A 224,456-nucleotide genomic window follows, 5' to 3' on the forward strand; every position below is an offset into this window, starting at 1 on the left:
GCGCGGGTGCGCAGTGTGACACCTCAAGGGGATAGAGAGGTGATGGAGGCGGATCTTGTCATTAGTTTCAAGGTATTCCGCGAGCGTTTCGGGTCCCGGGTCGTGTTGCATCCCGCCGACAAGAAGATTGATACGGAATATCTTGATGGTCCCTTTCGCTATATGAAGTCCAATTGGGCGTTCGTAGACGCCGAAGGCGGGTGCGATGTGTCCTTTTTCGTGGACTTCGAATTCAAGAACGCCATCCTGCAGGGGATCATCGGCGTGGTGTTCAACGAGGCGATGCAACGCATCGTCCGGGCGTTCGAGCGGCGCGCGGCCGAGCTTTATGGATAGCGTCGGCTCAGTTGAACCCGGCCCTTCGGGGAGGATTTTTTGAAACAGGGAAGTACGGACATCACCGCGCTGCTTCTGGCCTATGCGCTGGCTGACCCGCCAGACGATGCGCGCGCAGTGATGCGCTTGTCGTTGCTGGATTGGGCCGCCTGTGGCATCGCCGGGCATCGCGATGGCGCGTTTGATGCTTGGGCAGCGACGCTGGACACGGATGGACCTGCCACGCGGCTGGACGGGCGTGGCGGAGCGGTGGCGGAGGCCGCGCTTGTCAACGGCACATTGTCCCACGCGCTGGACTATGACGACACGCATTTTGCGCATATCGGCCATCCTTCTGTTGCGGTGATCCCGGCAGCGCTTGCTGTGGCGCAGATGCAGGGCGCACGGCTGAAAGACATGGTGGATGCAGCGCTTGTCGGGGCAGAGGCATCGGTTGCAACCGGGCTATGGTTGGGGCGGGGGCACTACCAGGTCGGGTTTCATCAGACAGCCACGGCAGGGGCCTTTGGCGCGGCGATCGCGGCGGCCCGGCTTCTGGGCCTTGATCCTACACAGATGCGGCACGCGCTTGGTCTGTGCTCGACAATGGCGTCCGGGTCAAAGTCTCAATTCGGGACAATGGGCAAACCGCTGAATGCAGGTCTGGCGGCACGCACAGGGGTCGAGGCGGCGTTGTGGGCGCAAGCGAGCATGACCGCGGCCCCTGACGGTCTGGCAGGCGCGCTTGGGTTTGGCGACACACATCACGGGGAAGGGGCAGAGGTGCCGTTCGCTTGGCGCATGGGGGCTGTCAGCCATAAGTTTCATGCCTGTTGCCATGGCCTCCATGCCGCTCTTGAAGCTGTTCGTGACGTTCCGCTGCGCGATGCGTTGCGGGTTGAGGTGCATAGCCACCCAAGGTGGATGACGGTCTGCAATCAAGCGGCCCCTGATACCGGTCTCGGGGCCAAATTTTCCTATGCACATGTGCTGGCCATGGCTGCCCATGGTCTGGATACTGGCGATATCGATGCCTTTACCGACGCCTGCGCGCGTGATCCGCGGCTTGTGGCGTGGCGTCATCGCGTGACCGTTTCACCTGACGATGACCTGACCGAGATGCAGGCGCGTGTGATCGTAGCTGGGGTGGAGTGTTTCCATGACCTCGACACGCCTCTTTCGTTTGAGACCCGTGCCAACCGCATCCACGCAAAAGCCCGCGCGCTGGTGGGCGCACGGGCGGATCATATTGTGCAGGCCATCCAGATGGATGACCTGCCAACTTTTGCTCAGCTGCTGACGTCGTAAGCACGTTCGCCATGCACGGCGAGGTCGAGGCCGTTGACCTCGGTTTCTTCGTCTACGCGCAGCGGCGTAATGGCGCGCACCACAAAGATCAGCACAACCGTCACCACCAGCGTGAAGACACCAACAATGATCAGCGATCCAAGTTGAGCAGCCCAGCTGCCTGCACCAAAGACAGCGATCATGATCGTGCCAAAAATGCCGCCGACACCGTGAACGGCGAACACGTCCAGCGTATCGTCGATCTTCAGCGTATTGCGGATCAGGTTCACAGCCTCTTGGCAAAGGATGCCGGCGACTGCGCCAATGATCAGCGCCTCAACCGGGCCGACAAAACCCGACGCGGGTGTGATCGAGGCAAGACCTGCAATGGTCCCTGTGACCATCCCAACCAGAGACGCCTTGCCGAACTTGATCCGTTCCCACAGCGCCCAGGTCAGTGACGCCATCGCGGCGGAGATATGGGTCACGGTCAGTGCCATCGCGGCACCGCCATCAGCGGCCAGTTGCGACCCGCCATTGAAACCGAACCAGCCGACCCATAGCAGGGCCGCACCCATCATGACCATACCTGGATTGTGTGGCGGTGTAGTTTGGTTCTTGCGCGCGCCGAGGAAGACAGCCAGCACGAGGGCCGCAATGCCCGCGGTTTCATGCACCACGATGCCACCGGCAAAGTCCTTGACCCCAACCTCGCCAAAGATGCCGCCATCGGCCAGCATACCGCCGCCCCAGACCCAGTGTACGACCGGCGCGTAACACAACAGCATCCACAGGCCCGAGAACAGCAGGACAAAGCCAAAGCCAATGCGCTCGACATAGGCACCCACGATCAGGGCAGGTGTGATGATGGCGAATGTCATCTGAAATGCAAAGAACAGTACCTCGGGCAGGGTGCCGGACAGGCTGTCCGCATCGACACCGCTCAGCAGCAGTTTGTCTAAGCCACCCCAAAGGCCGCTTTCACCGCCTCCAAAAGCAATCGAATATCCCGCGATAAACCAAAAAATGCTCATCAGGCAGGCAATGGCATAGCAGTGCATGAAAACGCTCAGCACGTTGCGGGCTCGCACTAAGCCCCCGTAGAATAGCGCAAGGCCCGGCAACGTCATCAGCAGCACCAGTGCGGTTGCCACGATGATCCAGGCGGTATCGGCTCCGTTCATTGTCCCCTCCGGAATTTTTGTATGCGGGGTCCTCTGGCCGACGGTGCCTGCGGAAAAAAGAGGCGCGTGGGGTCACGTGTGCTTATTTTGGGAGCATTTGTTTGAATGCATCTATTTTGTGCGATTTTCTGAGGCGTTTGCACAAAAATAGAGCAAAGAGAAAAATTGCGCTTAGGTCGGTATCAATGCGGCTCTCAAAAGCCCAAGCGCATGATCCCGGGCCGCGATACGCACCTTGTCGCGCCCTTGCGCGCCGAACTCAACCGTTTCCGTGCGGACGCCACTGGCATCGGCGACGCCGAAACACACGCGCCCTTCGGGTTTGAACTCTGATCCGCCCGGTCCGGCGATCCCAGTGATCGATACAGCCAACTGAACGGGTGCATGTTTCAAGGCACCCTCTGCCATTTCGGCCGCAACCTCTTCGCTGACAGCTCCGTAGGCTTCGAGAGTTGCTGCAGCCACACCCAACATGTCCATCTTTGCCTGGTTGGTGTAGGTGACAAACGCGCGCTCAACGACCGCAGACGATCCCGGAATGTCGGTCAGCGCAGCTGACACCATGCCACCGGTACAACTCTCTGCTGTGGCAATCATGACGCCATGATCTTTTGCTAATTCAAGGACTTCTGCGGCAAGGTTCATGCCATCAGAACCCCATGTGCGAGGGCCGCCAACGCCAACACACTAATGGCCGCAAACACGCCGGCAATCACGTCATCCAGCATGACGCCAAGCGCATCGCCACGCCGATCTGCCCAGCCGACAAGCCATGGCTTCCAGATGTCGAAAAGGCGGAACAACACGAAGGCGGCAATCCAACCCGGCCACATGACAAGAATGTCCAAACCACGATCCCACGCCGCGTAGCTTAGCGGAAACAGGGCAATCCACTGGCCGACCACCTCATCTGCCACGATCTCGGAAGGATCATGGTCGCCACCGCCTGACGTCATCTGTGCAGTGGCCCACCAAGCGGCGATAAAATAGACGGCCGTCATGGCGGCAAGCAGCGGGAAGCCACCCAGTTGATGCCACAGCCAACCCAGCGGCAAAGCGACAAGGGACCCCCAAGTGCCGGGGGCGGGTCGCATGTACCCCACGAAACATGCCGTGCCCAAAATCCGTGCAATCATGTCTTGATCAACGCTGCCGTGGCGATGCAGGCAATGCCTTCACCCCGTCCGGTGAAGCCCAAACGTTCGGACGTGGTCGCTTTGACCGACACGCGTTCAATGTCCAGGTCCATGATCTCGGCCATCGCGGAACGCATCTTTGCCGCATGTGGCCCAATCTTCGGCTCTTCGCAGATCAAGGTGCAGTCGACATTCGATATCTCGAACCCCATCTTGCGGGCCATGCCCACCGCATGGCGCAGGAATATGTCGCTTGCAGCGCCTTTCCACTGCGGATCGCTGGGGGGAAAATGCTGCCCGATATCGCCGCGGGCCAAAGCGCCATAGATTGCATCGGTCACGGTGTGCATACCGACATCGGCATCAGAGTGACCGACAAGGCCGCGCTCATGGGGCACCTGTACGCCGCACAGCGTCACGTGGTCGCCGGGGCCAAAGGCATGCACATCGAATCCATTGCCCAGTCTAATGTCCATCGCGCCCTCGCAAGATCCGTTCAGCCCGTTCAAAATCCGCCGGGTGTGTGATTTTCAGATTGTCCTCGTCACCGGGCACAATGGCAACCGCCAAACCGTGTGCACGAGCCACCTCCACGTCATCTGCCGCGCCGCCGGGATGGGCTGCGTGCGCTGCACGGATGGCTTCAAGGTGAAAGCCTTGCGGGGTCTGCGCCCGGTACAAGCCTTCGCGGTTCTGCGTGCCGGTCACACGACCTTCAGCACCCGTCCACAACGCATCCGTGACGGGGAGGGCCGGGGCTGCGCCGACACTCTTATCAAGTGAATCCAGAACGGCCGATATAGTCTGGTCCGTGACCAGAGGGCGCGCCACATCATGGATCAAAACGACGTCCGCGTCCTTTACTGCTGCCAGGCCATTGGCGACGGAAGTGGCTCGATCCGCACCGCCATACACAACCGTTATGTCCGCACTGGCCACCTGCGTGACACGCGCATCATCATCGGGATGCGCAACCAACACGACCTGAGAAACCTCCGAATGACCAGCAAAGGCATCCAACGTGCGCGCCACAATCGGTCGCCGTCCAAGGTCCTGCCACTGTTTGGGCACATCCCCTCCGGCACGTGTCCCGCGTCCGGCAGCGACGATCACGGCAGCGGCGCGCTTCATTCTTGGGTTCTCCAATTCATACTTGATCTCTAGGCGGTGCGGTGCGGCCTGTCCATGATCAGAAGTTCTGCCTAAACTTTAGGCAATGCGCCGCCCGTGAGTACGGAAACAGCGTTGCAGTGATTGAGAAAACCCTACATGTGCAATACCAGACAGTATCGCACAAGGATTAGGCAAACCGGATGGCAACAGGTCCCCTCGACATGACAGCCCCCGTGATGCTGGCCCCAATGGCCGGAATCACCGACCTTCCATTCCGATCTCTCGTGGCTCGGTTTGGGGCAGGTATGGTGGTGTCTGAAATGGTGGCCAGCCATGATATGCTCAATGCGCGTCCCGGCAGCCGCGAAAAGGCAGAACTGGGCCTTGGCGCCGATGGCACAGCCGTGCAACTGGCCGGGCGCGAAGCTGCGCCAATGGCCGAAGCGGCGCGTATGGTCGCTGGGCAGGGTGCACGCGTCATCGATATCAACATGGGGTGTCCGGCCAAAAAGGTGGTGAACGGGTATTCCGGCTCTGCCCTGATGCGCGACCCGGATCACGCGTTGACGCTGATTGAGGCAGTGGTGAACGCAGTCGATATTCCGGTGACCCTCAAAACCCGCTTGGGCTGGGACGACGCCTTGATGAATGCGCCCGAGATTGCTGCGCGGGCCGAAGCTGCGGGTATCCGGCAAATCGTGATCCATGGCCGCACGCGGTGCCAGTTCTACAAGGGCAGCGCCAACTGGGCTGCGATCCACGCAGTGGTCGATGCCGTGAGCATCCCCGTGATTGCCAATGGTAATATCGTGGATGCCGCCACGGCGACGCAGGCTTTGGATCAATCTGGTGCACACGGTGTGATGATCGGACGCGGCGCACAGGGCAAACCGTGGCTACTGGCCGAGGTCGCCCATGCGCTTTACGGCGCACCTGCACCGGACGTGCCCAAAGAGGATGCCTTCGCCGAGATGGTGATGGCGCACTATGATGACATGCTGTGCTTTTATGGCGATCTTCTGGGACTACGGGTGGCGCGCAAGCATCTGGGCTGGTTCATGGACACCGCTGGCACGCCGACGGATATGCGTCGCGCGGTCCTGACGGCCAAGACGCCCAAGGCGACGATGGACTTGCTGCCCCGTGCCCTGTGCCCCGAAACAGGGATGGCGGCAGCATGACCGGGGCAGGGGATCTCTGGGCCTCGCTGCCCGTGCCAGTGATCATCATCGGGCCGCAGGACGACATCGTCGACATCAACTCGGCTGCCGAAGGGTTTTTCAACGCGTCCGCCAAGACCATGAAGGGCCTGCCGCTGTGGGATGAACTGGCCGTGGATGCGCCGCTGGAAGAAAGCCTCGCGCGGGCGCGCAAGAACGGCACGCCGCTTTTTGTCAACGATGTCGATGTGGGCCACGGAGGTCGCGCACCGTTGCAATGCGCACTGCAAATCGCACCGTTGATCGGTGCAGCAGATCACATGGTGCTGATGATCTCTCCGCGCGAACTCTCGGGACGGATGACGCAGAATCATTCGGTCAAGTCCGCTGCCAAGTCCGCCATCGGCATGGCCGAGATGCTGGCCCATGAAATCAAGAACCCGCTGGCCGGTATCACCGGGGCCGCCCAACTGCTTAGCATGAACCTCAAACCCGAGGATTTGGAACTGACCGACCTGATTGTCGAGGAAGGCCGGCGCATCGTGAAGCTGCTGGAACAGGTCGAGCAGTTTGGAAATCTCTCTCCTCCCGATCTCAAGCCCGTGAACATCCACGATGTGCTGGATCGCGCGCGACGATCCGCGCTGCTCGGGTTCGGAGCCGAAATGAAGATCATTGAGGATTACGATCCCTCGCTGCCTCTGGCCTATGGCGATCCGGACAAGTTGCTTCAGGTGGTACTCAACCTTCTCAAGAATGCGTCGGAAGCCGCTGGTAAGGGCGGCGGAACCATCCGCCTGCACAGCTATTTCGAACATTCGTTCCGCCTGCGCCGGGCCGATGGTACGGGCCAATCCCTGCCGCTGCAGGTCGAGATCATAGATGATGGCCCGGGTCTGCCGGACGCCATCGCCGCCGATATCTTCGACCCCTTCGTGTCGGGCAAGGAAAACGGCACCGGGCTTGGCCTCGCGCTCGTGTCCAAGATCATCTCGGATCACGGCGGTTGGATTTCTGTCACCTCCGTGCCCGGCAAGACAGTGTTTCGCCTGTCCCTGCCGCGCGCGCCCAAATCGGCCCAGCCGGGCCCCGATCAAACAAAGGACTAGCATATGGATGGCACCGTTCTTGTCGCTGATGACGACCGCACGATCCGCACCGTTCTGACCCAGGCGCTGACCCGCGCCGGGTGTAAGGTGCACGCGACCTCCAGCCTGACAACACTGATGCGCTGGGTGGGCGAGGGCAAAGGCGACGTGGTGATCTCGGACGTGATGATGCCGGACGGCAATGGCCTAGAAATGCTGCCCAAGATCAGCGAGGATCGCCCGGGCCTGCCCGTGATCGTGATCAGCGCGCAAAACACCATCATGACGGCAATCCAGGCGGCCGAGGCCGAAGCCTACGATTACCTGCCCAAGCCGTTCGACCTGCCGGACCTGATGAAACGCACGGCCAAGGCGCTGGAGCAAAAGGCCCACGCACCCGCCCGCGACGAAGACAACGAGCGCCCGGACGAACTGCCACTCGTTGGCCGCACTGCGATCATGCAGGCGCTCTACCGCGTTGTGGCGCGTGTAATGAACACGGATCTGCCGGTGCTGATCTGGGGCGAAAGCGGAACGGGAAAATCGTTGATTGCACGGGCCATACATGACTTCTCCGACAGGCGAACGCTTCCGTTTGTCACGGTCACGGCAGCAGAGCTGCAAGACCTCGAAGGCCCTGCGCGTGTTCTGGCGCGCGTTAAGGGCGGCACTTTGCTGATCGACGAAATCGGCGACATCCCCGAGGAAATACAGGCCCGCATCGTGCGCATGATGGACACGCCGGGCGAATATGTTCCGCGCTTCCTTGCCACCTCGCAAACGGACCTGACGGCGGCAATGGAGGCGGGGCAGGTGCGCAAGGATCTCTACTACCGCCTGTCTGGGGCCACTCTGAACGTTCCGGCGCTGCGCGAAAGGGTCGATGACATCCCGCTGCTGGCGGAACACTTCCTGGTCCGAGGGGAGAAAACCGGACAGCAACGCCGCGTTCTCTCAGACGCCGCGGCCGAGATTTTCCGTACCTATTCTTGGCCTGGCAATGTGCGCCAATTGGAAAACGCAGTTCGGCGGCTGGGCCTCACCAGCCGCGCGCTTGAAATCTCGGCCTCCGAAGTCGAACAGGTACTTGGCAGCCAACCCGAACTGGAGCCAATCCGCAGCGCGGGTGATACAGAGAAGCTGGGAGCGTCGGTTGGCCGTCACCTCAAACGGTACTTCGACCTGCACGGCAACATGCTGCCTCCTCCCGGCCTCTATCAACGGATCCTGCGTGAGGTTGAGGCACCGCTGATCGAAATTGCCCTTGATGCGACAGGTGGAAACCAGGCGAAATGCGCAGATCTGCTGGGCATCAATCGCAATACTTTGCGCAAGAAAATCACCGATCTGGATATTGAGGTGACACGCCGCCGCAAATTGATGTAATACTGCCACACAACCCGTGGCCGATGGGGCGCACTTGTCCCCCGGATCACTGGATATGGCGGTACGGCACCAAAGGTGCCACATCATCGAGGTCGGGCCACGTGGCATCCGGAACACGCACCAGCTGGTGGTTGACGCTGGGCCGTCTGCGGCGACGCAGACGGGTGCGCAACGCGGCGACGTTGGGTCTCGTCCTGCTTGGACCTGTCCTCGCGCTGGCCACATCTCTCGTTCTTGGGCCGCTTGATCAGGGCGCAAACGCCCTGTCTTTGCGCCTCGTTCTGCTTGCTGACCTTGTCTATGTGCTTGTGCTCGGCGCTTTGATCCTGTCGCAAATCGCGCGACTTATCGCGGCGCGCCGGGCAAAGTCGGCAGGATCGCGCCTGCACCTTCGGCTTGCAGCAGTATTTGCGGTGCTGGCCCTGATTCCGACTGTGACGGTGGCGGTGTTTGCAGGCCTGACTGTGAATATCGGGCTTGAGGGGTGGTTCTCTGATCGCGTCAGCCGCGTGGTTGGGGCATCACTTGCCGCGGCTGAAGCCTACGAATCAGAACAGCGCACCGACCTGATCACAGACGCACGCGCACTTGCGCGTTACATCGATACCGTGCGTGGTGCACAGATTGTCGGGGACCGCGAGGTGCTCAGCGAAGGGCAGGTGCAGGTGCAACGGGGCCTGCGCGAAGCATTCCTTGTCGATGGCACAGGGGAATTGCGCGCGCGAGGCGACAGATCCTACCTCTTTGATTTCGAACAGCCAACGACCGACCAGATCTCTCAATCCATCGACACCGGTGGGTTGGTTATTCAGGACTGGACCAACAATGAATTCCGCGCGCTTGTTCCATTGGCCAGCTACGTGGACCGCTTTCTGTATGTCAGCCGCGAGGTGGATGGCGAAATTCTGTCCTTGCTGGACGAAACAAAAGAAACAGTGCGGCTGTATCAGCAGCTTGAAAGTGAACGGGGCACCGTGCTGTTCCAGTTTGGCCTCCTCTATCTGGGGTTTGCCGTCATCCTGATTCTGGCCGCGATCTGGTTGGGTCTGTGGTTCGCTGAAAGGCTGTCCGGCCCAGTTGGACGGTTGACGGGTGCCGCGCAACGGGTCGGGGCCGGGGACCTCGACGTACAGGTGCGTGAGGAAGAGGGTGATGACGAAATCGCCATGCTCGGCCGTTACTTCAACCAGATGACCCGACAACTCAAAGGTCAGCGTCACACCTTGCTGGCCAACACCGAACAAATCGAGCGGCGGCGGCGTCTGTTTGATTCAGTGCTCAGCTCGGTCACCTCCGGGGTCGTCGGGGTGGACGCGAGCGGGCGGGTCACTTTTGTGAACCGTTCAGGCGCACAGCTTCTGAACTGGCAAGAGGGGCGCGAAGCGGTGCCGCTCGCTGTGGCAGTGCCCGAATTTGCCGCACTCTTTGCGTTGCTCAAGGCTGGCCCGCAAGAGGTGGCAACTGGTGAGGTCAAGGTCACGCGCGGTGGACGCCTCGAAAACCTTCTGGTCCGTATGGCGACACGGCGCAGTGTCGAAGGGCAGCTCGAAGGGTATGTGGTGGCCTTTGATGACGTGACGGACCTGGTGTCGGCGCAGCGGATGGCTGCGTGGGGTGACGTGGCCCGCCGCATTGCACACGAGATCAAGAACCCGCTGACACCCATCCAACTCAGCGCAGAGCGTATCAAGCGCAAGTTCAGCCCCAAAGTGGGTGAAGAGAGTGACAGCCTCGAACAGATGACCGATGTGATTGTGCGACAGACCGGGGATCTGCGGCGCATCGTCGACGAATTCTCGAAATTCGCGCGTATGCCCGAGCCCGACCGTAAGAGCCACGATCTGACGAAACTGGTGCAGGATGCCGTAGTCCTGCAACAATCAGGCCAACCGGGCGTGCAGATCGTGGCCGATTTACCCAACCATTCCGTTCATGCTGAGGTCGATGCCACGATGATCTCGCAAGCATTGACAAACCTCGTGAAGAACGGCGGGGAAGCAATTGAAAGTTTGAACAAAAAAGGCGTTCCCGATGGGCATGTCGCACGGATTGAAGTGGCAATGAAGACGGGCCCAATCGGTGCTGAAATCACCATCTCTGACAACGGCATCGGCCTTCCCGAAGATCGGGCGCGCCTGTTTGAACCCTATGTGACGACACGCGATGAAGGCACGGGCCTCGGCCTGCCCATCGTCAAGAAGATCATCGAAGAACACGGGGGCACATTGACCCTCGAAGACGCGGCCCCGTTCGAGGGCCAAACCCATTGTGGAGCCATGGCCGTGATCACGCTGCCTGTCATGGCATCCGCACCAGCAGTTGAGGAAGAGGAAGCAGTATGAGTGACATTCTGATCGTAGACGACGAACGGGACATCCGGGAGCTGATCTCGGATATCCTCAAAGACGAAGGATTTACGACCCGGCTGGCCGGGAACTCCGACGATGCCATGGCCGAGATTGAGGCGGAGGAACCAGCGCTGATGATCCTCGACATCTGGCTCAAGGACAGCCGGATGGACGGGATCGACATTCTCAAGGCGGTCAAGCGGGACAATCCGGGTGTGCCGGTGGTCATCATTTCGGGTCACGGCAACATCGAGATCGCGGTGGCCGCGATCAAGCAGGGCGCCTACGACTTCATCGAAAAGCCTTTTAATATTGACCAGTTGCTTGTCGTCATCCGCCGCGCGATGGAAACATCTCGCCTGCGCCGCGAGAACCAGAGCCTGCGCCGCCCGGAAGTCGCCCAAGCCAAGATGATCGGCACGTCTGCAAGTTTCCGGGCACTGACGTCCCAACTCGACAAGGTGACCAAGTCGAATGGTCGCGTGATGCTGACGGGCCCCGCCGGTTCGGGCAAGGAGGTCGCCGCGCGCTACATCCACGCCAATTCGAACCGATCCGACGCGCCATTTGTCACCGTGAATTGCGCGGGCGTCGCGCCTGAGACCATGGAAGAGGTTCTGTTCGGCAAAGAGGGCGGCGAGCGTGGTGTTGAGCCCGGCCTGTTGGAGCAGGCGCATGGGGGCGTGATCTATTTCGATGAGGTTGCGGACATGCCTATCGGTACGCAATCCAAGATCCTGCGTGTGCTTGTGGACCAGCAATTCCAACGGGTGGGTGGCAACGACAAGGTGCGTGTGGATTTGCGCGTGATCTCGTCCACCAACCGGGATCTGGAAGAGGCCATTGCAGCCGAGACGTTCCGGCAGGAACTGTATCACCGTCTGAACGTGGTGCCGATTGCGGTGCCAAGCCTTGAAGAACGGCGGGAGGATATTCCGGTTCTGGCCGAGCACTTCATCGAGGAATGCAACACCGCACAGGGTCTGCCCAAGCGCGAACTGAGCGAAGATGCCGCCGCTTTGATGCAGACGATGATTTGGCCGGGCAACGTGCGGCAGCTCAAGAACATGGTCGAGCGGGTCTTGATCCTTGGCGACGGAACCGGACCCATTGATTCCAAAGAGCTGCCCGGTTCTGAGGAGCCTGCCGGTGAAGAGGGCCGTGTAGTTCTGTCCGGTGCGCTTGCAACCTTGCCACTGCGCGAGGCGCGGGAAGCGTTTGAACGGGAGTATCTGCTGACCCAGATCAACCGCTTTGGTGGGAACATCAGCCGGACGGCGAACTTCGTTGGCATGGAACGGTCGGCCTTGCACCGCAAGCTGAAGTCTTTGGGGGTTGTGACCTCGTCCAAGGCGGGTGCGCGCGTGGCGCATCTGGATGAGGAAGAGGCGCAGGTAAGCTAAGCTGCAACCGAAGCCCAAAATCTGTCCCCGCGGGGACAGATTTGTAAAATATAACAAAATCAACCTCTTGAGAATCGCAAAGGTTAAATCGCGTTAACCTTTGCGCACATTCAGTTGGGCCAGAACGTCCAGCCCCTGCATGTTCAGGAAATGCAGAATATCGATAAACACCCAGTTCTCAGCCAGCCTGTCCCCGTCACGACGGTAGACATCGACAACCCGCATGTCTGCTTTTTTGCCCGAGGGCGGTAGTCCCAGATATGGGCCTGTGCATTCCATTGTCAGGTTAGGCCAGCCAAAGAAACCACCGTAGTTCCCTTCAGCCATGCGGCAGATGTGGCCGTTAAAGGTGCGATCCCCAAGCTGCGTCCGGAATGGGCGCTGATGTTGTTCGATGTAACGGTCGATGGTGTAGGTGGCTCCGATGCCCGTTGGTCCCCACCAGATCATGTCATCATGCCAGTCGCGGGCCAGTTCGTCTTGGGGGAGGGGCGGATTCTCGGTCGTGTTGGCCTGTGTGATCGCGTCCATCATTGCGTGGATACGGTCGAGCGTTGCCTGACCGACAGCCGGGTCCTGATCATCGAACAGTAAGCCGTCATGTGTCATCGGTCCGGGCTGAACCAGTTGGGCGCCCGTCATGCCGGGCAGGGGGTACTGACCCGCCTGTGCCATTAGATGCAACAGATCGACAAACAACGCCTGTTCGACAATCCGATCCCCCTCCACACGCGAAAACTCGGCGTAGCGCACCATGGCGATCTTGCGTGTGGGTTGGATGCCGAGGAAGGGCACATCGAACAGGCCCATGAGATGGCCCATGGAGGCAACCCATGTGCCACCACCTTCGTCGAGATGGTTGTGCCCGGCAAAGAAGATGTCCTGACGCCGCTGCACACGGGACATAGCGGTCAAGAAGGGGGACCAGAACGTGTCTGCGACCGCTTGCGGACCACGTTGCTCATGGAAGGGGTGCATCCCGCGCCACAGCGTGTCAGGCAGGAAATGCAGTGAAAGTGCAGTTGCGCAGCATCCGGGTTCGGCGCGCCCGAGGGCGGCGTGATGGGCCAGCACGACGGCTTTGGCCCGGGCGAGATCAGTTGTCATGATTATCCTTGGGTAACGATGCGGAACCGGCCATCGCCGGTCCGAATGGCGCAGCTGCGGGCATTGAGCCGGGGCAGGACGGTAGATGGACCGGGCGGGGCGGCGTTTGCAACCCCTTGGGTACATTGTGGAATTTCGACGGGCCGGTAGCCAAGATCATCCATGCACTGTGCCTTGACCCGGGCACGCAGATTGGCGTTGGCATCAACGGTATAGACATCTCCGGGGATCCAGTAGCCGCGGCTGTAGCAATGCCCGTCCTTTTTGCAGACCCGTCGCGGCACATAGATCGGCGCCCCCTGACGGACCTGAGATGCAACAGGTGCGTCGCGCACGGCACGCACGTCACAATTGGTGTTGTCGCGCTCGAACTGGGCCAAGCTGACGCCTTCCGCATAGTAGGTCGACAGCGGCAGGCAGCCGGACAGGACCAGAGGTGCGATAAGGGTGATGATGGCGCGCATGGCCCAATCTTGCCCAAGCCAGCCAGATTTGACAATTCACGAATGACGCTTCGGCAGGTTTTGCGCAAACGTTGACCCTCTGCGCCCCGTCTGTCATGCAAAGAGGCTGAATGTGCCGCGATGCGGCGCGTCAAAACGGGGACATGGATGAAGGTCATCATCTGCGGGGCTGGCCAGGTGGGGTGGCAGATTGCACGCCACCTTTCGGGTGAGCGCAACGATGTCACGGTGGTCGACAATGACCCCGATCTGGTGCGTCGGGCCACTGACACACTGGATGTGCAGGGCGTAGCGGGCTTTGCCAGCTATCCGGACGTTTTGGAACGTGCCGGCGCGCGGGACGCCGATATGGTCATTGCGGCGACGTATTCAGATGAAGTGAACATGGTCACCTGCCAAGTGGCGCATTCCGTTTTCGGGGTAAACCGCAAGATCGCGCGTCTGCGCAGCCAGTCCTATCTGACCGCCATCTATTCCGATCTTTACCGTCGTGACCACATGCCGATTGATGTGGTGATTTCGCCGGAGCGTGAGGTAGCAGCGGCCGCTTTGCAGCGTCTGAGTGCGCCCGCGGCCTTCGACACCGAGCTTTTCATTGATGGGCAGGCCCAGCTTCTGGGCATCGCGTTGGACGCCGATTGCCCGGTGTTGAACACGCCTTTGCGCCAGCTGACCGATCTGTTTTCGACCTTGCGCGTTGTCGTTGTTGGCGTGCGGCGGGACGGGGTGCTGTTTGCCCCTGAAGCGTCGGACCAATTGTTCGAGGGCGACGAAGCCTATGTCTTTGCCCATGTGGATGACGTGCCGCGCACCATGGAAGTGTTTGGCAAGACCATGCGCAAACAGGAACGCGTGGTTCTTGTGGGTGGGGGTAATGTTGGCCTGACCGTGGCCAGCGCCCTTGAACAGCGTGCAAGCCGCGTGCGCGCCAAGGTGATTGAGCGCAATCGCCGCTGTGCGGAACTGGCCGCCGAGGCCTTGGAACGCACCATCGTGCTGAACGGCGACGGTCTGGACGTGACCTTGTTGGCCGAAGCGGGTGTGTCGCGGGCCGATGCGATGCTGGCGGTGACTGATGACGACAAGACCAATATGCTGGCTGCCGTGCGGGCCAAGGCCGAGGGCTGTCCTTATGCCATCGCCTTGATCAACGACCCGACCCTGGTGCCGATGATGGGCCCCCTTGGCATTGACGCTTACATCAACCCGCGCGCCACCACCGTATCGTCCATCCTGCGTCACATCCGGCATGGGCGCGTGCGCTCGGTCTATTCCATTGGGGATGCGGATGCCGAGGTGATCGAAGCTGAGGTGTTGTCGACCTCGCCACTGGCGGGTCAGAAGATCAACGAGATTGATTTTCCTGAAGGGGTTCTGGTCGGGGCCGTGCGCAAGGGCGATGATGTGATCCGACCCGTGGGCAGCACCCGCATCGACGAGGGCGATGTGATCGCTCTCTTTGCGCTGGCCACCGACGTGCCAGAGGTGGAGCGCCTGATGCAGGTGTCCATCGACTTTTTCTGATGTCAGGGCGCGCGCAACCGCGGCAACCGTTTTGGGCCTCTGTTTTGCAGCTGCCGCTGTTCCTATTGCTGGTTGGCCTGTTTTCGGCCGCAATGCTGGTGCCAGCGGTCTATGGCGGCATTGTGCGTGACCTCGTCGCGGCGCGCGCCTTTCTGTATTCGGGTGTTCTGGGCTTGGTGACCTTTGCCCTGATTGGTCTGGCCCATGCGGGGCGGGATCCTCGCCATGGCACCCTTGGCCCGCTGCTGTCGCTGATGAGCACTTTTGTTGTTTTGCCGGTCATTCTGGCGGTGCCTTTTTATGAAGGTTTGCGCACGACCACGTTTCTGAACGCGTATGTTGAGATGGTCAGCGCCATCACCACGACGGGTGCGACCATGTTCGACGACCCGGAGCGGCTGAATGGCACGTTGCATTTGTGGCGGTCGATTGTCGGCTGGTTGGGCGGGATGGTCATGTGGGTGGCGGCGTCGGCCATTCTAGCGCCTTTAAACCTGGGTGGTTTCGAAGTGACGGCCCGGGCTGAACCTGGACGCAGCGCCAGCCGTGACATCGGTATGACCACCCCCGAGGTTCGGGAACGTCTGGCCAAGGTGTCCGCCGTTCTGATCCCGATTTATGCCGGGTTGACTATGCTGCTTTGGGTTCTTTTGGCAGTGGGGGGAGAGACCGGCCTTGTCGCGTTGTGCCATGCGATGGCGATCTTGGCGACGTCGGGGATTTCGCCGGTCGGGGGCCTTGAGCGCGCCGGGTCAGGCATGGCAGGCGAGGCGGTGATGCTGCTGTTCATGCTGTTTGCCCTGTCACGCCTGACCTTTTCGACGGACACGACCACAGCAGAATCGGGTGGATTGTTTCAAGACCCCGAGTTTCGCATCGGTGTTGCGGTGGTGATCGCCGTGCCTGTTTTCCTGTTCCTGCGTCACTTCCTTGGGGCGTTTGACGTGGACGCTGAAAGTGATTTGGCTGATGCCGGGCGCGCACTGTGGGGCAGTGCGTTCACGGTTCTGTCTTTCCTGACCACAACCGGGTTTGCCTCGGCAAACTGGGTGGACGCGCAGGCGTGGTCCGGGCTGGAGACTCCGGGTTTGTTGCTGATGGGGTTGGCCTTGATTGGCGGGGGCGTTGCAACCACTGCTGGGGGCGTCAAGTTGCTGAGGGTGTTTGCACTTTATCGCAACGGTGTGCGTGAGATGGAGCGGTTGGTGCATCCCTCATCTGTCAGCAGCGCGGGGCCGCGCGCGCGACGGTTGCAAAAGGACGGTGCGTTTATTGCATGGATTTTCTTCATGCTTTTTGCGCTGACGCTCGCATTAATCACCATGCTTCTGACCTTGACCGGGGTGGCTTTTGACACGTCGCTTGTCCTTGCGGTTTCGGGTCTTTCGACCACGGGACCACTTTTGGGCGTCGCGACGGATGCACCAATCGCATTGATCGAGTTGAACAATGCAGCCAAGGCCATCTTTACGGCGGCCATGGTTTTGGGACGATTGGAGACGCTTGCGATCATCGCTCTTTTCACACCGGATTTGTGGCGCGGGTAGGCGGGGCTTTGCAGTAGGTCCGTAACGGACTGTTTTTTGGGCTGGAATCTTCCCAAGCCCCAAGACATACTCCACCCGGAGGGATGGTCTGATCCGCAGGCCTAGCAAGAAAAAAAGGGTTAACCGACATGGCTTCGGACCGACAGAATCTGCAGGATGCGTTCCTGAATCACGTGCGCAAGACCAAGGTGCCCGTGACCATCTTCCTGATTAATGGTGTGAAATTGCAGGGGGTTATCACGTGGTTCGACAACTTCTGCGTCCTGTTGCGCCGGGATGGACAGAGCCAGCTTGTCTATAAACACGCCATCTCGACCATCATGCCCAGCCAGCCAATCAGCCTCTATGAGGGCGAAGACGCTTCTTGATGGGTGAGCAGCCGGAGTTCACCCGCGCTTGGGTGCTCCATCCCGATATCAAATCCAATCCGGACCGGCGTGAAGCGAAATTCGCGCTGGCTGAAGCCGTGTCTTTGGCGCATGCACTGCCCGAGCTGGAGGTCGTGGGTAGTGAAATTGTGCCGCTGCCGCGTGTGCGTGCGGGCCTCTTGTTCGGGTCCGGCAAGATTGAGGAACTGGCCGAACGTATCAAGGACGCTGACGTCGAGCTTGTCTTGATCGACGGGCCGGTGACGCCCGTACAGCAGCGCAACCTTGAGAAGGCATGGAAGGTCAAGCTGCTCGACCGGACCAGCCTGATCCTTGAAATTTTCAGTGACCGCGCCGCCACCCGCGAAGGGGTGCTACAGGTGGAGATGGCGGCGCTCAGCTATCAGCGCACGCGCCTTGTCCGCGCCTGGACACACCTTGAGCGTCAACGCGGTGGGCTGGGGTTCGTGGGTGGCCCCGGTGAGACACAGATTGAGGCGGACCGGCGCGCCATCGACACGCAGCTGGTGCGTCTGCGTCGGCAGTTGGACAAAGTGGTGAAGACGCGCACCTTGCACCGTGCTGCCCGGGCCAAGGTGCCGTACCCTATCGTGGCTCTCGTGGGCTATACGAATGCCGGAAAATCCACTCTTTTCAACCGGCTCACGGGTGCGGATGTCATGGCCAAGGACATGCTTTTTGCCACGTTGGATCCGACCATGCGGCGGGTGGAGCTGGAAGACGGCCCCGAGGTGATCCTGTCGGACACAGTGGGGTTTATCTCGGACCTGCCGACCGAGCTGGTGGCGTCCTTTCGCGCGACGTTGGAAGAGGTTCTAGCGGCCGACATCATCCTGCATGTGCGCGACATCTCGCATCCCGAGACTGAGGCGCAGGCCGAGGACGTGCGCACGATCCTGACGGATCTGGGCGTGGGAGAAGGCCGTGAAATGGTCGAGGTCTGGAACAAGATCGACCTGTTGTCAGATGATGAGGCCGACGCCGCACGCGCCCGTGCGGATCGTGAAGACGACGTGTTCACCATGTCCGCAATCACCGGCGAGGGAATTGATGCCCTGCTGGCCAACGTGGCCGAGACATTGCAGGGCGCAGTGACAGAAGAGACCGTGCTGCTGCCCTATGCTGAGGGGCGCAAACGGGCATGGTTGTTCGAGCAGGATGTGGTGCAAGCCGAGCGTCAGGGCGAAGACGGTTTCGAGTTCGATGTGCGTTGGACGACGATCCAAAAGGCGCGGTTCGAGGGGCTGTAAGCGCGGCTGAGTGCGCTGTGTTAACGCGGGCATCTCATGATGACTTGGGGGCGCGTGATCATCCAAAACTGCATATTTCAGGTTTGAAACTGCGCATTTTCAAAGATCGCAAAGGTCCCCAATAACAGGGCGATTTCCTGAATCTGCGCATTTTGGTGCGCAAACTGCACATTTTAGTATTGGCGGGGGAAAGTGGTTAACAAAAATAGTTAACACGTGAGTTTCACGTAAAAAATTCTTATGTCAGACGTGATGCGTGCTGCCACGCAACGGCGTGCGGCGATCCCGTTCGATAACGTCGAATTCGCAAGTTGTAGTCCAAGTTGAATTGCGCGGATGTCGAGATGGTTTGCCGGAGTGTTCCGAGCCGATTTCGCGGGGCTGGGCACGCAGAACACTCTAGCAAAGCGTGCGCTGTTCAGGTGTCAGGTACAATCGTCTGGTTTGAAGGCCCTCGACGCGCCATCGACATAGTCGCACAGCGTAAGCTCAATATCCTCGGGCCAGCCCAACGGCGGTTGATCGCGCCACGCCCATGCAGGTGACGGGCGAAAACCGTTGAACGACGCACCGGTGAAGTTCGCGCCGCTTACCTGCACATCGACGAATTCTGCTTCGTTCAGATTTGCGCCCCGAAAATCTGTGCGCGAGATATCCACGTTTTCCAACCGGCTTTGATACAAGTGTGCGCGCGTGAAATTGACTTCGAGGAAGGACGACTCTGTGATCGAGGCATTGTTGAACTTGGCGCCCTGAAGGTTTGAAAAGTTGAATGTGCTTCCCTTGGTGACGAAACGTCCAAGATCTGCATCGGTGAAATCCACGCGCATGAATGATGCACCGGGCATCTCTGCCGCAAACAGGTCAGCTCTGGCGAGTATGGCGTCAGGGAAAATGGGCTGGAGCAGCTCTGATTGGTTGAAAGATGTGCCGGTGAGGTTCGCGCGTGTGAAGTTCAGGCCCTGTCCCTTGCTGGAGGCGAGATTGGCGCCGGACAGGTTGGCATCTGAAAAGTCGGCGCCCACAAGAAAGGACTCGGTCAAAATCGCGCTTTCAAAATCCGCATAACGTAGGTTGGCGTCTGACAGATTGGCCGTTGTCAGGTTACTGGCCGTCAATTGTGCGTAGGAGAAATCTATGCCACCCACATAAGTCTGCTGAGCCACGAGCGCTTGGAGCAGGCGCCCACGTTCAGGACTGAGCAGAGGGAATCTGAACTGTCCCCGCAGCGGTTGTTCGAAGTCCAGCGGTTCGAAAGATGATATCGCGATCCGATACGGCGTGCTTTGCTGGGCGAACCTGTTCATCTGATCGAACATGGATCGGCTCATAAAGTGGAGTTTTGCACCGTTGCCTGCCTCGCTTGGCATGGAGCACCCGAAGGGCACCTCGCCTTGACTACAGGTTTGTGACGCGCTGTTGCGGATCGTAATGGAGGCATCCAAAATGGCACGAAGATCGTCGGACAGAGCGGCGCGGCGGGTGGATTCAAGCAAAACGCTTTGCGCGATGTTTGCATCGGTTTGCAATACGATCCGACGGTTTTGTTCTTGGGTGAGTTTGTTCAGTTCGTAGGTCAGATACAGACCTGCCGCCCCGGCAAGGCCCGCCACGATGGCAACGGTGATGCGGAAGTAGAATTCACTGGCACCCCGTCGGACAAGAAGCAGGCCAAGGTTCACAAGCGCGGCGGTGCGGCGGTCCTCGACGGTCGGATTTGAAATGCCTTCGGGTGTCGTGAAATGGTCGACGAGAGCCGAAACCATTTCGGCGTTGTCCATGGCGGGATTTACGCCGCGCTTGCGGAGCCAGCGTTTGAGAAGCGCATTGGCGACAAGAAGGGCGAGGCCGATGGTCAGAAGCAGTGCGAGGGCCAGTGCAGCGATTGTCGGTGCCGCGTTCCGCAGTGCGGTTGCGATGTCTTCGTTTTCCAGCGCGGTTTTGGCGGCAAAACCCGCGGCCGCACAGGCAAGGCAAATCAGCAAAAAGACTATGCGTTTCATCGAAAGGCTCGATCTTGAAATGCGTGTAGCCTAAGCGAGAGCATCGCGTGCTGCCAAGACCTCAGATCATGCGCCACTGGCCCGGTTGCAGATCATCAAGGCGCCAATCGCCGATTTGAACCCGGATCAGCCGCAGCGTGGGAAAGCCGACATGGGCTGTCATGCGCCGTACTTGTCGGTTGCGTCCTTCCGTGAGTGTGAGGTCCAGCCAGCTTTCGGGAACGGATTTGCGGACGCGGATGGGCGGGTCGCGCTCCCAGATGTTCGGGGGTGCTATGGCGCGCGCCTTGGCGGGTTTCGTGGGGCCGTCCGTGAGCGTGACGCCCGCGCGCAGTTGGGTGAGAGCTTCGTCCGTGATCGTGCCTTCGACCTGGGCCCAGTAGGTCTTGGGCGCTTTGTATTTCGGGTGCGCGATCTTGGCCTGCAGTTTGCCATCGCTGGTCAGCACCATCAGCCCTTCGCTATCGCGGTCCAACCTGCCTGCCGCGTAGACGCCCGGCACGTCGATATAGTTGGAGAGCGTGGGGCGCGGGGAGCCTTCGGTGCCTTTGTCGGTGAATTGTGACAGAACGCCGAAGGGTTTGTTGAACAGGATTGTCGTCATCGCAGGGGTTCGAGCCGAGTGACCCCCACGGCCGCGGCGCGTGCGAGCCCTTCGTCCAAGGACATGGGGATGTATTCGCCGCGCCGCCAGAGCTGGGCCAGATCGTCGTAGTGGCGGGACAGGAAGTGGCCGGATTGCCCTGTCGAGATCACGAAGACCGAGGAGTTCGGGTCGGCGAAGTCGTAGACGCCGCGATAACCTGCGCCGTGCACATTTTGGAACGGGTCGGGGCCGGTGCCCTTGGTCAGCCCGCGTAGGAGCGTGTTGTCGCCACCCGATGTGCTTTGCCGGATGTTCACGAAATAGCGCAGGATTGGCACTTCGCCCAGCACCTGGTGGTCGTGGGTGGCCTGGTGGGCGTCACCCCACCGCAAGGATTCCAATTGACTGCCATAGGTTTCGTTGATTTCGAGCAATGCGTCGTCGAGCGCGAGGCGGGCCATGTCGGGGCATGTTTCGACCGGGGCGGATTGGCGTACGTCGCACCAGATCCCGGCCCCATCCACATTGCGGAAGACCCGTTCGATGAAGAGCGGTTCGACATGGGTGAGCGTGTCGGCCATGGGGCCAAGCTCGTCGCGGATCAAACGGTCCTGCAATTTGCGCAACCAAGCAGCATAGATCAGAGGTTCAGGCCAGTGTTCGTTCATTTCGCCGTTCCATTCGGCAAGTAAGGCCAGCGCGCGCTGACGCTGACGTTCCTGAGTGCCTGCATTGGCGGCTTCGCCGGTGAACCAGAGTTCGGCGCCGATCAGGGGCAGCAGTGAACGTGCGGTAAAGCTGACAGTGTCGAGCTGCGCTTCTATGAAGCTGTCGCGGGTATGAACTTCGCGCGCCTGCATCAGGCGGCGCCAGCGTTGGACACGTTGGGTGTCGCCCCAGACAAAGCTGACATGGTTGGGGAAGGGGCGGTCGACGGTCTTGTTGTTGGTGTTGCCAAGGATACCCCCCACGGGAGAGACGAAGCCGGGATTGGAGGTGTAGGCCATCCGCCCTTGCCAGCGGTTCTCGGCCCGCGCACCGAGCGAGGGCAAGCGGCCCTGACTTTGGTGGTTTGCGTCACGTTTGGGGATTGCGCCGATGGTTTTCATCGCGATGGATGCGCGGTCGACAAGCGTAATGTTCTGGGCAGGTGCGATGTGTTTTTCGCCTGCGGTTATCGCCTCGGCCACGGTTTGAGAGGTCATGATACCCATAGCCGCGCTTATGGATGTGTCGCGCGGGCTGAGCACTGTCCAACTGAGCGCTGCCACGTGGCCGGGTGGGGTGACCGTGCGAAGGCTGCGGACACTTCCGGGCAGGACCGGGCCATTGTCGGTCCAGCGCAGGGTCAGTGTCACCGGGTCCTCGTCTGCAATTTGCAAGATGGAGTCGCGGGACTCGAACTCTTTCCAGCCGGTTGGCGTACGGTATTGCGAGGGGTTTTCCGGGTTCAATTCCTCTATGAAGACATCCTGATCGTCGACATAGGCGGTCGTCAGACCCCATCCAAGCCGGTCGGAACGTCCAGTCAGGACCACGGGCATCCCGGGAATTGTTCCGCCGATGACACCACCGGACGCCAGTTCCAATCGAGCAAGATACCAGATTGCGGGAGCCGAGAAGCCCAGATGCGGGTCATTTGCCAACAGCGTTCCACCCGATGCGGACCGGGCAGTGGCGGCGGCCCAGGCATTGGACGCCCCGGCAAATCCGCGCGGCCTGAAAGGGGACAGCGGATGCGGGTCTGCTTCGGCAACCATGTAGTCAGGCTCAACGCCCGGCACGAGAGTGGCATATTCCGGCAGGCTGGCGATGCCTTCGCCTGGAACATCGGGCAAGATGTCGGCCAACCGGGCAGGATCGTCAAGCGCTAGCGACATGCGCGCGCGCAACACTTCCTCGCTCAGATGCCCGGACAGTTGCAGGCCCATCAACTTGGCCACGGCGATGCTGTCTGCGGGTCGCCATGGGGCAAGGGGCGTGTTGAACAGGAACATCTCGGGCGCGCCGCGTCCCAATGCCTCGGCATTGATCTGGTCGAGGCGGGCATTAACCCCCGATGCATAAGCCTCAAGCGCTGCAAGAGTGGCCGGGTCCTGTGCGGCGACGGATTGGACCGAGAGGCGATAAATGTCGAGGCGTCGAACGAAGCTGTCGATATCGACAGTTGTGGTGCCAAACAACTCGCTGAGCCGTCCCTGGGCTGTGCGGCGCAGCATCATCATCTGCCAAAGGCGGTCCTGCGCATGGGCAAAGCCCAGGCCGTGGAAAACGTCTGTGTCCGTCTCTCCGAAGATATGAGGAACATTGGCGTTGTCGCGCACAATCTCGACCGGGGCCGAGATGGCGGGTACGCGCACGCGGGCATCATAGTTGGGCAACGAGCGGGAGGCGAGGTAATAGACCATGCCAACACCCAGAACGGCCAGCACGATCAGCGCTGCGGTCAGGCGGACAAGCCACTGAAACACCACTGCCATTCTGTCCGCCCCCTGTGCGCTGTTACGTTGACCCTTGGGCCACGACTGTTAGGTAGGCATGGACGGAAGCGCAAGCCGTAGGCCGCGCAAAGAGACGAGGGATCACGATGGCGAAACTGGCATTTTTGGGTATGGGCGTGATGGGTGCACCAATGGCGGGGCATTTGCAAAAGGCCGGGCACGAGGTCACCGTGTATAATCGCACCGCCGCGCGGGCGCAGGATTGGGTGAATGCCCATGGTGGCGCGATGGCGACCACACCGCGTGCGGCTGCGACGGGCGCAGATTTCGTGATGGCCTGCGTTGGAAATGACGACGATCTGCGGTCTGTCTGCCTGGGCGATGATGGTGCCTTTGCCGGGATGGGCAGCGGCACCGTTTTTGTCGATCACACAACCGTGTCGGCCAAGGTGACGGCAGAACTGTATGCGGCAGCCGATACCAAGCAGGTCAGCTTTGTCGATGCGCCGATTTCGGGTGGGCAAGCCGGGGCCGAAAACGGCCAGCTTTCCATCATGTGCGGTGGCGATCAGGGCGCCTATGACCGGGCCGAGCCGATCATGCAAGCCTACGCCAAGCTGTGCCGCCGCATTGGTGAGAGTGGCGCAGGCCAGATGACGAAGATGTGCAATCAGATTGCCATTGCCGGTGTGGTGCAGGGTCTGTCAGAGGCGCTGCATTTTGCCGAGAAAGCGGGTCTGGACGGACGCGCGGTGGTTGAGGTGATTTCACAGGGCGCGGCCGGGTCGTGGCAGATGTCGAACCGGTATGAGACCATGCTGGACGATCATTTTGATCATGGGTTTGCAACAGACTGGATGCGCAAGGATCTGGGCATTTGTCTGGAGACTGCGAACGAGAATGGAGCCAGTCTGCCGGTGACGGCGCTGGTCGATCAGTTCTACAAGGATGTGCAGAAGATGGGGGGCGGGCGTTGGGACACGTCCAGCTTGTTCAAGCGGCTGCGTAACATCGGGTGAAACCCGGTCGGTTCACCCCGGAAGGTCGATGGGCGGCACTGTTTGCTGCGCAAAAGCGCCCGCCCACCGACCCGTTAGTCAGGGTATGATCCGTGTATACTTGGTGCCTTCGAGTGTGGCGCCGAGGCGGAGGCCCGCGCGTGCAAAGACCGCGGCCAGCACAGGTGACAGGGCTGTGGTGGTGTCTGCGGCCACGCCATCACCTTGATCCGAAACCACGTATTCAAGGTCAGCGCCCGCCGCCCAGCCGGGGCTGCGGCGGAATTCTGTAAGAGCTTCGGGCGTCATGAAAAACAGCACGTGGGCAAATTGCTGAGCCCCGATCTGAAGTCCGCCTGACCCCTTGACCATCGAGTAGTAGTCGACCGTTGCGTTGTCGACCCGCAGCGCGCCGCGTCCATAGGCGCCGCCAAAGCCAAGCCCTGCTTCGGTGACCAGCGGCATGACCAGCATGCCGTTGGCTTTTTGTGCCAGGTCGACTGTGTTCGGGTAGGCGCGGTACATCTCGTTAAGCGTTGCATCGACCCGTGCGTCGATCAGAGTACTGCCCCGGCTGCCAACACCGTTTCCACATGCCGCCAACACGCCCGTGCTGGCCAGCGCCCCTGCGGCGAATGCACGCCGCGAGATCCCATTCGTATTCATTTTGAACCGCCTGTATAGCTCTTGGTTTTGCGCGGTTTGGCCGCGCTTGTGCGCAAATATACGCCGATTGCACTTGGCTGTCACTAGGTGGTCAGGGGTGCGCGGGTTTCTGCCGTGCTTTTTGGGTGCTCTGTCCCCGGCCTTCGGCCTCCCTGGGGATTTTTTGAAACAGGGAATTCGGACCTTTCTGCGTAACGGCAAACACCGTGGGGCGGTGTTTTGAGGTTCGCATGGGCGGAGCCCTCGGCGTTTAGGTGGACTTGCCTGTGTTCAGGAGCCTGGCCGCCGCAGGGGCGAAGTAAGTCAGGATGCCGTCGCAGCCTGCGCGTTTGAAGGCCATCAGGCTTTCCATCATCACCCGGTCATGGTCGACCCAGCCATTGGCGCTTGCGGCTTTGATCATCGCGTATTCGCCTGACACCTGATAGGCAAAGGTGGGGGCTCCGAAGCTGTCTTTGACCCTGCGGCAGATGTCGAGATAGGGCAGGCCCGGTTTCACCATGACCATGTCAGCGCCTTCTTTGAGGTCTCGTTCGATCAGTCGCATGGCCTCGTCCGAGTTGCCGGGGTCCATTTGGTAGGTGTTCTTGTCACCTGTCAGGGCGCCGGATGCGCCCACTGCGTCGCGGAAGGGGCCGTAGAAGGCCGAGGCGTATTTGGCGGCGTAGCTGAGGATCATCACGTTCTGATGGCTGGCGCCTTCGAGGGCTTGTCGGATCGCACCGATGCGTCCGTCCATCATGTCGGAGGGGCCGATAATGTCGGCACCAGCCTCGGCCTGGGACAGCGCCATTTTTACCAGCGCTTCGACCGTGCGGTCATTTACGATTTCGCCGTCTTCGACGAAACCGTCATGGCCGTTGATGTTGTAGGTGTCGAGGGCGACGTCGGTCATGATGGCGATGTCTGGCACGGCCCGTTTGATGGCGCGGATCGCCCGGTTGGCGTGGTTTTGTGGGTCCCACGCCCCGGCGCAATCCTCGGTCCGTTCTTCCAGCCCGGTATAGGGAAAGATGCAGATGGCCGGGATGCCGAGATCTGCGGCTTCGCGTGCGGCGTCCGCAACCTTGTCGACCGACCGCCGGATGACACCTGGCATGGAGGGAATGGGTTCTTCGATGCCTTCGCCGCTGCGCACGAAGATCGGCCAGATGAAGTCATCTACCGTCAGCGTGTTCTGTCGCACGAGGCCGCGGATTGCGGGGCTTTGGCGGGTGCGGCGCAGGCGTGTGGCGGGATAGGGGGCTTGGGTGGGGCGCATGAAGGTGTCCGGTTTGAGTGACAGTGCATGGGTGACATGGATTTTTGACCTTGCCAAGTCTAGGCACTGCGTCACACCCGCGCTAAGAGAGGCGTCAACACAGGCAACAGGGCCCGGCATACGGGACGACGGGACAGCGCGTGGACTGGTACGACACGATATTTGAGTTGATCGACATGCGCTCGTTCTCGAACCTGTGGTTCTGGATCGCGCTGGCGGTCGTGTGGTCAACGGCAAGCCATTGGGTGCTGGGTGTGCCCTATGACATGGTGGCCCGCGCGCGCCGTCATGGGGGGCAGGCCGCCGAAGATCTGGAAGACCTGATCCGTATCAACACGAACCGTCTGCTGTTTATCGGTCGCGTGTCCGGGCTGTGGCTGCTGGGCCTTGCCTGTTTTCTGCTGACCGGGCTGGCGCTGCTTGGTTTTGTCTACAGCGTTGAGTTCGCGCAGGCTCTTTTCCTGTTGGGCTTTCCCATGAGCATGGTGGGTGCGCTGAACCTGTCTACCGCGCGGCTGATCCAAGATGAGCAGGCGACGGGAGAGGCGCTGTGGCGCCGCCTGACCCGTCATCGGACCATTGTGCAGGCCATCGGCATGGTGTCGATTTTCATCACCGCCCTGTGGGGCATGTACCAGAACCTGTCTATTGGCCCATTCGGCGGTTGACAGTTTGGGCGAAAGACCCAATTGAAGGCCTCTTGATCCCGTTCCCTGCCGAGTGAAATGCCGCCCATGCCCGAGCAGACTCATATCACCGTGTCCGGCGCACCCGAGGGGTTTGACGCCAGGCTGATCCTTCAGGAAGTGTCCAAGGGCGCACCGGTTTGCCATGTGGCCCGCGACGACAAGCGGCTTGCGGCGATGCAGGCAGCGCTGCGGTTCTTTGCCCCCGATATGCCGGTGCTGGTTTTCCCGGGTTGGGATTGTTTGCCCTATGACCGCGTGTCGCCGAATGCCGACATCTCGGCTCAGCGAATGGCGACACTCGCGGCGCTTGTGCATGGAATGCCAGAGCAGTTTGTCCTTCTGACCACATTGAATGCTGCGACCCAGCGGGTGCCTGCACGGGATCTGCTGCGGGAGGCCGCGTTTTCGGCCACTGTTGGCAACCGTGTGGATGAAAGCGCGCTGCGCAATTTCCTTGTCCGTATGGGGTTTGTGCAAAGCCCGACGGTGATGGAACCCGGGGACTATGCCATTCGTGGTGGCATTATCGACATATATCCGCCCGGTGACCTTGGACCAGTGCGGCTGGACCTGTTTGGCGATGTATTGGACGGCGCGCGCCGTTTTGACCCCGCAACGCAACGTACGACTGAAAAGCTGGACGTGATAGAGCTTGCGCCCGTTTCCGAGGTTATTCTGGATGAGGCAGCGGTCACGCGGTTCCGGCAGAACTACCGGTTGGAATTCGGGGCCGCTGGCACGGACGATCCGCTGTATGAGGCGGTAAGTGCAGGGCGCAAGCATCAGGGGGCCGAGCATTGGCTGCCGTTGTTCCATGATGGTTTGGACACGCTGTTTGACTATCTTCCCGGGGCGACGATCACGCTGGATGATCAGGTGACACCGGCGCGGCTGGCGCGGTGGGTGAGCATCGAGGACCAGTACGAGACGCGGCGCTTGGCGATGGAAAACCGGTCCAAGATGGATTCGGTCTACAAACCGGCAGCGCCTGCTGGCCTATATCTGGACGATGCCGCGTGGGAGGCGGCGGTGGCCGGTTTCCGCGTGCTGTCCTTGGCTCAGCTGCCTCAGGCAACGGGGCCGGGGGTGACGGATGCCGGAGGGCGGATCGGGCGCAACTTCTCACCTGAGCGTCAACAAGAATCTATCAGCCTTTTTGGTGCTTTGGCGTCTCATGTTAAAGTGAAATTGGCAGATGGCCCAGTTGTCATTGCCAGCTATTCCGAGGGCGCACGCGAGCGTCTGACCGGTCTGATCGAGGATGAGGGGCTGGCCGAGGTTGTTCCGATTACCAACGCCACACGTATTGGCAAACGTGGGCTGCATCTGGTCGTTTGGGCGTTGGAGCATGGGTTCGAGGCGCCGGGCCTGACCGTCATTTCCGAGCAGGACGTGTTGGGCGACCGGCTGATCCGGCAGCCGAAGAAAAAGCGCCGGGCCGAAAATTTCCTGACCGAGACACAATCGCTGTCACCCGGCGATCTGGTTGTGCATGTGGATCACGGGATTGGCCGGTATCAGGGCATGGAGGTTGTGACGGCTGCGGGCGCTGCACATGAGTGCCTGCTGCTGGAATATGCCGAGCGTTCCAAGCTGTACCTGCCGGTCGAGAACATCGAGCTACTATCCAAGTACGGTCACGAAGAGGGGCTGCTGGACCGCCTGGGTGGTGGCGCGTGGCAGGCCAAGAAGGCCAAGCTGAAAGAGCGCATCCGCGAGATGGCGGATCGGTTGATCCGCATTGCGGCTGAGCGTGCGTTGCGAAGGGCGCCGATCCTCGAGCCGCCCCCCGGCATGTGGGACGCCTTTGCGGCACGCTTTCCCTATCAGGAGACGGACGATCAGCTCAACGCCATTGCTGCGGTGATGGATGATCTGACGGCGGGTCAGCCGATGGATCGGCTGATTTGCGGCGATGTAGGCTTTGGCAAGACCGAGGTGGCGATGCGCGCAGCATTCGTCGCAGCCATGTCAGGGGTACAAGTGGCGGTCATTGCCCCCACCACGCTGCTGGCGCGGCAGCACTACAAGAGTTTTGCGGAGCGCTTCCGTGGTTTCCCCATCGAAGTGCGGCAGCTTTCCCGCTTTGTCAGTGCCAAGGAGGCATCGGCCACGCGTGATGGGATGTCGAAGGGGACGGCGGATATTGTTGTGGGCACCCATGCGCTGCTGGCCAAGGGCGTGCGGTTCAACAATCTTGGCCTGTTAGTCATTGATGAGGAACAGAAATTTGGGGTGGGCCACAAGGAACGGCTGAAGCAGATGCGGTCGGATGTGCATGTGCTGACCCTGACGGCGACGCCCATTCCGCGCACCTTGCAATTGTCGCTGACGGGCGTGCGTGACCTGTCGATCATTGGGACACCACCTGTCGATCGCCTTGCCATCCGCACATACGTGTCCGAATTCGATGCTGTGACCATTCGCGAGGCGCTTTTACGCGAGCACTACCGTGGAGGGCAGTCTTTCTATGTTGTGCCACGCATCAGTGATCTGCCCGAGATCGAAGAGTTTCTGAAAGACCAGTTGCCTGAACTGACCTATGTGGTGGCGCATGGGCAGATGGCTGCGGGTGAGCTGGATGACCGCATGAACGCGTTCTATGATGGCAAATTCGATGTGCTATTGGCGACGACGATTGTAGAGTCAGGCCTCGATATTCCTACGGCCAACACTATGGTGGTGCACCGGGCGGACATGTTTGGTCTGGCGCAGCTCTACCAAATCCGGGGGCGTGTGGGGCGGTCGAAGACGCGCGCCTATGCTTACCTGACCACGAAACCGCGCGCCAAGCTGACTGCGACGGCTGAGAAGCGGCTGCGCGTTCTGGGCTCGCTCGATACGCTGGGGGCTGGGTTCACGCTGGCCTCACAAGACCTGGATATTCGCGGAGCGGGGAACCTGCTGGGCGAGGAACAGTCCGGTCAGATGCGTGATGTGGGCTTTGAACTCTACCAATCCATGCTGGAAGAGGCGATTGGCAAGATCAAGGCGGGCGAAATGGAAGGCTTGACCGACGATGACGGGCAATGGGCGCCCCAGATCAATCTGGGCGTGCCTGTGCTGATCCCAGAGGACTATGTGCCTGATCTGGATGTGCGCCTGGGTCTCTATCGTCGTCTGTCAGAGCTGACCACGAAGGTTGAGCTGGAAGGCTTTGCGGCCGAGTTGATCGACCGCTTTGGCAAGCTGCCCAAGGAAGTGAACACCCTGATGCTGGTCGTGCGCATCAAGGCGATGTGCAAGCGGGCGGGCATTGCGAAGCTGGATGGTGGGCCGAAGGGGGCCACAATCCAGTTCCACAATGACAAGTTCGCCTCACCCCAAGGGCTGGTTGAGTTCATTCAGGATCAGCGCGGCTTGGCCAAGGTCAAAGACAACAAGATCGTCGTGCGCCGGGATTGGAAGAAGGACAGCGACAAGATCAAGGGCGCGTTCGCGATTGCCCGGGATCTGGCTGAGAAGGTGATGCAGCAGAAGAAGGCGAAAGCCTAGGCAATCGCCTGTTCTGCGCGGCGCATCATTTGCATTAGGATTGACGCGATAAGGCATGCGATGAGGACGGTCGCCACCAAGGGCAAAGGCGTGCCGTCGAACATCAACCCGACGGGGGATGCAAGTGCGGCGCCAAGAACGGTTGATACGGCGCCAATCACTGACGCTGCCATGCCCGCGATATGGCCCATCGGCTCCATCGCGATGGCGTTCAGGTTGGCAACCGTTAGGCCACCCTGAAACATCACGCCCCATTGCCAGAATATGTAGAACCAGAATAGGCCGGGCATGTCGGACATCATCCACAGCACGAAGACGGTTGAGATGATGACCTGTGCCGTCAGCGCCCATGTCACCAGCCTGCGCATCCCGAACCGGCCCACGATGGCCGCGTTGAGTAGGCTGGACACGCCGGAAGCGAGGGCAATAGCCCCGAACCAGAGCGGGAAACTGTCTGCCCGATCAAACGACTTTTCAAAGATCGGCTGAACCATCGTGAGGATGGAAAACAGGATCATCAGCATCAGTGTCTGGACGTAAATCGACAAGCGTACGGTGCGGTGTGCAAACATCTGCCGCACAGCGTCTTTCATCAGCGGCCAGCGCAGGGGGCGGCGTTTGTCCTGTGGCAGCGTTTCGTTTACGCGGATGCCGAACCAGAGCAGAAGCAATACGGCAAAGATCAGGAACGCGGGGAAGATCGCGCGCCATCCTGCGGCGTCCATGATGATCTTGCCTAAAAGCGGTGCAATCGCTGGCACCAGAAGGAATACCATCATGGTCAGCGACAGGATGCTGGCCATGGCACGCCCGGAATAAAGATCGCGGACGATGGCAGCCGACACGACACGCGGACCGGCAGCACCGAGGCCTTGCAAAACACGCGCTGCAAGCATCAGCTCAAGCGTCGGGGCGATCCAGCTGAGAACTGCGCCAAGCGCATAGACCGCAAGGCCGAGATACACAATGGGTTTACGTCCGATCGCATCCGACAGAGGGCCGGTGACAAAGGTGCCGAGCCCCATGCCAATCACAAAAAAGGTCATCACCAGCGCCGCTTGTGCGACACCGCCCGGAGCGATTTCGTCTGCAATAGACGGCAGGGCAGGCAGCATTGCGTCAATGGAAAACGCAATGGTCGCAAACATCATCGCCATCAAGGTGATGAATTCAACTTTACCCAGTCGTTGTCCCTCGGGTTTCGTCAATGTTGTTACAGCCCTTCTCGGCATCTTGTGACGCGATTGCGCGCCACATTGACCATCTAAACCGAGAATGGCAACGACTTGCGGTTGAAAATCTATCAAATGGTAAAAATGTGAACGATTGTGCCGATTAGGCTGCGCCCTCGCGCAATTCCGAGATCACTTTTGCCCAAAGTTCGGGCGGTTGTGCACCCGGCACCGCATGTTGGTTGGCCACGATAAAAGTCGGTACCGACTGGATACCCATCTGGCGGCTATGTGCGTCTCGTCCCGAGATATCCTCGCGGTCCGCATCGGAGGCCAGAAGGCGCCGCACGACGCTTGCGTCCATTTCGATACTGTCGGCGATGTCAGCCAGAACATCGTGATCTCCGATGTCCCGTGTTTCGACGAAATAGGCTTTGAACAGGGATGATACAGCTGCAGTCTGTTTGCCTTCGATCCCGGCCCAATGGATCAGGCGGTGGGCGTCCAGCGTATTTGGCGTGCGTTTCATGCCCTCGAAGTCGATCTTGAGCCCCGCTTTCTCGGCATGTTCCACAACGGGTGCGTAGGCGCGGACCGCGCCTTCCTTGCCGCCGAACTTGCCTTCCAGATATGCGCGCCGATCCATGCCTTCAGCGGGCATATCAGGGTTCAGTTGAAAGGGATGCCATTCGATCACGAATGGATGATCCGGATGCGCTTCGAGCGCGCGATCCAGATGGGCCTTGCCGATATAGCACCACGGGCAGATCGGGTCGGACATGATATCGAGCTTGATGGAATCAGGCATCAGGTGGCTTTCGTATTTTTGGGCCAGAACAATGGCAGCCGCCGCCGAACCAGCTTGCCATTCGCGCCTGTGGGCAGCATTGGCAGGTGAACATATGCGCGGGGTTGCTTGTACCGCGCCAGCTTGGTGTCGACATAGGCGCGCAACTCGTCCTCGTCCAGTGGGGCGGGCGCGGTGTAGAACGCGGCAATGATGAAGACGCCGGGCTTGACCTCGATCTGGGTGGCCCCGACTGCCGTCAGTCCCGGCGCATCGGCCAGTGCTGCCTCAACCTCGAGCGGGGAGACGCGATACCCGCCTGCATTCATCATGTCATCGTTGCGGCCCAGATAGGTGATCTGCCCGTCCTCATCCATCGCGCCCACATCGCCGGTGAGGAACCAGTCCCCGTCAAAGCGGGCGGCGGTGTCGTCGGGGGCGTGCAGGTATTCCAGCATCAGGCCGGGGTCGGACCGATGCACGGCAATCGTGCCGGGCGTGTTGCGGGGCACCGGGCCGTTGTCGCCCAGGATCGCGATATGCCGTCCGGTCTGGGGCTGACCCAGCGCGCCGGTCTTGGCCGGGTGGGATGGGCTGGCAGAAATGAAGGTTGAGCACTCGGACATGCCATAGGCTTCGAACAGGTCGGTGCGGGTTGCGTTTCTCCACGCCTCCAACGTGGTTTGCGGCAGCTTTTCTCCGGCGCTCAGGCCATGGCGCAGGTTTGGCAGGGCTGGCAATTCTGCACGATCCAGCATCTGGCGATAGACGCCCGGTGCTGCGGCAAAGATCGTGGCCTTGTGCGTGGCCAGCAACGGGCCAAGTGTCTCAGGCGCTGTGCCCGCAGCCGGGATGAGTGCTGTTGCTCCGACGGTCCATGGATCCATCAGACCAGTGCCCAGCGTGTAGGTCCAGTTGAAGGCCCCTGCGTGCATCAGCACGTCAGTGTCGCGCAGCCCGTACCATCCGTCGTGCATCATCTGTCGCGCCCAGATCGCCCGGTGTGCATGGGCCACCGCGCGTGGTTGGCCCGATGTGCCGGACGTATAGATGATGTAGCCCAGACGGTTCGGATCGCCCATGTGCCACGCGGCGGGGGGATGGTCGCGGAGGGCCTGCAATGTAGCGAGGCCGATTTCCGGGGCACCTGTCGCGGTTGTCACGTCGGGATCCCGCAGGATCAGACGGGGGCGCAGTTCGGAGACGATGCGCGCAACCTCTGGCTCTGTCAGCGCGGCGGAGGTGGGGACGGGGACAAGGCCCACGGCTAAGGCACCAAGATATGCGATGGGAAAGTCGATTGTGTTACCGAGGCGCAGAAGCACGATGTCACCCGGTGTGCATCCTGCCGCGAGAAACCCACCGCCCGTGCCAAGTACGGCGCCTTTGAGGGTTTCGTAGGTCATGGATGTGGTCTGGTCACCGCTGACCACGGATACGGCGACTTTCCTTGGCTGGGTGTCGGCGCGGCCAAGAACGTGCGCTGCCATGTTGAATGCCGTCGGGCAAGGCGGCATTGGGCCGGTGTCGACGATGCTTAGCATGGGCAGCGTTGCAAGCCTTGGGCCTGCGTCCTATAGAAGTCGTCATGCAAGGAAAAGATCCCAAGACACTGATCCAGATCGCCCGGTCGACCGGGCAGGACGAGGCGGCCGAACCGCTGGATCTGGGCGCACGTGTGCGCGAATTGCGCAAAGCGCGCGACTGGACGCTGGAACAGGCGGCGAACCAGGCCGGACTGGCCCGTTCGACCCTGTCCAAGATCGAAAACGGCCAGATGTCGCCCACCTACGAGGCGCTCAAGAAGCTTGCCATCGGTCTTGAGATCAGCGTGCCGCAATTGTTCACGCCGCCGGAAAAGGGACAGATCAACGGCCGTATGGTCGTGACCCAATCGGGGCAGGGCAACGCCCAGGCCACGGTGACATATGAGCATGAATTGCTGGCAGAGACGCTGACCAAGAAACAGATGTTGCCGTATCGCGCGCGTGTGCGTGCGCGGTCGATGGATGAATTCGATGGTTGGGTGCGGCACGATGGCGAAGAATTCCTGTATGTGCTGACCGGAGTCATCCGCCTGTATACCGAGTTTTATGAACCGGTCGATATGCGTCGGGGTGATAGTGCCTATTACGATGCCACGATGGGCCACAATGTGGTGTCCGTCAGCGACGAAGATGCTTTGATCTTGTGGGTGACGTCGCTCGCCTAAAGGCGATCACGCGGTGTGCAGTGTCTCGGCGCGCTGCGACAGAAAGGCATCGAACGCGTCCTGTGCTTCTTTCAAAGACATGTCGTGGGTCGCGGCGAGATAGCTTTCAAACCGGTCTTGATCGGCCTTGAGAAATGGCATCGCGCTGGGTTCGAGTTTCGGAAACTCACGGCACAGCGCGCGGTAGCTTTCTGCCCAATTGCGGGTCAGATCATTCCAGTTCATGCATACCCCCGATGTTATCCGGTTTACCATGTGAACACTCACACATGGCGGCCTGCGGGTCCCACCGCGGGCCAGACATCCACCCCGCGCCAGACAATATTGCAAATTCGTGACAGATCAACCTTTGATCTGGAGTAGCCTACCCAGGGTTGAATGTGCAATCAGGACAGCCAAAATCTGTGCCCCGATGAAGGCTGCAATGTGCCCGGGGTAGATGCCTGCAAACGTGTCGGAAAACCCGCGTGCGATGGTAACCGCCGGATTGGCAAAGCTGGTTGATGCCGTGAACCAGTAGGCGCCCGTGATATAGAGCGCGACCAGTGTCGGCACGGCCTCGGGGCGCGACTGCAGGCCACCGAAGATCACGAAGAGCAATCCGAAGGTGGCCAGAATTTCGGACCACCATTGTGCCAGGCCGGTGCGATGCAGGGTGGTGGAGCTTTGAAGTATGGGCAAATCGAACATGAGATGGGTGGCCCACACCCCGAGGATGCCGCCCGTCACCTGCACGGCAACGTATGCCAGGGCCGCGCGGGGTGCGATGTCTCCCCGCAGCCAGAAAGCCAGTGTCACGGCGGGGTTGAAATGCGCCCCGGAAACAGGGCCCAGCACTGTGATGATCACGTAAAGCATACAGCCCGTTGCGATCGCATTGGCCAGAAGCGCGATAGCGACGTTTCCGCCCGCCAGCGTTTCGCCCATGATGCCAGACCCAACCACGCCGATCAGCAGCAGGGCCGTGCCGAGCCCTTCGGCCCAGAGTTTTTGTGTCATCGTGTCGTCCGAAGATCAGTTGTCGTCCCACCACCAGAACTGGGGCATCCAGTCTGGTCCATCGCCGTAGAGCGGGATGACATCCGGATGTTTCATTTCTGCGACATGGGCAATGCGACCGGTTGTGAACTGCCAGAACGGCACCACATAGCGGCCCGCAATCAGCAGTCGGTCCAGTGCGCGGGTGGCCGCGATACTGCCCTCGCGCGTCGTGGCTGTCAGCATGGCGTTGATCATGGCGTCGATGGCGGGGTCCTTAACCCCCATCAGGTTGCCGGACCCGTCTTCAACTGCGGCATCCGTGCCCCAATAGAACCGTTGTTCATTGCCCGGGCTCAGGGACAAGGCGCGCCGGATGTAGGTCATGTCGAAATCGAACGTGTCCTCGCGCGCGGTGAATTGTGCGCCATCCACGAGATCAACTTTCACATCGATGCCAAGCTGTTCCAGCGCCTGAATGTAGAGATTGGCAATCGCCCGGTCCTCGGTCCGCTGTTGGTCGAGCAGGATGGTGAATTGCATCGCCTGACCATCGGCATTGCGCAGCTTGCCGTCTTGCGTGGTCCATCCGGCTTCTTCCAGCAGACCGATGGCGCGGCGCAGGCCCCGGCGGTTGCGCAAGGTGCCATCGCTTTCGGGCAAGGCATATCCTTCCATCACGCCGGGCAGCAGTTTGCCGTTGAAGGGGGCAAGCAGTTCGGCCACGCGACCCTTGGCGGCACCCGGTTCCATCGCCAGCAGCGAATTCGAGAAATATGAGGTGATGCGGGGCTGCGCGCCACCTGTCAGCGTGTCGTTGATATATTCGAAGTTGAAGGCGGTGATCAGGGCCTCGCGCACCCGCCAGTCGTCAAAAGGCGCGCGGCGGGTGTTCATGACAAAGCCGGTGATCCCAGAGGGTTTCTGGTGCGTGATCTCGGTCTTGATGACGTTGCCGGATTGCACGCGCGGAAAGTCATATTCGCTGTTCCAGGTTTCGGCGTTGAACTCGCGCCAGGCCGAGATTTCACCTGCCTTGAAGGCTTCCAGCACCACGTCACCGTCGCCATAGAAGTCGATGGTGATCTCATCGAAGTTGAAGGTGCCACGGCGGAAGTTCAGATCGTTGCCCCAGTAGTCGGGGTTGCGGGTCAGCGTGACATAACGCGACCCTTCATATTTGCTGACGACATAGGGGCCGGAGCCGATTGGCACATCGTTGATCGTGGAATTGGCAAAATCCTTGCCTTCCCACTGTGCCTTTTGAAGGATCGGACGCATCCCGGCGAGCAGGGCAAGCTCTCGGTTTTCGGTGTTGAAGGTGAAGCGGATGCTGCGCGGGCCGGTTTGTTCAAGGCTTTCGACCTGCGCCCACAGGCTGCGATAGCGACCGTGCCCTTCGGTGCCGAGCTTTTCGTAAGACCACAGAACATCTTCGACGGTTACCGAGCTGCCGTCTGAAAACTGCGCCTCTTCGCGCAGGGTGAATTCCACCCAGGATCGGGCCTCGTCCGTCTCAATCGATTCGGCGAGCAGACCATAGAGCGCGAAGGGTTCGTTCCGGCTGCGACCCATCAGGCTTTCATGGGTGAGAAACCGCAACTGCCAAGGCACATTGCCTTTTTGGATGTAGGGATTAAGCGAATCAAAACTGCCGGTGTTGGCGAGCGTGATGGCTCCACCTTTGGGTGCATCGGGATTCGCGTGTGGAAGTGCCACAAAATCCGGTGGCAGGGCCGGGGCACCATACATAGCTATGCCATGGCTTGGCTCTGCTTGTGTCATTGAAGCCAGGGATACTAGACCCGCAAGAATCGCACTCGAAGCGCAGATTCTTCTGCGTCCAGTTTGGAAAAAATGCCTGCTCATTTTGTAAACAATCCTTGATCGCCCTTGTTTTGTTAACAATAGCGGCCCTCGGACATTTACGCATTATCAAACTTTTAGCTTGGACTCTTCGGGCGGGTTTGCGTATAACAAGGGCACTGCTCGATAGGTTTCTTGCCTGTATGAAACCTGCCTCAATAACTTAACGCCAGCTTCGTGCTGGCGTTTTTTTTATCCTGAACGCAAACAGACAGGCCGGGTGGCCATTCCTTTCGCACGTGCAGCATGACAGGATGCGCGCAGCTTTGACGAAAGGATCGTGCCCATGGCTTTTGAGATTTCCCTGGCTGGCAAAACCGCCATCATCACCGGTTCAAATTCGGGCATCGGGCTTGGCATGGCGTGGGAATTGGCCCGCGCCGGGGCCGACGTGGTTTTGAACTCGTTCACGGACAGCGCGGAAGATCATGCACTGGCCAAAGAGATTGCCGATGCAACCAAGACAAATGCCCGCTACATTCAGGCCGACATGTCCAAGGGGGATCAATGTCGCGCCCTTGTCGAAAAGGCTGGGGCCTGCGACATCCTGATCAACAATGCGGGTATTCAGCACGTCGCGGCCATTCCGGATTTCCCGGCCGAGAAATGGGACGCGATCATTGCCATCAATCTCAGTTCGGCTTTTCACACAACAGCCGCCGCGCTACCGATGATGCGCGCCGCCGGGTGGGGCAGGGTCATCAATGTCAGTTCGGCGCATGGGTTGACCGCGTCGCCCTACAAGTCGGCCTATATTGCGGCGAAACACGGGGTCGTCGGCCTGACCAAGACAACAGCGCTGGAAACAGCGGAAGAACCGATTACGGCAAACGCCATCTGTCCGGGCTATGTGTTGACGCCCCTGGTTGAAAGCCAGATTCCCGACACGATGAAGGAATACGACATGGGGCGCGAAGAGGTGATCAAGAACGTGATGCTCAAGCGTCAGCCGTCCAAGGAATTTGCAACCACGGAACAGATGGGCGGCACCGCCGTCTTCTTGTGTTCATCTGCGGCGGACCAGATCACCGGGACAACCATCAGCGTGGATGGCGGTTGGACCGCGCTGTGATCCATCTTCATCTTGCCAAGTAAACTCCCGCCGGAGGCTCCCGCAGCCTCAAACAGATCAAAGGGGTGATCCATGACGCGCAAGAAAATCAACGTGGCATTACAAGGTGGGGGCGCACATGGTGCTTTTACCTGGGGTGCGCTCGATGTGTTGCTGGCTGATGACCGGATTGAGGTCGCTGGTATATCCGGCACGTCAGCCGGCGCCCTGAACGGTGCCGCGGTCAAAGCAGGCATGGCCATCGGTGGTGAGGACGCGGCGCGCGAAAACCTTGATTGGCTGTGGGGGCAGGTGGCGGGCGTGCAAGACATGCGCATGGCGCAGTGGATGGCGCCCTTTGGGCCTGCGCAGGTGTCTCAAGCGCTTGAGAATTCATTGCCTTATGCTGTGGGCGATGCTGTGGGGCGGATGTTGTCGCCGTATCTTTATGGTCCGTTCTATCGCAATCCGCTGACGGACATCGTGTCGAAGTTCAACATGGACAAGGTCTGTTGCGACGACGGTCCGCAATTGTTCATCAATGCGACGCGCGTACGCAACGGCAAGCTGCGTGTTTTCAAACATGCCGAAGCTACGCCGGAGGCTATCATGGCCTCGGCATGCCTGCCGACCTTGTTCCAGGCGGTTGTCGTCCATGACAGTGAAACCGGGCAGGATGAAGAGTTCTGGGACGGTGGTTATACCGGTAACCCGGCGCTGTTCCCGCTTTTTGATGCGTCGTTGCCGGACGACATCGTTGTCATAAATATCAATCCGCTTGAGCGCGAGCAGTTGCCGCGCACACCACAGCAGATCCAGAACCGTATCAACGAGATCAGCTTCAACTCGTCCTTGCTGCGCGAGATGCGCGCCATTTCATTTGTGAAGCGGCTCATTGACGAAGGCACGATTGAGCTCGGCAAGATGCGCCGGGTCAACATGCACATGATCGCGGACGATGCCTTGATGAACGACTTGAGTGTCGCGACCAAGCTGGTGCCAAATGGCTTTGTCATGGGGCGGTTGAGGGAGGCAGGCGCGCGCGCAGCGGAAGATTTTCTGGCAGAGCATTTCGACCAGATTGGCAAGGGAGACAGCGTAAACATGCCCGAGATGTTCAGTTGAACATCGACGCTTGTGGCTACTTGGGCGGTTTGGTGGGATCCTTGCCGTTCGGGTAAACCAGCCCGGCGGAAATCACCAGTTTCGCCGCATCCTCAACGGACATGTCCAGTTCGATCACGTCTTCGGCTGGCAGAAACAACAGAAAGCCCGAGGTCGGGTTTGGCGTGGTGGGCACAAAGATACTGAGCAGTGCGCCTGTATTGCCCGCCCGTTCACTGACCTCGCCCTTGGCGGTGGTCGAGATAAAGCCGATGGCCCAAATGCCCTTGCGTGGATACTCGATCAGACACGCGTTTTCAAAGGACCGCTCGGATTGGGCAAAGATCGTTTCCGAAATCTGCTTGATCCCGGAATAGATCGACCGGACCACCGGTGTGCGTCCCACCAGGCTTTCCGCATAGCGGATCAGGGAATTGCCAATATAGCCTTTGGCGATCCAGCCGACAAAGACAGTGAACAGGAGGAAGACGATGACGCCAACGCCGCGAACGTTCACTTTTATCCAGTCCGGGTTCGGGACAAGGACCCCGTTTCGGTCGACAAAGCGCGGGTTGTTCAGCCAATAGTTGACGATTGAGTCCGGCTGCCAGACCGTCGGCACCAGCGGCCACACAAATCCATCGACCCAGCCGATCACGGTCCAGATCAGCCAGATGGTCAGCCCGACGGGCGCAATGACCACAAGACCGGTCAGAAAAGAGGCACGCAATCCTGAAAACAGGCCGGGCTGCCTGGGCTCTTTGGGGTCAAAAGGAGTGGTCATCGGGATCCCGGCGCAAGTTCACGGAACAAGTAAGTCAAGCCGTGCGGCACTACAATGGTTTCCGCCCTTTATTCAGGCATTTGGCCCCATTGCGCCCAATTCCGTTGCAATGGCGGCTGCGAGCCGCGCATTGTTGCGCACCAGAGCGATGTTCGCGGTCAGCGAACGCCCCTCTGTCAGCTCAAAGATGCGTTGCAGGAGATATGGGGTCACGCCCTTACCCGTGATCCCGTGGGTATCTGCGTCCCGTGCGGCCTGTGCGATGATGGGGGCAAGCGTGGCCCGGTCGATCTGGTCATCCTTAGGGATGGGATTTGCGATCAGTTGACCGCCCGGAATGCCCATGGCCGCCCGTTGTGCGTGGGCTGCGGCAATTGTCGCGGCGCTGTCCATGCGCAGGGGCGCGGCCACACCGGCACTGCGTGACCAGAAGGCGGGCATGTCGTCTTGCCCGTAGGCGATGACCGGCACGCCTTGTGTTTCCAGCACTTCGAGCGTTTTGGGAATATCGAGGATCGCCTTGGCCCCGGCCGCAACGACTGTCACGGGCGTCTGCGCCAACTCCAGCAGGTCGGCAGAGATATCAAAGCTGTTTTCAGCGCCCTTGTGCACACCGCCGATGCCGCCGGTGGCAAAGACAGAGATACCGGCGATCCGGGCTGCGATCATTGTCGCGGCCACGGTCGTTGCACCAGTGCCGCCATTGGCCATGCAGACTGCCATGTCGGCACGGCTGAGCTTGGCCACGTTCTTGGCCTGTGCCAGCGTTTCAAGCTGGGTATCGGTCAGACCCACGTGCAACGTGCCGTCGATCACGGCCATGGTCGCTGGTACGGCTCCGGCTTCGCGAATGTCCGCTTCGACCTGGCGCGCGACTTCGAGGTTTTGCGGATAGGGCATACCGTGCGTGATGATTGTGCTTTCAAGTGCAACCACGGGGGCGCCTGCCGCCAGAGCATCTGCAACTTCGGGAGATGGGGTGAACAGGGTCATGTGTCTGTCTTTCCTGAAACATAGATCGCGGCGGCTTCCAGTGCGGCGTGAAGCGCTGCGGGGCGGTCAGCGCCCCGGACTTCTGCCGCGATGTGGGCCGCCATAAACGTGTCACCCGCACCGGTGATCCGGGTGACCAGCACTTGTGGAGGTGTTTCGCTGACCAGCCCTTCGGCTGACCCTTCGGTGGCCGTGTTGCCGCCATCGGTCACAAGAACACGGGCTGCGCCGCGTTCCAGCAACCCTTGGGCCGCTTCCATGGACGTTTCGAAACCGCGCTGGCAGAGCAGGCCCGCTTCTTCGAGGTTCACGTAGAGTGTGCCACGGCTGTGGGTCAAAAACGGACCCAGCCGTTCGGCCTTGCCCGGAGAGGCGGGGGCCACGCGCAAATCTGCCTTGGCCAGAACGGGGCTGGTCGCGATTTCGTTCAGAAGGTCCAGTGTGAGGTTGCCATCAAGGGCCGCAAGCCCGGTGTATGGGGCGCTGTCCGTTGCAATGGTTCCATCCATCAGGGGGCGCAAGATCTTGGCCCCGGCACTTTCCAGTGAGTGCGCATCCGCGATGGCGGCAATCAGGCCATTGGCGCCTTCAACGGCCATGTATTGATCGGTGGGCAGATCCTCGGACCGGTAGACCGTGTCGGTGATCATGCCGCGCGCGGTGCAGGCGGCAATCAACTCGTCGCCTTCAGGGTCGCGCCCGATGGCTGTCAGCAGGGCAGGTGTCAGTCCGAAGCGGGCCAATGTCATGGCGATGTTCATGGCCACGCCGCCGGGCAGGCGGGTGATCCGGCCCGGTACGTCCGACCCCTGGCGCATGGCCAGCGGTGCGCGGCCAATCACATCCCAGAGGACCGAACCTATGCAGAGAATGTCATGTGAGCGGGTCATGCCCGCCTTGTGCCGCTGGTTGACGCCAGTGGCAAGGGGGTGGGGCTATTCCGGCACTGCGAAGGTGAGTGCAGCCCAATAGGTATCCCACACCGCGTCGTCACTGTCGGTGATTGGTGCGATCGAAACGGCATCGAACAGGTATTCATGGCCCGGTGTGACAGGGATGGCCGCAATTCCATCGGCATCTGTGCGGTGGAGGGTGATTGTGACGCTGTCATCGGGCGCGCGGTCAAACACTTCAACCTGCGCATCCGCGCGTATGGCGCCATCGAGGGTCACCTGGACCTGCATGGTGCCGTCGAAGTCTGCGGCATATGGGTTGGTCAGTGCGATGAATTCGGTTTTCAGACCCAGCGCGCGATCTGCGCCTGCACCTTCGCCCACGGCGATCAGAGCCTTGGCGTGCCGGGTGTAGCGTTCCTTGAACGGCGGGGCGGGAAAGCCATTGGCTGCGTGCTGTGCCTCGATATCCGCGAAATCCTTGTGGTCCGCGAATTTCTGAAACTTTGCCCACTCCTTGTACGTTAATGAAGATGATGTTGTTTCATGCACCACCACGACAAGCCCGCCGACAGGTGCGGGCACGTCAAGGGCCGGATTGTCCCCCATCCGCGCCTCGACCGGGCGTATTGTGTCGCCGACAACCACGTCGAAGCGTGCGATGCGACGTTCAAAGTAAGCCAAGTTCACGCCCTCGAATGCCTCACCATTCTTCAGGCGTGCCACGATTTGTCCCGATGAAGGCACTTGATACTGCTCCGGTTCGATCCAGAACTCATGAGCGGTTGCGCTTGTTGTCAGGATGGCGCACCAAAGCAAAGTAAGAAGACGGAAGAGATACATGCAGTTTGCCTTTGTTCGAGTGCCTTTGAAGCTGCGGCTTTGGGCTGTGTTGTCAACACTTTGCTGGGCAATCTGGTCCAATCTGGCCATAGCTCACGAAGTTGTGCCGACGATTGCGGACCTGACAGTAACGGATGGCGCGGTTCGCCTTGACGTGCGGGTGAATGTCGAGGCGCAACTGTCCGGCATTGACCTGGATGCGGTTGCCGACACGGATAATGCAGAGAATGCGGGCGACTACGATGCTTTGCGCGCACTCAGTGGTGCGGAGGTTGAGGCGAGTGTTCCTACGCTTTTGGCGACTTGGAATGATTTGCCATTACTGCTGGCCGATGGTGAGCCCGTTGCGCTGAGCCTTGAAAATGTGACCGTGCCCGAGGTGCAAAATGAAGAGCTTGCGCGCGTTTCCGACGTTGTGCTGACGGGATCTGTCCCCGCCGGGACAAGCAGCATGCAGGTGGCGTGGCCGGATGGCGCGGGCGATCTGATCCTGCGGCAGCAAGGGGTGGATGCGCCCTATACCGGGTTGATCAGCGGCGGTGGGGACAGTGGCCCGATTGCAGTTGCGGGCGGAGACGCGGCCTCGGGCTGGCAGACCTTCGGGACCTACATCCCCGTGGGGTTCGACCACATTCTGCCCAAGGGGCTGGATCACATCCTGTTTGTTCTGGGCCTTTTCTTTCTATCGACCCGTCTGGGCCCGCTTTTGTGGCAGGTCACGGCGTTTACTCTGGCGCATACGGTGACACTGGCGCTTGGCGCATTGGGGCTGGTGAACCTGCCCGGCAGCATTGTGGAGCCTTTGATTGCCGCATCTATCGTCTATGTCGCGGTCGAGAACATCTTTGCCCGTGGCCTGAACCGCTGGCGGCCCATGATCGTGTTTGGCTTTGGCCTGTTGCACGGGCTGGGCTTTGCGTCGGTGCTGGGCGAGTTTGGTCTGCCTGAGGGGCAGTTCATCCCGGCACTGATTGGCTTCAACATCGGTGTCGAACTGGGCCAATTGACCGTGATTGCACTTGCGGCCTTTGCGCTCTGGGTGGGTGTGCGTGCTGCACGTATGTCCGACCTGGAAGGGCAGGAGGAAACGATCACCGATTACAACGTGATGTTCCGCGCCTGGTCGATGACCGGATCGCTGATCATTGCCGTTGTGGCGATTTACTGGGTGATTGAGCGGACTCTGCTTTAACCCAGAGGCTCCATCAGGCGGGCAAGGGCGGCGGCGGGATCTTCGTCGCCCCAGATCTCTTCGCCAACCCCAAAGAAGTCGGTGATGGGTGCCAGCCGTTTGACGAGGTCGAGGGTCAATCCACCCTCGGCCACGATTGGCACCTCGATCATCTCCGACCACCAGGCGAACAGGTCATCGTCTGCTGTGACTTCGTCTCCGACACCTGTCAGGGGGCCGAAAGCGACGTAATCTGCACCGGCTTCGCCTGCTGTCATCCCGTCATGGCGAGAGGTGCCGCAGAAGCTGCCCACAATGGCATCCGGCCCCAGCGCCTTGCGTGCGTCGCGCACGGATTTCGAAGCATCGGACAAGTGTACGCCATCCAGACCCAGCCGTTCGGCCAGTTGCGTGTGATCATTCACGACGATGGCAACGTCATGGGCATGGGCCACTTCGCGGCAGGCGTCGGCGGCGCGGGAAATGCGGTCTTCGTCGCGGGTGGCGAGGGCAAGGCGGATGCAGGCCACATCATGCGCATCGAGGACTGAGGCCAGTTGATCGGGAAACACTGACAATTCGAACACGGGCGGGGTCAGAAGGTAGATCTGCGGCTGCTCGGGGGCACTCATTGGCGTGGTCCTTTTGTTCTGTTTGTCGCTCTAGCCGGAAAAGACATGGCTTGAAAAGATTTATGCCTCCGGCGGGAGTTTATTTTGCAAGATGAAGGGGATTGTTCGGTGCGATGTCGCAGGGTAGACGGCGCGCCATGACACCAACATTTGTGCTGACGCGCCCCCAGATGGGCGAGAACATCGGGGCGGCCGCCCGGGCGATGCTGAACTTTGGCGTGGACCGGATGCGCATCATCGACCCGCGCGACGGGTGGCCGAACCCGGCTGCCGTGGCCATGGCCAGCGGGGCGGGCCGGGTGCTGGATGCGGCAACCGTTCATGCGGATGTGGCGGGCAGCCTGTCGGATTGCACCTATGTCTACGCCACGACAGCGCGCATGCGGGACATGACCAAGGAAGTCCTGAGCCCGGAGGCAGCGATGCAGGATGCCGCGTGCCGGATTGCCGAAGGTCAACATGTGGCGGTGATGTTCGGGCCCGAGCGCGCGGGTTTGGAGAATGAGGATATTGCGCAGGCCAATGCCCTGATCTCGGTGCCGGTGAACCCGGAATTTCCGTCATTGAACCTGGCGCAATGCGTGTTGCTTGTAGGTTATGAGTGGATGCGGGCCAGCGCCGAGATTGAGCACAAGATGGTCGAGATGGCGGGCACGGAGTGGGCTGACGGCCATGAGATTGACCATCTCGCGCGTCATTTCGAAGAACGGCTGGAGGAGGCCGGCTTCTTCTTTCCCGAACACAAAGCCCCGAGCATGAAGATGAACCTGCGCAACCTGTGGAGCCGGATGCCTCTTACACGCGCTGACGTGCAGACCCTGCATGGCATGCTGCGTCAGATGGTCCGCTGGGCGTCGCGTCAGTGATGCTGGACCTCGCCCGGTCACAGACATACGTTGCGCCCTGACATAGCAACGGAGCCGATATGGCAAAGAACCGCAGCATATTTGAAGAGGTTGGCACCACCGAAAAGCAGGTGGTTGAAACCGGGGTGATCGATAAGGGCAGGGGTGGTGCACGCGGTGCCATTCGGGTCTGGTTGATGATCCTCTTTGCCCTTGTCGTGGTGATGATCGCAGTGGGCGGTTTGACCCGTTTGACCGACAGTGGCCTGTCCATCACTGAATGGCGCCCGTTCACCGGGGCCATCCCGCCGCTGAACCAGGCAGATTGGGAGGCGGAGTTTGCGCTGTATCAGCAGATTGACGAGTTCCGCATCCAAAACCAGTGGATGACCCTTGCGGATTTCAAGGTGATCTATTGGTGGGAATGGGGGCACAGACAACTGGGTCGGGTTATTGGCCTGGTCTGGGCCATTGGTTTCTTCTGGTTCCTCATCCGTCGCCAGATACCCACGGGCTGGACGCCACGACTTCTTGGGTTGGGTGTGCTGGGTGGTCTGCAAGGGGCCATTGGCTGGTGGATGGTCGCCAGCGGTGTGACGCAGGGCGAAGGCATGGTGGATGTGGCCAGCTACCGGCTTGCCACGCATTTGGGCCTTGCCTTTGTCATTCTCGGCTTCATTGCCTGGTACACCTACTTGCTGGGTCGGCCTGAACGGGACTTGATGCAGGCGCGTCGGTCAAAAGAGGCCAAGCTGTTTTCGATGTCGACCGGCCTGATGCATTTTGCCTTTCTGCAAATTCTGATTGGGGCGCTGGTGGCGGGTATCGATGCCGGGCGGTCCTATACCGACTGGCCGTTGATGGGTGGGCAGGTGTTTCCGGCCAGCGCTTTTGTCTTTGAGCCATGGTGGCGCAACCTGTTTGAAAGCCCGGGGCTGGTGCAGTTCATCCACCGCGTGACGGGCTATCTGCTGTTTGCATTTGCCGTAGTGGTCTGGCTGCGTGGTCGCAAGTCGGCCCATGAAAACACGCGATTTGCCTTCAATGCCGTCTTTGCCGCGATGAGCCTGCAGATCGTTCTGGGCATCGTGACCGTGCTGTATGGCGCGCCATGGCAGGTGGCGATCCTGCACCAATTCCTGGCCGTCGTATTGTGGGCGTTGATTCTGCGCGCCCGGTTCCTGTCCGCCTATCCCATTGCCACATCCATTCGAGGATCTTCCTGATGAAAGCCTTTGACGACCTTCTGGCCTTTGACCACACAACCCAAGCCTTGGGGCAGGTCGCGGGGCGTTTGGGCTGGGATCAGGAGACGATGATGCCGCGTGGTGCGGCGGCCCAGCGGGGCGAGGAAATGGCAGCTATGGAAAGCGTTCTGCATGCCCGCCGCACGGATCCGCAGGTTGGAGAGTGGCTGGCCGCCATTGATGCCGGTGGTTTGGACCGGGTTGGCGTGGCCAAGCTGCGCGAGATCAAGCGCGGCTATGACCGCGCTTCGAAGGTGCCTGCGGAACTGGCAGCACAGATCGCGCGCGTGACTTCGACGGCGCAGGGCAAGTGGGCCGAGGCGCGCGAAGCGGATGACTACAAGGCGTTCGCGCCTGTCTTGGACGAGGTGGTTACGCTCAAGCGCGAAGAGGGGGCCGCGCTGGCAAATGGCGGCGACATCTATGATGCGATGCTTGAGGACTACGAGCCCGGAACAACAGCGGCTGATCTGGAAGCGATGTTTGGTGCATTGCGCCCCGCGCTGACCGCATTGCGCGCCGCTATTCTGGAGAGGCCCGCGCCGAAAGGCGTGACAGGCACCTTTGACGAGATGGCGCAGCTGCGCCTGAGTACGCTGCTGGCCAAGACATTTGGCTATGACATGGGGCACGGGCGGATCGACAAGGCGGTGCACCCGTTTTCATCCGGGTCGGGTACGGATGTGCGGATTACGACCCGTACGAACCCCGAGGACCCGTTCAACTGTTTCTACTCGACCATCCATGAGGTCGGCCACGCCTGCTATGAGCAGAACATCGATGATGCCTATCTTATGACTGCGCTGGGGCGCGGTGTATCCATGGGGGTGCATGAAAGCCAAAGCCGGATTTACGAGAACCAGCTGGGGCGTAGCCGGGCCTTCACCGGCTGGCTTTATGGTCAGATGCGCGATGCGTTTGGTGATTTCGGGATCGACGGCGAGGAAGCATTTTATGCCGCCGTCAACATGGTGTCGAATGGCTATATTCGCACCGAAGCGGACGAGGTTCAGTACAACCTGCATGTGTTGCTGCGCTTTGATCTGGAGCGTGCCCTGATGTCCGGTGATCTGGGTGTGGGCGATCTGGAGGCGGCCTGGAATGATCGGTTCGAGGCTGATTTTGGCTATGCCGTCGACAAGCCGTCAAATGGCGTGTTGCAGGATGTGCACTGGTCTGTGGGCCTGTTTGGCTATTTCCCGACCTATTCGTTGGGCAATGTCTATGCCGGGTGTTTGCACGAGGCTTTGCGCACGGCGGTGCCGGACCTGGATGCGCAGCTTGGACAAGGGGATACATCGGCTGCCACGACATGGTTGCGGGACAACTTGCAAACCCATGGGAGCCTGTATACCCCGCAGGAGGTGATCGAACGGGCCAGCGGGCAGGCGCCCGGGCCGGAACCTCTGTTGTCCTATCTTCAAGAGAAGTTCAGCGGCATCTACGGATTATGACGAAACGCGCTGCGAATTCCCCTTTCTGACGGGCTGATCGACAAGGCAGGCTCGGCTTGTGTGATAACAAGTGGAGTGCAATCATGTCGCCAAAACACATGCTTTGGGTCGCCATATGCGCCGGGTTTGCGTTGCCCGGCTGGGCCCAGGACACAACAACACAACAATCGGTTGTCGGGCCATCCGGTGATGCCGTCTACAGTGACCAGATCCTAGGCACGGATGGTGAAACCTATTTCTGCCGTCCCGGCCTGATCCCACGCGGAGATCAACTGGTGCGTCGCTGTCGTCGCGTGACGGGAACTGGTGCCGCAAATGCGCAATTGGCGGGTGGGGCGTTGTCAGCTCCAGCTGCTTTGGCCGCTGTCGCTGTATTGGTTGTGGTTGCTGGCGGATCGTCTTCGTCCACAACAGCCACCGACTGACATAAGATTTTGGCAATCAGCAGCCCAAGCTGCTGATTGTTTAGCTCTCGGCCTCTGCCTCGCCGTCTTCGTCGCCCTGATCGGCGATCCAGGCAACGCTAACCACTTCCTCATTCTTGCCGGTATTGAAGACGCGCACGCCACCAGCGCTGCGCGACCGGAAACTGATACCGTCGACGGGCACGCGAATGGATTGCCCCTTGGACGTGGCGAGCATGATCTGATCGTCCATGTCCACCGGGAAGGAGGCGACGATGTCACCACCACGCATGGCCTTGTCCATCGCTGCCACGCCAAGCCCGCCACGTCCGCGGACCGGGTAGTCGTGGCTGCTGCTGAGCTTGCCTGAGCCTTGCGCCGTGATCGTCAGGATCAGGTTCTCGGCTGCTGACATTTCAGCGTAGCGTTCCTGGCTGATCGTGGCGTTAGCGTTAGTCTCTTCCTCGTCCGAGGTTTCGCCATCATCTGCCAGTCCAGCCACTGCGCGGCGCATCTTGAGATAGGCGGCGCGTTCGTCGCTTGTGGCGTCGAAGTGGCGGATGATCGACATGGATACAACGCGATCAGACCCGCTCAGTTTGACGCCCCGCACGCCGACGGAAGACCGGCTGTTGAACACACGCACATCAGTCGCCGGGAAGCGGATTGCGCGGCCAGAGTTGGTGACAAGCATGACGTCATCATCGTTCGAGGCGATGCGCGCATTGATCAGCGTCGTGTCCGCGTGCTCGTCTTCGAATTTCATCGCGATCTTGCCGTTGCGCATGACATTGGTGAAGTCGCTGAGCTTGTTGCGGCGGATGGTGCCTGCGGACGTGGCAAACACCACCTGAAGGTCGTCCCATTCCTTTTCATCCCGGTCGACCGGCATGATGGCGGCGATGCTGACCCCTTGGGGGATCGGGAGAATGTTGACGATGGCCTTGCCTTTGGACGTGCGACCGCCTTGGGGCAGGCGCCACGTCTTGAGCTTGTAGACCATGCCATCGGTCGTGAAGAACAGAAGCTGCGTATGCGTGTTGGCGACGAAGAGGGTGGTGATCACATCCTCTTCCTTGGTCTGCATACCGCTCACACCCTTTCCGCCGCGCTTTTGGCTGCGGAAATCGGCCAGCGGTGTGCGCTTGATGTAGCCGCCCGCTGTCACGGTCACGACCATATCCTCGCGCTCGATCAGGTCCTCGTCTTCCATGTCGCCGGACCAGTCTACGATCTCGGTACGACGGGGGACGGCGAACTGGTCCTGCACCTCGGTCAACTCGTCCGAGATGATGCCCATGATCCGCTCGCGGCTGCCCAGAATTTCTAGGTATTCCTTGATCTTAGCGGCCAGTTCTTCAAGTTCGTCCGTGACTTCCTTGACGCCCAGTTGGGTAAGCCGTTGCAGACGCAGTTCAAGGATGGCGCGGGCCTGGATTTCGGTCAGGTTGTAGGTGCCGTCATCGTGCATTTTCGACAGTGGATCGTCGATCAGGCGCAGATAGCCTTCGATCTCGGCTGCGGGCCAGCGGCGTTCCATCAGCTTGGCGCGCGCTTCTGCAGCGTCGGCGGATGCACGGATGGTGGCTACGACTTCGTCCACGTTCGAGACGGCGACGGCAAGACCGCAGAGGATGTGCGAGCGGTCGCGGGCCTTACGCAGATCAAATGCGGTGCGACGGATAACCACTTCTTCGCGGAAGTCGAGGAAGGACGTCAGGAAACGCCGCAGCGTGAGCTGTTCGGGGCGCCCGCCGTTCAACGCCAGCATATTGCAGCCGAACGACGTTTGCATCGGCGTGAAGCGGAACAGTTGGTTCAGCACGACCTCGGCCGTTGCATCCCGTTTCAGCTCGACCACCACGCGAACACCGTTGCGGTCGGATTCATCCTGAACGTGGGAGATTCCTTCGATCCGTTTGTCGCGCGCCGCCTCGGCGATGCGCTCGATCATCGTCGCCTTGTTCACCTGATAGGGGATCTCATCGATGACGATGGCGTAGCGGTCTTTGCGTATCTCTTCGACGCGTGTTTTAGACCGGACAATAACACTCCCGCGCCCTTCTAAGTATGCTTTGCGCGCGCCGGAGCGGCCAAGCATGATGCCGCCCGTCGGGAAATCAGGGCCGGGGACGTATTCGATCAGGGCCTCGGACGACAGATCTGGGTCCTCGATCAGGGCAAGGCAGGCGTCGACCACTTCGCCGAGGTTGTGGGGCGGAATGTTGGTCGCCATGCCGACGGCAATGCCGCCTGCGCCGTTGACCAGCATGTTCGGGAAACGCGATGGCAGGACCGTCGGCTCGCGGTCCTTCCCATCATAGTTGTCTTGAAAATCGACGGTATCCTTGTCGATGTCGGCAAGGACGAAGGCCGCAGGCTTGTCCATCCGCACTTCGGTGTAGCGCATGGCGGCAGGATTGTCGCCGTCCATGGAGCCGAAGTTGCCTTGGCCATCGAGCAGCGGCAGGGACATGGAAAAATCCTGGGCCATGCGCACCAAGGCGTCGTAGATCGCACCGTCGCCGTGGGGGTGGTATTTACCCATGACATCGCCCACGGGGCGCGCAGACTTGCGATAGGATTTGTCGTGCGTGTTGCCGGTTTCGTGCATCGCATAGAGGATACGGCGGTGCACCGGTTTCAGGCCGTCCCGCAGATCCGGGATCGCGCGCGAAACGATGACCGACATAGCGTAGTCCAGATAGGACGTGCGCATTTCGTCTTCGATCGAGACCGAGGGTCCGTCGTAGGCGGGCCTTTCGGGCATCATTTCATCATCGTTTTCAGGCGGTTGGGGCGTGTCGTTCACGTTGATCTGCTCGTTCTGTCGCGTGCGCTATATATTGCGGTGCAGTCTATCAGAAAGCGCAGATAAGGTGCAATGGTGCGAAGACGATGGTTGTTAGCAGTCTGTTGTCTCTGGTGCTAGATCATTGTTTTTATTGTAAATTAATAACTGATCCGTTCTGCTGGTTTCAGAGCGGTAAAATGGAGGCCGAAAATGGCGGATACGGAAACCGAGTTAATGTTGAAAGGATATGGTCTGACGACTGCCGAAATGTTCTATCACATGCCGGATTACAGGCACGTGCTGAACACTTTTGTCTGGCAGGAATACGACCTTGCGCCAGACCATCCACGCCTATTCAAGTTCATCGATTTCTGGAAGGCAGAGATTGAGGGGGCGCTGCATTCCGTGCGCTTTACCCATCGCAAGATGATCGCGCCAGGAGAATGGCGCAATGTGACAGGCGAGTTCACGGTGCACTGAACCTGCTTCGTAGGAAGTATATGCTTTGATCCTTAGGAGATCGCATTGTGGCCGGGTTTTTATCCGATATTATGCGCTACAGGATGCTCCGCCCAGAACGCAGAATTTGGCGCAATGAGGGTGGTTTAGGGATACATCCGCTTCGGCTTGCTCCAGAGTCTCGCCCATCTCGAATTGGGAATCGTAGGGCAGAAGAGTGCAGGCCAAGACAGCCGGTTTCCCGGCCCCTTTGCGTTTCACAACCATCCGGGACGATGAACACATCACGGCATCGGGATGTTTGTTCAAGATATCCCAGCAAGCAGTTGTAATCTCCGGCACTTCGACCTGCGCGTCCATTTCGGGGAACAGCACCGTCATGCCAGGATTCTGCGCATCAATGTCCCAACCATGCGTGGCATAAAGTGCTGCGTATCCAGCGCGCGCCTCGGCCTCGCTTTCGGCCATCTCGATCCGTCCCGCAACAGCCAGACGAGCGCCGATAGAAGATAGCCAATCCACCCCACTCAGGGTTTTGGCAAAGGTTCCAACGCCGCGTTCCGTGTCATGGACAGCGGCGGCGTGGTGGTCGAGCGAGATGCGGAAAGTTAGTTTGTCGCCATAGGTTTCGACCAGCGGCACGATGCCAGCCTTGACCTTTGGGCGCATCATCGGGGCCATGGCGTTGGTGAGGATCAACACCTCGTAGCCTCGTTTGAGCGACCGTTCGACCATGTCGAGGAAGGCGGGGTTCATGAAAGGCTCACCACCGGTAAAGCCGATCTCGCGCACGTTCCAATTGCGGTCTTCAAGCTGGTCAAGGTAGCCGGACACTTCATCCGCCGTCATGTATTCCAGCGCGTCGTTGGTGGGCGAACTTTCGATATAGCAATTGGCGCAGGCGATGTTGCAGAGCGTGCCGGTGTTGAACCACAGTGTCTCGGGATGTGTCAGCGACACCTTTGCCCGTGCTTCACCCTTGGCTGTCATGTGGGGATCCTGGAATTTGCCCAGATTTGCCAAGTCTTTCATATCGCCTGTTTCCGTCTTTTTCCGTGCGGTCCGAGGTTAGAGTTATGTCGGACAGTCGCAAGGTGAAAGCAGACTGTGCCCCTTTGACGGCTTTGTGATAAAAATATGCGACCGGGTGATGCAGGTGCAGCATCGGGCGTTGAGTATCTGTTTGAATCTGCTACTGGTAGCGCAAACATTTTCTGAGCATGCAAGAGGGAGCCTTGCCATGGTATCGCGCGTTATCCCGGTCGATCCGTTTGATCTGGTGATTTTTGGCGGCACAGGGGACCTTGCACGCCGCAAGATCTTGCCGGGATTGTTCCGTCGGTTCTGTGCCGGGCAAATGCCCAAGGGCGCGCGGGTGATCGGCGCGGCGCGCGGCGACATGGACAGCGCAGCCTATCGTGACTTCGTGGCCGATGCGATTGCCGAATTTGGCGGTGAGAGAAGCTGCGAAGAGGGTACGCTTGCCGGATTTCTGGAGCGGATGGAGTTTGTGACCATCGATGCCCGCGGTGACAAGGGTTGGGACGAACTGGCCAAGCTCGTCCGTTCGGATGTCGTTCGCGCCTACTACTTTTCTGTCGGCCCAAGCCTGTTTGCGGACTTGGCCCATCGATTGAACGCCCATGGGCTCACCGATGCAGACAGCCGGATCGTGGTGGAAAAACCCTTTGGTCGCGACCTGCCGTCGGCGCAGGCGCTGAACAAGGATCTGGCGATGCATTTCGATGAAAGCCAGATTTATCGGATCGACCACTATCTGGGCAAAGAGACGGTGCAGAACCTGATGGCTGTGCGCTTTGGCAACATGCTGTTCGAGCCGCTGTGGAACAGCCAGTATGTGGACCATATCCAGATCACCGTAGCCGAGACGGTCGGTGTGGGCGGCCGGGGCGAGTATTATGACAAGTCAGGCGCGATGCGGGACATGGTGCAGAACCACCTGATGCAACTTCTGTGTTTGATCGCGATGGAGCCACCTTCAAAGTTCGACCCGGATGCGGTCCGTGACGAAAAGCTGAAGGTCATCCGCGCGCTGGACGAGGTGCAGCCGCATCATATCGTTCGGGGGCAATACGAAGCATCGGACGATGAGCCCGGATATCGTGAGGCGGTCGGCGATCCACGCTCGCGCACCGAAAGCTACATTGCTATGAAGGTCGGGATTTCGAACTGGCGGTGGGCGGGAACACCGTTCTACCTGCGCACCGGCAAGATGCTGAAAGCAAGGTCCAGCGAGATCACAGTGGTGTTCAAGGAGCTGAACCACTCGATCTTTGGCGAGCAGTCAGACCACCGCAATGTCTTGTCGATCCGGTTGCAACCGAATGAGGGGATTACGCTGGGCGTAACCATCAAGGAACCGGGTCCAGGGGGGATGCGTCTGGTGGATGTGCCGCTGGATATGTCCTTTGCCGATGCGCTGGGGGAGGATGGCGCGGACCAGACAGATGCTTATGAACGTTTGATCATGGACGTGATCCGTGGCAACCAGACCCTGTTCATGCGTGGGGACGAGGTCGAGGCCGCATGGGCCTGGACCGATCCCATCATCAACGGGTGGGAAGGCCGTGGGGAAGTGCCAAAAACCTATGACGCGGGCAGCGAAGGGCCGGTGGACGCCGTGCAGCTTCTGGCCCGTGACACCCGAGTGTGGAGAAAGGTGGCCCCATGAATATCGTCGAATACCCGGATCGTGACCTGCTGGCCATGGGATTGGCCGATGCGCTGGCGAGCGAGTTAAAAAACTGTCTGCTGGTGCATTCCTGGGCCTCATTTGTTGTGCCGGGGGGAACGACGCCGGGTCCGATCTTTGACAGCTTGTGCGCTGCCGATCTGGACTGGGCGCGTGTGAATGTCATGCTCAGCGACGAACGCTGGGTGCCGGAGGATCACGACCGATCGAATGCTAAGTTGCTGAAAGACCGGCTATTTCAGAGCCGCGCAAAAGAAGCCAAGTTCGTACCGTTCTACAGGGAAGGGCAAACGCCCGATGCGGCGGCGCCGGTGCTGTCCGAGGAGTTGGCAGATCAGATGCCCATTTCGCTTTTGCTGTTGGGGATGGGAGCAGATATGCACACGGCTTCGCTGTTCCCTGGCGCGATTGGACTGGACGCGATGTTGGCCGATGATGCGCCTTTGGTTGTGCCAGTGTCTGTTGCAGGGCAGGAGCCGCGGATTTCGTTTTCCGGTCCCGCGCTTGCCGGGGCAATGGCAAAGCACCTTGTGATTTATGGCTCGGACAAGCGGGCGGCGTTGGAGCGCGCAGAGGGTCTCGACCCGCTTGAGGCTCCCATCAAAGCTGTTATGAGCGGCCTGACGGTGCACTGGGCGGAGTAAGAGAAATGTGGGACGCTTTGAAGGCCAAGGCGGAGGCCGTATCTGGTCGCGCCATTCTGGGGCTGTTTGATGATACGCGCGCAGATGCGTTTGCGGTGCAGACCCAGCACATGCGGTTTGACTATTCCAAGACAAATATCGATGCGGAGACGCGCGATATGCTGCTTGAGTTGGCAAGTTCAGCGGGCGTTGCAGCGCGGCGCGACGCGATGTTCTCGGGCAACAAGATCAACGAGACCGAGGGACGGGCGGTTCTGCACACCGCCTTGCGCAATCTGGATGGTGGGCCCGTTCTGGTGGATGGCGAGGATGTCATGCCGGGCGTTCTGGAAACACTGGACCGGATGGAGGCCTATGCCAACGAGATCCGTGGCGGTGCCATCACCGATGTGGTTAATATCGGGATTGGTGGGTCGGACCTTGGGCCTGCCATGGCTGTGCAGGCCCTCTCGCCGTATCACGACGGGCCGCGTTGCCATTTCGTGTCGAATGTAGACGGTGCGCATATTGCCGACACGCTGCGCGGGCTGGACGCGAAAACGACGCTTGTGATTGTAGCCTCCAAGACGTTCACCACGATCGAGACCATGACCAACGCGCGCACGGCACGGGCATGGATGCTGGACCATGACGGTGATCCGTCTGCGCAGTTTGCCGCCCTGTCGACAAACCTTGAAAAGACATCCGAGTTCGGGATTCCGGCCGAGCGTGTCTTCGGCTTCGAGGATTGGGTTGGTGGCCGATATTCCATGTGGGGGCCGATTGGCTTGAGCCTGATGATGGCTGTGGGGCCGGACGGGTTCCGCGCCTTCCTGCGCGGTGGACAGGACATGGACACGCATTTCCGTGCCGCTGAAGGTGCTGAGAACATGCCTCTGATGCTAGCCCTTGTGGGCATCTGGCATCGGCAGGTTCTGGGTCATGCGTCGCGCGCTGTTCTGCCCTATGATCAGCGGCTGGGGCAGTTGCCTGCCTATTTCCAACAGCTTGAGATGGAGTCGAACGGCAAGTCGGTGACCATGGATGGCGGCGCTGTTCCGGTTGAGAGTGGCCCTGTTGTCTGGGGTGCGCCCGGAACCAACGGCCAACATGCATTTTATCAGCTGATACATCAGGGCACGTCGGTTATTCCATGCGAGTTCATGATTGCCTGCGCGGGGCATGAACCCGAGCTGCGTCATCATCACGATCTTCTGGTGGCCAACTGTTTCGCGCAGTCAGAGGCATTGATGCGAGGACGGACACTGGACGAGGCGCGTGCAAAGATTGCGGACAAGTTTGACGGGGACGAGTTGGAGCGGCAGGCAGCGCACCGCGTGTTTGCCGGGAACCGACCGTCGACCACGCTGATTTATCCCAAGCTGGATCCGTTCACCCTGGGCCAGATCGTGGCGCTTTACGAGCATCGCGTTTCTGTCGAAGGCGTCATTCTGGGCATCAACTCCTATGACCAATGGGGTGTCGAGTTGGGCAAGGAACTGGCGACAGCCTTGCAACCAATTGTTGAAGGCGACGCGTCTGCGGATGACAAGGATGGGTCCACTCGGGCTTTGGTCTCGTATCTGCACATGAACCGCTAGGAGCGGTTGCAGACAGGCACGTGATACAAAATACCGCCCATTTCTGCGGAATTGGGGCTTTGTGAATTCAATTCAAGATTGTGCTTTCGCCAAAAAATTCAATGAAATGGCCTGTTTTGGGCGGCTATTCGCCCAAAACAGGGGCGGTCAGGAATGCCTGACCTGACCCGAGGTTGTGTTTGCGTGCAATAATGTTGCGTAGGGCGCGCCGTATTTTGCGCTCTGTTTCTTTAACATGCACCGGAGGCCAATATTATGGCTGGCACACAACACGGGCTGACACGGCTCGATCAACTTTTCAAAACGTGTATTCATGGCAAAGGACCTTCAAGACCATTTGCTCAAACGCTTGGGCGCGTTTTGCCCGCGAACCCTGTTCACATCAAGAACATCACCCATGCGGATGTGATTGCGGCACTGGATGAACTCGCGCAATCCATGGGGGCGACCCAGAACGAGGATGGGCATGCAGATGCGGGCATGACATTCCTGGGTCAGTTCGTGGATCACGACATAACCCTTGATGCGACGTCGGCCCTTGGCACGCGCATCGATCCTTCAACGATCCCGAATGTGCGAACGCCAAGTCTCGATCTGGACTGCGTTTATGGCGCGGGACCTGAAGCGTCACCGCATCTCTATGGTGAGGGTGAGGCGGAGCAATTTCTCGTCTTTGGACGGAAGGACAATCCGCGCGACCTGGCTCGGACCTGTGCCGGCAAGGCACTGATCGGCGATCCGCGCAACGATGAGAACATCATCGTGGCGCAGGTTCAGGCGATTTTCATCGAGCTGCACAATATCCTGATGAGCAAACGGGTCGAAGATGGCGATGATGCAAAGGACATCAAGGCTTGCGCCCACGAGGGGCTGCCGAAGCATATCTGGCATGACCACGTGAGCCCAAAACTGACCAACTTCGAAGAAGTGCGCCGCTTTATCCGGCTGCACTATCAGTGGATCGTGTGGTGCGAGTTGCTGCCCGCCTTCATCAAGCAGGAATGCCTGGACTGGGCGCTGGAGAACCACGCGTTTGGGTGGGATGCTCCGGTTATGCCGGTGGAGTTCACCGGTGCGGGATACCGGTTTGGTCATGCGACAACCCAGTTTGAGTACGCGCTGACCGAGGGGGCTGATCCCAAGGGCCTGTTCGCCACGCTCGGCTTCGGCCGTCGTCCGGTTGAGGGGAACCTCGACTATGCGATGTTCTTTGAAATGAATGGTGATGTGTCGTCGCAAAAGGCGCGGCCTGTCGGGCCAAAACTCGGGACGCCCTTGCTCAACCTTCCCTTTGTCCACGCGCCGATTGAGCTGGCGGATATCGAGGAAACGTTGACGCTGGATCAGTCCCGCAATCTGGCCCTGCGCAACATGGTGCGTGACCGCTACACCTATCAACTGGCCAGCGGTCAGCAATTGGCGGCGCATCTTGGGACGCATCCCATCGATCCGCCTGCCATCCTGAAGGCCAAGGGCATCACCAAGACACCGCTGTGGTTCTACTGTCTGCAAGAAGCGGAAGAGAAAGGCCATGGCAAGTTGACCGGGGCCGGGGGCCGTCTGGTGGCATCCGTCTTTGCCAACCTGCTCAAGCGGGATTCCACAACCTTCCTGCACGTGCCTCATTTCAAACCGTGGCACGGGTTCAAGGGGCAGCCGAGCGTTCTGGCCGGTCTGATTGCCTATGTTGAAGCGCATCGCGGGCACATTGCCCATGCCAAAGACCTGCAATGCGGCTGATCAGGGTTTAACCTGGGGGGCGGGGGCTGGCGTGCGCGCTGGCCCCTGTCTTTTTTGATGCTGATTTTTTTGGCCCTATCCTGACGTCATCTCTGCACGCGATGCTTGCAAGGCCAGCCGCCCCTTGGCAGGGTTGACGCAAGGGAGGAACGCGCGGGGCCGGGGAGGGCCGCGCAGGCAAGGCGTTGCTCTGACAGGAAAAACGGGAGGCGCAGATGCTTGGCCAAATGATGAACTACCCTCTGACCATTTCTTCATTGGTCGATCACGCGGCGCGGTATCATGGGGATACAGCCATTACGTCCGTGAACACTGGTGGAGGCGTGGAAGAGACAACATGGGGGCAGGTTGGGGCCAATGCCCATCGGTTGGGTGACGCGCTGCTTAAGCTTGGGTTGGAGCCCCATGCCCGCTGCGCCACCATTGCGTGGAACAACCGGCGGCACCTTGAGATTTACTTTGGTGTGTCCGGCGCAGGGCTGGTCTGCCACACGATCAATCCGCGCCTGTTTCCCGAACAGCTGATCTACATCATCAACCATGCCGAGGATCGGGTGCTTTTCATCGACCGCACCTTTGTTCCGCTTGTGAAAGCGATACGTGACAAGATCCCCGGTGTGAAGCATATCGTTTTGATGGACGGTCGCGATGAGGCAGCTGCGGAAGAGATTGAGGGCCTCCAGTTTTACGACGAGTTGATTGCCACCGGCTCGCCTGCCTTCGAGTGGCCGGAGTTCGATGAGAACACGGCGTCGTCGCTGTGCTACACGTCCGGAACGACCGGGAACCCGAAGGGCGTTTTATATTCCCATCGTTCGACTGTCCTGCACGCTTTTGCGTCCAACACCCCGGATTGTATCGGGTTTTCTGCCCGTGACGTGGTGCTGCCGGTGGTGCCAATGTTCCATGTGAATGCGTGGGGCACGCCCTATGCCTGTGCGCAGGTGGGTGCGCGGATAGTGTTGCCCGGGCCGGGACTGGATGGGCCGTCGCTGGTCAAGCTGATCGATGGGCACAAAGTATCTATTGCCCTCGGCGTGCCGACGATCTGGCTGGGTCTGCTGGGCGAAGCGGAGGCGTCAGGCTCGCAACTGACATCCCTAAAACGGACTGTTGTGGGCGGTTCCGCCTGTCCACCGTCCATGATCGCTGCATTCCGCGAGAAGTACGACGTGGAACTGATCCACGCCTGGGGCATGACAGAAATGTCGCCGCTTGGTTCGTCCAACCAGCCGTTGGCCAAACATGCTGACTTGCCTATCGAAGCGCAGCATAAACTGCGTGAGAACCAGGGCCGCGCGCCCTGGGGTGTTGAATTGGAAATCATGGACGATAACGGCAAACCGCTGCCCCATGACGGAGAGGCGCAGGGTGCCTTGATGGTGCGGGGGCACTGGATTCTGGACAGTTACTTCCTGAAGTCGCGGGACGAGACGCTGACGGATGGCTGGTTTGACACAGGTGATGTGGCGACAATGGACCCGGATGGGTACCTGTCGATCAAGGACCGGTCCAAGGACATTATCAAGTCGGGCGGCGAGTGGATTTCATCTGTCGATCTGGAAAATATCGCCATTGCACATCCGGCTTTGGCGGATGCAGCGGTGATTGGCGCGCGGCATGAGAAATGGGACGAGCGGCCGGTCTTGGTTGCCGTTGTGGCCGAAGGGCAATCGCCCAGTGAAGCGGAAGTTCTAGCCGTTTTCGAAGGCAAGATTGCCAAGTGGCAGGTGCCGGATAAGGTTGTCTTTATCGATGTGCTGCCGCGCAATGCGACCGGAAAGGTGCTCAAGCGGAACCTGCGGGACGAGTTTGGCGAGGTGCTGATCGGTTGATCAGCGGTTTCGCCGGGCCCACCCGGTCGTTACGACTGCTCCACTTTCGAAGATTTGATAGTCGCGGTCGAGCGGCACGCCATAGCTGTCGATATTGACCGTTCCCTTTTCGTGCAGGTTGGCCGCAGCAACGCGGTCCTTGTGTACGGTGTAGTGCCAGATGCCGTCCTTGAACGTTCGTGTTCGGATGAAGGTGCGTGTACCGTATCTGGAGTGCTTTTCCGTGTATCGGCACGTGCCTGGCGTCATGCTGCAATCATGCGGGGCGAAGGTGACGGTTCCGCTCGGCACGCGCGCCTTGACGGTATTGCCCATGCTGTCGGACCATGAGGTGACTTTGACCGGTTCCCCAAGGCTTGCGTCGCGGGTGTAGCGGAACTTGAAAAGCGAGCCGTCATGGCCCATGACTTTGACCTTGGCGTTGCCGTTGTGCGCGCGCCAGGTGAAGGTCGCGCCCTTGGGGAGTGCGCCCATGTCATAAGAAGGTTGCGCCGCGGCCGGGAGTGCGAGGGTTGTTGCGATGGCCGCGATTGCAAAAAAGTGGCGGTGCATTTGATCAATCCTTGAGGTGGTTCTGGCGGGCAGGGCCACGGTATTTTTCTGTCAGTTTTTCATCGACTTCTGATCCGTCCTTGAGGTGAATCAAGATGCCCTTGCCGTTTGAGGCGCCGCGCATGGCCTTGATCTGGTCTTCGGACCGTGTGGTGCGTTGCGACATGCGCAGGCCCCAGTCGTGCAGGTGGTTCAGCAGCTTCGCCTCTATGTCGCGGTGTTGGTCCGTTTTTGCTAGATCGTGCAGCTCGTGGGGGTCCGTTTCGAGATCGAACAGCATGTTGCGCAGGCTGGGGGCTGCGCAGTGCATCAGTTTGTATCGTCCGTCGAACACCATGAAGAGGCGGCAGTCTCTTGGCTCTAGCCCCAATTTCACGGCAACCGGTGTTGCAGAGAAATCGTACTCAGAAATCACGTAATCCCGCCAATCCGGTGTTTCGTCGTGCAACCACGGCAACAGGCTGCGCCCTTCGATGATGTGATCAGGTACGGCGCCACCTGCTGCCTCAACGAAGGTTGCGGCAAGGTCGATGGATTCGACCAACGCATCGCATGTGGAGCCGCGGGTGCTGTTGGCTGCCTCACGCGGGTCAAAGACGATCATCGGCACCTTGACCGATGGGTCATGGAACAGGTTTTTTTCGCCCAACCAGTGATCGCCTAAATAGTCACCGTGGTCCGATGTCAGTACGATCATGGTGCTGTCCATCTGCCCCGTTTCTTCCAGATGATCGAGCAGGCGACCCAACTGGTCATCGCATTGCTTGATCAGGCCCATATATGCCGGGATGACCTTGGCGCGCACCTCTTCATCCTGAAAGGCGCGACCCACTGGGCCGCTCATGAACGTGTCAAAGACCGGGTGGGCATCGTCCCGTTCCTCGTCGCCGCGGTTGGCGGCGGGCACGTGGTTGGGTCCGTACATGTCGTGGTAGGGCGCGGGCACGATGTAGGGCCAATGCGGTTTGATGTAGCTTAGATGCGCGCACCAAGGCCCCTTGGTCTGGTCGATGAAACGGATGGCTTCCGATGTGAGCCATGGCGTTTCGCTGTCTTCCTCGCGGATGTTGGCTGGCAGGTCCGTGTTGTCAAAGAACCAGCCCGAAGCGATCTGACCGTCCCTTACTCCGGCATTGGCGTAGTCGGCCCATGGATTGGTGCCATCATACCCTTTGGACTTGAGGTATTCGTTGTAAGGGCTTCGCCTTTCATCATAAAACCCGTCTGGCCCTTCGGCCCAAAGCCCGTCGTCGCGCACCCATGGATCGAACCCGCATTCCGTGGTGCGCACGCCGATCAGGCTGTCCGCATCCAGCCCAAGACGCTCCATGCCTTCGGCGTCGACAGTCATGTGCGTTTTGCCGATCAGGTGGCAGGACATGCCGATCTTGCGCAGGTGATCGCCCAAAGTGTGTTCGCCCACGCGTAGGGGAAAGCCGTTCCAGTGTGCGCCATGAGACGAAGCGTAGCGCCCTGTGTAATAGCACATGCGCGATCCGCCACAGATTGGTGATTGTACATATGCATTGGTAAAGCGGACGCCCATCGCCGCCACCCGGTCGAAGTTCGGCGTATCAAGGTGTGGATGCCCGGCACAGCTGAGGTAGTCGAACCGCAGCTGGTCATACATCACAAACAGAATGTTCAAGATCGGTCAGTCCCCGAGGCTTTGCAGCCGCTCGCGTACGGCCATAACCGAAGAGTAGGTGGAGACGGAGTAGGGCACAAGGAAGGTAAGTGCGCATTTGACCCAAGCGACGGGGTCCATTTGCGCCGTCACTATCCGATCGCCGTGATTGATCACCGCAATGACCACACCGACGACAATGGCAATCTTGGTTGCGCGTCGCACAACGGATCGGTCGGTGGCGATCTGCCAAGCTGTTGGATGTGCCATTTTGCCTCCTGTCGCTCCAAATTGGACCAAATGGTTCCGAATGCAACGGATTTAGGCGTCTTCGCACGCAACTGTGAAGAAAACATGGAGCGGGTAACGGGAATCGAACCCGTAACTTAAGCTTGGGAAGCTCGCGTGATACCTTTTCACCATACCCGCGCCGTGGATGTTCGGGATATGCGTGGGTGGGCCTCGCGTCAAGCGGGTTTGCGTGCGCGGTAGATGTGGATGCAGGCAGGAATACGTAGGCCAGACGACGTGTCAAAGTCAGAAATGGCGTCGGCCACCGCCTGGTGCACTCTTGCTGTCATCGCTGTGTCTGCCTCGTGATATTCGACCGCGCGTTGTGCCGGACCGATGTCGAGAAAGAGTGCGGCCGTCTCCGAAGCGTTGCCGGGTGGGGTGAGGTCCAAAGCGACGGTTTCGACATCGGTATTGCTCAACCCGGCCTGTTCCATCATCTCCAGAACACGAGCGCTGTCTTCGAACGCGAAGGGACCGGGTAATGTGCGATCGACCTTGGGCAGGTCGCCCAATACACCCACAGCCGCCTTGGCTGGAACCATGAAAAATGGATTCTGCGGTGCCGGTCCCCAAGCCGCAAATGTCATGGTGCCGCCCGGTGCCAGAGCTGCTTCTAGGTTGGATAGTGCGGCAACTGTGTCGTCAAAAAACATGACGCCAAAGCGTGAAATCATCGCGTCAAACAGTGAAGTAAACGGATGCGACTGCGCATCCGCCTTCAGAAACGCAATATTGGTCGTTGTCGCCATACGCTGACTGGCGAGGTCCAGCATGGTTTGCGAGATATCAAGGCCTGTCACGTGTCCGCGGTGCCCAACCGCCTGCGCCGCTGCGGCCACGCTAACGCCTGTGCCGCACCCGATATCAAGCACGCGGTCACCGGGTTTCAGCGATGCCCGCGCCATCAAAAGTTCCATGACGGGGGCCAGAACGGCATCCATTTGAGCCTGCTGTGCGACCCATTTGGGGCCTGCATCGGATGTCCAGAATTCCTCCTGATCTGCGTTTGTCATGCACGCCTCCGGCGCCGGCGTCCGCCCTCGCTGTCGCCGCCTGTGTTAAAACTAACATCGGGAAGGGTTACGAGGCTGTTCAGGATCGGGAAAGGGTCGGCTGAATTGGGGATTGCAGATGCATTCACGAAATGCTCCTGAAACCGGGGTTCGATGGCTGTTTCGATCTTGTGGATGCGCCGGACTGTCTCTTCGATCTCGGCCCGGGCATCACGGTTCAGCAAAGCGATGCGCGCGCCCGTTCCGGCCGCATTACCCGCCGAGGTCACTTTGTCCAACGGCGCGTCGGGGATCATGCCCAGCACCATGGCGTGCTTGGACGATATGTGCGCCCCGAAGGCGCCTGCCAGTACAACGCGGTCGACAGTGTCCACGCCAAACTTGTCCATCAGTAGGCGTGCCCCGGAATAGAGCGCGGCCTTGGCCATCTGGATGGCGCGGATATCGGGGTTTGTGATGGTGATGCGGGGACCGCCTGTCGCGCTACCGTCGTGCAGGACATAGGCGTGCGTGCGTCCGTCAATGACACTGCGCTGTGATCCGGTCTGTGCCGCGCTTCCGATCAGCCCCGATGCGTCCAACAGACCTGCAAGGCGCATTTCCGCAATCGCTTCGATGATTCCTGACCCGCAGATTCCGGTGATACCGGTGCCCGCGGCGGCAGCCTCAAACCCATCTTCGTCAGACCATTGATCAACACCAATGATACGGAAACGCGGTTCTTTCGTGTTGGGGTCAATCTCGACCCGCTCGATCGCGCCGGGTGCCGCACGTTGGCCTGCGCTAATCTGTGCGCCTTCAAACGCGGGGCCTGTCGGGGAAGAACAGGCGAGGACCTTGTCCTTGTTGCCCAGCAAGATCTCTGCATTGGTGCCGACGTCGACGACCAACATCAGGTCGTCCGACTTGTCCGGTGCCTCGCTCAAGGCCACGGCAGCAGCATCCGCTCCGACGTGTCCGGCAATACATGGCAGCAGATAGATCCGAGCCGAGGGGTGGATATTGAGGTTCAGGTCATAGGCTCTCAGACGAAGTGCATTTGAGGTCGCCAGTGCAAAAGGTGCCTGGCCGAGCTCGAACGGATCAATACCCAGTAGCAAGTGGTGCATGACCGGGTTGCAGACAAAAACGGCGTCGACAATCAGCCCTTTGTCAATTTCGGCCTCCGTCGCGATTTGCGTGAACAGGGCATTCATCCCTTCGCGCACGGTCAACGTCATCTCGTCCGCACCGCCCGCATTCATCATGCCATAGCTGACACGGCTCATCAGATCCTCGCCAAAGCGAATTTGTGGGTTCATGATACCCGAAGAGGCGACAACTTCTCCGGTGGTCAGATCACACAGATGCGCTGCGATTGTGGTGGACCCAAGATCAACCGCAAGGCCGTAAACGGCGCCTTCGTAGTAACCCGGCCAGATATGCATGATCCGTGGTGCATTCTCGTCATCTCCGAGGTGGATGGCGACAGTGACTTTCCAGCTCCCCTTGCGCAGTACCGGTTGCAGGGCCTGAAGAATATGTAGATCCGCGTGAATGTTGGTGATGCCCCAATCTGCGTCGATTGCTGCCACCAGGCGCTCCAGATCGCCGGAAGGATCGTGCATGTCGGGTTCGGCAACCTCGACATAATACAGTTTCGTCGACGGGTTCATGACGATGTCCCGCGCCTCGGCCCGTTTGCGCACGACCTGCTTGTGCACCTGGCTTTCTGGCGGGACGTCGATCACCACGTCACCTTGCACTGTGGCCTGACAACCGAGACGACGGCCATCGATCAATCCGCGCTTGGATTTGTAGCGTTCCTCGACCTTGTTCCACTCAGAAAGGGCATCGTCGGCCACGGTCACACCGTGTTTTGGAAATTCTCCATAGCTGGGTGTGATCTGACACTTGGAACAAATCCCGCGGCCACCGCACACGGAATCTAGGTCGACTCCCAATTGCCGCGCAGCGGTCAGGATGGGTGTGCCGACAGGGAAGTTGCCGCGCTTGCCGGAAGGGGTGAATACGACGAGTGGATCGGTGCTCATGAACGCCTCGGAATCTTGCCTGCCCTTACAATAGTGACGGCGCGGCCAGTGGAAAGGTGTCAAACGACATGGCTCGTTCCGCAGGCGTCAGATTGCGCTCATCTTTAACCCTCGCTCCGGATTGCGGCGGTTGGCGCTTTTCGTGCTATCCGCCCGCACGGGCGTGAAAGATGAAGCCCAGCAGGTTCATCAATACTTGCGCTGCGAGAATGGCCGTCGATCCGGTTGGGTCATAGTCCGGCGCAACCTCCACCAAGTCGATGCCTACAATGTCATGCCGTCTTGCCGCTGTTTGCAACATCTCAAGCACGTCATAATAGAGAAAGCCTCCATGGCTGGGTGTGCCGGTGCCGGGTGCAATCGAGGGGCAGAACGCATCGATGTCGATGGTAATATAGAGACGCGCACGGTCGGGAATACGATCAATCACGCCCTTCGGACCCAGAGCCCGCGCCTGTCGCACCGACAGGATGTCCGATCCCATGGCGCGTGCGTCGTCATAGCCCTCTTTTGCTGTGGAACTTACATTGCGGATGCCCACTTGCGTCAGACCGTTGACATAATCGCATTCCGCCGCACGGCGCATGGGGTTTCCGTGGCCATGGCGTACGCCATGTCGTTCATCGACAAAATCCAGATGTGCATCGATCTGAAGAATGTGGATGTCGCCTTGGCCGTCAAAGGCGCGGATGCAGGGGATGTTGACCGAGTGGTCGCCGCCAATGGTGACGGGCAGGGCACCCGCAGCGAGAGCCGCCCGCACGCCGGTCTCAATGTTGGCGTGGGACCCTTCGGTGTCTGTGTGGATGATGTCGGCATCACCCATATCCATGATCCGCACAGTCTCGGGCAGGTAGGTGGCGTCGTCTTCGTGGTCGTAGGCTCCGGCATGGCCAAAACTGAACAGCGTCGATGCCTCGCGCACCGCGCGCGGGCCGAACCTTGCGCCTGAGCGCCATTGCGTCCCAGCATCGAAAGGCGCGCCGAGTATTGCGACATCGGCATCCAGCTTTGCCCAATCTTCGACATAGGGTCGCTTGCCGAAGGTTGAAATGCCCACGAAAGGAAGGTTTAGGCGGCCAGTATCATATGTGTTTGTCATGAGGTTGGACCATGCCTGTGCATGCCCTGCCGGTGCAAGCCCTGTTCTCTACGCGGATGAGGCCTGGGCGATCTGGCTCGTCACCCGGCATTTTGACGTTCCAGGCCAAACCCAGCGACTGGAGCGTTGAGATCAGCCAGAACCCCGGGTCAAGCTGGCCTTTTTCGACCCCAAGACGCGCTGAGTACGGAAACGCGTGATGATTGCCGTGCCAGTTTTCTCCAAAGGTCACGAGGCTCCAGCGGGGCACGTTGAAACCCTGTACTGGGAGCCCTGTCACCACCCAGCTCTGGTGACCGCGCCGATGTGCGACATGGCCAATCCACCAATGGCCAACCAGCGAGACAAAAATGCGCAGGCTGATGCCCCAAAGAACCCAAGCCCACCCGCCAAGGGCAAACAGCAACAATCCAAGAGGCAGGTTTTGCAGCCACCACAAGCGTTCCATCCACGCATAGATGCGATCTTGGTCCACGCGCTGCTCAAGCACAAAGCGCGGCGGGTGAACGAGATCATATCGACAGCAAAGCTGCCACCATGCATCCCTGACAAGGCTGGCGCGATGTGCGGGATGGGCGGGGCACATGCGCTGTCGCTGATGCCAGTCGCGCATGTCGTGGGTGCGGATCATACCAATCGGACCAGCCATTCCGACACATGTGCCCAGCCAGACCAACATATACTCGATCATACGATGCGTCTCGAAACTGCGGTGGATCAATAAGCGGTGCATTCCAACGGAATGTCCTGCACAAACGGTGAGTGTGGTTAACGCCAGAAAAACCATGGCTGCGTCCCATTGAGGAAACAGCAACACGCCCATGATCCCCAAAACGCCGTGGCCAATGACCCATAGGGTTTTCCAGACGTCCACGCGAACCGTTCCGCGCATGTTGCAGGTGCCCAGTTCCGAGATGACCCGCTCGGTATCACAAAGGTCAGGCATGTTGGATGGTTTTTCGGCGTACATAAGTTGCAGCGTGGCTTGAGGATACCATTCACGCAATAGGGCTTCCCATTTTTGCAGGTCCATGAAATAGGGAGGCGTCAAACGAACCCTCCCAAGGAGACCCCCATGGAGATTCGCGAGGCGCTCACCTTCGATGATGTTCTTCTGGTTCCAGCCGCGTCCAACGTGCTGCCCACGACCGCAGACACGCGGACCCGTGTCACCAAAAGCATTGCACTGAACATTCCGTTGCTCAGTTCAGCGATGGACACCGTGACCGAGGGGCGCATGGCGATCGCCATGGCGCAGGCTGGTGGTATGGGGGTCGTGCACCGCAATCTCGACATTGATGCACAAGCGCAGGAGGTTCGCCGCGTCAAACGGTTTGAAAGCGGTATCGTCTACAATCCCATCACGCTAAGTGCCACGCAGACCCTTGCAGATGCCCGTGAGCTGTCAGAACGCTATGGTTTTTCTGGGTTTCCCGTGGTGGATGAAAACCGACGTGTCGTCGGGATCGTGACCAACCGAGACATGCGCTTTGCCGAGAATGACAAGACGCCTGTGTCCGTGATGATGACGACCAAGGACCTTGCCATCTTGCATGAACCTGCGGACCGGGATGAAGCCATCAGCCTGATGAAAGCACGGCGGATCGAAAAGCTGCTGGTGACCGACGCCGACGGAAAGCTCACGGGTTTGCTGACACTCAAAGACACGGAGAAGGCTGTTTTGAACCCGACAGCCTGCAAGGATGATCTGGGACGTCTGCGCGTGGCGGCCGCATCCACTGTCGGAGATGCGGGCTTTGAACGGTCGCAAGCGCTTGTCGACGCAGGCGTGGACATGATCGTGATCGACACAGCCCACGGACACTCCGAAGGCGTTGCAGAGGCGGTGCGGCGGGCCAAAAACCTGTCGAACGAGGTGCAGATCGTTGCGGGTAATGTTGCGACCGGAGAAGCGACGCGCGCGTTGATCGATGCAGGCGCTGACGCGGTGAAGGTCGGTATTGGGCCAGGCTCTATCTGCACCACACGGATGGTGGCGGGGGTCGGTGTCCCACAGTTGACCGCGATCATGGACTGTGCTGCCGCAGCTGGCGATGTGCCTGTCATTGCTGATGGCGGGATCAAGTTCTCGGGCGATTTTGCCAAGGCGATTGCTGCTGGCGCGTCCTGCGCCATGGTCGGAAGCATGATTGCCGGTACAGATGAATCTCCGGGCGAGGTCATCCTTTACCAGGGCCGCAGCTTCAAGTCTTATCGCGGCATGGGCAGTTTGGGCGCCATGGCGCGGGGCTCTGCAGATCGGTATTTCCAGAAGGACGCAGCCAGTGACAAGCTGGTGCCCGAAGGGATCGAAGGGCAGGTGCCATATAAGGGATCAGCCGGCGCCGTTATCCACCAGCTGGTCGGCGGATTGCGGGCTGCGATGGGTTACACCGGCTGTGCAACAGTTGATGAGATGCGGAAGAATTGCAATTTCGTAAAGATCACCGGTGCTGGTCTCAAGGAAAGTCACGTGCATGATGTGCAGATCACGCGTGAATCTCCGAACTATCGCGTTATGTGAGAAATCAATGTGTTGCAGTGCGATCCTAAACTAGGAATTGTGCGATGACACCGGGCGCACGTGTGGCTGCAGCCATCGAAATCCTCGATGCGATAGGCGAAGGCCAACCTGCAGAGAAAGCGCTGTCCCGGTGGGCCCGCGCCAGTCGCTTTGCTGGATCCAAGGATCGGGCTGCTGTGCGTGACCATGTCTTTGATGTGCTTCGAAATTGGCGCAGTGATGCGGCTCGCGGCGGCGCGGAGACCGGACGCGGACGCATGATTGGCAGGCTGCGTGACCAATGTATCGACCCGGACCAGTTGTTGAATGGTCAAGGGCATGCACCTGCACCGTTGTCCGATCTTGAACGTGAAGATAGTGATCAGGTTATGCCCAGAGGTGTCGCCTGGGATCTGCCCGATTGGCTGATGCCGATCTTTGAGGCAAGTCTCTGTGAAGACGCTGAGCGTTCAGCGCATGCGTTAAAGGAGCGCGCACCTGTGACATTGCGGGCCAACATCTCCAAAACCACTGTTCCGGATGCGCAAAAGGCATTGGAACGTGATGGTGTTGTGACCATGATCAACCCGCGTGCCGAAACAGCTCTGACTGTTGTGGATGGTGCCAGGCGTGTTCGAAACGCGACGGCCTACCACGACGGGCTTGTGGACATTCAGGATGGGTCAAGTCAGGCCGCCGTTGCTGGGCTGGGGGTACCTGGGCGGGCGTTGGACATGTGTGCCGGTGGTGGCGGCAAAGCGCTGGCGATGGCCGCTCTTGGCTGGAACGTGACGGCCAGTGACATTGATGCGGCGCGGATGATTGACCTGCCCACTCGGGCGGCGCGAGGTGGGCATGACATCATGATTTGTTCGCCAGAGAGGCTCGTATCCCACGGGCCATTTGATTTGGTGTTCGTTGATGCGCCGTGTTCCGGGTCGGGTACATGGCGGCGGACGCCCGAGGCGAAGTGGGCGCTGACCCGCGATAGGTTGGAAGAGCTGATGCGCATTCAACGCCAGGTTTTGACGCAAGCCGCCACGCTTGTCGTACCGGGCGGAACGCTTGTCTACGCGACTTGTTCGGTGTTGCGCGAGGAAAACGAAGAGCAGGTTCAAAACTTCACAGCAGAGGCCTTTGGGTTTCAAGCTGGCGCGACGCAACGCTGGGCGGTTGATGATTGGGGCGACGGGTTCTTTTCTGCGCACTTGACACGCACAGGTTGAGAGGGGCTTACTCAACCTCAGGTTTATCGTGTCGAGATGTTTCGCCTTTGGCGTCACCTCTCTGCTGGGCGGAAACGGGTAGGGCTTAAGAGGCAGTTAACCGTTTTGGCCGCAGAAAGGCACAACGAATCGAGAGAGACGAGGTGCCTGGTGCCCAATAGCGTGGGATCGCCGATCAATTTGACACCCCCGGAAAGGGATGGCTCGCATCGTGCGGTCAGCCTTCTTGGCGCGGCCGTTTTACTTGGGGTGATGGGTGTTCTCGCGCCGGATCGATTGCTGCAAATGGGGCTTTTGGCGGCATCGCTGGCGCTCATGGGGCTCGGCATTGCGATTGTTCTGCAGGCCCGCAGAACCCGATCACGCCTCGAAAACACCATTTCGACCATAGCTTCTTTTATCGAAAGGGATGCCTCTCCAAGTTTTGTGTGCACAACCGATGGTGAAGTCTTGCAAGCCAATGCCGCTGCACGCCAGACTTATGCCACCCGCAAGGGCGAGACGATGGCGGGCACGCTTCGCAATACATTTGCCAACCCGGGCGGTATCCTGTTTCGGCTGAAAAAGCAGGCCGAGATTGACGGTGCCGCACGAGAAGACATCGTGACGCGGAAGGGCCATATGCGCCTCGCAGTGCACGAAATGGAAAACGACACGCTTTTGTGGAGGTTGGAGGCAGCACCAGACACGGGGCAGGGGCGAGGGGCGGATGGCCCCGGGTTGCCGATGCTGATGGTTGGTCGAACAGGCGCCGTGCTTTATATGAATGAAAGCGCCCGAAAGCTTGTCGGTGGCCGGGTCAAAACGCTTGAGGCTGTGTTTGAACAAGTCCCCGTAAAACTGGGTGCGGTGAACCCGCTGACGTCACCTGACGGACCCGTCGACGTTCTTGTCACACAGGTCGAGGCCGGCGCAGGCCGACGCGCCTTCTACCTTTTGCCGCCGCCGGCCCAAAGCGCCGATGAGGGATCGGGCAGTTGGGCCTCGCTCGAGGATTTGCCAGTGCCACTCGTTCGGTTTTCGCCGGATGGCGAAGTGCGCGCGTTCAATCGTTGTGCGTCTGATTTGATTGGAAATGCGCTGGCCGTTGGGAAACAAATTTCTGATTTGATGGCGGGGCTGGGGCGCCCGATCAGTGATTGGCTGGAAGAAACCGTGTCTGGGCGCGCGGTGCAGCAGTCGGAATTTCTGAGGCTGACACGGTCCGACAAAGAAATGTTTGTTCAGGTCGCGCTAAACCGAATGAACGAAGACGGCGAGGTTTCCGTAGTCGCCGTCCTCGCAGATGCGACAGAGCTGAAAACACTGGAAGCGCAGTTCGTTCAAAGCCAGAAAATGCAGGCGATCGGTCAACTTGCGGGAGGTGTTGCCCATGATTTCAACAACCTGCTCACTGCGATTTCCGGCCATTGCGACTTGTTGTTGCTGCGCCATGACCAAGGCGACCCGGACTACAGCGACCTCGTACAGATCAACCAGAACGCCAATCGTGCCGCCGCGCTGGTGGGTCAGCTGCTCGCGTTCTCTCGCAAGCAGACGCTTCGACCGGAAGAACTTGATCTGCGCGACACGATGTCGGATCTCACCCATTTGCTGAACCGCCTGGTCGGTGAAAAAGTCACGCTGAATCTGTCCCATGACCCGGTTTTGAAGCCCATACGCGCAGACAAGCGGCAGTTGGAACAGGTGTTGATGAACCTCGTGGTTAACGCGCGTGATGCCATGCCTGACGGCGGCGAAATTCAGATCGACACCGAATGTGTGACTTTGTCCGAACCATTGGAACGTGATCGCGTGTGTGTGCCCGCTGGAGACTATGTCTGCTTGCGAGTCGTTGATCAGGGCGTCGGTATTTCGGCCGACAAGCTGCAAAAAGTGTTCGAGCCGTTCTACACCACCAAAAAAACCGGTGAGGGGACCGGCCTTGGGCTGTCCACCGCTTACGGGATCGTAAAGCAAACAGGGGGGTTTATCTTCGTCGACAGCACGCCGGGGAAAGGAACGTGTTTTTCGATCATGTTCCCCGTTCTCGAAGTGACAAAATCGAAAAAGCCTGCTGCGAAAGTGCCTGCTCAGTTGACAGAGCCCAAACATGGCGACGGTGTGATTTTGTTGGTCGAGGACGAGGCACCGGTGCGCGCTTTCGCCAGCCGCGCATTGCGACTACGCGGATACACTGTGCTTGAAGCGGATTCCGCCGAAGCAGCGCTCAAAACGTTGGAAGATGTTTCCTTGAATGTCGATCTTTTCGTAACGGATGTGGTCATGCCCGGAAAGGATGGTCCATCATGGGTGCGCGAAGCACTTCGGGAACGTCCCGATGTGCGCGTTGTTTTTGTTTCGGGCTATGCCGAAGATCGACTGACAGACCAACAAAGAGAGATCCCCAATTCGGTCTTCCTGCCGAAACCCTTCTCACTCAATGATCTGGCCGAAACTGTGCACCAACAACTACATTGACTGACCTAAGCCGTTGGGATGCTTTCATATAGCGCAAATTCTTCTGCGAGTTTTCGACGGAATCGTTTCTCTACTTCCTTGGACAACTCCACTGGGCGCGCGGGCGATACGTTTTCCTGTCTCAACTCAAAGGTGACGCCGAGCCGTTCGGTTAAGAAAGCTTGTAGACGGGCCTGATCCTCGTAGCGGAACAGATGTGTGACACCTGTTCCGTTTGGCTGACGTTCCAGAAACTTGTATTGGCTCCCAACATCCGCAAATTCGGGTTTCTTACCCTTCATGTATGCCAGCACAAAGTCGTCAAAGCTGATGCCATGGGTGGCGTTTGGTTTGCCTTGCATGAACGGGCGTTGCCGATACCTCCACCAACTGCCCAACCAGCTTATGGGGTCTCTCATAACCGCCATGACGTCCAATTCCACATCACAGACTTTTAGGAACATGGGGCGAATGAATCGGTTGTAGCGATACACCGGCGCATGTTTCAGCGAAGGAGGTTCAGAAATAACGAGGTCCGCATGCGGTGCCAAAGCGGTTTCGTAGGCCGAGGATCCGGTCTTGGGCACGGCCAGAAATGCCAGCTTTGCCTTGTAAAACACCAACATGTCCTGCCCCGTTCAGCTTTTCTTCAACTTTGCTTTGGGCCGTAAACTACTCCTTAACCCGTGTTGGAAAAAGGTGGTTACGTAGAAATTTATTGAAATGTTCCCGATTTGATCTCATAAGGAACGCAAGGGGAACATCGAAGCATCCTCGGCAGTGATTGCCGCCCCCCGGCGGGTATGACACAAAGGACCAAAGCAATGGCAACGGCAGACCTTTTGACCATGACAGACAAGAAATCGGCAGACAAACAAAAGGCGCTCGACAGCGCACTGGCCCAGATCGAGCGTCAGTTCGGCAAGGGGTCGATCATGAAACTCGGCGATGAAAACGCCATTCAGGACATTAAGGCGAGTTCAACCGGTTCGCTTGGACTCGACATTGCGTTGGGTATCCTGCACTGTGTGGCAGAGCAGCAAAAGGCGGGTGGGGTTTGTGCCTTTGTCGATGCAGAGCACGCGCTGGATCCGCAATATGCCAAGAAGCTGGGCGTTAACCTTGATGAGCTGCTGATTTCGCAGCCGGACACAGGTGAACAGGCGCTTGAGATCACCGATACTCTGGTGCGCTCCGGTGCTGTGAACATGGTTATCGTTGATTCTGTGGCCGCTTTGACACCCAAATCAGAACTTGAGGGCGACATGGGCGACAGCAGCGTCGGTGTGCAGGCCCGCTTGATGAGCCAGGCCATGCGTAAGCTGACGGGATCGATCAGCCGGTCGAACTGTATGGTGATCTTTATCAACCAGATCAGGATGAAGATTGGTGTCATGTTTGGCTCGCCCGAAACCACCACAGGGGGCAACGCGCTGAAATTCTATTCTTCGGTGCGTTTGGACATCCGCCGCATTGGAGCGCTGAAGGATCGTGACGAGGTCGTGGGCAATGCCACCCGCGTGAAAGTCGTCAAGAACAAGGTAGCGCCGCCGTTCAAGCAGGTGGAATTCGACATCATGTATGGCGAAGGCATCTCGAAAATGGGCGAACTGCTCGATCTTGGCGTGAAGGCTGGTGTGGTCGAGAAATCGGGCTCCTGGTTCAGCTATGGTGATGAACGGATCGGGCAGGGGCGCGAGAACGCCAAGACCTTCCTGAAGGAAAACGGACGTATCGCCTACGAGATCGAAGACAAGATTCGTGCGGCGCACGGGCTCGACTTCGATATGCCCAAACATGAACAGATCGAGGATGACGATATCCTCGAAGCCTGATCGGTCAGGTGCAGGGGACGGACCCAGGCGCACCAGACGTGGTAAAGACAGTATCTGGAACAGGGTGTCGCGAAGGCGGCACCCTGTTTCGTTTGTGGACACTGCCGCGGCGCAGCGCTATGTCAGAGCGACCAATCAGACGCCCGGACCTACGCCCATGCCATCGCTCAATGACATCCGCTCGACATTTCTGAATTACTTTGAAAAACAAGGACATGCGGTCGTGCCATCCAGCCCGCTGGTGCCACGCAACGATCCAACACTGATGTTCGTGAACTCGGGCATGGTGCAGTTCAAGAACCTGTTTACCGGGTTAGAGAAACGCGACTACACGCGCGCGACCACAGCCCAGAAATGCGTGCGGGCCGGGGGCAAGCACAATGACCTCGACAATGTGGGCTATACGGCGCGTCACCACACGTTCTTCGAGATGCTCGGCAACTTCAGCTTCGGCGACTATTTCAAGCACGAAGCGATCCCGTTTGCATGGAATCTGATCACGGGCGAGTTCGGTATCCCGAAGGAACGGCTCTATGTCACCGTGTACCATACCGATGACGAAGCGTTCGAGATCTGGAAGAAGGTCGGCGTTCCCGAAGACCGGATTATTCGCATCGCCACCTCCGACAACTTTTGGCAGATGGGTCCGACCGGCCCCTGCGGCCCATGTACCGAGATTTTCTATGACCATGGCGAACACATTTGGGGCGGCCCTCCCGGCAGTCCGGAAGAGGATGGCGACCGGTTCATCGAAATCTGGAACATCGTTTTCATGCAGAACGAGCAGTTCGAAGATGGCTCGATGGTCGATCTGGACATGCAGTCCATCGACACCGGCATGGGGCTTGAGCGGATCGGGGCGCTGTTGCAGGGCAGCCATGACAATTACGACACCGACCTGTTCAAGTCGCTGATCGAGGCGTCTGCGGATGCCACGGGTGTCGACCCTTACGGCGATCAGAACTTGCATCATCGGGTGATCGCCGATCACCTGCGTTCGACCTCGTTCCTGGTTGCGGATGGCGTGATGCCATCGAATGACGGGCGTGGCTACGTGCTGCGCCGCATCATGCGTCGCGCGATGCGGCATGCGCACCTGTTGGGGGCCAAGGACCCGGTGATGTACCGTTTGGTACCTGCGCTGGTGCAGCAGATGGGCGCCGCCTATCCGGAACTGGGGCAGGCGCAATCGCTGATCACGGAAACGCTGCAGGCCGAAGAAACCCGGTTCAAGCAGACCCTCGACCGGGGGCTGAAACTGCTGGATGACGAGGTTGCTGGCCTGGCTGAAGGCGCGGACCTGCCGGGTGATGCAGCCTTCAAACTCTATGACACATATGGCTTCCCGCTTGATCTGACGCAGGATGCGCTGCGCGAAAAGGGATACGGGGTGGACACGGATGGCTTTGATGCCGCCATGGCCGAGCAAAAAGCCAAGGCACGTGCCGCGTGGTCAGGTTCAGGCGAAGCTGCCGATGCCACCGTCTGGTTCGATTTGGTTGACAGTCACGCTGCCACCGACTTTCTGGGCTATGACACCGAAATCGCTGAAGGTGTGGTGCTTGCCATTGTCAATGAGGGCGCTGAAGTCCAATCGCTGGATGTTGAAGGCGGCGGTGCCTGGGTTGTCTTCAATCAGACCCCGTTTTACGCGGAATCGGGTGGGCAGGTTGCCGACCACGGATATGTGCGGAGCTTGGAAGGAAGCCAGGAAGAACACGAGACCCGGTTTTCGGGACATGTCAGCGATGTGCAAAAGCGGGCGGGCGGTCTTTACGCTCACTACCTGAAGGTGGACAGCGGTCAGTTGTCTGTCGGCGACCCGGTTCGGCTCGAAGTTGATCATGCGCGTCGCACCACAATTCGCGCCAACCACTCGGCCACGCACCTGCTGCACGAGGCGCTCCGCAATGCGCTCGGGGACCACGTCGCACAGCGCGGCTCACTCAATGCGCCGGATCGCCTGCGCTTCGATTTCAGCCATGGCAAGGCGATGAGCCTTGAGGAATTGAACACGGTCGAGGCGGAGGTCAACGCCTATATCCGCCAGAACGCGCCAGTCGAAACGCGGGTCATGACGCCGGATGATGCTCGCGCCTTGGGGGCACAAGCGCTGTTTGGTGAAAAATACGGTGACGAAGTCCGCGTGGTGTCCATGGGGACCGAAGCCGGATCCGGTAAGGGCATCAGCGGTGACACCTACTCGCTTGAGTTATGCGGCGGCACACATGTGCGTCAAACCGGCGACATTGGCGCTTTCGTCACGCTCGGTGACAGCGCATCCAGTGCTGGTGTACGCCGGATCGAGGCGCTGACGGGGCAGGCGGCAATGGACTATCTGCGCGGACAAGATCACCTGTTGGCCGAGACGGCCACCGAGCTCAAAGCGCAGGCCCAGGACGTTCCGGCGCGGGTCAAGGCCCTGATGGATGAACGCAAGGCGCTGGCCGCCGAAGTGGCGCAGTTGCGTCGCGATCTCGCCATGGCGGGCGGCGGGCAAGCCGCACCCGTGGCCGAGGATGTCAACGGAACGCCCTTCCTCGCGCAGGTGCTGAGCGGTGTGACAGGTCGTGATCTGCCCGCATTGATTGACGAACACAAAAGCCGCATGGGGACGGGTGCGATCCTTCTGATCGCGGATGCGGATGGCAAAGTGGCCGTGGCTGCCGGTGTCACGCAGGACAAGATCGACAGCGTGAACGCCGTTGATCTGGTTAAGGCCGCCGTAGTCGAATTGGGTGGTAAGGGTGGTGGCGGCCGCCCCGACATGGCTCAGGGCGGGGCCAAGGATGCAGCAAATGCGGACGCCGCCATTGCAGCGGCCAAAGCGGTCATGGGAGGATAAGATGCCAGCACTCTGGATTGCACATGTCACGGTGACGGACGAAGAGGCGTACAAGAAATACGCCGCCGGGGCGACGATCGCCATTGCAGATCATGGGGGAACGTTCATCGCACGCGGCGGTCGCTACGTGCAGCTTGAGGGCAAAGATCGCCCCCGCAATGTGGTTGCTAAATTCCCGGACGTTGAAACCGCGGAGCGGTGCTACCATTCAGACGCGTATCAGACTGCACTCGAGCACGCTCGTGGTGCCTCTGAGCGCGAACTCCTGATTGTCGAAACGTCCGAGTAGCCGTTTCTTCTGACTGAAAATACCATGGGGTCTGGGGCAACGCCCCAGTCCCGACTTAAGACGCCCGTGCCATCCGCTTGCGTTCATGCGGGTCCAGATAGCGTTTGCGCAACCGCACGGCGTTTGGCGTCACTTCCACCAACTCGTCATCGTCGATATAGGCAATCGCCTCTTCCAACGACATCGTCACCGGCGTGGTCAGTCGCACCGCTTCATCCGTTCCCGAGGCACGGACGTTGGTCAATTTCTTGCCCTTCAGCGGGTTCACTTCCAGGTCATTGTCCCGGCTGTGCTCACCGATGATCATGCCGGTGTATACGTCCGCTTGCGCGCCGATGAACATGCGCCCGCGCTCTTCAAGGTTCCACAATGCAAAAGCGACCGACTGTCCATTCTCCATCGAAATCAGGACGCCTGCGCGCCGTCCCGGGATCGGGCCCTTGTGTGGGGCCCATTCGTGGAATACCCGGTTCAGCACGCCGGTGCCGCGTGTGTCTGTCAGGAATTCACCGTGATAGCCGATCAAGCCGCGCGACGGCACATGGGCGACGATGCGCGTTTTTCCCGCACCCGCCGGTTTCATCTCGACCAGATTGCCTTTGCGCGCGCCCGTTAGTTTTTCGATGACAGCGCCTGAGTATTCGTCATCCACGTCGATCGTGGCTTCCTCGATGGGTTCGTGCCGAACGCCATCGATCTCCTGGAACAGGACCTGCGGGCGCGAAATGCTCAGTTCAAACCCTTCGCGACGCATGTTCTCGATCAAAACACCCATCTGCAATTCGCCACGGCCCGCCACTTCGAAGGCGTCGCCGCCCGGGGTGTCGGTGATCTTGATGGCGACGTTCGATTCCGCTTCTTTCATCAGACGGTCGCGGATCACACGGGATTGCACCTTCTTGCCGTCGCGACCAGCCAGGGGCGAGTCGTTGATGCCAAAGGTGACTGTGATGGTCGGCGGGTCGATAGGCTGCGCGGGCAGGGCCTCGGACACCGAGGTGGCCACGATACTGTCTGCCACGGTAGCCTTTGACATACCCGCAAGCGTCACGATATCGCCTGCTTCCGCCATATCGATGGGTTGCTGCCCAAGCCCGCGGAAGGCAAGGATCTTGGTGCAGCGGAAGTTCTCGATCAATGTTCCATCGCGGCTCAGGGCCTTGACGGTCTCACCCGCTTTCAGGGTGCCGGATTCAACACGACCCGTCAGGATACGGCCAATAAACGGGTCCGATCCAAGCGTTGTTGCCAGCATGCGAAACGGTTCGTCCTTGGCCGCTAGCTGGGCCGGGGCAGGGACGTGATCCACGATCAGATCAAACAGGGCCGACAGGTCTTTGCGGGGGCCGTCCAGCTCCATGTCTGCCCAGCCGCTGCGACCGCTGGCATACATGGCGGGAAAATCCAGCTGGTCATCATCCGCGCCCAGATTGGCAAAGAGATCAAAGCACTCGTCCAGCGCTCGGTCGGGCTCGCCATCCGGCTTGTCTACCTTGTTCAGCACGACGATCGGACGCAGGCCCAGCGCAAGTGCCTTGGACGTCACGAATTTGGTCTGGGGCATCGGCCCTTCGGCTGCGTCGACCAGCAGCACAACACCATCAACCATCGAAAGAATGCGCTCTACCTCGCCACCGAAATCGGCGTGGCCCGGGGTGTCCACGATGTTGATGCGCGTGCCTTTCCACTCGACGGATGTGGCCTTGGCCAGAATGGTGATCCCACGCTCACGCTCCAGGTCGTTGCTGTCCATGGCCCGTTCAGTGGTGGCCTGATTGTCGCGGAACGTGCCCGACTGTTTCAGCAATTCGTCCACAAGCGTGGTCTTGCCGTGGTCGACGTGGGCGATGATGGCGATGTTGCGCAGATCCATATCTGTCCTCAAGTAGCGTAGCGGTAGGACGTCAGTGTCCTCAAGTAGCGTAGCGGTAGGACATAAATGTCCGATGCTGGCGACACGGTCTTGAGTAGACAGTGCGCCCGTTGTCCGGCCCATATAGCGCTGCAATGCAGAATGAAAGGGCCAATGGCCTCTAGTGTGTCGCCGTGGTCGAGAAGAGTTGAATCACCACAATGCCCGTAATGATCAATCCCAATCCAAGGATGGCAGCCAGATCGAGGACTTGCCCAAACACCGCAAAGCCAATCAAGGCGATCAGGACGATCCCCAATCCAGACCAAAGGGCATAAGCGATGCCGACCGGAATGTATTTCAGCGCGATGCCCAGAAAGTAAAACGCGACCCCATAGGCCAGAACAACCAGCAGCGTTGGCCCCATCCGCGTGAACTGATTGCTGGCCTGAAGCGCGGTTGTGCCGATCGTCTCGGCGGCGACGGCCAGAACGAGGTAAACGTAATGAAGGGGCATTGGCGTGTCTTTCAGATGGGCAGGGCTGTGCTGTCCTTGATCTCTTCCATAACGAAGCTGGCCGACACATCTGCAATGGGCACGTGATGGATCAGCTGTTGATACAGGTCATCATAACCCGCCATGTCTGATACGCGCGCCCGGACCAAATAATCCAGATCACCGGTCATCCGATAAGCGCTCAAAATGCCGGGAATGGCCTGAACCGCCCGATTGAATTTTTGCTGCCAGTCCGGATCGTGACTGTGCGTGCGAATTTGCATGAACACCATCAGGCTCAGCCCGACCGCGGCCGGGTCCAACAAGGCCACCCGGGATTTGACGGCGCCATTTTCTTCCAGCGCGCGTACCCGCCGCCAGCATGCATTCCTGCTCAGACCGACCCTGTCACCAAGCGTTTCTAGGGAAACGCCTGCGTCCATCTGCAATTCGCGCAGGATTCGCATGTCTATGTCATCAAATGTCTTCATCAACCCTATGTTGGTGGGAGCATGTCACATCGCAAGGCCCCCACTGGGGTCAAATTGGGAAAAAATATCTCGGACCCTGACATATGGTGATCGAAACCAATTCAGGAGTTTCAGATGCTGACCCGTATGTTTCTGTCCCACCCCCGCAGCGTAGATGAAAGCTATGCGCAACATGCCGTTTTCGCGGGTGGATTTGCTGTCCGATTGTTCTTGGCTGGCGGCGCGGCGCTGGTCCATGCGGTGATCCCATGCCTGTTCGAAAAGACGGCAAGCAACATGATCGCTGGCATGTATGCCAAAACCCACAACCGTGGTCGCTGACGCATGTGTAGATGGGCCGCTTACACAGGGGCACCCTTGTTCCTGTCGGACATGGTTGCAGAGCCGAAGCATTCGCTTGTCAATCAGTCGCTGTCAGCCGAGGAATGTAAGACGCCTGTCAACGCGGATGGGTTCGGTTTGGCGTGGTACGCGCACAGACCGGAACCGGGGCTGTTTCGCGATGTGTATCCGGCGTGGTCCGACCCAAATCTCCAATCTATAGCCAGTCAGGTGAAATCCGGGATGTTTCTGGTGCATGTGCGGGCGTCGACCGAAACGGCCACCAGCCGAAACAACTGCCACCCGTTTGCCGTCGGGCGCTGGTCTTTTATGCACAATGGTCAGGTCGGCGGTTTTGGGGCGTTCCGCAAAAAGGCGGACATGCTGATCACAGACGCACTGTATGAACATCGCAAAGGGGCAACGGATTCAGAAACCCTGTTCCTTTTGGCGGCAGGTGCGGGGCTCGACAGCAATCCACGCAAAGCCATGGAACACGCCGTTTATCACCTTGAAGCCCTGTCAAAACGCCATGGAACTACACCGCATATGCGGTTATCCGCCGCGTTCTCGGATGGCGAAACGCTTTATGCGGCGCGCTACGCGTCCGACGATAAGGCGCCATCGCTTTACTATCGGTGGAAGGAAAACTGGCAGGGATGGGCCATCGTGTCGGAACCTTTCGATGCCGAACATGACGGGTGGACCGAAGTGGCACAGGGAACGTTCCGTAGTTTCGGCCCGGACGGCGTGTCGACCAGCCGTTTTGTTCCACGTCATTTTGACGACCCCACCCCACGCGAAGCGGGGTCGCTGAACGACCAGAAGGTTGCCTAGCCGGCAAGCGCCTTGTTCAGGTTCTCGTCAATTTTTTCGAGGAACCCCATTGTGGTCAGCCACCCCTGATCGGGACCGACCAGCAAGGCAAGGTCCTTGGTCATGTGCCCGCTTTCGACGGTCTGAACGATCACCTTTTCCAATGTCTCTGCAAAGTTCTGCAGCGCCGTGTTGCCATCCAGCTTCGCCCGGTGCTTCAACCCGCCGGTCCATGCATAAATCGATGCGATTGAGTTGGTCGATGTCTGCTCACCCGCCTGATGCTGGCGGTAGTGGCGGGTAACAGTGCCGTGCGCGGCCTCGGCTTCCACGATCTTGCCATCGGGGGTCATCAACTGGGACGTCATCATGCCCAGCGATCCGAAACCTTGGGCAACCACGTCCGACTGCACGTCGCCATCATAGTTCTTGCAGGCCCAGACAAAACCACCATTCCATTTGATGGCACAGGCCACCATGTCGTCGATCAGGCGGTGTTCGTACCAGATACCTGCCGCTTCGAACTGCTCCTTGAACTCGGTGTCGTAAACCTCTTGGAAGACTTCGAGGAACCGCCCGTCATATTGCTTGAGGATCGTGTTCTTGGTTGACAAATAAACCGGCCAGCCAAGGCTCAGGCCATAGTTGAAGGACGCCCGCGCAAAATCGTAGATCGATGGATCGATGTTATACATCGACATGAACACGCCGGCGCTGTCCGCTTTGTAGACTTCGTGCTCGATCTCGGTTCCGTCTTCGCCCACGAATTTCATGGTCAATGTGCCCGCACCCGGGAATTTCATGTCAGTGGCTTTGTACTGGTCGCCAAAGGCATGGCGGCCCACCACGATGGGCTTGGTCCATCCGGGCACCAGACGAGGGACGTTGCGGCAGATGATGGGCTGGCGGAAGATGACGCCGCCCAGAATGTTGCGGATCGTTCCGTTGGGACTGCGCCACATCTTCTTCAGGCCAAATTCTTCAACCCGCGCCTCGTCCGGCGTGATGGTCGCGCACTTGACGGCAACGCCAACCTCCTTGGTCTTTTCGGCGGCGTCGATAGTGATCTGGTCTTCGGTCCGGTCGCGTTCCTCGATCCCAAGATCGTAGTAGAGCAGGTCGATGTCCAAATAGGGTTCGATCAGCTTCTTCTTGATGAAATCCCACATGATGCGGGTCATCTCGTCCCCATCCATTTCGACAATGGGGTTCTCTACCTTGATCTTGGTCATGGATGGGTCCTTTGCAGCACTGTCAGTCGTGCATAGCGCTTAGCGGGTCAGAACCGATTTGGAAAGACTGTATGCAACGGTATACAGAGGTTTTCCTGGATTAGAGTGCGTCAAAGAAGGCGCTGATGCGTTTGCTGGCATAGTCCCAAAGCCCCGGCGCTCCGCGCTCGATCTTTGTGCCAACGCGGGTAGCTATGGTTTCCTCGGACACATTGTAGTCCGTCCAGCTGCCGCCGCCCGAGGCGAGGTTCAGCATCGGGGGCTGGAACCGGTCGAGCGCCTTTGCAAATTGCGCGGTTGGTGTTTCGGCAGCTTCGAACTCTTCCCAGATTGGGCGCAGCGTTTGGGCAATGTCGAGGGGCAGCAGGCCAAAAATACGATCAGCAGCGGCCTGTTCCTGTGCAGCGACAGCGGCGGCATCCACATCCTCGAAGATCGGATTGTCGCCCGCATCAATCTCGACCAGATCGTGCAGGATCAACATTTTGATAACGCGGTTGATATCGACGTTCGGGCCCGCCTGATCCGCCAGAACGAGTGCATACAGCGTCAGATGCCAAGAATGTTCCGCGCTGTTCTCAGCCCGGCTGCCATCAGCCAGGGTCGTTGCGCGAAGGATGGACTTGAGCTTGTCCGCCTCGTTGAGAAAGGCGATCTGCTGGTCCAGCCTTGTCACTCAGATGCCTGTTCCGCGCGATGCGCCTTGAGTTTCTGGGCCAGGAAGCGGCGCCCGGCATCATTGGCCATCCGCGTACGGATCGCTGTCAGGAATGCCTCTTCAAGTGTTTGCGACGACGCACCCAGCACATCGCCCACTTCCATGAACAAGCGGTCGTTGCCCAGCTCGTTCTGTACGGCAAGGCATTCCTCGGCCAGTTTATTGGCCATTTCGACGACGACGGGATCCGCCATTAACGCGTGGTCTCGGTCAGGCGACGTTTCACGTAATCGGTCGTGTTGCCGATCAGCGTGTCCAGGTGCGGCTCTTCAAAGAAGTGGCCAGCCCCTTCGACCTGTGTATGCGTGATGGTGATGCCCTTCTGCTCATGCAGCTTGGACACCAGCGCTTCGGTATCCGCGGGCGGTGCCACACGGTCGGCGGTGCCGTTGATGATCAGGCCCGAGGACGGGCAGGGCGCCAGGAACGAAAAGTCGTACATATTGGCGGGCGGTGACACGCTGATAAAGCCTGTGATCTCGGGCCGCCGCATCAAAAGCTGCATGCCGATCCACGCGCCAAACGAAAAGCCTGCGACCCAGCAGTGCTTGGAATTGTTGTTCATCGACTGCAGGTAATCGAGGGCCGAGGCCGCATCGCTCAGCTCGCCAATGCCCTGATCATATTCGCCCTGACTGCGCCCGACACCACGGAAGTTGAAGCGCAGAACGGTGAACCCCATGTTGAAAAAGGCATAGTGCAGCGCGTGCACCACCTTGTGATTCATCGTGCCGCCAAACTGCGGGTGCGGATGTAAAACGATGGCAATCGGCGCATCACGTTCTTTTTGGGGGTGGTAGCGGCCTTCGAGGCGGCCTTCGGGTCCGGGAAAAATGACCTCGGGCATATGGTGTTCTGTCCTCGCGCGTCTTTTTTAGGTTCCGATTTCTTGACGAATTTGATCGGGCACCTTAGAACGGTTCTAACTTTTTCGACAGGTCATTCATCCTGCAGTGGGCAACGATGTATGACCTTGTGTCGATGACGTCAATTGGGGGTTTTGCCATGAAACTGTCGACCAAGGGACGCTATGCGATGGTGGCGCTGGCCGACATCGCCATGCAGCCGGGCGACCAACTTGTCAGCTTGGGGGATATCTCGACCCGGCAGGACATCTCTTTGCCCTATCTTGAGCAGTTGTTTGTTAAGCTGCGCCGCGCCGATCTGGTGTCTTCGGTGCGTGGGCCGGGCGGGGGCTACAAACTCGCGCGGTCGGCCTCTGACATCCGTGTGGCCGACATTCTGGCGGCCGTTGATGAAAAGGTAGACGCCATGCACAAAGGGGCCGGGGCCTCTGGCGCGGCATCCGGGTCCAAGGCGCAGTCGCTGACCAACCGTTTGTGGGAAGGGCTAAGTGCGCATGTTTACGTTTTCCTGCACCAGACCCGCCTGTCGGATGTAATCGGGAATGAATTGGCCCCTTGTCCCGCAGTGCCCAACCTCTTTGCGGTGGTCGATGATGGCTGATGTCAACTGGGGGCCAGCCCCCAGACCCCCTTGGTATTTTTGGTCAGAAGAAACATGAGCCGGGTCTATCTGGATCATAACGCAACGACACCTCTGCGCCCCGAGGCGCGAGAGGCGATGCTGCGCGCAATGGATGTGGTTGGCAATCCGTCGTCGGTCCATGCGGAGGGTCGTGCGGCAAAGGCGATTGTGGAAAAGGCGCGGGGGCAGGTTGCGGCGCTGATGGGCTGCGATGCGGGGGACATTGTTTTCACCTCCGGTGCGACCGAGGCGGCGGGCATGGCATTTCCTGATCTGTCTGGCGCGATCTTTTCGGATATCGAACACGATGCGGTGCGTGCCGCGGCATCGACAGGGGAGTTGGCACCGCAATATGTGCTGGACGTGGACACTGATGGCGTTTTGACAGGCACCATCAATGGCGTGTCTATCTTTGATGGTATGTGGGATGACGTTGTCGCCATGCAGGCCGCCAACAGCGAGACAGGTGTCTTGCAGAAAACCTTGCCTATTGCGCAGGACATCTGGGCGACGAAACGGGGCGCTCTGATTGTCGTGGATGCTGTCCAGATGTGGGGCAAGCTCCCGTATAGCATCGCCAATAGTGGCGCGGACTTTGTACTGTCGTCAGCGCACAAGTTTGGCGGGCCGAAAGGGATAGGTGCGCTTTATGTGAAAACCGGAGTTGAACCTGCCGTTCGGATCAAGGGCGGTGGACAGGAAATGGGCCGCAGGTCGGGCACTGAGAACGTCATAGGTATCGCGGGATTTGGGGCGGCAGCCGAGGCTTCACAACGGGATGTGGCCAATGGAAAATGGGGCCGGGTCGAGAAACTTAGAAATATTCTAGAAAACGCTCTTGCTGCTGCGTCAAAGACAACTATTTTTGTCGGGAAAGAGGTGCAACGCCTGCCCAACACCTCCTGTTTCATCACGCCCGGCTGGAAGGGCGAAACACAGGTAATGCAGATGGATCTGGCGGGTTTTGCCATCTCGGCGGGGTCGGCCTGTTCCAGTGGCAAGGTCAAGGCAAGCCGCGTGCTGAAGGCGACGGGATATTCGGAGCTTGAGGCGGCATCTGCGGTGCGGGTGTCACTAGGGCTTGAGACAACGGAAGAGGACGTTTTGCGCTTTGTCGATATATGGGCGCAAAAACTGAAGAAACACGAGGCGCGGGCGGCGTAAACCGCTCAGATGCGAGAGGATGTCTGACATGGAAAATGTAGTGGTCAAGGAAGGTGTCGATCAGGAAACGGTGGATGCCGTTGCCGAGGTTGGCGGTGCATACAAATACGGTTGGGAAACCGACATCGAGATGGAGTATGCACCAAAGGGCCTGACGCCAGACATCGTCAAGCTCATCTCGGAAAAGAACGAAGAGCCCGAGTGGATGACCGAATGGCGCCTGCAGGCTTATGAGCGCTGGCTGCAGATGAAAGAGCCGGACTGGGCCATGGTCGACTATCCTGAGATCGACTTTCAGGACCAGTATTACTACGCCCGTCCCAAATCGATGGAGGTCAAGCCCAAGTCGCTGGACGAGGTCGACCCCAAGCTGCTGGCCACCTACGAAAAACTGGGTATTCCGCTGAAAGAGCAGATGATCCTTGCCGGTGTCGAAGGGGCCGAAAATGCACCTGCTGAGGGCCGCAAGGTCGCTGTGGATGCCGTGTTCGACTCCGTGTCTGTCGGTACGACTTTCCAGGCCGAGTTGAAAAAGGCAGGCGTCATCTTCTGCTCGATTTCCGAGGCGATCAAAGAACATCCCGAGTTGGTCAAAAAGTACCTTGGGTCTGTCGTTCCGGTGCAGGACAACTTCTATGCCACGCTGAACAGTGCTGTCTTTTCCGATGGCTCGTTTGTCTACATCCCACCGGGTGTCCGCTGCCCGATGGAACTGTCTACCTATTTCCGCATCAATGCGGAAAACACCGGCCAGTTCGAGCGTACGCTGATCATCGCGGACAAGGGCAGTTACGTGTCCTATCTCGAAGGATGTACTGCGCCGCAGCGCGATACATCGCAACTGCACGCCGCTGTGGTCGAAATCGTGATCCTGGAAGATGCAGAGGTGAAGTATTCGACCGTGCAGAACTGGTATCCTGGGGATGAGAACGGCAAAGGTGGCATCTATAACTTCGTGACCAAGCGCGCCGATTGCCGTGGCGATCGTGCCAAGGTGATGTGGACGCAGGTTGAAACTGGCTCTGCCGTGACCTGGAAGTACCCGTCCTGCATTCTGCGCGGTGACGATAGCCAGGGCGAGTTCTACTCCATCGCCATCGCCAACAACATGCAGCAGGCCGATACCGGCACCAAGATGGTGCACCTGGGCAAGAACACCAAGTCGCGCATCGTATCTAAGGGCATCAGCGCGGGCAAGGCGCAGAACACCTATCGTGGTCTTGTGTCCATGCACCCAAAAGCCAAGGACAGCCGCAACTACACCCAGTGCGACAGCTTGTTAATCGGTGACAAATGCGGTGCCCACACGGTTCCGTATATCGAGGTGAAGAACAACTCGTCCCGCGTGGAACACGAGGCGACGACGTCCAAGGTGGATGACGACCAGCTCTTCTACTGCCGCAGCCGTGGCATGGACGAGGAAGAAGCGGTGGCCCTTGTGGTCAACGGCTTCTGCAAGGACGTGCTGCAGGCACTGCCCATGGAGTTCGCCATGGAAGCGCAGCAATTGGTTGCCATCTCGCTCGAAGGGTCGGTGGGCTGATCCATGTCTGAACCGAAGGAACCCAGGTCCGCCTTTGTGACCATGGCCTTGTCCGTCCTTGGGGGCGCGGCACTTGGCGGTGGCGTGGGGGTGTTGTTCCTGCCTGACTTCGCCGCTGCGCTTGCCATCGGTGGGGCGATGACGGGCGGGGCAATCGGGGCGGCGTTCTTTCTTTTTGCCGGGGCTGACCGATGAAGGATCTGTCGAACACACAGCGGACCGACGTCAGGATCAAACGTCACGTGGTCTCGAATCTGGACGGCACACAGCAGGGCGGGCTGGCCTTTCTGATTGCTTTGATTGGCGGCATGATCGTGGCGGCTTCACTTGCGCCCGGCGCGTTGACGTCTTTCTGGGTGTGGCTTGCGCTTTTGATGCTGTCCGTTGCAGTGGCGACGGGAGCCCAACGGCTGTTTGCCCGCGATCCTGCGGAAGATGCGGAACAACGCGCGTCTTCTCAATTCAGCTCTGCGCAAAAGGGGCAGATCAATGGCACCTGATGCACCACGTAAGCCAAGTGGCCTTCAAGTCCGCTTTGGACATCCGGGACGTCTCCTACCGGAAACGCGGGAACTGACGCTGGTGATCTTGGGTCACCTGATCGTGTTCATGTTGTCCATCGCCCATGACGAAATTGTTGCTGAAATGGTCTCCGATGGCTGGATCATCCAAAAGTACGCGGAACGGTTTGAGATCCTGATGGGGCTGATCCTCTTTATGTGCTGGGGCGCGCTGACGCTTCGGTTCGTCACAATTCTGCGACATGCCCGCGCCGCTGACGGCCTGTGCCGCGACTGCAGCGAGCCACATGGAAAACACTGAAGGTTAGACGATGATCCTGACTACAACAAACACGGTCGAAGGCCACAAGGTCACCGACTACCGCGGCATCGTCGTGGGTGAAGCGATCATGGGGGCCAATATTGTCCGCGATTTCTTTGCCGGTGTCCGAGATATCGTAGGCGGTCGCGCCGGCGCATATGAATCCAAACTTCAGGATGCACGTGACATGGCCATGACGGAGCTAGAACAACGTGCGGCAGCGCTCGGCGCGAACGCCGTCATCGGAATAGACCTCGACTACGAGGTTGTTGGGGACTCAATGTTGATGGTCAGTGTCTCGGGCACCGCCGTCATTGTGCAATAGCGCGCGACAGGCGCGAGACGAGGAAAACAAAAATGCTGAATATCAAAAACTTGCATGTTCAACTTGAAGAAGAAGACAAGCAGATTTTGAAAGGGGTCGACCTAACTGTCGAGGCGGGTAAGGTTCACGCGATCATGGGGCCAAACGGATCGGGCAAGTCCACTTTGTCCTATGTCCTGTCGGGCCGCGATGGCTATGAAGTCACGGAGGGCGAGGCGAAGCTGGACGGCGAAGACTTGCTCGAGATGGAGCCAGAGGAACGCGCCGCCGCAGGCCTGTTCCTCGCCTTCCAATATCCCGTTGAAATCCCTGGTGTTGGTAACATGACCTTCCTGCGCACGGCAGTGAACGCACAGCGCAAGGCGCGGGGCGAAGATGAAATCAGCGCCGCTGACTTTCTCAAGGTGATCCGTGAGCGCGCGAAGGCTCTGAAAATCGACGCGGACATGCTCAAGCGCCCGGTCAATGTCGGCTTCTCTGGTGGTGAGAAAAAGCGCAACGAAATCCTGCAGATGGCGATGCTAGAGCCCAAGATGTGTATCCTTGACGAAACCGATTCCGGTCTCGACGTGGATGCGATGAAACTGGTTGCTGAAGGTGTGAACGCGCTGCGCAACGAAGGGCGCGGATTCCTTGTCATCACGCACTACCAGCGTCTTCTGGACCACATTAAACCTGATGTCGTACACATCATGGCGGACGGCAAAATCGTGAAGACAGGCGGTCCCGAGCTGGCGCTTGAAGTTGAAAACAACGGCTATGCCGACATTTTGGCTGAGGTGGCGTAATGGCTGAACCCGCACCAAAATCGAACCCGACCGAGGAACGTTTGGACACCCTCACCATGCCGCAAAACGGCTGGGCGGATGCCGCGCGCAAGGCGGCTTTGGCCCGTGTCCGTGAGATGGGGCTGCCCGGGCGACGCGACGAGTATTGGAAGTTCACGCGGCCAGACAGCCTCGTGCAGCCAACGGCCCCGGTTGCCGCGCTGTTCCAAAATGAAGAGGGCCCGTTGTTCGGCGACCTTGACCGGCTCAAGATCGTTTTCGTCGACGGAGTCTTTGATGCAGAACAATCCGATGATCTGACGCTGTCCGGCGTGCGCATCGACCGGCTGGCTGAAAGTGCGGACATTCATTGGGCGTCCGACCTTTATGGAACGCTTGAGGGCAACGGCCACTACGTGCCCCGGCCTTTGGCAGCATTGAACACGGCATACGCCACTGACGGTGTGCTGATCCATGTCACGGATAAAGCTGAAAAGCCGATAAACTTCATCTACTTGCATGAAAACGAAACATCAGATGCTATCCTGCACCACGTGGTCAAACTCGATCCGGGGGCCGAGCTGACCCTTTTGGAAACCGGCCCGGCGGCGGCGCGGTTCAATAAGGCGATGGAAGTGGATGTGGCCGATGGCGCGACCTTCCACCATGTGCGTGCTCAAGGTCGCGACCATGAACGCCGTGCAGCGACGCATATCTTTGCGCGTCTGGGCGCTGAATCCGTGTTCAAGTCGTTCACGTTGACCGTGAATGGTCGTCTGACCCGCAACGAGTGCGTGATCGACATCACCGGCGACGATGCGGTCGCGCATGTTGCGGGGGCATGCGTGGGCGATGGCGATTTCCACCACGACGACACCGTGTTTGTGACCCATGACGCGCTGCGCTGCGAAAGCCGCCAGGTGTTTAAGAAGGTGCTGCGCAACGGGGCGGTTGGTGTGTTCCAGGGCAAGATCCTTGTAAAGGAAGGCGCCCAGAAAACAGACGGTTACCAGATCAGCCAGTCGCTACTTCTGGATGATGACAGCCAGTTCCTCGCCAAGCCTGAGTTGGAAATCTATGCCGACGATGTGGCCTGTTCGCATGGGTCTACATCCGGCGCCATCGACGAAGAAGCGCTGTTCTACCTGCGCTCACGTGGCGTACCGGCCGAGATTGCGACTGATCTGCTGACGTTGGCCTTCCTCGCCGAGGCTGTAGAAGAGATCGAAGACGAAGTTTTGCGCGACGCATTGGTCGAACGCCTGCAAGGCTGGCTGGAGCGTCACCGGGGCTAAAATGGCCATCACGCAGAACATTACGGCCACATATCGTGGTCCGGGGCGCGTCGTGAGGCGTTTGCTTGAGCTTGGCCAGCGCGAAGATCGTGCGCTGGCCTATCTCATGGCGTCTTGTGCCCTGGTTTTCATTGCGCAATTGCCACGACTGGCGCGCGAGGCGCATTTGACCGGTCAGGATCTCAATATGCTGATGGGCGCTTCTCTGATGGCGTGGATTTTCGTAGCGCCGCTCTTGTTCTACGTGATTGCTTTTGCGGCACGTGGTGTCGGGCGCATTTTGCGCGGGCAGGGCACGTCTTATGGCGCGCGGTTGGCACTGTTTTGGGCGCTTCTTGCGTCCTCACCATTGATCCTGCTGCATGGCCTGATCGCGGGCTTTGTTGGCCCGGGCATCCAGCTTCAGACCGTGGGCCTGATCTGGTTCATGGTGTTCATGTGGTTCTGGATCGGCGGATCCATCGCGCAGGAGCGAGCAGCGTGAACGCTGCCGCAGATCTGGCGGTCGACACGCTGCGGGACCCCAAAGAAGTGGCGCAGCGCATTATCGGATGGCATCTGGATCGGCAGACCCTCTATTTTGCGCTGTTTGCCGTCGCTGCGGTCAATGCCATTCTGGCCTCTGCGCCCGTGGTGCTGGCCCCGGGTTCCATTGATCCTGCCGCGCAGGCGGCGATCCCGCTTCTGGCCTTGCTTGAACGGCCCTTTGCGCTGTTTGCGATGATCGCGGGCGGGCTTCTGGTCATGGTACATGGGCTGGTCTGGGCCGGGCGTGCCCTTGGCGGGCATGGCGAATTCACCGACATGTTGGCACTGCTGACCTGGTTGCAGGCGCTGCGTGCGGCTGCACAGGCCCTTGTGCTTGCGCTCAGCTTGATCGTGCCGGCCATTGCGGGCCTTGTGGCGCTGGTCGTCGCGATCGTCGCGTTTTGGCTATTGTTGCATTTTGTCAGCGCAGCGTTGCGTTTTGACTCGCTGTTTCGTGCTTTTGGCTTGCTGATCATCGTGCTGGCCGGACTGTTTATTGGAATGATGATGCTTGTGACGCTGACCGGCGTGACGGCAGGAGGACTTGCGAATGTATGATGTGAACGCCATCCGGGCGGATTTTCCCATTCTCAGCCGCGAGGTGAACGGAAAGCCGCTGGTCTATCTGGACAGCGGTGCGTCTGCCCAGAAGCCGCAGGTCGTCATCGATGCCATTTCCAAGGCGTACTCTGAAGAGTATGCGAATGTTCACAGAGGGTTGCACTTCCTTTCTAATCTCGCGACCGACAATTATGAAAGTGTCCGTGGCAAGCTGGCCCGCTTCCTGAATGCAGGTTCCGAGGACGAAATCGTGATGAACTCGGGCACGACCGAGGGCATCAACATGGTGGCCTATGGCTGGGCTATGCCGCGGATGGAGGCTGGCGACGAAATCGTCCTGTCCGTCATGGAGCACCACGCCAATATCGTCCCTTGGCATTACTTGCGGGAACGGCAGGGTGTTGTTCTGAAATGGGTGGATGTGGACGCCACGGGCGCGCTTGATCCGCAGAAGGTTATTGATGCGATTGGCCCCAAGACCAAGCTGGTCGCCGTCACCCACATGTCCAATGTTTTGGGCACAAAAGTGGATGTGAAAGCAATCTGTGAAGGGGCACATGCCAAAGGTGTGCCGGTGCTGGTTGACGGGTCGCAGGCTGCCGTCCACATGCCGGTTGATGTGCAGGACTTGGGCGCTGATTTCTACGCCATCACGGGCCACAAACTCTACGGTCCCTCGGGGTCGGGTGCCATCTATTGCAAGGCCGAACGCATGGCCGAGATGCGCCCGTTCATCGGCGGCGGCGACATGATCAAGGAAGTGTTCAAGGACGGCGTGATCTACAACGATCCGCCCCACAAGTTCGAGGCGGGCACACCAGGCATCGTGCAGATGATCGGGTTGGGCGTCGCTCTGGAATACATGATGGGCCACGGGATGGAGGCCATCGCGGCGCACGAAGATTCTTTGCGCGACTACACGGTGGAGAAATTGGGTGGGCTCAACTGGCTGCAGGTGCAGGGCACGACCCCGGACAAGGGCGCCATTTTCTCATTCACCTTGGACGGGGCAGGGCATGCACATGACATCTCGACCATCCTCGACAAGAAGGGTGTGGCGGTGCGGGCCGGTCAACATTGCGTAGGTCCGCTGATGGAGCATATGGGGCTGAACGCCACTTGCCGCGCGTCCTTTGGCATGTACAACACCAAGGAAGAGGTGGATGTGCTGGTGGACGCGTTGGAGCTGGCACACGACCTGTTTGCGTGATCTGTCCCCGCGGGGACAAGGTGTGCGCTCGATTTACCTGATGTTTTACAAGTTGCGAAAGCGCAGGTAAGTCAATCACTTGAGGTGCGTGCGCGGCGTTTTGTCGATGTTAACCAGCCGGACGCGATGCTGCTGCCTGAAACCGGACGGGGTTCAAAAAGGGCCACTGCGTCGCGCGGTGTTTCTTATCGATTGTACGTTGTACAGTCGGGCGGGTGCGTATCGGTTTTTTGCGATCGCGCCGTGGTTCAATTTGGACATCTTCAATGATCAAGACAGCGCTTACTGACAAATTGATGCAAGTGGCGCTGGTCGGTCTGACATTTATGGGTGTTGGCGCAGCGTCGGTAGCGCCACTACAGTCGATCATCGGGATCGAGGAGATTGGATTTTCCGATGCTGCCTATGCCGTGATCGTGACAAGTGGGGCGTTTTTCAGCGTCGTCGCATCCATTCTGGTCGGAATCTATACGGATCAGACAGGACGGTTTCGCGAAGCGTTACTTGCTGCATTGGTGGTTGGCACCGTAGCCGGATTACTGATGTTTTTTGCGCCCTCCAAAATCGCCTTTCTGTTGGTGCATGTCGTGCTGTTTCCGGTGGGGGCAACGGCCTTTACCCAGTATTTTGCAATCTCGGTTGTCGCGGCCAATGAGAACCCGCAACTTGATCGTCCTTATGCAGCAACGCTGTCACGAGCGACATTTTCCGCTGCGTTTGCCCTGACTCCCGTGATTTGGGGCTATGTGCTTGTTCAAGGAGTGGATGTGCTTGCGGCCTATGCCGTGGTGGCTGGTGCCAATATTCTGGCGTTTGTTGCAGTCATGATGTTGTGGCGCCGCAATCATTCGGTGTCTGAGACTGCGAAATCAGGTCAAGGAATTCTTGCGTCCCTGCTTGAACTGACTGATCTGGGCTTGCTAGTGCGTATGGTCTTGATCTGCGTGATCTCGGCCACGAATGGCCTGTACAATATTCTGTTAGGCTTGCTGATCCTGAACAACCTTGGAGGCGCTGAGTCTGATGTTGCGGTCTTTGCCGGGCTCGTCGCTTTTGTCGAAATTCCGGTCATGTTGCTTGCCGTTCGGTTTCTGCGTGTGATGTCCGCTTCGTTTCTGATCCTGATCGGTGTCGTGATTTATGGCGGGTTCCTTGCCATTCTGGGGGCTGTGCCGTCCATCGGGTTCGCATGGTGGCTTGTGCTGCCAGCAGGAGTTGGCGCGGGTATCGTCCTTTCAATCCCGATTGGGTATGTCCAAAACCTTGTCGCGGATCGGGCTGGTGCAGGCAGTTCGTTGTTGTCTGTCAATCATTTTGGTGGTGCGATCATTGCGTCAGTGATTTTTGCATTGGGGTCTGGCGTGACCGACTACCAGGGCATCGCCATGATCGGTGCGATGATTGCATGTGCATCCGCAGGTTGTCTTTACTTTTTGGACCAACGTCGGGACCGACGTGTTTCGGCGTTGTAAACCACGAATGGGCTAAAGGCCGCGTGAGTGAAAGGTAATTATTATCAGCTTGTTAAAGGTTTACTCTTTTGCGTTGTGGCGATTTGGCGAGAAATAGCCTGACGAACCAAGACACACGTAAAAAGGGATGGACCTGAGACTCTACACCTGTAGAAAGAGGTCAGTTTGTAGCTAAAATCCGGCCAGTTGGTCGGGCAAAGTTCATTTAACTGCCCACAGTCAGTTCCAGCTCTCATTGTTTCTGAAACCCCGTGTTGGGGGTCAGGGAACTGTGTCGTCAACCGATGTCAAATCGGGGGGCTGGCAGTGCTGTGCCCTCGCTTCTCCTTCCTTCAATCCCCATGCGGAGTCCTCCATGCTGAAACATCTGAGTCTCTTTCCAATCCTGATCGGCCTTGCCGGTCCAACTGTCGCCGATCCAGTACGTTTGCCGATAACGGTAAAACCTTTTGACAACGTCAAACTGATTGGTCCCGCTCGTCAGAACCAAGAGCTGCGCCTGATCTACCAAGGCGATGCGGGAAACACTGCGGAGTTTGCGTGCTATCGAAACGGAGAGCCGATTTTGGGGCTGTCCAAACGTCTGAGAACCTATCGGACGAGACCAGATGACATCGGAACACTTATCGAATGCTCGCTGACAGAGCCGCACAGCCAATTCGAGATGCGGTCACCACCTGTTGGACCAATCCGTACGGGAACGCTGAATGCGGCTGACGAAACGCTTACCGTCGAAGAACTGCATTCAGTTCCGGATGGTGCGTACTCCACATATGTTAAAAACCTGCGCCATATGCCGTCGGTGGTGACGCACGAAGGAGAGATATTCTTTGTCTACGTTGACAATGAAAAGCGTCCCATAATTGGCAAGGTGGCACGAGACAAGAAAGTCACAACCGCACCGCTTGTCTCAGACAGCATGTTCAAGATTGAGGACGATAACCATCATAATTTTTCGATTGGTGTCGACAGCAAAGGGTTTTTGCATGTGGCGGGAAACATGCACCGCTATACAGGGCAGGGCAATTCGGCGGCGGAAAATGATAAGGGTCTGACAGCAATGTTCCGTGGCCAGCGCATCCTTCTATGGCGCAGCGCGGCTGAGGGGGACATTTCCCAATTCAATTTCAAGGGGCGTGCAAGCGATGGGGTGCCTGAAGGAACAGGGTTCACCTACACCGCATTCAAGTCTGGCATGGATGGCGAACTGTATATGCGCGCGCGCATCAACCTTGGCCCGAAAGTACCATTTCGGTATCCGCTCAGCGCCCTGGCTCTGTATAAATATGACCCAACGCGACAAGTGTGGGATGCGATTGAAGGCGAGATCGACCCTCAGCAGTACAGAGCGTATTTCGATTTCACCCCACGTGCATTCTTGTGGGAAGACAATGGGAACGATGGCCGGGGGTACCAAGGGTATTTGTCTGGAATGACAATTGATTTTGACAATACGCTTCATGTCGCCAGCGCCGTGAACAACACCGACAGCGCGACGGCAAGCCACATTGTCTACGCTCGGTCAAAAGATGGAGGCACCAGCTGGGAACGCAGTGATGGAACTGCGATTGATGCACTGCCATTGCGGGTCGATCCGGGTCCAGGTCAGGCCGAAATCGTGTTTTCCCCAGCGGATCATGCCGGGGGATACTTCACGCAGGTCCACGTCGCTGCCAGCATGACAGGTGCACCAATCATGACAACCGGCTTGATGACTTCAGCGATAGACGGTGGTTTTGAAAACATCGGAGGATTTCGTGCATACGATAACCGCACCGAGGTGTGGTCTCCGCTGCTACCGGATCCGCTGAGCGCATCAAACGACACATTGGTTGTCACAGATGTGAATGGCATCACCACGATGATGCATCACAAGGGATCCGGTCGCATTTATCGCCTATATGATGGCGACGTGGTGGGCTATGAAACCCAGTTTGCCAAAGACCTGGATTTCAGTGGTTACGACGAACGTGCGCTGCGTGAGAAAGCCGCGATTGTCGGGCTGGCATACCCGGCGACTTGCACGATAGCGCCGTGTCCAACCGGCTTAAAACTGTACAGCATCAAGACGGATGTCGCAGGAATTCCGTTACCAGAACTGGGTGCAACCGAGGTTCAGTCCGAAGAAGATTGGAAATGGGCGCGCACCCAGATTGGTGGCGGAGAGGGTGCGGTTACGGTTGCCAACAACATCTTCAAATTCACAGGCACTGGTATGGGCTTTGGTGATGCGACATCGAACAGCCTGCAGTTCACGCACAAGCTTGTGTCTGGCGATTTTGAGTTTGTCGCACGGATCATTAACATCGACTACACGTCCCCAAACAGTTTCGCGGGATTGATGATTGCGAATGGTGCCGATGAGACAAGCGACGCGGTTGCGGCCTATGTAAATGCAAGCGGAAAGCTGCGTACGCATGTGCAGGTGAGCGGTGCGAAAACTCCTTTGGATGTCGCGAACCGCGAAGCGAGCGAATGGTTGAAGATTGCGCGGATCGGCAAAGTAGTACGCGTCTATCACGGTTCTAACGGGACTGATTGGACCTTGTTGAGTGAGCGATTTGTCGGCTCTTTGAGCAATCAGCTTCATGTTGGACTGATCAATGGCGGCGCGGGCGTGCTCGGGTCAAATGACGACCCGAACGGGGTAGCTCGGATCGACAACATCCAGCTTTTCAAGATGTAGGAGTCGGGAATGCGTCGTGGCTCTGGGTTTGCTTTCCAAGCAACTCAGGGCCCGCGCCGTACTGTTTGTACGGGCTTTGTGTGGTGTCCCCATTTCTAGCGCCGCTCTTGCGTGGGGAGTGGGCAGGCTCAAACTTTGGCATTGTGAGGCAGGCGACAACAGCCTTGCCGTGAACGTTCAGTTTTTGCCCCGCTGTTCGTCGCGGCCGCGTTGTGCGCGTGAGAACGTCTGCACGCAGCGGTACCGCAGTGAACGGGTATTGGGGAACCTTGTGTAGAAATGGCGGACCATAGAGGATTCGAACCTCTGGCCTCTGCCTTCGGAGGGCAGTTACAGAATGTCTGTTCGCCGCCCGTTCACTGTTTTCCCCTTGTTTCGTTCGCTTTGGAAAGGCGCGCATTCTACCCAATCTGTTACACGTAACAGATACTCACCTCTCAATTGCCTTGATGGCTGACTGCTGGAAGTCCGGGCTGTGATGGCCATAGACACGCTCAATGGTCTCGGGGGATGTCGCGAAGTATCCTGCGGCGTCCCAAACGCTAGCACCTCCCTGCAAGACCCATGTGATGGCAGTATGCTTCAAAGTGTGCGGTGTTACTCCGCGCAACTGATCGCAGTCACAAGCCCTCGCAAAAGCGCGTTTTACATCACCCACGCGTGTGCCTTGGTATTCGACTGCCCATACGCTGCCAGAGGCTTTCCAGCGCCTCAGGTGCGCCAGTAGCTGTCTGGGGATGCGGGCGGGGGTCCGTCGCTTTGCCGTCTGCCTCTCAGCGTCCGCGCGGCGATACATGATCCCATTTTCAAGATCGAACCAACCGCCGATAGTGTTCGATTCAAATCCCATCCGCAGTGTCGTGTCTTTGCGATTGCCCGTGTAAAGGCTGATGAGGATGAAGCGCGCCAAGTGTTTCGACTTGTGGCCCCGATACGCACGCCACAGCAATTGTGCGGCCTCGTCACGGGTGAGCCATCTGTCTTTGGATGGTGGCTTGTTGGGCAGCGTTACACTCGGGGCATACGTTATGAAGCCCTCGCGATCGCAATAGTTCAGGGCGGCTTGAAGCGTTCCTAATTCTCGTCGTGTCGTCCCATCTGAGCGATCACGCCACTTTGCGTAGCGGCGGCATGTCTCGCCCTTTACGTCAGACGCCTTCAATTCAGACCAGAACGGCAGAAGCGCATCTATTGCGTATCCTATTCGTGCGGGATCAGCTGCCGTGTGAGCATATTCCTCCGCATAGATTGCAAGAACTTCGGCGCACGTTACGTTTTGCGGTTCATTTGCAGCACCTGTCCGCCCTTTGGTTGCGATGTAGGCTGCGAGGACCTTTTCAGCCGCTGCGCGGCTTGTGCAGCCCGTTGACCTGTCCTTTTGGCCGGTGTCTCGGATGTAGTAGTGGGGGCGGTGCTTGAACTTGTGGAGCCTTGCTCCTTTGGCTGGTCTCGGCATTTTTTGATAAGGTCCGGTATCGTTGTGGGGTCGATCCTGATAGCGCGGCCCATGCGCACCAAGAATCCATGTTCCTCGGCGGCTGTGCGCAATGACGCTTTGGGCACACCAGTATCTTCTGCGGCTTTTTCAAGTGTCCAGAGTTTGCTCATCCTCGCGGGCCCTCCAACGCTGGCAGAATGTTCTTTTCTTCGACCCGCTCGTGAACGGTACGACCATCCGGCAAGAGTATCTGGCCAAGAAATGCAGCGTCGAAGCTGAGAATGCCGGTTTCGATGGCAGTCAGCTGCCCCTTGATCCAGTCGCGCAGCATCGACCAGATCGCAATGTGACCTTGGTCGAGACACGCCTTTTCGTACTGCGTGCGGGTTTTCCGCATTCGCGTCGAGTACGGCTTCTCGCGCATCAGCGCAGACGCGTAACCCTTGGCGCTGGCTGTCACCTGAACCATGCGGCCCCGGTATTCGAACTGAATGGTGACCTCGCCGCTGTCGAAGTCCTCCATGGGCGCAAACTTGGAGCATCCGAATGCCTGGATGATCTTGCGGATGTCATCGAGGGCCTTCTGGCCGCTGGTGGCAGTTGCATAGGGTAGGCTGCTCATATCAAATCCCAAACTGTTCGCGATTGGCCGCATCTATGCAGCGCTTCCAGACACGGGCCTCGCGTGCCCATAGGTCGGGCGTGTTGAACTTCTTGGCTCGGCGCAGGAGGCGGTTATGCAGGCGCCTCAACTTGGTTGGCACCGTCTGCCAATGATCGCGGCACAGGAACGACCAGTCGGGCGGGTACTTCCGCGACCAGCGCTTGCAGCCGAAGGCCGCGCAGGTTTGCTTGGGGTAGGGGGCGGTCATTTCGCAACCTCAAGGATCAAGGGCGGGAGGCCAACGACGAGGACTGATACTGCGATCAGGACGACGCCCAAGAAGCCGAGCGCTACAGCATTAACTTCTGTGTCTTCGCCTGGATCTGGGTCGCGCGCCTCTCCGAAACACAGCAGCAGGCAGAGCAGGCCGAGTACGAACGCAAGCATCACCCTGCAACCTCCAACTTCTTGCGCCAGTCAAACAGCCCAAGCGCGCCTTTGACCGGAATGAAATCGACCGCCTGAACGTTGTCCAGAACCAGACCGTAAGGCCCGAAGAACCACGGGTCATTGCTGTGTTCGATGCAGTCTACAATCTCGGCTGTGCCGATGATGCCGCCGCGTTGAATGTCGCAAAGGCGCGGTGTCAAATCGCTGAGCGAAGGCGGTTCTTTTTTTGCCTCCTTGGTCGAAACGGGCTTTGTCCGGTGCCACGCCAAGACATCTTCGACACAATACGAGTAGGCAATTTCTTCGGGCGGCAATGGGGCCGTGGAAGCGTGCAAGCAGATCGGCCCGCGATAGTGAAAGCGTCGTGGCCTGTTCTCAATCCGCTTGCCTGCGTTGATGATGGCCCAGACCCAAGGTTGGCGGATGGACAGTGCTTTGTCGGGCAGCATGGGGATTTGGCGGGTCATGCTGCTTCTCCCTCAAAAGTCAGGCGCAACCCATCTGGCGTTTCTAGCGAAAGAATATGTGGTACCCGGCGGCATTCATTTTCTGCCTCTTCGCGCGTGTATATCCCTGCCTCGGCTCGGGAAGTTTGATAGCCTGAAAACCCGGTGCCGTAGTAGGCTTTCTCTTTTCGACTCCAGATCCGGCATGGTTCGCCGCCTCCCAAGCGAAGGCGTTTAAGAACCTCTGCGCGTGCAGTATCCCCATTTGCGGCGGCAGCGCGCATTGCGCGTTCGATCGATTTGACGCGTAGCCTATGATTTCGTTTTTCGCGAAGACGGTCGGGCTGTCCGACGAAAAGTTCAAAGTTTGCCCTGTTCACACGCTCGTACCTGTTCAGAACGACCCACCACATGTTGTTGATGTTGTAGAATGCTCGCCCCTTGATGATCCGGCCTTTGACGTCGGTTGTCCAAACCTCGCCCCCATGAGTCAGGCTGTACGCATCAGCGGACGTGGCATTGCGCATCTGTGTGCAAATCGGATGGCCTGCCACCTTGTCCCTATGCCAGCTGTCCGCATAGCTTTTCTCGATCAACTGCATTGCTGTCAGCTTGCGCTTGGTGGCGTCTGTGCGATCAGTGATTGCGACACGAGACTTGCGCTCAAACAGCCGGATTATCTTGCGGGTGAGCATCGTGAAGCGCTGTCGGTCAAGATATTCCATGCGCTCAAACTTGCGGAAGTCGTATCTGGGGCCATACCGGTTATCGAGTGGCCATGTCGTTGCCCAGACTTTCAATTCGCAGCACCGACCATTTAATTGAAGCTCAGCACGCAAATTACCTTTTCGTGCCAATCTGTTCAAAGTAGGGTAGTTTGCACACACTTCGGGGTCTTCGGTGACCGACCATCCTTGGCGTCGCAATAAGCGTAACATCGCCTTGTATGCAAAAGCGCGAAATGTGGGGTCGTTTGCATTGTCCTGCCAAATCCCGATGCTGGTGTCGTGCAAGTTCATTGTTATTTCGCGGGCATTTTCCATCACGAACTCCCTTCTGCCCGTGCTTGGGTGAGGGCGGACTCGGAGTGCTCGGCAACCAGCCTCTCCAGCGCCGCACACAGCATGATGCCCAGCCACTCGCGATGAAGCGCGTCGTTGCCTTCAACATGAGTGTAGTCAAGAGCAAACCCCTGATGGCCCGCCTTGAAGTGCGGTGCACCCGCAAGGCCGCTTGGCTCGTAGTGATGCCAGAAACGCTTGATGGCAGACGCATGACGCTGGCGAACCTCAACCATGTGCGCCTCCATTAGTTCCTTACTGTTCATGGGGCGCCTCCCGCACGGCTTCACGGTCGATCCGGTCGATTTCCGCAGCGGCCAGAGCGCCGGCACGCATGACAGAAATCAGGTTGATTTTCATGTCAGCGCCCTCCTTCAATTGAGGTTAGCTTTGGCTTCGGTGCCGCTGTGGGCGCATCTTCCGAGTTGTCGGCGCGCAGGTTGTAGAGTTCGGACATCCGCTCTTGGATTTCCTCAATCAACGCGGCCTCGGTGGGGTCGTCGGTGGGGAGGTTCAGGAATGCGACCTGAGCCTCCGACCACTGACCTTTCCAATCACGCCACAGCCAGTTCACGCGGCTACCCAAGATTGCTGGCCGACGGTGAACTTTCCGTCAGGGCTGAGCACGTGAAACAACTGGTCAAGCGTGAGATGCGCGTAGTTTCGAGGAATCTCTTTTACGTACGAGGGCTTTCCGTCCGGCCCATCACCCATCGGGCGGATACGCGGGCCGGTTCCGTTCGGGCGTTCGATGCGCCCTTTCTTTACCACGGGGATGCTCGCTAATCTGCAGGGCACCCATTGGCCGTAAGTGTTGCGCGTCTCAGCGTAGTACATTGGCTTGTCACCGGACGACGGGTTGGGGGGTGTTACGCCGCCGTCCGATGTTGCGGTCTGCGCCGCACCTGCCTGCTCGTGAGTGGTGTTCATTGGGCTTCCCCCGCGGCCGCGGCTTCCCCCGCGGCCGCGGCTTCCCCCGCGGCCGCGGCTTCCGCCGCCGCTTTCATGGCAGCCTCTTTTTCTTCGGCAGTGGGTTGGGGGTCGTCGCCCTCAAACAGGTCGTCACCGCCGCTTTCTTCCGCGGAAACTGCCGTTGACTTGAGTTCTTCTATGATCGTCTGAACCACAGACTTTTGTTCTTGGCTCAGCGGTTTGTAGAATGCGTTCAGTGCATTCTTTCCCCCGCGTGCAGCAGCCCGTGCGTCGTCCAGCAATTTCTTGGCTTCGGGGTCCGTTCCACCTTCATCTGCCCATGCACGCATCTTTTCACCAACGGACACATCGACGCGCTTGTTGCCTGCAAACAGGCCGCGAAAATGATCGGGGCACTTGAGCAGAACAGGCTGACCGGGAAACTCCGGCGTCATCAACATGGACGCCGACATTTCGAAAATCAGATCGCGGTCCGCGGCAATGTCCCATGGCAAGTCTGCGCGACGAAGTTTGGTGTCGCGCGCATTCTTCCGGTTGTTGCCGAAACCTTCTTGCATGACGGGTTTTGCGCGCATGCAGATGATGACATGGGTCTTGGCCTGCACGATGCGCTCGACGAGGCGACGGTAGCGTGGCTTGACCGATGCCCAAGCCAATTGACCCACTCGTGCCGCCTTTTGGGCATCCCCGCCTGACAGGCGTTCAACCTCACGAGCTTGCATTTCAAGGACACCGCCAATGCCTTCCCAGGCGTGCGAGAAAGAGTCGATGACGATGGCCTTGGCGTCGGTCTTTTCGATCTGGTCGATGACCGCAATCCACCGTTCGGGCGGAAAGCCAACCATCTCGCCTTTGACCTCGGGCCCGAAGTTGTAGTGCTGCATCTCCGGGAAGTCGCGGCGGTAGTGCAGGGCGCGCTTGTTCTCGGTGTCGATGACCGCCACAGGACCGCCATCGGCCAGCCCACGCGCCATCAGCAGGGCCGAATATGTCTTGCCCGTTCCGGATCCGCCGGCCATCGCAACAGCAACGCGCAGGGAGTAGTCTTGCGTCATCTCGATGTCGGGGAAGGTCAGTGTTTGATCAAGTGCCATAATCAGTCTCCAAAAATCTCAGTTGCAGAAATCGTGTTGTCAGGTGTGGGAAACGGCGCCTGAAAGCTGGCGGTCTTGGCATAGACATCCTTGCCAGTCGCAGATCGCCGTGCGTCCTGCTCAGCCTTCCGAGCCGTGAATTTGGCGTGGTAGAACTCGGGTACTTCAAGCGTGTGGACGTTGCGCGGGTATCCCGGCCAGTGACCTTGCTCGAGGCAGAGTTTCCAAATCTGGCGTGCGCGCTCAGTTTTCATTGCCGCGAGTTCGAGGTCCAGACTGGACAACTCAATCACACACACCTCATAGGGCGCGGTCTTTTCCTGAAAGACGAACCGGAACGCGCGATCCTCACCCGTGGCAGCACGCCAGACATCGAGGTAATGCCGAGCCTGAATATCGTACCCGTAGTTCATCACCGATCGCAGGCACGCCTCAGGGCTGGCGTCTTCGCAGGTTTTGAGGTCGTACAAAGGTAAGGATGGATCGGCTGGCGCCTGGTCAACCATGGCCCGGCAAGTTGCACCATCGATTTCAGCTATGGCAACGACCTCTGCGTCGTCCGGTGAGAACGAAACATTCAAGGCGCTGAGCGTTGCATCCAGCTTTGCGGACATCGCGAGGATATCGTTTTCTTGGTCAGCCTTGAGCGGAACGAGACCTTTGGCGCGGACGTCCGCCTCCCATTCCTTGGCAGCTTTGGTTGAGGCGGCACCGTTGGACGCTAGAACGTCGTCAGGGAATACGGCCCAATTCGACCGACCCTGCAGAATGCAGGCGTGCGCGGCCTTGCCCACGTCGAACGTCTTCTTGGTCGTGGGTTCCAAATCCGGATTCATCCGGGGGTGCGCCGTCCAGACGTGAAGCGGGCTTTGCGTGACCAGCTTTCGGGCCAGTGTCGAGGACAGGGATGGTTCAGCGCGGAGGTGATCAGCGTGATACCGATCCTCGGCGATGAAGTGATGGAAACCCGGCTCGAGAACGGTGCGGACAAGCGTCACCGCGCCGGTTGGCGTCTGGTGGCTCATGCCCTCGGTCAGAACGGTCTTGACCGCCCCATTGTCCGCCATAGCCGGAAAAATGACCGTGCCATCGCGCAACCAGACTTCGAGGACGCATTCCCCCGCTTTGATGTCCTCGTGCCGTTGCAGGACAGTCCCGGATGTGATCGCCTCGCAGAGTTCCGTGAGTGTGGCGTGCGCGTCGCGATCCGGGAAGCGTTCGGACAGACGTTCTAGGGCGTGGTCGGTCATAGCTTGACCTCCACATGTGGAATTCGGCCATCCAGCATCGCCTTTGCCACATCCTCACGTGGGATCGGCATTAGAGCAGCGGTAATTTCCGATAGAATGCGGTCGCGATGTTCGGTGTCACGCCGCCGTTTTTCCGCAGCTTCGCGCTGGACGCGTTCTTGCGCCGCAATTCGGTCGCGTTCTGCTTGGGCTGCAGCTTCGGCACGGGCGTTGGCCTCGTCCAATTCGCGCTGGTGGCGTTCTTCCGCCTCCTTAGCATCTCGCCGAGCCTGATCCTCGGCCTCCTGTTTAGCCTTCTCCGCAGCTTCAACTCGTTCGCGTTCAATTCGCTCAGTCCGTTCGCGCTCGGCCTTTTCCTGCGCCAATCGCTCTCGTTCCAAGCGCTCTTTTTCAGAACGCTCCCACTCAATTCGCTCGGCCTCAGCTTTCGCTTCTTGCTCTTTCGCAATGCGCGCAGCTTCGGCTGCACGAAGGCGTTCCAGTTCGGCGGCCTGTTGCTCGCGCTCAGTAGCACTGGTCAACGAAAAGCGCAGGGAAGAAAGGCAGTTTTCCTTGTTGGTCGCAGCCTCATCCTGAAATTCATCCCAGCTATCGTCGATTGGAATTGCGTCCAGCGTTGCAATCACATCCGCTAGATCGGACGACGAAGCATCCCGATACCCGTCCTTCCATGCGAAGGCTGACAGTCGCGCCTTGAGGGTGGCGATACGTGCCTGCTCTGCGGCCTCCCATTCATCAAGGGGCTTGCGAACAGTCGCTTTCAGCGCATCGAGACGTTCCCTGACGACACGACGTTCCGCATCAACGGCATTGATGGCTGCGCGCTTCTTGTCGTTCAGCTCTTTGCCCGCCTTATCCAAGGCAGTTTTTGATCGTGCGATCTTGTGCGCGAGGCTGGCGATATTCTTTCGACCCTTTGCGGTCGTTACATCCGAAACCTGTGACTCAACCTCTTTTTCGATTTCAGAGATGATCCGTTCGATTTCACCGGGCTTGCCATAGAACTCCGGCAGCTTCGGGCCTTCGATTGTCGCGAGTTGGTTCATCGTAGATACCTCTCAGCACGTCCCGCAGTAACGCGGGGCAGGGATGGGTTGATGTGGGTGAAACGTCGCCGCGCTCAGCACAGCGGCCAGACCGCCTGCCAGCGCAAAGGCGAGGGCTATGACGGCGATCCTCATGTCAGCACTGCGAAGGCGATAAGGAACGCTATTCCGAGAGCCGAAGCGTAGAAGCAGACTACAAAACCCCTAGCTGTCCCATTGCTTTTTTTCCGTGCCAGAATGTGCTTTCCGGGATGGCTGCAATTGTATTTCTGACACGGGTTCCACGATCCGCATTTAGGGCAGTCGGTCATACCGACACCTCGTGATCCGTCAGGTACGCCTCGCATTGCGAAACGGCATACTCACCAAAGGCGCTGACCAGCATTTCCCGATCCAGAAGGTAGGGGCCGAACTTGCCGCCGATTAGGCGGGCATAGGCAAATTCGCGGCCATCAAGTGTCTCGTCATGTGCCGTCTCAAACGTGACCACGGATACATGCGCGTCGTCTGTCTCAAGGTCGTACTCCGCAACGTGGCCAGGGTGTGTGGGCCATGGCGTCACGACTGTGTTGTGGATGGCGTCGAGCATGAATCGTCTCCTTGTTACTGTCGCGATCCGCTGCCTGTTGGGACGGTGCCCGGGCTGGCCTGTGCATCTTCGGCGACAACTCAATGGTAGATTTTAAAAAATCCAAAGTCAAGAAATGGATTTTGAAAAATTCGATTTTAGCAATTCGCGCCTGATGTATGTTGCTTTAGTGGGAACGAAGCATTGGAAGGATGCGTTGTGGGGCCGATGGAGCGTGAGCGACTCGCCGTCGACTGTTTGACGGCGTTGGAGGAGCAGGGCTTGGAGCTTTTGATGATCTATGAGCCCGACCAGGCGTTCGAGCTTCTCGAGAGCACCAATCGCGACTATTCGACGTTGCCGCTAGACCCGCGGCGAGTCGCGTTCACGAGAACGAATGCTTTTTGGATGTTTGCGATGAAAAAGGGCGAAGTTTACGCAGGCACAGGTGTTCGGTTTGACGACTTGGGAGATGAGACGTTTGACTCTTACTACCGCCGTACTTCGCAACCAACCTATGGAGTGCCGATGGCACCAACCGGCAGAACGGCACAAACAGCAACACCGATTGCAGGAAAGACAGCGTATTGGGGTGATTTGATATCGCCGAAGAACGGCTCGAAGAACCTCAACTCAAACCACATTATGCGCCTTTTTTGCTACTACGGGCAGCATCGGGTGTTCAGTGATTTTCGTGCTGATTACAGCTATTGTTTTATGCGTGATAAGCAGTTCATTCGCGGCGCGCCACAGACGTTCGGATTCCTGTCCAGCCGCCCTTTCATCTGGGAATGGGACAATTGCCCATTTCCTGGTGGGTGCCCGGAATGGGTTCCATTCCTCGCGCGCACGGACTTCCAAGCATTGAGCTACAGCATAAAGAGGCTATTGGTCGACGACAGTACACCAGACAACTAGACCCTTGGAGTTGTCCGCCATTGTTGTCTTGAATGCGGCGCGCAGAAAGTCAAACTTCGCGCGCTTTCCTCTTTCTGGCATGGGGTGGTTCAAAAAGACCGCCTCAACTCCAAAACCATTCTCCCATGCTGTACGCTGCCCATCATAGATCGCCCGCCGAGTTTCTGCATCAAACTTGAAGAACTGGTCTTGCAGGTATCCCACATCAGTAGTGTTGGCAGCTCTGGACGCTAAAGCAAGGCGTCCAGACACCTTGAGGAAAATTCGCTCGTCTTTTGGTTCGTCGTAAATTTGACAGTAGTGCAAGTAGTCTGAAAAACCGCTAATGTGGCCTGCGGACCTAACGTAGCACTGTACAAGCTTTTCAACTGTTGGCTCACCGATCCGTTCTGCTGTTGGCGCGGATGAGGAAGGTGTTGAGTAGCCCAGTAAATCGTTTGGCGTGCATCCCAAGTTTCTGCACATCCTGTCGATAGTGAATATGCCAGGTCCGACGCTGGATTTGTCGAACTCCCCATCCGCAATCTTTTGAGCGCGAGCTGCTGACGACTGTGATGCTAAGCTAAGGCTTCTAAATGATTCATACTGCGACAACTCAAAGTAGCGGAGAAAATTGTTCCTAAAGACTAACGGGAGGTTATCCATAAATGCAAAATCCAATCCTAGTGCAACTAATAAGATACACACTGGCTTGACCTGCGCGCAAGTGATGCGTCACGTTTTCTCGCATTACGAGTGAAGGCGATGTTTGGGGAACGCAAATTGGTTACTGTTAGGGAATTGACGCGACTGATTGAGGCAATCAGTCCTGATCAGCGGCGGGCTGTTGGGCGCGAAGCAAAGAAATTACCGCATCGGTCTGCTCTGGCTTTTCAGCCACATGCTGAAGAATCTCATCAGCGCCTTCAGGCACATCAAACCCGTACAGAAGCCAAATCAGGCTAACTCCAAGCACGTCACACACGCTTACCAGCTTTGACACCTGAGGGTCGCGGGATCCATTGATGACGCCTGATACATAGCTCACGCTGTTTCCAGAGCGGCGGGAAATCTCGTTTTGAGACATGTCGTTAGCGTCCACAGCCTCTTTCAGGCGGATGCGCATCTTTGCTTCGTCAAACTTGGCAGTCATGCGCCGCAACCTATAGATTTTTGAAAATACATGCACGGATTTTAAAAAATTCATTGCGGGCGGATTATTTAAAATCTACTACTGCGAGTATGCAGTACATCGAGCAACATAAAAAACACTGCCTTGAGCTACTGGAACGTGCACGCGAACACATGGCGGCAGCAAAGGTCAGTCCAACCTACATGTGTCGAAAAGCGGGTGTTCAAATTCACGCGCTTGGGGTTCTTGAGAAGGGAACGGCCACGCCGGAGACTATGCAAAGGCTTTCTGACTACCTCGCTGATCAGGAGGCGACGTTGGACGCAGGTGCCACATGACCCGCAACGACCTGTCCAAAGCCGTACAGCAGGCCTGCGCTGAGATTATCGCGAAGCCTCAACCGGGATTGGTGCCGTCATCGGATGGTGCGGGTTTTAGCCGGGAAGGAGGGTCGGCGGGATCGAACGGATCGTCTCCTTCTTCGAGCTGCTGGCCCAAAACGAGCAGTTCGTCTCTGATTTCTGAAGCGGGGAATCTGTCAGCGGTTAGCCGTAGCCGCGCTGCTAGACCAGATTTGTTGAACACCTGTGCGTCTATCAATCCGCGCAGTACGATCATTAAGATCATACGGTTTGCGAACGCCGTGGTTTCGATCTGGTCAAGGCGGTCGAGCAAATGATCAATCGCGGCTTGCCCTTTGAGTTCACTCACCTCGTCACCTCATCAAACCGGGCAAAGGCTGTTGAACGCGATGCTTCCCGGTCTTGCCACTCCATAGAGAACGAACTGACCACCGTTCATCCGACCCGCGAAGGGGCTGAAACCAACAAACCCGCCAAACGAGTTTTTCGCGTTCACTTCACCGCAGACTGTATTGCTGATGGTGCCGTCGGCGTGTCGATTTTCGAACCATCTGAGCTTACGAAACTGCGCGGAGTTCGGATCTTTGAAGTTGTGTGTGACCGAGTTCTGAACGGTTTGAATCTGGGCATCGGTCATCGGCAAACGCGTGCGGCTTTCAATAGGGCCTGCGCATGCGGCAAGCAGCGACAGGGCCACGCAAATAGCGCCAACAGTCGTGTATCGGTTCATCAGAAATCCTTTTTTGGTTTTGTCAAATCGGCTTTAGGTTTACCAACCACAGCTTTCTCTGAGGGGTGTAATCACCTCATCGATGCCGCTGATGTCGAAGGCGAATTCTTGTGCGTTCTGGCTAAACGGCGTGAAGCGCACCAGCATTCTTTCCTTGCCAAGCATTCGCTTGATGAACGGGATGGCCTGCGCTCCGCGCCAATGACCCAACGCCGAGCTGCTGGTGCTTGCGGTCATTTCGGTATGGGCCGCAGGATCTTTGTCAAGCCTGTAGTCTACGCGTCCGTATCCAGAGATGCCGCTTGTCATTTGACAGTTGGTCACGACGTAGATGGACGTCGTGTCTTCCTGGCACCTCAAAAACAGTCTCGGAATAGAGCTACCACCGCCAAACGAACGGCAGGTGGTCGCCGCATCTGCCGACGTGCTGATGAATACATCAGTGGTGTCTGCAAGTGCGGAAGTGGACGTTTCAACAGACCAATGCCTTGGAATTTCTGGCCGGTCTTCGGATGTGTCGATGGCGGTTTCGGCAACATACCCAGCTGCCGCATCGTAGCAGGCAAGCCGTTCGCTATCGGTGTGGATGTTTGTGCACTCCTCCGCCCAAACCGGCCCCGAGAACAGCGCAAACGCGCCAAAACCAATCAATCGCTTCATCAAAAATTACCCTTCTACCAAACCGGGCGCAACTTTGACGCGATTCAGCATCGGGGGCAAGGATGATGAAGCGATGCATCTCACCCATTGAAAGAGGGCCGTCACCCTCGGTCTCAGCGGTGCGCTACCGTACTTTTTGCTTACGTCCAAGGATCAAGACGGCAAACAGGGCGAATACGCCAAAGATCAACCCAAGGACGAACCATACCATTTCATCGCGGCCACGCTTTGTTGCGGCTGAGGCGGTTGCAACTGCGCAAACCCCCCAAATGAAAAGCGCAATCCAAAGCCAATCCATTCAACAAACCCTCCACCATAGCGGGAATTACTGTGACGCTAAGCAGCATCAAAGGCAAGCCGCATGACCGCTGTTTTCCTTGTCTGTTTGTCCTTCAACTGGATGGGGTCGTGCACGCTTATCGCGCGGACCGAGGTCAGGTTGAGAGACGCGCCGTCTCACTGCCTGCTCGTCGTTGATCCATCTATGCGCAACCGCATCGTCAGCTGTTCGATCGAAGGCGAGAAATCCAAGCCAATACCCGAGACAGAAGAGGGTGAGCCGACATGACCACCACATGTCCCGACCACATCAAACTGCCGGCTGTCTGTAGGGTTCGAACCTTCCCACGTTCACACGATGAGCAAATCCTCGCGGCGCTGGATCAAAGGACTGATGGTCGCCGCTGGCCCGAGATTGCGACCAACGTCGGAATGACAACCAGTGCCTGCACCAACGCCTGCAACAAGGTCGTACGCGAAGACGTGGAGTTCAGCGGTGAGTCACGAGCCTCTGTCATGGCGGGGTATTGGTGATGGCACGTCGGTTTGTAAATCCGGATGTGGTTCGCCAGATGGCCAGCGACGGCTTGAACGCAGTCGAAATTGCGGAACTCACTGGCTTTCACCAGACAACCATTCTCCGTGCTGCCATGCGTGAGAACATTCGCCTGCCGGTCGCGATCGGGCGGGGGCGCAAAAAGTCATTCGAGGACGACGTGTTTATAGACGCCCAAAAGGCTGGCTGCACTCTCAGGGAAGCTGCCGATCGCATTGGGTGTTCTTCGGAACTCGTGCGGACCAGAGCGAAGGCTCTTGGGATATGCTTCAGGGTTGATCCGAATTTCACGCGCGCGCGCCGCAGAAAACCAAGGCGTTCGAAGGCACGGAAGCCTGCGCCGACAACACACAACTTACCCAAAGTGAAAACCATGGCCGACTACGCGGCTGAGGAAGTCGCGGCAATGCGCAGAGCGAGGATGATTTGATGCTTGATCATTCGGAAGCCACACTCACACCAGAAATGGAGCAACAGTTCCGCTTGGCCGTCGAACTCGTTTGGGCAGAAAACAAGTGCTCGACTAGCTTCATTCAATGCAAACTCGCCATCGGATACAACGCGGCAGCGCGCATCGTTGAACGCATGGAAGTCTTGGGAATCGTATCCAAGGCAAATCACGTTGGGAAACGAGAAGTCCGAAGCCGCGAAGATTTACGATCTGCACTACGTATCCGCCAAGAAATCACCGACATAGCCGGTGAGGAAGCAGCACCTATTTTGCTGAATGCGATTGTTGAGGGTTTGCGCTCTCTTCCGGCGCTCGAACTTGGGGCCGACGAAGCCCGATCCAAAATGGAAGAGAATGCGCGCAAGGGTCGGGCACCTATGAAGGAAGATCCCGACTTTCGCGATCACAACAACCAATCGTACCGCGTCACCGCCGACGAACTTCGCAGCTTTGTCGAACGTTTCGAACGGCTCGAGGCCGAGAAAAAGGACATAGCGGACAGTCAAAAGGAGGTCATGGCAGAGGCTAAGGCGCGTGGATACTGCGTGAAAACGCTGAAAAAGGTCATTTCCGAGCGCAAAAAAGATGCTGACCAACGAGCCGAGGAAGGCGCAGTTTTCGAAATGTATGCGGAGGCAGTAGGTCTATGATCACCTCCGCGCGGAAAATGAATTGGCGCCCCTTGCCCGACTTTTCCCGGTTTGAGGTTTCTGAATCCGGTGATGTTCGCTGCATAAAGAACAAGCGCCGACTGAAAGGATACATCAACACCGATGGTTACCCGTCGTACGTACTTAGGGATGATACGGGTCGCGCACGCCACGTAGCGGCGCACCAATTGGTCGCAGAGTCGTTTCTCGGGCCAGCTGCTGGCTCAAAGATGGAGGTGGCACACAATGATGGTTCCCGCTTAAACGCACACTATTCCAATCTGCGTTGGGCTACTCGGCAGGACAACAGCGATGACCGCTGTACCCACGGCACTACGGTCAGAGGCGTAAATAATCCAAAGGCAAAGGTCACTGAGGATGATGTCCGCGAAATCAGGCGGGAGTATCGCGCGATCAAGTTGCCGGGCAGCGGTCGTCGTGTTGTTGAGATTGAGGAAAAGTACGGTCTTCACCGAGCGACAGTAGTTAGCATTGCGATGGGCCGCAGTTGGGGGCACGTCACATGACCCCAGACCCGCACATCTTCGACAAGATCGACTCATGCACCTCGTTGGAAGAACTCGGCGGCATGGTCGACGGATTCCGCCTTCGTGGTGAGGAGCCAACGTCCGAGGTTGCCGAGGCGATTGCCCGACGCCGTGTGGAACTGCAGCGGCGAGCGCGAACATGAACCGAAATCAGGCCCTTGCAGCCGTTCAAGACGCCAAGCGTCGTCGTGACACCCGGGCCCAGCATGAGGCGACAGCCAAGGCACGAGAGGCAACCCTCAACGTGCTCATGCGCGGTCGCCGCCGCTGGTGGCATCGAATTTGGAGGTGGTGATGACCAAGCGTGACTTTGCAGCCATTCCCGAAGCCCGTGACCACATTGGTGACGCACTCGCGGCCTCTGACCGCGCGCAAGAGACCCTGACAGCTGCGGGGCTCAACGATCTGGCCCACCATCTAAAAGTGACCGTTGCCGGGCTCAGGCACTTTGCAGGGCCTGAGGGTGTCATGGCGTATGTGGAGAGGGGGGACGAGGAGTGACAGAACGCATCCGCGCCGCCGATCTCAAACGAGTGCTGGCCAAGCCCAAGAACAAGTACGGCGCTGAGAAGACGACCGTGCACGGAATCAAGTTCGATTCCAAGCGCGAGGCTAAGCGATACGCGGAACTCTTGGCACTACAGAAGGCCGGTGTGATCGCCGAATTGCGCCTACAGGTGCCTTTGATGCTTGAGGGTCGGAGCGGGCCACTCAGGACGCGGACAGGTCGCCAAATGCGGATCACCGTCGATTTCCAGTACGTCGAACTATGTACCGGGCTCACCATTTGGGAGGATGCGAAAGGGAGTCCCACGCGGGACTACGAGGTTCGGCGGGCTGTGGCAGCTGCTCAAGGCGTGGAGGTTCGCGAAGTATGAGCGACCTTCAATGCGGTTTCTCGCCCTCAAAGGCACGGGGAAAGCGTCCGGTCCCCATGTGGGCTGACAGGTTCCTGCGGGACACGATGGAACTGAGCGCCGAGGAAATCGGAGCCTATCACCTGGTTCTCTACGCGATGTGGAAGCGGCCTGATTGCAGTCTGCCAGCCGATAGCAAGAAGTTGGCACGCATTGCCCGTGTGAGCGTCCGCAAGTGGAACAGCCAGATTGGACCATCGATCCTTCCACTCATGGATGAGTTGGACGGTGTCCTCACGAGTAAAAAACTGACTGAAGAAGCGCGTCAGACTGAGCAGTGGTGCACCGCTCAACACGTCCGAAAATGCGAGGCGTGCAAATTAAGTCGAGATAAATCGAACTTTTCTGACGCGCCTTCTTTCGGCAGAAAAGATATCGAAAATCCCGGCAAGTCATTGAAAACAAATGACCCACGATTAACCGGGGATACCACCCGGGATGAACCGGGGAACCTACCGGGGATAAACCATCCCAAAGACCCAACATATATGATTGGTGATGACGCGGGTACGCGCGAGACTGACGATCTGCCTTTTCCTGATGATGGAAACCAATCGGTTCCGAATGACGTGAATCTGAGGGGCAGGCTGCTTGTCGTCTGCAAGGTCGATCCGCAGTCTGGCCTAACCGGGCATGGTGGGCAGATGCTCGGCACGGCTTCCGACATGCTGGTGGTCTCTCGGTGGAAATCTGATCTGCAGATGACCGACGACGAAATCGTCACCGTCGCAGCCGAGGTCATAGCCCGAAAGCCAGACGGACCACCAAATGGTTTCAGCTACTTTTCGAAGGCCATGGCCCGATACGCCGGTCAGCGTGACCAGCAAGCACTTTCCCCGATCACCCCAACCGCAACGACAGGAGGCAGCCATGCCAGCACCTCACGAAACGGACCAGGCAATTCGATCGCAAGCGTCGCAGCTCGGCGTGTCGCTGAATTGGCACAAGGGCCGGATGTACGCGACCCGGTCAACCAACCAGTGCCCAGCCTTGGAGGCGATCATTCGCAGCGAGATGGTCCCGGCGACGGAGACGGAAATCTACGCTTGGTTGGGCGAACTGGATACGATGACGATCAAGCGCAAGGCCACTGAGTTCGACGCCCTGTTGACGCTCGAGGCGTACACGAAGCGGCTGCTCGATTTTCCGAAAGACTGCGTGCATCACGCGCTCTTGGTGAAGACTTGGAAGTTCTGGCCTGCATGGTCTGAACTGGCCGATGTGATCGCACCTCTGGTGGCGTTTCGGAATGATGCCTTGCACGCGGTCCAGAACCCGGGGCCGCCTCAGATCGAGGCGCCTGATCGAAGGCCCTGCGGCAAAGACAGGGCGTCGGAAATCATGCAGGAAGCAGGCTTCACGGCCAAGCGCATCGCCGACATCCAGGCAGCACCGCCAACGGTAGCACCGTCTGACATCGATGCGGGGGCAGGGCACACGGCCAGCCAGCGTGTTCCGTACTCGGCCCGCCGACACCCCGACGACATCCGCATCAGCCGCCTGCGCAACCCGATCATGCGGGAATCGATGGGGCTGACAGAAGCGCAGGCGCAAGCCGAGATTGACGCAATTCTGAATGGCAAATCACAGGAGGATGCAGCGTGAACAGATTGAGTATCCCAACTGCGGCCCGCGAAGTAATCAACGAGACGGCGGCGCTGGCCCGCGTGTCCGTGGAAGACCTTTTGTCCCACAAACGCGATCGGCGCCTTGCTTGGCCAAGACAGGAGGCAATGACCGCGCTTCATCGAAGTGGACGGTTTTCTTTCCCACAAATCGGAGTCTTCTTCGACCGCGATCACTCGACAGTCCAGCACGCAAAAAGCCGGGTTCTTGAGCGCGAGGCTGAGGACGAGCAAGTCGCAGAACGCGTCTACCACCTGACGGTCATAGCAGAGCAGAAGTGCCGCAAGCCCAAGTTCTTTCGGCATGGGGCCGTTGGGTTCAAGAGCATGAGGGGGCACGGGTGATGGCAGAAGGCGGGTACTTTCGGGTCATCTTAACTGCTTTCGCGATCGACGACTCTGCGACAGCTGAAGAATTTTCGGGCAAGTTGGCCGATGCGTTCTCACAGATGCCAGAGGCGGAAGATTTGGCCTGCACAGTAAAGTGGGAATTTGTCTCTGATGAAGGTGAGGCTCCATGACCCTCGTCAGCCCCATCTACGCCCGCGGCCCAGCAACCAACCCAACCAGCGATCGAGACCGCAACCACGCCGCTCGCCGGGAGTTATTCCACGAACTGGGCGTGGTGGTGATCGATCCGGACGATGTGACTGACGACTGGACGCGGCAGGCAATCATTTCAGAGGCAATCAGGCAGTATGGGAGGCCGGAGGGTGGCAGCAGTTCTTGAGCAGGACATCATAGCGTTGGATTGGGTACGGGCCCGCAAGACAGGCGAAGATCTGGCACGGCAACAGATCAGGCGCGGAGACCCGCTAGACGACCGGGCAATCATGTGGGCGCTACTGTGTGATGCAGTGTCAGTGGCCTCTGTCGCATACCGGGGCCCGCCGTTCCAGAACTGGCCAGGTAAGTCTGCCATGCCGGAGGGCATCGACGAGGTGACCGTCTGGCACAAGGTGGCGGCGTATCTGCGTGGTGAGCTTGAGGAAATGCCGGAAGTGGAATCCCGGCAGCCAATGCCTGACGCATGGTCAGTGACGCGCTCGGAGGCGGTTCTGGCGCTGTATCACCGTCATGCACTGGTCGACAAAGGGGATTGGGCGGATATCCGAAAAGCCGTGTTCCTGCGGGCGTCGGGGTTGTCGGACAAGCGCGTGCGTCTGGTGACTGGGTTTTCGCGAGATCGGATCAAGTACAGCAAGCGACAGGCAGTTGATGATATGATCGCTATGGTACGTTGTCGTTGGTGAAATCAGATTTGTTTGCTATCAAAACACTGTTTGATTGAGGTGTTTTTTGATGACGAATGAACAAGACGTTAGAAGTGCGCTTTTCTGGTTTTTGATTACAGCTGTTTCGCTGCCGGGTCTGTTCTTTTTTGCATCGTACGCGAGGGTGCAATTCCTTGTAGCGGCTGTCGACACGCATAACAGTTTTACTGGATCCAACTTGTTGGGTTTTGGAGGTACACGCTTGGGCGTGTGGCTACCAACTTACGTGTTCATGCTGTTTGGCACGCTCATCTTGGGGTACTTTTCTCTCAAGATTTACTGGGGAATTCGCCGATTGGTTGAGGATCCTTTAGACTGGCGAGTCGAAAAAGCCGGAATCTTGCGTCTATATTCGATGTTGATTTTCCTCGAGTTTCTGGGGCACTTGGTCTCGAGACTTCATCATGTTTCAAGCAACTCAATAGGCAGAACATTCGGCAGGCCGTCAGGATTCCTTTCCACGTCTGTGGAGTTCTTGGGTTACAGTGTCAGCGTCTGGGATGCTCTGGGTTACGTTTTCTTACTTCTGTTGATCCCAATCATTCTTTATTTGATCTCAACGTATATCGGCCTTACTAGAGCCTGGTTGGCGTCTGGGTTGTTTTTATGGAGTCAACTTTCTTCAGCCGTAGGCACTGATGGTGGCCAGCCACGAAACTCAGCGTCTAACGGTGCTCAACCAATAGCGAGCATTGTAAGGTTTGAAGCGATGGCCCGCCGAGCAATTTCTGGAGCGGAACTCAGAATTCTCGTTTTCACAGTCGCAATGTTCGTTACAGGTGTCACAGCAATTGCAATGTTCCAAGCGGTGTTTGAGGGCTCATCGACAAGACAAACCACTCGGTTGATCTCGAAAATCGAAAGCTCTCCGATTGTACTGAGCTCTGATTACTTCCAGATAAGTGGTGATTTGCGTACAGTAAGTAGCGCCATCGCTGCCAAACTAGACACTCTAAAGTCGACTTTGGACATTGATCCAGCGGCGTCTTTTTTAAGGGAGCGTCCGGCAGCATCAGATCTTGTTGCTGCATTCCGTGAAGCAGATTTCAGTTTGGAGATCGATGCAGTCTCAGAAATACGTAGGCGGATAAACGACGCTCAAATCAACGTCACTGAGAAGCAAGACAACAAAAACGACTTTCTTTTACAATTGGCTGAGATCAAGGATCAACTCGAGAGTGTTTCACGCACCAACTGGGATGTCATAGTTGTACGAACCGCGATCATCCTCTTGGCTGTGCTTGTAATCGGCATCTTCCAACGTCTCTTGATGTCAGCGGTGAACGAACGTCGATCATGGGAGAATAAGCTGGCCGCCATGGCGCTTCTTTCCAAAGAACGGCTGGATAGCAGCAGCGAGGTTCGAAATTTCCTGAAGATCATCTTGGCTGATCCGCTGGAACCGGCGAAGGCAGGTGCTTCGAAATTACCAGGCACTGACGTCGACGCATTGGTCAATCGGCTTGAAGGGTTGGTGAATCCAAAACCGCCGGGATCGAAGTAGAAGTAAACGCTTGACCAATTCCCCATTTTCCGGCACAAATCTTGGCATACTCGGAAGAGTTGCGCGATAGGCTCGGGTGCATAGCACGCCGGGCCTTTCTTTTTGGGGGTTAGACCCATGAAACCGCGCCGGGGAAAGCCCGGTATCCCATAACCCAATCCAACCCGCCTGAACCCCGTGCAATGCCTGCGGCGGGGAAGACGTGGCAGCGTCGCAGGTGGGTTGGACCTCGGAGAGGAACGTGATGGCAAACCCAAACCCCAGCCCGGCCACCCGGTTCAAGGTCGGGGATAGGCCAAATCCGCAAGGCAAGACGTCAGAGCAGCGTCGCTTGGAAATTGAAAACGCGGAGCGCGCAACAAGGTTGCACAACCGCATGCTCGCGAGCCTTGAGCGTGAGCTTGAAGAGGCTGAAGAAGCAGGGGACAAGGCTGCGATCAAAATGATCAACGCCAATATCTTGAAGTTGATCAAGGATGCGCAAGACCGCGGCCTTGGTTCACCCGAGCAGCTGATCGATCACAGGTCCAGTGACAAGAGTATGACGCCGCAGGTGATAACACGTCGAGTGGTTGATCCGAAGTCTGATGGAACGGGGGAGTGAAGACCAGCTTGAGCTGGAAATAGACACACCTCGTTGGGCCATACCGCTCCAAGCAAGTGAAACTGCTGTTGGACGTGTCGTCCGATACAAAGGAGCGTGGGGCGGTAGGGGGTCAGGTAAGTCCCATGAGTTTGCCGGGATGGTGGTCGAGGAAATGATCGCCGACCCTGATTGCAGCGTTGTCTGCGTCCGCGAGATTCAAAAGTCTCTTACTCTGTCAGCAAAGAAGCTGATTGAAGCGAAGATCGTCGCGTTCGGGGTTTCACATCTGTTCCGGGTTCTAAAGACCCATATTGAACGCATCGACGGATCGGGGATGTGCATCTTTCAGGGGATGCAGGACCACACCGCGGACAGTGTGAAATCGCTCGAAGGGTTTAAGATTGCGTGGGTCGAGGAAGCACAAAGCCTTTCTCAACGCAGCCTTGATCTGTTGCGGCCGACAATTCGCGCTGCGGGGTCACAAATCTGGTTCACTTGGAACCCTCGTCGACGCGGCGATCCAGTCGAAAAGCTCTTGCGAAGTGGTAAGGGCAAACGAGAGGACGCAATTGTCGTCAGGGCCAACTACACGGACAATCCGTTCCTGCCTGTTGAACTTCTTTGTGAGGCTAAAGATGACCTCGAAAACAACCCTGATGGGTTTGGTCACACCTGGTTGGGTGAGTACGAAAACATTGGGTCCAAGGTCGTCATTCCCGCGGCATGGATTCGATCAGCCATCGGGCTCGCGCAGGACTTGGGCTTGGAGATCACGGGGAAAAAGTATGCCGCATTGGATGTCGCTGGCGGTGAAGAGGGCGGTGACGAGAATGCAATGGCTCGCCGCAAAGGGCTTGAGCTGACGAAGCTCAGTACATGGAATGGTCTGGACACAGCCATCACGACGCAAAAAACGGCTCGGATCGCTGTCAATGAAGGCATAGACGAAGTCTACTACGACAGCGTGAGCGTTGGTGAGGGTGTTACCGGAGAATGGGCGTCGATGGGGCGTCGCGGCGAGCAGCCTGACAACATGCAGTTCTTTCCTTGGTCGGGAGGTGATGCGGTTCTCAATCCGGAAGAACGCGTCGAACCAACGAACCCGGAAAGCCCTCTGAACAAGAACCAGTACCACAACCTGAAAGCGCAAGGTTGGTTCTCACTCCGGAAGAGGTTTGAGAACGCGCACAAGGCCCGAAACGGCAAACCGTTTGATGCGGATCACATGATCAGCATTCACCCGGAAATCGAAGATCTTGAGTTGCTTGAGGAAGAGCTTTCGCAACCGCAGCATAAACCAAGTGGAAAAGGCAAAACCATGGTCGACAAACAGCCGGATGGAGCTGCATCGCCCAATAGGGGTGACGCGACCATGATGGTGTTTTTCCCTGTTCAGCGTTTGCGACCCACAGCCCAGGTGTTCTTGTGAAGCACTTCTCGATCAAACAGTTCTTCGAGAAGGTCTTTGCCGCCGGAACCAAGCACGACCACTACACAGACTTCGGCTATCCCAAGCTGGTTACGTTCGAACATCTGCACCACATGTACGAGCGCAACGACCTGGCCAAGGCTGCGGTCAAGAAGACGACGGAAAAGACGTTCCAGAACCTACCGGCAATCCTGTCTGGTGAGAGTGAGATTGCGGACCTCGCAGACGCTTTTGAGCGCCTTGGGTTCTGGGACAAGCTGTCTGACATCGATGAGTACGCGCAGGTCAGTGGCTATGCTGGTTTCGTCATTCGGGTCGCGGATGGCAAGACGTTCGATCAGCCTGTGGATGGCTCGGTTTCGCTGGATGACATTGTCGAGTTGGTGCCCGCGTGGTCGGAGCAGCTCAAGGTTTCGGAATGGCATCTGGAACAGACAGACGCCGATAAATATGGCAAGCCCCGGCTGTTCACGTTCCACGAAGCGGCGATGCAGACAGAAGGCGCCCAACGCTCTGTCGTTGTACATCCGGATCGGGTGTTTGTCTGGTCGTCAGATGGCACGGTCAAGGCCAAGTCCTCGCTGCTCAGCGGCTACAACAACCTGTTGGATATGGAGAAGATCAGCGGCGCAGGTGGTGAGGGGTTCTGGAAGACTGCAGCCGCTCGGTTGAACATCGAGATCGACAAGGAAACCAACTTCGACACCTTTAAAAAGGCGGTTGAAGACGCCAGCGGTAAATCTTTCCAAGAGGCGCTGGATGACAAGGCCAAGAAGGTGAACGCGGGCTTTGACAGTTCCTTCATCACCCAGGGCATGAAGGTGGGGACGTTTTCGATTGCGCTGCCGCAGCCGAAGGAATTCTTCGACATCCCGCTGCAGGCGTTTGCCGCTGGCCGGTCCATGCCAACCAAGATTCTTGTCGGTATGCAGACGGGAGAGCGGGCCAGCACCGAGGACGCCAACGAGTGGAACAACACGATCATGGCACGGCGCAATCGCTGGACCATTCCTTCGATCCGCATGTTCCTCGAGAAACTGGAAATGCTTGGTGCACTGCAATCCGGTTGGTCCATCGAGTGGGACAGCCTGTCGGATGACACGCCCAAGTCCAAGATGGAGCGGGCAAAGACAATGTCCGACATCAACAACACGCAGACCAATGTCGATGATCAACCGGTGTTCTCCGCATCGGAGATCCGCGAGGAAGCAGGCTACGAAGGCAATCTGCCCAGCCTGCTCGATGACGACGACGACATCGAAACCGAATAGGTGACAACATGAGCAAGCGCGTTCGCGTGAATGTCCGCACTGCGGTCAACACATCAGCTGTGCGTCGAACTGAGCGGAACGGGCGCGATGTGATCATTGTGCCGAGTGCGACGCTGCCCGATGACGTGGTGATGAACAACATCATGTATCCGGCGGATGAGATCGCCAAATCGTACATGACGCTTAACAGGAAACCGGCTCCCGCGGGCCATCCGTCTATCAACGGTGCCTTTGTATCGGCCAGTGATCCCGAGGGCATTAATCTGGGGTGGATCGGCGCGTGGAACGAGAACGTGCGTCAGGAAAAGATGGGCGATGGCCGCAATCGCGTTCTGATCGACAAGGTTATCGACGTTGAGCGCGCCAATGAGACAGCAAAGGGTCGTGAGACCCTCGCGGCGATCGAAAACGGCGACCCTATCCACACGTCAACCGGCCTATTGTGCAATCTCGACGCCGCGAACGGCGACGTCGATTACAGCCACGTAGCCCGTAACATGGAATTCGATCACGACGCCATTCTGCTGGATGAGCAGGGGGCGGCGACGCCAGAACAGGGCGTTGGCATGCTCGTCAATTCCGCAGGCGAACAAGAGAAAATCGAGGTCATCAACAGCATCTACGAGGACGCTGAACGTGAACTCGACTGGGCAGCAGAGTCAGCAGTTCGCGCCGCTGAGAAGCTGGTCAAGGCGCCCATGATGGAGCGCATCAAATCCGCAATGATGGAAGTCTTCACCGACTTCTACGGGCGGGAAACCTCAGCAAACAAAGGAGATGCTGAAATGGCTGATGACAAACAGCTGAACGAGCTATCCGCGAAGGTGAACGCCCTCGAGGAAGGTCAAACCAAGATCAACGAAGCGTTGGGTACGATTTCCGACTCCATTGGCACGCTGGTCAAAAACCAAAACGAGGCCGCTGAAAACGCCAAGGCTGCTGCCGAGGCAAAGAAGGCCGATTTTGTGAACAAGGTGGTCGAAGCTAAGATCGACGGCATGACCGAAGACGTGGCCAAAGCTATGGATGAGGTTGCGCTGAATGCCGTCCTGAAGATGCACGAAGCCACGAACACCAAGAAGGCTGCACCACTTGCAGGGGGCATGTTCGGCATCGGCAACGATGATGGTTCCGACGTGTTCAATCCTCTTGCCGGAGGTGCGAAGCAATGACCACGGCAAACGTTGTATTCGCCGGTCCTGTTGAGACGGTCAAACCGCTGATGCGTGAGGCCATCATCAAGGACGGCCAAACTCTCGTGGGTGGTCATTTGGTCGAGATCGACGCGAACGAATGGCAGGCCCATTCCACAGCCGACGTGGGTGGCGACATCCACGTGATCGACATGGATACCATTGGTCAAAAGTTGGTCACCGACACACTGACCACCGGCCAATCGCACCCCGCGTTCACGCCCGAGGTTGGCAAATCCTACAATCTGATCCTCGCGGCGGGCCAGACGATCGCAAAAGGCGCGTCGCTTTCTTCAAATGGAGATGGCTCGGTGAAGGCAACTCCCGCTGGCGGTGTGTCTGAGGCGTTGTTTACCGCCCAAGAGGCAATGACCACCACGGGCGCAACGGCACGCATCAAGGCGCGCTACAACCCAACCGGCGTGAACGCGACGGTCTAACCAGAAAGGCACTCACATGCTCTATTTTGATCCCGAGCGCCCTGAATGGGCCGCTCAGCGCAACCACGCTGCGCAAGCTGCGTTTGTCGGCAACACGCGCACGCTCGTGAACCGTCACAACGCCCAGATGATGGGCAACGACGCTGCCGTTCTGCCGCGTGACGTGGCGCAGGAGTTTGACCGCCAACAGGTCGAGCTGATGCGCGCAAACAACCTTGTCCTGCTCACTGATCTGCTGCCCCTGGCGCGTTCACTTGCGGTCGGCAAGATCGAAAGCATTCACCGTCGTGTGTCGGATAGCGGCAAGGCCGTGCGTTCGCTGACGGGCCGTGCTGTGGTTGATATCGATAAAGCCGGTTACGACTATGACAGCACGATCAAGGTCATCCACCAGGACGGCTTTGGTCGCGACTGGATGGAGATGCAAAGCCAGCGGACAGAAGCGTTCGACGGCCTTGTCGACGACCAGGCGAATTCGAACCGCACTGTCCTCGATAGTATGGCCGAACACATCTATGATGGTGCGCTTGACGAAGAAGGTCAGCTGATCACCTTCAATGGTACACAGGCAACCGGGATCAAGACGTCGACCAAGACCGTCGATATTAATCTCGGCGCCGGCGGTCTGAACATCAACTTTGCATCGGCTGCCGCCACACCAAGTCAGATCCGAGATGCGTTCATCCAACTGGTGAAGACGCTACGCGTGGACAACAACGTCGGCGAGAACATCACGTTCTACATTTCGGCGGAGATCGAAACCAACTTCCAGCGCTTCTACGGCACGGATGCTGGCGATTCCGGCAAGACGATCATGACAGTTCTCAAAGAACTGGCAGGCGTCGAGGACATCAAGGTCGATCGCATGCTTTCGGGCAACGAGATCGTTGGGGTGGTGCTGAATACCCGGTTCATCCGTCCGCTGGTGGGCATGGCCGTTTCGACGGTGCCTCTGTTCCGCGCGAACCCGATGGATGCCTACAACTACCTGACATGGGCAAACGTTGGCCTTGAAATCCGCGTCGATCAAACCGGCAAGTCCGGTGTGATGTACGCACGCGCCATCGCCTGATCAGTCAGCTGGCCTGACTTGTTCGGGTCAGCGCATCAAGAAAGGAATAGAACATGAAAAACCAGTTCTTCGTGACCGGTCTTGGCCTCAAGATCGACAAGGTGATGATCATGCCGGGTTCGACGCTGACACTGAACACTCCGGCGCCGGGTCATTGGTCGCGCTTTGGAACCTCGGACTTGGCTGAGGCCGAGCAGCGTATGGAGGCCCAACATCTGACAGTTGCTACACCAGCAGCTGCGGTTCAGACTTCCGAGCCGACCGGAAAACCCAAGACCAAAAAGCGGCAGGGCTTGGAGCAACAGGCCACTGACAACAGCGTCGAGTTCACCGACGAGATGTCTGATGACGATCTGCTCACGGCTATCAAAGCCAAGAAAGCTGCAGCGGCCTGATGCCAATCACGGTCGAGGACGGCACGAACGTTGCCAATGCTGACGGCTGGGCGGATCAGCCCACTTTCGAGCAGTGGCAGGTGGACTTTCAGGGGGCTGCGTCTGCAAAGGACGTTCCATCGCAGGAAGCCGCAATCCGTCGTGCCGTCATTTACCTTGACTCTCTACCTTGGGTGGGCCGTAAAACACACGGTCGCGCTCAGGCACTTTCATGGCCGCGTTCCGGTGCCTCTGATGGATCGGGCGATGCTATCGGCGATGCCGAAATCCCGGCAGAACTGATCCGCTCCCAGCACATGCTGGCATGGGCCGAGCTTCAAAGCGCGGGCATCCTGAACCCTTCGGTCAACATGGCAAACGCCAAGACGCTGACAAAGGCAGACGTCATTGCGTGGACACACACCGGTGCTGAGGGTTCCAGCATCGATGCCCACCGAACACTGGTCATGGGTGCACTCGATACGATCATCGGACTTCTTGCCGAGGATGTGCGCGATGTGAAGGACTACGACACCACATATCTCGGGGTATTCGGGTGAGCGGGGCAGCCATCGCGGCAGAAATTGCAGCGGCTCTTGGCGAAGTCGGCGATGAAACCGGCGCAGGCAAACTTGAGGCTACCATCAGCCGCCGCGGCGTGCTTGATGAAAGCACCACGCCACCAACGCTAGGTCCGGACCAGACGTTCACGTTCACGGCAATGATCAGTCAGTTCACGACAAAGGAATTGGCGTCAGGCAACGTGCAGTCCGGTGACACCAAGTTTATCTTGTCTGAGGGCGAAACAGACCCGCGAAACGATGACAGCATCATCGTTGACAATATCGAATACGAAATCGAAGGCGTTGACCGTGTCGCGCCGGGCGGGGTAACCCTCATGTGGAAAGTGCATGCCCGTGGTGGCAGGCCGGTTACAGGGTAGGCATGGCAAGGCAAACACTCGCAGCGTTTCAGGCGGAATTGGCCAAGATTGAGCCCACTCTTGCACGCGCCTTTGCAGAGGCCATGGCTGACGTGCGATCGACGGCTCAACGTGACCTGATCATTGCCGCCATCGAACGCGGCGACGTTGAAGGAGTAGTGCAGGCCATTCGTCTCGGTCGTGAGTTCTTCGCACCTCTCGATGCTCGAATTGAAGATGCGTTCCGACAGGGGGCAATCTGGCAGCTCACACAGTTGCCAAAAAAGGCGGGGCCGGAGGGCACTAACCTCATCGTCCGATTTGACCAGAGAAACCCGCGCGCCGAACAGTGGACGCGGGACCGGGGCGCGCGCTTCATCAGTGAGGTAACCGAGGATCAGCGGACCTTGGTTCGCGAAACCGTGCAACAGGGCATCGCTGATGGCGCAGGCGCCGACAAGATCGCACGCCGCCTCATCGGCACCACACAGGGCAACCAGCGCAAAGGCGGTGTCATTGGCCTGCACAGCAAGCAGGCATCCGCAGTGGCTCGCGCGCGGGATGAACTGAGCGATCCGGCAAGTATGCGGGGTTACCTTCGGCGCAAACGTCGTGACGGGCGTTTTGATCGAACGGTACTGAAAGCGATACGTGAGGAACGTGCGCTATCTAGCCGTGAAATCGACAAGATCACCGGACGCTATGCCGACCGGCTCTTGCAGACGCGCGGTCGGCGCATCGCACGCACGGAGGCTCACAACGCGTTTTCCGCAGGACGAAATGAGGCTGTGATGCAGATGGTCGACAGCGGACAGGTGCCGCCAACGGCGGTCAAGCTGGTGTGGCAGTCGACACCAAGTTTGCGAACGAGGGACACGCACCGGGCAATGAATGGGCAGGAGGTTCCTTTTGGTATTGCGTTTCAGAGCCCGTCAGGTGCGCTGATGATGTACCCGGGCGACGGCAGTTTAGGCGCGCCAGCGGAAGAACTGGTGAACTGCCGGTGCGGTGTGCGGCCAGAAATAGATTTTGTGAGTTTGGCGAGATGAAACAACAGGTGACATACACGTATTCGATTTGGCGCTTGCGGGTTGCGACGTGCGCTGCCGTGTTTCTCACGCCCTTCTTGTCTGAGATGGAAAGGAACAAATGTGCCCGAGCGTTGGGCGAATGGGTCGCAGCTTCCGTCAAGCTATCGCGCTAGATGACACAGAGTTTCGCCGCACAGGTGCGCAACTGGTCGGAGAAGGCCAAGCGCAATGCCGGTTTGGTCGTCGCGGATGCGGCGCAAGTGAAGTTCAAGGCAATGTCTCGGCGGCAGCCATCTGTGAAGGAAACGGGCGGCAGTTTTGAAGTCGGCAAGGTGCCGGTGGACGAAGGTGTCCTAATCAACACTATGATTTCGAGCCTCAACGGGTCGCAGGTTGGCGAGGGCGAGAACGCATACGTCGCTGGGTTGGCTGGGTTTGAGGCCGGCGACAGCATCTTGTTTGCCTTCACCGCCGAGTACGCGCAGGCGATTGAGTACGGGACGGTCAATTTTCCGGGCCGGTTCATGGTGCGCGAGGCGCTGAACAGCAACGGTGGCTGGCAGGCCCAGATCGACTTGTCGGCAGCGAAGTTTCAGGACTGATCAATGGCAACGGTTATCGACGCACAGAACGCGCTCTTGGCGCGACTGCAAGCCATGCCTGATCGTCCAGCCATTGCCTATCCGAACGACAAGATCGTCGAGGCTAAGCCGCGCATTGTCGTCCAGTTTCCGGCTGCCGCGCAGACCACAAGAACGATTGGCGGGTGCTCACAAGGCGATGCGGAAATGGTTGCTCGCATCGAGACCAAGCAACACGAATTGACGACTGAGGCGAACACCATCGCCGAGCAGATCATCGCATGGTTTCGGCCAGTTCAACGTTTTGGCGGTGTGACGATCATCGAAGCGCCGTCTGTGCGCGCACAGTTTTCGGAAGCGGGTAGCTTCCACCTTCCGGTCATCATCCGTGGCCGGTTCTACACCTAGCAGCCCAGGAGGCAAAAATGAGCGATCTATTCCCCGTCGCCGGGGCAAAGTTTTACATTGGCGGTGCAACTGAAACGCAGGCCAACGATTTTATTGCCACCGACTTCTCCGCCGAAACGTGGGTTGAGGTCGATGGCTGGGAAACGGCTGGATCCAAGGGCGACACAGCAGAGTTGATCACCACACAGCTGATCAACCGAAATCGCGATGCAAAACAGAAGGGCACGCGCAATGCTGGCTCGATGCAAAACGTCTTTGCCAGCCTTCCGGGCGATGCCGGCCAAGCGGCGATGCGAGCAGCAGAAAGCAGCACCAACAACTTCGCATTCCGCGTCGTCTACGACGATATCCCAGACGGCGGAACAACCGGTACGACGCACTACTTCGTGGGTCTGGTGATGTCGTGGCAGGACCAAGGTGGTTCCGCGAACACGACCCGCATGCGTCAGGCAACGGTAGAGATCAATTCCAACATCGTTGAAGTGGCGGCGGCATAATGGACATTTCTGAGATTAAAGCAGCTTCCCAAGCGATGGATGAACCGCAGTGGGTTGGTGAGGACGTACACGGGCTCAAGGGTGTGAAGTTGCTTGTGGCTTCGCGCGACGGTCGCGATGCTCAACGCCAGATCAATCGCCTTGTTCGGTCGATCGGTCAGGATCAACGAGATGAAGACGGCACTCTGACAGAAGAAGCCCAAGAATCGCTTGATGACATGGTTCTGGCACGGTCGATCCACGATTGGAGTGGCCTGACAGATGGTGCAAAGAAGCTGTCCTTCAGCGTCGAGACAGCCGAGGCGCTTTGCCAATCTAGCGTGTTCTATGCGGCGTTGCGTGACTCGGTCGCGCATGTGACTAAAAAAGCCAACGTCCTGCTCGAGGACCTGGAAAAAAACTAGTCGACGCCGTCCGCGTTGTTGCGCAGGGCGGCGTTGCAAGCTTGGACTGCGGTGCGCTCGAATTTCTTGATGAATTCAAGGAACTGACGACCGACAGGTCCATTCAATACACGGGTGGAAAGCAACCATACATTGGCCCGATTCCGGCAGCGTCCATCCGGTCTGCGTCCGAAAGGTTCGGGTCCGAGGCGGCGTCATTCACCCGCTGCATCCGCGCAATGGATGTCGCCTATCTCGAAGTCGTCCGCAGACACCCGGACGAGCCAACCGTGAATTTGAGCCGAAACTTTGGCCCCGGCGACCTGCTGGCGGCTGGCAAACCATCAGGGGGTGCATGATATGGATATTGCGCTTCTCGGCGTCGAAGTGGACAGCAGTGGTGTAGTCAAAGGCACGCGCGACCTTGATCGCCTCGGTGATCAGGCAGCCCGCACCGAACGCCAGACGAATAAGATGGCAACGGGCGTAAACCGAGGCATGACCGGGGCAGGGCGTGCTGTCGAGCAGTTTGGCCAACGCGCCAAGGTTTCGTCTTTCAACACCGCAAATCTGGCCGCTCAGGGCAACGATGTAATTGTGATGGCCTTGGCCATGCAGAACCCGTTGCAGCTTGCTTTGCAACAGGGCACGCAAGTTAGCCAGGTACTCAACACCATGGGCAGCCGGGGCGACATCATCCGAAACCTCGGCGCCGCCTTCACTTCCATGATCAATCCGGTTTCGTTGGCGACAATTGGGATCATTGCCGGTGGTGCCGCGCTTGTGCAGTGGGGTATTTCGGCGGCTGGCGCGGGTCGCGACGCCAAAGATTTCGAAGACACAATCGAAGATACCAGTGAAGCCGTTGAAGGTTACATCGATCTACTTCGATCGCAGGATGACGCTTTCGATTTAGGTTTCGGTCGTTTTCAAGATGACCTCAAGAGGACATCCCAAGCGTACAAAGACCTTCTGGCAATCGCCAAGGTCGATGCCATCAATTCTGTGGCCGCAGCAACGACAGCGCTTTCTGAAAGCGTCACAGGGTTCCGGTTGTTCAGCGGTGACAGCATGTTGCAGGGAGCGATCCCGAACGCTGGTGACCTCTTGGGGATTGAAACAGGCCTCCGCGGTAACATCACCGCAATGAAAGACGCTCGCGAGGAAGCGCGCCAGTTTCTCGAGCTCTTAGAACTGGTAAACACCAGCGACAGCTTGTCATCGCAATTGAGTGCGGCTCTGCAGCTTCGTGATGCCTTTGTCGCAATTGTTGGTCCTGCAGAGGACATGACCACACAGCAACTTGAGTTCATGCGCAATCTCTCCCTGTCCATTCAGCAAATGGAAGCGCTAGCGGCTGCGACAGATGACCAGGCAATTTCACAAGCTGCGGTTAGCGAGGAAATTCGCGCGGGCTTTGAAGCTGCGGCTGCGGCACAGACGACACTCACGGATGAAACGACTGAATACATCAGTCGCATGGCGGACGCCTTTGAAGCGGCGTCTGACCTGAAAGAGGAAATTGGCGACGCCGCATTCGAGGCGGTGAGGTTGGCTGGCGTTGATATGGCTGGACCGATTTCAGCGGCCACATTGGAAGCTGCCAAACTAGCTGGCACCCTTGAGATTGCCGTGAGCGCCGCTGCATCTCTCCTGAATCTGCAAAATAGTCTTGAGTACTCCGGTCGAGGCGGCAACCCTTTCCGTTTCGGTGATCCAATTGGCCGTGATCCCAATGCTGGAACAGGCACTCTTTCGGCAGATGCCCAGTCCCTGATTGATGCTGCCAATCGCAGATCGCGTCGCAGAGGTGGTCGCGGCGGCGGCCAAAGCGAGGCCGAAAAACAACGCCAAAAGGATCTGCGCGCAACCGAGAAGATCCTAAATAGCCTGTTCACAGCACAGGACACTTACAACGACGCACTTGATCAGGCGAACCGCCTCTACAAGATCGGCCTCCTTCCCGCTGGAGCGTACCAAGAGCACCTCAAGCAGCTGAAGGTCGAACTGGCTGAGGCCGAGTTCGGACAGGTCTATCAGGCGATTGATGACATCTCTCAGTCGATGGCCGACGCCATTGTTCAGGGTGAGAACTTTGGCGATGCGATCAAGAACGTCATGCAGCAAGTAGCGGCAGACATTCTGGCATCTGGCATTCGTGAGTCCCTGTTGCAGGTTTTTAACATACCATCGATTGCTGGTGGTCGTCGGGGCGGAGGATTGCTGTCCAGTTTGTTCGCCGGCCTGTTTGATCAGGGGGGCAACATCCCGTCAGGACAATTTGGCATCGTAGGTGAGCGTGGACCGGAACTTGTTAGCGGACCAGCAAGTGTGATGGGCCGCCAAGACTTCAGCAACGCCATGCGCGGCGGAGGTGGGGCGCAAAAACTCGAAGTCGGTATTCATTTTGAAAACACGGGAGCGATGCGGGCGTTCGTCTATGATGCTGCAGGTCAGGTCGTCGCCGAGAGTCGACCAGAAATCGTAAGCGAAGCGGTCGGTTCCGTTCAGCGTGGTGCGCGGCGCTCAAAGAACTTCCTTGGGGTCTGACCGGTGCCTGACGTCATAGCATGGCCACCCTTGGGCATCACGGCCTATGAACACACGCTGACCCGCCCGGTACAGCGCGAAACCGGCTTGGATGGTGAACCATACCTAAGCCAGTCGCTCAAAACGCGGCGGACCTACACGGCAAGAACGTCCGGCATTGGCCCTGACCGGTTTGGTGCTGGCTATGTGGAGATACTCAAGCACCTTCTGGATGGCAAACTCGCCCTTGTGAGCGTTCCCACGCTTCCGCGAGTTTGGATGGGAGCGGTTCGCGCCATGCCTGACCGGGGTGCGGATCAGATTACGTGGGTGACGCCGCCGGAGCCAGTGACGTGGCAGGATGGTTCGGCGGTTGGCTGGATCAACCGTGACCATATCATTGCCGTGGCCGGTGCCGACCAATCCGGGTTTAATTACATTGACTGTACCGGACTGCCGGTTTCGCAAACAGTTGCAGCACCCGGTGAAGCGGTCTCGATTGCAGGCGACACCGCCTATGTCCTGCGGCCCGCCAAAAGCAACGAGGACGGTGAGGCAAGGGTCTATCTGACCGGCCCGCTGACGAGCGGCAATGTACGCATCGGGGTCATAGAGGTGCGCACCTTTGAAATCCCCGATTTTCCTCGCGCCCAACAGCCGGTCAACGGTGATTTCTTCTATGAATTTCAAATGCGGGAAGTGTTCGATGATGACTTTGACACGCCGTTGCAGGTGATCAATCCATGGAGTTGAGACGTGGTTTGGCACAGGCGCAGATCGATGCACGCAGGGAAAACCCTCTTTTCCCATGTTCGTTCGTGCACATCGATTGGCCGGACATCGCGGTTCGGGTGTTTTCCGGGTCGGGTGTCATCCAGTGGGACGGCCAAACATGGAATGGCGTCACCACACGCCACGGGACAGTGGCCGATATGGTGATCCCCGAAACGGGTGAGCAAGTCGCGCCGCGTGAGGCGACGTTTCGGATTATCGGTCAGATTGCCGAGGTTCTGAACGACGCCGCTGATCAACGTGTTGCGGGGCGCGCGGTGAGAGTCTGGTCTGCGACAACAACGGAACCGGGCGGGAACGCGTTGGCAAGTGAACCAGTTTTGGAGTTCACAGGTTATGTCAGCGATACGGGCTATCAAGAGCGCCGCCAAGGCGATGACGCGCCCACACCGGCCTTGCTGACTGTCGATGTCACCTCAGGCGTCTCAGCTCGTGCGAGCGCGGAAATGGTGCATTCGAGTGAGGATCAGCAGCGGCTCTATCCCGGCGACACCTTCTTTGACCGGACCGCGAACGCTAGAATCTGGGAAAGGACTGTGCGGTGGCCTGCAAATTGACGGCAGAAACGGTCATGGAGGCCGTCCACAAGACAATGGAAGGTCCTTTTGTACGGGGTGTCAGTGATTGCTGCACCGCCGCCTGTCAGGCGTTCGGCGAGGTCTGGGGTGAAGACCCCTTGGGTCCGGTGGAGTACCGGACTGCAATCGGCGCTGCGCGGTTCCTGTTGCCTTATGGCGGCATCGATGGATGCGCAAAGGCAATTGCCGCGCGCGCCGGGCTTGTACTTGGCGACGCCGCACCCGGTGCCTTGGGTGTGATACGTCATCAAGCGGCTGCCACATCGGATCCGGAGCTATCTCGCGGGTGGGTCATGGGCATCTGTGTTGATGGCCGCACCTGGGCAATCAAGGGCGAACACGGGTTCATCCTGGCGGAGTTTGATCTACAGGGGTGGCGTCCGAAATGGGCCTAGCTGCTCTTGTCACGCTGATTAAAGCGGGTGCGAGTTTCGGGGCTGCCTTGACAGCCGTATATGGTGGAATTGGTTCTCTAGCTCTCAGGCTGGGGGCCGGATTTCTCTTGAACCGTGCCGCCGCCGCGATCTTTCGTCCTGACGCTCCGAGCTTTGGCACCTTGCCACAGGCAGACATAAGGCGAGAATTGCAGTTTCCGCGCGAGCGGCCCGCATATCGGTTCCCCTATGGTCGGTTTCGGGTGACGTGCACGCCGGTGCCATACCCGGTGATTGGTGACCTGGCCTACGGGGCGTTCTTGGCAAGTTCACGTGAGAGTGCTGGACCGTTTGATGTCTACATCGAAAACCAGAAGATCAATTTCACCGGCGATCCATATGACTTTGCGGGTCCGGGCGCTGTGGCTGCCGATGGTCCCTACAGAAACTACATTCGGTTCTGGATTGGGCGAGGTGGCCACACCTCGCCCCCGCAGTGGTATCTGGACAATGCGGGATACTTTCAGGGGGGTGATCCGCTTCGCTGGAAGCGGTCCGACGCAGGTCAGGGCAGGACAGTTGTGTTTGTTGTTATGGACCATGGTCCGCAAGATACAGCGCAGCAACGGTGGGCATCCGCTGTCCCATTGATTGAGCTTGAGGGGCCGTGGATGGCGGTCTGGGATCCGCGCGATCCCGCCCAGACCTTTGAAGACAAATCGACATGGCAGTTTCGCGACGATCCATTCCTGTGCGCCCTGGACCTTGCCACCCAGAACCCGTTCCGACCGTACCGCGCGGAAAACCTGATGATTGACCTGTTCAGGGATGCGGCGGATGTCGCGGAACATCGGGTGCCCTTGAAGAACGGTGGCAGCGAGGCACGTTACCGCTGTGCTGGCGTGATTGTGTTGAACGGCCCGGAGCTTGAAGACCTGTTGCAGCCGTTCGTCGCTGCCGGGGCAGGGCGGACAATCGACTTGGGCGGGCAATTGGGCATCGTTCCTGGTGTGTGGCGGGAGCCGGTTGCGGAAATCACCAATAGTCTTGGTGGCGTCGCATTCTCAGCCATCAGGCCCGATGAGGAACGTTTCTCCGAAATTAGGGTTCAGTATACCAGTGAGACGCGGGACTATTCGCCTGCCGAGCTTCAACCATGGACCATTCCGCAACCCGAAGGCGTCGTGGCGACTGGTGGTGTCATGAGCCTTGATCTGAGCATGGTGCCATCTGCAACGCAGGCGATGCGGATCCGAAACATCAGGGGTAAGGAAAACGCGGCACAGAAGACGCTGGAAGTCATGGCGCTGCCTCATGAGGCGGCTGATATGATGCCCGGATCGATTGGCATAGCGAACCTGCCTGAACCGTATGGCAGTCGCATGAACGGCTCTTATGAGGTCGTAACCATCGGTCATACCGCAGATTTGGTTGGTGACAACGGGTTCGCGATGCGCAGTCCCATCGCGTTCCGAGAACTGAGCGAAGACGTGTATGCTTGGAACCCGTTCGAGGATGAAGAAGATGTTTTTGATCCTCCCGCAAGTCTTCCACCCGGTGCCGTACAGCTTCCGGGTGAGATCAGCGTAGAGACAGGCAATACGGTCAATTTGAACACCGGCGGAACGATCATTCCGCGGATCAAATACACCTTTGGTCCATCATCATCCGGCGGCGTGACCGGGTACGAAGTGCAGAGCAGCGTATCTGGTAATGAGGCATGGGTGAATGAGGGCTTTGTCTCGGTGCCAGATCCTGAGCCAACAGGTGGGGGTCCGTTCTTCGGCACGGAGCCAAGCACATCCGAACCAGCCATACTATCGGGGTTCATTCAGTCCGCTGCCGGGGAGCTGCGCGACTTAAGAGTTCGTGCCGTCGCTTCGGGTGGCGCGAGTGATTGGCGACAGATAGACGAGGTTGCCTCGGTCGTGAGCATTGTCCTTGCTGCACCGACCGTTGGCTCACCGATCCCCGGTACCGGCGAAATCAGCGTCTCGTACACGGCTCCAAACAGCAACGAAGCCAAATCAATCGAGGTTTGGGGGTCAGACAGTGATGATGTCGGCTTGGGCGACATGCTGACGACGATTCCGGTCACCAACGCGCAACAGGTGTCCTACACAGAAACCGGCCTGACGTCAGGCCAAACGCGCTACTATTTTGCCCGGTCTCGCGGCGACTTCGGCAACGCCAGCGCATTCACAGCGTCCATATCCGAAACAGCACTGTAAGGGGCAGATATGCCAGATTTTCGCACACCCGTTGTCGGAACGGAGGTGAATGTACAAGCATTCGATACAGCTTTGACAGCGGCCTTGAATGGCCTTGATGCCGATCTGCGTGAAGAGATTTCCGCCATTGTCGGCAGCTTGCGACTGGTCGGGGATTGGGACGCCGGTGGCAACTTTCCCGCTGGAGCCGCTCAGAGCGACTATTTCATTGTCGATCAAGGCGGGACAAGTGGTGGAGTAGCGTTCGAGCGGGGTGATTGGCTTATCGCCGTTGCTGTGTCACCCAGCACGACAGTGTATGCCGAGAATTGGGTTCGGTTCCGTCCGTTTGCTTCTCGCCAGCCCGTGCCTTTCAGTTTCGTATCAGATGGGACTGCCGGTCCATATGCTTTGCCTGCGCCTCCGAACGACAGGGTGTTGGTGGACGTTCGACTTGGCAATGTTGTTCAGGATGTCGGGCAGTATTCGGTCTCTGGCTCTTCGTTGACCTTTGTAGAGGCTGTGCCGTCAGGGCTGAGCATCAGCGGTGAGATACGCTATGGTGACCGGCTGGTTCTGCCGTCCACTTTTCCGGCGGGTACGGAATCTGCACCCGGCTTGGCGGTGACGGGAGACACAGATACGGGGTTGTACCAACCATCGGCCAACCAATTGGCCGTCGCTGCCGATGGCGGTTTCAGAGTACCACTCTTGATCCCACAAAGGACGTACACTGCAAGGTCATTTGTGAACAGTGACACTGCCTTCTTCGTTGAACTGCCGGGAACGTCGACGACGTTAGTCGCTTGTCTGGCCGTGAACATCATCGACCACGCATGGCTCATTTCCATCACGGGCACGGTCTCGACAGTAGAAGCCTTTGCCACCTTGGCAGAAGCATCTGCTGGGGTTGTGGAGTTCACGACAGGACCTCTTTCTGGCCTGACCGGGACGGACGGAAAGATCACGCTTTCACTAGACAGCTCTGCCAGCCCGCCAAGGCTCTGGATTGAGAACCGGCTGAGCAGCAACCGCTTCTTCTCTCTGACACTTTTTGGTTAAGCAAGGATCGAACATGGGTTTCAATCTCATTTCACCGCGCATGGTCGAGGGCCTGCGCGACAGACCTCTACTCATCTTGATCTTGGGTCAATCGAATGCGGCGAACAGCAACCCGCAGGCCCAAGGGGGCGACCTGGTTGTAGACGATCTCATCAAAGCTTTGGACGATTCCGCGTTTGTTGTCGTCAACCCAACGACAGGCGCTGGCGTGCATGCTGTCGGCTACAACAATCTGGCATTCCAAATGGCAAAGCGCGCGCGCCGCGATGGATACGGCGAAGTGTTCATTGTTCAAGAAGCGGTTGGCGGTGCGACGATCGACCAATTCATCGGCACAGGTCCACAAGCGCCCCGGTACACGTCCATGCAGGCAAAGATGAATGCCGCGCTCTCGTCTCCTGAGTTGGCAGCAAAGGCTTTCGACTTTGTTGTAATTTGGATGCAAGGCGAGAGTAACGGCGGCCCCGGCTTTGAGCTGAGCCAATACGGAGCGCAGTTTGGCACGCTCAAGGGGCAATTGCGATCTGAACCATGGTGGAAGGCGGGAACACAGATTGTTTGTGGCTCCATGCCGCCCCTATCATCCGCGCGGATTGTTGACGCGTTTTTCGTGAACACGCTTCCGAATGACGACGATCCATACACGGTCACCGCCGACCTGCGTTCGTTCACCGCCGGTGCGGATCAGCTTCATTGGACGGGTGAAGAACTCGATGAGGTGGGGGCACGGTTCTACGACACGTGGCGACGCAACATTGCCCCCGCAACTCCGACGCAAGACCGTGTCGCATCAGAGTATGTTTTGTTCAGCGGCGAGCACGTGAATGGCCGGGGATTGGGAATTCGCTGGGATGAAGCACCGTTGCAGGGAACGATTGGTGTGTCGTCCTACAGCTTTGCGGACAACCAGGTTTTTGTTACCCCCGCCAGTCTGACATTCGACAGCGATGATGGCTTTGTCAGGGCCAACGGTGATTTCTTTGTCAGCGGCCATTTGGAGTGCCTTTCAGGACTGACATTCGACAGCCAGTTTGGTTCTGCGTTTGTCGATGTTACAAATGCGGTCAACACCAGCGACGGAAAGAAGGCCGGAACCGCTTACTTCGATGCAGCCAACAACCGCCTAATCGTTGCGACCGGTCCTGCAGACAATGCCAGTTGGGTGTTTTTTAATCCAGCAGGGGCGATTTCCCCCGTCTAAGCCCAACCCTGAACCGCGCAGAAACTGCGCCTGACTTGCCCGCCGCGTGCGGGTTTTTTTGTGGAGAATTGACATGAACCGCGAAGATTTCTTCGCTGCCCTGCGGAAGCGGGACAGCGGTGTATTCGGCACGTCTCTTTCGCAAGGGCAAGTCGATGGCTGCGAGGCCATTCTGGACGCCTGCTATGAGGCTACAGCGTCTCTTGAGCAGGCCGCATACATCCTTGCAACAGGGTACGGTGAAACAGGCGGGAAAATGCAGGCCGTCCGTGAAAACCTGAACTACAGAGCCAGCGCCATTCGCAAGCACTTCGGCTCGCATCGGCGCCAAGGCTACACCCCAGAACAGCTTGCACGAAACCCTCAGAAGCTCGCCAACACCGTCTATGGTGGTGAGTGGGGGCGCAAAAACCTTGGAAACACACAGCCCAACGATGGCTGGGACTTCCGGGGCTGGGGCATTGGTCAATGGACCGGGCGCAGAAACACGGAAAAGGCGGGTCGGGACGTTGGCTTGGACTTGGTTTCTGATCCCACAAAGCTGGATGACCCTGCGACAAACGCGAGCTTGCTTGTGTCTTGGATGGTCGAGGGCAAGGCGACGGGCAAGCGCTTGGGGCAGTACATCAACGATGGACGCAAGGATTATCTGGCGGCACGGGCCGTCTGGGGGGGCGTGAACGCGTCGAAGTACGCCCAGCACGCTGAGCGGTTTGAAAAGGCATTGCACGCTGCCGGGTATGCCCCAAGCACAGCCCCACAGAAGCCGCCACAGCCCGATATGGAGCAACTGCCGGAGTTTGAGGGTGAAACCTCGCCTTGGCTGGCATTGCTCAAAGCGATCCTCAGTATCATTGGGAGGAAGTCATGAACTACGCCCCACTTGTGCGCATCTCGCTTCGCTATGGAGCTGGCGCACTGTTCAGTGTCTCGGTTGGTGACATGCTGGCCTCTGACCCTGACGTTGTGAATACGGCATCTGCTGCGCTTTCCTTCGTCATCACGGCAGTAACCGAGTGGCTCTATGCCCGAGCTAAACGGGAAGGCGGCGCGACATGAGCAACGATCCAATCCTTGCCGGGCTTCTGGTGTTTGCCTTGATCATTCTGGCAGCCGTCGGTCTTGTCGGTGGCGTCTGGTTTTACCTGTCATGATGGCCCTCATCGCAAAGTTTCTGGGCGGCAACGTGCTGGATCGTGTCTTGGATACGGTCGATCGAAAGGTCGATGCACAGACCGACAAGGATCGCATCAAGGGCGAAGTTGTGCAGCAGTATCTTGCCACGCGGGCTGACTTCATGCGGGCGGGCGGCTTTTGGTTGATGCTGTTGTTCGCAGTACCTCTGGCATTCTGGTTCAGCGCAGTGGTCTTGTATAGCGTCCTTTGGTGCGCCGGGTGCGCCTTCCCTCAGAATTGGACCGTGGCGGCTCTTCCTGCGCCTCTGGATGAATGGGCCGGAACTATCATTGTTTCCATATTTGGCGTGGTCGCGGCTGACCGCATTCTAAGGCGATAAGCGCATGAGCGTGAGCCGTATCATCGTGAAGGAAGTAGCGAAAATGAGCGATCCGACAACTGCTGTCGCCGCAGGTGCTTTGACGAGTCCAATTTGGTTGCCGAGCTTGAACATGGTGAGCGCGTTTTTCGCAACTGTACTGCCCATCCTTGGTGCGATCTGGCTGATCGTTCAGATAGTGCGCGCGATCTACACGTGGCCAAGCAAGAGTTGAGAGCGTGTTTCTGCCGCGTACGGCAGGACCGCAAGCTAGGAAAGCCCAAGTCCAAGCCACCTATTTCCCGAATTCACACCTTCACTACAAAGGAGGCACGCCATGCCGCGCGCTCAACACCTCATTACGCTTGAACACAATGAAATCGCCGAGCTTACCAGAAACGATGTCACCGCGATCACGTTCCACTGCATTGTGGGAGAGGTGCATATCATCCGCTCGAACTCCGAACCGGACGTGAACGACAGTGGCTGGCTGTATCGGCGCGGTGAAGGTGAGCGCAACATTGCCTTGGCTGACCTGTCTTCCGCACCTGGTACACGGGTTTGGGCCATTGGGCGGGCAATCGCATCTGAGGTGCTGGTGGACCATGCGTAGCCCGTTTGAACGGTCGTTTTCGCCGTTTGGGTCTGAGGTCGTCGCTGGCAACATCCCCGTGGTCACCTCAGAAACGTGGGCTCTATCCGGCCACAGCTACGGCGACACTCTGCAGGGCCGAAGGCCGGAGGGAAACGCGCTGCGTGATATGGCTGGCGTGGACGGGATCACACTGAATGAGTTCTTTGTCACGGGGGCGTGGCAGACAGCGCAGTATCGCTATGATCGCAGCCAATCGAACGATGCAGGGGCAATCGGTCCTCCGCATCTGATTGACGAGCTGCGCGACCCAGCAAATGAATTCACCTACCTTGTGAACATGGAAGGCATGGATGACCCCGGTGGCCTAGAGGGGATCACAAACGGTTCTCCGTCTTTTGCAGACACCGGTGCATTGGCGTGGCATACTGAGGCCACGACTGCCGGAGTTGATACACATTTCTACATTCGTTGGGGTGGCTACAGCGCGGAGTACGGTGGGTTTAATCAGTCATGGCGCAACGCAATCAGCAACGAGGAATGGGCGCGCTGGGATGGGATGAAGTCCTATGTGGACGCCAACAAGGCACATGGATCACCCTCGTTTGAATTTGTGTACCTTGATGCGGCTGTTGCGGTCCTGTTCGATCGGATTCAGGATGGAACTTACACCCAATTTTCCATTGGTGATTTCTTTTCTGACACCGTTCACATGGATACGAACCTTGGGCGTTGGCTTGTTTATGTGTTTGTTTGGTCTTCTATTCGCGGAACCGATCCGAATGTGTACCCGCTTCAATTGGGCGCGATGACAGCGCCAATCACGGCAGGCCAGAAAGCGGAACTTTTTAACCTCGTTGTGGATGTGCAAGCTGATCCGAGCCTTGCAATTCTGCCGGCTGGTCCTGCAACAGCACCCGCAGCTTTAACAGTGTCTGACTGGACTTTGGAAACGAGTGCTACCAGTGGGGCTGTTGACCTTACCATAACCACCGCGCCCGACGATGGCGGATCGCCAATCACCGGGTACCAGTACACGACAGCGGGCGCAGACAGCCATTGGGTAGATATTCCAAGCGCAGGCGCGTCCTACAGCGTGGGTGAGACTGCGCAGATTACACATCACTCATGGGATCCAAGCTTTCCCATTGGCACCGGAAACAACGTAGGCATTTTGGTGCGCGCTGTTAACGCAATTGGCAATGGGCCTCTGTCGGATGGCAAGGGCGCTGCAACAGGGATGTAACCCACCACCACTATACCGGCCCCTACAAGGGCGAGGTCAGATTACCGGCAATAGCTGGATACGGGCAAAGCACGACTCCGGTCAGTTTCATACTCCCGATACTTGCCCCTTGAATATCTGGGGCAGTCCCGAGCAAGACCCTCCGAGATCGCGAGAGCGCCTATGTCCTGCCCAGAGGGCAGGTAGCAGGTGCCGACCCAACGGTCATGCGTCTTTGCGCCCGTGAGGCTACAGGAGATCGGCTTGCGCAGGACCAGACGACGCAACCACTTCCGCCCGGCCGCCCCCGCGGGTGTGTCCAATTCGGGCCCGTCGATCCCGTTGAAGCGCACGGGAAGATCTTTGACCTCGATGGTGTCTATGTCGCGAACATGCGTAACGCGACCCTCAATCCAGTTCTGAGCACTGGCCGTCGCTGGAAGAGCAACAGCCAGGAATGGTGCAAGGATGAACCACTGCATCAGCTCGCGACCTGCAGATCGAGACAGCCGGCGACAAGAACAGCCTGCGCATCAAGAATAGTCGACACAACCTTTGCCGGTTTATCCGTCATGTCGGCAAGACCATCGTCTATGGCGGCACTAAGCATCAGAGATGACTTTCGGGCATTTGAACAGGGTTGAGCCTCGTCCCATTCATCCAGTTCAGCAAGCTGCGCAATCCAGAGGGCTGCGAGTTCGCGAGTGAGTGTCAAAGGAAGTACACCAGCGACAAGAGCATACTCGATAACATCGTAGATCGTACTGTACCCCAAGGGAGCGAGTGGTCGCTCAGCACAGTGCAACGATCGGTCCAGGAGGCAATGGTGCCATAGCGTCTGAACTTGCGTCGGCGTGATTTTTAGAAAGTTGGCAATCTCATCTTGCGTGAGAGGAATGTGCATCTTTTTCCGTTCCGATTCTGCGCCCCATCACATGCTGCCCGGAGAAGTCTTTACAATTTGTGTAAAGCTGGTGAAGCCCTAGTCTAACACTATCCCGCAGGTTTCGGTGGTTCACACGGATCAGCGTGGGGATACGGCACGCTGGAACGCCGATGGACGGGCCGTAGGGACGTTTGTGGACGCGCAGGTTTCTATTGGGTTTCCCATCTAAGACAGCGTCGAAATTCCACGCAAAACTCGCGGTCGGTCATTGTCCAGTAGGTCGTGGATGGGCCGCACTATAGATCAGAAATCTCTGGCAATGGATCAAAGTCTTCCAGTTCTTCGCTTTCCCAGCATTCGGCCGTGTCAGGAGTGTAGTTCAACACTTCTACTGAGAATTCTTTTTCAACGCTGGGATAGTTCTCGATGATTGGTTGCAGCCCTATCTCACCGATACTGTTAGACTGAGTCTTTTCCAGCAGATTTTCCAATGCGAGATGTGCCTGTTGACATGATCGGTAGTCAACGAAAATACTTAGGATGCCACCCCACGGAGCACCTGGTACCAAGTGCAGCTTAACATTTGCGCCCTCTGGTCCTTGTGTCCAAACAATGGTCCCCTGTCGAAATGAGGATCTACGGTAGTCTTCTGTTCTTGTTCGAATCCCGGCTGGATCACTAAAGCTGAAATCTTTGGTACTTGTGAGCCAATCTAAAATCGTCGCGTCGGCTGTATACCGCCAACCTGAGAAGACTGCTACGGACCCATGCACCTCCACCCTCGGGTGCATTGAGAGGCTTAGTCGGGCTGAATCGTCCGTGTTTCTCGAAATTCGCGCTTGCGCTACCAGTGTTTTTGGGGAGCCCGGGACCGCTCTTCCCCAGTCAACGTGACTCGGCCTAGAACTGCCAGCCAAACGTCGCACCTCTTCTTTTGATTCCGCGACAATTTCATCAAAGTGTCGGGCTTTGTATGCGTCCAAGCCTAGGATTATTACTAGGACTGCTGTCCAGAGCGCTATTGCGCCGCGGAACCAGTTTGTCGCAGTACTTGCTGTAGCAACAAGATGGCTTTCGCGCGCCTCCGATGAAGCAAACCTATCAAATAGTGCGTCTACCTTTACCGCTAGGTATCTGACATCTGGTTCCGTAAAATCGGAGGTTTCTTTTTCCAATAGGCTCCCCGGATTCTGATCAGGCATCAGATTCCCCCTAATACTATTCTATTTCCCCCTATTGGTATCCTACTGTTGAATATCCAGTCAAATACCAGGTCTGCTCTCTTTCTTGCGCAGTAAGGGTGGCACTCTCCGCTTCGGAGCGTTTGATCTACACAAGTAGTTTCTGTTGCTTCCCTCGATTCTCATATGCACTGTGAATTGACTGCATCCTCTACGAAGGGCAAAGGATGTTTTAGGTCTGTGGTAGAGAAGTGCGATATGAGCGCTGGATACCGCGTCGGGTAACATAGGGACGCAAGTAGATGGCACTTACAACCAGCGAAAAGCTGGACATCTATCGTCGCAACCTTGCGCAGTACGAAGCGGCTGGCGATGACGATAAGGTGCGCGTTGAGCGGCGCTGATAGAGCGGCTTGAGCGTGAAGGGAAGAGTGGTTGATGCTTTGACTGTGGGCAATGCATTTTGCGTCATGAATAGATCAACCGTGCGTATCGGCACTTACTTGGATTGAAACCGTCTTGGCGACCGCAGGATGGGCTTTTGTTGAAGAAGGTAAGTAAAGGGTGATGAGTGCTGTTTTTTGACGATTCCCAGTTTGAAAAGATACGACGGTCCATCGTGCTCATCGGAGCGACGTTCGTTGTTGTGTGGTATTTTGAGGTGCCAATCTCAAACCCATTGCAAGTTCTTGGATCGAAGGAAGACTCCGTTCCGGGCTTGAGCAATCAAGCCTTCATTTGGCTGCTATTGATGTTGCAGAGCTACCTGGTGGTGCGTCTGGCGATGTTGCGAGGTGCTACGTTAATCAGGCTTGAGCAGGCTTGGGCCGTAAATGTCGTAGGGAGTCAGGGTGACGCCTCGGACAATGTTTTGGAAGCGAGAGCAAAATTACTTTCAGCCAGCGCTGACATCAGAAACTTGGAGAAAACGGTGCAGAATGCAAGCCAGATGTTTCGGCACCACTTTTCCAGTTTGGAACAGTATTTGGCACATGCTCACAGCGCAGGCATAGACCTTTCTGACGTGAGAAACGCAGATACCGATGGTACGCTAGGAGAGATTAAGTCGAATTGGGCAAATGCCTTGACAGCTTTGGAAACTGCGGCTGATACCGTTAAAGTAGACGCGGTCGATACACTCACAAAAACTCTGCTAGATACCAAGGCTGATCGCGCAAGGGTTCGCGTCCGTAGGTCATTTTTTCTGTTTGATTTAGGACTTCCTGCTGTCATCTACTGTGCGCAAGTACTGCTTACCTTAGCCGGTGACAGGGCCGATTCCTTGAAAGTGTTTTTACTGTCGCTTTGATGTATTTACGAAAAGGAGCGGTGATAGTGAACGATCTGAGCGATGCCTCACTTTCCCTAAATGAGACTCTGACGCTTGTTTTGTCGTTGATTGCATTGTTTTTTTCAGCCCTTACACTGGGGTGGACGATCCACCGTGATCGTCAAAGACCCAAGTTCAAAGTTTCGGTTGCTGTTAGCAGGTTGGTGCATGAGACTGGATCGCCGTCACATCCCTTCATAAACGTTCAGGCCATCAACTATGGACCGATATCGAACCGTGTTGGTTTAGTTTTCCTTCGAAAAGGTTGGTTGAGGCGACGATTTGGAGACACCAGCACCGCTGTTGCCTTCCTAGCTGAGGACAACAATCATCTGGGCACCACCCCGCACTCTGTCAGAGCCAATCGCATTGAGGTAGGAGACAGTGTGAACTTCGCATTCCCTTTTGATGCAGAGTGCTTCCTGAAGGAAGACTGGAGTCAAATTGGCGTCGCAGACGGTTACGGAGCGGTTCATTGGGCGCCGAGGAAACAGTTACAAGAAGTACGTGATAGATTTCTGGAAGAGTTTGCTGACCAAATCGGTGGCAACAAAAAGGAGCCTTGACGCACCACCCTCTGATCCGCTGTGATCATCTTAATGTGCAATCTATACTCCAATCTCACTTCGCAAGAGGCTATGCGTCAGCTTTTTGACGTGCCGGTGGCTGATGATCATCTTGGTAATGCAGCACCACTGCCATCTATCTATCCAAAAGGTGCAGCGCCCGTGGTTCGCCTTGGCCCGGACGGAGAGCGAGAACTGGTCAAAATGTCTTGGGGGTTCCGCACACCCAAGGTGTCAAAGAAAACCGGCAAGCCAATCAAACCGGCGGCCTGGAACAATGCACGCGACGACAAGCTGCACACTGGCTTGTGGAAGTCGAGCTTTCAGCAGCGGCGTTGCCTCGTACCAGCATCCAGCTTCTGCGAATCCAAGGGCAGGAACCCTGCGACCCACTATTGGTTCGGTATGGCATCGGATGACCTCGACGAGCGGCCACCCTTTGCATTTGCCGGATTCTGGCGGGATGAATACGACGATTTGGCCGTCGATGCGCAGGGTTTGTCGACGTACACGATCATCACGACCACCGCCAACGAGCTGGTCAAACCTGTGCACCCACAGCGCATGCCGGTGATCCTTGCCGCAGAAGAATATGAAGAATGGTTGTTTGGTAGTTCCGAGAATGTGGGGCGGCTGCTCAAGCCGTTTCCATCTGAGCATATGCGTGTCGTGGGGCAGGGCGTTGGGATGAAGGCTGATGATCCAGCCAGAACGCCTGTGTAGGCCATCACCAGTCAGACACGCCTTTGCCGCCGCCGTGTGAGGATGACATGGGGTTTACGTCGCTGGGCAGGCACCAGCCTCTGACGCGGCGCTGACCAGTCCTGATACCGCAGCCGTCGCGTTCGCACAGTATCTCACGCTTATGCATGTCTGAGCCGTCATCACGAACAACGGTCGTTTGGCCGCAGGGGCAGGTGGAGTGGATGCCGATGAAACCTTTGTTCTTGTAATGTTCCATTTCCTGCTGATAGCAGTCAGGAGTCCCCAAAGAAAGCCACTAGCCTGTCAGACGATTCCCCTTCGTTTCTGTTACATGTAACAGAAACGAGCAAATTGAACGGGCTCAAAAAGTCATGAAAATATGGCGGACCATAGAGGATTCGAACCTCTGGCCTCTGCCTTCGGAGGGCAGCGCTCTATCCAGCTGAGCTAATGGTCCACTGGGGCGCGGTATAGCGGTGCCATCCGCGCCCTGCAATTGGAAATCGTAAGGCGCAGGTGTCCAGCGCCTCGGCCCGCCTTACAACGAGATGCGGAACTGCGCGAAGCCGTCAGGGCCGTCACCGGCAGGCTCGATTGCGACGCCGTCGACTTCATCAATGTAGTCCTTGGCTTTGGGGCCCGTTTCGAACAGGACTGAGGTGCCGTCGAGCGGTGCAAAGGACCAGTTGGCGTCAGCGCGGGGGCTGATTGTGCCCTGTTCCACGATGTACCGCACAATCACGTCGCGGTTTGTGTCGGGGGCTTCGAACACGATGGTATCACCCTTGGCGCCAGGGAAGTTGCCACCCCCGCCCGCACGGTAGTTGTTGGTTGCGATGATGAATTGTTGTTCAGGGTCAATAGGTTCACCATTGAACTTCAGGTCAACGATGCGGTTGGCATCTGTATTGATCAACTCACCCTTGGGGTCGAATTTTGAAGGTTGGCTGAGGTCGATCTGGTATGTCACGCCATCCATCACGTCGAAATTGTAGCTTGGGAAGTCCGGGTTCAGAAGCGGCGCGTCAGTGCTGCCGGGTTCCACCTGGTTGAACATGCCGGCGGAACGTTCGAGCCAGTCCTTCACCTCGGCGCCCGTGACCAGGACCGCGCGCGCTGTGTTGGGATAGAGATAAAGATCGGAGACGTTCTTGATCGCGACATCGCCCTTGGGGACGTCGGTAAAGTACTCGGGGCCTCCGCGACCACCCGCCTTGAACGGGGCGGCGGCAGAGAGGATCGGTAGCCCTTCGTATTCGGTGCCCTGCATCATCTGGGCGATGTACCAGCTTTGGGCAATCGACACGATCTGGACGGACGGATCGTCGGCCACAAGTGCGAAGTAGCTGTGCAGCGGTGCGTCGGTCTTACCGACCGCGCGTCGGACATAGGCCAGTGTGGCGTCGTGGTCGGCTTGCACGCTGTCGAGGACCGGTTGGTGGTCTTCCACGAGTGCCGTGACAGAACGGTCTTCGTTCCGTTTGGAGATCGGGCGTGCTTCGGAGCCGTGCCCGGTGATGCGCCAACTTGAACCATCGCGATCCAGCATCAGGTCGATCACGCCCAGGTGCGAACCCCAGAATCCACCCATGGCGGCTGGTTTGCCGTGGATCGTGCCATTGGACACATCGACGGCGGGCAGGTCGGCATAGGTGGAGGAGGGGAAGACCTGGTGGTGGTGGCCCGTCAGGATGGCGTCGATCCCGTCAACGGCGGCGAGGGGGACCGAGGCGTTTTCCATGCCGTCGGAGTGGTCGGCTGCGCCAATGCCTGAGTGGCTGAGCGCGATGATGATGTCTGCCCCTTGCTCTTTCATCAGCGGGACGAGCGTTTTTGCTGTCTCGACGATGTCGCGGGCCTGCACGTTGCCTTCGAGATGGCGGCGGTCCCAGTTCATGATTTGCGGTGGGACAAAGCCGATCAGGCCGACCTTGATCGGGTGCGTTTCACCTGCACCATCCGTCATCGTCTGGTCGAGGATGACGAAGGGTGGCACCAGCGTCGTGTCGGCTGCGGCGTCCGCGCCTTGTTCTTTGGAGACGTTGGCGCAGACCACGGGGAAGTCGGCGCCTGCGAGCGACTTCATCAGGAAGTCGAGCCCGTAGTTGAATTCGTGATTGCCGAGGGTGGCCGCGTCAAAGCCCACTGTGTTCATGGCGGTGATTATGGGGTGGCTGTCGCCTTCCTTCATGCCCCGTTCGTAGGCGATGTAGTCGCCCATCGGGTTGCCCTGCAAGAAGTCGCCATTGTCGATGAGCATCGAGTTCGTGGCTTCGGCCCGGATGCTTTCGATGATGGAGGCTGTGCGCGACAGGCCCACGGTGTCGCGTGGTTTGTCGGCGTAATAGTCATAGGGGAAGACATGCACGTGCAGGTCTGTCGTTTCCATGATGCGCAGGTGTGCCTGATTGGTGCTGGCGCGCAGGGAGAACGGGTGCATGGCGGCGAAGGTGGCCGTGGTGGCCAGGAATGTGCGGCGTGAAATGAGATGTGTCATGTGGTTCCCCCGGAATATGTACTGTGGTTCACGTTAGGCGCGTAATGCCGCCGTGTCACAGTTTCATGTCTGATCTGGCAGAAGATCGCGCATTTTTGCCGGGTTTGAGCTCAGGGATTGACCAGATTCTTGCCGACGCCCCCGTTTGGAACATCGCGAGGTAAAAGGGTCGGCCCCTGAGACGAAAAAAGGCGCCATTGGCGCCTCAAATCAGACTGAGTAGGTGCAGACCTATCCGCCCCAGGACCGGACCACGCCACAATCCATATGCACGAAGTTCGAGCCGGAGTATTTGCCGACGCCGCCACCGCGGCAGGCCTGTGCCGCACGCGCCATCTGGCTGACTGATCGGGTCGACAGGCGCAGGTCAGCAGCCTGACCTTTCATGTGCAGGGAGTTCTTGGCCACACCCCGGCTGCGCGAGCGCAGCATGGCGTTGGTTTTCGGGCTACGATAGCCCGAGAGCAGCATATAAGGTTCATCGACATTGAGCAGGTTGTGCGCGGCTGCCATGATATCAACATTGCGCAAATCCATGGATTTCACGTCATCCGTACGCCAGTCACGCATGAAGTAATTCACTTCCTTGACCGCGTCTTTGATGTAGTGACCTTCGATCCAATAGATCATGTCGATCCGTTCGCCAGTACGGCCGGAATACATTCGAAGACGGCGAATATCGCCCGCGCCCCGAAGAAATCCTGCTGCGTTTGAGAAAGTAGGCGCCGCCGTGATCGTCGTTGCCGCGAATGCGCCAAGTATTGCCCGGCGGGTCATGCCCGTAGAGGTATTCTTTGTCATATCACTGCGCGTCCCGTACGCCTGCCTGTCCGTGATGTTACACGGAGTTTGCCATCTCATCCCCAGATGCAACATTTGTATGGCATAGCTTGATTCGTTTACCAAGTGCTGAATCGGGTCCATGAGGGGTCGCAAGTCATTTGGGCAGATTTTTGCGCAAACCCTGACCATTGTGTCACAAACACCCCAGAGCGATGCAGACGCGCATCATGCAAGTGCTTCTTGCTGCCCTGCCGGCAATGTGAATAGACAGGGCGCGCGCCGCTTTGGGATAACCTTGATCAATTGGCGTACAAGAATAATAGGTGCAACGTGACGGTGATTTTTTCTCGAATTTGGATGATGGCACTGGCCATCATGGCGGCAACGCTTCTGACCACCACGCCGCAGACGGCTTCTGCACAGGTGACGGCCTTCAAACAGGCGGTGGCAGAGGCTGCGGCGCGGGACGCGGACATATCTGCTTTCTATAAGGCGAATGCTTATGAGAGCCTTTGGACTGGACGGACCGGCCGCGAGCGTCAGCGCCGTGTGGCATTGTTCAAGGCCTTGTCCAATGCGGGTCATCACGGTTTGCCGGCAGCGCGCTATGACGCTGCTGGTCTTCAGGCCAAGATGAAGGCCGCCAAGACGCAGCGTGATCGTGGCCTGGTCGAAGTCGAGATGAGCCGTACCTTCCTTCAATATGCGCGTGACCTTCAGACCGGAGTACTGGTCCCGTCGCGTGTGGACCGTGCAATCGTGCGGCAGGTTCCTTACCGGGATCGCACATCGTATCTGGTGAACTTCTCGAAATCTTCGCCCTCGGGGTTCTTCAAGGCGCTCGCGCCGAAGACCATGGAATACAATGCCTTGATGAAAGAGAAGCTGCGTATGGAGCGTCTGCTTGCGAAAGGCGGTTGGGGTCAGAAGGTGCCCGTGAACTCCCTGAAGCCGGGCCAGACGGGCGATTCCGTCGCCATCATGCGCAATCGCCTGATTGCCATGGGCTTTCTGAAACGCACCAACACACAGACCTATGATGCGAGCATCCAATCCGCTGTGCAGCAATTCCAGTTGGCACATGGTCTGGCCGCCGATGGTGTGGCCGGGCAGGGTACGATGACCGAGCTGAACAAATCTGTGCAGCAGCGTCTGCAGTCCATCATCGTCGCGATGGAGCGGGAGCGGTGGGTTAACCAGGAACGTGGCAAGCGTCACATCCTGGTCAACATCCCCGACTTCACGGCCAAGATCATCGACGGCGGCAAGGTGACGTTCGAAACCCGGTCGGTTGTGGGAGCCAACAGGGATGATCGTCCCACGCCCGAGTTCTCGGACGTGATGGAGTTCATGGTCATCAATCCCAGCTGGTATGTGCCGCGTTCGATCGTGACCAAGGAATATCTGCCAGCGCTCAAGCGCAACCGCAACGCCGTGCGCCATATCGAGATCACCGACAGCCGTGGCCGCAAGGTCAATCGCGGTGCGGTCAACTTCTCTCAGTACACAGCCAAGACGTTTCCATTTGCCATGCGCCAGCCGCCCAGCAAGGGCAACGCGCTAGGTCTTGTGAAATTCATGTTCCCGAATGTGCACAACATCTATCTGCATGACACGCCAGCTAAGAACCTGTTTGGTCGTGAAGTGCGTGCCTACAGCCATGGCTGTGTGCGTCTGGCTGATCCTTTTGACTTTGCCTACGCGTTGCTGGCCAAGCAGGAAGCGCAACCGGAAAAGTACTTCCAATCGGTTCTGGCGACAGGACGAGAGACGCGCGTTGACCTCAAGGCGCCGGTGCCTGTGCATCTGATTTACCGCACCGCCTTCACCACTGCGAAAGGGCACACTCAGTACCGTCGCGACATTTATGGTCGTGATGCCAAAATCTGGAATGCGCTTGCGAATGCGGGGGTGGCCCTGCGCGCGGTTCAGGGGTAAATCCTGCCCCTGAGGCTGCAGCCAAAGGGGACCGCCATGCGTTACACCATTGCCGAGATCGCCAATGCACTTGAGGCAGAGGCGGTCGGTGACTCCGACATGGTTGTGACGGGGCTTTCCGAACCCGGTCAGGCGGGGCCAGAGGATCTGGCCCTTGCCAGCAATCCCAAATATGCAAAAACGCTCGCATCCGGATCAGCTCAGGCCGCGTTGTTGTGGGCGGATGCCGATTGGGAAGCCTTGGGCCTCAAGGCGGCGGTTCTGCCGCAACGCCCTCGCTTTGCAATGTCGCGCCTGACAACAATGGCTGATCCGGGGCAGGGGTTTGGGTCCGGCATTCATCCAAATGCCGTTGTTGATCCCACTGCGCGCCTTGGGGCAGATGTCACGGTTGGTGCCGGTGCGGTCATTGGGCCTGAAGCTGCCATTGGCGACGGATCGGTCATTGGTCCTTTGTCATATGTGGGGTGGCGTGCCTCGCTCGGCCCCAATGCGTACCTGCGTGAACATGTCAGCATCGGTGCTTACGTGCATGTCGGTGCCAATTTCGTAGCAAACCCAGGGGCACGGATAGGGGGCGACGGTTTCTCATTTGTGACTCCGGAAAAGAGCGGCGTGGAGGCGGTCAGGGAGTCCTTGGGCGATCAGGGCGAGGCAACCGGCCAGCCCTGGGCCCGGATCGCGAGCCTCGGCGCTGTTGCGATAGGGGATGATGTCGAGGTGGGCAGCAACTCCGTGATCGACAATGGCACCATTCGACCCACCACGATTGGGAACCGAACCAAAATCGATAACCTTGTCCACATCGGACACAATTGTGTCGTCGGGGAGGACAACCTGTTGTGCGGCTGTGTTGGCCTTGCCGGGTCGGTGACGGTTGGCAATTTTGTTGTAATGGCGGGTCAGGTCGGCATATCCGATAACCTGACCATCGGAAACAATGTGGTTCTGGCGGCAGCTTCCAAGGTGCTCAGCTCTGTTCGTGATGGAAAAGTCATGCTGGGCTATCCCGCCACCGAGATGAAAACCAATCTGGACATGTTCAAGAATACCCGGCGCTTGCCGCGCATTCTCCGCGACGTCGCGGAGTTGAAGAAAGCGGTTTTCAAGTCCGGCACCAATGACTAAATCATCGCCAAGTCAGGCAAGGGGGCAGGCGTCATGAGCATCAAAGACAAAGTCATTGGGATCGTCGCAGAGCAAGCCATGCTGGAACGAAGCGACGTGGCGCTGGAGAACACGCTCGAAGATCTTGGGATCGACAGCCTCGGTCTTGTCGAAAGCATTTTTGCAATCGAGGAAGAGTTCGATATTCAAATTCCGTTCAATGCGAATGAACCTCAGTCGAGCGATTTTGACATATCGAATGTGCAGGCAATTATCACCGGCATTGAGCGACTGATTGCAGAACAGAAAAACTGATGTACCGTGTTGTAATTACTGGCGCGGGCACGGTGAATGCCCTGGGCCACGATGTCTCCGAAACGCTTGCGGCCATGCGCGAGGGAAAGTGCGGTATTGGCGACCTGGATTTTCAGGATGTGGATCGGCTTGCCATTAAGATCGGTGGCCAAGTTCGCGGGTTCGAGGCCGAAGGACGCTACAACCGCCAGCAGATGAGCCTTTATGACAGGTTCACGCAGTTCACCCTTGCCGCTGCCAAAGAGGCGATTGAACAAGCCGGATTGACATTCTCGGGCGATCTTGCCGCCAGATCGGGTGTTATACTTGGAACAGCCGCTGGTGGCGTCAGCACCTGGGATCAGAACTACCGCCTCGTATACGAAGAGGGGAAGAACCGCGTTCATCCCTTTGTCGTACCGAAATTGATGAACAACGCGGCGGCGAGCCACGTGTCGATGGAATGGAACCTCAAGGGGCCGTCCTTTACGGTTGCGACGGCATGCGCATCTTCGAACCATGCCATGGCACAGGCCTTTCAGATGGTGCGCACAGGCATGGCACCGGTCATGGTCACGGGCGGGTCTGAAAGCATGTTGTGCTTTGGTGGTGTCAAAGCCTGGGAAGGTTTGCGCGTCATGTCCAAGGACGCCTGTCGCCCATTCTCTGCCAATCGCAATGGCATGGTGCAGGGCGAAGGCGCGGGCGTTTTCGTCTTTGAGGAATATGAGCATGCGCGCGCCCGCGGGGCCGACATTCTGTGCGAGGTTGCGGGTTTTGCCATGTCGTCAGATGCGGCTGACATCGTGATGCCGTCCAAGAATGGTGCAGCGCGCGCCATGTCCGGAGCGCTGGCGGATGCCGGCGTCAACGCGGACGAGGTTGGTTACATCAATGCTCACGGGACCGGTACGGCGGCCAATGACAAAACAGAATGTGCCGCTGTGGCGGATGTGTTTGGGCCACACGCGGATCAATTGATGATTTCGTCGACCAAATCCATGCACGGTCATCTGATCGGTGGCACCGGCGCAGTGGAGTTGCTGGCGTGTATTATGGCTTTGCGCGAAGGCGTGATTGCCCCGACTATTGGCTATGAAGAACCCGACCCGGAATGTGCGCTTGATGTTGTTCCGAACGAGGCGCGGGACGCCAAGGTCGATGTGGTTCTGTCCAACGCTTTTGCATTTGGCGGTATGAACGCTGTTTTGGCGCTGCGCAAAGTATAAAGGCCACCGCAATCGGTGGCCTTTTCTTTGTGTTTGCTACCCGTCTTCAGAATTGAGCGATAGATGTTTTGTCGAATGAGGCGGTGAACCCTTTAAGCGACATGTTCAGCTCGACTTTCTGATCAGGGGCCAGTGCCGGTACAATCGTCAGTCTTGCATTTGCACCACGCCGGAACTGTGCCACTTCCTCGGCAACCAGGCCGACGCGGGAATAGCATCCAATCGGGTTGCAAAAGGCGTATGGGTAACGGCGTGCCTGACCACCATCCACTTCCATGGTCAGCTGTTGGGGCAACGAGGTTTCGAGTGGTACGATAATCGTCGCACCGGCGACAGCGCGACCACCCTCAGGCAAGCGGAAGATCGAAACTTCTGCAACCGGTGTGCCTTCGTCGTCGGTCAGCAATTGGTACATCTGGCAGGGTTCTTCGCCTTCTTCTGCCTTGATGCAGCGCAAATCCCAATCGCCGTTCGTTTCCTTGGTATAGGTCTGACCAACCTGCGGCAGCGATGCGTCTTCGCCCAGGCTCAGTTGATCTTCGATCGCGTTGCCAACAGATGGCGCATCGTTTGAGTTTTCAGGTGCCGCGTCTTCGGTGGCCGTATCTTCGGTTGTCGTATCCGTGGTTTGGGCCGTCGCGCCAAGCGGCAGCAAAAGGGCCACGGAGAGGGCAATCAGTGAAGTGCGCATGTCAATTCCGCTCTTGTTGCATTTGCCTGACTGCTAGCACGGACCAAAGCCGGTGTCAGGGGCAAAGGGCAAAGAATTCGAGACCGGCGGCAAACAGCAAAAAAGGGGACCCCAAAGCCCCCTTTTCCAATCTCTTCTCTCCCCGTCGGACTGGCCGACTTATGGCGGGGAAGTTACGAGAGCGCAGGGCAGCGGTCAACAGTGAATATCGGAAAATGAAAAGTCCGTGAAATCAATGTTTAACCGAAGGTGGTATTTCCCAAAAAAAGGCCGCGCACGAAGCGCGGCCCAGTCTGACAGGGAGGAAGTGTTCCGCACCAGGAGGACGTCTTGGCGGGAACAAAAACACTATGGCACCCAAGTGTTAACTTTGTATGGTCGGCGCGGCAGGCCCAATGGACAAAAGGTTAACAGCAATGAGTGACAGTCTTTTTATCGGTGGCGGCGGCGTGGACTATGCTGAGAAGCAGGGCCTGACGCTGAAATACGCCAATCGCCATGGGCTCATCGCGGGGGCGACGGGGACGGGCAAGACGGTCACGCTCCAGATTTTGGCCGAGGGGTTCTCGAACGCCGGAGTGCCGGTGTTTCTGTCGGACGTCAAAGGTGATTTATCGGGGCTCGCCAAATCAGGGACAGCCGAGCACAAGCTGCACGGTCCCTTCACGGAGCGAGCGGAGAAGATCGGTTTCACCGACTACACCTATCATGCCTGCCCGGTGACCTTCTGGGACATGTTCGGCCAACAAGGTCACCCAGTGCGCACGACGGTGTCCGAGATGGGGCCGCTGTTGCTGGCCCAGTTGCTTGAGTTGACCGAGGCGCAAGAGGGCATCCTGAACATTGCCTTCCGTCTTGCAGACGAAGAAGGCATGCCGCTTCTGGATCTCAAGGACCTGCAGGCCCTTCTGGTTTGGGTCGGCGAGAACGCCAAGGACCTTAGCCTGCGCTATGGCAACGTGTCTTCGCAATCCATTGGCGCCATCCAGCGGCGCCTGCTGGTGTTGGAGAACCAGGGCGCGAGCCAGTTGTTCGGTGAGCCAGCGTTGGAATTGTCCGACCTTATGCGCACGGATGCCTCCGGCAAGGGGATGGTGAACATTCTTGCGGCGGATCAGTTGATGGGCGCGCCGAAACTCTATGCCACTTTCCTGCTATGGTTGCTGTCCGAGCTGTTTGAGGAACTGCCCGAAGTGGGTGATCCAGACAAACCCAAGCTCGTGTTCTTCTTCGATGAAGCGCACCTGCTGTTCGAGGACGCGCCCAAAGCGCTGGTCGACAAGGTGGAGCAGGTGGCGCGACTGATCCGCTCCAAAGGGGTTGGTGTGTACTTCATCACTCAGAACCCGGCGGACGTGCCTGAGGATATTCTGGGGCAGTTGGGCAATCGGTTCCAGCACGCACTGCGCGCCTTTACTGCCAAGGATCGCAAGGAACTGCGGATGGCGGCAGAAACCTACCGCGAAAACCCACGGTTTGAGACCGAGGAGGCCATTCGCGAGGTCGGGGTGGGTGAGGCCGTGACCTCAATGCTGCAAAAGAAGGGGGTTCCGGGGATTGTCGAACGCACGTTGATCCGGCCGCCTTCATCTCAACTTGGACCATTCACCAAGACCGAGCGTGCAGCTCATCTGGCGGCCAGCGATATGGCAGGCAAGTATGATGAGCCGATGGACCGCAAGTCGGCCTTTGAAATTCTGAAGGCACGTGCAGATACCGCAGCCAAGGAAGCTGCCGAGGCAGAGGAAAAGGCTGAAGAGCTGGAGCCTGTCCTGCGTGAGTTCAATGCGGGCCGCCGGTACTCAGGTGCGCGGGTGACACGTTCAACCTCAAAGTCCACGCGTCGGGGGGCCAGTTTCGGCGAAGCGATGACCAAGATGGTTGTGAAGGAACTAACCGGCACCACGGGGCGGCGTATGGTCCGCGGCATTTTGGGCGGCCTCTTCAAAGGGCGGTGAGATTGCACCATATCGGGCAGGAAGGCGTTGCGCCTTCGCCAAGATAGGGACTGGATCGCTATGCCTGATGCGCATCGACTTAGACATGTTGTGTTTTTCCGGGCGAAGGAACGTGCGGATGTGGACCGTGTGTTTGATGGCCTGTCCATTCTGGAAGCCAACCCGCATGCTGATGTGATCTCGGTTCGCAAGAACACGCACAACGATGCTCTTTCGGACGAGGTTGATGTGGTTGTGTATGCCGAGTTCAAGGACACCGACGCATTGGAGGCGTACAAGGCGCACCCGCTGTATCAGAAGTCCATAGATATTGTGCGGCCTCTGCGCGATCTGCGCGTCGCAGCGGATATTACGTTCTGATAGGCGCGGGTGCGCGGCGCATCCACCATTCAAGCGCAAACAGGTAAGGGACGTAGAAGGCAAAGACCTGTATCTGGTCAAACAGGCCGGAGAAGTCCGGTTCGGCAGCAAGACCGCAGGTGTGCTCTCCGATCGTGCAAGTGATCCCGTACCACAGGCCGTAATGCAGGCGGTAAAGCCAAGACCCTAGACCGAGGACGATCAGGCGCAGGCCCCAACGCCTGTGGCGCGCGTAGTCACGTGCCATGGCCAAGCGGGGCGTTTGGATGGCTGCCGTGATCATCAGCACACCGTAAATGCCGAAGCCCACCGACATCAACTGCCCACCAACTGTGCCGCTCAGAGCGATGTAGACCAGACCGCCGACACCCGTCAGCAACGCCATCACGGCCAGAACGCGGCCCGATATGCGGTGAACACGCGGCCATCGTTGTCGGATCGGACCAGCCAGTTGGATGACAGACAGCAAGGTCACAAGCGCACCCGACACCATATGGGCGAACAAGGCCAAAAGACTGGCCTGCGGCCCAGTGAGCCGCTCGATGGCAGAGGGGTCGCCGGACAGGCCAAGTGCGCCGCGCGATACGGAATGCCAGACAAAACCCTGGATCAGCACGAAAAGCAGCGATAGCCCGGCAATCGTCCATCCGGTCCGGCGTGCTGTGCGCTGCATGTTACCTCTCTGGTATCAACCCTCTCGGGCTGAACCGTAGCACCAGAAGCAGGACAACTCCCATGGTCAAAAGTCGCATGTGGGCCGCGCTGTCGAGCAGGTGTTCGCGCAGCCAGAACCCTTCGGCCATACCTGAGGTGATGACCTGCATCACCCAAAGTCCAATGGGTTCAACCATGACCCAGAGCCACCAGATCAGAAAGCCGCCCAGCACAGCGCCAAGGTTGTTGCCCGATCCACCCACGATCACCATGACCCAGATCAGGAATGTGAAGCGCAAGGGCTGGTAGGTGCCCGGTGTCAGCTGTCCGTCCAGTGTGGTCATCATCGCGCCCGCGATGCCGCAGATAGCCGAGCCAAGGACAAAGATTTGAAGATGGCGGGCGGTGACGTCCTTGCCCATGGCCTCGGCCGCAACTTCGTTGTCGCGGATGGCGCGCATCATGCGGCCCCAGGGCGAGTTCAGGGCGCGCTGCGCGAGGATGAAGAGGATCAACAGAACGACTGTGAACAGCCCGGCATAGATGGTTTTGACCCAAAGGGTGGACGCAGTAACAGGATCAATGCCCAGCCCGCTTGCACGTTCGACAAAGGTCGCGCTGTTTTGCAGTTCGATCTCATAGGGTGCCGGACGCGGTAGTCCGACGACGTTCTTGACCCCGCGTGCCAACCAGTCTTCGTTCTTCAGGATGGCGATAATGATTTCCGCGATGCCAAGTGTCGCGATAGCAAGATAGTCCGAGCGCAGGCCAAGCGCCGTCTTGCCGATGATCCACGCTGCACCAGCAGCCAGAAGACCGCCCACGGGCCAAGCGATGATTGTGATCCACCCCCATTCTTTCCCGTGGGGGTTCAAGCCGCCCAAATAGCCTGCGTTCGCCGGATTTACAGCTTCGACTGCTGCAACACCTGAGTCAAATACGGCGCGATAGATAAAGAAACCGGCGACGAGGATCACAAGCATGACGATTGTGCGAAGCCGCCCCTTCGGCAGAGCGTTGTATGCGAGGATGGCGCCAACAATGGTTGCCGCTCCGAGTACAAGGGCCGTGACCACCCGCAAACCGCCTGCTGACCACGCTTCTGGTTCGGGGGGCATCGAGACAAGGACTGCTGCAAGTCCACCCAGCGCCACGAAGCCCATAATGCCGACGTTGAACAGGCCCGCGAACCCCCATTGCAGGTTGACCCCCAGCGCCATGATGGCCGAGATCAGCCCGAAATTGACGATGGTGATGGCAAGGTTCCATGACGTCATGAGCCCCGTGCCGATGATCAGCGCCGCGATGAAGCCGAAATAGACAAAGTTGCGTGTCGTGTCGGTCATACGGATTTCCCTGCAAACAGCCCCGTGGGCTTGAACAGAAGCACGATCAGCAGGATCACGAAGCTGACCGCGAATTTATAATCGGTGGACAGAAGCTGGGCGAGGCCAGCAGGCTCCAACACTTCGGGCAGGGCGTAGCCCGCGACCTTCTTCCAGGCATATGTGATCATCACCTCGGAAAAGGCGATTGTGAATCCGCCTGCAATGGCGCCAAGCGGGTTGCCCAAGCCACCCACTATAGCCGATGCGAATATGGGCAGGAGAAGCTGGAAGTAAACGAAGGGCTTGAACGACTTGTCTAGGCCATAGAGCACGCCTGCGACCGTCGCCAGTGCTGCCACGATCAGCCACGTGACCATGACCACCCGCTCGGGGTTGATGCCGGACAGCAGCGCAAGATCCTCGTTATCCGAATAGGCGCGCATGGATTTGCCGGTGCGCGTGCGGTTCAGGAAGTAGAACAGCAGCGCCACAACGATGACAGCGGTGATGACGGTCAGCCCTTGGGTGGTCTTGATGGCCAGCCCTTCCTTGAGCCCCGTCAGCGCCTTGAATTCGCGTACCGAGATGATGAAACGTTCGCCGTCCGAAAAACGCTGATCGTCAGGGCCGATGATGAAGCGCACAAGGCCGTTCATGATGAACATGACACCCAGCGAGACCATGACAAAGATGATCGGTTTCGCCTTTTGCCCGCGATAGAAGCGGTAAACCCCACGGTCGGTCGCCAGCACGAACAGAGCGCAGACGGCGATGCCAAAGGGCAGGGCGAGCAGGGCGGTGGGTAGTGGCCCCGCGCTGATCCCTGCAGCCTGGAAACCCCATGTGATCAGGATCGTCGCCATGGTGCCAAAGGCCATCGTGTCGCCATGGGCGAAGTTTGAAAAACGAAGGATGCCGTAGATGAGGGTCACGCCAAGCGCGCCAAGGGCGAGTTGGGAGCCATAGGCGATGGCTGGGATAAGGACGAAGTTCGACAGGGTGATGAAGGCGTTGAGGAGGTCCATTACTTCGCTGCCTCGCACTGTCCATTGTAATAGTCAGTGACGGGTCCATTCGGCTGGCTGATAGCCGTCACTCGAACGCTTGACACCTTGGCGCTCGCCGCAAGCGTATAGATGTCACGATCAAAGACGGCCTGCACGGTGGCTGTGCGCCTTTTGAGACGGGCTGACGACGACTTGCGGGCGACACCATCGAATGTCAGCAGCTGTGTCTGAGGGTTCCATGTCACGCGTGCGCTGATGGGAACGCAGTTTGAGTAGTCAACCACGCCGTTAGACTGCATCTTCAATTGACGGCCCGGATAGCAGTGATGTGTGAATGTGCATGTCAGTGGCGACTGTTTGAAGTTCAGAGACTGACCCAGTACCGGCGACGTCAAACCAAGCATTGCGATCATGCTAACCAACGCCGCGTGAACAAAAAGTGAGCGCATTCTCACCCCCCCAAAAAGCTCTTGCGCACTTCAGGATCTGCCAGCAGTTCCTTGCCCGTCCCGGTATACGCATTCCGGCCCTGCACCAGCACATAGCCTTTGTCTGCGATCTCAAGCGCTTGGCGGGCGTTCTGTTCGACCATCAGGATCGGGATGCCGGTGCGGGCAACTTCAATGATCCGATCAAACAGCTCGTCCATCACGATGGGGCTGACCCCGGCAGTCGGCTCGTCCAGCATCAGCACCTTGGGTTGTGTCATCAACGCGCGGCCCACGGCAACTTGTTGGCGTTGGCCGCCTGACAGCTCGCCTGCGGGCTGGCGGCGCTTTTCCTTGAGGATCGGAAACAGGTCATAGACCTGCGCCATCGTGTCCGAGAAATCGTCGCGCCGGATAAAGGCGCCCATCTCAAGGTTTTCCTCGACGGTCATGGAGGTGAAGATGTTGGAGGTCTGAGGCACAAAACCCATGCCTTTGGCCACACGGTCCTGCGGGGTGAGGTCCGTAATGTCTTCGCCATCAAGCCGAACAGAGCCTTGGCGCACATCCAGCATTCCGAAAACAGCCTTCATCGCTGTTGACTTGCCCGCACCATTTGGGCCGACAATCACCGCGATCTCGCCCGGGTTAACTGCGACAGTGCAATCATGCAGGATGTCCGGCCCGTTGCCGTAGCCGCCCGTCATTGTGTCGCCGATCAGGAAAGCTTCGGCCGTTTGCATGGAGGTCTTTGTACCCGGGGATGCTGTCAAAGTTCCCGTGCCTTTGGGATTGGCAACTGATGCATCCTTATTGCCGCGGTCATCTTGATAGGGGTTGCTCATCGCATACCCCCCGTCTTCTTCTGACCGGAAATACCACGGGGGTATGGGGGTAGAGCCCCCGTATCGGTCGGATTGGCGCAGCCAATTCGAAAGAGAATCATGCGCCCACCTTGTCTTTGTTCTTGAGGCCGGTGCCCAGATAGGCCTCGATCACCTGTTCGTTGGCCTTGATTTCGTCCAGTGTGCCCTCAGCCAGCACCTTGCCTTCGGCCATGCAGATGACCGGATCGCAAATCTTGCCTATGAAATCCATGTCATGCTCGATCACAACGAACGTATAGTTGCGTTCGGCATTCAGTCGCAGGATAGCATCGCCGATGGTGTTCAGAAGGGTGCGATTCACGCCCGCGCCCACCTCGTCCAGAAAGACGATCTTGGCGTCGACCATCATGGTTCGGCCCAGTTCCAGCAGTTTCTTCTGGCCGCCCGAAACCTGACCTGCCTTGTGATCGGACAGGTGTTCGATGGTGAGAAACTCCAGTACTTCATCCGCCTTGGCCGCCAGTGCGCGTTCCTCATCCGCGATGCGTTTGCGTCCAAACCATGTGTTCCAAAGGGTTTCGCCCGATTGCGCCCCCGGCACCATCATCAGGTTCTCGCGGCACGTCATGGAACTGAACTCGTGCGCGATCTGGAAGGTGCGGAGAAGACCCTTGTGAAAAAGCGTATGTGGCGGCAGGCCGGTGATGTCCTCACCATCCATTGTCACACGACCGGATGTTGGTGGAAGAACGCCCGCGATCACATTGAAAAGTGTCGTTTTTCCAGCGCCGTTCGGTCCAATCAGGCCCGTGATCGAGCCGGGCTGGATTGACAGCGATGCACCGTCAACAGCGTGAAATCCGCCGAAGTGTTTGTGGATGTCGTCTACGACGATCATATGCTTCCCCGCGCCGCTTTGAGAACGGTCTTCAAGATATTGAAACAGCCCGGGAATGCCCGGGCTGTCCGTTGGTTTCAAGGTTCGGTTAGCGGTACTTGGCCGTGGTGATTTCACCGCCGTCGATGACGATCTGGCGATAGTTGCCCGCCGATTCTCCGGAGCCGATCAGTTCAACCGCCGTCGCGCCGACATAGTCGATGTCGCCACCGTCTTTGATGATCTGCAGGGCCTTGGCCAGCTCGCCAGGGAAGATTTGCTCGCCTGGCGCATTGGCCACGTCCATGACGTGGTCTTTGTAGTCATTGCTATCCTTGGAATTGGCTGCTTGCATGGCCAGCATGATCAGAGCTGCCGCGTCATAGCTTTCCGGTGTGAAAGGCGACGTGGCGTCGAAGGCATCACCGACCATCTCCGCGAATTTGGCAGCGCCCGGGCTGTCGGTGCCGGGGTGTTGACCGGTCGAGCCTTCGATCTCGTCTCCAAAGTTCTCGGCCAGCTTGGCGCTGATCATTCCGTCAGGGAAGTGGAACGTGTCGAATGCGCCGGAGTCGAGTGCTGCGCGAACCACACCGGACCCGCCCTGATCGACGTAGCCGGCCACGACCAGACGTTCGCCTCCAGCGGCAGCCAGTGCACCGACTTCCGCGGAATAGTCCGCTTTGCCGTCTTCATGGGCTGCGTTGATTGTCACGGTACCACCTGCAGCTTCAAACGCGGCCTGGAAGCTGTCTGCCAGTCCTTTGCCATAGTCATTGTTGGTGTACGTAACGGCAACTTCCTTGATGCCTTCTTCCATCAGCACTTCGGTCATCACGACGCCCTGGCGTGCGTCCGAGGGTGCTGTGCGAAAGAACAGGCCGTTGTCTTCATTGTCGCTGTGCGACAGACCCGGCGACGTCGCTGATGGCGACACCATGACAACACCGTTGGCGACAGCCACGTTGTTCAGGATCGCGCCCGTGACGCCCGAGCAGTCGGCGCCCATGATGCCGTCGACCTTGTCGGACGTCACCAGACGTTCTGCGGCTGCTGTTGCCGCGCCCGCATCGACGCATGTGCTGTCTGCACGGACGGATGTCACGGTCGCACTGTCAAGCAGCAGGCCGGAATCAGTGACCTCTTTCATGGCCAGTTCTGCTCCGTCCGCCATGGATGGGGTCAGAGATTCAATGGGGCCAGTGAAGCCCAGAATGATGCCGATCTTGACTTCTTTTGCGTGTCCGCCGGCGAATGCAGTGCCAGCCATCAATGCGGTGGTGGCTGACGCCATAAGCAGTTTTTTCATTGCGTGTTCTCCCTGTGGATCATTGTCCTGCGGAGGAGCGTAAGCGGGCGATGCAAAAAAGAAAAGTCGAATAGTCTGGCGTGACCCACGGGAATGTGGGTGGACCGCGCGCGATGGATGATTAGCTAAAGTCCAGACCAATGATTAAGGAGATCCCAATGCGCCGCCTTGTTGTTCTTGCCATGGCCTTTTTGCCAGTGTCCGCCTTTGCGTTGGAAACGGATCAGGGAGGCGTAACAGTGACGTCGGTCGTCACCGGACTCGATGCGCCGTGGGGCGTCGCTGAATTGCCGGACGGCTCTTTATTGGTGACGGAACGCAACGGGCGCTTGGTGCATGCGTCAGGTGGCGAAACACATGCAGTGGATGGCGTACCGCGTGTCGCTGCAGCCGGGCAGGGCGGGCTACTGGATGTTACCTTGGCTCGAGATTTTTCCACGTCTCGCACGGTTTTTCTGACCTATTCCAAACCACAAGGGCGGGGATCGGGGACTGCGCTTGCGGCGGCAGAACTCAGCACGGATGGCGGACGGCTCGAAAACCTGCGGGATCTGTTTGAGAGCGCGCCGGGGGGCAATACCGGACGCCATTTTGGCAGCCGGGTGGTCGAAGCGCCCGATGGCACGCTGTATGTCACCATCGGGGATCGCGGTGATCGCCCGTCCGCACAGGACCGATCCAATCACAATGGTGCAATTGTTCGGGTTAACCGGGATGGTTCAGTGCCCGCCGACAACCCATTTGTCGGACAGAAAGGAATTCAACCACACATCTGGTCGTTCGGTCACCGGAACCCGCAGGGCGCCGGTCTGGACGCAAATGGCACGCTGTGGACAGCTGAGCATGGTGCGCGCGGCGGAGACGAGGTGAACCGCGTGCAGAAAGGGGCAAATTTCGGGTGGCCGGTGATTTCTTACGGCGTTCACTACTCTGGCGCAAAGATCGGCGAAGGCACAAAACAGTCCGGGATGGAGCAGCCGGCCTTCTATTGGGATCCGTCAATGGCCCCATCGGGATTGATGGTTTACCAAGGCGACATGTTCCCTGAATGGCGAGGCGACATGTTCGTCGGTTCACTCAAGTTCAGCTACATTTCACGACTTGAAATGCGGGCAAGCAGCGTCCGCGAAGTCGAGCAGATCGAAAGCGACGAAACCCTGAGGGTGCGCGACATCGTCGAAGCGCCGGACGGGAGCATTCTTTTCATCTCGGTCGGCAACGGCGCAGTGTACCGGATGACGCGTTGACGCCTGTACGATAGGGTGACCGCGGAAGAGGAGGACACCCATGCCCATCGAACGTCTCGATCATGTGAACTTGCGCACAACGCGTCTTGCCGAAATGATCCAATGGTACGAGGAGATTTTGGGGCTATCGGCTGGCGCGCGTCCTGCATTCAGCATGGATGGTGCGTGGTTATATGCCGGGGAGGTTGCAGCAGTTCATTTGGTTGCTGTTGAAGATGATGGGGCGGCAGGATCTGAAACGGCGCTCAAGCTGGAGCATTTTGCCTTCCGCGCTTCGGGGAATCCGGAGGAGTTTCGAGACAAGCTGCAACAACGAGGCGTTGCTTATCGTCGATCGGGTATTGAGGACATGAATTTGTCGGCCTTCAATGTGTGGGACCCGGACGGCAATCATATTCATGTTGATTTTGTCGAAGGGTAGAATTCCCGGGGCATGGTGAAAGTTTGACGCGCATCGCCAATCTTTTGATCAAAGTACCATGTTTGCTCTGAAACGCTGATTGTTGATGCATGCTGTCGGCGGTAACACGCACATGCGCAGTCATTTTGGTTGTCATGGTGTTCCGCTGTAAACAAAGTGCCCGTGCGTGCGTATCTTGGGTTTGTGCGGTTGAAGTCCGATGTGAGATGCGACGCTTACCTGCTTACAATGGGGCAAAAAATGTCGCGGATTGAACCACAAGGTTTGCAGCATGGATGAATCAACGGCGCCTGATCGAACAGCTTTGATCGCCGGCGCGCGTGCGGCACGCCTGAACGGTCGCCCCGGTGAGGCGTGGCGTCTTTTGGAGTTGGCCAGAAGCGAAAGCAATCCGTCCAATCTGCCTGCCATTCTGATGATCGAGGCAGAGCTGCTGCACGATGCGGGCAGGGTTGAGGCGGCCGAAGACAGGTTGCACAAGCTGCTGGATCAAGTCCCGGATCATTTCTGGGCTGCCTTCCATCTGGCGGCTGGTGCATGGCGACGCAAGGAATTCGATCTGGCGCAAACCAGAATCGCGACAGCGCGTGCTTTGGATCCAGACGGGCGCATAGGTGCGCTTTGGCGTCTTCGGGTTAACCTGATGAAGGATCTGGGCCATTCAAAACGCGCCGATCACTTGCTGCGCCAGATGGCACATTTGTTTGAGAATGATCCTTGGCCAAGACAGCAAATGGCAATTCGTGCCAGAGCGGCAGGCCAATATGATGTCGCTGTGCGGCATTGCCGCGCGGCAATGCGGCTTGCGCCAGACGATCGCTCACATGCTCTGCTCCATGCCCAGGTGTTGGCCCAGCAAGGCGAAGTAAAACAGGCTGCGGGTGCATATGCCGAAATGGAAACGCGGTTCGGTGCAAACCCGGAACTGGCATTGGCGCGCATTCAGCTTCTAAGGTCGGCGCAGGACTTTGTCAGGGAAATCGAGGCCCTTTCGGATGCCTTGAGCGCGCATCCTGACGCCGCTGCATTGTGGCAACATCTCTTTAGCGTGCATCTTGCAGCGGCGCCGGACGATGTCCCGGAAGCCGTTCTTGAACTGTTGAATGCGCGGATCGCGCCTCCTGCGAACACGCTTTTGTCCATTCGGTATTGTCTGGAGACGGATCAGTTCGACAAGGCGAAAGCCCTTTGTAGAACGCTCGGACCGCGCACTTCGCATCCCATGCGGGCTTTGGAACGGGCCCAGGCGCTGTGGGGCATGCGGAACTACCGCATGGCGCTGCGATATCTGCGCTTTTGCATACGGCGCTGGCCCGCGTCACCAATGTTGCTGAAGGCATTTATTGTTTGGGGACTGAAACTTGGGCAAGGCGATGCTGTTGCACAGGCAATTGAACTGCACCTGAGTTTGCATTCGGAAGCTGCCTTGTATGAAAACAGACTTCTTTTGGCAGGATTTGCGAATGACTTGCCTGCGGCCATTGCCAGCTACAAGAAAGTGCGGGCTGGCGGGCAGGTGAAGCTGCACCAGCAGGAATTGATGGCCAAGATGATCGCCACGTTGGCCGAGTTTGATGACATCCCATCGATACTGGCGGATACAGGTGATCCGCTTGGAGAGGCAGGAAAATTACTGCACCGCGCTGGCGTGCCGGGCGTATTGATGCTGGAGTATGAAATTGAACGGTCCAATGGTGACATGTCACATGCAGACCTCAACGCATGGGCCCGGGCGCGGCCGGACTCCACCCTGGCCGCTATTCGCGTCATCGACCGTTGGAGACGCGACAGAGCGCAAGACATGGTTTCAGTTCCCGCTCATGAGGTAAACGCCAAAATACCTGCGCAGATTTATCAGTATTGGCATGATCCAAACCCGCCCGAAATGGTTGCAAGCCTAGTCGCGAGCTGGTCTGGTGTCCCTCGCTATGCACATATGTTGATGGACCAGAAGGCGGCGGTCAAATTCCTTAGAAAAGAGTATGGGGCAGCTTGGTTGCGGGCATTCCAGCTTGCGACGAATCCGTCGGAACAGGCGGATTTGTTGCGTCTGTGTATTCTGGCCCGGAACGGTGGTATTTATGCTGATGTTGATGACTGTCTTTTTGGTGATCTCGACTCGATCTTGGCCAATGGCGCTGAATTGATCCTGTACCGTGAGACCATGGCAGGCGCGATTGGAAACAATTTTATCGCCGCCCGGCCACAGCATCCAGTTGTTTTGCGTGCCGCTGAACTGGCGCGTGATGCACTTTTGGAACGTTCGGTAGAGCTGAGCTGGTCAAAGACCGGTCCGGGGCTGCTGACACGGGTTTTATCGAACTATGTTCTCGAAAACGCTGACGAAGGCGGGCAGGGGGCCGTGCATGTGCTTGCACCTGGCGAAATCGAACGTTCCGTGTCGATGCATAACCGGCTGGTGCATAAGTCTGCGCAAACCCATTGGTCCAAGAGTAGCGGTCGCGGTGCACAAGGTGCTGCATTGTGGGTGCGCGCGCTTTGCGTTCTGGAACGATCAGCGTAGCCCTTGCATTCAATAAGTGCTCATAAGCGGCTAATAATTAAGCAAATAAATATACGGGCAGCTTTCCGCATCTTTTGAAGTTATCTGTTTGTTAGCCTTGTTTCTGGTCAATGCAAACCGTAGGGTTTGCCATGAATGATAGCGAGTGCAAGTGGAGAACGTTGCATGCCAGATACCGATATTCAGATCACGGAATTCATCTACGATGCTCCAAACTCCGTCAATGACAACAACTACGAATGGGTCGAAATACTGAACACGGGTACCGGGCCCGTAGACCTTTCAAATTGGACCCTGTCAGATGCAGCCGGGGCATCGGATCCTATCGGAAGCGTGACGCTGGCTGCAGGACAATATGCAGTTTTGTACAATGCAAACATATCGCAAGCCGATTTTGAAACGGTGTATGGTGCGCTTCCGGCCGGTGCTGTTCCTATCCCGGTGTCAAGCTGGCCTTCGTTGAACAATGGCGGCGACACAATCACGCTTGCCAATGCCAGTAGTACCGCGATTGAGACTTTCACCTATCCTGACGCCGCCGGACCGGGCGAAAGCCTGGAAGTGTCTGGGCCGGATGGTGCGGAGACATTCACCCAGGACACGTCGCCGACACCGGGTGCTTTGTGTTTTGCGGCTGGATCAATGATTGCAACACCGGAAGGTGAGCGCGCGGTCGAGATGCTTCGCATCGGCGACTTGGTTCAAACAGAGCAGGGTCACGACGTCAAAGTGCTGTGGATTGGGCGACAAACGGTGCATACGGCGCATGCGCCGTTGCGGATGGAACCCGTCCGAATTGCCAAGGGCGCTCTGGGCGAAAACGTACCGCACCACGACCTGGTCGTCACAGCTGACCATGGCATGGTCCTTGATGGTTTTGTGATCAATGCATCGGCGCTGGTCAATGGATCGACGATTGACTGGGTGCCTCTGACGGAGCTGGCCGAGCGGGTAACTTACTACCATGTAGAGACAGAAAATCACGATGTGATCCTGGCAAATGGCGCCGCAAGCGAGACCTTTTTGGACATGCGTGGACGGGCGGCGTTTGACAACTTCCAAGAGTACTTGGACCTTTACGGAACGGAACGTCTGATACCTGAGATGTCGCGCGCGCGGATTACGTCGCCTCGACTTCTTCCGGACAGCATTAGGCAACGCTGCGCGCGAGCTTTGGACAAGTCGAATGCGCAAGAGACAGCCGCAATCCGCCTGCGTGCCTAGAGGCGACCTTTAGACCGGGAAAATGGGCCGAGATGACGCTGTCATAGTTGTCTCGGCCTGCTCGGGTTGCTGGCACCCCATGCGGTGCATTTCCTACAAGATCCAGCCATACCCGTATGCGTTACCTTCTGGTTGAAACGCGCATCAACATCTGTCCGGATGTGCTGCTCGCTGTCCGACGTAGTCAGATTGGCCTAGAATGATGTCGATGGCGTTTGCCACGCCGTCTTCTTCTGTCAGTTGCGTTGCGAGTAGTCCGGCGTTGGCGCGCAAGGTTGGATTGCTTGTCAGTTCGCATATGGCTTTGGTGAGGTTTTGCTGGGTCAGTTGACTGCGTTTGATTGGCGGCACAGCGACGCCAAGATCTACGCACAGCCGCGCCCAGCCGGGCTGATCACCCATGAATGGGCAAATGAGTGTCGGTGCGCCTGCTTGCAACCCCTCCGCTGTCGTGCCCGCGCCACCATGATGCACAACCGCAGCCATTTGTGGAAAGAGCCATCGAAAGGGTACCGGTGAAATGGCGATGACATCATCACTCTCGTCAACCTCCAATTCGGCCCAACCCTTGGACACAACGCCACGTTGTCCCGCTTCACGCAAAGCCTCAGCGACAAGCCTTCCCAGCGCCCTTGAGTCCATACTGGGCATACTGCCAAAGCCGACAAACACCGGCGCTGGACCTTTTTCAAGGAATGTCGCCAGCTCCTTTGGTGGAACGAAATCGTCCGGCATGGGAAGCCGCCAATACCCAGTGATGTGGGCGTGATCCGGCCAATCCGCAGGGCGGGACATGAGGGCGCTACCATGGGCGTGCAAGACTGGGATTTCCCCGGCGCCGGGCGGAAATAAAACGGCTCTGGACGTCTTGATTGGCCGCAGGTTCAGCATGTCCTTTCGAAATCGGTTCACGCTTTTACGCAGAAGGCCGAACGAGGCGTATATCAGTCTGTAAGACAGCCGGTTGAAACCGGGAAGTCCAAGGGGTGCGATTCCCATGGCTGGAAACGCCTTGGTTGGCACAATCATCGGCTGAAGTGTCCCCAAAAACGCCGGAATCCCAAGTTTTTCAGCGATGTGCGGTGCCGCGAACAACTTCGAATGGTAAACAATCGAATCCGGTGCAAAACTTTGGGCAGCACCCCAAACCTCTGCCATCAATTCGGCATTGATTGAACCGGATCTTCGGGCCAGCCGAATGCCGGCAGTGATGCGCTTTAGCAGGCCGGAATTCCCCTCGAGCATTGCACGGCCGTCGTCGGATTCGATTGCTGCGAGAGAGGCATCCGACAATGCAAAGAAAGGCACGTCATGGCTTCGGACAAAGGGTTCAAACCGTTCTGAGGTTGCGAGCAACACCACACACCCTGCGGATTGCAGTCCGCGGGCGAGCGCAACAAATGGCTCAACATCTCCACGCGTGCCGTAGGTGCAAAGCAGGATCTTAAGAGGGCGCATATTGTGCCTCCTGAGGTTCATCCGGATGTATGCATTCCCGCGCCGCAGATCATCCCTCTGAGCCTGCCAATGTGACCTGATCGGCAAAGCTAGCGATACATTGCGCAAAGCTTCGTCATTGCGTTGGGCCGACCTGCACAAATCTGATGACGCCATTGTTGCAGAGAGGAGTATCCGGACATGCCCGCGTCATCTGGGCGAAGACATCAAAACCATTGGCATGTGGTACGGCCCTTGGATCCGCATTTTCCTGCCTGCTTCGACACTGCGTTTAAGTCCTGTGCGTCGGATCTTTGTCTTTGTTCCGAGTGTCTTGCGAGACGTCGATGACGATTTTTCCGGTATGCTGTTGGGTCATCAGTCGCGAGAACGCTGCCTGTGCTTCTTCAAAACGGAAGGTTTCCGTATCCAACACCGGGTGTAATGCGTTTGTGTTGTAAAAAGCGACAACGTCGCCAAGCATGCGCGTGTTTCCAACGAAAACACCGTTAACGGTCAGTGACTTGAAGATAATGCTCGTTGGGTCCACTGCGCCAGCAATGCCAGCCAGTACGCCGACAGCTGAAATGCGTCCGCCGAAAGTAGCCGCGTTGAGTGACCTTTGAAACGTCTTTGCGCCGCCCACTTCGACGATCACGTCAACACCCCGTCCGTCGGTCAGTTCAAGAACTGCACGATCCCAATCGGTGATCCGATTGTAATTTACGACATGATCCGCTCCGGCCTGCCTGAGCACTGCTTTCTTCGCTTCGGTGCCAGTCAAAGAGATAACAGTCGCCCCTTTGGCCTTGGCGATCTGAAGTGCGAACATCGACACACCACCGGTTCCCATGGTCAACACGGTGTCCTCATGCCCCAACTCCCCTTTCTCGATCAAAGCGTTCCAGGCCGTCACGCCTGCACATGGAAAGGCCGCCGCTTCTGCGAAACTGAGCGTTGGTGGGATCTTCACAAGAGCATGAGCAGGGAGGCGAACAAATTCGCTCAACATGCCTTGCAGTTCATGGCCAAGGGACTTTTCCGAACCATTGGGATTTCCATCAACGAAATCAGGAAAGAAGCCAGCCACAACTCGTTCGCCGAGCTCGACATTGGTGACCGCTGAGCCCTTTGCGACGACACGCCCCGCGCCGTCAGAAACAGGCACGTGTTCGCCCCCCCCGTTGTTGAGTGGCAGGTCGCCACGGGCCAAGGCCAGGTCCTTGTAGTTCAGTGATGCGGCTTCGACGCGGACGATCACATCAGTATCGTTCAAAGGCACGGGATTGTTTTTGGTCTTTAGGTGCAAGCTATCGATGTCGGCAATTGAACCGAATGCATAGTATCTCATCATGTGCGGCCTTCCGTTGTGAGTTACGAGGAATTAGGGGGCAATTCGTTGACAAATAAGGTGCCATGGCGTCACTCAAACGTGTCCAAAAGGTTGACATTGGGGTTGGCAATGGCGTCGAAAACAAAGCTCCATCTTGCGCGCACATTGATTGCAGCCGTGGAGGGAGGAAGCATTGCAAGCGGCGCGCGGGCCCTGAACATCACACGAAGTGCCGCCAGTAAGAACATCGCCCTTCTCGAAGACGCCCTGGGCACAAAACTGCTGAACCGCAGCTCACGTAGCCTGTCCCTTACTCACGCCGGAGAGGTCTACATACAGGAGGTGCAGAAAGCACTCAGAATGATCGACGCAGCGGAAAGCGCTGTCTCCCAATACCGTGAGGAACCAACCGGGGTTCTGACGATTGATTCAACGATCCTGTTTGGCAGGATGGTGTTGGGGGATGTCATTCATGATTACTTGAAAAAGAACCCCAAGATGACCGTCGATCTTCGTCTGAACGACGACGCGTCCAACGTGACTTCGGGCGAAATTGATCTCTACTTTCGGACTGGTCGGCCGACACATCAGGACTTGATTGCCATAAAACTGATGGACATCTGTTTTCGCACGGTTGCGTCCCGGGAATACATTTTGAACCACACGGCACCGCACTCCATCGCCGCCCTTGCCGATCACAACTGCATAAACTTTCGATTTCCTTCTGATCATTCGATCTTTCAATGGCGCTACAAACTGGGAAACGAAACGGCCTATCAAGTATTTGGTGGGAACCTTATCTCGACGGATGTCGAGGAAATTCGGAAGGCGGTTCATCGTGGGTTGGGTATTGCACAGTTGCCCAATCAGCTCATCGATGACGACATCCAGTTGGGCAGATTGGTCGACCTTTTTCCCGAAAATACCTTCGTGTCCAACGCCCTCTACATGTGCATTCCGCGGCATCGTAGGGCCGACATTAGGGTGACACGATTTAGGGCTGCGCTGAGGTCTCACCTTGGATAACTGGTGCGGTTACATCATTCGATGTGTTTTGGCTTACAGCCCGGCCGCTCAAGGTACGCTTCGCTCATTACAAGCCGGACGCTATAGTTTCTTTTTGAGATTGCTATAGCGCCGTCTGCTCACGGGGATGGCCGATCCGTTCCCGAGCGTGCACGTGTATGCACTGCCAGCTGCTTTTATCTTTTTGACATGTTTGAAGCGAACCCAGTGTGAACGGTGGCATTGCATGCCGTGAAACCCCTTGAGGGCGTTCACACATTCAGAAAAGGACAGTTTCAGGGTAGCATGCCCATCGGCGGTTGTGATCGTCACATAATGATCCTGTGCTTCGACATGAATTACGTCGTCGCCCAACCGCATTGGGGCCGAGGGTATGGCACTGCGAAGCGGGGGTTCCGGCAGGCTTCTTGACTGCAACAGTGTCCGGTACCTTTGAGCAATTTCCGCCGCCCGGTAGGCAAAAATCGCAACAAGAGCGGATAACCCAAGCGATGGCGGAGCCACTGCGACAAGTTCCTGAAAATAGAGCTGCGGGAAACCAAGGGTGACAAGATCGTTCGCCGATCTGTCCTCCAGAAAGGAATCCGCGATCAAAGAGAACAACGCAAGCAGAACTGGCAAAAGGCAGACTGCGAGTATCAACGGCAATGGCATTCTCACGCCCAGAAGAACGCCCAATGCTGTCGTTCCCGCAAGCAGGCAGGCGGCTACGAACAAGTGCGTGAACCAGTGTAGAACAGCAAGCCACAGCGGGTATTGCGCCGTCACAATTGGGTCGAGGCTGGTGATCACCAGACCACCCATCGCGGAAAACCCGATACAGTATTTGGTAAGCTGCCACCACGAGGTGTCGCCTGACCCAAACATCGTCATCAGAATCGTTGGAAGCAGGCGGGCCTCAAACTCTTTTTTGTTCCTGATGTCATGCATCTCAATGCTTCCTGTCAGTGCTGGTAGACGCGTCGTTCCTAAGGGGCCGCATCGACCAGGAGAACAATGAATTCGCGAACGGTACTATAACGACCATTCGCGAACGGTCGTTAACCGCTCGCGGATTTTCGCGCGGCATTCAAGAACACGATCTTCTCAAGCCCGCTGGCTGCGGGCTGTTTGTGCACGCGTCAAATATCTGGACGCATCACACAAACAACCAAACACACATCGAGAAGAGGATTTGCACATGCCGGTACGTTACAAGGCAACGCTGCTGCTCAACAGTGCATTCATGATCGCGGCGCTTTGCGCCCAACAGGCATCTGCCAATGAAACCGGGCGCGACCTGACCGGGGTTATTGGCATCGGAGTAAGCTCCGCACCAGAGTTCTCGGGCTCTGACGATGACGCCACTGGTGCCTTTCCAATCATCAGTTTGACCTGGCGTGACCGCTACTTTTTGAATGATCGGGGGCTCGGCTTTTACGCGCTCAGAAACGCCGGTCCGCGCGATGTGTCGGTCAGCTTTGCCATTGGCTACGACTTTGATGAACGGCTGGCCGAGGACGACATTCGCTTGACCGGATTGAGAGACGTCGAAGCGGGTGCACTGCTGTCTGCCGGCCTGGATTTTGACCTGGGTGCAGCAGCCATCGAGGTTGAACTGAACCACGGGATCAGCAGCGATGGACACGAAGGAACCCGCGCAATCGTGGGCGCAGCGTTCAGCCGAACTGTTGGTGACCGACTGCGGCTGGGTGCCAAGCCATTCGTCGTGTGGTCCGATGGGTCTTACGCTGATGCCTTTTATGGTGTGAGTGCTCAGGAGTCTGCGCAGTCTTCATTTGCGGCCTTTGACGCGGGTTCGGGTTTCGAACGGGTGGGCATCGAATTGCAAGCGTCCTACGACCTTACACCGCGAACTGCACTCTTTGTTGGAGTTGAGCATTCTCAACTGCTTGGGGATGCCAAGGACAGTCCGATTTCCTTCGACGATTCCCAAACCGAGATATCAACCGGGATTCTCTTTCGCTTCTGAGCATTTTCGCACTCAGCAATGACAATCCCGATCCCATCTACCCCGACAAACTGGGAAACACGACATGAAACCCTTTTTTTACACCCCGCTCTTGGCTGTGCTGATCCTCGTAGCCGTCGTTCTGTCCATTGGCGAAGACCCGGATCGTACAAATCCGATTTCGGCCGAAGATGGCCCTTTGACCCCTTCGGTTCTACCTGTTGGCCAAGGCTTAACTCTGGCCCTTACAGCAGATGTTCAAGGCAGACCGACACCGCTTTTGGTGACAGGAGTGTCAAGAGACCAGGTGTCCGCAATCGACCTGTCCGAACATGGTGCTGAACACACCTCAGACCTGTTCAGCGTGGTGCGTGACATTGGTGAGCGCAGTCTCGAAGACCTCTTCCGTCAGGCAACTGAATCTGCCGCAGACGACGTCGTGACAACATACGCATTCGGCGAACTGAAATCCGTCGCGGGTCGAGGGCAACAGCATGTGGCATCTGGCACAAACTTCATCGAACACGCCGAAGAAACCCAGAGCCAATCTGTCTTCAATTTCCCAAAGTTTGGACGGGCGACGCCGCCTGTCACAACTGTGGCGCTCAAAGAAGGTGCATTGCTCGACTACGAAGTTGAAATTTGCACGATTTTTGACCGGGACATTTCCACGATCCAAGACTTCGATGCCGCGGAGAAGGGGTTCTTTCTCTGCGGTGATTTTACGGATCGGTCCGTATTGTCCCGGTTGATCGATGTGGACAATTTTGACTCCGGTTCCGGGTTCAGCGATGCCAAGAGCGGACCGGACTTTTTCCCCACGGGTGGACTTCTGGTGATCCCGAGAGATTGGCAGGCATTCGTAAATGAAGAGCGTATTGTGACGCTTCGCAACGGTCAGTTGCGACAGGATGCGCGGGGTAGCGAGATGATCCTCGATTTTCGCGCATTGACCCAGAAAGTCTTGGAGGATTCCACGTCAACACGGTTCTTGTACCAGGGTCAGCGCCATCGACTGGTAGAGGAGCAGAAAATTGGTCGGGCTCAAGTCCTGATGTCAGGCACACCAGAGGGGGTTATTTTCATGCCGCCGACCTGGCGCCAAATGGCACGCGGCGTCGTTCGGTATGTTTTGACCGGCACTTTTTTGACGTCAACCACAGGGTATGAGCACGTGGTCAATTCCTTCATTCAGGACGAGTTGAACTCCGGCAGGTTTCTTCAGCCTGATGAGCAGATCACCTATGTCTCAAGTTCCATGGGTGTGATCACAACATCCGTCGTGGTGGGCGGCGATGACGCGACAGGTTTGAATGCCTCCGCAGCATCCCTAAAGGACACGATGCGTGCCAACCCGGGCTAGAAACGCGCGGGTGTGGGCGTCTGGGTCAAATCCTGAGAGCATATCATTCATTGATGGCCGATTGTGTGGATTGTCAGCCTGCGGCTCTCAATGGACCCGGACGGCCGCCAACGCAGACCTTTTCTTTGAGCCCAAGATGACGCCCGTGTTCACAGTAAAGTCTTTAACTGCGCCGCGTCATTGGGTTTTCCGGATCAGCAAGAGGAGTGACCCTCTGGAAGAGATCGGTCTTTGTGGCAGTACCACACAAGTCCTTCGATGGACCAAAGGCCTCTCTTTGCCTCGCTCAAATCGACTTGGTCACCGAGGACATGTGGAGCAGGCTACAGAGCATTCGCTAAACGTGGAAACTCGTGGTGAAAATTGATGAAATTGAGGCGTTTATGAGTTCCAAAGCCACGGCGTTTCGATGCAACGCAAATGAAATTCAAGTCTTAGCAGAAGGCCAGAACCTTGGACGCACTCGTTCTCATTGACATCCAAACTGGATTTGACGACCCGACCTGGGGGGATCGCAACAACCCTTTTGCCGAGGATCGTGCAGGATTACTTCTTGATCGGTGGCGCAGTTCTGGACAGCCCGTCGTGCATGTTAGGCACGTCAGCAATGCCCCCGGTTCGCCGCTGAGTGGAGACGGAACACAGTTCAAACCACAAGTCGCGCCAAAACCCGATGAACTGATAATCGAGAAATCGGTAAACTCTGCATTTATCGGAACGGATTTGAATGAGCGGTTGCTGGCACTGGGCGCAACGGCCCTGACACTGTGCGGTTTGACAACGCCGCATTGCGTCTCCACCACAACGCGTATGGCCGCTAATCTAGGCTTCAAAACGCGCCTTGTGGCGGATGCCTGCGCCGCATTTACGTCCAATGCAGATGTCAGCTTTGACGATGGCCCCGCCTTGACGGCGGATGAAATCCATCGAACGGCTTTGGCCCACCTTCACGGTGAGTTTGCGCATGTGTGCAATTCCGAAGAGGTGTTGAAGGACAGCGCGTATCCGGCGAGTGGCTTGGTTTGATTTTTTTAACTTGTGACCTCTGTCCAAGATGGAGGAGCGTCACTCTGCATCAGTGGACCAAACCATATCAGCTTATGCGGCAGCGCGGTGTCTTTGTGGATGTTTCATGGCCGGCGCGCAATACTAGGGCAGGGCATCGCGTGTTGAAAACTGGCTTTTGAGTGGCTCTCAGCTGAACCAGTTGCATGTTGTTCGGAATACGAGGCGCAACGACGACAAACCGATGCCAATTCCAAATCCACATAAGTTGGGCCGTGCGGGAAAGTGGCGGAGAGACAGGGATTCGAACCCTGGGTGGGCTTGCACCCACAACGGTTTTCGAGACCGCCCCGTTCGACCACTCCGGCACCTCTCCGCGGGGGTCTGGTGCGCCCAATTACGGTGAACGACGCCGACGCGCAAGATAGTTTTTTGCCGGGACGGCCCACACGGGAAATTTGATGGACGCGCCCGCAAAAACACATACCTTTGTTCATGATCGCGATTTGCCCGAGCAGAAAGAAATGAGGTTTGATATGCGTGCTCTTCGATGTGGATTTGTGTCCTTGGTCCTAACATGCGCCTTGTCCATCTCGGCCTATGCTGCAGATCGGGCGAAACTGCAGGACTTTCTTGAGGTGACGGGTTTCGATGTTGCGCTTGAAAGCATTCGTTTGTCCGCCGGCTCAGCGCCAGAGATGCTTGGTCTGCAGGCCGAAGACTTTGGAACGGAATGGACCCGGCTGACACGGGATGTTTTCAAGACCGAGGTCATGCACGAACTTGCCTTGGATATTCTTGAAAAAACTCTCGAAGACGACATGCTGACCCATGCAGCCGATTTCTATGCAACGGATCTGGGCCAGCGTCTGGTCGAGGCGGAAAACGCCAGTCACATGAAAGAAGATGATGCGCTGAAGCAGGACAGTGGCGACGCAATTGTTTCCGGGCTTGAACGGTTGGACAGTCCACGACTCGACTACCTCAAGCGGATGAACGAAGCCTCTGACAGCGCAGGTGTCAGTGTTCGCGCCATTCAGGAAATCCAGGTTCGCTTTCTTATGGCGGCCGCAGGGGCTGGTATCATCGAATTGCAACTCGAAGAACCGGATTTGCGCGAGCTTCTGTCCAGCGACGAGGATGTCTTGAAGGAAGAGATCGCGGAAAGTGCTTTGACAGGCGCTGCGTACACGTACCAATCCTTCTCCGATCAGGAAGTACTCGAATATGCCAAGGCTCTGGAACACCCCAAGATGCGCCATGTCTATGACCTTATGAATGCTGTCCAGTACGAGATCATGGCCAACCGGTTCGAGGCGTTGGCCCGGGCGATGCAATCGCTTCAACCAAGTCAGGAGCTATAGATGCGCAGTGCCGCTCTGGGTTTGTCACTATGGCTGTTTGCGCAAGCTGCCTATGCCGACGTCAACCGTTTGGTTGATGCGATGGGCATACCTGAATTGATTTCAGCTTTTGTCGCGGAAGGTGTCGAAAGTGGCAATTCCATCGACGAGTCGTTCTTGAACGGGCAGGGCGGTGATGTTTGGGCGGACACCGTTCGGCGCCTGTATGATCCTTCTCGCATGGAAGCTGAACTGCGGACCATAATGACGGAAGAATTGGACCCGGACATATCCGAACAAGCCTTGCTTTTCTTTGAAAGCGAGTTGGGCGAACGGATCATCGCGCTGGAGGTGCAGGCACGACAGGCATTCCTTGATGAAACAGTGGAAAATGCAGCCAAAGCCAGCCCGGCGGCGCGGGGTGATAACGTAACCGACTACCTTGTGTCCCGTGACCTGATAGAACGGAATACAGATGTGGCCGTCGCGGCGCAGGCTGCATTTTTGGAAGGAATGTCAGAGAGTTCAGGCCGCAATGATGACACGCCGGATATGGATCAATTGCGCGCACGCACCTTGGTCAATACGGAGGGTTGGTTGCGCGGCTACAACGCGCTCGCACAATCCGCGATGACTGATGATGATATTGCCATCTACACCGCCTTTTGGGAGACGGATGTAGGCCGGGCAGTTGACGATGCGTTGTTCTTGGCGTTCGGACAAAGCTACACGACACTTTCCTACGCGCTCGGGCAGGCCGCAGGTCGGCTTTTACCTCAAAACGAGCTCTGAATCTTCCTGCGCTGTACCATCCAAAGGCCGCTTTCCTGCACGCCTTTTCACCCAACTCCGGCGCGCAAAGTCAAAGATAGGCCGCCAGCAATCTTCCTTCGTGCGAATTCGCAACTGGGAACACCATGTCAGTGCCCTCAAAACCCTCGGTTGCCAGTTCAGGGAACAAGGCAATGATTTCTGCAATCTGCTCTGTATCCAGCGTCCCGCGGGCTTGGGTTCCGACATAGAAGCTTTCAGTGGGGCACCCGTTTGCCCAGATGATCTGATGCGCATCGAACATGACGTGGACATATGTAACGAAACCAGTGGGCGTATTTTGGATTGTGTCACCGTTCACAAGGTGTTTTGCGGCGACCAAGATACGGTCTTCGCCCGTCATCAATGCTGTTTCCGGCGTTTGCAGCAGTATTCGGTGATTGGGAGAGACCGTTAGGTCACGCCGAGTGCCTAAAGTGCCGGCGAAGATAGTGACCGGCGCGCGATTCCCGATCGCAGGCACGGTGCGTTTGCCAATCCATCTCACCGGCTGCGGGCCGTGACCCATCGTTGTTACCAAATCTCCTGGTTTCAAATCTTCGATGGGGCACGTGCCACCGGGAACGCGGATTCGTGTGCCGGACGTGAAGCAAACGAATTCTGAGTATGGTCTCGGATTGCGCCCAATGTTTCCTTCACTCGTGAACACATATTGCTGACCGGGAACCAACGGCTGGTTCGAAATGAAAGCCGTGGTGGTGTTGTTGCCGGTGTTGTTTGCGCCGATGGTGATTGAAAATCCTTCGAAGCCGTTGTCGTCGGTCAGGACGTAGTTGATGGTGACACGCGCGCCAGCGGGGTAAGTGACACCATCGATTGTGACGGGGTTCGCCAACACCTGGTTCGTGTCTGTGGGCGCTTCGTTGAAATCGGGATCATCATCATCAATGACGATCTGAAGAGGTTGAGCGGCTGCATTTAGCTGGATGTTAAACGGAGGGTTGCCTTGCGCGCGCGCACCGCTTTCGTTCGGAGGCGTGATGTTGCCCCCGGTGGTGTCGAAGTCATCAAGTTGATAAACCCATTGCAGGGTGTAAAGAGGCATAAGCTGCTCAACTAAATTAACAATTCTCGTGCCTCAGAGGCTCTACTATTATGGGTTGAATTGTGAGGCTGAATTTCGCGACCGGCAAAGTCCCGCCGACGCGATTTTTTCTGTAGCTGTGCTATGTGCTTGACTTGCGGTCGGAATACTTCAATAAGCGCGCATTCTGGCGGCGCTCGCGCTGTCAGATCATATGGATACCGCCCAAATGGGCGCGCTGTCTGAGGTGGCAAATGCCGTGAACACCCGGGTCCGGGGACCACAAGACGCGGAAACAAAAAGGAAAGACGCATGTTCGCGGTTATGAAAACCGGCGGCAAACAGTACAAAGTTCAATCGGGCGACACGCTCCGCGTTGAAAAACTGGCCGCAAATGCAGGTGACAAAGTCCAATTCAACGAAGTTCTGATGGTTGGTGGCGACAAGCCCCAAGTCGGTTCGCCAGTTGTTGCAGGCGCTGGCGTACAAGCCGAAGTCATCGAACAGATCAAAGGCCCCAAGACGATCAACTTCGTCAAGCGCCGTCGTAAGCACAGCTCGAAGCGCACCAAGGGGCACCGTCAGCAACTGACACTGGTCAAGATCACCGACATCCTTGCCTCTGGCGCGGACAAGTCCGGTGTGATGGCCGCAGTGAATGGCGCAGGGTTCGGCGTTGCCGCAGCACCGGTCGCCGCCAAGCCTGCGAAGAAAGCGGCGAAAGCCGATGCGCCCAAGGCTGAAGCCAAGGCAGAGCCGAAGAAGGAAGCCAAGAAAGCCGCGCCCAAAAAGGCGGACGCAGCTGGCGACGATCTGAAGCAACTGTCGGGTGTTGGTCCCGCGCTTGAGAAAAAACTGCACGACGCTGGTGTGACCACCTTCGCGCAGATTGCAGCATGGACCGAAGAGGACGTTGCTGCTATGGACGAGAAACTGTCGTTCAAAGGCCGGATTGAGCGTGAAGGCTGGATCGCTCAGGCCCAAGAACTGGCCAAAGGCTAAGGAGAGAGACGCATGGCACATAAAAAAGCAGGCGGTTCATCCCGTAACGGTCGCGACTCCGCTGGCCGCCGTCTTGGCGTGAAACTCTATGGTGGCCAAGCGGCCATCCCCGGCAACATCATCGTGCGTCAGCGCGGCACCAAGTTTTGGCCGGGCGAAGGCGTAGGCATGGGCAAAGATCACACGATCTTTGCAACCGTCGATGGCGCCGTCACGTTCCACAAAGGCCTCAAGGGTCGCACGTTTATTTCCGTGCTCCCGGCTGCGGAGGCTGCTGAATAAGCCGTACCCAAAAGGTTTTGACAAAATCAGGGATCGGCGGAAATGCCGGTCCCTTTTTCGTTTCCGCCCCCCGCAACCAGCGAGGAGGGTCTGATGACAGACCTAATGACGACTGACCGCCTTACCCTGCGCCGCCCCGGAATGCAGGACGCCGCCGTGTTCACTGCATTGGTGGGTGACCTGGATGTGTCGCGCTGGCTGACCCGAGTGCCGCATCCCTATACGTTGGCGGATGCCCAGGATTTCATCTCGCGTGTTGAAATCGGTGGCGGCAACACCTTTGCCATCTGTGTCGGAGATCAGGTCATCGGATGCATCGGAACCGAAGATCAGCTTGGCTATTGGTTGGGTAAGAACCATTGGGGCCACGGGTATGCGACCGAGGCCTGTAAGGCCATGATAGATCGACACTTCGCCCAAGATTCCTCGGATCTGAAAAGCGGCCATTTCGTGGAAAACACGGCCTCTAGCCATGTGCTTCAGAAGCTTGGTTTCGTACGCACATCGCAGACCCAAGCCAAGTGTCCTGCGACGGGCGATACTCATGTCTTGCAGCGTATGGTGCTGACCCAAAACAGTTGGGAGATGATCGCATGACGGCATCGATCAAACCCATATTGCGAGGGCCTCGCGTCACTCTACGGGATGTTATGCCCGGCGATGTCGATGCGCGTTTTGCTCTTGGAAACACTCCGGACATCATCCGCATGTTTGGCGGTGATCCAGCGCAGGTTAGGGACATAACCCGCGACGCAGCCCAAGCATGGGTTCAATCGAAGCAAGATGATCGGCATTCGTGGATCATTGACGTTGACGGCGCATTGATCGGTGCGATCCGGTTGCACATGCTCAACCTCGCTGACAAGCGCGCGCTTGTTGATATTGGCATTCTGGATAGCGATGCCTTGGGGCAAGGTTACGGGTCTGAGGCAATGCGGGTGCTGGCAGCCCATGCTTTTGACACTTTGGGGCTGCACCGTCTTGGATGCCGCGTTTTAGAGTTCAACGAAAGGGCCATAGCGGCATACAAGAAGGTTGGCTTTGTTGTCGAAGGGCGTGAGCGGGAGTCTGGGTTCATTGATGCCCAATGGCATGATGATCTAATCATGGGACTGCTCGACCGCGATCTGGTGCGTTTGCCATGACGGTTGCGGCAATGTCCTTTGCGGTGTTTGCGGCCAGCCAGGTTGGCACGCCTGGCCCCGCGAACATGGCGCTTTTGGCCACAGGTGCGCGCTACGGCTTTCGCGCGGCTGTGCCATTCGTGGCCGGTGTCGCATTGGGCAAGCAACTCATCATCTGGCCGGTGGGTTTTGGTCTGATGGAGTTGGCTGATCGTGCGCCATGGGTGTTCGAGACCCTGAAATGGGCGTCGGCCGCCTATATCATATGGCTGGCACGGAAGGTGTCACAACTGCGCCTTGGTGCATCCGATCCGGGTGCTGTCGCGCCTGGCTTCGTCGCTGGTCTTGTGGTGCACCCGCTGAACCCCAAGGCATGGGCAATGATTGTCGCAGGTTTCACAGGCTTCGTATCGCCCGGTACGGATGCCGTTATCGCAACGGCAACGATTGGTGGAATATTGCTCGCCACTCAGGTGCTGTTTCACCCGCTTTGGACACTTGCCGGTGATCGTATCGCGCGCACCCTCGCAGGAACGCGTGCGGAACCTTATCTGATGTATACCCTCGCGGCCCTGACGGTCGCGTCGGTGCTGTTTGTTTTGTTCGGAGGAGGGACATGACAATGGAGATGGAAAAAATCGTGACCCAGAATGTGATCGAAACGGAGCGCTTCGTTCTGCGCCCGTTGCGCCGCTCAGACAAGGGGTTGATCGAAATGTATACGAGCGATCTGCGCGTCGCACGTAACACGCAATCCATTCCACATCCGATCCCGCCGGGCATGACCGAAGCTTTCGTTTCCCGCGCGATGGGAGATGAGCGCGAGGAAGATGTCTGGGCCATGGACGGGCTGAAATCCGGAGGTGCTGAAATCATGGGGCTGATCTCTTTGACCCGCATGGACCGCAATCAGTCCGAAGTTGGATATTGGGTCGCGCCGCATTTCTGGAACACCGGTCTCGCATCCGACGCGGTTCAGGCGCTTGTGGATGCCAATCCGATGGACAATGCCACGATGTTTGCCAGTGTATTTCAGGACAATCCGGCTTCGGCCCGTGTGTTGACGCATTGCGGGTTCGAATATCTTGGCGATGCCGAAGGGTTCTCGGTTGCGCGCGATGCGACCGTGCCCACATGGACCTATAGTCGCAAACTCTGATTGCGGGGGCTTGCCCCCCGCGCTAGGACACCATCCATGAAGTTTCTTGATCTGGCCAAGGTCTACATCCGCTCGGGTGCAGGCGGAAACGGGTGCATCTCGTTTCGGCGCGAAAAATACATTGAATATGGCGGCCCGGATGGCGGCGATGGCGGCGGCGGTGGCTCGGTCTGGGCCGAGGCGGTGGATGGGCTGAACACGTTGATCGACTTTCGCTATCAGCAGCACTTCTTTGCCAAGAACGGTCAACCGGGCATGGGGCGTCAGCGCACCGGCAAGGATGGAGACGACATTCTGCTGCGTGTCCCCGCGGGGACAGAAATACTTGATGAGGATCAGGAAACGGTGATCGCTGACCTAGTGAACGTCGGTGATCGTGTTGAATTGGCGCGTGGAGGAAATGGCGGCTGGGGCAACTTGCATTTCAAATCCGCCACCAACCAGGCTCCTCGTCGTTCTAACCCCGGCCAAGAAGGTGTCGAGCGCACGCTATGGCTGCGCCTGAAGTTGATCGCTGATGTGGGCCTGCTGGGCTTGCCGAATGCCGGCAAGTCAACTTTCCTTGCAACCACGTCGAATGCGCGCCCCAAGATTGCCGACTATCCCTTTACGACGCTGTATCCCAACCTTGGCGTTGTTGGCGTGGACAACACTGAATTTGTTGTCGCCGACATTCCAGGCCTGATCGAAGGCGCCTCTGAAGGACGCGGGCTCGGGGACCTGTTTCTGGGCCACGTTGAACGCTGTGCTGTCTTGCTGCACTTGGTTGACGGCACATCCGAAACGGTAGCAGAGGATTATCAAACCATCATTGGCGAGCTTGAGGCCTATGGAGGCGACCTCGCGGACAAGCCGCGCGTGACCGTGTTGAACAAGATCGACGCGTTGGACGAAGACGAACGCACCGCGGCGCGGACTGCGCTTGAGGAAGCATCCGGCAGGCCGGCGATGATGATGTCGAGTGTTGCGCGCCAGGGTGTCACCGACGTGCTGCGGTCCCTACGCGGGCAGATTGATGAAGACCGCTTGCGTCACCGGCCGCAGGAAGAGGCCGAGCCATGGCGTCCCTAACCACGGCCAAACGGCTTGTGGTCAAGATCGGGTCGGCGCTTCTGGTCGATCGGACCACGGGCGCGCTTCGAAAGGAGTGGCTTGCTGCCCTTGCACAAGATGTGGCGTGGCTCAGATCGTTTGGCGTACAAGTCGTTCTTGTTTCGTCAGGCTCCATCGCGCTTGGGCGCCAGGTTCTGGCTCTGCCCACCACAGATCTTGCGCTGGAGCAGTCGCAGGCCGCAGCCGCTGTTGGCCAGATCCGTCTTGCCCGCGCCTATGAGGAAGCATTGGCACCGCATGACATCACGACCGCGCAGGTGTTGATGACCTTGGAAGACAGCCGGGATCGACGCCGCTATTTGAATTCCCGCGCCACGCTTGAACACTTGGTTGGCTTGAACGTGGTGCCGATCGTCAATGAGAACGACACGATCGCGACAGATGAAATCCGGTTCGGCGACAATGACCGACTTGCTGCCCAGATCGCGGCGACCATTGGGGCGGATGTCCTTGTTCTGCTGTCAGACGTGGACGGGTTCTATTCCGCCAACCCCGCCGATGATCCTGATGCAAAGCGCTATGATGTCATCGACCATATCACGCCTGAAATCGAAGCGATGGCTGGCGATGCTGGATCGGGGCTGTCTAAGGGGGGTATGAAAACCAAACTGATGGCGGCAAAAACAGCCACGGCGGCTGGATGCGCAATGGCAATCTGTCATGGTGCTGCTGTACGCCCGCTGACCGGGCTTGAAGCGGGCGCCAATGCGACTTGGTTCACTGCAACGCTGGATCCGCAAGCAGCACGCAAACGCTGGATTGCGGCAATGAAGCCGCTCGGCAGTGTGACGCTCGATGCAGGTGCTGCGCAGGCATTATCCAAAGGGAACAGCTTGTTACCGGCTGGAGTTCATGTCGTCTCGGGAAGGTTTGGTCGCGGTGATCCGGTGGCGATCACGGGTCCGGATGGGCACCAGCTTGGTCTGGGGCTCAGCCGGTACACGGCGGAGGAAGCCCAAAAGATCAAGGGCCACCGAAGCGCCGAGATCGAGAAGTTGCTGGGGTATCCGGGACGGGCTGCCTTGATCCACCGCGATGATATGGCGCTGTGATCTTCTTCTGACTATAAATACCACCGCCGGAGGCATGGAAATCTGCGGCGCACCGCCCGAAAAAGGACGTGACCGATGAAAGACTTCGCTGACATTCCCGCCTTGATGGCCGATATCGGCAGCCGCGCAAAATCCGCTGCTGCGTCACTGGCCTTTGCAAGCGCCGAGCGGAAGCACGCTGCGTTGATCAGCGCGGCAGAGCACGTTTGGAACAGTCGGGATGCCATCATTGCGGCGAACGTGCTGGATATGGAATTCGGGCGGAACAAGGGATTGTCCGATGCGATGATGGATCGTCTGCGGCTGGAAGAAGAGCGCATTCAGGGGATCGTGGATGGCCTGCGCGCGGTTGCAGAACAGGCTGATCCGGTCGGAGAGGTGCTGGTGGAGTGGACGCAACCGACCGGACTGAACATTCAGCGGGTCCGGACACCGCTCGGGGTTGTTGGCGTTATCTACGAAAGCCGCCCCAATGTGACGGCAGATGCCGGGGCTTTGTGTTTGAAGGCTGGGAACGCTGTTATACTGCGTGGCGGATCAGAAAGCTTCCATTCATCGGGGGCCATTCACGCAGCTTTGCAAGCGGGTCTGCGCGACGCTGACCTGCCCGAAGATGCGATCCAGTTGGTGCCCACGCGAGATCGTGCTGCAGTCAGCGAAATGCTGACCATGACCGACACAATAGATGTAATTGTGCCACGTGGTGGTAAGGGCCTGGTTGGCCTCGTGCAGCGCGAGGCACGCGTGCCCGTCTTTGCGCATCTCGAAGGGATTGTGCACATCTACATCGATAAGTATGCGGATCCCGAGAAAGTCCTCAAGGTCGTTTTGAACGCAAAAACGCGGCGCACTGGCATCTGTGGGGCTGCCGAATGTCTGTTGATTCATCAGGATGTTGCGTCGACCATTGGTCAAGGGGTTGTCCGCGCATTGATGGATGCGGGCGTACGTGTTCATGCAGATGTCGCGTTGCAGACGATCGAAGGGGTGTTGGCCGCCACTGATGCCGACTGGGGCAAGGAATACCTCGATATGGATATTGCCGCACGCGTGGTGTCGGATGGTGATGCGGCGATTGAGCATATCCGCAGACATGGTTCAAACCACACCGATTGTATCCTGACCGAAGATGCAGAAGCTGCTGCCAAGTTCTTCAACCAGCTCGACAGCGCGATTCTGATGCATAACGCCTCCACACAGTTTGCAGATGGCGGTGAGTTTGGCATGGGCGCAGAGATCGGGATCGCGACGGGCAAGATGCATGCGCGCGGCCCGGTGGGTGCAGCGCAGCTCACCAGCTTCAAGTACTTGGTGCGTGGCGACGGGACCGTGCGGGCCTAAAATCGGATTGTCAGCCTGTCTGGCAAAAGTTCGGTCGAAATCTTGCGTTTTGCGTCTGCGGCCACCTCAGGCAACAACGCGAATTGCACATGGGCTGGGGCCAGTTCCTCAACACTATTTCCTTTGAGCAGGCCCCAAAGCGACGCATCGATGCTTTGTTTGGTGGAATGCCCCGTGATGTCCCACGCGCCATCAGTGCACGCAATTTCAATCCGTCCGCCGTAGGGCAGGGCTGTTTCAAGACATTGGACCGCCAGAAAGGCCATCCTTACGGCCCAACGTGGTTGAGGATCAAGCGGGCCATAGACGGCTTGCAGTCGTCCGCCGTCCATACTGTCCGACAGGATCGACACGACCTCGGCCCGGCCGAGGGGCTGTGTACTTGCGGCGCCGTATGCGATGCGAAAGAACCGGATGCGCGCGCTGGCATTACCCACGCTTTCCGAGATCAGATCAAGTTCCGGACCGGTTTGCCCGCCGGACATCCCCAGCAATTCCAAACCGTTGTTGATCGCCCCGATTGGCGATATGAGGTCGTGACAGATGCGGCTGCCGATCAGTGCCGCCAGATTGATGTTACTTTGGCCCATCAATGGCCCCCAGATAGTGAAGTGGTAAAGGCCCCGACATGGAAGATTTAAATGCCATTCTGGCTCCCGGCATGTTGGTACGTCACCCCCAATATGATGAGTGGGGGATTGGGCAGGTCCAAAGCAACATCGCCGCCAAGATCACCGTGAATTTCCCCAACGAGGGCAAGGTCGTGATTGATGGAACGCGGATCGCTTTGATCCCGGTCTTTGATGCTTGAACATCCTTTCTAAAACCTTAACGCATTGCAACCTCTGGTCGCATGCGTCGCCAATCCCTACCCATTTGCAAGATATGCCGATACACCGCCCGCGATGAGCCTGACCAAAGCCCCAGAATTTCGTGTGAGCCTTGTGGACGACCCGACGGACCTGCGGGCTGCGCAGGCATTACGTTACGATGTTTTCGTGCGTGAACTGGGCGGTGGCGGCGCGATGGTCGATCATGATGCCGGCCTTGAACGTGATCGTTTCGATCCTTTTTTTGACCATCTTGTTCTGCACGATGATGCGGTGGGGCAGGTTGTTGCCGTCTACCGCATGCTTCGCGCTGAACAGGCCGAAGCAGCAGGCCAATTCTACTCGGAAGACGAATATGATCTGGCGCTCCTGCGCGCGACGGGGCGGAGGCTGTTGGAGCTGGGTCGATCCTGCGTGCATAAAGACTATCGTGGTGGACCGGCGCTGTATCATCTTTGGAATGGTCTTGCCGCCTATGTGGCGGAGCATGAGATTGAGATCATGTTTGGTGTTGCGTCGTTTCACGGCACGGACCCGGACGCCTTGGCGCAACCGCTTTCACTGCTGCATCATCGGCACCTTGCACCCGAACCGCTGCGCGCAACGGCCCGGGAACCGCACGCCGCGTCTATGGATCTGATGCCTGAAGATCAGATCGACCGACGCGCCGCGATGGTGGATATGCCTGCCTTGATCAAAGCCTATCTGCGCCTTGGTGGTGTTGTGGGTGAGGGGGCTTATGTCGATCATGCCTTCAACACGACAGATGTGTGCCTGATCATGGAAACGGCTGCCATGTCGGACCGCCAGAAGCGGATTTATGGAGCAGTTTCATGAACATGACATGGGACGGTGCGCCGCCGCCTGACCATGTGGTGCGCGGGCCAGCGGCAGCGCTGCGCGTCCTTTGGCGGGGCGTGGGTATCATCTTGATCATTGTCATCGGATTGGCGTTGCTCCTGCCTTTGCGTCTGATTGAACGACCATTCTTTGGATTGGCGCGGCCGTGGACGCCGTGGATCACGCAGGTGGTGTGTCGCCTGTCCCTGTTCTGGCTTGGGCTGTCCTACATCCGCAGTGGTAAACCGATGAAGGGGCGGGGCGCGATCGTGGCCAACCACTCATCTTGGTTGGACATTTTTGTTCTGAATGCGGCGGACCGTATCTATTTCGTGTCGAAATCCGAGGTGGCCAGCTGGCCCGGTATCGGAACATTGGCCCGCGCCACAGGGACGTTGTTCATCGCCCGTGATCCACGCGCAGCCAAGGTTCAGACGGAGTTGTTCCAAGAGCGGCTGCTGGCCAGTCAACGACTTCTTTTCTTTCCCGAGGGAACCAGTACAGACGGCTTGCGCGTCTTGCCGTTCAAAACGACCCTGTTCGCGTCATTCTTTGCTGAGGATCTGCGCCCACATTTGTCCGTGCAGCCGGTTACCGTGGTGTACCATGCGCCGAAGGTGCGTGATGCCAGGACCTATGGATGGTGGGGTGACATGGAATTTGGCACTCACCTGTTGGCGACGCTGGCCTTGCCAAGACATGGGCGGGTGGAAGTGATTTATCATGCGCCTTTGCCTGTGTCTGACTTCGCGGATCGCAAGGCTTTGGCTGCAGCGGCAGAGGCGGTAGTGCGTGCCAACCATGCGCTTGCAGCGGATGAACATCCGATAAACGACGGGGCTGAAGTTTGACATTTTGTCGCGCGGAAGGTTGGATGGCCGAACGCTTTCAGCCTGTCATCCCGCATGCACAGGGGATGGAGCGCAATATGGCTACGGTTTTGGCCCACCAGATCTTGTGTTTGTTTGATCCGAAGGACACGCTTGCGCGCGACGCCATTGTTAGGGGCTTTGCCCCGTCCTTCGGGCTCCCCGTGGTATTTCCAGTCAGAAGAAGACGGGCGTGCCCGATAGGGTGATTTCGGGCTTGCCAATTGGGGAAGGTTACCGTAATGCGCGCCCATCAATCCGCAGTTCGGGGCGGGCAGATGGGGGAGACATCCCCAAATGTCCACCGGTTGGTGCATCCGCGCTGATACCCCGGGCAAGGCGAAAACCGGAAAAGGATAAAGCACATGGCTCTTCCCGAGTTCTCCATGCGCCAGCTGCTTGAAGCAGGCGTACACTTTGGTCACCAGACACAACGCTGGAACCCGCGCATGTCGCCCTTCATCTATGGCGCACGCAACGGCATTCACATCATGGACCTGACACAGACGGTTCCGATGCTGGACCAGGCCCTGCAAGCGGTGCGTGACACCGTTGCAAAGGGTGGCCGCGTTCTGTTCGTCGGCACCAAGCGTCAAGCTGCTGGCCCGATCGCTGAAGCTGCTGAAAAATGCGCACAGTATTACATGAACCACCGCTGGCTGGGTGGCACGCTGACCAACTGGCAGACAGTCTCTCAATCCATCAACCGTCTGAAGGCGATTGATGAGCAAGCCGAGAACGGGTTCGAAGGCCTGACGAAGAAAGAGCGCCTGGGCATGGAACGTGACCAGGGCAAGCTGCAAGCTTCGCTGGGCGGTATCCGCGAAATGGGCGGTCGTCCCGACCTGCTGTTCGTCATCGACGTCAAGAAAGAAGCGCTGGCCGTTGCCGAAGCCAACAAACTGGGTATCCCGGTTGTGGCCGTTGTCGACACCAACTGCTCGCCCGATGGTGTTGACTACATCATTCCCGGCAACGACGACGCGGCCCGTGCCATTGCGCTGTATTGCGACCTGGCATCCCGCGCGGCTCTGGATGGTATGAGCGCCCAACTGGGTGCGGCTGGCGTTGATCTTGGCGCGATGGAAGAAGCCCCGGTTGAAGAAGCTGTGGCCGAAGAGGCACCCGCAGAAGAAGCTGCTGCCGAAGCGCCTGCGGAAAGCTGAAGCGTCACAGAACTGACATGTGCGGCGGGCTAAGCCCTGCCGCAAACCACACCTATTTGAGGAGAGCCAAGAGATGGCAATCACAGCAGCATTGGTGAAAGAACTGCGCGACAGCACCGGCGCAGGCATGATGGACGCGAAAAAAGCGCTGACCGAAACCGGTGGCGACATGGAAGCTGCCGTAGACTGGCTGCGCACGAAGGGTCTGGCGAAGGCCGCCAAGAAATCCGGGCGTACCGCTGCCGAAGGTCTTGTGGCCGTTGTCGTCGATGGTGGCACCGGCGTGGCCGTCGAAGTGAACTCTGAAACCGACTTTGTCGGCAAGAACGCTGAGTTCCAGGAAATGGTGGCGGGTATCGCAAATGCCGCCTTGGGCGTGGACGGTGTCGAGGCGCTGGTCGCAGCTGATATGGGCGGCAAGTCCGTGGCTGACGTAGTGACCGACAAAATTGCGACCATTGGTGAAAACATGTCTGTGCGCCGTATGGCGAAGATCGAGATCACAGGCGGCACCGTTGTGTCCTATGTCCACAATGCAGTGACTGCTGGCATGGGCAAAATCGGTGTGCTTGTAGCTTTGGACGGTGGTGACGAGGCCTTTGGCAAGCAGGTTGCAATGCACATTGCCGCTGTGAACCCTGCCGCTTTGGGCGAGGACGACCTTGATCCCGCAGTGATTGAAAAAGAAAAGCAGGTTCAGATGGACATTGCCCGTGAAAGCGGCAAGCCTGAGCAGGTGATCGAGAAGATGATTGTCGGCCGGATGAAAAAATTCGTCGCCGAATCGACCCTGTTGAATCAGCAGTTCGTTGTGAACCCTGACCTGACGGTCGAAGCGGCAGCCAAGGAAGCTGGCGCGACGATCACTGGCTTTGCCCGTTTGGAAGTGGGCGAAGGCATTGAAGTCGAGAAGGAAGATTTTGCAGCTGAGGTTGCAAAGGCCGCTCAGGGCTAATCTTTTCCTTGCATGGAACAGGAAACGGCGTGCCGATTGGGGTGCGCCGTTTTGCATTGGAGGGTTAGGCTCATGCTGGATGTGGGTGATGGTCACCAGCTGTGGTTTGAACAGGCTGGAGAAGGTATAGATGCCCTCGTTTTGCATGGTGGGCCAGGATCGGGCTGCAAACCCGGTCACTATGATCTGTTCGATCTGTCACGGTACCGCGTAACGCTTTTCGATCAACGTGGTTGCGGCCAGTCAACGCCTGCGGCGGCAGAGACGCTGGAAGCGCTTGAGGCCAACACAACCTCTCATCTGATCTCTGACATCGAAGCGCTACGTGTGCACTTGGGGGTGGATGCCTGGGTGTTGTTCGGAGGGTCTTGGGGGTCGACGCTGGCTTTGGCCTATGCCCAGGCCTGTCCCACTAGAGTTCGTGCGATGGTCTTGGCGGGTGTTGCCACCACTGCCGAACGGGACCTTCAATGGCTTTACGGTCACATCGGCAACATGTTTCCCGAGGCATACGCGGCATTTTGTGCTGCCGTCCCAAACGTGAGCACTGATCCGGCCGCGACTATTGACCGTATCCGCGCCTATCATGATTTGTTGTGCGATCCGGTCTATGCGCAGACCGCCGCAGACGCATGGTGCCAATGGGAGACCGGTATTTTTGGCGGTGATATTCATGCGCTTGCCTCACGTTATTCAGATTCAACCTTTCGGTTGGGGTTTGCGCGGATTGTTACGCATTATTTTGCCAATCGGGCCTGGTTGGAAGACGATCAACTCCTTCGGAATTTACCGGCAATTGCCCACATTCCCTGTACGATGATCCACAGCCGGTTCGATCCGTCCTGTCCGTTAAGGGCGCCGTGGGAACTGGCGCAAGCCTGGCCCAACGCGGCTTTGCAAGTATTGGACGGCACCACGCATTCTGCTTTGGACGATGAAATGTGCGAGGCCATTCGGTCGGCAACGGATGCTTTGGTGATTTGAAAGTGAGTGGGCGAGATCGCGTTTGGGGTCGCAATCCCGCCCGTTTGTCGGCGTCCTTGGCCACGGGGATGAGACACGTGGACGCTACAAAGTCCGACCCACCTGCTGAAAAATACACAGGCGAGCCGGGTCCGGAAGAACCGGTCGAAACGCAGTGCCCTCGTAATCGCGAGAGGTCCGTTTCGCTGTTCCCTGGCTAAAGCCACCACTCACGGAACACGCCTACAATGCCAAATTTTAAGTCCGTTAGCAAAGTGGGGGATTCCTTACCCGTTGGTCAAAGATTCAAGTGTGACGACCTTGGGTTGTATTTTTGAGTAATTTTTGGGCAGTTATGCACAGAAAAACGACCGGCACTCAGTTTTGCTCAGATTTCGAAGGCTTGCTCGATCGAGCACCAATGTGTCTGAACCCGGAGATTCGCCCGGTCAAAGATCATCACGTTGCCACCCCCACCTGGCCCCTGATCATACTCTCGACTGATCGGCGTGTTGGCGCAGGCGCAATACAAAAGAGAACCCACCGCGCCGTGGCCAACGACCAAGATGTCTCCGGGCGGTGCTGTATGTGTCATGGTTTTGATGCTGATCAGGATGCGTGTTTGAGCATCCTGTGCCCGCTCCCATCCCCGTATAGATTTGGTTGGGTTTGCAAAGAATGCGTCCGCTGTCTTTTCGAACTCAGACGGGGGGAGGTAGCCCGTGGCAGAACGGTCATTTTCATAGCTGTCTTCGGCGATAACAACCTCCAAACTCAGGGCCGACGCAAGCGGACCCGCCGCATCACGTGCTTTGCGTTCCGGGCTGGAGAAGACAGAATTTGTGCCGTCCAGACAGGTCGGGGCGGTCTCTGCAAGTGCTCTAATTCTGGACTGGCCGACGTCATTGAGGGGCCATTCAGTGATTGGTACATATGGGTCGATCTGAACCTGCGGGTGGCTCAGATAAATCAATCGTGCGTTTTGGGTCATCAATTTATGCTTCGAGTATGAACATCTGATTTGCGAAGGCAGCCTTAAGCACCGCTTGCGCAGTTGTTTCAACTGCCAATGCTTCTCGTGCAAGGCGGAGGTGCTTTTCCACCGTCGCTGATGTCAGGCCCATCAAAACGGCAATATCCTGCATGGTCTTGCCGTCGCCAACCCATTCCAGAGCTTCACGCTGGCGTTTGGTCAATGAACGATTGGGGGCCGTATAGGGCAACGTAAGAATCTTGAGATGCGCCACGTTGTTCATCAGGTGGATGTCGCGACCATGCTCGGCCCATACGGCATCAATCTCTTCCTGCGTCATACCTTTGCGTGCGGTGAGGGCGATGGCACCCTTTGACCGGGCTGAGACCGACTTGAAGCTGATCGTGTATCCGACGGTTACGCCCATGGAGTAATTGAACTCCAGCACACGCTGTTCTGAAGCGCTCAGCGTTTCAGAAGACTGCATTTGCGCAAGGATACCCCAGCTGCATGCGCCTTCGTTATTCAATGCCCAGTTGACCATAGGGGCATGGACGTAATGCTGTTCGCCCAGGAATGTATCCGTATACGCGCGGTCGTGATTTGTGAGGATGATGAAATCCTCGGGATCTCCAAGCGAATTGCCTGACCGGTAGCGGGTGAAGCCATAGATCAACCTGTCAAACCCGTATTCCGCCATCTTGCGCGAATGGGCTTCCCATAGTTCCTCTATGGTTTGGCAGTTCGACAGCCTGTGCAGATAGCTTTTCAAGTCCGCCCCCCAAGGTGTCCTATCAACGCGTCCAGAGCCAGAGTATAGCCTGCAACGCCAAAGCCGCAAATCATGCCGATGGCAACCGGCGCAATATAGCTGTGATGGCGAAAGGTTTCGCGTGCGTGGATATTGCTGAGGTGCAGTTCAACGACGGGCAATTCAGTTCCAAGGATCGCATCATGCAATGCGATCGACGTGTGTGTGTAGGCGCCCGCATTCAGAACAATGCCGTCATGCGTTCCTTTTGCAGCATGAATGATGTCAACAAGTGCGCCTTCGTGGTTCGACTGGGCGCATGTGACGTCATAGCCGTTTTTGACACCATATTCACGGCACAATTCTTCGACCTGGGGCAGGGTGGTTGCTCCATAGATCTCGGGCTGACGGGTGCCGAGCAGATTCAGATTGGGACCATTGAGGACCAGAACAGAAGTCATGGGAAAAACCTTAGATTTATGACGGTGTTATCCACTCTGCCCCATATCTGTCCAGTGCAGGGTTAGTCGGATGGGTCAAAGACCGCCAATCCAAGCCATTCTGCAACAAGAGCGGGCGTATCAGATCCATCGATTTCGATCGTCAACGCCATCGTGCGCAGCAGCTCGCATTCGTTCCGCTGCCGAATGTCGTTGAGTGTGAAGCGTCCCCGCAAACGGTCACCTGGACGCACAACGGCGAGGAAGCGTAAGCGATTGAAGCCGTAGTTTATACCCATCGATTGACCGGGTAGAAGTGGGAAACAGTCATAGGCAAAGCGCGATGCCAGGCTCAGAGTGAGAAACCCGTGTGCGATGGTGCTTTGGAAGGGCGTGTTTTTGGCGCGCTCAGGATCGATATGTATCCACTGGTCATCATATGTTGTGGCGGCAAACTGGTCGATCATTGGCTGATCGACCTCGATCCATTGTGACACTCCGACTTCCGTGCCGATTTGTTCCGACATAAGCTTTAGTGCTGTCTGGATGCTCATGGATCAGGACCTACGCGCACCATGCGCTTGCCGGTGTTGTCGCCCTTCAGAAGACCAATGAGGGCCTGGGGCGCGTTTTCCAATCCTTCGACGATATCCTCTGTAACCTGGATCTTGCCTTGTTGGACCCAAGCTTGCAAAGCGCGAGTCGCCTTAGCGTCGTCGCGTGCAAAATCCATCACGATGAACCCTTCCATTCGAAGCCGTTTGACGACAACAACACCGGGCAAGTTTCGGGGCCCTGTCGGGTTGGTTGTGTCATATTGGCTGATCGCGCCGCAGCATACGACGCGACCGCGTTCGTTCATCAAAGCCAGTGTCGTTTCAAGGATATCTCCACCCACGTTGTCGAAATACACATCGACGCCATTTGGGCAGGCCGCCTTCAGAGCTTTGAAGATGCCGCCTGCGCGGTAGTCGATGCAGGCGTCAAATCCAAGCTCCTTGGTCACAAACGCGCATTTCTCGTGCCCGCCAGCGATACCAACGACCCGGCATCCAAGGGCTTTGCCGATTTGTCCCACATAGCCGCCGACAGAGCCGGCCGCGGCGCTGACCACAATCGTTTCCCCGGCCAAAGGTTGTCCGATCTGCATCAATCCGTGAAACGCGGTTTTGCCGGCGATTCCATAGACGCTCAGCAAGTGACTGAGCGGTTGAACCTTGGGCAATTTCTGTACCTTGTGTGCCGCACGGGTGACATGATCGGCCCAGACACTTTCTGTCGCCACGATGTCGCCGGGAGCCAGTCGCGGCGACTTGCTCTCCATGACCTCGCAGATCGCGTATGTGGGCATCGCGTCGCCCGCATTCACCGCGTCACGGTACGTGGCCCCTTGCATCCAGGATCTGTTGGCCGCGTCGATGCTCATCAGGATGGTCCGCAAGAGAACCTCACCATCCTGTGGCGCGGGCGTTTCTGCCTCCCGAAGTTCGAAGTGTTCAGGACCGAGCGCCCCCTGAGGCAGGCTGGCAACAACAATCTGACGGTTGGTCATAGTATGGCTCCTGTGTATGAGGGGGTATGACGAAAGAGTACCGCCAACCCGTTTACGCGCCGCCCGCAGGGGCGGCTGATCTGTTTTTGATCCGCCACGGGGAAAGCGCGGCTGCGCGACCCGGCGTGAGCTTTCCAATCAAGGATGGCAGTGGCGATCCACCTTTGCACCCGCAAGGGGAGCGACAAGCTCTGGCGGTTGGAGAATGTCTGAAAAGAGAAACGTTTGCAGCGCTTTATGTAACGAAATTGACGCGCACGCATCAGACGGCTGCCCCACTGGCTGGGCATTTGGGTATTACTCCGATCGAGAACCCTGATTTGCACGAGGTGCATCTTGGAGAATGGGATAACGGCTTGTATCGGATCAAGGCGGCACAGCGCGATCCAATCTACCAACGTGTGTTGGAGACGCAGGATTGGGCACCAATCCCCGGGGCGGAAACACGCGATGCGTTTTTTGCGCGGGTGCGCAAAGGGTTGCTCGATGTTGCCCGATCGCATGCAGATGAGCGCGTTGCGGTTTTCGTACATGGCGGCGTTATCGGTGCCGCCCTTGCTATGGCAACCGGGTCGGAACCGTTCGCGTTCCTTGGCGCTGCCAATGGTTCGATCAGCCGCGTGGTGGTTCACGGCGAACGCATGGTCGTCCGAGGGTTCAATGAAACGCGACACCTTGACCACCTTTAGACGTTTGTGAGCACGACCTTGCCTTGAACCTTACGGTCCGCGATCAGGTCCAACGCCTTGGCAGCATCCTGCATCGGAAAGCTGGCAGAGATGCGCGGCTTTACTTGACCTTTTTCATACATCTCAAACAGTTCCGAGACATTTTGCACGTGTCCTGCGGGATCGCGGTAGATTGATGCGCCCCAGAATACGCCGACGATCTGGCACGATTTTAATAGGGTCAGGTTCAATGGGATAGCCGGAATGCCGGCAGGAAACCCGACAACAAGAAACCGACCGCCCCACGCCATTGAGCGGATCACTGGTTCGGCGTAGTCGCCGCCAACGGCGTCATAGGCCACGTGAACACCCTCTGATCCTGCGACCTTCTTGATCTCACCCGAGAGCGCTTTTTGTGCGCCACGGTCCATCTCGCGTGGATAAATGATTGTATGGTCTGCACCCAGATCGCGGCAAAAATCTGCCTTGTACTGGGAGCTCACGGCGGCGATCACGCGGGCACCGGTCGCTTTGCCAAGCTCTATAGCCGCCGCACCGACACCGCCCGCTGCGCCTAGGATCAAAAGTGTTTCGCCTTTCTTCAATTCCCCTCTATTTTTCAAAGCGTAATGGGACGTCCCGTATGTAAAAATGAAGCAAGCCGCTTCATCGAACGGCATGTTTTCCGGGATCTTCACACAAGACGTGGCGGGAGCACAAAGATGGGTGGTGAAGCCGCCAAAACCGGTCATGGCCAGCACGCGGTCACCGACTGCCAGATGCGAAACGCCTTCGCCAAGCGCCTCGACAACGCCTGACACCTCGCCGCCGGGGGCAAAAGGGCGTGGCGGTTTGACTTGGTAGAGATCGCGGATGATCAACGTATCCGGGAAGTTGACACCCGCGGCTTTGACCGCAATCCGCACTTCGCCTTTCTTTGGTTCCGGCTTCGGTCCTTCGGTCCATTCCAGCGTTTCAGGGCCACCGGCTGCGGTGCTGAGCATGGCGTGCATATAGGGTCCTCCCTCCCATGACGTTACGGCAGGGGTGCAATGTGCCTGCCTTTGTCTCATCCTGCAGTTGAGGAGGCGCGGCTGTAAAGCCGTGGACAGGGCGACGTTACGGTAGCCCGCAGAACGGAGGAAAGAGCCATGGACCCCCAAACCCTTTTTTCATTGGATGGAAAGGTGGCTCTGGTCACCGGTGGCGCAACCGGCATTGGGCGGATGGCCGCCACAGGTCTGATGATGGCGGGCGCCCGTGTACTGATCGCAAGTCGCAAAGGTGAGGCATGCGAGGCCGTGGCAGCAGAACTGAACGCCATGGGTGCGCAGGGTTCCGCCGAAGGGTTTGCAGGCGATGTCGGCAGCGAAGAGGGTATCGCGGCCTTGGTCGCTGAAGTGTCCAATCGTACAGACAAGCTGCACATCCTGATGAACAATTCCGGCGTCACGTGGGGCGCGCCGATGGGGCAGTTTCCACATCAGGCATGGGAAAAGGTCATGAACGTCAATGTGGCGGGCCTGTTTCACCTGACGCAGAGCCTGTTGCCGATCCTGATCAAGACCGCCACCGCAGATGACCCGGCCCGCGTGGTCAATGTGGGGTCGGTCATGGGGGATGCGCCTTTGGGTGACGGGGCCTATTCCTACGCTGCGTCCAAGGCGGCGGTCCTGCATATGACCAAGATCATGGCCAAAGAGCTGGCGGGGCATCACGTGACCGTAAACGCGCTCGCACCGGGGCCGTTTGTCAGCAAGATGACGGCCTTCGCGACGGCGGACGAAGGTATGCGCGAAAAGGTCGGTGCCGATGTGCCCTTGGGCCGTGTGGGCCGGGACGAGGATATTGCAGGCTGCATGCAATTCCTGTGCGGGCAGGGCGGTGCCTATCTGACCGGGGCGATCCTGCCGGTGTCCGGCGGCATTCAGGTCATGTCAGGCCCGAACCTGTTCCGCGCGGCTCTGGAGGGATGATCCGCTTCGACGATCAGGTCGCGGTTGTGACGGGGGCCGAGGCGGGCCTGGGGCGGTCTCATGCCTTGGGGTTGGCCGCGCGCGGTGCTCGTGTTGTTGTCAACGATATGGGCGTACCCAGCACGGTGGTTTCGGAAATTGAGGCGGCGGGCGGTCAGGCCGTGGCCGCTCCCGCCGACGTCTCTGATCCCGTTGCTGTCAGGGACATGGTCGCGCAGGTCATGGACCATTGGGGTCGGATCGACATTCTGATCAACAACGCGGGCATCCTGCGCGACAAGACCTTTGCCAAGATGGATATGGATGACTTCGCCAAGGTGATCAATGTGCACTTGATGGGTACTGCGCAGTGCTGTCACGCCGTTTGGCCGATCATGCGTGCCCAAGGCTATGGTCGGATCGTGCTGACAGCCTCTGGATCGGGGCTTTACGGCAATTTTGGGCAGTCCAACTATGGGGCAGCCAAGGCTGCGATGGTTGGTTTGATGAATGTGCTGCATCTTGAGGGTGCGCGGGATGACATCCGGGTCAATACATTGGCCCCAACCGCAGCAACAGCGATGACCGAAGGTCTGCTGCCACAAGCGGCGCTGGATCTGCTCCAGCCAGAAACAATCACACCGGGTGTACTGCACCTCGTCAGTCAGGACGCGCCAAGTCGTGCTATCCTGTCAGCTGGCGGTGGCACGTTCGCGATTACACAAATTACAGAAACCCAAGGTGCGTTGATAGAGGGCGAGATTACACCCGAAGCCGTGGCTGCGGCGTGGTCCAAAATCTCGGACCCAACGGACGCTGAGCCGTTGGAAAACGCTTTTGCACAGACCCGCAAATACGCACTGCGCGCGGCCAAAGCCAAGGGGGTCAACCTTGACTGGTAGCGGGCAATGCGCCTTCATCTTGCCAAGTAAACTCCGGGGTCCGGGGCAGCGCCCCGGTCCACTACTCTCAACCCCAATAAGGACCAGATAAATGCGCGACGCTGTCATCGTCTCAACCGCTCGTACCCCTATTGGCAAGGCCTACCGCGGGGCATTCAATGCGACGATGCCGCAGGCTTTGGCGGCACATGCCATCGAACACGCCGTCAATCGGGCCGGTGTTGAAGGCGGCGAAGTGCAGGATGTGATCCTTGGGGCTGCGCTGCAACAAGGGCACACTGCCAGCAACATAGCACGACAGGCGGCTATTCGGGCCGGGTTGCCCGTGACCGTAGCCGGCATGAGCCTGGATCGGCAATGCGCGTCGGGCATGATGGCGATTGCGACAGCTTCCAAACAAGTGGTCCAGGATGGGATGGATGTGGTCATCGGCGGCGGGGTTGAATCCGTGTCCATGGTGCAAACACCCGAAATGCGGGCGCATGGTGATCCGTGGCTCAAAGAGAAAAAGCCGGAAATCTACATGACCATGTTAGAGACGGCGGAGACTGTAGCTGATCGGTATGGAATTAGCCGCGCGGCCCAAGATCGTTACGCGGTACAATCCCAAGCTCGTACCGCTGCCGCCCAAGAGGCCGGCAAATTTGCGGACGAGATTGTGCCCATGTCAACGGTGATGAAGTTTCAGGACAAAGAAACAAAGGCAATCTCGGAGCATGAGGTCACCCTGGAGAAGGACGAGGGCAATCGCCCTGGCACGACGTATGAAAACATTGCCGGTCTCAAGCCAGTGTTTTCAAATGGCATTCATGTGGAGCAAGGCGAGTACATCACTGCCGGAAACGCATCGCAATTGTCCGATGGTGCGTCTGCGGCTGTCGTCATGGAAGCGTCACTGGCCGAAAAGAAAGGCCTTGCGCCGCTTGGACGTTGCGTTGGTGTGATGGCAGCAGGTTGCGAACCTGACGAGATGGGTATCGGCCCTGTTTTTGCCGTGCCACGCCTGCTTGAAGCGCATGGCCTCACGATGGATGACATAGGCCTGTGGGAGCTGAATGAGGCCTTTGCCGTTCAGGTGCTTTATTGCCGCGATACACTCGGTATCCCGGATGAGTTATTGAACGTGAATGGTGGTGCCATCTCGATCGGGCATCCCTATGGCATGTCGGGTGCCCGGATGGTCGGTCATGCATTGATCGAAGGTAAGCGGCGCGGCGCCAAGCATGTAGTGTGCACCATGTGCGTCGGTGGCGGCATGGGCGCGGCTGGCCTGTTCGAGGTGCTTTGAGCAACACATCTTTGAGCGGTCGAGAATTTTGGTGAAACAACGGGCTAGGCGATGAATGTACACATGACACGGCAGGACAAATTGCCAGCAGCATTGCAGGGCCTGCGCATCCCAATGATCGCAGCCCCTTTGTTCATCATTTCGGTCCCCGAATTGGTGGTCGCCCAATGCAAAGCAGGCATCGTCGGTTCGTTTCCGGCGCTGAACGCCCGTGAGGACGAGGGCGACCCACCGCTTCTGGACGCGTGGCTGACGCAGATTTCAGAAGAGCTTGACCGTCACAACCAGGCCAATCCTGACAGACCCGCAGCCCCCTTTGCTGTCAACCAGATCGTGCACCGGTCGAACGGGAGGCTGGAGCGCGACCTGGAGATATGTGTTCGGCACAAGGTGCCAATCTGGATCACATCGCTGGGCGCACGGGTTGAAGTGAACGAGGCCGCACATTCCTGCGGGGGTGTTGTTCTGCATGACATCATCAACAACACGTTTGCCCGCAAGGCGATAGATAAGGGTGCGGATGGTCTGGTCGCCGTCGCGGCGGGGGCAGGCGGGCACGCGGGCCAGCAATCACCCTTTGCTCTGATCCGTGAAATCCGGGAATGGTTTGATGGTCCAGTTGCTCTTTCTGGCGCCATCGCTACGGGTGAAGCCCTGTTGGCTGCCCGCGCGTTGGGTGCCGATTTCGGCTACGTTGGCTCACCTTTCATTGCGACGGACGAAGCCAACGCGGTGCAGGGGTACAAGGACATGATCGTGGACAGTGGCGCAGAGGATATCGTCTATTCCTCACTGTTTACAGGTGTGTGGGGCAATTACCTACGCGGTTCGGTCGAGGCGGTTGGTATGGATCCTGACAACTTGCCGACGGCAGATGCGGCATCGATGAACTTCTCTTCAGGGTCTTCAAAACCCAAGGCGTGGAAGACGATTTGGGGGTCAGGACAGGGGGTGGGGGCTGTGACCTCAATAGGACCGGCAGCCGCAATCGTCGACAGGATCGCCCGGGAATATGCGGAAGCCGGGGCGCGGTTGGTCGGGGATTTTTCAGGAAAACTGTGATGGACACCCAGACGCTTGATACTGCCGCTGTGGCGGCCTTTCTCAAAGACAGATTGCCGGGGTTCGACAAATCCATCGAGGCGACAAAGTTCGCGGGTGGCCAATCCAACCCGACGTTCCTTTTGCAGACACATGCCAGGAATTATGTTTTGCGGCGCAAACCTCTGGGTCAGCTATTGAAATCGGCCCATGCAGTGGACCGGGAGTTTCGCGTGCAAAAGGCGCTTTATGGTTCGGATGTGCCGGTGGCCAAAATGCATGTGCTGTGTCAGGATCCGGCTGTTATCGGATCAGACTTTTACGTGATGGATCAGGTTGTTGGCAGAAATTTCAATGAACCAACCATGGACGGGGTCGGCAACGAGGATCGATCCGCAATCATCAGCGATATGAACCGGGTCCTGGCCGCATTGCATGACATTGATGTCGACGCTGTTGGATTGTCAGATTTCGGCCCGCCCGGGCACTATCTGGAACGGCAGGTCGGACGCTGGACCAAGCAGTACCGCGCCTCTGAAACCCAAAATATTCCGTCGATGAACAAGTTGATTGAACGGCTTGAGGCAGACATGCCGCCGGATGACGGTCAGCGGACGCTGGTGCATGGCGATTACCGTATCGACAACATGATCTTCGAAACCGAGGGCACGCGCTGTCTCGCGGTGCTGGATTGGGAACTCAGCACAATCGGTCATCCGTATGCTGATCTAGCATCTGTTATCATGCAATGGCAGCTGCCAGCCGGACCACAAGGACGTGGATTAATGGGCGTTGACCGCGCCGGTTTGGGACTGCCTTCGGATGCCGAGTTTGTTGCATCTTATTGTGAGAGACGTGGGTTGGATCGCGTTGACCGGTTCGGTTTCTTCGTTGCTTTTTGTTTTTTTCGAATGGGTGCAATCATTCAGGGTGTCCTGAAACGGGCGATCGATGGAAATGCATCCAATCCGGAACGCGCCATGCAGCTCGGTGCGTTTGTCCCAGTCTTCGCTGACAATGGGTTGCAGGCATTAAATAACGATAAATAACAAAGCATTTCGAGAGTGCTTTAAAGCAATACATTAAATAAAGACCGTGCATTGCAAAGGACCGACGGAATTCAACCTATACGCTTGACTTATCCTGTACCTGTGCAACGCTGGACCTATCCCACCTCGTAAACTGGCCCGAAAGAGGCCACCGCGGCGGGCCGCATCCTAGGGAGGAATATCATGCGCACTACCACCATGCTTGGGCTGACCACCGCTCTTACCCTGGCCGCCAGCGCCTTCGCTGCTGGTGCCGATACAATCAAGATTGCCTTCATTGACCCATTGTCTGGTCCCTTTGCAGGGACGGGTACCAACGGTTTGCATCAGTATGAATTTGCCGCCGAAGAGTTGGTGAACAAGAAGGGCGGCGTTTTAGATGGCGATATGTTCGAGATCGTTGGCTTTGACAACAAAATCAGTCCTAAGGAATCGCTGATCCAGCTTCAGGTCGCGATCGATCAGGGCATCCGCTACATCGCCCAGGGGAACTCGTCTGGCGTTGCCAATGCCCTTACCGAAGCAATCAACAAACACAATCGCCGCAATCCGGACGATAGGGTCCTGTTCCTGAACTATTCCGCTGTTGATCCGGCACTAACCAATGACAAGTGCAATTTTTGGCACTTCCGCTTTGATGCGAACGCGGACATCAAGATGGATGCTCTGACAGACAGTATCGTCAGCAATGATGCCATCGAAAAGGTTTACATCATCGGCCAGGACTACAGTTTTGGCAAAGCCGTTGCTGCGGCGGCTGTGAAATACTTGGGCGAAAAGGCACCCGAAATTGAAGTCGTGGGGAACGAGCTGCATCCCATTGGCAAGGTCAAGGATTTCACACCCTACAGCCGCAAAATCGTTGCCTCGGAGGCGGATGCGGTCATCACGGGCAACTGGGGTGCTGATATGGTGGGGCTTGGCAAATCCGTACTCGAAAACGGGTTCACCGGACCAATCTACACCTATTACGCAGCTGCTGACGGGATCACGGCGGCCTTCGGAGACGCCGGCGTCGGAAGCTTGCGGCTTGTGGCCGAGGGGCAATTGAACCCGCCGCCAAACGATCGCGCTTCCGAGTACATTCAGGCGTTCAAGGCAAAGTATCCAGATGGCAACTTGAGCCAGGCGCGTATCACCAACGTGATTGAGATGCTGGCCAAAGCCATAAACGAAGCCGGCACCGCCGAGGATGTTGTTCCTGTCGCCTACGCTCTGGCTGGCATGGAGCATGAAAGCCTTTGGGGTGGCAACCTGATGATGCGCGAAAGCGATCATCAGCTGATCCAGAACGTGCACATCATGGAGCACACGGATGACGTCGTTCACGATCACGACAATTCGGGCTTCGGTGTGAAAGTGGTCAAGACGGTTGAGATGGCAGCAGCCGACAGCCCCACCACGTGTAAAATGCGACGCCCATGAGCGCGCCGCACAGGGCCGCTGACATTCGGCCCTGTGTTTCTTCTGGCCAAAAAATACCACGGGGAGTTTGAGGGGCAGCGCCCCTCATTCTCAAACAGAAATCGCGTCGCGTAAGCGGCATTGGGATCACGCGTGATATGGACCTCATCCTCGTCAATTTAATTGATGGACTTGTGACCGGCCTGTTGCTTTTCATGTTGTCGGCTGGCCTCACTCTTATTTTCTCCATGATGGGAGTGCTCAACTTCGCGCATGCAAGTTTTTACATGCTCGGCGCATATTTTGCCTTTCAGATCAGCCTTTACATGGGCTTTTGGATGGGCTTGCTCATCGCGCCGCTCGTGGTCGGTGTTTTGGGGGCAGGAGTTGAACGATATGGTTTGAGGCGCGTGCATCAATACGGCCATGTCCCAGAACTGATTTTCACTTTTGGACTCGCCTTGCTGATCGAGGAAGTCGTCCAGTTCATCTGGGGCAAGAACCAGATGCCTTATGCGACGCCCGAGGTTCTGCAATTCACGGCCTTCTCAATCGCTGGCAACTCCATCCCCGCCTACAAAATTTTCATGATCTTCATCTCGGTCGCGATCTTTGTCGGGTTGCTCTACATCCTGACACGCACGCGGGTGGGTATGATCATTCAAGCGGCTCTCACCTATCCCAAAACGGTCGAAGCCTTGGGGCACAACGTCCCACTGATATTTATGGGGGTATTCGGTGTCGGAACCGCTTTGGCCGGTGTGGCCGGTGTGATTGCCGGTCCAGTCCTTGGCACGTTTCCAGGTATGGCGTTCGTACTTGGCTCCATCGTTTTCGTGACGATCGTCATTGGTGGTTTGGGTAGCTTGTGGGGTGCCCTTGTCGCCTCACTGCTTATTGGATGGATCACAACATTCTCAAAAGCCTACAATCTGCGGATGGAGGATCTTTTGACGTGGCTGGGCTTCACCAAGCCTGAGCCGATCTGGGATAGTGCATGGCGGGATATGTGGTCCATCACCAGTCCCCAAATCGCGGATATCCTGCCCTATATCCTGATGGTTCTGATCCTCATCTTCCGCCCCTATGGACTGTTTGGAAAGCGTGACGCATGACTGATCAGTCTACCACCGACCCAACCAAGCCCGCGCAGCGTATGCGGGCCGGCTCCATGGCAATCCCGTTGCTGCCGTGGTGTGTCGCGGCCGTGTTATTGCTGGTTCTGCCGTTCATCTTTACCGCCAATTCCGCGATCACGATCATGAACCAGATGGCTATCACAATCATCTTTGCGCTGGCTTACAACATGCTTCTTGGGCAGGGTGGGATGTTGTCGTTCGGCCATGCGGTCTATGCGGGTGTCGGCGGGTTTGCCTGTGTTCACATCATGAATATGGACGACTTCTTTGCAAGCATTCCTCTGCCGCTCCTGCCCATTTTCGGTGGGTTGATGGGGATGGGTCTTGCCACCATTGTCGGCAGCTTTTCGACGCGCAAAGCTGGTACAGTGTTTGCTATGATCAGTCTGGGTGTGGGCGAGCTGATTGCCGCCTGTTCAGTCATCATTGTTGCATTCTTTGGCGGGGAAGAGGGGATTTCGGGTGACCGCACCTATGGAATGCCTTTTTTTGGTGTCGAGTTTCTTCAGCAAATCGAAGTCTATTACCTGATCGCCGTGTGGCTGATGATCTCGGCCGCGCTGATGTACCTTTATTCGCGGACACCATTGGGACGCATGGCCAATGCTGTCCGGGACAACCCCGAACGCGCCGAATTCCTTGGTTATTCTGCGCGCTGGGTACGGTTCTATTCCTTCGTGGCTTCAGGGTTCTTTGCTGGGATTGCCGGGGCTTTGTTTGCAATAAACTATGAAATCCTGACCGAAGAGAATCTGAACACCACACAATCTGGCATCATTCTTCTGGTGACGTTCCTGGGTGGTGTCGGTTTCTTTTTCGGACCCATCCTGGGAGCCATTGTATTCACGCTAGTGCAAACAGTGCTGAGCCTTCAGACCGAGCTTTGGGCTTTTTACCTTGGTATCGTTTTCGTTGTGACAGTCATGTTCTTCCCGGGCGGTCTTGCTGGGATCATCATGATGCATGTGCCTGCCATGCGGTTGGGCAAGCTGGGACGATTGGGGGTGCCGTATCTGAAAACCCTTGGCGCAGGAATGATCGGTTGTTTTGGGGCGGCTGCATTGATCGAGATGACGTTTCATTTCCGGCATGCCAGTACAGGTGATCATGAAATGACGATCTACTGGACGACATTCGACAGCCACACCGTGCTCCCATGGATCATCGCCATTGCATTTACAGTGTTTGGCTTTGGTGTTGCGCGCCGGACGGCCCCAGACTTGGTTGACGCATGGAATGATGCGAATACGCCAAACGGAGCGACACAATGAGCGCGGCGTTGGAACTGGACGGGCTTAAAAAGTCTTTTGGTCAAACCGAGATCATTCGCGGTGTCGATCTGAGCATCGGCAAAGGAGAGAGGCACGCCATCATCGGACCCAATGGTGCCGGAAAATCCACGCTCTTTAATCTGATCACGGGGCGCTTCCCACAAACCGCGGGCGCGATCCGGCTCCATGGTCAGGATTTGGCGGGGAAGGCCCCGTACGAGATCAACCGCATGGGTCTTTCACGGAGCTTTCAGATCACCAATATTTTCCCGAAAATGACGGTGTTTGAAAACGTGCGTTGTTCTCTGCTCTGGTCTATGGGCTACCGGTACAACTTTTGGTCTGTGGTCAGTCGCAGTCGCGCGCTGACTGAGGGCGCCGACAGCATTCTGGAACAGATCAACCTGACGGCCCGCCGTGATTTGCCCGCCGGTGTGCTCAGCTATGCCGAGCAACGCGCTCTGGAGATCGGGATAACGATCGCTGGCGGCGCGGATGTGATTATGTTGGACGAACCAACTGCCGGTATGAGCCATTCGGAAACTGACTACATCGTTGATCTCATCCGGACGGTGACAACAGGAAAGACACTGGTCATGGTTGAGCATGACATGGGCGTGGTCTTCGGTCTTGCGGACCAGATATCTGTGTTGGTGTATGGTGAAATCATCGCAACGGGCACGCCAGAGGATGTACGTGCAAACCCCAAAGTTCAGGAAGCATACCTGGGCGAAGCATTGGAGACGCACTGATGCTCGATGTTACAGACCTGCACGCGTATTATGGAAAATCCCACATTCTACAGGGTGTTAACATCCAGATTGCCGAGGGTGAAATCGTCGCTCTCTTGGGCCGAAATGGGGTCGGGCGGTCGACGACCTGCAAGGCCGTGATGGGCGAAGTTGAGCCGCATGGTTCGGTCAAGTTTCGCGGGCAGGAGATTGCGGGCAAGAAGGCCTACGAAGTTGCCAATCTCGGGATTGGATACGTGCCTGAAAACAGGGACATCTTCCCAGGGCTGACAACGCGCCAAAACCTTATTCTTGGTCTCAAACCTGGCCAGAAGGACGGGCAGGGGCGTTGGTCGATGCAGGATATGTTCGATATGTTCGAAAACCTTGCCCGCCGGGCCGATGTCGAAGCATCGGTGTTGTCGGGTGGAGAGCAGCAAATGCTGACCATGTGCAGGACGCTTATGGGCGATCCGGACCTGGTGATGATCGATGAACCGACAGAGGGGTTGTCTCCTCAAATGGTGCAGCGCGTCGCACAATTACTTCAGGAAATTGCCAACCGGGGCATTGCGACGCTGCTGGTTGAGCAAAAACTCTCAATCGCTTTGGACATTGCGCACCGGGTCTATGTCATGGGCCACGGGCAGGTGGTGTTCGAAGGGACGCCCGCTGAACTGAAAGCCCGTGATGACATTCGCAAGGAGTGGTTGGAAGTTTGATGTGCTTCCGCTTGCAATGACGACTGTGCCCGGTCCCGCGTCCCGTAAATGATCTTGCCCAATGTACGATGGATCAAAGGGCGGCTGCCTTTTTGTAGGCAGGACGTGTCATCAACCGATCCACATATTCAATCAGCCGTGGCATGTGTGACATGTCGATCCCAATTCCCTTTGCCGATATTGCCGCCGACCCCGTCATGATGTCCGCAGCAGAAAAGTCACCCGCCAGGTAATTGCGCCCGTCGAGTGCGCTGTCCACTGGCGCCAGCATCTGTCCCAATAGTTTTTTAGCGCGTTTGGCATGTGTCTCGGACTGTCGTTCGGGTGGCAGAAAAAATGTCTCGACCATATAGCTGTTCACTTGCGGCATCAGCATCCCTTCGGAGTAGTGCAACCATTGAAGGTAAGCGGGGTATTCGCGGTTGGTCGGAGCAGGGCGAAACCGGTCACCGTCATGCCGCGTGATCAAGTATTCGAGGATCGCGCCACTTTCCATGATCTGCACATCGCCATCCACCAGCACAGGCACGCGACCCATGGGATGAATATCAGCGCGGTATTCGGGGCTGCGCATGGCCGGGTCACCAAGGGCATAGGACACAAGTTCGTAGTCGAGATCCATCTCTTCCAGCAACCATGCCACGCGTATGGCCCGGCTGCGTGGTGCGAAGTAAAGCTTGAGCATCGTGATCCTCCCTTGGCTTCAGGCTATCTCCCTGTCTTTCATCTTGGCAAGGCGCGTTGACGTCGTATCGTGGGCCCATGTCATTGACCTTAGATTCACATCGTCTTGCCCGAATTCAGAACTGGGCAGATCGCTACACCTCGGACCGCAAGTTTGCGGGTTTATCTGTACTGATACGTCAACATGGACACGAAGTTTTCTATGCTCAATCCGGTGTGAAGGACCTTGAGAGCGGCGCCGCCTTTGAGCGAGACACAGTGGCGCGTATCTATTCGATGACGAAACCTGTCACGTCGCTGATCCTCATGATGCTGGTTGAAGAGGGCTTGCTGCACCTGGATGCGCCATTGTCGCGGTTTCTGCCCGCGTTCTCGGACATGCATACGCTTCGGCCCGGTGCAGGTGATCTGTCACAAACAGAACCCTGCGCCACACCGATGCTACACCAGTTACTGACCCACCGATCCGGTTTTAGCTATCCGTTCAATCCGGGTCTATTGCCAAAGGCCATGGCGGAGCAGGATTTACTTTTCAAACCCGCGGCGGGCACGTTGGCCCAACAGTGTGACGCGCTTTCTGACTTTCCACTGGCTTTTGCGCCGGGGCAGCGATGGGAGTACTCGGTTGGGATCGACGTCATCGGCAGAGTGATCGAAACAGTTACCAGCCAATCACTTGATGACGTTTTCCGGGAAAGAGTGCTGGACCCGCTTGGAATGCGAGACACCAGCTTTTCAATCGCTGATCATGCGCTTGACCGATTTGCGAGCCTGTACACACCGCTGGCGGGGGATGCGATGGACCTGAATGCAGCGGCAGATGGGGATGCGTCCCTACGGCTTTTTGACGACGCCATGCATTCGCCGTTTCGCAGTACGATATGTTTCAGCGGCGGTGGCGGTCTGGTCGGAACCATCGACGATTACATGGCCTTTAGCGAGTGTTTGCGAAACCGGGGCCAAGGGCTGATCTCTCCGTCGACGGCGGACTTCATGATGTCCAACCATTTGCCAGGCGATATTGCGAGCCTTGGCCCTGCCAGCTTTGCTGAGCAACCTATGGACGGTATGGGGTTCGGGATTGGAGGCGCCGTTGTGATTGATCCGGCGCGCAGCCGCGTACCGTCATCGCTTGGTGACTTCAGCTGGGGTGGGATGGCTTCGACATTCTTCTGGGTCGACCGCGTGCACGATGTAAGCGTCGTCTTCTTTACCCAGCTCAGCCCATCCTCCAGCTACCCCGCCCGAGCGGAACTCAAAGCGCTGGTGCATGCGGCACTGATGTGACAGGACGATCCACATGACAGATGCACATCAGACGCTGCTCGACTTGTTGGCTGTGGAACGGCTTGAGGTCGATATGTTCCGAGGCACGGGGCAGGGCGGTGAAACCCCGACGCGCATCTTTGGTGGGCAAGTGATTGGGCAGGCCCTCGCTTCGGCATACCGGACGGTTGAGGACCGGTTGTGCCACTCCCTGCACGCGTATTTCATTCGTCCGGGCGATCCTTCCATTCCTGTCGTCTATCAGGTGGATCGCGCGCGGGACGGCGGAAGCTTTACCACCCGCCGCGTTGTCGCGATCCAGCATGGACGACAGATTCTGAACATGTCGGCGTCCTTTCACGCCGATGAGGACGGGTGGTCACATCAACATCCGATGCCAGATGTTGAAGGACCGGAAAACCTGTCTGATCGCGTGACACTTCGCAAAGCTGTCGTGGATCGTATTCCCGAAAAGTTTCACGAGGAGTTCTTGCGTCCGCGTCCGATCGATATCAGGGAAGTGGCACCGCGCGACTTCTTTACACCGGACCCGATGGATGACCGCAGCCATCTTTGGTTCCGCATGGCGGCGGCGCGTGGGATCAGCCCGCAATTGCAGCATTGTCTTTTGGCCTACGCATCCGACCTGAATTTGTTGGGAACGGCGTTGCGTCCGCACGGACAAACCTGGTTCACGGGCCGCGTCATGGCGGCCAGTCTTGATCACGCCATGTGGTTTCATGCGCCCGCAGAATTCTGTGATTGGCATCTGTACACGATGGACAGCCCTTGGTCGGGCAAGGGCAGGGGTTTTAACCGAGGTATGATTTACGACAAGGATGGCACTCTTGTCGCGTCTGTTGCACAAGAAGGGCTTATTCGTCCGATCACACCCAAGAGCTAGTGCTGTACGTGCGGTTCAGTTTCTGCATTCCGGCAATCCAACGATCATAGTCTGCCGCTTTGAGCTGCATGTACTTCAGGACATTTGCGTGTGGAAGAACGAGAAATGTCTCATTCTGGATCGCAGTGATGCAAGCCCGGGCCGCATCCTCGGGTTCGAGCATACCATCAATGGCCGCGACGTGGTCTTCGTGACCTTCGGTCATGGCTGTGCGAACGGCTTGTGGGCACAGGACTGAGACCTTGATGCCGGCATCACCATGCGTGATGGCCAACCATTCTGCCAGCCCTACGGCGGCATGTTTCGTAACACCGTAGGGCGCCGATCCGATCTGGTTCAAAAGACCTGCCGCAGACGCGGTGTTCAGCAAGTAACCACTGCCGCGGTCCGCCATGCGTGGCACGACGTGCCTCGCGGCCCAGACATGCGCCATCACATTGATATCCCACAGCCTTTGCCATTCGGCGTCCAGCGCATCCGCACCGCCTTCGACCAGCACCCCGGCGTTGGAGCAGAAAATGTCAATCGGGCCGATTGAGGCTTCGGTCGTGTCAATCAGTGTCTTGATCTGGTTTTCGTCGGCAACATCGACCGTCACGGCGGTGCCCCCGATCATATGCGCGGTTTCTTCAGCGCCTGCTGAATCCCTGTCGGCGCAAATGACGTGCTTGGCGTTCTGGTCGGAAAACGCCTGACACAGAGCCCGCCCGATGCCTCCTGCCGCACCGGTAACAACGACAATCCTGTCTCTGATGTCCATGAACAGCCCCAAATACAACGCACCAAAAACGGCACCGTTCCACACTAGGTTGCATCGGTATTGTTGCCAAGCCAAGCCGCGCAGATCCAGAGGCTCTTGCTTGTGGTATTGAACCGGCCCGCCGCACCGTTGGCAGGGTACCGGGAATTGTCAATTCTAAAGACGAATGTTATGTCGATGGTTGAGGAACAATTTCACAATGGGAGGGCACAAGCTGAGCATGCGCATCACACGCCGACTTCAGCATGGTCCCCGTTTCGCCCTGTAAACTCGTTTGCAGGGCTGACCACAGGTAATCTGAACACCGGGTCTGCCCAAAGCCGCATTGCGGCCCCTCTTTATGTGTTTCGAGATTCCTATGGCGATCCTGCATGCAAATGCTCTGGCGGTAACGCTGAGCGACCCACTGTTTTCCAACCTCAACCTCACCATATCCAAAGGCAATCGTATTGGCTTGATTGCTCAAAACGGCGCTGGAAAGTCCACGCTTCTGTCCTGTCTTGCAGGGGATGTTGATCAGACCAACGGCGAAGTCACGCGCGTTCGTGGATTGCGTGTTGGTTATGTAAGGCAACACCTGCCGACGCAGGCCCTGTCACACACTATGTACGACTGGGTGTTGGCAGCGCTTCCGCCAGATCAGGCAGATTACGAAAGCTGGCGTGTCGACGTGGTCCTGGACGATTTATCGGTCCCTTACGAACTGCAGCGCAGCCAGCTTGCAGAACTAAGCGGCGGATGGCAGCGCATCGCAATGATTGCGGCGGCCTGGGTCAATGAACCCGGTTTGTTGTTTTTGGATGAGCCTACAAATCACTTGGATTTGCACCGCATCTCTCTTCTTGAGCATTGGTTGGCTGCGCTCCCCAATGATTTGCCAATTTTGATGACCTCGCATGACAGAGCATTTCTTGATGCCGTGACCAATTGCACGTTGTTCCTGCGTCCGGAGAAATCACGTTTCTTCGCGCTGCCTTTCTCTGCAGCTCGCGCTGCGCTTGATGAGGTGGATATGGCAGATGCACGTCGGTTCGCCAATGATCTGAACAAGGCGCAGCAACTGCGGAAACAAGCCGCAAAGCTGAAGAATGTCGGCATAAACTCCGGGTCTGACCTGTTGTTGACCAAAACAAAACAGCTAACCGAACGGGCGAGTAAGATAGAGGCCGCCGCCAGACCGGCGCACAAGGAGAAGTACGCTGGTGACATAAAGCTGTCCAACAGTGGGACACACGCCAAAGCACTGATAACTTTGAACGATGTGACAATCAGTACCCCCGATGATCGTTTGCTATACAAAACGGGCAAGAAATGGATTTCGCCGGGGGATCGGGTGGTTTTGCTAGGCGCCAACGGGACAGGCAAGTCCCAGATGGTGAAGTTGATCGCACGTGCTCTGAACGGTGAAGCGACGCAGATCAAATGTGCTGCATCTGCTATTCCAGCCTACTCTGATCAGCACTTGCGCCAGCTCTCGAGCACGGAAACCCCCATGAGCACTGTGACAAGTCTGTTTGACATTGGTGATCAACGTGCGCGCGGCGTGTTGGCAGGTGCTGGCGTGCACTACCGTATGCAGGACACAAAAATAGCGGCCTTGTCCGGTGGGCAGAGGGCGCGTTTGGCCATGCTATTGCTGCGCCTCAAGAATCCAAATTTTTATTTGCTGGACGAACCGACGAACCATCTGGATATCGAGGGACAGGAAGCGCTGGAAAACGAATTGATTACGCGTGACACATCCTGTCTGTTGGTCAGCCACGACAGGCATTTTCTGCGACATGTCGGGAATCGTTTTTGGTGCATTCAGGGGCAAAAACTGGAAGAGGTTGATTGCCCGGACGAATTTCTGAACGCTGAAATGCAAGCGCCTTAGACGCCCGGTTTTGTCCTGAGATCCTGCTTGCGCGGCGCGTCATGGTCGGCATGCGGCATACCATGTCGTATGTTATCCATGATGCGCCGATAGTCAGGTCGCATTGGACAAACACGCCACAGTTAATATTCTAACTCGGAGGCCGAGAGCAGAACCGTTTTGGAGGAAACGATGTCTGCAGTAGAACATATCAAAGAGATTGAAGCCGCTCTGTCAGAACGCCCCGTGCAACGCGACGACTTTGTTGTGGCGTCATGGCGCAGATGTGTTGAACAACATGGCCTTGATCCAACCAAACCTACGCCTGCGTATATTTTGCCGGAACGCGAACTGCGGCATCATCAGCAACAGGCTGAACGATTGACGTTGATCGCAAGGTCGGGCTTGGAAGACCTGTTTCGGCAGGTTGCGAGCCAGAACTATGTTCTATTGCTTACGGATGCTCAGGGTATCACTGTCGACTACTTTGGTGACGCAAATTTTGAAGACGATCTTCGCGCCTCCGGTCTATTCCTTGGGTCGGCATGGTCGGAAGCACAATCAGGAACAAATGGCATAGGCGCTTGTATCGCCACAGGTAGGGCCGTCACGGTTCATCAGAAGGATCATTTTGATCTGCACCATGTCCCCTTAAGTTGCAGCGCTGCGCCCATTTATGATCTTCGGGGCAGTTTGGCAGCTGTACTAGACGTGTCTTTGCTGCGATCCCCGCAACCAAAGGCGACGCAGGCCCTGGCGTTGCACATGGTCAAGACGGCGGCACGGCGCATTGAACTTGCAAACTTGACGGCCGAAATGAGCACTAAGTGGGTGTTGCGTTTGTCCAGGCGGCCCGACTTCGTCGATGTGGACCCGGACGGCGCATTGGCCGTCGATGATGCCGGGACAATCATCGGGGCCACACGACAGGCGCAACTCTTGTTGAGGGATCCGTCAAACAGCCAGGTGGTAGGGCGCTCTCTGACCTCGGTTCTCGACCTCGATCTTGACGACCTTCCTACGTTCTCAAGGATCCGTTCGACGAAAGAGCGTTGCGTGTTCCTGAAATCAGGTGATGTCGTTTACGCCCACGCAATCGCTCCGCAACCTCGGGTTCGAACGCGCAGAGATTCTAAGCCTTCAAAACTATCAGGCCCGTTTGCGGCCTTGCACTGCGGTGATTGGAACGTCGAACAGACATTGAACAAGGCGGAACGCTTGGCACAAAATGACTTGCCGATCTGGATAACCGGGGCCAGTGGCACTGGTAAGGAACGGCTCGCGCGTGCAATACACAGTAAACGCGATGAGCGCGCTCCGTTTGTCGTCGTTCAATGTGCGGACTACCCCGGAGCTGAGTTGGAAACGATCTTGTTCGGCACCAGGGGCGATGATGATGGTTTGATTACGCATGCTCGTGATGGTGTGTTGTTTCTGGATGCAGCAAATGAAATGTCCGCGGCCGTTCAATCACGGCTGGCGCGTGCGCTGACAGATGATGGGATCCGACCAGCAAACGGTGCTAACCCAATATCCATAAAGGCCAAAATTATTTCGGCCAGCACGATGCCCATATCGGACTGCAAGCTGCGCGACGATCTGATGTTTCGCCTTGGCGGCGCGTGTCTTGACCTGCCCAATTTGGATGATCGTGCCGATATTGATGGTCTGGTCGACAAGATCATAAGACTGGCTGGTATTGCAGCGCCAAAGACATTCAAAATCTCGGACGGTGCCCGGTCGCACCTTAGAAACCGCAGCTGGCCCGGCAACATCAGAGAACTGAAGAACACCTTGAGGGTTTCAATGGCTCTTAGCGACGATGGGTTCATTGATTTGGAACACATTCCTCAACCCGTCACCAAAGCGGCGACAGGTCATGAGGGTCATAACACTGCAGACCTTGAACGCTGTTTGGATGAATGCGGTTGGAATATATCGCGTGTGGCGCGCCTCCGCGGCGTGGACAGAACAACAATCCACAGACAGATGAAGCGGGCCGGGATCACGCGCCCTTAAAGCCACAAGGTGTGGCACTGGTCCGCAATGCAACACAAATCCGCAATCACTTGCGCTGCAATGCGGCGCCCGCCACCTCTTTGGATAGGCCAGCGTCACATTGCCAGTAATGATCGCATCCAATTACGAAAGGGAGGATCAGTTTATGCTGGATACATCACACGGCGATCAAATGGAGAGCATGCTCAATCGGTTCGGGAACGCCTTGGAAAATGGGCGAGTTGATGAGGCAGTTTCCATGTTCCAGACAGATTGCTATTGGCGCGACCTGGTCTCATTTACCTGGAACATCCGCACGATGGAGGGGCAGGACGCGATCCGCGACATGCTGCAAACACAGCTTTCAGCTATCAAACCCACGGGTTGGCAAATTGCGGAGGGCGAGGCGGTCACGGAAGACGGCGGCATCGTCACGGCATGGATCACCTTCGAAACCGGTGTTTCACGTGGCTATGGCCTTGTCCGTGTGAAAGATGGTTTGATCTGGACGTTGCTTACGTCGATGACAGAGCTGAAGGGTTACGAAGAGCCGCTTGGCTATGAACGTCCCTTGGGCGCCAAACACGGCGCGGGAAAGGGTCGGAAATCCTGGCGTGAAGAACGTGACGATGAGATTGCTGAGCTTGGCCATTCTGTCCAGCCTTACACGGTAATCATCGGAGGCGGGCAGGGCGGAATTGCCCTTGGCGCACGGCTGCGTCAACTGGGTGTGCCCACAATCATCATTGAGAAAAATGACAAGCCTGGAGACAGCTGGCGCAATCGCTACAAGTCGCTCTGCCTGCATGATCCGGTCTGGTATGATCACCTGCCTTACCTGCCGTTTCCATCAAACTGGCCCGTTTTCGCGCCCAAGGACAAAATCGGCGATTGGTTGGAGATGTATACCAAGATCATGGAGTTGAACTACTGGACCAATACGACAGCAAAATCGGCCAAGTTCGAGGATGAGACCGAGGAATGGACCGTTGTCGTAGAGCGTGATGGCAAGGATATCACGTTAAGGCCGAAGCAGTTGGTTATGGCCACCGGTATGTCGGGAAAAGCCAATGTGCCGACCTTCCCCGGTATGGAAAAGTTCAAGGGCGATCAGCACCATTCGTCAAAGCATCCCGGCCCGGATGCCTACAAGGGCAAGAAGGCCGTTGTTATCGGCTCAAACAACTCGGCCCACGATATCTGCGCTGCACTTTGGGAAAACGACGCCGACGTGACGATGGTTCAGCGTTCGACAACGCATATCGTCCGGTCTGATCCACTCATGGAATTCGGCCTCGGGGACCTGTACTCGGAGCGCGCCCTCGAAGCGGGTGTGACAACACAGAAGGCAGACATGATCTTTGCCTCTTTGCCCTACAAGATCCTGCATGAGTTCCAAAAACCTGTGTATGACAAGATCAAGGAAGTGGACGCAGACTTCTACGACGGGCTTGAGAAGGCTGGTTTCCGACTGGACTGGGGTGCCGATGGATCAGGACTGTTCATGAAGTACCTGCGTCGCGGTTCAGGCTACTATATCGACGTCGGCGCCAGCCAGTTGATCATCGATGGCAAGATCAAGCTCGCCAATGGTCAGGTGAGCGAAGTGGTCGAGGATGGTGTGTTGCTCGAGGATGGGACCAAACTTGACGCTGATCTGATCGTTTACGCCACGGGCTACGGCTCGATGAATGGTTGGGTTGCGGATTTGATTGATCAGGACACCGCGGACAAGGTTGGCAAGTGTTGGGGGCTTGGCTCTGACACACCCAAGGATCCCGGACCTTGGGAAGGTGAGCAGCGCAATATGTGGAAGCCGACACAACAGGAAAGCCTGTGGATGCATGGCGGCAATTTGCATCAGTCGCGCCACTATTCGCAATATCTCTCTCTGCAGCTGAAAGCGCGCTACGAAGGCATCGACACACCCGTTTATAAGCTGCAGGAATCCCATCATCTGGGTTGATGACGTCTTTATCCGGGCGGCATATGTTGCCCGGATAATTCATTCGGCAAATTCGGAAGGCTGCTCTGTTGTTAACATGCCGGATTTGAGGTTTTCGATAAGCCGTCGCGCCCACAAGCAAGCTCGGCCAATAGCCTTTCAGGCGAACGTGCCCGCAAACTGTTCTCTCAACGCTTTCTTCTGAACTTTCCCCATCGTGTTTCGGGGAAGTTCCGGTAGCAACACCAACTGTTGTGGCTGTTTGAAGCGTGCAAGCGACGCCGTCATGTTGGCAGCTATGGCGTCAAGGTCCGGCTCTTGGTCGGGCTTGGCAACGATGACAGCCAGAACACTTTCGCCGAAATCAGGGTGAGGCACCCCGATAACGGCACTTTCCAGAACGCCGTCTTGCTCATCCAAAATCAGCTCGATTTCCTTGGGGTAGATATTGTACCCGCCAGAGATAATGAGGTCTTTGTTGCGCCCGACGATTGTCACATAGCCGTCCTCGTCAACCATTCCCAAATCGCCGGTGATAAAGAAACCGTCCGTGCGAAGCTCCTCAGCGGTTTTATCGGGCATCTGCCAATACCCCTGAAAGACATTTGGACCGTGCACCTCTATCTGGCCGATGTCACCGTTCGGGATTGTCTGGCCAGTCTTGGGGTCGGTGATCTTTACCTCGATCCCGGGCAACGGAAAACCAACCGTCCCGGCGCGGCGCTCACCCTCATAGGGATTTGAGGTGTTCATGTTGGTCTCGGTCATTCCGTATCTTTCAAGAATACGATGACCCGTTCGTTCTTCGAATTGTATGTGGGTGTCCGCCAAGAGCGGGGCGCTGCCCGACACGAAAAGCCGCATGTGGGCGCTCAGCTCTTTAGTGAACCGCTTGTCACCCAGTAGGCGTGTATAGAATGTCGGAACGCCCATCATTGCAGTGGCGCGCGGAAGTTCTGTGATCACTTCGTCCAGATCGAACTTTGGCAGAAAAATCATCTGGCCACCGCACAGTAGGGTGATGTTGGTCGCCACGAACAGCCCATGTGTGTGAAAGATGGGCAACGCGTGCAACAAGATGTCCTGCGACGTGAAACGCCACTCCTGCCTCAGCACCTGAGCGTTGGACAGCAAGTTACCCTGGCTCAACATTGCCCCTTTTGAACGACCAGTCGTACCAGAGGTGTACAGCAGGGCCGCGAGATCACCTTCTGAGCGTGGAACAGTCTCGAAGGATGCGGGGAACGAGACTGCCAGGGACGGAAAGGAGCCCGCCCCATCAGCATTCAGAGTCTCCAGTTTCGCGTTGCACCGATCTGCTATGGTTGCGAGGGCGTCACGTCTGCTTTCGTCTCCCAAGACCAGACGCGCGCCGCTGTTCTCAACGAAATATGCCACTTCCGCAGGCGTGTAAGCGGTGTTGAGCGGAAGGAAGACAAGACCTGCCTGCACACACGCTGCATACACAGCCAGCGTTTCCGGCGATTTTGCGGTTTGAACGGCGACGCGATCCCCGACAACAAGGCCCATGCTGGTCATGGCGCCTGCATATTGTGCAGCACGGTCAAGGAACGCTTTGTAGCTTAACGAACGCCCGCCGGGCAGTTGAAGAAACTCCGCATCGCTCGTGCTATGTTGGCCGAACAGTGTGTCGAAAAGTGGGTTGGGCATTGGTCTCTTTGACTATCTAGTTCTTTGACGGGTGGCACGCCGCAAGCGCATGCACTTCGGGCGAGGCAGCGACAGCCTTGTCAGTTACGAAATGCTCGTGGTTGGCTGTGATGCGTGACAGATCATAGATGTAGTTCACCATTGCACCTCTGGATTGCTGCAAACCCTTTTCGGACAGATCTGCGTCCGCATGGACCGCATGTATGGACGCTCCATTGCCCAAATGAAACCGCGCAACCGGGTCCACAGGCAATCCATCCGCGCGTTTTGCCTCAAGCAAGTAATGGGCAACACTGACCTCAATCGCTGTGCTGCTTTGCAAAAGCGGTTGCGTCTCCTTGTCCAGCCAACGTTTCAGGCCCGGCACGGGCGACAACGTCACGAATGTTTCGAGGCCAGAAAGGTCCCGCGACAGATCGGCGACCACTTGTTTGATCAGTGAGTTTCCGAAGGAAATTCCAGCGAGGCCGTCCTGACAATTGGAGATGGAATAAAAAACCGCGGTATCCGCCTCCTCTTCTTCAATCGGATCACGTCCGTCGGCCAGAAGGGTCTGAATGGAACTCGGGATGCCCCGGGTGAGCGCGACTTCGACAAAGATCAATGGATCGTCTGGTATGGCGGGATGAAAGAACCCAAAACACCTGCGGTCCGAAGGCTGCAATCGGCGACGCAAATCGTCCCAGCTGTCGATCGCGTGGACAGCTTCGTACGCAATGATTTTTTCCAGTATTTCTGCCGGGCTGGACCAATCAATGGGCCGCAGAACCAGAAAGCCGCGGTTGAACCATGATGTAAACAAATGCTGAAAATCGACATCAAGCGGTTCGAGCGTTGGCACGTCACGCATCATCCGCAAGAGGTCCTTGCGCATGGATACCAAGTGCTGAGTGCCCCCGGGCACCTGGTTCAAACGGCGCAACAACTCTTGCCGCTTCGGTTCGCTGGCGCGTACAAATTCACTGTAGCTGCTCTTTGAAGGGGTTTCCTTGTAGATCTTGAGGCTTTCGACAACATCCACAGGGTCAATTTCCAGGTCGTGCATCATGAACGCAAAGAATGCTTGCCTATGCTGATCGTCGCCGCTGCTATATTGCCGAAGAATAAGATGTGCGAGCGTGCTGCCTGACACTTCTCCACGCGCGCCAAGTAGGTCCCGGGACAGTTCTGTTATCGTACGGCCTTGGGCGTCAGATGAGACAGCACGTGCATAGCGCCGCTCGAAAACTGTGGAGATGAGATCAGCGAAGTAACTCATATCGCGGTGCCCATGACAGCGTTAGGCAGCCATGTGGCCAGACCCGGGAAGATACACAACAGGATGATCGCGATCACCATACACGCCACGAAAGGAAGCGATCCCTTGAGGATCGTTTTAAGCGAGATATCAGGTGCAATGCCGTTGATGACATAGAGGTTCAAGCCAACCGGAGGCGAAATCAGTCCGATTTCCATGTTGATGGTCAACACCACAGCAAACCAGATAGGGTCAAACCCCGCCGTTGTTATGATGGGCAGTAGGATGGGGGCCGCCATCAAGATCACGGCAACCGGAGGTAAGAAGAACCCAGCAATCAAAAGGAAAACATTGACGGCTCCCATAAGCACCCAGGGGTTCACGTCCAGTGTGCCAATCCATGCCGCAATGGACTGCGTGATGAACAGGCTGGACAACATGTAGGAAAAGACACCTGCCGCCGCGATGATGAACAGGATCATCACGCTTTCCTTTGTGCTGTCACGCAGCACCAACCACAGGTCCTTGGGGTTCCACAGCTTGTAGATGATCATGGCGATCATCAGGCACAGAAGCGCTCCGACAGCTGCTGTCTCAGACGGCGTCGCGACACCACCGTACATCGCATACAGCACGCCAATAATGATAAAGATGAATGGCAGGACCCGCGGCAGTATTTCGAGCCTTTGCCGCCATGTGTAGTTTGCGTGGGCCAGCAAGGCACGATCCCCGGACCGCCATGTCGAATACAAAGACCACACCATAAACAGACCCACCAGCAACAAGCCTGGGATGACACCAGCGAGGAACAGGCGACCGATAGATTGTTCGGTCGCGATGCCGTAGACGATCATGGTAACCGACGGAGGGATCAGGATACCAAGAGTGCCACCCGCCGCAATCGAGCCCGCTGCAACGCCATCGGGATACCCACGCTTGCGCATCTCGGGAATACCCATCTTACCAATCGCGGCGCATGTTGCGGGGCTGGATCCGGACATTGCGGCAAACAGGGCACATGCCCCTAGGTTCGAGATCACAAGCCCACCGGGAACGCGGGTGAGCCACCGTTCAAGCGCTTCGTAGAGGTCGGCCCCCGCCCGGGTTGATGCAATCGATGCGCCCATGATGATGAACATCGGGATCGACAACAGCGCGAAGTTGTCCAACTTGCCGAACAGGATCTCTGGCATCAATTCCAGCGAACGCACGCCGTCAAAAACCATGATGAAGCCTGTTGAGATAATCAGCAGCCCCAGTGCCACCGAAACACCTGAGAACAAGACCAGGATCGTGCAAACCGCGACAAGAGCACCAAGCGTGAGCGGGTCCATCACACGTCCTCCAGGCCGAATGGTTTTTCGATCCCAAGCAGCATGGCGACCATGTCGGCAACCAATTGCAGCAGGAAAAGTGCAAAACCGAATGGCAGCGCCAGATAGGGTATCCACAATCTGACGCCCCAAACCGTGTCCGAGCGCCAGTTCCGTTCCCAGGTCAGATGCCAGAACTCATAGCTGTACCACAGCATGATCGACACCATGATGATGGACAGGGATAGGGTGAAAACGGCGAGGGCAAAGCGCAAACGTTTGCTCAACGCCAGTGGCACAAGGTCTACGTTCACGTGCCCACGAAGACGCTGGACGTAGGGCAGGCCTACCAACGTTGCCCCGATGGCAAGATAGATAACCGCTTCTGTTTGCCAGATGGTCGATCCATTCAAAACAAAACGGATGAAGATCATCTGGCAAGTAATTGCAACAGCTGAAACAATCATCGCTGCAGAGCACCAACCCGCCAGTGTCGATAGTGCAGCCACAAAGCGCAGAAACGGATTGTTACCCGTGCGCGCTATCGCGGCGGAGCTTTGACCCGCCATCATGGAATCCTTGGAAAAAGATGTGTTTGTAGGGCCGCCAGATCAGGCGGCCCCGTAGAAGGGTATCACTCTACGGCCAACGCCATATCCAAAAGCTCTTGGCCGCCTTCGACTTCGGATACGAACTTGGCATAGGATGTTTCCTGTGCCAAAGCGCGCCAAGCCTTGAAGTCTTCCGGTGACATTTGCGCAATTTCGACGCCTGCGTCGCGGAATACTTGTTCAGATGCCGCGTCTTGTTTCTTAGCCTCTTCGAGATAGAAAGCTTGCGCTTTCGCCGATGCGTCAAGCAGGGCTTGCTGTTGATCGGACGTCAGCCCGTCGAAGCGCGATTTGTTCATGAGCAAGGGTTGATACATGAACCACAGGGCAACATCGCCCGCAGGCGTATAGCAACTGACCTGTTCGTAGATGCGGTAAGACACAAAAGACGATGACGAAGTGTTTGCCGCCGTCAGTACGCCTGTTTGCATCGCATTGTAGATTTCCGAAGATGCCATTGAAGCAATGGATGCCCCGGCACCCGCAAGCATTTGCTCAAAGGCCTTCCCCGCAGCGCGCGTTTGCAAGCCTTCAACGTCTTCCGGCTTCGTGATGCACTTGTCTTTGCCGACGAAGCCACCTGCAAGATAACCATGTACCAAGACCATCACATCATCATCGGCCATCTTCTCTTCGAGGGCTTCCATGAAAGGTGACGCGCTCAGGCGTGCGGCGTGGTCGTGGTTCTTAACCATGCCAGGCATGAGGGTCAGGTTGTAAGCCGGTTGTTGGCCGCCTGCATAACTAAGCGGCAGGACGGTCATGTCCAACTGCCCACGGCTAAGCGGGCGATACTGCTCGCGCGGTTTGAACAGCGACTTCGAACCGAAAATCTGTATCTCTAGATCAACGCCTGCGGCCGCCACCTCGTCGGCAACCATCTGGGCGACCTGATGGCGCACGTCCTTGTTGGACCATTGGTGTGATAGGCGAAGCGTTTCTGCACTTGCCGTCGATGCGGCCGCGACACATGTCACAAGTGCGGCAGCCGTCAGTGATTTGAAATTCATTTTATCCTCCCTAGGCGTGAATCAACGTTTGTGCGTTGAAACGGCGACTTCGACGGTTCCACACCGTGCATAACAAGTCAACTTTCTTGTATACAATATTAAGGTGTTTGCATTTGAGGGGGCAAATGGTACATCTTTTTCATGGATATTAGGCGCGCCGATCAGATTGCAGCATCCCTTGAGCAACTTGTTTTCTCGGGGGAATTTCGCGACGGCGAGCGACTGGACGAGTTGCGTTTGGCGGAACAGTTCCACGTGTCACGAACACCCATTCGCGAAGCGTTGCAGGTCTTGGTGACGTCTGGATTAGCTGAACAGGTGCCGCGTCGGGGGGTGTTTATACGACAACCTGGCCCGGTTGAGCTGATGGAAATGTTTGAAACGATGGCTGAAATCGAAGCAGTCTGTGGCCGCCTTGCTGCCATGCGGATTACTGATGAAGATCTAGAGGCACTGACAGCAGCAAACGACCGCTGTTTACAAGCGGCTCGAGAGTCCGATCCCGACGGCTATTATGCCGAGAACGAGATGTTTCATCAGATTATCTATCGTGCTGCAGCCAACAGCTTCCTCGAAAAACAAGCACTTCATCTGCAAAACCGTCTCAAGGCGTATCGTCGCATTCAACTA

The 224,456-nt window shown here is 57.6% G+C and carries 235 protein-coding genes, 3 tRNA genes and 1 pseudogene (2 of these 239 cut by a window edge); 147 read left to right on the top strand and 92 right to left on the bottom strand.

Annotated elements, in window-relative coordinates; genetic code table 11:
• Both IE087_RS16970 and IE087_RS16975 read left to right on the top strand, forming a co-directional pair.
• On the top strand, positions 1-336 hold the 3' portion of the coding sequence (locus IE087_RS16970) for a type II toxin-antitoxin system RatA family toxin (RefSeq protein WP_189370564.1). The gene continues 108 nt to the left of window position 1, outside the view; the window shows 336 of its 444 coding nt (coding positions 109-444); its start codon lies off the left edge, out of view; the stop codon is at positions 334-336.
• A gap of 39 nt (positions 337-375) precedes the next feature.
• Positions 376-1,623 carry an MmgE/PrpD family protein gene (locus tag IE087_RS16975; RefSeq protein WP_229801435.1) on the top strand — a complete coding sequence of 416 codons (1,248 nt, stop codon included), beginning with the start codon at positions 376-378 and terminating at the stop codon, positions 1,621-1,623.
• Here the strand turns inward: IE087_RS16975 and IE087_RS16980 are convergent.
• From IE087_RS16980 to ispD, 5 genes are all read right to left on the bottom strand, one after another.
• Positions 1,605-2,786: an ammonium transporter gene (locus IE087_RS16980; protein WP_189370565.1), complete on the bottom strand. Its 1,182-nt coding sequence runs from the start codon at positions 2,784-2,786 to the stop codon at positions 1,605-1,607. The genes IE087_RS16975 and IE087_RS16980 overlap by 19 nt on opposite strands.
• Positions 2,787-2,957: 171 nt before the next feature.
• Positions 2,958-3,431, bottom strand: coding sequence for a CinA family protein (locus IE087_RS16985; protein WP_189370566.1), 474 nt, complete (start codon positions 3,429-3,431; stop codon positions 2,958-2,960).
• Positions 3,428-3,922: a phosphatidylglycerophosphatase A family protein gene (locus tag IE087_RS16990; protein WP_189370567.1), complete on the bottom strand. Its 495-nt coding sequence runs from the start codon at positions 3,920-3,922 to the stop codon at positions 3,428-3,430. The genes IE087_RS16985 and IE087_RS16990 overlap by 4 nt, the downstream gene beginning before the upstream one ends.
• Positions 3,919-4,398 carry a 2-C-methyl-D-erythritol 2,4-cyclodiphosphate synthase gene (ispF, locus tag IE087_RS16995; RefSeq protein ID WP_189370568.1) on the bottom strand — a complete coding sequence of 160 codons (480 nt, stop codon included), beginning with the start codon at positions 4,396-4,398 and terminating at the stop codon, positions 3,919-3,921. Before ispF ends, IE087_RS16990 begins: the two co-directional genes overlap by 4 nt.
• A complete protein-coding gene (gene ispD, locus IE087_RS17000) occupies positions 4,388-5,053 on the bottom strand; it encodes a 2-C-methyl-D-erythritol 4-phosphate cytidylyltransferase (protein ID WP_189370569.1) in 666 nt (221 codons plus the stop codon). The genes ispF and ispD overlap by 11 nt, the downstream gene beginning before the upstream one ends.
• 182 nt (positions 5,054-5,235) lie before the next feature.
• Here ispD and dusB point away from each other — a divergent pair, with 182 nt between their 5' ends.
• From dusB to ntrX, 5 genes are all read left to right on the top strand, one after another.
• Positions 5,236-6,216, top strand: coding sequence for a tRNA dihydrouridine synthase DusB (dusB, locus tag IE087_RS17005; RefSeq protein WP_189370570.1), 981 nt, complete (start codon positions 5,236-5,238; stop codon positions 6,214-6,216).
• Entirely contained in the window at positions 6,213-7,304 is a 1,092-nt protein-coding gene (locus IE087_RS17010) for a two-component system sensor histidine kinase NtrB (protein WP_189370571.1), read from the top strand. The genes dusB and IE087_RS17010 overlap by 4 nt, the downstream gene beginning before the upstream one ends.
• A 3-nt stretch (positions 7,305-7,307) precedes the next feature.
• The gene (locus tag IE087_RS17015; RefSeq protein WP_189370572.1) at positions 7,308-8,669 is read left to right on the top strand and encodes a response regulator; all 1,362 of its coding nucleotides are present in this window, start codon (positions 7,308-7,310) and stop codon (positions 8,667-8,669) included.
• A gap of 101 nt (positions 8,670-8,770) precedes the next feature.
• Positions 8,771-11,011, top strand: a complete 2,241-nt coding sequence (locus IE087_RS17020) for a sensor histidine kinase NtrY-like (RefSeq protein ID WP_229801436.1) — start codon at positions 8,771-8,773, stop codon at positions 11,009-11,011.
• Positions 11,008-12,420, top strand: coding sequence for a nitrogen assimilation response regulator NtrX (gene ntrX, locus IE087_RS17025; RefSeq protein WP_189370574.1), 1,413 nt, complete (start codon positions 11,008-11,010; stop codon positions 12,418-12,420). Before IE087_RS17020 ends, ntrX begins: the two co-directional genes overlap by 4 nt.
• Before the next feature lie 93 nt (positions 12,421-12,513).
• Here ntrX and IE087_RS17030 read toward each other — a convergent pair whose 3' ends face one another.
• Together IE087_RS17030 and IE087_RS17035 are read right to left on the bottom strand one after the other, a co-directional pair.
• Positions 12,514-13,527, bottom strand: a complete 1,014-nt coding sequence (locus IE087_RS17030) for an ester cyclase (protein ID WP_189370575.1) — start codon at positions 13,525-13,527, stop codon at positions 12,514-12,516.
• A gap of 2 nt (positions 13,528-13,529) precedes the next feature.
• Positions 13,530-13,991 carry a hypothetical protein gene (locus IE087_RS17035; RefSeq protein WP_189370576.1) on the bottom strand — a complete coding sequence of 154 codons (462 nt, stop codon included), beginning with the start codon at positions 13,989-13,991 and terminating at the stop codon, positions 13,530-13,532.
• A 147-nt stretch (positions 13,992-14,138) separates the two neighbouring features.
• Between IE087_RS17035 and trkA the strand changes: the two genes are divergently transcribed.
• From trkA to hflX, 4 genes are all read left to right on the top strand, one after another.
• A complete protein-coding gene (gene trkA / locus IE087_RS17040) occupies positions 14,139-15,515 on the top strand; it encodes a Trk system potassium transporter TrkA (protein ID WP_189370577.1) in 1,377 nt (458 codons plus the stop codon).
• On the top strand, positions 15,515-17,062 hold the full coding sequence (locus IE087_RS17045) for a TrkH family potassium uptake protein (protein ID WP_189370578.1): 1,548 nt from the start codon (positions 15,515-15,517) through the stop codon (positions 17,060-17,062). Before trkA ends, IE087_RS17045 begins: the two co-directional genes overlap by 1 nt.
• Before the next feature lie 128 nt (positions 17,063-17,190).
• Positions 17,191-17,430: an RNA chaperone Hfq gene (gene hfq / locus IE087_RS17050; protein WP_007119530.1), complete on the top strand. Its 240-nt coding sequence runs from the start codon at positions 17,191-17,193 to the stop codon at positions 17,428-17,430.
• Complete coding sequence (gene hflX / locus IE087_RS17055; protein WP_189370579.1) at positions 17,430-18,701, top strand: GTPase HflX; 1,272 nt, start codon at positions 17,430-17,432, stop codon at positions 18,699-18,701. The genes hfq and hflX overlap by 1 nt, the downstream gene beginning before the upstream one ends.
• Before the next feature lie 425 nt (positions 18,702-19,126).
• Here the strand turns inward: hflX and IE087_RS17060 are convergent, their stop codons facing one another.
• From IE087_RS17060 to IE087_RS17070, 3 genes are all read right to left on the bottom strand, one after another.
• A complete protein-coding gene (locus tag IE087_RS17060) occupies positions 19,127-20,704 on the bottom strand; it encodes a pentapeptide repeat-containing protein (RefSeq protein WP_189370580.1) in 1,578 nt (525 codons plus the stop codon).
• 61 nt (positions 20,705-20,765) lie between these two features.
• Positions 20,766-21,308 carry a pseudouridine synthase gene (locus IE087_RS17065; protein WP_189370581.1) on the bottom strand — a complete coding sequence of 181 codons (543 nt, stop codon included), beginning with the start codon at positions 21,306-21,308 and terminating at the stop codon, positions 20,766-20,768.
• Positions 21,305-23,770 carry a penicillin acylase family protein gene (locus tag IE087_RS17070; RefSeq protein ID WP_189370582.1) on the bottom strand — a complete coding sequence of 822 codons (2,466 nt, stop codon included), beginning with the start codon at positions 23,768-23,770 and terminating at the stop codon, positions 21,305-21,307. The genes IE087_RS17065 and IE087_RS17070 overlap by 4 nt, the downstream gene beginning before the upstream one ends.
• Before the next feature lie 101 nt (positions 23,771-23,871).
• On the opposite strand from IE087_RS17070, the gene IE087_RS17075 reads away from it, so the two are divergent.
• Positions 23,872-24,750, top strand: coding sequence for an NAD(P)-dependent oxidoreductase (locus IE087_RS17075; protein WP_373296536.1), 879 nt, complete (start codon positions 23,872-23,874; stop codon positions 24,748-24,750).
• 78 nt (positions 24,751-24,828) lie between these two features.
• On the opposite strand, the gene IE087_RS17080 is transcribed toward IE087_RS17075, so the two are convergent.
• A complete protein-coding gene (locus IE087_RS17080) occupies positions 24,829-25,395 on the bottom strand; it encodes a lipid-binding SYLF domain-containing protein (RefSeq protein WP_189370584.1) in 567 nt (188 codons plus the stop codon).
• A 250-nt stretch (positions 25,396-25,645) separates the two neighbouring features.
• The gene (gene hemB / locus IE087_RS17085; RefSeq protein ID WP_189370585.1) at positions 25,646-26,656 is read right to left on the bottom strand and encodes a porphobilinogen synthase; all 1,011 of its coding nucleotides are present in this window, start codon (positions 26,654-26,656) and stop codon (positions 25,646-25,648) included.
• Positions 26,657-26,796: 140 nt separating this feature from the next.
• On the opposite strand from hemB, the gene IE087_RS17090 reads away from it, so the two are divergent.
• Both IE087_RS17090 and mfd read left to right on the top strand, forming a co-directional pair.
• Complete coding sequence (locus tag IE087_RS17090; RefSeq protein WP_189370586.1) at positions 26,797-27,324, top strand: component of SufBCD complex; 528 nt, start codon at positions 26,797-26,799, stop codon at positions 27,322-27,324.
• 66 nt (positions 27,325-27,390) lie between these two features.
• The gene (gene mfd, locus IE087_RS17095; protein ID WP_189370587.1) at positions 27,391-30,840 is read left to right on the top strand and encodes a transcription-repair coupling factor; all 3,450 of its coding nucleotides are present in this window, start codon (positions 27,391-27,393) and stop codon (positions 30,838-30,840) included.
• Here mfd and IE087_RS17100 read toward each other — a convergent pair.
• The 3 genes from IE087_RS17100 to IE087_RS17110 all read right to left on the bottom strand — a co-directional run bounded on the left by IE087_RS17100 (position 30,837) and on the right by IE087_RS17110 (position 34,343).
• On the bottom strand, positions 30,837-32,048 hold the full coding sequence (locus IE087_RS17100; protein ID WP_229801437.1) for a multidrug effflux MFS transporter: 1,212 nt from the start codon (positions 32,046-32,048) through the stop codon (positions 30,837-30,839). The genes mfd and IE087_RS17100 overlap by 4 nt on opposite strands.
• Before the next feature lie 127 nt (positions 32,049-32,175).
• A complete protein-coding gene (locus tag IE087_RS17105) occupies positions 32,176-32,820 on the bottom strand; it encodes a DsbA family oxidoreductase (RefSeq protein WP_189370589.1) in 645 nt (214 codons plus the stop codon).
• The gene (locus tag IE087_RS17110; protein ID WP_189370590.1) at positions 32,820-34,343 is read right to left on the bottom strand and encodes a class I adenylate-forming enzyme family protein; all 1,524 of its coding nucleotides are present in this window, start codon (positions 34,341-34,343) and stop codon (positions 32,820-32,822) included. Before IE087_RS17110 ends, IE087_RS17105 begins: the two co-directional genes overlap by 1 nt.
• A 44-nt stretch (positions 34,344-34,387) precedes the next feature.
• On the opposite strand from IE087_RS17110, the gene IE087_RS17115 reads away from it, so the two are divergent.
• Positions 34,388-35,011 carry a helix-turn-helix domain-containing protein gene (locus IE087_RS17115; protein ID WP_189370591.1) on the top strand — a complete coding sequence of 208 codons (624 nt, stop codon included), beginning with the start codon at positions 34,388-34,390 and terminating at the stop codon, positions 35,009-35,011.
• 6 nt (positions 35,012-35,017) lie between these two features.
• Here the strand turns inward: IE087_RS17115 and IE087_RS17120 are convergent, their stop codons facing one another.
• The 3 genes from IE087_RS17120 to IE087_RS17130 form a co-directional block, all read right to left on the bottom strand.
• Complete coding sequence (locus tag IE087_RS17120; protein ID WP_189370592.1) at positions 35,018-35,236, bottom strand: hypothetical protein; 219 nt, start codon at positions 35,234-35,236, stop codon at positions 35,018-35,020.
• Positions 35,237-35,353: 117 nt separating this feature from the next.
• On the bottom strand, positions 35,354-36,010 hold the full coding sequence (locus tag IE087_RS17125) for an aquaporin (protein WP_189370593.1): 657 nt from the start codon (positions 36,008-36,010) through the stop codon (positions 35,354-35,356).
• Positions 36,011-36,025: 15 nt separating this feature from the next.
• Positions 36,026-37,774, bottom strand: coding sequence for an extracellular solute-binding protein (locus IE087_RS17130; protein WP_229801438.1), 1,749 nt, complete (start codon positions 37,772-37,774; stop codon positions 36,026-36,028).
• Between the two features lie 367 nt (positions 37,775-38,141).
• Here IE087_RS17130 and IE087_RS17135 point away from each other — a divergent pair, with 367 nt between their 5' ends.
• Positions 38,142-38,927 carry a 3-hydroxybutyrate dehydrogenase gene (locus IE087_RS17135; RefSeq protein ID WP_308425470.1) on the top strand — a complete coding sequence of 262 codons (786 nt, stop codon included), beginning with the start codon at positions 38,142-38,144 and terminating at the stop codon, positions 38,925-38,927.
• A 72-nt stretch (positions 38,928-38,999) separates the two neighbouring features.
• Positions 39,000-40,031 carry a patatin-like phospholipase family protein gene (locus IE087_RS17140; protein WP_189370594.1) on the top strand — a complete coding sequence of 344 codons (1,032 nt, stop codon included), beginning with the start codon at positions 39,000-39,002 and terminating at the stop codon, positions 40,029-40,031.
• A gap of 16 nt (positions 40,032-40,047) precedes the next feature.
• Here IE087_RS17140 and IE087_RS17145 read toward each other — a convergent pair whose 3' ends face one another.
• From IE087_RS17145 to IE087_RS17160, 4 genes are all read right to left on the bottom strand, one after another.
• A complete protein-coding gene (locus IE087_RS17145; protein ID WP_189370595.1) occupies positions 40,048-40,794 on the bottom strand; it encodes a DUF502 domain-containing protein in 747 nt (248 codons plus the stop codon).
• A gap of 72 nt (positions 40,795-40,866) precedes the next feature.
• Positions 40,867-41,787, bottom strand: coding sequence for a pseudouridine-5'-phosphate glycosidase (locus IE087_RS17150; protein WP_189370596.1), 921 nt, complete (start codon positions 41,785-41,787; stop codon positions 40,867-40,869).
• Positions 41,784-42,677: a PfkB family carbohydrate kinase gene (locus IE087_RS17155; RefSeq protein ID WP_189370597.1), complete on the bottom strand. Its 894-nt coding sequence runs from the start codon at positions 42,675-42,677 to the stop codon at positions 41,784-41,786. The genes IE087_RS17150 and IE087_RS17155 overlap by 4 nt, the downstream gene beginning before the upstream one ends.
• A gap of 45 nt (positions 42,678-42,722) precedes the next feature.
• Positions 42,723-43,523: a DUF4198 domain-containing protein gene (locus IE087_RS17160; protein ID WP_189370598.1), complete on the bottom strand. Its 801-nt coding sequence runs from the start codon at positions 43,521-43,523 to the stop codon at positions 42,723-42,725.
• On the opposite strand from IE087_RS17160, the gene IE087_RS17165 reads away from it, so the two are divergent.
• Positions 43,522-44,715, top strand: a complete 1,194-nt coding sequence (locus IE087_RS17165; RefSeq protein ID WP_189370599.1) for a HupE/UreJ family protein — start codon at positions 43,522-43,524, stop codon at positions 44,713-44,715. The genes IE087_RS17160 and IE087_RS17165 overlap by 2 nt on opposite strands.
• On the opposite strand, the gene IE087_RS17170 is transcribed toward IE087_RS17165, so the two are convergent.
• Positions 44,712-45,326, bottom strand: a complete 615-nt coding sequence (locus IE087_RS17170; protein ID WP_189370600.1) for a thiamine phosphate synthase — start codon at positions 45,324-45,326, stop codon at positions 44,712-44,714. The genes IE087_RS17165 and IE087_RS17170 overlap by 4 nt on opposite strands.
• 137 nt (positions 45,327-45,463) lie before the next feature.
• Here IE087_RS17170 and IE087_RS17175 point away from each other — a divergent pair, with 137 nt between their 5' ends.
• The 4 genes from IE087_RS17175 (at position 45,464) to IE087_RS17190 (ending at position 49,297) form a co-directional block, all read left to right on the top strand.
• Positions 45,464-46,192, top strand: coding sequence for an RNA methyltransferase (locus IE087_RS17175; protein WP_229801439.1), 729 nt, complete (start codon positions 45,464-45,466; stop codon positions 46,190-46,192).
• 59 nt (positions 46,193-46,251) lie between these two features.
• A complete protein-coding gene (gene ctaA, locus IE087_RS17180) occupies positions 46,252-47,397 on the top strand; it encodes a heme A synthase (protein ID WP_189370602.1) in 1,146 nt (381 codons plus the stop codon).
• The gene (locus IE087_RS17185; RefSeq protein WP_189370603.1) at positions 47,397-48,872 is read left to right on the top strand and encodes a carboxypeptidase M32; all 1,476 of its coding nucleotides are present in this window, start codon (positions 47,397-47,399) and stop codon (positions 48,870-48,872) included. Before ctaA ends, IE087_RS17185 begins: the two co-directional genes overlap by 1 nt.
• Before the next feature lie 83 nt (positions 48,873-48,955).
• The gene (locus IE087_RS17190; RefSeq protein ID WP_189370604.1) at positions 48,956-49,297 is read left to right on the top strand and encodes a hypothetical protein; all 342 of its coding nucleotides are present in this window, start codon (positions 48,956-48,958) and stop codon (positions 49,295-49,297) included.
• 40 nt (positions 49,298-49,337) lie between these two features.
• On the opposite strand, the gene gyrA is transcribed toward IE087_RS17190, so the two are convergent.
• Complete coding sequence (gene gyrA, locus IE087_RS17195; RefSeq protein ID WP_373296522.1) at positions 49,338-52,088, bottom strand: DNA gyrase subunit A; 2,751 nt, start codon at positions 52,086-52,088, stop codon at positions 49,338-49,340.
• Positions 52,089-52,280: 192 nt separating this feature from the next.
• On the opposite strand from gyrA, the gene IE087_RS17200 reads away from it, so the two are divergent.
• On the top strand, positions 52,281-52,550 hold the full coding sequence (locus IE087_RS17200; protein ID WP_189370605.1) for an usg protein: 270 nt from the start codon (positions 52,281-52,283) through the stop codon (positions 52,548-52,550).
• A 69-nt stretch (positions 52,551-52,619) separates the two neighbouring features.
• Here the strand turns inward: IE087_RS17200 and IE087_RS17205 are convergent, their stop codons facing one another.
• Entirely contained in the window at positions 52,620-53,561 is a 942-nt protein-coding gene (locus IE087_RS17205; protein WP_189370606.1) for a radical SAM protein, read from the bottom strand.
• Positions 53,562-53,769: 208 nt separating this feature from the next.
• On the opposite strand from IE087_RS17205, the gene zwf reads away from it, so the two are divergent.
• The 5 genes from zwf to IE087_RS17230 all read left to right on the top strand — a co-directional run bounded on the left by zwf (position 53,770) and on the right by IE087_RS17230 (position 61,041).
• Positions 53,770-55,221, top strand: a complete 1,452-nt coding sequence (gene zwf / locus IE087_RS17210) for a glucose-6-phosphate dehydrogenase (protein ID WP_189370607.1) — start codon at positions 53,770-53,772, stop codon at positions 55,219-55,221.
• Positions 55,218-55,886, top strand: a complete 669-nt coding sequence (gene pgl / locus IE087_RS17215; RefSeq protein WP_189370608.1) for a 6-phosphogluconolactonase — start codon at positions 55,218-55,220, stop codon at positions 55,884-55,886. Before zwf ends, pgl begins: the two co-directional genes overlap by 4 nt.
• Before the next feature lie 5 nt (positions 55,887-55,891).
• Positions 55,892-57,466, top strand: a complete 1,575-nt coding sequence (gene pgi / locus IE087_RS17220) for a glucose-6-phosphate isomerase (protein WP_189370609.1) — start codon at positions 55,892-55,894, stop codon at positions 57,464-57,466.
• Between the two features lie 360 nt (positions 57,467-57,826).
• Positions 57,827-59,206 (top strand): peroxidase family protein, encoded by a 1,380-nt coding sequence (locus IE087_RS17225; protein ID WP_229801440.1) that lies wholly within the window; start codon positions 57,827-57,829, stop codon positions 59,204-59,206.
• 215 nt (positions 59,207-59,421) lie between these two features.
• On the top strand, positions 59,422-61,041 hold the full coding sequence (locus tag IE087_RS17230; RefSeq protein ID WP_189370611.1) for a long-chain-fatty-acid--CoA ligase: 1,620 nt from the start codon (positions 59,422-59,424) through the stop codon (positions 61,039-61,041).
• Here IE087_RS17230 and IE087_RS17235 read toward each other — a convergent pair whose 3' ends face one another.
• The 8 genes from IE087_RS17235 to IE087_RS17270 form a co-directional block, all read right to left on the bottom strand.
• Entirely contained in the window at positions 61,042-61,593 is a 552-nt protein-coding gene (locus IE087_RS17235) for a hypothetical protein (protein WP_189370612.1), read from the bottom strand.
• A 4-nt stretch (positions 61,594-61,597) separates the two neighbouring features.
• Positions 61,598-63,241, bottom strand: a complete 1,644-nt coding sequence (locus IE087_RS17240) for a sulfatase-like hydrolase/transferase (protein ID WP_189370613.1) — start codon at positions 63,239-63,241, stop codon at positions 61,598-61,600.
• Between the two features lie 6 nt (positions 63,242-63,247).
• Positions 63,248-63,490: a nitrate/nitrite transporter NrtS gene (gene nrtS / locus IE087_RS17245; RefSeq protein ID WP_189370614.1), complete on the bottom strand. Its 243-nt coding sequence runs from the start codon at positions 63,488-63,490 to the stop codon at positions 63,248-63,250.
• Between the two features lie 85 nt (positions 63,491-63,575).
• Positions 63,576-63,649 (bottom strand) — tRNA-Gly (locus IE087_RS17250).
• Positions 63,650-63,687: 38 nt separating this feature from the next.
• On the bottom strand, positions 63,688-64,527 hold the full coding sequence (locus IE087_RS17255; RefSeq protein ID WP_189370615.1) for a class I SAM-dependent methyltransferase: 840 nt from the start codon (positions 64,525-64,527) through the stop codon (positions 63,688-63,690).
• Positions 64,524-66,560 (bottom strand): ASKHA domain-containing protein, encoded by a 2,037-nt coding sequence (locus IE087_RS17260; RefSeq protein WP_189370616.1) that lies wholly within the window; start codon positions 66,558-66,560, stop codon positions 64,524-64,526. Before IE087_RS17260 ends, IE087_RS17255 begins: the two co-directional genes overlap by 4 nt.
• 145 nt (positions 66,561-66,705) lie before the next feature.
• A complete protein-coding gene (speB, locus tag IE087_RS17265) occupies positions 66,706-67,662 on the bottom strand; it encodes an agmatinase (RefSeq protein ID WP_189370617.1) in 957 nt (318 codons plus the stop codon).
• On the bottom strand, positions 67,646-68,695 hold the full coding sequence (locus tag IE087_RS17270; protein WP_189370618.1) for an acyl-CoA desaturase: 1,050 nt from the start codon (positions 68,693-68,695) through the stop codon (positions 67,646-67,648). The genes speB and IE087_RS17270 overlap by 17 nt, the downstream gene beginning before the upstream one ends.
• Before the next feature lie 42 nt (positions 68,696-68,737).
• Between IE087_RS17270 and guaB the strand changes: the two genes are divergently transcribed.
• The 3 genes from guaB (at position 68,738) to IE087_RS17285 (ending at position 73,851) form a co-directional block, all read left to right on the top strand.
• Positions 68,738-70,186, top strand: a complete 1,449-nt coding sequence (gene guaB / locus IE087_RS17275) for an IMP dehydrogenase (protein WP_189370619.1) — start codon at positions 68,738-68,740, stop codon at positions 70,184-70,186.
• Positions 70,187-70,230: 44 nt separating this feature from the next.
• Positions 70,231-71,391: an RsmB/NOP family class I SAM-dependent RNA methyltransferase gene (locus IE087_RS17280; protein WP_189370620.1), complete on the top strand. Its 1,161-nt coding sequence runs from the start codon at positions 70,231-70,233 to the stop codon at positions 71,389-71,391.
• 252 nt (positions 71,392-71,643) lie between these two features.
• Complete coding sequence (locus IE087_RS17285) at positions 71,644-73,851, top strand: ATP-binding protein (protein ID WP_189370841.1); 2,208 nt, start codon at positions 71,644-71,646, stop codon at positions 73,849-73,851.
• A 5-nt stretch (positions 73,852-73,856) separates the two neighbouring features.
• Here IE087_RS17285 and IE087_RS17290 read toward each other — a convergent pair whose 3' ends face one another.
• Positions 73,857-74,456, bottom strand: a complete 600-nt coding sequence (locus tag IE087_RS17290; RefSeq protein ID WP_189370621.1) for a gamma-glutamyl kinase — start codon at positions 74,454-74,456, stop codon at positions 73,857-73,859.
• A 198-nt stretch (positions 74,457-74,654) separates the two neighbouring features.
• Here IE087_RS17290 and recA point away from each other — a divergent pair, with 198 nt between their 5' ends.
• The 3 genes from recA (at position 74,655) to IE087_RS17305 (ending at position 78,799) form a co-directional block, all read left to right on the top strand.
• Positions 74,655-75,665 (top strand): recombinase RecA, encoded by a 1,011-nt coding sequence (recA, locus tag IE087_RS17295; protein WP_189370622.1) that lies wholly within the window; start codon positions 74,655-74,657, stop codon positions 75,663-75,665.
• Positions 75,666-75,822: 157 nt separating this feature from the next.
• On the top strand, positions 75,823-78,510 hold the full coding sequence (alaS, locus tag IE087_RS17300; protein ID WP_189370623.1) for an alanine--tRNA ligase: 2,688 nt from the start codon (positions 75,823-75,825) through the stop codon (positions 78,508-78,510).
• Position 78,511: 1 nt separating this feature from the next.
• Positions 78,512-78,799: a DUF1330 domain-containing protein gene (locus IE087_RS17305; RefSeq protein WP_189370624.1), complete on the top strand. Its 288-nt coding sequence runs from the start codon at positions 78,512-78,514 to the stop codon at positions 78,797-78,799.
• Positions 78,800-78,854: 55 nt separating this feature from the next.
• Here the strand turns inward: IE087_RS17305 and typA are convergent, their stop codons facing one another.
• The 3 genes from typA to IE087_RS17320 form a co-directional block, all read right to left on the bottom strand.
• Entirely contained in the window at positions 78,855-80,672 is a 1,818-nt protein-coding gene (typA, locus tag IE087_RS17310) for a translational GTPase TypA (RefSeq protein WP_189370625.1), read from the bottom strand.
• 160 nt (positions 80,673-80,832) lie between these two features.
• Positions 80,833-81,168: a DMT family transporter gene (locus IE087_RS17315; protein WP_189370626.1), complete on the bottom strand. Its 336-nt coding sequence runs from the start codon at positions 81,166-81,168 to the stop codon at positions 80,833-80,835.
• Between the two features lie 11 nt (positions 81,169-81,179).
• On the bottom strand, positions 81,180-81,638 hold the full coding sequence (locus IE087_RS17320; RefSeq protein ID WP_229801441.1) for an Lrp/AsnC family transcriptional regulator: 459 nt from the start codon (positions 81,636-81,638) through the stop codon (positions 81,180-81,182).
• Between the two features lie 114 nt (positions 81,639-81,752).
• Here IE087_RS17320 and IE087_RS17325 point away from each other — a divergent pair, with 114 nt between their 5' ends.
• Entirely contained in the window at positions 81,753-81,959 is a 207-nt protein-coding gene (locus IE087_RS17325; protein ID WP_189370628.1) for a DUF6356 family protein, read from the top strand.
• Between the two features lie 3 nt (positions 81,960-81,962).
• Positions 81,963-82,796, top strand: a complete 834-nt coding sequence (locus tag IE087_RS17330; protein WP_189370629.1) for a class II glutamine amidotransferase — start codon at positions 81,963-81,965, stop codon at positions 82,794-82,796.
• Here IE087_RS17330 and IE087_RS17335 read toward each other — a convergent pair.
• The 4 genes from IE087_RS17335 to IE087_RS17350 all read right to left on the bottom strand — a co-directional run bounded on the left by IE087_RS17335 (position 82,793) and on the right by IE087_RS17350 (position 85,572).
• Positions 82,793-84,007, bottom strand: coding sequence for an NADP-dependent isocitrate dehydrogenase (locus IE087_RS17335; protein ID WP_189370630.1), 1,215 nt, complete (start codon positions 84,005-84,007; stop codon positions 82,793-82,795). The genes IE087_RS17330 and IE087_RS17335 overlap by 4 nt on opposite strands.
• A 100-nt stretch (positions 84,008-84,107) precedes the next feature.
• Positions 84,108-84,683, bottom strand: a complete 576-nt coding sequence (locus IE087_RS17340; RefSeq protein ID WP_189370631.1) for an HD domain-containing protein — start codon at positions 84,681-84,683, stop codon at positions 84,108-84,110.
• Positions 84,680-84,919: a hypothetical protein gene (locus IE087_RS17345; RefSeq protein WP_189370632.1), complete on the bottom strand. Its 240-nt coding sequence runs from the start codon at positions 84,917-84,919 to the stop codon at positions 84,680-84,682. The genes IE087_RS17340 and IE087_RS17345 overlap by 4 nt, the downstream gene beginning before the upstream one ends.
• Positions 84,919-85,572 carry an alpha/beta hydrolase gene (locus tag IE087_RS17350; protein WP_189370633.1) on the bottom strand — a complete coding sequence of 218 codons (654 nt, stop codon included), beginning with the start codon at positions 85,570-85,572 and terminating at the stop codon, positions 84,919-84,921. The genes IE087_RS17345 and IE087_RS17350 overlap by 1 nt, the downstream gene beginning before the upstream one ends.
• 158 nt (positions 85,573-85,730) lie before the next feature.
• Between IE087_RS17350 and iscR the strand changes: the two genes are divergently transcribed.
• From iscR to IE087_RS17420, 14 genes are all read left to right on the top strand, one after another.
• Positions 85,731-86,192 (top strand): Fe-S cluster assembly transcriptional regulator IscR, encoded by a 462-nt coding sequence (iscR, locus tag IE087_RS17355; RefSeq protein WP_189370634.1) that lies wholly within the window; start codon positions 85,731-85,733, stop codon positions 86,190-86,192.
• Between the two features lie 54 nt (positions 86,193-86,246).
• On the top strand, positions 86,247-87,377 hold the full coding sequence (locus tag IE087_RS17360; protein ID WP_189370635.1) for a cysteine desulfurase family protein: 1,131 nt from the start codon (positions 86,247-86,249) through the stop codon (positions 87,375-87,377).
• A gap of 28 nt (positions 87,378-87,405) precedes the next feature.
• Positions 87,406-88,920, top strand: coding sequence for a Fe-S cluster assembly protein SufB (gene sufB, locus IE087_RS17365; protein WP_373296523.1), 1,515 nt, complete (start codon positions 87,406-87,408; stop codon positions 88,918-88,920).
• Between the two features lie 3 nt (positions 88,921-88,923).
• Positions 88,924-89,115: a hypothetical protein gene (locus IE087_RS17370; protein ID WP_189370637.1), complete on the top strand. Its 192-nt coding sequence runs from the start codon at positions 88,924-88,926 to the stop codon at positions 89,113-89,115.
• Positions 89,112-89,420: a hypothetical protein gene (locus tag IE087_RS17375; RefSeq protein ID WP_189370638.1), complete on the top strand. Its 309-nt coding sequence runs from the start codon at positions 89,112-89,114 to the stop codon at positions 89,418-89,420. Before IE087_RS17370 ends, IE087_RS17375 begins: the two co-directional genes overlap by 4 nt.
• Positions 89,410-89,742: a hypothetical protein gene (locus IE087_RS17380; protein WP_189370639.1), complete on the top strand. Its 333-nt coding sequence runs from the start codon at positions 89,410-89,412 to the stop codon at positions 89,740-89,742. Before IE087_RS17375 ends, IE087_RS17380 begins: the two co-directional genes overlap by 11 nt.
• Before the next feature lie 10 nt (positions 89,743-89,752).
• The gene (locus IE087_RS17385) at positions 89,753-90,067 is read left to right on the top strand and encodes a heavy metal-binding domain-containing protein (protein WP_189370640.1); all 315 of its coding nucleotides are present in this window, start codon (positions 89,753-89,755) and stop codon (positions 90,065-90,067) included.
• Positions 90,068-90,099: 32 nt separating this feature from the next.
• A complete protein-coding gene (gene sufC / locus IE087_RS17390; protein ID WP_189370641.1) occupies positions 90,100-90,855 on the top strand; it encodes a Fe-S cluster assembly ATPase SufC in 756 nt (251 codons plus the stop codon).
• Entirely contained in the window at positions 90,855-92,129 is a 1,275-nt protein-coding gene (locus IE087_RS17395) for a SufB/SufD family protein (RefSeq protein WP_189370642.1), read from the top strand. The genes sufC and IE087_RS17395 overlap by 1 nt, the downstream gene beginning before the upstream one ends.
• Before the next feature lies 1 nt (position 92,130).
• Positions 92,131-92,613, top strand: a complete 483-nt coding sequence (locus tag IE087_RS17400; protein WP_189370643.1) for a YIP1 family protein — start codon at positions 92,131-92,133, stop codon at positions 92,611-92,613.
• Complete coding sequence (locus IE087_RS17405) at positions 92,610-93,215, top strand: Yip1 family protein (RefSeq protein WP_189370644.1); 606 nt, start codon at positions 92,610-92,612, stop codon at positions 93,213-93,215. Before IE087_RS17400 ends, IE087_RS17405 begins: the two co-directional genes overlap by 4 nt.
• The gene (locus IE087_RS17410) at positions 93,208-94,428 is read left to right on the top strand and encodes a cysteine desulfurase (RefSeq protein ID WP_189370645.1); all 1,221 of its coding nucleotides are present in this window, start codon (positions 93,208-93,210) and stop codon (positions 94,426-94,428) included. Before IE087_RS17405 ends, IE087_RS17410 begins: the two co-directional genes overlap by 8 nt.
• Before the next feature lie 266 nt (positions 94,429-94,694).
• Positions 94,695-95,900 (top strand): MFS transporter, encoded by a 1,206-nt coding sequence (locus IE087_RS17415; RefSeq protein ID WP_189370646.1) that lies wholly within the window; start codon positions 94,695-94,697, stop codon positions 95,898-95,900.
• A 355-nt stretch (positions 95,901-96,255) separates the two neighbouring features.
• Positions 96,256-98,586: a BNR-4 repeat-containing protein gene (locus IE087_RS17420; protein WP_189370647.1), complete on the top strand. Its 2,331-nt coding sequence runs from the start codon at positions 96,256-96,258 to the stop codon at positions 98,584-98,586.
• A 430-nt stretch (positions 98,587-99,016) separates the two neighbouring features.
• Here the strand turns inward: IE087_RS17420 and IE087_RS17425 are convergent, their stop codons facing one another.
• The 13 genes from IE087_RS17425 to IE087_RS17485 form a co-directional block, all read right to left on the bottom strand.
• Entirely contained in the window at positions 99,017-100,042 is a 1,026-nt protein-coding gene (locus IE087_RS17425) for a site-specific integrase (RefSeq protein WP_189370648.1), read from the bottom strand.
• A 148-nt stretch (positions 100,043-100,190) separates the two neighbouring features.
• Positions 100,191-100,646, bottom strand: coding sequence for a hypothetical protein (locus IE087_RS17430; RefSeq protein ID WP_189370852.1), 456 nt, complete (start codon positions 100,644-100,646; stop codon positions 100,191-100,193).
• A 1-nt stretch (position 100,647) separates the two neighbouring features.
• On the bottom strand, positions 100,648-100,896 hold the full coding sequence (locus tag IE087_RS17435) for a hypothetical protein (protein WP_189370649.1): 249 nt from the start codon (positions 100,894-100,896) through the stop codon (positions 100,648-100,650).
• On the bottom strand, positions 100,893-101,075 hold the full coding sequence (locus IE087_RS17440) for a hypothetical protein (RefSeq protein WP_189370650.1): 183 nt from the start codon (positions 101,073-101,075) through the stop codon (positions 100,893-100,895). The genes IE087_RS17435 and IE087_RS17440 overlap by 4 nt, the downstream gene beginning before the upstream one ends.
• On the bottom strand, positions 101,075-101,545 hold the full coding sequence (locus tag IE087_RS17445; RefSeq protein ID WP_189370651.1) for an ASCH domain-containing protein: 471 nt from the start codon (positions 101,543-101,545) through the stop codon (positions 101,075-101,077). The genes IE087_RS17440 and IE087_RS17445 overlap by 1 nt, the downstream gene beginning before the upstream one ends.
• Positions 101,542-102,249, bottom strand: a complete 708-nt coding sequence (locus tag IE087_RS17450; RefSeq protein WP_189370652.1) for a hypothetical protein — start codon at positions 102,247-102,249, stop codon at positions 101,542-101,544. Before IE087_RS17450 ends, IE087_RS17445 begins: the two co-directional genes overlap by 4 nt.
• A 317-nt stretch (positions 102,250-102,566) precedes the next feature.
• A complete protein-coding gene (locus IE087_RS17455) occupies positions 102,567-102,851 on the bottom strand; it encodes a hypothetical protein (protein WP_189370653.1) in 285 nt (94 codons plus the stop codon).
• A 95-nt stretch (positions 102,852-102,946) separates the two neighbouring features.
• Positions 102,947-103,159, bottom strand: coding sequence for a hypothetical protein (locus tag IE087_RS17460; protein WP_189370654.1), 213 nt, complete (start codon positions 103,157-103,159; stop codon positions 102,947-102,949).
• Positions 103,156-103,515, bottom strand: coding sequence for a hypothetical protein (locus IE087_RS17465; RefSeq protein ID WP_189370655.1), 360 nt, complete (start codon positions 103,513-103,515; stop codon positions 103,156-103,158). Before IE087_RS17465 ends, IE087_RS17460 begins: the two co-directional genes overlap by 4 nt.
• Positions 103,512-104,612 carry an AAA family ATPase gene (locus tag IE087_RS17470; protein WP_229801442.1) on the bottom strand — a complete coding sequence of 367 codons (1,101 nt, stop codon included), beginning with the start codon at positions 104,610-104,612 and terminating at the stop codon, positions 103,512-103,514. Before IE087_RS17470 ends, IE087_RS17465 begins: the two co-directional genes overlap by 4 nt.
• Before the next feature lie 2 nt (positions 104,613-104,614).
• Positions 104,615-105,862, bottom strand: a complete 1,248-nt coding sequence (locus tag IE087_RS17475; RefSeq protein ID WP_189370656.1) for a PD-(D/E)XK nuclease-like domain-containing protein — start codon at positions 105,860-105,862, stop codon at positions 104,615-104,617.
• Positions 105,859-106,908: a coiled-coil domain-containing protein gene (locus IE087_RS17480; protein ID WP_189370657.1), complete on the bottom strand. Its 1,050-nt coding sequence runs from the start codon at positions 106,906-106,908 to the stop codon at positions 105,859-105,861. Before IE087_RS17480 ends, IE087_RS17475 begins: the two co-directional genes overlap by 4 nt.
• A 307-nt stretch (positions 106,909-107,215) precedes the next feature.
• On the bottom strand, positions 107,216-107,497 hold the full coding sequence (locus tag IE087_RS17485; RefSeq protein ID WP_189370658.1) for a hypothetical protein: 282 nt from the start codon (positions 107,495-107,497) through the stop codon (positions 107,216-107,218).
• Positions 107,498-107,704: 207 nt separating this feature from the next.
• Here IE087_RS17485 and IE087_RS17490 point away from each other — a divergent pair, with 207 nt between their 5' ends.
• A complete protein-coding gene (locus IE087_RS17490; protein WP_189370659.1) occupies positions 107,705-108,394 on the top strand; it encodes a hypothetical protein in 690 nt (229 codons plus the stop codon).
• Here IE087_RS17490 and IE087_RS17495 read toward each other — a convergent pair.
• Both IE087_RS17495 and IE087_RS17500 read right to left on the bottom strand, forming a co-directional pair.
• On the bottom strand, positions 108,362-109,054 hold the full coding sequence (locus IE087_RS17495) for a hypothetical protein (protein WP_189370660.1): 693 nt from the start codon (positions 109,052-109,054) through the stop codon (positions 108,362-108,364). The genes IE087_RS17490 and IE087_RS17495 overlap by 33 nt on opposite strands.
• A 142-nt stretch (positions 109,055-109,196) precedes the next feature.
• Entirely contained in the window at positions 109,197-109,526 is a 330-nt protein-coding gene (locus IE087_RS17500; RefSeq protein ID WP_189370661.1) for a helix-turn-helix domain-containing protein, read from the bottom strand.
• 89 nt (positions 109,527-109,615) lie between these two features.
• Between IE087_RS17500 and IE087_RS17505 the strand changes: the two genes are divergently transcribed.
• Positions 109,616-109,843, top strand: a complete 228-nt coding sequence (locus tag IE087_RS17505) for a hypothetical protein (RefSeq protein WP_189370662.1) — start codon at positions 109,616-109,618, stop codon at positions 109,841-109,843.
• Positions 109,844-109,901: 58 nt separating this feature from the next.
• Here the strand turns inward: IE087_RS17505 and IE087_RS17510 are convergent, their stop codons facing one another.
• The 3 genes from IE087_RS17510 to IE087_RS17520 form a co-directional block, all read right to left on the bottom strand.
• Entirely contained in the window at positions 109,902-110,216 is a 315-nt protein-coding gene (locus IE087_RS17510; RefSeq protein WP_189370663.1) for a hypothetical protein, read from the bottom strand.
• A gap of 12 nt (positions 110,217-110,228) precedes the next feature.
• The gene (locus IE087_RS17515; RefSeq protein WP_189370664.1) at positions 110,229-110,504 is read right to left on the bottom strand and encodes a hypothetical protein; all 276 of its coding nucleotides are present in this window, start codon (positions 110,502-110,504) and stop codon (positions 110,229-110,231) included.
• Positions 110,505-110,636: 132 nt separating this feature from the next.
• A complete protein-coding gene (locus IE087_RS17520) occupies positions 110,637-111,257 on the bottom strand; it encodes a type VI secretion system-associated protein TagO (RefSeq protein ID WP_189370665.1) in 621 nt (206 codons plus the stop codon).
• Positions 111,258-111,618: 361 nt separating this feature from the next.
• On the opposite strand from IE087_RS17520, the gene IE087_RS17525 reads away from it, so the two are divergent.
• From IE087_RS17525 to IE087_RS17735, 44 genes and pseudogenes are all read left to right on the top strand, one after another.
• The gene (locus IE087_RS17525) at positions 111,619-111,825 is read left to right on the top strand and encodes a hypothetical protein (protein WP_189370666.1); all 207 of its coding nucleotides are present in this window, start codon (positions 111,619-111,621) and stop codon (positions 111,823-111,825) included.
• Positions 111,822-112,070 carry an Lrp/AsnC family transcriptional regulator gene (locus IE087_RS17530; RefSeq protein ID WP_189370667.1) on the top strand — a complete coding sequence of 83 codons (249 nt, stop codon included), beginning with the start codon at positions 111,822-111,824 and terminating at the stop codon, positions 112,068-112,070. The genes IE087_RS17525 and IE087_RS17530 overlap by 4 nt, the downstream gene beginning before the upstream one ends.
• 38 nt (positions 112,071-112,108) lie before the next feature.
• Positions 112,109-112,522, top strand: coding sequence for a hypothetical protein (locus IE087_RS17535; protein ID WP_189370668.1), 414 nt, complete (start codon positions 112,109-112,111; stop codon positions 112,520-112,522).
• A gap of 35 nt (positions 112,523-112,557) precedes the next feature.
• Positions 112,558-112,719, top strand: a pseudogene (locus tag IE087_RS23590) (DNA translocase FtsK); the annotation flags it as partial.
• Positions 112,720-112,920: 201 nt separating this feature from the next.
• The gene (locus IE087_RS23595; RefSeq protein ID WP_229801453.1) at positions 112,921-113,193 is read left to right on the top strand and encodes a DUF2312 domain-containing protein; all 273 of its coding nucleotides are present in this window, start codon (positions 112,921-112,923) and stop codon (positions 113,191-113,193) included.
• Between the two features lie 17 nt (positions 113,194-113,210).
• Entirely contained in the window at positions 113,211-113,720 is a 510-nt protein-coding gene (locus IE087_RS17545; RefSeq protein WP_229801454.1) for an HNH endonuclease, read from the top strand.
• On the top strand, positions 113,717-113,884 hold the full coding sequence (locus IE087_RS17550; RefSeq protein WP_189370671.1) for a hypothetical protein: 168 nt from the start codon (positions 113,717-113,719) through the stop codon (positions 113,882-113,884). Before IE087_RS17545 ends, IE087_RS17550 begins: the two co-directional genes overlap by 4 nt.
• 151 nt (positions 113,885-114,035) lie before the next feature.
• A complete protein-coding gene (locus tag IE087_RS17555; protein WP_189370672.1) occupies positions 114,036-114,242 on the top strand; it encodes a hypothetical protein in 207 nt (68 codons plus the stop codon).
• Positions 114,239-114,619: a DUF1064 domain-containing protein gene (locus IE087_RS17560; RefSeq protein ID WP_189370673.1), complete on the top strand. Its 381-nt coding sequence runs from the start codon at positions 114,239-114,241 to the stop codon at positions 114,617-114,619. Before IE087_RS17555 ends, IE087_RS17560 begins: the two co-directional genes overlap by 4 nt.
• Positions 114,616-115,752, top strand: coding sequence for a DUF1376 domain-containing protein (locus IE087_RS17565; RefSeq protein ID WP_189370674.1), 1,137 nt, complete (start codon positions 114,616-114,618; stop codon positions 115,750-115,752). Before IE087_RS17560 ends, IE087_RS17565 begins: the two co-directional genes overlap by 4 nt.
• Positions 115,727-116,263 carry a hypothetical protein gene (locus IE087_RS17570; protein ID WP_189370675.1) on the top strand — a complete coding sequence of 179 codons (537 nt, stop codon included), beginning with the start codon at positions 115,727-115,729 and terminating at the stop codon, positions 116,261-116,263. The genes IE087_RS17565 and IE087_RS17570 overlap by 26 nt, the downstream gene beginning before the upstream one ends.
• A complete protein-coding gene (locus IE087_RS17575) occupies positions 116,260-116,628 on the top strand; it encodes a helix-turn-helix domain-containing protein (RefSeq protein WP_189370676.1) in 369 nt (122 codons plus the stop codon). The genes IE087_RS17570 and IE087_RS17575 overlap by 4 nt, the downstream gene beginning before the upstream one ends.
• The gene (locus IE087_RS17580) at positions 116,628-116,804 is read left to right on the top strand and encodes a hypothetical protein (RefSeq protein ID WP_189370677.1); all 177 of its coding nucleotides are present in this window, start codon (positions 116,628-116,630) and stop codon (positions 116,802-116,804) included. The genes IE087_RS17575 and IE087_RS17580 overlap by 1 nt, the downstream gene beginning before the upstream one ends.
• Complete coding sequence (locus tag IE087_RS17585; RefSeq protein ID WP_189370678.1) at positions 116,801-117,013, top strand: hypothetical protein; 213 nt, start codon at positions 116,801-116,803, stop codon at positions 117,011-117,013. The genes IE087_RS17580 and IE087_RS17585 overlap by 4 nt, the downstream gene beginning before the upstream one ends.
• Positions 116,997-117,536, top strand: coding sequence for a hypothetical protein (locus tag IE087_RS17590; protein WP_189370679.1), 540 nt, complete (start codon positions 116,997-116,999; stop codon positions 117,534-117,536). The genes IE087_RS17585 and IE087_RS17590 overlap by 17 nt, the downstream gene beginning before the upstream one ends.
• A 49-nt stretch (positions 117,537-117,585) precedes the next feature.
• Positions 117,586-119,061: a hypothetical protein gene (locus IE087_RS17595; protein WP_189370680.1), complete on the top strand. Its 1,476-nt coding sequence runs from the start codon at positions 117,586-117,588 to the stop codon at positions 119,059-119,061.
• 331 nt (positions 119,062-119,392) lie between these two features.
• Positions 119,393-119,665, top strand: coding sequence for a hypothetical protein (locus IE087_RS17600; protein ID WP_189370681.1), 273 nt, complete (start codon positions 119,393-119,395; stop codon positions 119,663-119,665).
• Entirely contained in the window at positions 119,649-121,076 is a 1,428-nt protein-coding gene (locus IE087_RS17605; protein ID WP_189370682.1) for a PBSX family phage terminase large subunit, read from the top strand. The genes IE087_RS17600 and IE087_RS17605 overlap by 17 nt, the downstream gene beginning before the upstream one ends.
• Complete coding sequence (locus tag IE087_RS17610; protein ID WP_189370683.1) at positions 121,073-122,347, top strand: anti-CBASS protein Acb1 family protein; 1,275 nt, start codon at positions 121,073-121,075, stop codon at positions 122,345-122,347. The genes IE087_RS17605 and IE087_RS17610 overlap by 4 nt, the downstream gene beginning before the upstream one ends.
• An 8-nt stretch (positions 122,348-122,355) precedes the next feature.
• Positions 122,356-123,519: a hypothetical protein gene (locus tag IE087_RS17615; RefSeq protein ID WP_189370684.1), complete on the top strand. Its 1,164-nt coding sequence runs from the start codon at positions 122,356-122,358 to the stop codon at positions 123,517-123,519.
• A complete protein-coding gene (locus tag IE087_RS17620) occupies positions 123,516-123,980 on the top strand; it encodes a hypothetical protein (RefSeq protein ID WP_189370685.1) in 465 nt (154 codons plus the stop codon). Before IE087_RS17615 ends, IE087_RS17620 begins: the two co-directional genes overlap by 4 nt.
• Before the next feature lie 16 nt (positions 123,981-123,996).
• A complete protein-coding gene (locus IE087_RS17625) occupies positions 123,997-125,052 on the top strand; it encodes a major capsid protein (protein WP_189370686.1) in 1,056 nt (351 codons plus the stop codon).
• Positions 125,053-125,105: 53 nt separating this feature from the next.
• On the top strand, positions 125,106-125,447 hold the full coding sequence (locus IE087_RS17630; RefSeq protein WP_189370687.1) for a hypothetical protein: 342 nt from the start codon (positions 125,106-125,108) through the stop codon (positions 125,445-125,447).
• Positions 125,447-125,986 carry a DnaT-like ssDNA-binding protein gene (locus tag IE087_RS17635; protein ID WP_189370688.1) on the top strand — a complete coding sequence of 180 codons (540 nt, stop codon included), beginning with the start codon at positions 125,447-125,449 and terminating at the stop codon, positions 125,984-125,986. Before IE087_RS17630 ends, IE087_RS17635 begins: the two co-directional genes overlap by 1 nt.
• Positions 125,983-126,369 carry a hypothetical protein gene (locus IE087_RS17640; RefSeq protein ID WP_189370689.1) on the top strand — a complete coding sequence of 129 codons (387 nt, stop codon included), beginning with the start codon at positions 125,983-125,985 and terminating at the stop codon, positions 126,367-126,369. The genes IE087_RS17635 and IE087_RS17640 overlap by 4 nt, the downstream gene beginning before the upstream one ends.
• 2 nt (positions 126,370-126,371) lie before the next feature.
• Positions 126,372-127,397: a phage minor head protein gene (locus IE087_RS17645; RefSeq protein ID WP_189370690.1), complete on the top strand. Its 1,026-nt coding sequence runs from the start codon at positions 126,372-126,374 to the stop codon at positions 127,395-127,397.
• Positions 127,398-127,552: 155 nt separating this feature from the next.
• Positions 127,553-127,981, top strand: a complete 429-nt coding sequence (locus tag IE087_RS17650; RefSeq protein ID WP_189370691.1) for a hypothetical protein — start codon at positions 127,553-127,555, stop codon at positions 127,979-127,981.
• A 3-nt stretch (positions 127,982-127,984) separates the two neighbouring features.
• Positions 127,985-128,368, top strand: coding sequence for a hypothetical protein (locus IE087_RS17655; protein WP_189370692.1), 384 nt, complete (start codon positions 127,985-127,987; stop codon positions 128,366-128,368).
• A gap of 17 nt (positions 128,369-128,385) precedes the next feature.
• A complete protein-coding gene (locus IE087_RS17660) occupies positions 128,386-128,865 on the top strand; it encodes a hypothetical protein (RefSeq protein WP_189370693.1) in 480 nt (159 codons plus the stop codon).
• Positions 128,866-128,900: 35 nt separating this feature from the next.
• Positions 128,901-129,269 (top strand): phage-derived protein YdaY family protein, encoded by a 369-nt coding sequence (locus IE087_RS17665; protein WP_189370694.1) that lies wholly within the window; start codon positions 128,901-128,903, stop codon positions 129,267-129,269.
• 41 nt (positions 129,270-129,310) lie between these two features.
• Complete coding sequence (locus IE087_RS17670; protein ID WP_189370695.1) at positions 129,311-129,607, top strand: hypothetical protein; 297 nt, start codon at positions 129,311-129,313, stop codon at positions 129,605-129,607.
• A gap of 1 nt (position 129,608) precedes the next feature.
• Positions 129,609-131,798 carry a phage tail length tape measure family protein gene (locus IE087_RS17675; RefSeq protein ID WP_189370696.1) on the top strand — a complete coding sequence of 730 codons (2,190 nt, stop codon included), beginning with the start codon at positions 129,609-129,611 and terminating at the stop codon, positions 131,796-131,798.
• Positions 131,799-131,801: 3 nt separating this feature from the next.
• Positions 131,802-132,530, top strand: coding sequence for a hypothetical protein (locus IE087_RS17680; protein ID WP_189370697.1), 729 nt, complete (start codon positions 131,802-131,804; stop codon positions 132,528-132,530).
• The gene (locus IE087_RS17685; RefSeq protein WP_189370698.1) at positions 132,521-133,126 is read left to right on the top strand and encodes a hypothetical protein; all 606 of its coding nucleotides are present in this window, start codon (positions 132,521-132,523) and stop codon (positions 133,124-133,126) included. Before IE087_RS17680 ends, IE087_RS17685 begins: the two co-directional genes overlap by 10 nt.
• On the top strand, positions 133,111-133,542 hold the full coding sequence (locus tag IE087_RS17690) for a DUF6950 family protein (RefSeq protein ID WP_189370699.1): 432 nt from the start codon (positions 133,111-133,113) through the stop codon (positions 133,540-133,542). Before IE087_RS17685 ends, IE087_RS17690 begins: the two co-directional genes overlap by 16 nt.
• Positions 133,533-135,752, top strand: a complete 2,220-nt coding sequence (locus tag IE087_RS17695) for a phage tail protein (protein ID WP_189370700.1) — start codon at positions 133,533-133,535, stop codon at positions 135,750-135,752. The genes IE087_RS17690 and IE087_RS17695 overlap by 10 nt, the downstream gene beginning before the upstream one ends.
• A gap of 9 nt (positions 135,753-135,761) precedes the next feature.
• Positions 135,762-136,793, top strand: coding sequence for a hypothetical protein (locus IE087_RS17700; RefSeq protein ID WP_189370701.1), 1,032 nt, complete (start codon positions 135,762-135,764; stop codon positions 136,791-136,793).
• A gap of 13 nt (positions 136,794-136,806) precedes the next feature.
• Positions 136,807-137,994, top strand: coding sequence for a sialate O-acetylesterase (locus IE087_RS17705; protein WP_189370702.1), 1,188 nt, complete (start codon positions 136,807-136,809; stop codon positions 137,992-137,994).
• Positions 137,995-138,067: 73 nt separating this feature from the next.
• Positions 138,068-138,865 carry a hypothetical protein gene (locus IE087_RS17710; protein ID WP_189370703.1) on the top strand — a complete coding sequence of 266 codons (798 nt, stop codon included), beginning with the start codon at positions 138,068-138,070 and terminating at the stop codon, positions 138,863-138,865.
• Positions 138,862-139,053 (top strand): hypothetical protein, encoded by a 192-nt coding sequence (locus tag IE087_RS17715; protein WP_189370704.1) that lies wholly within the window; start codon positions 138,862-138,864, stop codon positions 139,051-139,053. The genes IE087_RS17710 and IE087_RS17715 overlap by 4 nt, the downstream gene beginning before the upstream one ends.
• Before the next feature lie 91 nt (positions 139,054-139,144).
• A complete protein-coding gene (locus IE087_RS17720; RefSeq protein ID WP_189370705.1) occupies positions 139,145-139,510 on the top strand; it encodes a hypothetical protein in 366 nt (121 codons plus the stop codon).
• A gap of 4 nt (positions 139,511-139,514) precedes the next feature.
• Positions 139,515-139,724: a hypothetical protein gene (locus tag IE087_RS17725; RefSeq protein ID WP_189370706.1), complete on the top strand. Its 210-nt coding sequence runs from the start codon at positions 139,515-139,517 to the stop codon at positions 139,722-139,724.
• A gap of 102 nt (positions 139,725-139,826) precedes the next feature.
• Positions 139,827-140,102 carry a hypothetical protein gene (locus IE087_RS17730; protein WP_189370707.1) on the top strand — a complete coding sequence of 92 codons (276 nt, stop codon included), beginning with the start codon at positions 139,827-139,829 and terminating at the stop codon, positions 140,100-140,102.
• Positions 140,095-141,327 (top strand): hypothetical protein, encoded by a 1,233-nt coding sequence (locus IE087_RS17735; protein ID WP_189370708.1) that lies wholly within the window; start codon positions 140,095-140,097, stop codon positions 141,325-141,327. Before IE087_RS17730 ends, IE087_RS17735 begins: the two co-directional genes overlap by 8 nt.
• Before the next feature lie 41 nt (positions 141,328-141,368).
• Here IE087_RS17735 and IE087_RS17740 read toward each other — a convergent pair whose 3' ends face one another.
• The 3 genes from IE087_RS17740 to IE087_RS17750 all read right to left on the bottom strand — a co-directional run bounded on the left by IE087_RS17740 (position 141,369) and on the right by IE087_RS17750 (position 142,683).
• Entirely contained in the window at positions 141,369-141,788 is a 420-nt protein-coding gene (locus tag IE087_RS17740; RefSeq protein WP_189370709.1) for a thermonuclease family protein, read from the bottom strand.
• Positions 141,788-142,210 carry a hypothetical protein gene (locus tag IE087_RS23600; protein ID WP_229801443.1) on the bottom strand — a complete coding sequence of 141 codons (423 nt, stop codon included), beginning with the start codon at positions 142,208-142,210 and terminating at the stop codon, positions 141,788-141,790. Before IE087_RS23600 ends, IE087_RS17740 begins: the two co-directional genes overlap by 1 nt.
• 278 nt (positions 142,211-142,488) lie before the next feature.
• Entirely contained in the window at positions 142,489-142,683 is a 195-nt protein-coding gene (locus tag IE087_RS17750; RefSeq protein WP_189370711.1) for a hypothetical protein, read from the bottom strand.
• 1,261 nt (positions 142,684-143,944) lie between these two features.
• Between IE087_RS17750 and IE087_RS17755 the strand changes: the two genes are divergently transcribed.
• The 3 genes from IE087_RS17755 to IE087_RS17765 are packed head-to-tail and all read left to right on the top strand — an operon-like array spanning position 143,945 to position 145,992.
• Entirely contained in the window at positions 143,945-144,682 is a 738-nt protein-coding gene (locus tag IE087_RS17755) for a hypothetical protein (protein ID WP_189370712.1), read from the top strand.
• A gap of 26 nt (positions 144,683-144,708) precedes the next feature.
• Positions 144,709-145,269, top strand: coding sequence for a hypothetical protein (locus tag IE087_RS17760; protein WP_189370713.1), 561 nt, complete (start codon positions 144,709-144,711; stop codon positions 145,267-145,269).
• 33 nt (positions 145,270-145,302) lie between these two features.
• The gene (locus IE087_RS17765) at positions 145,303-145,992 is read left to right on the top strand and encodes an SOS response-associated peptidase (protein ID WP_189370714.1); all 690 of its coding nucleotides are present in this window, start codon (positions 145,303-145,305) and stop codon (positions 145,990-145,992) included.
• Positions 145,993-146,354: 362 nt separating this feature from the next.
• Here IE087_RS17765 and IE087_RS17770 read toward each other — a convergent pair.
• The 3 genes from IE087_RS17770 to mepK all read right to left on the bottom strand — a co-directional run bounded on the left by IE087_RS17770 (position 146,355) and on the right by mepK (position 149,272).
• Positions 146,355-146,431: transfer RNA gene (locus IE087_RS17770), tRNA-Arg, on the bottom strand.
• 81 nt (positions 146,432-146,512) lie between these two features.
• Complete coding sequence (locus IE087_RS17775; protein WP_189370715.1) at positions 146,513-148,471, bottom strand: bifunctional 2',3'-cyclic-nucleotide 2'-phosphodiesterase/3'-nucleotidase; 1,959 nt, start codon at positions 148,469-148,471, stop codon at positions 146,513-146,515.
• Between the two features lie 231 nt (positions 148,472-148,702).
• Entirely contained in the window at positions 148,703-149,272 is a 570-nt protein-coding gene (gene mepK, locus IE087_RS17780) for a peptidoglycan L,D-endopeptidase MepK (RefSeq protein WP_229801444.1), read from the bottom strand.
• A gap of 339 nt (positions 149,273-149,611) precedes the next feature.
• On the opposite strand from mepK, the gene IE087_RS17785 reads away from it, so the two are divergent.
• Genes IE087_RS17785 through IE087_RS17800 form a run of 4 tightly spaced genes read left to right on the top strand, consistent with a single transcriptional unit; the run spans position 149,612 to position 153,822 of the window.
• Positions 149,612-151,192, top strand: coding sequence for a L,D-transpeptidase family protein (locus IE087_RS17785; RefSeq protein WP_189370844.1), 1,581 nt, complete (start codon positions 149,612-149,614; stop codon positions 151,190-151,192).
• Between the two features lie 36 nt (positions 151,193-151,228).
• Positions 151,229-152,320: a UDP-3-O-(3-hydroxymyristoyl)glucosamine N-acyltransferase gene (gene lpxD / locus IE087_RS17790; RefSeq protein ID WP_189370716.1), complete on the top strand. Its 1,092-nt coding sequence runs from the start codon at positions 151,229-151,231 to the stop codon at positions 152,318-152,320.
• Positions 152,321-152,353: 33 nt separating this feature from the next.
• The gene (locus IE087_RS17795) at positions 152,354-152,614 is read left to right on the top strand and encodes a phosphopantetheine-binding protein (RefSeq protein WP_189370717.1); all 261 of its coding nucleotides are present in this window, start codon (positions 152,354-152,356) and stop codon (positions 152,612-152,614) included.
• Positions 152,614-153,822 carry a beta-ketoacyl-[acyl-carrier-protein] synthase family protein gene (locus tag IE087_RS17800; protein ID WP_189370718.1) on the top strand — a complete coding sequence of 403 codons (1,209 nt, stop codon included), beginning with the start codon at positions 152,614-152,616 and terminating at the stop codon, positions 153,820-153,822. The genes IE087_RS17795 and IE087_RS17800 overlap by 1 nt, the downstream gene beginning before the upstream one ends.
• Positions 153,823-153,868: 46 nt before the next feature.
• On the opposite strand, the gene IE087_RS17805 is transcribed toward IE087_RS17800, so the two are convergent.
• A complete protein-coding gene (locus tag IE087_RS17805; RefSeq protein WP_189370719.1) occupies positions 153,869-154,513 on the bottom strand; it encodes an invasion associated locus B family protein in 645 nt (214 codons plus the stop codon).
• Between the two features lie 416 nt (positions 154,514-154,929).
• Here IE087_RS17805 and IE087_RS17810 point away from each other — a divergent pair, with 416 nt between their 5' ends.
• Positions 154,930-156,471, top strand: a complete 1,542-nt coding sequence (locus IE087_RS17810; RefSeq protein ID WP_189370720.1) for a helicase HerA-like domain-containing protein — start codon at positions 154,930-154,932, stop codon at positions 156,469-156,471.
• Positions 156,472-156,531: 60 nt separating this feature from the next.
• A complete protein-coding gene (locus IE087_RS17815; protein ID WP_189370721.1) occupies positions 156,532-156,831 on the top strand; it encodes a Dabb family protein in 300 nt (99 codons plus the stop codon).
• On the opposite strand, the gene IE087_RS17820 is transcribed toward IE087_RS17815, so the two are convergent.
• From IE087_RS17820 to IE087_RS17850, 7 genes are all read right to left on the bottom strand, one after another.
• Positions 156,821-157,504 (bottom strand): DUF2306 domain-containing protein, encoded by a 684-nt coding sequence (locus IE087_RS17820; RefSeq protein ID WP_189370722.1) that lies wholly within the window; start codon positions 157,502-157,504, stop codon positions 156,821-156,823. The two genes, IE087_RS17815 and IE087_RS17820, sit on opposite strands and share 11 nt — an antisense overlap.
• 1 nt (position 157,505) lies before the next feature.
• A complete protein-coding gene (locus IE087_RS17825) occupies positions 157,506-158,831 on the bottom strand; it encodes a branched-chain amino acid ABC transporter permease (protein ID WP_189370723.1) in 1,326 nt (441 codons plus the stop codon).
• Entirely contained in the window at positions 158,828-159,838 is a 1,011-nt protein-coding gene (locus IE087_RS17830) for a branched-chain amino acid ABC transporter permease (RefSeq protein WP_189370724.1), read from the bottom strand. Before IE087_RS17830 ends, IE087_RS17825 begins: the two co-directional genes overlap by 4 nt.
• Positions 159,838-160,269, bottom strand: a complete 432-nt coding sequence (locus IE087_RS17835; protein WP_189370725.1) for a hypothetical protein — start codon at positions 160,267-160,269, stop codon at positions 159,838-159,840. Before IE087_RS17835 ends, IE087_RS17830 begins: the two co-directional genes overlap by 1 nt.
• Positions 160,270-160,271: 2 nt before the next feature.
• Complete coding sequence (locus IE087_RS17840; protein WP_189370726.1) at positions 160,272-161,093, bottom strand: ABC transporter ATP-binding protein; 822 nt, start codon at positions 161,091-161,093, stop codon at positions 160,272-160,274.
• Positions 161,094-161,190: 97 nt separating this feature from the next.
• Entirely contained in the window at positions 161,191-161,973 is a 783-nt protein-coding gene (locus IE087_RS17845; protein WP_189370727.1) for an ABC transporter ATP-binding protein, read from the bottom strand.
• A gap of 88 nt (positions 161,974-162,061) precedes the next feature.
• Positions 162,062-163,261 (bottom strand): ABC transporter substrate-binding protein, encoded by a 1,200-nt coding sequence (locus tag IE087_RS17850; protein WP_189370728.1) that lies wholly within the window; start codon positions 163,259-163,261, stop codon positions 162,062-162,064.
• 158 nt (positions 163,262-163,419) lie between these two features.
• Here IE087_RS17850 and IE087_RS17855 point away from each other — a divergent pair, with 158 nt between their 5' ends.
• The 4 genes from IE087_RS17855 to IE087_RS17870 all read left to right on the top strand — a co-directional run bounded on the left by IE087_RS17855 (position 163,420) and on the right by IE087_RS17870 (position 168,677).
• On the top strand, positions 163,420-164,508 hold the full coding sequence (locus IE087_RS17855) for a PQQ-dependent sugar dehydrogenase (RefSeq protein WP_189370729.1): 1,089 nt from the start codon (positions 163,420-163,422) through the stop codon (positions 164,506-164,508).
• A gap of 40 nt (positions 164,509-164,548) precedes the next feature.
• A complete protein-coding gene (locus IE087_RS17860; RefSeq protein ID WP_189370730.1) occupies positions 164,549-164,929 on the top strand; it encodes a VOC family protein in 381 nt (126 codons plus the stop codon).
• A gap of 271 nt (positions 164,930-165,200) precedes the next feature.
• Positions 165,201-167,453 carry a glycosyltransferase gene (locus IE087_RS17865; protein ID WP_189370731.1) on the top strand — a complete coding sequence of 751 codons (2,253 nt, stop codon included), beginning with the start codon at positions 165,201-165,203 and terminating at the stop codon, positions 167,451-167,453.
• A gap of 165 nt (positions 167,454-167,618) precedes the next feature.
• A complete protein-coding gene (locus tag IE087_RS17870) occupies positions 167,619-168,677 on the top strand; it encodes a Hint domain-containing protein (protein WP_189370732.1) in 1,059 nt (352 codons plus the stop codon).
• 144 nt (positions 168,678-168,821) lie between these two features.
• On the opposite strand, the gene IE087_RS17875 is transcribed toward IE087_RS17870, so the two are convergent.
• Positions 168,822-170,135, bottom strand: a complete 1,314-nt coding sequence (locus IE087_RS17875) for a glycosyltransferase (RefSeq protein ID WP_189370733.1) — start codon at positions 170,133-170,135, stop codon at positions 168,822-168,824.
• A gap of 271 nt (positions 170,136-170,406) precedes the next feature.
• Complete coding sequence (locus IE087_RS17880; protein ID WP_189370734.1) at positions 170,407-171,468, bottom strand: zinc-dependent alcohol dehydrogenase family protein; 1,062 nt, start codon at positions 171,466-171,468, stop codon at positions 170,407-170,409.
• Between the two features lie 108 nt (positions 171,469-171,576).
• Here IE087_RS17880 and IE087_RS17885 point away from each other — a divergent pair, with 108 nt between their 5' ends.
• On the top strand, positions 171,577-172,473 hold the full coding sequence (locus IE087_RS17885; protein ID WP_189370735.1) for a LysR family transcriptional regulator: 897 nt from the start codon (positions 171,577-171,579) through the stop codon (positions 172,471-172,473).
• A gap of 81 nt (positions 172,474-172,554) precedes the next feature.
• On the opposite strand, the gene IE087_RS17890 is transcribed toward IE087_RS17885, so the two are convergent.
• A complete protein-coding gene (locus tag IE087_RS17890; protein ID WP_189370736.1) occupies positions 172,555-173,403 on the bottom strand; it encodes a LytTR family DNA-binding domain-containing protein in 849 nt (282 codons plus the stop codon).
• A 250-nt stretch (positions 173,404-173,653) separates the two neighbouring features.
• On the opposite strand from IE087_RS17890, the gene IE087_RS17895 reads away from it, so the two are divergent.
• From IE087_RS17895 to IE087_RS17905, 3 genes are all read left to right on the top strand, one after another.
• On the top strand, positions 173,654-174,445 hold the full coding sequence (locus IE087_RS17895; protein ID WP_189370737.1) for a MipA/OmpV family protein: 792 nt from the start codon (positions 173,654-173,656) through the stop codon (positions 174,443-174,445).
• 64 nt (positions 174,446-174,509) lie between these two features.
• On the top strand, positions 174,510-175,787 hold the full coding sequence (locus IE087_RS17900; RefSeq protein WP_189370738.1) for a fumarylacetoacetate hydrolase family protein: 1,278 nt from the start codon (positions 174,510-174,512) through the stop codon (positions 175,785-175,787).
• Between the two features lie 453 nt (positions 175,788-176,240).
• A complete protein-coding gene (locus IE087_RS17905; RefSeq protein ID WP_189370739.1) occupies positions 176,241-176,813 on the top strand; it encodes a cysteine hydrolase family protein in 573 nt (190 codons plus the stop codon).
• Between the two features lie 265 nt (positions 176,814-177,078).
• Here IE087_RS17905 and IE087_RS17910 read toward each other — a convergent pair.
• Positions 177,079-177,168: transfer RNA gene (locus IE087_RS17910), tRNA-Ser, on the bottom strand.
• Positions 177,169-177,328: 160 nt separating this feature from the next.
• On the opposite strand from IE087_RS17910, the gene IE087_RS17915 reads away from it, so the two are divergent.
• Entirely contained in the window at positions 177,329-178,156 is an 828-nt protein-coding gene (locus IE087_RS17915; RefSeq protein WP_229801445.1) for a DUF2059 domain-containing protein, read from the top strand.
• A complete protein-coding gene (locus IE087_RS17920; RefSeq protein WP_189370741.1) occupies positions 178,157-178,927 on the top strand; it encodes a DUF2059 domain-containing protein in 771 nt (256 codons plus the stop codon).
• Between the two features lie 70 nt (positions 178,928-178,997).
• Here the strand turns inward: IE087_RS17920 and IE087_RS17925 are convergent, their stop codons facing one another.
• The gene (locus IE087_RS17925; RefSeq protein ID WP_189370742.1) at positions 178,998-180,011 is read right to left on the bottom strand and encodes a Hint domain-containing protein; all 1,014 of its coding nucleotides are present in this window, start codon (positions 180,009-180,011) and stop codon (positions 178,998-179,000) included.
• 291 nt (positions 180,012-180,302) lie between these two features.
• On the opposite strand from IE087_RS17925, the gene IE087_RS17930 reads away from it, so the two are divergent.
• The 9 genes from IE087_RS17930 to IE087_RS17970 all read left to right on the top strand — a co-directional run bounded on the left by IE087_RS17930 (position 180,303) and on the right by IE087_RS17970 (position 187,063).
• Complete coding sequence (locus IE087_RS17930) at positions 180,303-180,992, top strand: 50S ribosomal protein L21 (RefSeq protein WP_189370743.1); 690 nt, start codon at positions 180,303-180,305, stop codon at positions 180,990-180,992.
• A 12-nt stretch (positions 180,993-181,004) separates the two neighbouring features.
• Positions 181,005-181,274, top strand: coding sequence for a 50S ribosomal protein L27 (gene rpmA, locus IE087_RS17935; RefSeq protein WP_189370744.1), 270 nt, complete (start codon positions 181,005-181,007; stop codon positions 181,272-181,274).
• A gap of 93 nt (positions 181,275-181,367) precedes the next feature.
• Positions 181,368-181,871 (top strand): GNAT family N-acetyltransferase, encoded by a 504-nt coding sequence (locus tag IE087_RS17940; protein WP_189370745.1) that lies wholly within the window; start codon positions 181,368-181,370, stop codon positions 181,869-181,871.
• Entirely contained in the window at positions 181,868-182,419 is a 552-nt protein-coding gene (locus tag IE087_RS17945) for a GNAT family N-acetyltransferase (RefSeq protein ID WP_189370746.1), read from the top strand. Before IE087_RS17940 ends, IE087_RS17945 begins: the two co-directional genes overlap by 4 nt.
• Positions 182,416-183,018, top strand: a complete 603-nt coding sequence (locus IE087_RS17950; protein ID WP_189370747.1) for a LysE family translocator — start codon at positions 182,416-182,418, stop codon at positions 183,016-183,018. Before IE087_RS17945 ends, IE087_RS17950 begins: the two co-directional genes overlap by 4 nt.
• 2 nt (positions 183,019-183,020) lie before the next feature.
• A complete protein-coding gene (locus IE087_RS17955; protein ID WP_189370845.1) occupies positions 183,021-183,557 on the top strand; it encodes a GNAT family N-acetyltransferase in 537 nt (178 codons plus the stop codon).
• Between the two features lie 36 nt (positions 183,558-183,593).
• Positions 183,594-184,628 (top strand): GTPase ObgE, encoded by a 1,035-nt coding sequence (obgE, locus tag IE087_RS17960; RefSeq protein WP_189370748.1) that lies wholly within the window; start codon positions 183,594-183,596, stop codon positions 184,626-184,628.
• Positions 184,616-185,722 (top strand): glutamate 5-kinase, encoded by a 1,107-nt coding sequence (gene proB / locus IE087_RS17965; protein WP_189370749.1) that lies wholly within the window; start codon positions 184,616-184,618, stop codon positions 185,720-185,722. The genes obgE and proB overlap by 13 nt, the downstream gene beginning before the upstream one ends.
• A 75-nt stretch (positions 185,723-185,797) precedes the next feature.
• Entirely contained in the window at positions 185,798-187,063 is a 1,266-nt protein-coding gene (locus IE087_RS17970) for a glutamate-5-semialdehyde dehydrogenase (RefSeq protein ID WP_189370750.1), read from the top strand.
• Here IE087_RS17970 and IE087_RS17975 read toward each other — a convergent pair.
• The gene (locus IE087_RS17975; RefSeq protein WP_189370751.1) at positions 187,060-187,653 is read right to left on the bottom strand and encodes a histidine phosphotransferase family protein; all 594 of its coding nucleotides are present in this window, start codon (positions 187,651-187,653) and stop codon (positions 187,060-187,062) included. The genes IE087_RS17970 and IE087_RS17975 overlap by 4 nt on opposite strands.
• A 38-nt stretch (positions 187,654-187,691) precedes the next feature.
• On the opposite strand from IE087_RS17975, the gene IE087_RS17980 reads away from it, so the two are divergent.
• The 6 genes from IE087_RS17980 to pip all read left to right on the top strand — a co-directional run bounded on the left by IE087_RS17980 (position 187,692) and on the right by pip (position 192,707).
• A complete protein-coding gene (locus IE087_RS17980) occupies positions 187,692-187,874 on the top strand; it encodes a DUF3553 domain-containing protein (protein WP_189370752.1) in 183 nt (60 codons plus the stop codon).
• Positions 187,875-187,968: 94 nt separating this feature from the next.
• Positions 187,969-188,730, top strand: coding sequence for an L-ornithine N(alpha)-acyltransferase (gene olsB, locus IE087_RS17985; RefSeq protein ID WP_189370753.1), 762 nt, complete (start codon positions 187,969-187,971; stop codon positions 188,728-188,730).
• The gene (olsA, locus tag IE087_RS17990; RefSeq protein ID WP_189370754.1) at positions 188,727-189,584 is read left to right on the top strand and encodes a lyso-ornithine lipid O-acyltransferase; all 858 of its coding nucleotides are present in this window, start codon (positions 188,727-188,729) and stop codon (positions 189,582-189,584) included. Before olsB ends, olsA begins: the two co-directional genes overlap by 4 nt.
• 383 nt (positions 189,585-189,967) lie before the next feature.
• Positions 189,968-190,768 carry a 30S ribosomal protein S2 gene (gene rpsB / locus IE087_RS17995; protein WP_189370755.1) on the top strand — a complete coding sequence of 267 codons (801 nt, stop codon included), beginning with the start codon at positions 189,968-189,970 and terminating at the stop codon, positions 190,766-190,768.
• A gap of 73 nt (positions 190,769-190,841) precedes the next feature.
• The gene (gene tsf, locus IE087_RS18000; protein ID WP_189370756.1) at positions 190,842-191,723 is read left to right on the top strand and encodes a translation elongation factor Ts; all 882 of its coding nucleotides are present in this window, start codon (positions 190,842-190,844) and stop codon (positions 191,721-191,723) included.
• A gap of 12 nt (positions 191,724-191,735) precedes the next feature.
• Positions 191,736-192,707, top strand: coding sequence for a prolyl aminopeptidase (gene pip / locus IE087_RS18005; RefSeq protein ID WP_229801446.1), 972 nt, complete (start codon positions 191,736-191,738; stop codon positions 192,705-192,707).
• A gap of 367 nt (positions 192,708-193,074) precedes the next feature.
• Here the strand turns inward: pip and IE087_RS18010 are convergent, their stop codons facing one another.
• The 5 genes from IE087_RS18010 to IE087_RS18030 form a co-directional block, all read right to left on the bottom strand.
• The gene (locus IE087_RS18010) at positions 193,075-193,677 is read right to left on the bottom strand and encodes a histidine phosphatase family protein (RefSeq protein ID WP_189370757.1); all 603 of its coding nucleotides are present in this window, start codon (positions 193,675-193,677) and stop codon (positions 193,075-193,077) included.
• Positions 193,678-193,681: 4 nt separating this feature from the next.
• Positions 193,682-194,431, bottom strand: a complete 750-nt coding sequence (locus IE087_RS18015) for a LuxR family transcriptional regulator (RefSeq protein ID WP_189370758.1) — start codon at positions 194,429-194,431, stop codon at positions 193,682-193,684.
• A complete protein-coding gene (aroQ, locus tag IE087_RS18020) occupies positions 194,428-194,871 on the bottom strand; it encodes a type II 3-dehydroquinate dehydratase (protein WP_189370759.1) in 444 nt (147 codons plus the stop codon). Before aroQ ends, IE087_RS18015 begins: the two co-directional genes overlap by 4 nt.
• A gap of 62 nt (positions 194,872-194,933) precedes the next feature.
• The gene (locus tag IE087_RS18025) at positions 194,934-195,404 is read right to left on the bottom strand and encodes a MaoC family dehydratase (protein ID WP_189370760.1); all 471 of its coding nucleotides are present in this window, start codon (positions 195,402-195,404) and stop codon (positions 194,934-194,936) included.
• On the bottom strand, positions 195,401-196,402 hold the full coding sequence (locus IE087_RS18030) for an NADP-dependent oxidoreductase (protein ID WP_189370761.1): 1,002 nt from the start codon (positions 196,400-196,402) through the stop codon (positions 195,401-195,403). Before IE087_RS18030 ends, IE087_RS18025 begins: the two co-directional genes overlap by 4 nt.
• 26 nt (positions 196,403-196,428) lie before the next feature.
• Between IE087_RS18030 and IE087_RS18035 the strand changes: the two genes are divergently transcribed.
• The gene (locus tag IE087_RS18035; RefSeq protein WP_189370762.1) at positions 196,429-197,091 is read left to right on the top strand and encodes a histidine phosphatase family protein; all 663 of its coding nucleotides are present in this window, start codon (positions 196,429-196,431) and stop codon (positions 197,089-197,091) included.
• Here IE087_RS18035 and IE087_RS18040 read toward each other — a convergent pair.
• Positions 197,088-198,083, bottom strand: coding sequence for an NADPH:quinone oxidoreductase family protein (locus tag IE087_RS18040; RefSeq protein ID WP_189370763.1), 996 nt, complete (start codon positions 198,081-198,083; stop codon positions 197,088-197,090). The two genes, IE087_RS18035 and IE087_RS18040, sit on opposite strands and share 4 nt — an antisense overlap.
• A 138-nt stretch (positions 198,084-198,221) precedes the next feature.
• Here IE087_RS18040 and IE087_RS18045 point away from each other — a divergent pair, with 138 nt between their 5' ends.
• The 10 genes from IE087_RS18045 (at position 198,222) to IE087_RS18090 (ending at position 208,572) form a co-directional block, all read left to right on the top strand.
• Positions 198,222-199,046 (top strand): SDR family NAD(P)-dependent oxidoreductase, encoded by an 825-nt coding sequence (locus IE087_RS18045; RefSeq protein WP_189370764.1) that lies wholly within the window; start codon positions 198,222-198,224, stop codon positions 199,044-199,046.
• Positions 199,043-199,927: an SDR family NAD(P)-dependent oxidoreductase gene (locus IE087_RS18050; RefSeq protein ID WP_189370765.1), complete on the top strand. Its 885-nt coding sequence runs from the start codon at positions 199,043-199,045 to the stop codon at positions 199,925-199,927. The genes IE087_RS18045 and IE087_RS18050 overlap by 4 nt, the downstream gene beginning before the upstream one ends.
• A 91-nt stretch (positions 199,928-200,018) precedes the next feature.
• Positions 200,019-201,215, top strand: coding sequence for an acetyl-CoA C-acyltransferase (locus IE087_RS18055; protein ID WP_189370766.1), 1,197 nt, complete (start codon positions 200,019-200,021; stop codon positions 201,213-201,215).
• Positions 201,216-201,278: 63 nt separating this feature from the next.
• Positions 201,279-202,277, top strand: coding sequence for an NAD(P)H-dependent flavin oxidoreductase (locus tag IE087_RS18060; RefSeq protein WP_189370767.1), 999 nt, complete (start codon positions 201,279-201,281; stop codon positions 202,275-202,277).
• Positions 202,277-203,305, top strand: coding sequence for a phosphotransferase family protein (locus IE087_RS18065; RefSeq protein WP_189370768.1), 1,029 nt, complete (start codon positions 202,277-202,279; stop codon positions 203,303-203,305). Before IE087_RS18060 ends, IE087_RS18065 begins: the two co-directional genes overlap by 1 nt.
• A 183-nt stretch (positions 203,306-203,488) precedes the next feature.
• Positions 203,489-204,730 (top strand): branched-chain amino acid ABC transporter substrate-binding protein, encoded by a 1,242-nt coding sequence (locus tag IE087_RS18070; RefSeq protein WP_189370769.1) that lies wholly within the window; start codon positions 203,489-203,491, stop codon positions 204,728-204,730.
• 137 nt (positions 204,731-204,867) lie between these two features.
• Positions 204,868-205,824, top strand: a complete 957-nt coding sequence (locus tag IE087_RS18075) for a branched-chain amino acid ABC transporter permease (protein WP_189370770.1) — start codon at positions 204,868-204,870, stop codon at positions 205,822-205,824.
• Positions 205,821-207,119, top strand: coding sequence for a branched-chain amino acid ABC transporter permease (locus IE087_RS18080; protein WP_189370771.1), 1,299 nt, complete (start codon positions 205,821-205,823; stop codon positions 207,117-207,119). The genes IE087_RS18075 and IE087_RS18080 overlap by 4 nt, the downstream gene beginning before the upstream one ends.
• On the top strand, positions 207,116-207,871 hold the full coding sequence (locus IE087_RS18085; RefSeq protein WP_189370772.1) for an ABC transporter ATP-binding protein: 756 nt from the start codon (positions 207,116-207,118) through the stop codon (positions 207,869-207,871). Before IE087_RS18080 ends, IE087_RS18085 begins: the two co-directional genes overlap by 4 nt.
• Positions 207,868-208,572, top strand: coding sequence for an ABC transporter ATP-binding protein (locus IE087_RS18090; RefSeq protein WP_308425479.1), 705 nt, complete (start codon positions 207,868-207,870; stop codon positions 208,570-208,572). Before IE087_RS18085 ends, IE087_RS18090 begins: the two co-directional genes overlap by 4 nt.
• Positions 208,573-208,645: 73 nt before the next feature.
• Here the strand turns inward: IE087_RS18090 and IE087_RS18095 are convergent, their stop codons facing one another.
• A complete protein-coding gene (locus IE087_RS18095; protein WP_189370774.1) occupies positions 208,646-209,257 on the bottom strand; it encodes a glutathione S-transferase family protein in 612 nt (203 codons plus the stop codon).
• Positions 209,258-209,334: 77 nt separating this feature from the next.
• Between IE087_RS18095 and IE087_RS18100 the strand changes: the two genes are divergently transcribed.
• Together IE087_RS18100 and IE087_RS18105 are read left to right on the top strand one after the other, a co-directional pair.
• On the top strand, positions 209,335-210,543 hold the full coding sequence (locus IE087_RS18100) for a serine hydrolase domain-containing protein (protein WP_189370775.1): 1,209 nt from the start codon (positions 209,335-209,337) through the stop codon (positions 210,541-210,543).
• A gap of 13 nt (positions 210,544-210,556) precedes the next feature.
• The gene (locus IE087_RS18105; protein WP_189370776.1) at positions 210,557-211,426 is read left to right on the top strand and encodes an acyl-CoA thioesterase; all 870 of its coding nucleotides are present in this window, start codon (positions 210,557-210,559) and stop codon (positions 211,424-211,426) included.
• Here IE087_RS18105 and IE087_RS18110 read toward each other — a convergent pair.
• Positions 211,410-212,186, bottom strand: a complete 777-nt coding sequence (locus IE087_RS18110; RefSeq protein ID WP_189370777.1) for an SDR family oxidoreductase — start codon at positions 212,184-212,186, stop codon at positions 211,410-211,412. The two genes, IE087_RS18105 and IE087_RS18110, sit on opposite strands and share 17 nt — an antisense overlap.
• A 340-nt stretch (positions 212,187-212,526) precedes the next feature.
• Between IE087_RS18110 and IE087_RS18115 the strand changes: the two genes are divergently transcribed.
• From IE087_RS18115 to IE087_RS18125, 3 genes are all read left to right on the top strand, one after another.
• Positions 212,527-214,062: an ABC-F family ATP-binding cassette domain-containing protein gene (locus tag IE087_RS18115; protein WP_229801447.1), complete on the top strand. Its 1,536-nt coding sequence runs from the start codon at positions 212,527-212,529 to the stop codon at positions 214,060-214,062.
• Between the two features lie 171 nt (positions 214,063-214,233).
• Positions 214,234-216,060 (top strand): sigma-54-dependent Fis family transcriptional regulator, encoded by a 1,827-nt coding sequence (locus IE087_RS18120; protein ID WP_189370778.1) that lies wholly within the window; start codon positions 214,234-214,236, stop codon positions 216,058-216,060.
• Positions 216,061-216,205: 145 nt separating this feature from the next.
• Positions 216,206-218,005, top strand: a complete 1,800-nt coding sequence (locus IE087_RS18125) for an NAD(P)/FAD-dependent oxidoreductase (RefSeq protein ID WP_189370779.1) — start codon at positions 216,206-216,208, stop codon at positions 218,003-218,005.
• A gap of 138 nt (positions 218,006-218,143) precedes the next feature.
• Here the strand turns inward: IE087_RS18125 and IE087_RS18130 are convergent, their stop codons facing one another.
• From IE087_RS18130 to dctP, 5 genes are all read right to left on the bottom strand, one after another.
• On the bottom strand, positions 218,144-219,655 hold the full coding sequence (locus tag IE087_RS18130; protein ID WP_189370780.1) for a malonate--CoA ligase: 1,512 nt from the start codon (positions 219,653-219,655) through the stop codon (positions 218,144-218,146).
• A gap of 16 nt (positions 219,656-219,671) precedes the next feature.
• Complete coding sequence (locus tag IE087_RS18135) at positions 219,672-220,913, bottom strand: malonyl-CoA decarboxylase (protein ID WP_189370781.1); 1,242 nt, start codon at positions 220,911-220,913, stop codon at positions 219,672-219,674.
• Positions 220,910-222,226 carry a TRAP transporter large permease gene (locus tag IE087_RS18140; RefSeq protein WP_189370782.1) on the bottom strand — a complete coding sequence of 439 codons (1,317 nt, stop codon included), beginning with the start codon at positions 222,224-222,226 and terminating at the stop codon, positions 220,910-220,912. The genes IE087_RS18135 and IE087_RS18140 overlap by 4 nt, the downstream gene beginning before the upstream one ends.
• Entirely contained in the window at positions 222,226-222,774 is a 549-nt protein-coding gene (locus IE087_RS18145) for a TRAP transporter small permease (RefSeq protein ID WP_189370783.1), read from the bottom strand. Before IE087_RS18145 ends, IE087_RS18140 begins: the two co-directional genes overlap by 1 nt.
• Positions 222,775-222,839: 65 nt before the next feature.
• Positions 222,840-223,826, bottom strand: coding sequence for a TRAP transporter substrate-binding protein DctP (gene dctP, locus IE087_RS18150; RefSeq protein ID WP_189370784.1), 987 nt, complete (start codon positions 223,824-223,826; stop codon positions 222,840-222,842).
• 141 nt (positions 223,827-223,967) lie between these two features.
• Here dctP and IE087_RS18155 point away from each other — a divergent pair, with 141 nt between their 5' ends.
• Positions 223,968-224,456, top strand: partial view of a GntR family transcriptional regulator gene (locus IE087_RS18155; RefSeq protein WP_189370785.1) — the 5' portion only. 159 nt of this gene lie beyond the right edge of the window; the window shows 489 of its 648 coding nt (coding positions 1-489); it begins with the start codon at positions 223,968-223,970; its stop codon lies off the right edge, out of view.

Source organism: Tateyamaria omphalii (genome assembly GCF_014651375.1).
Classification (GTDB): domain Bacteria; phylum Pseudomonadota; class Alphaproteobacteria; order Rhodobacterales; family Rhodobacteraceae; genus Tateyamaria; species Tateyamaria omphalii.

Excerpts from the sequence above, each read along its gene's own strand:
- IE087_RS17130 (WP_229801438.1), bottom strand. The coding sequence starts at position 37,774 with ATGACACAAGCAGAGCCAAGCCATGGCATAGCTATGTATGGTGCCCCG.
- IE087_RS17305 (WP_189370624.1), top strand. The coding sequence starts at position 78,512 with ATGCCAGCACTCTGGATTGCACATGTCACGGTGACGGACGAAGAGGCG.
- IE087_RS18105 (WP_189370776.1), top strand. The coding sequence starts at position 210,557 with ATGACAGATGCACATCAGACGCTGCTCGACTTGTTGGCTGTGGAACGG.
- IE087_RS17930 (WP_189370743.1), top strand. The coding sequence starts at position 180,303 with ATGTTCGCGGTTATGAAAACCGGCGGCAAACAGTACAAAGTTCAATCG.
- IE087_RS17290 (WP_189370621.1), bottom strand. The coding sequence starts at position 74,456 with ATGTTGGTGTTTTACAAGGCAAAGCTGGCATTTCTGGCCGTGCCCAAG.
- IE087_RS17485 (WP_189370658.1), bottom strand. The coding sequence starts at position 107,497 with ATGCTCGACGCCATCCACAACACAGTCGTGACGCCATGGCCCACACAC.
- IE087_RS17765 (WP_189370714.1), top strand. The coding sequence starts at position 145,303 with ATGTGCAATCTATACTCCAATCTCACTTCGCAAGAGGCTATGCGTCAG.
- IE087_RS17205 (WP_189370606.1), bottom strand. The coding sequence starts at position 53,561 with ATGAAAGACTTGGCAAATCTGGGCAAATTCCAGGATCCCCACATGACA.
- IE087_RS17140 (WP_189370594.1), top strand. The coding sequence starts at position 39,000 with ATGACGCGCAAGAAAATCAACGTGGCATTACAAGGTGGGGGCGCACAT.
- IE087_RS17740 (WP_189370709.1), bottom strand. The coding sequence starts at position 141,788 with ATGCAGTGGTTCATCCTTGCACCATTCCTGGCTGTTGCTCTTCCAGCG.
- IE087_RS17335 (WP_189370630.1), bottom strand. The coding sequence starts at position 84,007 with ATGACCAAGATCAAGGTAGAGAACCCCATTGTCGAAATGGATGGGGAC.
- IE087_RS17655 (WP_189370692.1), top strand. The coding sequence starts at position 127,985 with ATGGCAACGGTTATCGACGCACAGAACGCGCTCTTGGCGCGACTGCAA.
- IE087_RS17320 (WP_229801441.1), bottom strand. The coding sequence starts at position 81,638 with ATGAAGACATTTGATGACATAGACATGCGAATCCTGCGCGAATTGCAG.
- IE087_RS17705 (WP_189370702.1), top strand. The coding sequence starts at position 136,807 with ATGGGTTTCAATCTCATTTCACCGCGCATGGTCGAGGGCCTGCGCGAC.
- trkA (WP_189370577.1), top strand. The coding sequence starts at position 14,139 with ATGAAGGTCATCATCTGCGGGGCTGGCCAGGTGGGGTGGCAGATTGCA.
- IE087_RS17200 (WP_189370605.1), top strand. The coding sequence starts at position 52,281 with ATGGCGGATACGGAAACCGAGTTAATGTTGAAAGGATATGGTCTGACG.
- IE087_RS17925 (WP_189370742.1), bottom strand. The coding sequence starts at position 180,011 with ATGCCTCTTTACACCCTGCAATGGGTTTATCAACTTGATGACTTCGAC.
- IE087_RS17105 (WP_189370589.1), bottom strand. The coding sequence starts at position 32,820 with ATGCCTGATTCCATCAAGCTCGATATCATGTCCGACCCGATCTGCCCG.
- IE087_RS17660 (WP_189370693.1), top strand. The coding sequence starts at position 128,386 with ATGAGCGATCTATTCCCCGTCGCCGGGGCAAAGTTTTACATTGGCGGT.
- IE087_RS17465 (WP_189370655.1), bottom strand. The coding sequence starts at position 103,515 with ATGAACACCACTCACGAGCAGGCAGGTGCGGCGCAGACCGCAACATCG.
- IE087_RS17940 (WP_189370745.1), top strand. The coding sequence starts at position 181,368 with ATGACAGACCTAATGACGACTGACCGCCTTACCCTGCGCCGCCCCGGA.
- IE087_RS17330 (WP_189370629.1), top strand. The coding sequence starts at position 81,963 with ATGTGTAGATGGGCCGCTTACACAGGGGCACCCTTGTTCCTGTCGGAC.
- IE087_RS17380 (WP_189370639.1), top strand. The coding sequence starts at position 89,410 with ATGGCACCTGATGCACCACGTAAGCCAAGTGGCCTTCAAGTCCGCTTT.
- IE087_RS17835 (WP_189370725.1), bottom strand. The coding sequence starts at position 160,269 with ATGCGCTCACTTTTTGTTCACGCGGCGTTGGTTAGCATGATCGCAATG.
- mepK (WP_229801444.1), bottom strand. The coding sequence starts at position 149,272 with ATGACAAAGAATACCTCTACGGGCATGACCCGCCGGGCAATACTTGGC.
- IE087_RS17865 (WP_189370731.1), top strand. The coding sequence starts at position 165,201 with ATGGATGAATCAACGGCGCCTGATCGAACAGCTTTGATCGCCGGCGCG.
- IE087_RS17830 (WP_189370724.1), bottom strand. The coding sequence starts at position 159,838 with ATGGACCTCCTCAACGCCTTCATCACCCTGTCGAACTTCGTCCTTATC.
- IE087_RS17500 (WP_189370661.1), bottom strand. The coding sequence starts at position 109,526 with ATGACTGCCAAGTTTGACGAAGCAAAGATGCGCATCCGCCTGAAAGAG.
- IE087_RS17235 (WP_189370612.1), bottom strand. The coding sequence starts at position 61,593 with ATGCACCGCCACTTTTTTGCAATCGCGGCCATCGCAACAACCCTCGCA.
- IE087_RS18115 (WP_229801447.1), top strand. The coding sequence starts at position 212,527 with ATGTGTTTCGAGATTCCTATGGCGATCCTGCATGCAAATGCTCTGGCG.
- IE087_RS17160 (WP_189370598.1), bottom strand. The coding sequence starts at position 43,523 with ATGTATCTCTTCCGTCTTCTTACTTTGCTTTGGTGCGCCATCCTGACA.
- IE087_RS17035 (WP_189370576.1), bottom strand. The coding sequence starts at position 13,991 with ATGCGCGCCATCATCACCCTTATCGCACCTCTGGTCCTGTCCGGCTGC.
- IE087_RS17425 (WP_189370648.1), bottom strand. The coding sequence starts at position 100,042 with ATGCCGAGACCAGCCAAAGGAGCAAGGCTCCACAAGTTCAAGCACCGC.
- IE087_RS18050 (WP_189370765.1), top strand. The coding sequence starts at position 199,043 with ATGATCCGCTTCGACGATCAGGTCGCGGTTGTGACGGGGGCCGAGGCG.
- IE087_RS17145 (WP_189370595.1), bottom strand. The coding sequence starts at position 40,794 with ATGACCACTCCTTTTGACCCCAAAGAGCCCAGGCAGCCCGGCCTGTTT.
- IE087_RS18035 (WP_189370762.1), top strand. The coding sequence starts at position 196,429 with ATGACGAAAGAGTACCGCCAACCCGTTTACGCGCCGCCCGCAGGGGCG.
- sufB (WP_373296523.1), top strand. The coding sequence starts at position 87,406 with ATGGAAAATGTAGTGGTCAAGGAAGGTGTCGATCAGGAAACGGTGGAT.
- IE087_RS17870 (WP_189370732.1), top strand. The coding sequence starts at position 167,619 with ATGCCAGATACCGATATTCAGATCACGGAATTCATCTACGATGCTCCA.
- IE087_RS18070 (WP_189370769.1), top strand. The coding sequence starts at position 203,489 with ATGCGCACTACCACCATGCTTGGGCTGACCACCGCTCTTACCCTGGCC.
- IE087_RS17860 (WP_189370730.1), top strand. The coding sequence starts at position 164,549 with ATGCCCATCGAACGTCTCGATCATGTGAACTTGCGCACAACGCGTCTT.
- IE087_RS17880 (WP_189370734.1), bottom strand. The coding sequence starts at position 171,468 with ATGATGAGATACTATGCATTCGGTTCAATTGCCGACATCGATAGCTTG.
- IE087_RS17950 (WP_189370747.1), top strand. The coding sequence starts at position 182,416 with ATGACGGTTGCGGCAATGTCCTTTGCGGTGTTTGCGGCCAGCCAGGTT.
- IE087_RS17890 (WP_189370736.1), bottom strand. The coding sequence starts at position 173,403 with ATGCATGACATCAGGAACAAAAAAGAGTTTGAGGCCCGCCTGCTTCCA.
- olsB (WP_189370753.1), top strand. The coding sequence starts at position 187,969 with ATGAGCCTGACCAAAGCCCCAGAATTTCGTGTGAGCCTTGTGGACGAC.
- IE087_RS17620 (WP_189370685.1), top strand. The coding sequence starts at position 123,516 with ATGACCACGGCAAACGTTGTATTCGCCGGTCCTGTTGAGACGGTCAAA.
- IE087_RS17155 (WP_189370597.1), bottom strand. The coding sequence starts at position 42,677 with ATGACCCGCTCACATGACATTCTCTGCATAGGTTCGGTCCTCTGGGAT.
- IE087_RS17280 (WP_189370620.1), top strand. The coding sequence starts at position 70,231 with ATGACACCGGGCGCACGTGTGGCTGCAGCCATCGAAATCCTCGATGCG.
- IE087_RS17150 (WP_189370596.1), bottom strand. The coding sequence starts at position 41,787 with ATGACCCTGTTCACCCCATCTCCCGAAGTTGCAGATGCTCTGGCGGCA.
- IE087_RS17970 (WP_189370750.1), top strand. The coding sequence starts at position 185,798 with ATGAAAGACTTCGCTGACATTCCCGCCTTGATGGCCGATATCGGCAGC.
- IE087_RS18030 (WP_189370761.1), bottom strand. The coding sequence starts at position 196,402 with ATGACCAACCGTCAGATTGTTGTTGCCAGCCTGCCTCAGGGGGCGCTC.
- IE087_RS17725 (WP_189370706.1), top strand. The coding sequence starts at position 139,515 with ATGAGCGTGAGCCGTATCATCGTGAAGGAAGTAGCGAAAATGAGCGAT.
- IE087_RS17785 (WP_189370844.1), top strand. The coding sequence starts at position 149,612 with ATGATGGCACTGGCCATCATGGCGGCAACGCTTCTGACCACCACGCCG.
- IE087_RS17800 (WP_189370718.1), top strand. The coding sequence starts at position 152,614 with ATGTACCGTGTTGTAATTACTGGCGCGGGCACGGTGAATGCCCTGGGC.
- IE087_RS17730 (WP_189370707.1), top strand. The coding sequence starts at position 139,827 with ATGCCGCGCGCTCAACACCTCATTACGCTTGAACACAATGAAATCGCC.
- IE087_RS18060 (WP_189370767.1), top strand. The coding sequence starts at position 201,279 with ATGACACGGCAGGACAAATTGCCAGCAGCATTGCAGGGCCTGCGCATC.
- alaS (WP_189370623.1), top strand. The coding sequence starts at position 75,823 with ATGCCATCGCTCAATGACATCCGCTCGACATTTCTGAATTACTTTGAA.
- IE087_RS17270 (WP_189370618.1), bottom strand. The coding sequence starts at position 68,695 with ATGGACCTGCAAAAATGGGAAGCCCTATTGCGTGAATGGTATCCTCAA.
- nrtS (WP_189370614.1), bottom strand. The coding sequence starts at position 63,490 with ATGGCACATCCAACAGCTTGGCAGATCGCCACCGACCGATCCGTTGTG.
- IE087_RS18025 (WP_189370760.1), bottom strand. The coding sequence starts at position 195,404 with ATGAGCATCCAGACAGCACTAAAGCTTATGTCGGAACAAATCGGCACG.
- IE087_RS17525 (WP_189370666.1), top strand. The coding sequence starts at position 111,619 with ATGACCGCTGTTTTCCTTGTCTGTTTGTCCTTCAACTGGATGGGGTCG.
- IE087_RS17820 (WP_189370722.1), bottom strand. The coding sequence starts at position 157,504 with ATGCAGCGCACAGCACGCCGGACCGGATGGACGATTGCCGGGCTATCG.
- IE087_RS17520 (WP_189370665.1), bottom strand. The coding sequence starts at position 111,257 with ATGAAGCGATTGATTGGTTTTGGCGCGTTTGCGCTGTTCTCGGGGCCG.
- IE087_RS18085 (WP_189370772.1), top strand. The coding sequence starts at position 207,116 with ATGAGCGCGGCGTTGGAACTGGACGGGCTTAAAAAGTCTTTTGGTCAA.
- IE087_RS18135 (WP_189370781.1), bottom strand. The coding sequence starts at position 220,913 with ATGAGTTACTTCGCTGATCTCATCTCCACAGTTTTCGAGCGGCGCTAT.
- IE087_RS17120 (WP_189370592.1), bottom strand. The coding sequence starts at position 35,236 with ATGAACTGGAATGATCTGACCCGCAATTGGGCAGAAAGCTACCGCGCG.
- IE087_RS17070 (WP_189370582.1), bottom strand. The coding sequence starts at position 23,770 with ATGGCAGTGGTGTTTCAGTGGCTTGTCCGCCTGACCGCAGCGCTGATC.
- ctaA (WP_189370602.1), top strand. The coding sequence starts at position 46,252 with ATGGCAAAGAACCGCAGCATATTTGAAGAGGTTGGCACCACCGAAAAG.
- IE087_RS18065 (WP_189370768.1), top strand. The coding sequence starts at position 202,277 with ATGGACACCCAGACGCTTGATACTGCCGCTGTGGCGGCCTTTCTCAAA.
- typA (WP_189370625.1), bottom strand. The coding sequence starts at position 80,672 with ATGGATCTGCGCAACATCGCCATCATCGCCCACGTCGACCACGGCAAG.
- IE087_RS18140 (WP_189370782.1), bottom strand. The coding sequence starts at position 222,226 with ATGGACCCGCTCACGCTTGGTGCTCTTGTCGCGGTTTGCACGATCCTG.
- IE087_RS17850 (WP_189370728.1), bottom strand. The coding sequence starts at position 163,261 with ATGAAAAAACTGCTTATGGCGTCAGCCACCACCGCATTGATGGCTGGC.
- IE087_RS18110 (WP_189370777.1), bottom strand. The coding sequence starts at position 212,186 with ATGGACATCAGAGACAGGATTGTCGTTGTTACCGGTGCGGCAGGAGGC.
- IE087_RS17565 (WP_189370674.1), top strand. The coding sequence starts at position 114,616 with ATGAGCGACCTTCAATGCGGTTTCTCGCCCTCAAAGGCACGGGGAAAG.
- lpxD (WP_189370716.1), top strand. The coding sequence starts at position 151,229 with ATGCGTTACACCATTGCCGAGATCGCCAATGCACTTGAGGCAGAGGCG.
- IE087_RS17595 (WP_189370680.1), top strand. The coding sequence starts at position 117,586 with ATGACGAATGAACAAGACGTTAGAAGTGCGCTTTTCTGGTTTTTGATT.
- IE087_RS17825 (WP_189370723.1), bottom strand. The coding sequence starts at position 158,831 with ATGACCGACACGACACGCAACTTTGTCTATTTCGGCTTCATCGCGGCG.
- IE087_RS18145 (WP_189370783.1), bottom strand. The coding sequence starts at position 222,774 with ATGGCGGGTCAAAGCTCCGCCGCGATAGCGCGCACGGGTAACAATCCG.
- IE087_RS17920 (WP_189370741.1), top strand. The coding sequence starts at position 178,157 with ATGCGCAGTGCCGCTCTGGGTTTGTCACTATGGCTGTTTGCGCAAGCT.
- IE087_RS17895 (WP_189370737.1), top strand. The coding sequence starts at position 173,654 with ATGCCGGTACGTTACAAGGCAACGCTGCTGCTCAACAGTGCATTCATG.
- IE087_RS17795 (WP_189370717.1), top strand. The coding sequence starts at position 152,354 with ATGAGCATCAAAGACAAAGTCATTGGGATCGTCGCAGAGCAAGCCATG.
- IE087_RS23595 (WP_229801453.1), top strand. The coding sequence starts at position 112,921 with ATGAAGGAAGATCCCGACTTTCGCGATCACAACAACCAATCGTACCGC.
- IE087_RS17700 (WP_189370701.1), top strand. The coding sequence starts at position 135,762 with ATGCCAGATTTTCGCACACCCGTTGTCGGAACGGAGGTGAATGTACAA.
- IE087_RS17630 (WP_189370687.1), top strand. The coding sequence starts at position 125,106 with ATGAAAAACCAGTTCTTCGTGACCGGTCTTGGCCTCAAGATCGACAAG.
- IE087_RS17580 (WP_189370677.1), top strand. The coding sequence starts at position 116,628 with ATGGCAGAAGGCGGGTACTTTCGGGTCATCTTAACTGCTTTCGCGATC.
- IE087_RS17010 (WP_189370571.1), top strand. The coding sequence starts at position 6,213 with ATGACCGGGGCAGGGGATCTCTGGGCCTCGCTGCCCGTGCCAGTGATC.
- IE087_RS17395 (WP_189370642.1), top strand. The coding sequence starts at position 90,855 with ATGGCTGAACCCGCACCAAAATCGAACCCGACCGAGGAACGTTTGGAC.
- IE087_RS17645 (WP_189370690.1), top strand. The coding sequence starts at position 126,372 with ATGGCAAGGCAAACACTCGCAGCGTTTCAGGCGGAATTGGCCAAGATT.
- IE087_RS17685 (WP_189370698.1), top strand. The coding sequence starts at position 132,521 with ATGGAGTTGAGACGTGGTTTGGCACAGGCGCAGATCGATGCACGCAGG.
- zwf (WP_189370607.1), top strand. The coding sequence starts at position 53,770 with ATGGTATCGCGCGTTATCCCGGTCGATCCGTTTGATCTGGTGATTTTT.
- dusB (WP_189370570.1), top strand. The coding sequence starts at position 5,236 with ATGGCAACAGGTCCCCTCGACATGACAGCCCCCGTGATGCTGGCCCCA.
- pgl (WP_189370608.1), top strand. The coding sequence starts at position 55,218 with ATGAATATCGTCGAATACCCGGATCGTGACCTGCTGGCCATGGGATTG.
- hfq (WP_007119530.1), top strand. The coding sequence starts at position 17,191 with ATGGCTTCGGACCGACAGAATCTGCAGGATGCGTTCCTGAATCACGTG.
- IE087_RS17815 (WP_189370721.1), top strand. The coding sequence starts at position 156,532 with ATGCCTGATGCGCATCGACTTAGACATGTTGTGTTTTTCCGGGCGAAG.
- IE087_RS16980 (WP_189370565.1), bottom strand. The coding sequence starts at position 2,786 with ATGAACGGAGCCGATACCGCCTGGATCATCGTGGCAACCGCACTGGTG.
- IE087_RS16985 (WP_189370566.1), bottom strand. The coding sequence starts at position 3,431 with ATGAACCTTGCCGCAGAAGTCCTTGAATTAGCAAAAGATCATGGCGTC.
- IE087_RS17135 (WP_308425470.1), top strand. The coding sequence starts at position 38,142 with ATGGCTTTTGAGATTTCCCTGGCTGGCAAAACCGCCATCATCACCGGT.
- obgE (WP_189370748.1), top strand. The coding sequence starts at position 183,594 with ATGAAGTTTCTTGATCTGGCCAAGGTCTACATCCGCTCGGGTGCAGGC.
- IE087_RS17735 (WP_189370708.1), top strand. The coding sequence starts at position 140,095 with ATGCGTAGCCCGTTTGAACGGTCGTTTTCGCCGTTTGGGTCTGAGGTC.
- IE087_RS17065 (WP_189370581.1), bottom strand. The coding sequence starts at position 21,308 with ATGACGACAATCCTGTTCAACAAACCCTTCGGCGTTCTGTCACAATTC.
- pgi (WP_189370609.1), top strand. The coding sequence starts at position 55,892 with ATGTGGGACGCTTTGAAGGCCAAGGCGGAGGCCGTATCTGGTCGCGCC.
- rpsB (WP_189370755.1), top strand. The coding sequence starts at position 189,968 with ATGGCTCTTCCCGAGTTCTCCATGCGCCAGCTGCTTGAAGCAGGCGTA.
- IE087_RS17350 (WP_189370633.1), bottom strand. The coding sequence starts at position 85,572 with ATGCCCGAGGTCATTTTTCCCGGACCCGAAGGCCGCCTCGAAGGCCGC.
- IE087_RS17710 (WP_189370703.1), top strand. The coding sequence starts at position 138,068 with ATGAACCGCGAAGATTTCTTCGCTGCCCTGCGGAAGCGGGACAGCGGT.
- ispF (WP_189370568.1), bottom strand. The coding sequence starts at position 4,398 with ATGGACATTAGACTGGGCAATGGATTCGATGTGCATGCCTTTGGCCCC.
- pip (WP_229801446.1), top strand. The coding sequence starts at position 191,736 with ATGGAACAGGAAACGGCGTGCCGATTGGGGTGCGCCGTTTTGCATTGG.
- aroQ (WP_189370759.1), bottom strand. The coding sequence starts at position 194,871 with ATGACTTCTGTTCTGGTCCTCAATGGTCCCAATCTGAATCTGCTCGGC.
- IE087_RS17945 (WP_189370746.1), top strand. The coding sequence starts at position 181,868 with ATGACGGCATCGATCAAACCCATATTGCGAGGGCCTCGCGTCACTCTA.
- IE087_RS17505 (WP_189370662.1), top strand. The coding sequence starts at position 109,616 with ATGCAGTACATCGAGCAACATAAAAAACACTGCCTTGAGCTACTGGAA.
- IE087_RS17955 (WP_189370845.1), top strand. The coding sequence starts at position 183,021 with ATGGAGATGGAAAAAATCGTGACCCAGAATGTGATCGAAACGGAGCGC.
- IE087_RS17400 (WP_189370643.1), top strand. The coding sequence starts at position 92,131 with ATGGCCATCACGCAGAACATTACGGCCACATATCGTGGTCCGGGGCGC.
- mfd (WP_189370587.1), top strand. The coding sequence starts at position 27,391 with ATGCCCGAGCAGACTCATATCACCGTGTCCGGCGCACCCGAGGGGTTT.
- IE087_RS17450 (WP_189370652.1), bottom strand. The coding sequence starts at position 102,249 with ATGGAATATCTTGACCGACAGCGCTTCACGATGCTCACCCGCAAGATA.
- IE087_RS18120 (WP_189370778.1), top strand. The coding sequence starts at position 214,234 with ATGTCTGCAGTAGAACATATCAAAGAGATTGAAGCCGCTCTGTCAGAA.
- IE087_RS17420 (WP_189370647.1), top strand. The coding sequence starts at position 96,256 with ATGCTGAAACATCTGAGTCTCTTTCCAATCCTGATCGGCCTTGCCGGT.
- IE087_RS16990 (WP_189370567.1), bottom strand. The coding sequence starts at position 3,922 with ATGATTGCACGGATTTTGGGCACGGCATGTTTCGTGGGGTACATGCGA.
- guaB (WP_189370619.1), top strand. The coding sequence starts at position 68,738 with ATGGAGATTCGCGAGGCGCTCACCTTCGATGATGTTCTTCTGGTTCCA.
- ntrX (WP_189370574.1), top strand. The coding sequence starts at position 11,008 with ATGAGTGACATTCTGATCGTAGACGACGAACGGGACATCCGGGAGCTG.
- IE087_RS17695 (WP_189370700.1), top strand. The coding sequence starts at position 133,533 with ATGGGCCTAGCTGCTCTTGTCACGCTGATTAAAGCGGGTGCGAGTTTC.
- IE087_RS17230 (WP_189370611.1), top strand. The coding sequence starts at position 59,422 with ATGCTTGGCCAAATGATGAACTACCCTCTGACCATTTCTTCATTGGTC.
- IE087_RS17550 (WP_189370671.1), top strand. The coding sequence starts at position 113,717 with ATGACCCCAGACCCGCACATCTTCGACAAGATCGACTCATGCACCTCG.
- hflX (WP_189370579.1), top strand. The coding sequence starts at position 17,430 with ATGGGTGAGCAGCCGGAGTTCACCCGCGCTTGGGTGCTCCATCCCGAT.
- IE087_RS17015 (WP_189370572.1), top strand. The coding sequence starts at position 7,308 with ATGGATGGCACCGTTCTTGTCGCTGATGACGACCGCACGATCCGCACC.
- IE087_RS17165 (WP_189370599.1), top strand. The coding sequence starts at position 43,522 with ATGCAGTTTGCCTTTGTTCGAGTGCCTTTGAAGCTGCGGCTTTGGGCT.
- IE087_RS17315 (WP_189370626.1), bottom strand. The coding sequence starts at position 81,168 with ATGCCCCTTCATTACGTTTACCTCGTTCTGGCCGTCGCCGCCGAGACG.
- IE087_RS17475 (WP_189370656.1), bottom strand. The coding sequence starts at position 105,862 with ATGACCGACCACGCCCTAGAACGTCTGTCCGAACGCTTCCCGGATCGC.
- IE087_RS17875 (WP_189370733.1), bottom strand. The coding sequence starts at position 170,135 with ATGCGCCCTCTTAAGATCCTGCTTTGCACCTACGGCACGCGTGGAGAT.
- IE087_RS17845 (WP_189370727.1), bottom strand. The coding sequence starts at position 161,973 with ATGATCGTCGTAGACGACATCCACAAACACTTCGGCGGATTTCACGCT.
- IE087_RS17190 (WP_189370604.1), top strand. The coding sequence starts at position 48,956 with ATGTCGCCAAAACACATGCTTTGGGTCGCCATATGCGCCGGGTTTGCG.
- IE087_RS17675 (WP_189370696.1), top strand. The coding sequence starts at position 129,609 with ATGGATATTGCGCTTCTCGGCGTCGAAGTGGACAGCAGTGGTGTAGTC.
- IE087_RS17080 (WP_189370584.1), bottom strand. The coding sequence starts at position 25,395 with ATGAATACGAATGGGATCTCGCGGCGTGCATTCGCCGCAGGGGCGCTG.
- IE087_RS18010 (WP_189370757.1), bottom strand. The coding sequence starts at position 193,677 with ATGACCCAAAACGCACGATTGATTTATCTGAGCCACCCGCAGGTTCAG.
- IE087_RS17430 (WP_189370852.1), bottom strand. The coding sequence starts at position 100,646 with ATGAGCAGCCTACCCTATGCAACTGCCACCAGCGGCCAGAAGGCCCTC.
- IE087_RS17360 (WP_189370635.1), top strand. The coding sequence starts at position 86,247 with ATGAGCCGGGTCTATCTGGATCATAACGCAACGACACCTCTGCGCCCC.
- IE087_RS17535 (WP_189370668.1), top strand. The coding sequence starts at position 112,109 with ATGGCCAGCGACGGCTTGAACGCAGTCGAAATTGCGGAACTCACTGGC.
- IE087_RS18095 (WP_189370774.1), bottom strand. The coding sequence starts at position 209,257 with ATGCTCAAGCTTTACTTCGCACCACGCAGCCGGGCCATACGCGTGGCA.
- IE087_RS17605 (WP_189370682.1), top strand. The coding sequence starts at position 119,649 with ATGGAACGGGGGAGTGAAGACCAGCTTGAGCTGGAAATAGACACACCT.
- iscR (WP_189370634.1), top strand. The coding sequence starts at position 85,731 with ATGAAACTGTCGACCAAGGGACGCTATGCGATGGTGGCGCTGGCCGAC.
- IE087_RS17440 (WP_189370650.1), bottom strand. The coding sequence starts at position 101,075 with ATGCTTGCGTTCGTACTCGGCCTGCTCTGCCTGCTGCTGTGTTTCGGA.
- IE087_RS17445 (WP_189370651.1), bottom strand. The coding sequence starts at position 101,545 with ATGACCCGCCAAATCCCCATGCTGCCCGACAAAGCACTGTCCATCCGC.
- tsf (WP_189370756.1), top strand. The coding sequence starts at position 190,842 with ATGGCAATCACAGCAGCATTGGTGAAAGAACTGCGCGACAGCACCGGC.
- rpmA (WP_189370744.1), top strand. The coding sequence starts at position 181,005 with ATGGCACATAAAAAAGCAGGCGGTTCATCCCGTAACGGTCGCGACTCC.
- IE087_RS18075 (WP_189370770.1), top strand. The coding sequence starts at position 204,868 with ATGGACCTCATCCTCGTCAATTTAATTGATGGACTTGTGACCGGCCTG.
- IE087_RS17635 (WP_189370688.1), top strand. The coding sequence starts at position 125,447 with ATGCCAATCACGGTCGAGGACGGCACGAACGTTGCCAATGCTGACGGC.
- IE087_RS17915 (WP_229801445.1), top strand. The coding sequence starts at position 177,329 with ATGCGTGCTCTTCGATGTGGATTTGTGTCCTTGGTCCTAACATGCGCC.
- IE087_RS17470 (WP_229801442.1), bottom strand. The coding sequence starts at position 104,612 with ATGGCACTTGATCAAACACTGACCTTCCCCGACATCGAGATGACGCAA.
- IE087_RS17125 (WP_189370593.1), bottom strand. The coding sequence starts at position 36,010 with ATGACACAAAAACTCTGGGCCGAAGGGCTCGGCACGGCCCTGCTGCTG.
- IE087_RS17530 (WP_189370667.1), top strand. The coding sequence starts at position 111,822 with ATGACCACCACATGTCCCGACCACATCAAACTGCCGGCTGTCTGTAGG.
- IE087_RS17650 (WP_189370691.1), top strand. The coding sequence starts at position 127,553 with ATGACACAGAGTTTCGCCGCACAGGTGCGCAACTGGTCGGAGAAGGCC.
- IE087_RS17490 (WP_189370659.1), top strand. The coding sequence starts at position 107,705 with ATGGAGCGTGAGCGACTCGCCGTCGACTGTTTGACGGCGTTGGAGGAG.
- IE087_RS17980 (WP_189370752.1), top strand. The coding sequence starts at position 187,692 with ATGGAAGATTTAAATGCCATTCTGGCTCCCGGCATGTTGGTACGTCAC.
- IE087_RS17555 (WP_189370672.1), top strand. The coding sequence starts at position 114,036 with ATGACCAAGCGTGACTTTGCAGCCATTCCCGAAGCCCGTGACCACATT.
- IE087_RS17045 (WP_189370578.1), top strand. The coding sequence starts at position 15,515 with ATGTCAGGGCGCGCGCAACCGCGGCAACCGTTTTGGGCCTCTGTTTTG.
- IE087_RS17585 (WP_189370678.1), top strand. The coding sequence starts at position 116,801 with ATGACCCTCGTCAGCCCCATCTACGCCCGCGGCCCAGCAACCAACCCA.
- IE087_RS18100 (WP_189370775.1), top strand. The coding sequence starts at position 209,335 with ATGTCATTGACCTTAGATTCACATCGTCTTGCCCGAATTCAGAACTGG.
- IE087_RS17435 (WP_189370649.1), bottom strand. The coding sequence starts at position 100,896 with ATGACCGCCCCCTACCCCAAGCAAACCTGCGCGGCCTTCGGCTGCAAG.
- IE087_RS18045 (WP_189370764.1), top strand. The coding sequence starts at position 198,222 with ATGGACCCCCAAACCCTTTTTTCATTGGATGGAAAGGTGGCTCTGGTC.
- ispD (WP_189370569.1), bottom strand. The coding sequence starts at position 5,053 with ATGAAGCGCGCCGCTGCCGTGATCGTCGCTGCCGGACGCGGGACACGT.
- IE087_RS17110 (WP_189370590.1), bottom strand. The coding sequence starts at position 34,343 with ATGCTAAGCATCGTCGACACCGGCCCAATGCCGCCTTGCCCGACGGCA.
- IE087_RS17455 (WP_189370653.1), bottom strand. The coding sequence starts at position 102,851 with ATGAACAGTAAGGAACTAATGGAGGCGCACATGGTTGAGGTTCGCCAG.
- IE087_RS17410 (WP_189370645.1), top strand. The coding sequence starts at position 93,208 with ATGTATGATGTGAACGCCATCCGGGCGGATTTTCCCATTCTCAGCCGC.
- IE087_RS17185 (WP_189370603.1), top strand. The coding sequence starts at position 47,397 with ATGAAAGCCTTTGACGACCTTCTGGCCTTTGACCACACAACCCAAGCC.
- IE087_RS17975 (WP_189370751.1), bottom strand. The coding sequence starts at position 187,653 with ATGGGCCAAAGTAACATCAATCTGGCGGCACTGATCGGCAGCCGCATC.
- hemB (WP_189370585.1), bottom strand. The coding sequence starts at position 26,656 with ATGCGCCCCACCCAAGCCCCCTATCCCGCCACACGCCTGCGCCGCACC.
- IE087_RS17545 (WP_229801454.1), top strand. The coding sequence starts at position 113,211 with ATGAATTGGCGCCCCTTGCCCGACTTTTCCCGGTTTGAGGTTTCTGAA.
- speB (WP_189370617.1), bottom strand. The coding sequence starts at position 67,662 with ATGACAAACACATATGATACTGGCCGCCTAAACCTTCCTTTCGTGGGC.
- IE087_RS17370 (WP_189370637.1), top strand. The coding sequence starts at position 88,924 with ATGTCTGAACCGAAGGAACCCAGGTCCGCCTTTGTGACCATGGCCTTG.
- IE087_RS17030 (WP_189370575.1), bottom strand. The coding sequence starts at position 13,527 with ATGACAACTGATCTCGCCCGGGCCAAAGCCGTCGTGCTGGCCCATCAC.
- IE087_RS17375 (WP_189370638.1), top strand. The coding sequence starts at position 89,112 with ATGAAGGATCTGTCGAACACACAGCGGACCGACGTCAGGATCAAACGT.
- IE087_RS17855 (WP_189370729.1), top strand. The coding sequence starts at position 163,420 with ATGCGCCGCCTTGTTGTTCTTGCCATGGCCTTTTTGCCAGTGTCCGCC.
- IE087_RS17885 (WP_189370735.1), top strand. The coding sequence starts at position 171,577 with ATGGCGTCGAAAACAAAGCTCCATCTTGCGCGCACATTGATTGCAGCC.
- IE087_RS17175 (WP_229801439.1), top strand. The coding sequence starts at position 45,464 with ATGACACCAACATTTGTGCTGACGCGCCCCCAGATGGGCGAGAACATC.
- dctP (WP_189370784.1), bottom strand. The coding sequence starts at position 223,826 with ATGAATTTCAAATCACTGACGGCTGCCGCACTTGTGACATGTGTCGCG.
- IE087_RS18055 (WP_189370766.1), top strand. The coding sequence starts at position 200,019 with ATGCGCGACGCTGTCATCGTCTCAACCGCTCGTACCCCTATTGGCAAG.
- IE087_RS17840 (WP_189370726.1), bottom strand. The coding sequence starts at position 161,093 with ATGAGCAACCCCTATCAAGATGACCGCGGCAATAAGGATGCATCAGTT.
- sufC (WP_189370641.1), top strand. The coding sequence starts at position 90,100 with ATGCTGAATATCAAAAACTTGCATGTTCAACTTGAAGAAGAAGACAAG.
- IE087_RS17060 (WP_189370580.1), bottom strand. The coding sequence starts at position 20,704 with ATGAAACGCATAGTCTTTTTGCTGATTTGCCTTGCCTGTGCGGCCGCG.
- IE087_RS18125 (WP_189370779.1), top strand. The coding sequence starts at position 216,206 with ATGCTGGATACATCACACGGCGATCAAATGGAGAGCATGCTCAATCGG.
- IE087_RS18130 (WP_189370780.1), bottom strand. The coding sequence starts at position 219,655 with ATGCCCAACCCACTTTTCGACACACTGTTCGGCCAACATAGCACGAGC.
- IE087_RS17115 (WP_189370591.1), top strand. The coding sequence starts at position 34,388 with ATGCAAGGAAAAGATCCCAAGACACTGATCCAGATCGCCCGGTCGACC.
- IE087_RS17625 (WP_189370686.1), top strand. The coding sequence starts at position 123,997 with ATGCTCTATTTTGATCCCGAGCGCCCTGAATGGGCCGCTCAGCGCAAC.
- IE087_RS17345 (WP_189370632.1), bottom strand. The coding sequence starts at position 84,919 with ATGGCGGATCCCGTCGTCGTCGAAATGGCCAATAAACTGGCCGAGGAA.
- IE087_RS18040 (WP_189370763.1), bottom strand. The coding sequence starts at position 198,083 with ATGCACGCCATGCTCAGCACCGCAGCCGGTGGCCCTGAAACGCTGGAA.
- IE087_RS17415 (WP_189370646.1), top strand. The coding sequence starts at position 94,695 with ATGATCAAGACAGCGCTTACTGACAAATTGATGCAAGTGGCGCTGGTC.
- IE087_RS17665 (WP_189370694.1), top strand. The coding sequence starts at position 128,901 with ATGGATGAACCGCAGTGGGTTGGTGAGGACGTACACGGGCTCAAGGGT.
- proB (WP_189370749.1), top strand. The coding sequence starts at position 184,616 with ATGGCGTCCCTAACCACGGCCAAACGGCTTGTGGTCAAGATCGGGTCG.
- IE087_RS17385 (WP_189370640.1), top strand. The coding sequence starts at position 89,753 with ATGATCCTGACTACAACAAACACGGTCGAAGGCCACAAGGTCACCGAC.
- IE087_RS17775 (WP_189370715.1), bottom strand. The coding sequence starts at position 148,471 with ATGACACATCTCATTTCACGCCGCACATTCCTGGCCACCACGGCCACC.
- IE087_RS23600 (WP_229801443.1), bottom strand. The coding sequence starts at position 142,210 with ATGCACATTCCTCTCACGCAAGATGAGATTGCCAACTTTCTAAAAATC.
- IE087_RS17255 (WP_189370615.1), bottom strand. The coding sequence starts at position 64,527 with ATGACAAACGCAGATCAGGAGGAATTCTGGACATCCGATGCAGGCCCC.
- IE087_RS18080 (WP_189370771.1), top strand. The coding sequence starts at position 205,821 with ATGACTGATCAGTCTACCACCGACCCAACCAAGCCCGCGCAGCGTATG.
- recA (WP_189370622.1), top strand. The coding sequence starts at position 74,655 with ATGGCAACGGCAGACCTTTTGACCATGACAGACAAGAAATCGGCAGAC.
- IE087_RS17805 (WP_189370719.1), bottom strand. The coding sequence starts at position 154,513 with ATGCGCACTTCACTGATTGCCCTCTCCGTGGCCCTTTTGCTGCCGCTT.
- IE087_RS17715 (WP_189370704.1), top strand. The coding sequence starts at position 138,862 with ATGAACTACGCCCCACTTGTGCGCATCTCGCTTCGCTATGGAGCTGGC.
- IE087_RS17515 (WP_189370664.1), bottom strand. The coding sequence starts at position 110,504 with ATGACCGATGCCCAGATTCAAACCGTTCAGAACTCGGTCACACACAAC.
- IE087_RS17900 (WP_189370738.1), top strand. The coding sequence starts at position 174,510 with ATGAAACCCTTTTTTTACACCCCGCTCTTGGCTGTGCTGATCCTCGTA.
- IE087_RS17480 (WP_189370657.1), bottom strand. The coding sequence starts at position 106,908 with ATGAACCAACTCGCGACAATCGAAGGCCCGAAGCTGCCGGAGTTCTAT.
- olsA (WP_189370754.1), top strand. The coding sequence starts at position 188,727 with ATGAACATGACATGGGACGGTGCGCCGCCGCCTGACCATGTGGTGCGC.
- IE087_RS17615 (WP_189370684.1), top strand. The coding sequence starts at position 122,356 with ATGAGCAAGCGCGTTCGCGTGAATGTCCGCACTGCGGTCAACACATCA.
- IE087_RS17260 (WP_189370616.1), bottom strand. The coding sequence starts at position 66,560 with ATGAGCACCGATCCACTCGTCGTATTCACCCCTTCCGGCAAGCGCGGC.
- IE087_RS17325 (WP_189370628.1), top strand. The coding sequence starts at position 81,753 with ATGCTGACCCGTATGTTTCTGTCCCACCCCCGCAGCGTAGATGAAAGC.
- IE087_RS17170 (WP_189370600.1), bottom strand. The coding sequence starts at position 45,326 with ATGAGTGCCCCCGAGCAGCCGCAGATCTACCTTCTGACCCCGCCCGTG.
- IE087_RS17810 (WP_189370720.1), top strand. The coding sequence starts at position 154,930 with ATGAGTGACAGTCTTTTTATCGGTGGCGGCGGCGTGGACTATGCTGAG.
- IE087_RS17285 (WP_189370841.1), top strand. The coding sequence starts at position 71,644 with ATGGGTGTTCTCGCGCCGGATCGATTGCTGCAAATGGGGCTTTTGGCG.
- IE087_RS17720 (WP_189370705.1), top strand. The coding sequence starts at position 139,145 with ATGATGGCCCTCATCGCAAAGTTTCTGGGCGGCAACGTGCTGGATCGT.
- IE087_RS17570 (WP_189370675.1), top strand. The coding sequence starts at position 115,727 with ATGACGATCAAGCGCAAGGCCACTGAGTTCGACGCCCTGTTGACGCTC.